184 protein-coding genes, 6 tRNA genes, 2 rRNA genes and 6 pseudogenes (2 of these 198 only partly in view) are annotated in these 197932 nt (G+C 70.1%); 95 read left to right on the top strand and 103 right to left on the bottom strand.

Annotation, left to right across the window (positions count from 1 at the left end):
• The 4 genes from ACQEXA_RS17720 to ACQEXA_RS17705 form a co-directional block, all read left to right on the top strand.
• A 23S ribosomal RNA gene (locus ACQEXA_RS17720) occupies positions 1-1315 on the top strand (it extends 1786 nt beyond the left edge of the window).
• Positions 1316-1400: 85 nt separating this feature from the next.
• Positions 1401-1517, top strand: a 5S ribosomal RNA gene (gene rrf, locus ACQEXA_RS17715).
• 112 nt (positions 1518-1629) lie between these two features.
• Entirely contained in the window at positions 1630-2292 is a 663-nt protein-coding gene (locus tag ACQEXA_RS17710) for a DegT/DnrJ/EryC1/StrS family aminotransferase (RefSeq protein WP_432939606.1), read from the top strand.
• A gap of 82 nt (positions 2293-2374) precedes the next feature.
• Positions 2375-2447 (top strand) — tRNA-Thr (locus tag ACQEXA_RS17705).
• An 85-nt stretch (positions 2448-2532) separates the two neighbouring features.
• Here ACQEXA_RS17705 and ACQEXA_RS17700 read toward each other — a convergent pair.
• Positions 2533-5280, bottom strand: a complete 2748-nt coding sequence (locus ACQEXA_RS17700) for a SpoIIE family protein phosphatase (protein ID WP_432933342.1) — start codon at positions 5278-5280, stop codon at positions 2533-2535.
• A 376-nt stretch (positions 5281-5656) separates the two neighbouring features.
• On the opposite strand from ACQEXA_RS17700, the gene ACQEXA_RS17695 reads away from it, so the two are divergent.
• The 10 genes from ACQEXA_RS17695 (at position 5657) to ACQEXA_RS17650 (ending at position 20771) form a co-directional block, all read left to right on the top strand.
• Positions 5657-11119 carry a HAMP domain-containing protein gene (locus ACQEXA_RS17695; protein WP_432933344.1) on the top strand — a complete coding sequence of 1821 codons (5463 nt, stop codon included), beginning with the start codon at positions 5657-5659 and terminating at the stop codon, positions 11117-11119.
• Between the two features lie 276 nt (positions 11120-11395).
• A complete protein-coding gene (locus tag ACQEXA_RS17690) occupies positions 11396-12079 on the top strand; it encodes a response regulator (protein ID WP_359397992.1) in 684 nt (227 codons plus the stop codon).
• Positions 12080-12259: 180 nt separating this feature from the next.
• Positions 12260-14971 carry a DNA translocase FtsK gene (locus ACQEXA_RS17685; RefSeq protein ID WP_433130540.1) on the top strand — a complete coding sequence of 904 codons (2712 nt, stop codon included), beginning with the start codon at positions 12260-12262 and terminating at the stop codon, positions 14969-14971.
• A gap of 289 nt (positions 14972-15260) precedes the next feature.
• The gene (locus ACQEXA_RS17680; RefSeq protein ID WP_432933348.1) at positions 15261-16130 is read left to right on the top strand and encodes a helix-turn-helix domain-containing protein; all 870 of its coding nucleotides are present in this window, start codon (positions 15261-15263) and stop codon (positions 16128-16130) included.
• Between the two features lie 128 nt (positions 16131-16258).
• A complete protein-coding gene (gene rimO, locus ACQEXA_RS17675) occupies positions 16259-17728 on the top strand; it encodes a 30S ribosomal protein S12 methylthiotransferase RimO (RefSeq protein WP_432933350.1) in 1470 nt (489 codons plus the stop codon).
• On the top strand, positions 17725-18522 hold the full coding sequence (gene pgsA, locus ACQEXA_RS17670; RefSeq protein WP_432933352.1) for a CDP-diacylglycerol--glycerol-3-phosphate 3-phosphatidyltransferase: 798 nt from the start codon (positions 17725-17727) through the stop codon (positions 18520-18522). Before rimO ends, pgsA begins: the two co-directional genes overlap by 4 nt.
• Complete coding sequence (locus ACQEXA_RS17665; RefSeq protein WP_432933354.1) at positions 18519-19064, top strand: CinA family protein; 546 nt, start codon at positions 18519-18521, stop codon at positions 19062-19064. Before pgsA ends, ACQEXA_RS17665 begins: the two co-directional genes overlap by 4 nt.
• A 109-nt stretch (positions 19065-19173) precedes the next feature.
• Complete coding sequence (locus tag ACQEXA_RS17660; protein WP_432933356.1) at positions 19174-19551, top strand: helix-turn-helix domain-containing protein; 378 nt, start codon at positions 19174-19176, stop codon at positions 19549-19551.
• A 294-nt stretch (positions 19552-19845) separates the two neighbouring features.
• Positions 19846-20316 carry a Dps family protein gene (locus ACQEXA_RS17655; RefSeq protein ID WP_359397978.1) on the top strand — a complete coding sequence of 157 codons (471 nt, stop codon included), beginning with the start codon at positions 19846-19848 and terminating at the stop codon, positions 20314-20316.
• A 191-nt stretch (positions 20317-20507) separates the two neighbouring features.
• Positions 20508-20771: a hypothetical protein gene (locus tag ACQEXA_RS17650; protein ID WP_432933358.1), complete on the top strand. Its 264-nt coding sequence runs from the start codon at positions 20508-20510 to the stop codon at positions 20769-20771.
• A gap of 113 nt (positions 20772-20884) precedes the next feature.
• Here ACQEXA_RS17650 and ACQEXA_RS17645 read toward each other — a convergent pair whose 3' ends face one another.
• The 3 genes from ACQEXA_RS17645 to ACQEXA_RS17635 are packed head-to-tail and all read right to left on the bottom strand — an operon-like array spanning position 20885 to position 27563.
• Positions 20885-21646: an SDR family NAD(P)-dependent oxidoreductase gene (locus tag ACQEXA_RS17645; RefSeq protein ID WP_432933360.1), complete on the bottom strand. Its 762-nt coding sequence runs from the start codon at positions 21644-21646 to the stop codon at positions 20885-20887.
• Positions 21647-21679: 33 nt separating this feature from the next.
• Positions 21680-22528, bottom strand: a complete 849-nt coding sequence (locus ACQEXA_RS17640) for an Fpg/Nei family DNA glycosylase (protein WP_432933362.1) — start codon at positions 22526-22528, stop codon at positions 21680-21682.
• A 55-nt stretch (positions 22529-22583) separates the two neighbouring features.
• Positions 22584-27563: an ATP-dependent helicase gene (locus ACQEXA_RS17635; protein ID WP_432933364.1), complete on the bottom strand. Its 4980-nt coding sequence runs from the start codon at positions 27561-27563 to the stop codon at positions 22584-22586.
• A 103-nt stretch (positions 27564-27666) separates the two neighbouring features.
• On the opposite strand from ACQEXA_RS17635, the gene ACQEXA_RS17630 reads away from it, so the two are divergent.
• From ACQEXA_RS17630 to ACQEXA_RS17620, 3 genes are read left to right on the top strand one after another with little or no spacing between them, the layout of a single operon-like run.
• Positions 27667-28659, top strand: a complete 993-nt coding sequence (locus ACQEXA_RS17630) for an AraC family ligand binding domain-containing protein (RefSeq protein WP_432933366.1) — start codon at positions 27667-27669, stop codon at positions 28657-28659.
• Positions 28560-29333, top strand: coding sequence for an AzlC family ABC transporter permease (locus ACQEXA_RS17625; RefSeq protein ID WP_432933368.1), 774 nt, complete (start codon positions 28560-28562; stop codon positions 29331-29333). Before ACQEXA_RS17630 ends, ACQEXA_RS17625 begins: the two co-directional genes overlap by 100 nt.
• Entirely contained in the window at positions 29330-29638 is a 309-nt protein-coding gene (locus ACQEXA_RS17620; RefSeq protein WP_359397966.1) for an AzlD domain-containing protein, read from the top strand. Before ACQEXA_RS17625 ends, ACQEXA_RS17620 begins: the two co-directional genes overlap by 4 nt.
• A gap of 148 nt (positions 29639-29786) precedes the next feature.
• On the opposite strand, the gene ACQEXA_RS17615 is transcribed toward ACQEXA_RS17620, so the two are convergent.
• A complete protein-coding gene (locus tag ACQEXA_RS17615; RefSeq protein WP_432933370.1) occupies positions 29787-30731 on the bottom strand; it encodes a hypothetical protein in 945 nt (314 codons plus the stop codon).
• Between the two features lie 80 nt (positions 30732-30811).
• On the opposite strand from ACQEXA_RS17615, the gene ACQEXA_RS17610 reads away from it, so the two are divergent.
• Complete coding sequence (locus ACQEXA_RS17610) at positions 30812-31006, top strand: DUF3046 domain-containing protein (protein ID WP_432933372.1); 195 nt, start codon at positions 30812-30814, stop codon at positions 31004-31006.
• A 60-nt stretch (positions 31007-31066) separates the two neighbouring features.
• On the top strand, positions 31067-32299 hold the full coding sequence (locus ACQEXA_RS17605) for an AI-2E family transporter (protein WP_432933374.1): 1233 nt from the start codon (positions 31067-31069) through the stop codon (positions 32297-32299).
• Positions 32300-32351: 52 nt separating this feature from the next.
• On the opposite strand, the gene ACQEXA_RS17600 is transcribed toward ACQEXA_RS17605, so the two are convergent.
• On the bottom strand, positions 32352-33185 hold the full coding sequence (locus ACQEXA_RS17600) for a hypothetical protein (protein WP_432933375.1): 834 nt from the start codon (positions 33183-33185) through the stop codon (positions 32352-32354).
• Between the two features lie 346 nt (positions 33186-33531).
• Here ACQEXA_RS17600 and recA point away from each other — a divergent pair, with 346 nt between their 5' ends.
• Together recA and recX are read left to right on the top strand one after the other, a co-directional pair.
• A complete protein-coding gene (gene recA / locus ACQEXA_RS17595; protein ID WP_432933377.1) occupies positions 33532-34674 on the top strand; it encodes a recombinase RecA in 1143 nt (380 codons plus the stop codon).
• Positions 34675-34677: 3 nt separating this feature from the next.
• Complete coding sequence (gene recX / locus ACQEXA_RS17590) at positions 34678-35457, top strand: recombination regulator RecX (protein ID WP_432933379.1); 780 nt, start codon at positions 34678-34680, stop codon at positions 35455-35457.
• 85 nt (positions 35458-35542) lie between these two features.
• Here recX and ACQEXA_RS17585 read toward each other — a convergent pair whose 3' ends face one another.
• The 5 genes from ACQEXA_RS17585 to ACQEXA_RS17565 all read right to left on the bottom strand — a co-directional run bounded on the left by ACQEXA_RS17585 (position 35543) and on the right by ACQEXA_RS17565 (position 38831).
• On the bottom strand, positions 35543-35944 hold the full coding sequence (locus ACQEXA_RS17585; RefSeq protein ID WP_432933381.1) for a rhodanese-like domain-containing protein: 402 nt from the start codon (positions 35942-35944) through the stop codon (positions 35543-35545).
• The gene (locus ACQEXA_RS17580; protein ID WP_432933383.1) at positions 35941-36474 is read right to left on the bottom strand and encodes a cysteine dioxygenase; all 534 of its coding nucleotides are present in this window, start codon (positions 36472-36474) and stop codon (positions 35941-35943) included. Before ACQEXA_RS17580 ends, ACQEXA_RS17585 begins: the two co-directional genes overlap by 4 nt.
• A 75-nt stretch (positions 36475-36549) precedes the next feature.
• Complete coding sequence (locus tag ACQEXA_RS17575; RefSeq protein ID WP_318658241.1) at positions 36550-36621, bottom strand: putative leader peptide; 72 nt, start codon at positions 36619-36621, stop codon at positions 36550-36552.
• 126 nt (positions 36622-36747) lie between these two features.
• On the bottom strand, positions 36748-38424 hold the full coding sequence (locus ACQEXA_RS17570) for an FAD-dependent monooxygenase (protein ID WP_432933384.1): 1677 nt from the start codon (positions 38422-38424) through the stop codon (positions 36748-36750).
• Positions 38425-38573: 149 nt separating this feature from the next.
• Positions 38574-38831, bottom strand: coding sequence for a LuxR C-terminal-related transcriptional regulator (locus ACQEXA_RS17565; protein ID WP_432933386.1), 258 nt, complete (start codon positions 38829-38831; stop codon positions 38574-38576).
• Between the two features lie 39 nt (positions 38832-38870).
• Between ACQEXA_RS17565 and ACQEXA_RS17560 the strand changes: the two are divergent.
• Positions 38871-39845: pseudogene (locus ACQEXA_RS17560) on the top strand (ISAzo13 family transposase); the annotation flags it as partial.
• A gap of 610 nt (positions 39846-40455) precedes the next feature.
• Positions 40456-41007, top strand: a complete 552-nt coding sequence (locus tag ACQEXA_RS17555) for a hypothetical protein (RefSeq protein WP_432933388.1) — start codon at positions 40456-40458, stop codon at positions 41005-41007.
• Here ACQEXA_RS17555 and ACQEXA_RS17550 read toward each other — a convergent pair.
• On the bottom strand, positions 40898-42247 hold the full coding sequence (locus tag ACQEXA_RS17550; protein ID WP_433130510.1) for an ISL3 family transposase: 1350 nt from the start codon (positions 42245-42247) through the stop codon (positions 40898-40900). The genes ACQEXA_RS17555 and ACQEXA_RS17550 overlap by 110 nt on opposite strands.
• Positions 42248-42351: 104 nt before the next feature.
• Here ACQEXA_RS17550 and ACQEXA_RS17545 point away from each other — a divergent pair, with 104 nt between their 5' ends.
• Complete coding sequence (locus ACQEXA_RS17545; RefSeq protein ID WP_433130538.1) at positions 42352-43401, top strand: reverse transcriptase domain-containing protein; 1050 nt, start codon at positions 42352-42354, stop codon at positions 43399-43401.
• Between the two features lie 708 nt (positions 43402-44109).
• Positions 44110-44688, top strand: a complete 579-nt coding sequence (locus ACQEXA_RS17540) for a reverse transcriptase domain-containing protein (RefSeq protein ID WP_432926038.1) — start codon at positions 44110-44112, stop codon at positions 44686-44688.
• Positions 44689-44697: 9 nt separating this feature from the next.
• Here the strand turns inward: ACQEXA_RS17540 and ACQEXA_RS17535 are convergent, their stop codons facing one another.
• The 4 genes and pseudogenes from ACQEXA_RS17535 to ACQEXA_RS17520 form a co-directional block, all read right to left on the bottom strand.
• Positions 44698-46917 carry a recombinase family protein gene (locus tag ACQEXA_RS17535; protein ID WP_432920226.1) on the bottom strand — a complete coding sequence of 740 codons (2220 nt, stop codon included), beginning with the start codon at positions 46915-46917 and terminating at the stop codon, positions 44698-44700.
• Positions 46910-47074 carry a hypothetical protein gene (locus ACQEXA_RS17530; protein ID WP_359412609.1) on the bottom strand — a complete coding sequence of 55 codons (165 nt, stop codon included), beginning with the start codon at positions 47072-47074 and terminating at the stop codon, positions 46910-46912. Before ACQEXA_RS17530 ends, ACQEXA_RS17535 begins: the two co-directional genes overlap by 8 nt.
• A 163-nt stretch (positions 47075-47237) precedes the next feature.
• Positions 47238-47378, bottom strand: a pseudogene (locus ACQEXA_RS17525) (DUF5372 family protein); the annotation flags it as partial.
• Between the two features lie 11 nt (positions 47379-47389).
• A complete protein-coding gene (locus tag ACQEXA_RS17520) occupies positions 47390-47767 on the bottom strand; it encodes a hypothetical protein (RefSeq protein WP_359412606.1) in 378 nt (125 codons plus the stop codon).
• Between the two features lie 71 nt (positions 47768-47838).
• Here ACQEXA_RS17520 and ACQEXA_RS17515 point away from each other — a divergent pair, with 71 nt between their 5' ends.
• Together ACQEXA_RS17515 and ACQEXA_RS17510 are read left to right on the top strand one after the other, a co-directional pair.
• Positions 47839-48693, top strand: coding sequence for a group II intron maturase-specific domain-containing protein (locus ACQEXA_RS17515; protein WP_433128467.1), 855 nt, complete (start codon positions 47839-47841; stop codon positions 48691-48693).
• Between the two features lie 121 nt (positions 48694-48814).
• Positions 48815-49485 (top strand): annotated as a pseudogene (locus tag ACQEXA_RS17510) (ISAzo13-like element transposase-related protein); the annotation flags it as partial.
• Positions 49486-49622: 137 nt separating this feature from the next.
• Here ACQEXA_RS17510 and ACQEXA_RS17505 read toward each other — a convergent pair.
• The 4 genes from ACQEXA_RS17505 to ACQEXA_RS17490 all read right to left on the bottom strand — a co-directional run bounded on the left by ACQEXA_RS17505 (position 49623) and on the right by ACQEXA_RS17490 (position 53159).
• Entirely contained in the window at positions 49623-50567 is a 945-nt protein-coding gene (locus tag ACQEXA_RS17505) for an amino acid ABC transporter permease (protein WP_432933400.1), read from the bottom strand.
• Positions 50564-51211 (bottom strand): amino acid ABC transporter permease, encoded by a 648-nt coding sequence (locus ACQEXA_RS17500; RefSeq protein ID WP_359397948.1) that lies wholly within the window; start codon positions 51209-51211, stop codon positions 50564-50566. Before ACQEXA_RS17500 ends, ACQEXA_RS17505 begins: the two co-directional genes overlap by 4 nt.
• 164 nt (positions 51212-51375) lie before the next feature.
• Positions 51376-52293, bottom strand: coding sequence for a glutamate ABC transporter substrate-binding protein (locus tag ACQEXA_RS17495; RefSeq protein WP_359397946.1), 918 nt, complete (start codon positions 52291-52293; stop codon positions 51376-51378).
• Between the two features lie 89 nt (positions 52294-52382).
• Entirely contained in the window at positions 52383-53159 is a 777-nt protein-coding gene (locus ACQEXA_RS17490; RefSeq protein ID WP_432933403.1) for an amino acid ABC transporter ATP-binding protein, read from the bottom strand.
• A 339-nt stretch (positions 53160-53498) separates the two neighbouring features.
• Here ACQEXA_RS17490 and ACQEXA_RS17485 point away from each other — a divergent pair, with 339 nt between their 5' ends.
• Both ACQEXA_RS17485 and ACQEXA_RS17480 read left to right on the top strand, forming a co-directional pair.
• Positions 53499-54185, top strand: a complete 687-nt coding sequence (locus ACQEXA_RS17485) for a response regulator transcription factor (protein ID WP_432933405.1) — start codon at positions 53499-53501, stop codon at positions 54183-54185.
• A gap of 10 nt (positions 54186-54195) precedes the next feature.
• Positions 54196-55641, top strand: coding sequence for an ATP-binding protein (locus ACQEXA_RS17480; protein WP_432933407.1), 1446 nt, complete (start codon positions 54196-54198; stop codon positions 55639-55641).
• Between the two features lie 344 nt (positions 55642-55985).
• Here the strand turns inward: ACQEXA_RS17480 and ACQEXA_RS17475 are convergent, their stop codons facing one another.
• The gene (locus ACQEXA_RS17475; protein WP_432933409.1) at positions 55986-56984 is read right to left on the bottom strand and encodes a TAXI family TRAP transporter solute-binding subunit; all 999 of its coding nucleotides are present in this window, start codon (positions 56982-56984) and stop codon (positions 55986-55988) included.
• A gap of 93 nt (positions 56985-57077) precedes the next feature.
• Here ACQEXA_RS17475 and ACQEXA_RS17470 point away from each other — a divergent pair, with 93 nt between their 5' ends.
• The 4 genes from ACQEXA_RS17470 to tatA all read left to right on the top strand — a co-directional run bounded on the left by ACQEXA_RS17470 (position 57078) and on the right by tatA (position 60942).
• Positions 57078-57485 (top strand): MazG nucleotide pyrophosphohydrolase domain-containing protein, encoded by a 408-nt coding sequence (locus ACQEXA_RS17470; protein WP_432933411.1) that lies wholly within the window; start codon positions 57078-57080, stop codon positions 57483-57485.
• Positions 57486-57615: 130 nt separating this feature from the next.
• Positions 57616-57972, top strand: coding sequence for an ArsR/SmtB family transcription factor (locus ACQEXA_RS17465; RefSeq protein ID WP_432933413.1), 357 nt, complete (start codon positions 57616-57618; stop codon positions 57970-57972).
• A complete protein-coding gene (gene mgtA, locus ACQEXA_RS17460; protein WP_432933415.1) occupies positions 57962-60556 on the top strand; it encodes a magnesium-translocating P-type ATPase in 2595 nt (864 codons plus the stop codon). Before ACQEXA_RS17465 ends, mgtA begins: the two co-directional genes overlap by 11 nt.
• A gap of 140 nt (positions 60557-60696) precedes the next feature.
• Positions 60697-60942, top strand: coding sequence for a Sec-independent protein translocase subunit TatA (gene tatA / locus ACQEXA_RS17455; RefSeq protein WP_432933417.1), 246 nt, complete (start codon positions 60697-60699; stop codon positions 60940-60942).
• 10 nt (positions 60943-60952) lie between these two features.
• On the opposite strand, the gene ACQEXA_RS17450 is transcribed toward tatA, so the two are convergent.
• Complete coding sequence (locus tag ACQEXA_RS17450) at positions 60953-61183, bottom strand: hypothetical protein (RefSeq protein ID WP_359397928.1); 231 nt, start codon at positions 61181-61183, stop codon at positions 60953-60955.
• A gap of 217 nt (positions 61184-61400) precedes the next feature.
• Between ACQEXA_RS17450 and ACQEXA_RS17445 the strand changes: the two genes are divergently transcribed.
• Positions 61401-62654: an MFS transporter gene (locus tag ACQEXA_RS17445; protein ID WP_432933419.1), complete on the top strand. Its 1254-nt coding sequence runs from the start codon at positions 61401-61403 to the stop codon at positions 62652-62654.
• Between the two features lie 184 nt (positions 62655-62838).
• Positions 62839-63615 (top strand): AfsR/SARP family transcriptional regulator, encoded by a 777-nt coding sequence (locus ACQEXA_RS17440; RefSeq protein WP_432933421.1) that lies wholly within the window; start codon positions 62839-62841, stop codon positions 63613-63615.
• Between the two features lie 78 nt (positions 63616-63693).
• Here the strand turns inward: ACQEXA_RS17440 and serS are convergent, their stop codons facing one another.
• The 12 genes from serS to ACQEXA_RS17380 form a co-directional block, all read right to left on the bottom strand.
• The gene (gene serS / locus ACQEXA_RS17435; protein ID WP_432933423.1) at positions 63694-65001 is read right to left on the bottom strand and encodes a serine--tRNA ligase; all 1308 of its coding nucleotides are present in this window, start codon (positions 64999-65001) and stop codon (positions 63694-63696) included.
• A gap of 36 nt (positions 65002-65037) precedes the next feature.
• The gene (locus ACQEXA_RS17430) at positions 65038-66534 is read right to left on the bottom strand and encodes an APC family permease (RefSeq protein WP_432933425.1); all 1497 of its coding nucleotides are present in this window, start codon (positions 66532-66534) and stop codon (positions 65038-65040) included.
• Between the two features lie 144 nt (positions 66535-66678).
• Positions 66679-67896 carry a beta-ketoacyl-[acyl-carrier-protein] synthase family protein gene (locus ACQEXA_RS17425; protein WP_432933427.1) on the bottom strand — a complete coding sequence of 406 codons (1218 nt, stop codon included), beginning with the start codon at positions 67894-67896 and terminating at the stop codon, positions 66679-66681.
• The gene (locus ACQEXA_RS17420; protein WP_433130536.1) at positions 67896-68126 is read right to left on the bottom strand and encodes an acyl carrier protein; all 231 of its coding nucleotides are present in this window, start codon (positions 68124-68126) and stop codon (positions 67896-67898) included. Before ACQEXA_RS17420 ends, ACQEXA_RS17425 begins: the two co-directional genes overlap by 1 nt.
• 84 nt (positions 68127-68210) lie before the next feature.
• Complete coding sequence (locus tag ACQEXA_RS17415) at positions 68211-69248, bottom strand: beta-ketoacyl-ACP synthase III (protein ID WP_432933431.1); 1038 nt, start codon at positions 69246-69248, stop codon at positions 68211-68213.
• Positions 69245-70225 carry a VlmB-like protein gene (locus ACQEXA_RS17410; RefSeq protein ID WP_432933433.1) on the bottom strand — a complete coding sequence of 327 codons (981 nt, stop codon included), beginning with the start codon at positions 70223-70225 and terminating at the stop codon, positions 69245-69247. Before ACQEXA_RS17410 ends, ACQEXA_RS17415 begins: the two co-directional genes overlap by 4 nt.
• Positions 70222-70851 carry a flavin reductase family protein gene (locus ACQEXA_RS17405; RefSeq protein ID WP_432933435.1) on the bottom strand — a complete coding sequence of 210 codons (630 nt, stop codon included), beginning with the start codon at positions 70849-70851 and terminating at the stop codon, positions 70222-70224. The genes ACQEXA_RS17410 and ACQEXA_RS17405 overlap by 4 nt, the downstream gene beginning before the upstream one ends.
• Complete coding sequence (locus tag ACQEXA_RS17400; RefSeq protein WP_359397908.1) at positions 70848-71405, bottom strand: hypothetical protein; 558 nt, start codon at positions 71403-71405, stop codon at positions 70848-70850. Before ACQEXA_RS17400 ends, ACQEXA_RS17405 begins: the two co-directional genes overlap by 4 nt.
• Before the next feature lie 74 nt (positions 71406-71479).
• A complete protein-coding gene (locus ACQEXA_RS17395; protein ID WP_432933440.1) occupies positions 71480-71968 on the bottom strand; it encodes a type II toxin-antitoxin system RatA family toxin in 489 nt (162 codons plus the stop codon).
• Between the two features lie 2 nt (positions 71969-71970).
• Positions 71971-73254, bottom strand: a complete 1284-nt coding sequence (locus tag ACQEXA_RS17390; protein WP_432933442.1) for an aspartate aminotransferase family protein — start codon at positions 73252-73254, stop codon at positions 71971-71973.
• Positions 73255-73321: 67 nt separating this feature from the next.
• Positions 73322-74461, bottom strand: a complete 1140-nt coding sequence (locus tag ACQEXA_RS17385) for an acyl-CoA dehydrogenase family protein (protein ID WP_432933444.1) — start codon at positions 74459-74461, stop codon at positions 73322-73324.
• A 72-nt stretch (positions 74462-74533) separates the two neighbouring features.
• Entirely contained in the window at positions 74534-76135 is a 1602-nt protein-coding gene (locus ACQEXA_RS17380) for an aldehyde dehydrogenase family protein (protein WP_433130533.1), read from the bottom strand.
• Between the two features lie 300 nt (positions 76136-76435).
• Here ACQEXA_RS17380 and ACQEXA_RS17375 point away from each other — a divergent pair, with 300 nt between their 5' ends.
• The 3 genes from ACQEXA_RS17375 to ACQEXA_RS17365 all read left to right on the top strand — a co-directional run bounded on the left by ACQEXA_RS17375 (position 76436) and on the right by ACQEXA_RS17365 (position 79650).
• Positions 76436-77899 carry an MFS transporter gene (locus ACQEXA_RS17375; protein WP_432933448.1) on the top strand — a complete coding sequence of 488 codons (1464 nt, stop codon included), beginning with the start codon at positions 76436-76438 and terminating at the stop codon, positions 77897-77899.
• Positions 77900-77971: 72 nt separating this feature from the next.
• Complete coding sequence (locus tag ACQEXA_RS17370; protein ID WP_432933450.1) at positions 77972-78673, top strand: hypothetical protein; 702 nt, start codon at positions 77972-77974, stop codon at positions 78671-78673.
• A gap of 131 nt (positions 78674-78804) precedes the next feature.
• Entirely contained in the window at positions 78805-79650 is an 846-nt protein-coding gene (locus tag ACQEXA_RS17365; protein WP_432933452.1) for a helix-turn-helix domain-containing protein, read from the top strand.
• 25 nt (positions 79651-79675) lie between these two features.
• Here ACQEXA_RS17365 and ACQEXA_RS17360 read toward each other — a convergent pair whose 3' ends face one another.
• Both ACQEXA_RS17360 and ACQEXA_RS17355 read right to left on the bottom strand, forming a co-directional pair.
• The gene (locus ACQEXA_RS17360; RefSeq protein WP_432933454.1) at positions 79676-80083 is read right to left on the bottom strand and encodes a nuclear transport factor 2 family protein; all 408 of its coding nucleotides are present in this window, start codon (positions 80081-80083) and stop codon (positions 79676-79678) included.
• Between the two features lie 82 nt (positions 80084-80165).
• The gene (locus ACQEXA_RS17355) at positions 80166-80948 is read right to left on the bottom strand and encodes a thioesterase II family protein (protein ID WP_432933456.1); all 783 of its coding nucleotides are present in this window, start codon (positions 80946-80948) and stop codon (positions 80166-80168) included.
• Positions 80949-81133: 185 nt separating this feature from the next.
• Between ACQEXA_RS17355 and ACQEXA_RS17350 the strand changes: the two genes are divergently transcribed.
• Together ACQEXA_RS17350 and ACQEXA_RS17345 are read left to right on the top strand one after the other, a co-directional pair.
• Positions 81134-81715, top strand: a complete 582-nt coding sequence (locus ACQEXA_RS17350; protein WP_433128951.1) for a helix-turn-helix domain-containing protein — start codon at positions 81134-81136, stop codon at positions 81713-81715.
• Positions 81610-82266 (top strand): IS630 family transposase, encoded by a 657-nt coding sequence (locus tag ACQEXA_RS17345; RefSeq protein ID WP_433134576.1) that lies wholly within the window; start codon positions 81610-81612, stop codon positions 82264-82266. The genes ACQEXA_RS17350 and ACQEXA_RS17345 overlap by 106 nt, the downstream gene beginning before the upstream one ends.
• 11 nt (positions 82267-82277) lie before the next feature.
• Here ACQEXA_RS17345 and ACQEXA_RS17340 read toward each other — a convergent pair whose 3' ends face one another.
• The 8 genes from ACQEXA_RS17340 to ACQEXA_RS17305 all read right to left on the bottom strand — a co-directional run bounded on the left by ACQEXA_RS17340 (position 82278) and on the right by ACQEXA_RS17305 (position 91469).
• Positions 82278-83837, bottom strand: coding sequence for a long-chain-fatty-acid--CoA ligase (locus tag ACQEXA_RS17340; protein WP_432933458.1), 1560 nt, complete (start codon positions 83835-83837; stop codon positions 82278-82280).
• Positions 83838-83980: 143 nt separating this feature from the next.
• Positions 83981-90355 carry a type I polyketide synthase gene (locus tag ACQEXA_RS17335; protein ID WP_433130530.1) on the bottom strand — a complete coding sequence of 2125 codons (6375 nt, stop codon included), beginning with the start codon at positions 90353-90355 and terminating at the stop codon, positions 83981-83983.
• A gap of 34 nt (positions 90356-90389) precedes the next feature.
• Entirely contained in the window at positions 90390-90698 is a 309-nt protein-coding gene (locus ACQEXA_RS17330) for an acyl carrier protein (RefSeq protein WP_432933462.1), read from the bottom strand.
• Positions 90699-90996: 298 nt separating this feature from the next.
• Positions 90997-91081: transfer RNA gene (locus tag ACQEXA_RS17325), tRNA-Val, on the bottom strand.
• 12 nt (positions 91082-91093) lie between these two features.
• A tRNA-Val gene (locus tag ACQEXA_RS17320) sits at positions 91094-91178 on the bottom strand.
• 12 nt (positions 91179-91190) lie between these two features.
• Positions 91191-91275 (bottom strand) — tRNA-Val (locus ACQEXA_RS17315).
• A gap of 12 nt (positions 91276-91287) precedes the next feature.
• A tRNA-Val gene (locus ACQEXA_RS17310) sits at positions 91288-91372 on the bottom strand.
• A 12-nt stretch (positions 91373-91384) separates the two neighbouring features.
• Positions 91385-91469, bottom strand: a tRNA-Val gene (locus tag ACQEXA_RS17305).
• Positions 91470-91644: 175 nt separating this feature from the next.
• Here ACQEXA_RS17305 and ACQEXA_RS17300 point away from each other — a divergent pair.
• Both ACQEXA_RS17300 and ACQEXA_RS17295 read left to right on the top strand, forming a co-directional pair.
• Positions 91645-92649 carry a DUF2156 domain-containing protein gene (locus ACQEXA_RS17300; protein WP_432933464.1) on the top strand — a complete coding sequence of 335 codons (1005 nt, stop codon included), beginning with the start codon at positions 91645-91647 and terminating at the stop codon, positions 92647-92649.
• 82 nt (positions 92650-92731) lie between these two features.
• Positions 92732-92905 carry a hypothetical protein gene (locus ACQEXA_RS17295; protein ID WP_359397880.1) on the top strand — a complete coding sequence of 58 codons (174 nt, stop codon included), beginning with the start codon at positions 92732-92734 and terminating at the stop codon, positions 92903-92905.
• Positions 92906-93225: 320 nt separating this feature from the next.
• Here the strand turns inward: ACQEXA_RS17295 and ACQEXA_RS17290 are convergent, their stop codons facing one another.
• Positions 93226-94095, bottom strand: a complete 870-nt coding sequence (locus ACQEXA_RS17290) for an AfsR/SARP family transcriptional regulator (protein ID WP_432933466.1) — start codon at positions 94093-94095, stop codon at positions 93226-93228.
• Positions 94096-94752: 657 nt separating this feature from the next.
• Here ACQEXA_RS17290 and ACQEXA_RS17285 point away from each other — a divergent pair.
• The gene (locus tag ACQEXA_RS17285) at positions 94753-96273 is read left to right on the top strand and encodes a sensor histidine kinase (RefSeq protein ID WP_432933468.1); all 1521 of its coding nucleotides are present in this window, start codon (positions 94753-94755) and stop codon (positions 96271-96273) included.
• 283 nt (positions 96274-96556) lie between these two features.
• Here the strand turns inward: ACQEXA_RS17285 and ACQEXA_RS17280 are convergent, their stop codons facing one another.
• The 3 genes from ACQEXA_RS17280 to ACQEXA_RS17270 form a co-directional block, all read right to left on the bottom strand.
• Positions 96557-97165, bottom strand: a complete 609-nt coding sequence (locus ACQEXA_RS17280) for a response regulator transcription factor (RefSeq protein WP_359394437.1) — start codon at positions 97163-97165, stop codon at positions 96557-96559.
• Positions 97166-97302: 137 nt separating this feature from the next.
• On the bottom strand, positions 97303-99036 hold the full coding sequence (locus ACQEXA_RS17275) for a fatty acyl-AMP ligase (RefSeq protein WP_432933471.1): 1734 nt from the start codon (positions 99034-99036) through the stop codon (positions 97303-97305).
• 214 nt (positions 99037-99250) lie between these two features.
• A complete protein-coding gene (locus tag ACQEXA_RS17270) occupies positions 99251-100111 on the bottom strand; it encodes a LysR family transcriptional regulator (protein ID WP_361820923.1) in 861 nt (286 codons plus the stop codon).
• A 179-nt stretch (positions 100112-100290) separates the two neighbouring features.
• On the opposite strand from ACQEXA_RS17270, the gene ACQEXA_RS17265 reads away from it, so the two are divergent.
• The 3 genes from ACQEXA_RS17265 (at position 100291) to ACQEXA_RS17255 (ending at position 104145) form a co-directional block, all read left to right on the top strand.
• On the top strand, positions 100291-101577 hold the full coding sequence (locus tag ACQEXA_RS17265; protein ID WP_433130528.1) for an MFS transporter: 1287 nt from the start codon (positions 100291-100293) through the stop codon (positions 101575-101577).
• A gap of 96 nt (positions 101578-101673) precedes the next feature.
• Complete coding sequence (gene miaB / locus ACQEXA_RS17260) at positions 101674-103203, top strand: tRNA (N6-isopentenyl adenosine(37)-C2)-methylthiotransferase MiaB (protein ID WP_432933475.1); 1530 nt, start codon at positions 101674-101676, stop codon at positions 103201-103203.
• A gap of 222 nt (positions 103204-103425) precedes the next feature.
• Positions 103426-104145 carry a class III extradiol dioxygenase subunit B-like domain-containing protein gene (locus ACQEXA_RS17255; protein WP_432933477.1) on the top strand — a complete coding sequence of 240 codons (720 nt, stop codon included), beginning with the start codon at positions 103426-103428 and terminating at the stop codon, positions 104143-104145.
• A gap of 97 nt (positions 104146-104242) precedes the next feature.
• On the opposite strand, the gene ACQEXA_RS17250 is transcribed toward ACQEXA_RS17255, so the two are convergent.
• On the bottom strand, positions 104243-104518 hold the full coding sequence (locus ACQEXA_RS17250) for an antitoxin (protein WP_359394451.1): 276 nt from the start codon (positions 104516-104518) through the stop codon (positions 104243-104245).
• A gap of 25 nt (positions 104519-104543) precedes the next feature.
• On the bottom strand, positions 104544-104813 hold the full coding sequence (locus tag ACQEXA_RS17245) for a hypothetical protein (protein ID WP_432933479.1): 270 nt from the start codon (positions 104811-104813) through the stop codon (positions 104544-104546).
• 181 nt (positions 104814-104994) lie between these two features.
• On the opposite strand from ACQEXA_RS17245, the gene miaA reads away from it, so the two are divergent.
• From miaA to hflX, 6 genes are all read left to right on the top strand, one after another.
• Positions 104995-105933: a tRNA (adenosine(37)-N6)-dimethylallyltransferase MiaA gene (miaA, locus tag ACQEXA_RS17240; protein WP_432933481.1), complete on the top strand. Its 939-nt coding sequence runs from the start codon at positions 104995-104997 to the stop codon at positions 105931-105933.
• Positions 105934-106040: 107 nt separating this feature from the next.
• Positions 106041-106529 (top strand): hypothetical protein, encoded by a 489-nt coding sequence (locus tag ACQEXA_RS17235; RefSeq protein WP_432939612.1) that lies wholly within the window; start codon positions 106041-106043, stop codon positions 106527-106529.
• An 80-nt stretch (positions 106530-106609) separates the two neighbouring features.
• Positions 106610-107503, top strand: coding sequence for a diaminopimelate epimerase (dapF, locus tag ACQEXA_RS17230; RefSeq protein ID WP_432933483.1), 894 nt, complete (start codon positions 106610-106612; stop codon positions 107501-107503).
• Positions 107504-108030: 527 nt separating this feature from the next.
• Entirely contained in the window at positions 108031-110226 is a 2196-nt protein-coding gene (locus ACQEXA_RS17225; protein WP_432933485.1) for a RelA/SpoT family protein, read from the top strand.
• A gap of 108 nt (positions 110227-110334) precedes the next feature.
• On the top strand, positions 110335-111828 hold the full coding sequence (locus tag ACQEXA_RS17220) for a M1 family metallopeptidase (protein WP_433130526.1): 1494 nt from the start codon (positions 110335-110337) through the stop codon (positions 111826-111828).
• Positions 111829-112007: 179 nt separating this feature from the next.
• Positions 112008-113498, top strand: coding sequence for a GTPase HflX (gene hflX, locus ACQEXA_RS17215; protein WP_432933489.1), 1491 nt, complete (start codon positions 112008-112010; stop codon positions 113496-113498).
• A 188-nt stretch (positions 113499-113686) separates the two neighbouring features.
• On the opposite strand, the gene ACQEXA_RS17210 is transcribed toward hflX, so the two are convergent.
• Positions 113687-114919, bottom strand: coding sequence for a trypsin-like serine peptidase (locus ACQEXA_RS17210; protein WP_433130524.1), 1233 nt, complete (start codon positions 114917-114919; stop codon positions 113687-113689).
• A 469-nt stretch (positions 114920-115388) separates the two neighbouring features.
• On the opposite strand from ACQEXA_RS17210, the gene ACQEXA_RS17205 reads away from it, so the two are divergent.
• From ACQEXA_RS17205 to ACQEXA_RS17190, 4 genes are all read left to right on the top strand, one after another.
• Positions 115389-116780 carry a diaminobutyrate--2-oxoglutarate transaminase family protein gene (locus ACQEXA_RS17205; protein ID WP_432939615.1) on the top strand — a complete coding sequence of 464 codons (1392 nt, stop codon included), beginning with the start codon at positions 115389-115391 and terminating at the stop codon, positions 116778-116780.
• Positions 116781-116984: 204 nt separating this feature from the next.
• Entirely contained in the window at positions 116985-118949 is a 1965-nt protein-coding gene (locus ACQEXA_RS17200; protein WP_432933493.1) for an IucA/IucC family protein, read from the top strand.
• 39 nt (positions 118950-118988) lie between these two features.
• The gene (locus ACQEXA_RS17195; RefSeq protein ID WP_432933494.1) at positions 118989-119888 is read left to right on the top strand and encodes a GNAT family N-acetyltransferase; all 900 of its coding nucleotides are present in this window, start codon (positions 118989-118991) and stop codon (positions 119886-119888) included.
• A gap of 381 nt (positions 119889-120269) precedes the next feature.
• Positions 120270-122243 (top strand): ATP-dependent DNA helicase, encoded by a 1974-nt coding sequence (locus ACQEXA_RS17190; protein ID WP_432933496.1) that lies wholly within the window; start codon positions 120270-120272, stop codon positions 122241-122243.
• A 175-nt stretch (positions 122244-122418) separates the two neighbouring features.
• Here the strand turns inward: ACQEXA_RS17190 and lexA are convergent, their stop codons facing one another.
• On the bottom strand, positions 122419-123198 hold the full coding sequence (lexA, locus tag ACQEXA_RS17185) for a transcriptional repressor LexA (RefSeq protein WP_359394473.1): 780 nt from the start codon (positions 123196-123198) through the stop codon (positions 122419-122421).
• Between the two features lie 518 nt (positions 123199-123716).
• Between lexA and nrdR the strand changes: the two genes are divergently transcribed.
• Both nrdR and ACQEXA_RS17175 read left to right on the top strand, forming a co-directional pair.
• Positions 123717-124277 carry a transcriptional regulator NrdR gene (gene nrdR, locus ACQEXA_RS17180; RefSeq protein ID WP_432933499.1) on the top strand — a complete coding sequence of 187 codons (561 nt, stop codon included), beginning with the start codon at positions 123717-123719 and terminating at the stop codon, positions 124275-124277.
• Between the two features lie 146 nt (positions 124278-124423).
• Positions 124424-127309: a vitamin B12-dependent ribonucleotide reductase gene (locus tag ACQEXA_RS17175; RefSeq protein WP_432933501.1), complete on the top strand. Its 2886-nt coding sequence runs from the start codon at positions 124424-124426 to the stop codon at positions 127307-127309.
• Between the two features lie 434 nt (positions 127310-127743).
• On the opposite strand, the gene ACQEXA_RS17170 is transcribed toward ACQEXA_RS17175, so the two are convergent.
• Positions 127744-128277, bottom strand: coding sequence for a TerD family protein (locus tag ACQEXA_RS17170; RefSeq protein WP_432933513.1), 534 nt, complete (start codon positions 128275-128277; stop codon positions 127744-127746).
• A gap of 150 nt (positions 128278-128427) precedes the next feature.
• On the opposite strand from ACQEXA_RS17170, the gene ACQEXA_RS17165 reads away from it, so the two are divergent.
• The 3 genes from ACQEXA_RS17165 (at position 128428) to ACQEXA_RS17155 (ending at position 130760) form a co-directional block, all read left to right on the top strand.
• Positions 128428-129033 carry a YdbC family protein gene (locus ACQEXA_RS17165; RefSeq protein ID WP_359394484.1) on the top strand — a complete coding sequence of 202 codons (606 nt, stop codon included), beginning with the start codon at positions 128428-128430 and terminating at the stop codon, positions 129031-129033.
• A 149-nt stretch (positions 129034-129182) separates the two neighbouring features.
• Entirely contained in the window at positions 129183-129842 is a 660-nt protein-coding gene (locus tag ACQEXA_RS17160; protein WP_432933515.1) for a histidine phosphatase family protein, read from the top strand.
• Positions 129843-129854: 12 nt separating this feature from the next.
• Positions 129855-130760, top strand: a complete 906-nt coding sequence (locus ACQEXA_RS17155; RefSeq protein WP_432933517.1) for an ADP-ribosylglycohydrolase family protein — start codon at positions 129855-129857, stop codon at positions 130758-130760.
• A gap of 401 nt (positions 130761-131161) precedes the next feature.
• On the opposite strand, the pseudogene ACQEXA_RS17150 reads toward ACQEXA_RS17155, so the two are convergent.
• The 3 genes and pseudogenes from ACQEXA_RS17150 to ACQEXA_RS17140 form a co-directional block, all read right to left on the bottom strand.
• Positions 131162-131344, bottom strand: a pseudogene (locus tag ACQEXA_RS17150) (MFS transporter); the annotation flags it as partial.
• A 150-nt stretch (positions 131345-131494) separates the two neighbouring features.
• Positions 131495-132901 carry an IS1380 family transposase gene (locus ACQEXA_RS17145; RefSeq protein ID WP_433130522.1) on the bottom strand — a complete coding sequence of 469 codons (1407 nt, stop codon included), beginning with the start codon at positions 132899-132901 and terminating at the stop codon, positions 131495-131497.
• 121 nt (positions 132902-133022) lie between these two features.
• Positions 133023-134288 (bottom strand): annotated as a pseudogene (locus tag ACQEXA_RS17140) (MFS transporter); the annotation flags it as partial.
• A 371-nt stretch (positions 134289-134659) separates the two neighbouring features.
• On the opposite strand from ACQEXA_RS17140, the gene ACQEXA_RS17135 reads away from it, so the two are divergent.
• The 4 genes from ACQEXA_RS17135 to ACQEXA_RS17120 all read left to right on the top strand — a co-directional run bounded on the left by ACQEXA_RS17135 (position 134660) and on the right by ACQEXA_RS17120 (position 137405).
• On the top strand, positions 134660-134977 hold the full coding sequence (locus tag ACQEXA_RS17135) for a hypothetical protein (RefSeq protein WP_432933519.1): 318 nt from the start codon (positions 134660-134662) through the stop codon (positions 134975-134977).
• A 114-nt stretch (positions 134978-135091) separates the two neighbouring features.
• Positions 135092-135274 carry a hypothetical protein gene (locus ACQEXA_RS17130; protein ID WP_432933521.1) on the top strand — a complete coding sequence of 61 codons (183 nt, stop codon included), beginning with the start codon at positions 135092-135094 and terminating at the stop codon, positions 135272-135274.
• Positions 135267-135659 carry a hypothetical protein gene (locus ACQEXA_RS17125; protein ID WP_432933522.1) on the top strand — a complete coding sequence of 131 codons (393 nt, stop codon included), beginning with the start codon at positions 135267-135269 and terminating at the stop codon, positions 135657-135659. The genes ACQEXA_RS17130 and ACQEXA_RS17125 overlap by 8 nt, the downstream gene beginning before the upstream one ends.
• A gap of 363 nt (positions 135660-136022) precedes the next feature.
• A complete protein-coding gene (locus tag ACQEXA_RS17120) occupies positions 136023-137405 on the top strand; it encodes an IS701 family transposase (RefSeq protein WP_433130520.1) in 1383 nt (460 codons plus the stop codon).
• Between the two features lie 20 nt (positions 137406-137425).
• Here the strand turns inward: ACQEXA_RS17120 and ACQEXA_RS17115 are convergent, their stop codons facing one another.
• On the bottom strand, positions 137426-137650 hold the full coding sequence (locus ACQEXA_RS17115; RefSeq protein WP_433130518.1) for a hypothetical protein: 225 nt from the start codon (positions 137648-137650) through the stop codon (positions 137426-137428).
• Here ACQEXA_RS17115 and ACQEXA_RS17110 point away from each other — a divergent pair.
• Positions 137643-138125 (top strand): DUF6884 domain-containing protein, encoded by a 483-nt coding sequence (locus ACQEXA_RS17110; protein ID WP_433130516.1) that lies wholly within the window; start codon positions 137643-137645, stop codon positions 138123-138125. The genes ACQEXA_RS17115 and ACQEXA_RS17110 overlap by 8 nt on opposite strands.
• Positions 138126-138400: 275 nt before the next feature.
• Here ACQEXA_RS17110 and ACQEXA_RS17105 read toward each other — a convergent pair whose 3' ends face one another.
• From ACQEXA_RS17105 to ACQEXA_RS17075, 7 genes are all read right to left on the bottom strand, one after another.
• Entirely contained in the window at positions 138401-139282 is an 882-nt protein-coding gene (locus tag ACQEXA_RS17105) for a hypothetical protein (protein ID WP_433130514.1), read from the bottom strand.
• Positions 139283-139354: 72 nt separating this feature from the next.
• Positions 139355-139909, bottom strand: coding sequence for a hypothetical protein (locus tag ACQEXA_RS17100; protein WP_433130512.1), 555 nt, complete (start codon positions 139907-139909; stop codon positions 139355-139357).
• A complete protein-coding gene (locus ACQEXA_RS17095) occupies positions 139906-140088 on the bottom strand; it encodes a hypothetical protein (protein ID WP_432933530.1) in 183 nt (60 codons plus the stop codon). The genes ACQEXA_RS17100 and ACQEXA_RS17095 overlap by 4 nt, the downstream gene beginning before the upstream one ends.
• Before the next feature lie 92 nt (positions 140089-140180).
• Positions 140181-141530 (bottom strand): ISL3 family transposase, encoded by a 1350-nt coding sequence (locus tag ACQEXA_RS17090; protein WP_433130510.1) that lies wholly within the window; start codon positions 141528-141530, stop codon positions 140181-140183.
• A 141-nt stretch (positions 141531-141671) separates the two neighbouring features.
• A complete protein-coding gene (locus tag ACQEXA_RS17085; RefSeq protein WP_433130508.1) occupies positions 141672-141830 on the bottom strand; it encodes a hypothetical protein in 159 nt (52 codons plus the stop codon).
• Positions 141827-142069, bottom strand: a complete 243-nt coding sequence (locus tag ACQEXA_RS17080) for a hypothetical protein (RefSeq protein ID WP_432933534.1) — start codon at positions 142067-142069, stop codon at positions 141827-141829. The genes ACQEXA_RS17085 and ACQEXA_RS17080 overlap by 4 nt, the downstream gene beginning before the upstream one ends.
• The gene (locus ACQEXA_RS17075) at positions 142066-142518 is read right to left on the bottom strand and encodes a hypothetical protein (RefSeq protein ID WP_432933536.1); all 453 of its coding nucleotides are present in this window, start codon (positions 142516-142518) and stop codon (positions 142066-142068) included. Before ACQEXA_RS17075 ends, ACQEXA_RS17080 begins: the two co-directional genes overlap by 4 nt.
• A gap of 188 nt (positions 142519-142706) precedes the next feature.
• Between ACQEXA_RS17075 and ACQEXA_RS17070 the strand changes: the two genes are divergently transcribed.
• The gene (locus ACQEXA_RS17070; RefSeq protein ID WP_433130506.1) at positions 142707-143465 is read left to right on the top strand and encodes a TIGR00730 family Rossman fold protein; all 759 of its coding nucleotides are present in this window, start codon (positions 142707-142709) and stop codon (positions 143463-143465) included.
• Between the two features lie 10 nt (positions 143466-143475).
• Here ACQEXA_RS17070 and ACQEXA_RS17065 read toward each other — a convergent pair whose 3' ends face one another.
• Positions 143476-143709, bottom strand: a complete 234-nt coding sequence (locus ACQEXA_RS17065) for a hypothetical protein (RefSeq protein ID WP_433130503.1) — start codon at positions 143707-143709, stop codon at positions 143476-143478.
• A gap of 142 nt (positions 143710-143851) precedes the next feature.
• Here ACQEXA_RS17065 and ACQEXA_RS17060 point away from each other — a divergent pair, with 142 nt between their 5' ends.
• On the top strand, positions 143852-145015 hold the full coding sequence (locus ACQEXA_RS17060; protein ID WP_432933394.1) for an IS4 family transposase: 1164 nt from the start codon (positions 143852-143854) through the stop codon (positions 145013-145015).
• Positions 145016-145329: 314 nt separating this feature from the next.
• Here ACQEXA_RS17060 and ACQEXA_RS17055 read toward each other — a convergent pair whose 3' ends face one another.
• The 5 genes and pseudogenes from ACQEXA_RS17055 to ACQEXA_RS17035 form a co-directional block, all read right to left on the bottom strand.
• Positions 145330-145830, bottom strand: a complete 501-nt coding sequence (locus ACQEXA_RS17055) for an HNH endonuclease signature motif containing protein (protein ID WP_432933542.1) — start codon at positions 145828-145830, stop codon at positions 145330-145332.
• Positions 145827-146342 (bottom strand): hypothetical protein, encoded by a 516-nt coding sequence (locus ACQEXA_RS17050; protein ID WP_432933544.1) that lies wholly within the window; start codon positions 146340-146342, stop codon positions 145827-145829. Before ACQEXA_RS17050 ends, ACQEXA_RS17055 begins: the two co-directional genes overlap by 4 nt.
• 9 nt (positions 146343-146351) lie before the next feature.
• Positions 146352-146573, bottom strand: a pseudogene (locus tag ACQEXA_RS17045) (lytic transglycosylase domain-containing protein); the annotation flags it as partial.
• Positions 146574-147192: 619 nt separating this feature from the next.
• Positions 147193-147345 carry a hypothetical protein gene (locus ACQEXA_RS17040; protein WP_432940065.1) on the bottom strand — a complete coding sequence of 51 codons (153 nt, stop codon included), beginning with the start codon at positions 147343-147345 and terminating at the stop codon, positions 147193-147195.
• Between the two features lie 175 nt (positions 147346-147520).
• A complete protein-coding gene (locus ACQEXA_RS17035) occupies positions 147521-147742 on the bottom strand; it encodes a hypothetical protein (RefSeq protein WP_432933545.1) in 222 nt (73 codons plus the stop codon).
• Between the two features lie 302 nt (positions 147743-148044).
• Here ACQEXA_RS17035 and ACQEXA_RS17030 point away from each other — a divergent pair, with 302 nt between their 5' ends.
• From ACQEXA_RS17030 to ACQEXA_RS17020, 3 genes are all read left to right on the top strand, one after another.
• Positions 148045-149346 (top strand): ISAs1 family transposase, encoded by a 1302-nt coding sequence (locus ACQEXA_RS17030; protein ID WP_432923114.1) that lies wholly within the window; start codon positions 148045-148047, stop codon positions 149344-149346.
• Positions 149347-149556: 210 nt separating this feature from the next.
• Complete coding sequence (locus ACQEXA_RS17025; protein ID WP_433130501.1) at positions 149557-149922, top strand: hypothetical protein; 366 nt, start codon at positions 149557-149559, stop codon at positions 149920-149922.
• Positions 149919-150479 (top strand): hypothetical protein, encoded by a 561-nt coding sequence (locus ACQEXA_RS17020; RefSeq protein WP_433130499.1) that lies wholly within the window; start codon positions 149919-149921, stop codon positions 150477-150479. Before ACQEXA_RS17025 ends, ACQEXA_RS17020 begins: the two co-directional genes overlap by 4 nt.
• Here the strand turns inward: ACQEXA_RS17020 and ACQEXA_RS17015 are convergent.
• The 19 genes from ACQEXA_RS17015 to ACQEXA_RS16925 form a co-directional block, all read right to left on the bottom strand.
• Positions 150460-150723, bottom strand: coding sequence for a hypothetical protein (locus tag ACQEXA_RS17015; protein WP_432933548.1), 264 nt, complete (start codon positions 150721-150723; stop codon positions 150460-150462). The genes ACQEXA_RS17020 and ACQEXA_RS17015 overlap by 20 nt on opposite strands.
• Before the next feature lie 2 nt (positions 150724-150725).
• A complete protein-coding gene (locus ACQEXA_RS17010) occupies positions 150726-151487 on the bottom strand; it encodes an N-acetylmuramoyl-L-alanine amidase (RefSeq protein WP_433130497.1) in 762 nt (253 codons plus the stop codon).
• A complete protein-coding gene (locus ACQEXA_RS17005) occupies positions 151487-151792 on the bottom strand; it encodes a hypothetical protein (RefSeq protein ID WP_432933552.1) in 306 nt (101 codons plus the stop codon). The genes ACQEXA_RS17010 and ACQEXA_RS17005 overlap by 1 nt, the downstream gene beginning before the upstream one ends.
• Positions 151793-151806: 14 nt before the next feature.
• A complete protein-coding gene (locus tag ACQEXA_RS17000; protein WP_433130495.1) occupies positions 151807-153030 on the bottom strand; it encodes a hypothetical protein in 1224 nt (407 codons plus the stop codon).
• Complete coding sequence (locus tag ACQEXA_RS16995) at positions 153023-153193, bottom strand: hypothetical protein (RefSeq protein WP_432933556.1); 171 nt, start codon at positions 153191-153193, stop codon at positions 153023-153025. Before ACQEXA_RS16995 ends, ACQEXA_RS17000 begins: the two co-directional genes overlap by 8 nt.
• Entirely contained in the window at positions 153190-153612 is a 423-nt protein-coding gene (locus ACQEXA_RS16990; protein WP_433130493.1) for a hypothetical protein, read from the bottom strand. Before ACQEXA_RS16990 ends, ACQEXA_RS16995 begins: the two co-directional genes overlap by 4 nt.
• Positions 153609-154904, bottom strand: a complete 1296-nt coding sequence (locus ACQEXA_RS16985; protein ID WP_433128038.1) for an ISAs1 family transposase — start codon at positions 154902-154904, stop codon at positions 153609-153611. Before ACQEXA_RS16985 ends, ACQEXA_RS16990 begins: the two co-directional genes overlap by 4 nt.
• 162 nt (positions 154905-155066) lie before the next feature.
• Positions 155067-155315, bottom strand: coding sequence for a hypothetical protein (locus tag ACQEXA_RS16980; RefSeq protein ID WP_432933560.1), 249 nt, complete (start codon positions 155313-155315; stop codon positions 155067-155069).
• 112 nt (positions 155316-155427) lie between these two features.
• Positions 155428-155679 carry a hypothetical protein gene (locus ACQEXA_RS16975; RefSeq protein WP_432933562.1) on the bottom strand — a complete coding sequence of 84 codons (252 nt, stop codon included), beginning with the start codon at positions 155677-155679 and terminating at the stop codon, positions 155428-155430.
• Positions 155680-155685: 6 nt separating this feature from the next.
• Positions 155686-155973: a hypothetical protein gene (locus tag ACQEXA_RS16970; protein WP_432933564.1), complete on the bottom strand. Its 288-nt coding sequence runs from the start codon at positions 155971-155973 to the stop codon at positions 155686-155688.
• 7 nt (positions 155974-155980) lie between these two features.
• On the bottom strand, positions 155981-156550 hold the full coding sequence (locus ACQEXA_RS16965) for a hypothetical protein (protein ID WP_432933566.1): 570 nt from the start codon (positions 156548-156550) through the stop codon (positions 155981-155983).
• The gene (locus ACQEXA_RS16960; RefSeq protein ID WP_433130492.1) at positions 156547-157293 is read right to left on the bottom strand and encodes a hypothetical protein; all 747 of its coding nucleotides are present in this window, start codon (positions 157291-157293) and stop codon (positions 156547-156549) included. Before ACQEXA_RS16960 ends, ACQEXA_RS16965 begins: the two co-directional genes overlap by 4 nt.
• Before the next feature lies 1 nt (position 157294).
• Positions 157295-157501 (bottom strand): hypothetical protein, encoded by a 207-nt coding sequence (locus ACQEXA_RS16955; protein WP_432933570.1) that lies wholly within the window; start codon positions 157499-157501, stop codon positions 157295-157297.
• Entirely contained in the window at positions 157498-157743 is a 246-nt protein-coding gene (locus ACQEXA_RS16950; RefSeq protein WP_432933572.1) for a hypothetical protein, read from the bottom strand. Before ACQEXA_RS16950 ends, ACQEXA_RS16955 begins: the two co-directional genes overlap by 4 nt.
• A 3-nt stretch (positions 157744-157746) precedes the next feature.
• The gene (locus ACQEXA_RS16945) at positions 157747-158040 is read right to left on the bottom strand and encodes a hypothetical protein (RefSeq protein ID WP_432933574.1); all 294 of its coding nucleotides are present in this window, start codon (positions 158038-158040) and stop codon (positions 157747-157749) included.
• Positions 158041-158233: 193 nt separating this feature from the next.
• On the bottom strand, positions 158234-158401 hold the full coding sequence (locus ACQEXA_RS16940; protein ID WP_433130490.1) for a hypothetical protein: 168 nt from the start codon (positions 158399-158401) through the stop codon (positions 158234-158236).
• A 139-nt stretch (positions 158402-158540) separates the two neighbouring features.
• The gene (locus tag ACQEXA_RS16935; RefSeq protein WP_433130488.1) at positions 158541-158918 is read right to left on the bottom strand and encodes a transposase; all 378 of its coding nucleotides are present in this window, start codon (positions 158916-158918) and stop codon (positions 158541-158543) included.
• Positions 158919-158995: 77 nt separating this feature from the next.
• On the bottom strand, positions 158996-160000 hold the full coding sequence (locus tag ACQEXA_RS16930; RefSeq protein WP_433130486.1) for a transposase: 1005 nt from the start codon (positions 159998-160000) through the stop codon (positions 158996-158998).
• Positions 160001-160086: 86 nt separating this feature from the next.
• A complete protein-coding gene (locus ACQEXA_RS16925) occupies positions 160087-160275 on the bottom strand; it encodes a stage V sporulation protein S (protein WP_432933579.1) in 189 nt (62 codons plus the stop codon).
• Between the two features lie 260 nt (positions 160276-160535).
• Here ACQEXA_RS16925 and ACQEXA_RS16920 point away from each other — a divergent pair, with 260 nt between their 5' ends.
• On the top strand, positions 160536-161939 hold the full coding sequence (locus ACQEXA_RS16920; protein ID WP_433134574.1) for an IS701 family transposase: 1404 nt from the start codon (positions 160536-160538) through the stop codon (positions 161937-161939).
• 109 nt (positions 161940-162048) lie between these two features.
• Positions 162049-162675 (top strand): hypothetical protein, encoded by a 627-nt coding sequence (locus ACQEXA_RS16915; RefSeq protein WP_432933581.1) that lies wholly within the window; start codon positions 162049-162051, stop codon positions 162673-162675.
• A 61-nt stretch (positions 162676-162736) separates the two neighbouring features.
• Here the strand turns inward: ACQEXA_RS16915 and ACQEXA_RS16910 are convergent, their stop codons facing one another.
• Complete coding sequence (locus tag ACQEXA_RS16910) at positions 162737-163300, bottom strand: hypothetical protein (RefSeq protein WP_432933583.1); 564 nt, start codon at positions 163298-163300, stop codon at positions 162737-162739.
• On the bottom strand, positions 163301-163693 hold the full coding sequence (locus ACQEXA_RS16905) for a hypothetical protein (protein WP_433130484.1): 393 nt from the start codon (positions 163691-163693) through the stop codon (positions 163301-163303). It abuts the gene before it with no gap.
• A 71-nt stretch (positions 163694-163764) separates the two neighbouring features.
• Between ACQEXA_RS16905 and ACQEXA_RS16900 the strand changes: the two genes are divergently transcribed.
• Entirely contained in the window at positions 163765-164172 is a 408-nt protein-coding gene (locus tag ACQEXA_RS16900) for an N-acetyltransferase family protein (RefSeq protein WP_432933587.1), read from the top strand.
• Positions 164173-164313: 141 nt separating this feature from the next.
• Here the strand turns inward: ACQEXA_RS16900 and ACQEXA_RS16895 are convergent, their stop codons facing one another.
• From ACQEXA_RS16895 to ACQEXA_RS16880, 4 genes are all read right to left on the bottom strand, one after another.
• The gene (locus ACQEXA_RS16895) at positions 164314-164658 is read right to left on the bottom strand and encodes a MazG-like family protein (protein ID WP_433130483.1); all 345 of its coding nucleotides are present in this window, start codon (positions 164656-164658) and stop codon (positions 164314-164316) included.
• 23 nt (positions 164659-164681) lie between these two features.
• A complete protein-coding gene (fxlM, locus tag ACQEXA_RS16890; RefSeq protein ID WP_433130481.1) occupies positions 164682-165905 on the bottom strand; it encodes a methyltransferase, FxLD system in 1224 nt (407 codons plus the stop codon).
• Between the two features lie 297 nt (positions 165906-166202).
• Positions 166203-166361 (bottom strand): hypothetical protein, encoded by a 159-nt coding sequence (locus tag ACQEXA_RS16885; protein WP_432933592.1) that lies wholly within the window; start codon positions 166359-166361, stop codon positions 166203-166205.
• On the bottom strand, positions 166351-166743 hold the full coding sequence (locus ACQEXA_RS16880; protein WP_432933594.1) for an ATP-binding protein: 393 nt from the start codon (positions 166741-166743) through the stop codon (positions 166351-166353). Before ACQEXA_RS16880 ends, ACQEXA_RS16885 begins: the two co-directional genes overlap by 11 nt.
• Before the next feature lie 206 nt (positions 166744-166949).
• On the opposite strand from ACQEXA_RS16880, the gene ACQEXA_RS16875 reads away from it, so the two are divergent.
• Positions 166950-167834, top strand: a complete 885-nt coding sequence (locus ACQEXA_RS16875) for a helix-turn-helix domain-containing protein (protein ID WP_432933596.1) — start codon at positions 166950-166952, stop codon at positions 167832-167834.
• On the top strand, positions 167827-168057 hold the full coding sequence (locus ACQEXA_RS16870) for a DUF397 domain-containing protein (protein ID WP_432933598.1): 231 nt from the start codon (positions 167827-167829) through the stop codon (positions 168055-168057). The genes ACQEXA_RS16875 and ACQEXA_RS16870 overlap by 8 nt, the downstream gene beginning before the upstream one ends.
• A 52-nt stretch (positions 168058-168109) precedes the next feature.
• On the opposite strand, the gene ACQEXA_RS16865 is transcribed toward ACQEXA_RS16870, so the two are convergent.
• The 3 genes from ACQEXA_RS16865 to ACQEXA_RS16855 all read right to left on the bottom strand — a co-directional run bounded on the left by ACQEXA_RS16865 (position 168110) and on the right by ACQEXA_RS16855 (position 168915).
• Positions 168110-168268, bottom strand: coding sequence for a hypothetical protein (locus ACQEXA_RS16865; RefSeq protein WP_432933600.1), 159 nt, complete (start codon positions 168266-168268; stop codon positions 168110-168112).
• Between the two features lie 83 nt (positions 168269-168351).
• Positions 168352-168645, bottom strand: a complete 294-nt coding sequence (locus tag ACQEXA_RS16860) for a hypothetical protein (RefSeq protein WP_433130479.1) — start codon at positions 168643-168645, stop codon at positions 168352-168354.
• 63 nt (positions 168646-168708) lie between these two features.
• Entirely contained in the window at positions 168709-168915 is a 207-nt protein-coding gene (locus ACQEXA_RS16855) for a hypothetical protein (protein WP_432933604.1), read from the bottom strand.
• Between the two features lie 90 nt (positions 168916-169005).
• On the opposite strand from ACQEXA_RS16855, the gene ACQEXA_RS16850 reads away from it, so the two are divergent.
• From ACQEXA_RS16850 to ACQEXA_RS16840, 3 genes are all read left to right on the top strand, one after another.
• Complete coding sequence (locus ACQEXA_RS16850) at positions 169006-169629, top strand: TetR/AcrR family transcriptional regulator (RefSeq protein WP_432933606.1); 624 nt, start codon at positions 169006-169008, stop codon at positions 169627-169629.
• A gap of 140 nt (positions 169630-169769) precedes the next feature.
• Positions 169770-170471 (top strand): ribonuclease HII, encoded by a 702-nt coding sequence (locus tag ACQEXA_RS16845; protein ID WP_432933608.1) that lies wholly within the window; start codon positions 169770-169772, stop codon positions 170469-170471.
• A 69-nt stretch (positions 170472-170540) separates the two neighbouring features.
• The gene (locus ACQEXA_RS16840) at positions 170541-171146 is read left to right on the top strand and encodes a hypothetical protein (protein ID WP_432933610.1); all 606 of its coding nucleotides are present in this window, start codon (positions 170541-170543) and stop codon (positions 171144-171146) included.
• Positions 171147-171619: 473 nt separating this feature from the next.
• On the opposite strand, the gene ACQEXA_RS16835 is transcribed toward ACQEXA_RS16840, so the two are convergent.
• A complete protein-coding gene (locus ACQEXA_RS16835; protein WP_433130477.1) occupies positions 171620-172255 on the bottom strand; it encodes a hypothetical protein in 636 nt (211 codons plus the stop codon).
• Positions 172256-172487: 232 nt separating this feature from the next.
• A complete protein-coding gene (locus tag ACQEXA_RS16830) occupies positions 172488-174761 on the bottom strand; it encodes a RecQ family ATP-dependent DNA helicase (protein WP_432933613.1) in 2274 nt (757 codons plus the stop codon).
• Between the two features lie 133 nt (positions 174762-174894).
• Between ACQEXA_RS16830 and ACQEXA_RS16825 the strand changes: the two genes are divergently transcribed.
• From ACQEXA_RS16825 to ACQEXA_RS16795, 7 genes are all read left to right on the top strand, one after another.
• Positions 174895-176808: a DUF4192 family protein gene (locus tag ACQEXA_RS16825; RefSeq protein ID WP_433130475.1), complete on the top strand. Its 1914-nt coding sequence runs from the start codon at positions 174895-174897 to the stop codon at positions 176806-176808.
• Between the two features lie 197 nt (positions 176809-177005).
• Positions 177006-179141 (top strand): glycogen debranching N-terminal domain-containing protein, encoded by a 2136-nt coding sequence (locus ACQEXA_RS16820; protein ID WP_432933707.1) that lies wholly within the window; start codon positions 177006-177008, stop codon positions 179139-179141.
• Positions 179142-179272: 131 nt separating this feature from the next.
• Entirely contained in the window at positions 179273-180031 is a 759-nt protein-coding gene (locus tag ACQEXA_RS16815) for an NUDIX hydrolase (protein WP_359394507.1), read from the top strand.
• 123 nt (positions 180032-180154) lie between these two features.
• Positions 180155-181906 carry an ABC transporter ATP-binding protein gene (locus ACQEXA_RS16810; RefSeq protein WP_433130473.1) on the top strand — a complete coding sequence of 584 codons (1752 nt, stop codon included), beginning with the start codon at positions 180155-180157 and terminating at the stop codon, positions 181904-181906.
• Between the two features lie 162 nt (positions 181907-182068).
• Positions 182069-182956: a FadR/GntR family transcriptional regulator gene (locus tag ACQEXA_RS16805; protein WP_432933711.1), complete on the top strand. Its 888-nt coding sequence runs from the start codon at positions 182069-182071 to the stop codon at positions 182954-182956.
• Between the two features lie 589 nt (positions 182957-183545).
• Positions 183546-185096, top strand: a complete 1551-nt coding sequence (locus ACQEXA_RS16800) for an RNA polymerase sigma factor (RefSeq protein ID WP_432933713.1) — start codon at positions 183546-183548, stop codon at positions 185094-185096.
• A gap of 118 nt (positions 185097-185214) precedes the next feature.
• Complete coding sequence (locus tag ACQEXA_RS16795) at positions 185215-186033, top strand: S1 family peptidase (RefSeq protein ID WP_433130471.1); 819 nt, start codon at positions 185215-185217, stop codon at positions 186031-186033.
• 225 nt (positions 186034-186258) lie between these two features.
• Here the strand turns inward: ACQEXA_RS16795 and ACQEXA_RS16790 are convergent, their stop codons facing one another.
• Positions 186259-186486 carry a DUF7455 domain-containing protein gene (locus ACQEXA_RS16790; RefSeq protein ID WP_359394518.1) on the bottom strand — a complete coding sequence of 76 codons (228 nt, stop codon included), beginning with the start codon at positions 186484-186486 and terminating at the stop codon, positions 186259-186261.
• A 441-nt stretch (positions 186487-186927) separates the two neighbouring features.
• On the opposite strand from ACQEXA_RS16790, the gene ACQEXA_RS16785 reads away from it, so the two are divergent.
• The 6 genes from ACQEXA_RS16785 (at position 186928) to ACQEXA_RS16760 (ending at position 193969) form a co-directional block, all read left to right on the top strand.
• A complete protein-coding gene (locus ACQEXA_RS16785) occupies positions 186928-189048 on the top strand; it encodes a DNA gyrase/topoisomerase IV subunit B (RefSeq protein ID WP_432933718.1) in 2121 nt (706 codons plus the stop codon).
• A 348-nt stretch (positions 189049-189396) separates the two neighbouring features.
• Complete coding sequence (locus tag ACQEXA_RS16780; protein WP_432933720.1) at positions 189397-189921, top strand: DUF1453 domain-containing protein; 525 nt, start codon at positions 189397-189399, stop codon at positions 189919-189921.
• Positions 189918-191069, top strand: coding sequence for a sensor histidine kinase (locus tag ACQEXA_RS16775; protein WP_432933722.1), 1152 nt, complete (start codon positions 189918-189920; stop codon positions 191067-191069). Before ACQEXA_RS16780 ends, ACQEXA_RS16775 begins: the two co-directional genes overlap by 4 nt.
• Positions 191066-191749: a response regulator transcription factor gene (locus ACQEXA_RS16770; RefSeq protein WP_433130469.1), complete on the top strand. Its 684-nt coding sequence runs from the start codon at positions 191066-191068 to the stop codon at positions 191747-191749. The genes ACQEXA_RS16775 and ACQEXA_RS16770 overlap by 4 nt, the downstream gene beginning before the upstream one ends.
• Positions 191750-191819: 70 nt before the next feature.
• Positions 191820-192380 (top strand): DUF485 domain-containing protein, encoded by a 561-nt coding sequence (locus ACQEXA_RS16765; protein ID WP_432933725.1) that lies wholly within the window; start codon positions 191820-191822, stop codon positions 192378-192380.
• Positions 192377-193969 (top strand): solute symporter family protein, encoded by a 1593-nt coding sequence (locus ACQEXA_RS16760; RefSeq protein ID WP_433130466.1) that lies wholly within the window; start codon positions 192377-192379, stop codon positions 193967-193969. The genes ACQEXA_RS16765 and ACQEXA_RS16760 overlap by 4 nt, the downstream gene beginning before the upstream one ends.
• Before the next feature lie 87 nt (positions 193970-194056).
• Here ACQEXA_RS16760 and ACQEXA_RS16755 read toward each other — a convergent pair whose 3' ends face one another.
• Positions 194057-194749, bottom strand: a complete 693-nt coding sequence (locus tag ACQEXA_RS16755; protein WP_432933729.1) for a response regulator — start codon at positions 194747-194749, stop codon at positions 194057-194059.
• A 161-nt stretch (positions 194750-194910) separates the two neighbouring features.
• On the opposite strand from ACQEXA_RS16755, the gene ACQEXA_RS16750 reads away from it, so the two are divergent.
• The 3 genes from ACQEXA_RS16750 (at position 194911) to ACQEXA_RS16740 (ending at position 197768) form a co-directional block, all read left to right on the top strand.
• Positions 194911-195726: an ABC transporter ATP-binding protein gene (locus tag ACQEXA_RS16750; protein ID WP_432933731.1), complete on the top strand. Its 816-nt coding sequence runs from the start codon at positions 194911-194913 to the stop codon at positions 195724-195726.
• Complete coding sequence (locus ACQEXA_RS16745) at positions 195716-196582, top strand: ABC transporter permease (RefSeq protein ID WP_432933733.1); 867 nt, start codon at positions 195716-195718, stop codon at positions 196580-196582. Before ACQEXA_RS16750 ends, ACQEXA_RS16745 begins: the two co-directional genes overlap by 11 nt.
• A 124-nt stretch (positions 196583-196706) precedes the next feature.
• Positions 196707-197768 carry an ABC transporter substrate-binding protein gene (locus ACQEXA_RS16740; protein ID WP_432933735.1) on the top strand — a complete coding sequence of 354 codons (1062 nt, stop codon included), beginning with the start codon at positions 196707-196709 and terminating at the stop codon, positions 197766-197768.
• A gap of 17 nt (positions 197769-197785) precedes the next feature.
• Here the strand turns inward: ACQEXA_RS16740 and ACQEXA_RS16735 are convergent, their stop codons facing one another.
• Positions 197786-197932, bottom strand: partial view of a response regulator gene (locus tag ACQEXA_RS16735; RefSeq protein WP_432933737.1) — the 3' end only. Its footprint extends 543 nt past the window's final position; only the last 147 of its 690 coding nucleotides appear in the window; its start codon lies off the right edge, out of view — the gene reads right to left on this strand; the stop codon is at positions 197786-197788.

Here is a 197932-nt window from a genome sequence, read left to right as displayed (position 1 = left end):
GGCGGCCCGTACCCTAAACCGACTCAGGTGGTCAGGTAGAGAATACCGAGGCGTTCGGGTGAACTATGGTTAAGGAATTCGGCAAAATGCCCCCGTAACTTCGGGAGAAGGGGGGCCATGCCTGGTGAGAGCACTTGCTGCTTGAGCTGGGGGTGGCCGCAGAGACCAGCGAGAAGCGACTGTTTACTAAAAACACAGGTCCGTGCGAAGCCGTAAGGCGATGTATACGGACTGACGCCTGCCCGGTGCTGGAACGTTAAGGGGACCGGTTAGCTCCATTTCGGTGGGGCGAAGCTGAGAACTTAAGCGCCAGTAAACGGCGGTGGTAACTATAACCATCCTAAGGTAGCGAAATTCCTTGTCGGGTAAGTTCCGACCTGCACGAATGGCGTAACGACTTCTCGACTGTCTCAACCATAGGCCCGGTGAAATTGCACTACGAGTAAAGATGCTCGTTTCGCGCAGCAGGACGGAAAGACCCCGGGACCTTTACTACAGTTTGATATTGGTGTTCGGTTCGGCTTGTGTAGGATAGCTGGGAGACTTTGAAGCAGCCACGCCAGTGGTTGTGGAGTCGTCGTTGAAATACCAGTCTGGTCGTGCTGGATGTCTAACCCGGGTCCGTGATCCGGATCGGGGACAGTGTCTGATGGGTAGTTTAACTGGGGCGGTTGCCTCCTAAAGAGTAACGGAGGCGCCCAAAGGTTCCCTCAGCCTGGTTGGCAATCAGGTGTTGAGTGTAAGTGCACAAGGGAGCTTGACTGTGAGACCGACGGGTCGAGCAGGGACGAAAGTCGGGACTAGTGATCCGGCGGTGGCTTGTGGAAGCGCCGTCGCTCAACGGATAAAAGGTACCCCGGGGATAACAGGCTGATCTTCCCCAAGAGTCCATATCGACGGGATGGTTTGGCACCTCGATGTCGGCTCGTCGCATCCTGGGGCTGGAGTCGGTCCCAAGGGTTGGGCTGTTCGCCCATTAAAGCGGTACGCGAGCTGGGTTTAGAACGTCGTGAGACAGTTCGGTCCCTATCCGCTGTGCGCGTAGGAGTCTTGAGAAGGGCTGTCCCTAGTACGAGAGGACCGGGACGGACGAACCTCTGGTGTGCCAGTTGTTCTGCCAAGGGCATGGCTGGTTGGCTACGTTCGGGAGGGATAACCGCTGAAAGCATCTAAGCGGGAAGCCTGCTTCGAGATGAGGACTCCCACCCACTTGATGGGGTAAGGCTCCCAGTAGACGACTGGGTTGATAGGCCGGATCTGGAAGCACGGTAACGTGTGGAGGTGACCGGTACTAATAGGCCGAGGGCTTGTCCTCAGTTGCTCGCGTCCACTGTGTTGGTTCTGAAACCACGAACAATCCCCGCACTGATGTGCTGGGCGGGTTGTCTGTTTCATAGTGTTTCGGTGGTCATAGCGTGAGGGAAACGCCCGGTTACATTTCGAACCCGGAAGCTAAGCCTTACAGCGCCGATGGTACTGCAGGGGGGACCCTGTGGGAGAGTAGGACGCCGCCGAACAAATCTTCAGAGCGGGTCTCCGAACTTCGGTTTGGAGACCCGCTCTTTTGCGTTGCGTGTCACATTGCGTTCACTTTGCCGCATCAGCATCCGAGCCATGGGTACTGCTGGAATGCTCAAGTCCGCGGGCGTCGGCCATGGTGACGAGGTCATCGTGCCGGCGTTCGGGAACATCGACGTTGCCGAGGCCGTGACCCTGGCCGGTGCGACTCCGGTCTTCGCTGACATAGATCCGGCGACGTACTGCCTGGACCCCGCGGCCGTCGAGGCCGTGGTCTCCTCGCAGACCGCCGCGGTGGTCGTCGTCCATCGCTTCGGGCGGCCGGCCGACATCGCGGGCCTGCACGAGCTCGGGCAGCGGCACGGGCTCCTGGTGCTGGAGCAGGGGGAGTCCGAGACGCCGTACGCCGAGGTCGCGCAGCGGCGTGAGCGGGCGGCGTACCTCGACCGGCGGCTGCGAGGCGTGTGGACGCCCGAGAGCAGCGGCGGCCACACCTATCAGCAGTACGTGGTGCGTGTGCCGGGCAACGGCCGGCCGGACCGGGACGCCTTCGCACGGGCGGTGCGGGCCATGGGAGTTGACTGCCGGGTTCCGGTGAAGACTCCGGTGCACCGGATGCCGGACTTCCGGCGCGATGTGTGCCTTCCGGAAACCGAGCGCGCCGCGGATGAGACGCTCTCGCTACCGGTGGACGCGTCGCTGACCAAGCGGGAGATGAACCGGATCGTCTCCGCGTGCAACGCCCTGGGCGGACTGCTGCAGCCCGCCTTCTGACCAGGGCTCGTGGTTGGGAGCACACGCCAGTTCGGGGTATGATCTGATCCGTTGCCGCGAGGGAAACCTCAAAAGGTGACCGGCCCCCATAGCTCAGTCGGCAGAGCGTCTCCATGGTAAGGAGAAGGTCAACGGTTCGATTCCGTTTGGGGGCTCAGAGAAAAGGCCTCGCCCTTATGGGCGAGGCCTTTTTGATGTCGTGAACTCCTAAAGGGAGCCCGGGAGTTCCCGGGCTCCAGGTCACTCCTTCGGAAGGCCCGGCACGCGCATGGCGAGGATCGCCATGTCGTCGGACGGGGCGTCGGACGCGAAGCGCTCCACCGCGCGCATGATGCGCGCCGCCACCGCTCCCGCCGTCAGGCCCGTGCAGGTCGTCAGGACGTCCGTGAGTCCGTCGTCGCCCAACATGCGCATGCCCTCGCGGCGTTCCGTGACGCCGTCCGTGACGCACAGCAGGACGTCGCCCGGATCGAGCGTCACCGTCTGCTCGTACAGCTCCAGGTCGTCCATGACACCGAGGAGCGGCTGCGGTTCTGCGGCCGGTTCCACCGTCCCGTCCTGACGCAGCCGGAGCGGGAGCGGGTGGCCGGCGCAGACCACCTTCAGGACCGCGCTGCCGTCCTCCTGCGGCCACAACTCGCCGTAGAGGAGCGTAAGGAAGCGACTGCGGGCGCCCTCGTCGAGGATCGCGGAATTGAGGCGCTGCAGGACCGCCGGTCCGCCGAAGCCCTCGCGTGCCAGCAGGCGCAGGGCATGGCGGGCCAGGCCGGTCACCGCCGCCGCCTCGGGGCCCGTACCGCAGACGTCGCCGATGGCGAAGCCGTAGGCGCCGTCGCGGATCGGGAAGAGGTCGTAGAAGTCGCCGCCGACCTCGTTGCCCTCACCGGCCGCGCGGTAGATGACCTCGACCTCGACGCCGTCGACGTGAGGCAGCTCCGGCGGGAGCAGGCTGCGCTGGAGGGACTGGCTGATGGCCGTGCGCTCCGAGTACAGCCGGGCGTTGTCCAGGGCCAGGGCGGCGCGGCGGCTCAGATCCTCGGCCAGTTCCAGGATCTCCTGGCGGAAGTGCTCGTCCGTCGGCTTGCCCAGCGTCAGCATGCCGATGACGCGGTTGCGCGCCACCAGGGGCAGTACGACCGTTTCGCCGCCGACCGCCGAGGCCGTCGCGAGCGTCGTCCCGATGCCGGAGCTGACCGTGGGCGGCTCGCCCAGGCCGAGGCTCCGCATGGAGGTGCGCAGCGCCGCCCGGTGGGCTGCGTCGCCGGGGGCCGGCCAGACCCTGGCGCCCGGCGTCGGGATCGGGTCCGGCGGCGGGATCTTCGACAGGAGCGCCTTGAGGCCGTCGATGCGTTCCTCGTCCTCGTGCAGGACGTAGGAGAGGTACGGCTCCGAGGCCTGGTCGGCGATCGTGTACACCGCGCACCAGGTGGCCAGCGTCGGGATCGTCATCTGGGCCATGAGGGCCAGCGTCTGGTCGCGGTCCAGGGTGCCCGCGAGGAGGTCGGAGGCTTCGACCAGGAAACTCAGTGAGCCGCGGCGCAGCCGTTCCAGTTCGCCGAGGCGGGCCGATTCGACGGCGAGGGCGATGCGGTCGGCCGCGAACTGCAGGCGCAGCGCCTCCTCGTTGGAGTAGCGGGAGGACGCCTCGGCCGCGACACCGAGGGAGCCGGTGAGCCGGCCCTCCACCTTCAGCGGGACCGTCACCACCGAGCGCATGCCCGTCCCGCCCAGCAGGGGCACTGCGCCCGGCACGGCTGTCAGGTCGTCGTGGACGGCCGGCATGCGGGCCGAGCCGTAGCGGCCGGGGCCGGCCTCCACGGGGACGCGGGCGAAGCGCTGGCGGGCGGAGGGCAGGCCGGTGGAGGCGCGGACCTCCAGCTCCGTCTCGTCGTCGGTGGCGAGGAGGAGGAAGGCCGCGTCGCCGTCCAGCATGTCACGGGCGCGCTCCACGGTGCGCTGGAGCAGACCGTCGAGGTCGTCGGGGGCCGGGGAGCCGATGAAGACTTCGAAGGGGTCGGTGGCCTTGCCGTCGGTGGCGGTCGTCGTGTCGGGGGCCGCTCCGCGCATCGGGGTCTGCAGGACGGCGCGCTCGTGGTCGCGTACCAGCAGACAGACTGTGGACGGTTCACCTGCCGTGTCACGTACGCGCAGGTGAGAGGCGTAGACGGGGGTCACTCGGCCGTCCGCCGCGCGGATGCCGTAGCTGCCCTCCCAGCGGGAGAGCTGCAGGGCCTCGGCGACGCCTGTTCCGGTGCCCGGGGTGTGCGGCCAGGCCGTCAGGTCGGTGAGCGGCTTGCCGGTGACTTGCTCGGCGGGATACCCGAAGAGTTCCTCCGCGTCCTCGTTCCAGGCGGTGATGGAGCCGGTGCGGTCGATCTGGACGACTGCGACGCGGACCCGGCCGTCGGCGAGCGGAAGGAGGGCCGCGGGCAGTGCGGGGCCCGCACTGCGGGTGCCCACCGGGCGCTCGGGCAGGTCCAGCTGGAACCAGACCTGTTTGTGCGTGGGTGTGTACTCGACTCCCCAGCGGCCGGCCAGGGCGGCGCACAGCTGGAGGCCCCGACCGCCCTCGCGGTCGGGGCCTCCCATGTTGATGGCGGTCGTCTGCAGCGGGATCTCGCGTTCCGGATAGCGGTCGGCGACCTCGATGCGCACGCCGTGGTCACTGCGCAGACACAGGACGTCCGCGGCCGTGCCCGCGTGGACGACGGCGTTGGTGACCAGTTCGCTGGTGAGGACGACGGCGTCGTCGACGATGTCGGCGAAGCCCCACCCCTGGAGGGTGTCCCGGACGAAGGACCGGGCGGTCGCGACGGATCGTCCGACGGGCTCGAAGCTGGCGGCCGCGCGCGCGGTGATCACAGAACTCCTCGTCCGGGTCTCGACGTGCGGGGCTGCCGGGCCGACCCGCTCCTGCCGAGGCAGTTGCTGGTTCCCCGCGTGCCGGGGATCCTGGGGTGGTCCCCCGGGATGCAGTCCGGTGGTCATGGTGCGGCGCCCCTCCGATGCCTGCCCGCTCGTGCTCATGTGACCGCCCAGGCCGGTCGGACCGGTACGGCTGGACAGCCGGATGCAAGGTTACTTACCTTCGCCGTCCATGCGGATGCCGGTCGCAGGTGTTTACGTCCTGAGGGTGTGCGGAGCGTGTGCGAAGCTGCCGAACTGTTATGGCCTGGTTCAGGCATGGTGAAACACTGGGCAAGCTTCCATGTGGAGGTCCGGACGGCCGAGTGTCTTGGGCCGTTCCGGGCAGGAGCACGCGCGTGCTTCCCGTGTATCGGGCGGCACCAAGCACCAGTGACCGGTAAGTCGAGTGGTCATCCTGAGCACAGCAGTGATGGTCGACCCCTGCGGGAGGGACACAGTGGAGTCTGGCGCAGCGACGCGGGGCACGAAGCCGCGCGCAAAAGGCGGACAGTCCCTGAGTAACCAGCGCAAAGCGCGCAATGGCACCACCCCGGTCGACACGGCGGAGCTGAATCGGCTGCTGGCGGCTCTGGTGTCGATGCGGGACGGCAATTTCCGGAAGCGCCTCACGGTCACCGGCGACGGCGTGATGGCCGAGATCGCCGCCGTGTTCAACGAGGTCGCCGACCGGAACCTGCACCTGACCGGGGAACTGGCGCGGGTACGGCGCATGGTCGGACGTGAGGGCAAGCTCACGGAGCGGCTGGAGACGGGGGCGTGCGAGGGCTCCTGGGCGTCCGCGATCGACGCCTCCAATGCGCTCGTGGACGATCTCGCCCGTCCTGTCTCCGAGGTCAGCCGGGTGCTCTCGGCGGTGGCGGAGGGCGACCTCTCGCCGCGCATGGAGCTGCGGGCTCCGGGGCCGGAGGGGACCGGGCATCCGCTGCGCGGGGAGTTCCTGAAGGTCGGGCGCACGGTCAACAACCTGGTCGATCAGCTGTCGACGTTCACCGACGAGGTCACGCGGGTCGCCAGCGAGGTGGGCACCGAGGGCAAGCTGGGTGGGCAGGCCCGGGTGCGCGGTATGTCCGGTTCGTGGAAGGACCTCACGGATTCGGTCAACACCATGGCGTACCGGCTGACGGCACAGGTGCGGGACATCGCGCTGGTGACCACGGCGGTTGCCAAGGGTGATCTGTCCCGTAAGGTCACGGTTCACGTGGCCGGCGAGATGCTGGAGCTGAAGGAAACCGTCAACACGATGGTGGACCAGCTCTCCTCCTTCTCCTCCGAGGTGACCCGCGTCGCCCGTGAGGTGGGCACCGAGGGCGAGCTGGGCGGCCAGGCGCAGGTGCCCGGTGTGGCCGGCGTGTGGAAGGACCTCACCGATTCGGTGAACCTCATGGCCGGCAACCTGACGGCTCAGGTGCGCGGGATCGCCCAGGTCACGACCGCGGTCGCCAATGGCGACCTGTCGCAGAAGGTGACCGTCTCGGCGCGCGGCGAGGTCGCGCAGCTGGCCGAGACGATCAACCAGATGACCGAGACGCTGCGCACGTTCGCGGACGAGGTCACCCGCGTCGCCAACGAGGTCGGTGGCGAGGGCCGGCTCGGCGGTCAGGCGAATGTGCCGGGTGCGGCGGGAACGTGGAAAGACCTCACCGATTCGGTGAACACGGTCTTCCGGAACCTGACCACTCAGGTGAGGGACATCGCCGCCGTGACGACGGCGGTGGCCAGCGGTGACCTGTCGCAGAAGGTCACCGTCGATGTCGCCGGCGAGATGCTGGAGCTGAAGAACACCGTCAACGGGATGGTGGACCAGCTGTCCGCCTTCGGTTCCGAGGTCACGCGCGTGGCGCGGGAGGTCGGGGTCGAGGGTGAGCTGGGCGGCCAGGCGCAGGTCCCGGGTGCCGCCGGCACCTGGAAGGACCTCACGGACTCCGTCAACACCGCGTTCCGGAATCTCACCGGACAGGTGAGGAACATCGCCCAGGTGACGACGGCGGTGGCCAACGGCGATCTGTCGCAGAAGGTCACCGTGGATGTGTCCGGCGAGATGCTCCAGCTGAAGAACACCGTGAACACGATGGTGGACCAGCTCTCGAACTTCGCCGAGCAGGTCACGCGCATGGCCCGGGACGTCGGCACCGAGGGCCGCCTCGGCGGCCAGGCCGTGGTGCCGGGCGTCAGCGGCACCTGGAAGGAACTCACCGACTCCGTCAATTTCATGGCGGGCAACCTCACCTCGCAGGTGCGGCAGATCGCCCAGGTGACGACGGCGGTGGCCCGCGGTGACCTGTCGCAGAAGATCGACGTGGACGCGCGCGGCGAGATCCTGGAGCTGAAGAACACCATCAACAACCTGGTGGACCAGCTCTCCGCCTTCGCGGAGCAGGTGACCCGGGTGGCCCGCGAGGTGGGTACGGAGGGGCGGCTGGGCGGTCAGGCGCAGGTGCCGGGTGTGGCCGGTGTGTGGCGTGACCTCACCGACTCCGTCAACGGCATGGCGGGCAACCTCACCACCCAGGTGCGCAACATCGCGCAGGTCGCGACGGCGGTGGCCCGCGGTGACTTGTCGCAGAAGATCGACGTGGACGCGCGCGGCGAGATCCTGGAGCTGAAGAACACCCTCAACACGATGGTGGACCAGCTCTCCAACTTCGCGGAGCAGGTGACCCGGGTCGCCCGCGAGGTGGGCACCGAGGGCATCCTCGGCGGCCAGGCCGAGGTCCAGGGTGTCTCCGGCACCTGGAAGGACCTCACGCAGTCCGTGAACTTCATGGCGAACAACCTGACCATCCAGGTGCGCAACATCGCCGAGGTCACGACGGCGGTCGCCAAGGGCGACCTGTCCAAGAAGATCACCGTCGACGCCAAGGGCGAGATCCTCGAACTCGTCACCACCGTCAACACGATGGTCGACCAGCTGTCGTCCTTCGCGGAGCAGGTGACGCGGGTGGCCCGCGAGGTGGGCACCGAGGGCATCCTGGGCGGCCAGGCGCACGTCCCCGGGGTCACGGGCATCTGGAAGGACCTCAACGACAACGTCAACCTCATGGCCAACAACCTGACCACGCAGGTGCGCAACATCTCGCAGGTCGCGGCGGCCGTCGCCAACGGCGATCTGACGCGGACGGTGACGATCGAGGCGCGCGGCGAGGTCGCGCAGCTGGCCGACACCTTCAACACGATGGTGAAGACGCTGAGCTCGTTCGCCGACCAGGTCACCAAGGTGGCCCGTGAGGTGGGCACGGACGGCATCCTGGGCGGCCAGGCGCACGTACCGGGTGTGGCCGGCACCTGGAAGGACCTCACCGAGTCCGTGAACCAGATGGCGTCCAACCTGACCGGCCAGGTGCGCAACATCGCCATGGTCACCACGGCCATCGCGAAGGGTGATCTGACCAAGAAGATCGACATCGACGCGCGCGGCGAGATCCTCGAGCTGAAGACCACCATCAACACGATGGTCGACCAGCTGTCCTCCTTCGCCGAGGAGGTCACCCGCGTGGCCCGCGAGGTGGGTACGGAGGGACAGCTCGGCGGCCAGGCGCGCGTCCGGGACGTCGACGGCACCTGGCGCGACCTGACCGAGTCGGTGAACGAGATGGCCGGGAACCTGACCCGGCAGGTGCGCGCCATCGCGCGCGTGGCGACCGCGGTGACCCGCGGCGACCTCAATCTGAAGATCGATGTGGACGCCTCCGGCGAGATCCAGGAGCTGCAGGACTACATCAACAAGATGATCGCCAACCTGCGCGACACCACGATCGCCAACAAGGAGCAGGACTGGCTCAAGGGCAACCTGGCCCGTATCTCCGCTCTCATGCAGGGCCGGCGCGATCTGGAGGACGTGGCCTCGCTCATCATGAGCGAGCTGACGCCGGTGGTCTCCGCCCAGCACGGCGCGTTCTTCCTCGCCATGCCGCTCGTCGACGGCAAGGACCTGGGCACCGACGCGGACGACGCCTACGAACTGCGCATGCTGGGCTCGTACGGCTACTCCATGGGCTCCATGCCGACGTCGTTCCGGCCGGGTGAGGCGCTCATCGGCACGGCCGCCATGGAGAGGCGCACGATCCTGGTGGAGAACGCGCCGAGCGGCTATCTGAAGATCTCCTCCGGGCTCGGCGAGGCGCCGCCCGCGCAGGTGATCGTCCTTCCCGTGCTCTTCGAGGCGAAGGTGCTCGGTGTCATCGAGCTCGCGTCCTTCACGCCGTTCACGCAGATCCAGAAGGACTTCCTCAACCAGATCGCCGAGATGATCGCGACGAGCGTCAACACCATCTCCGTCAACACCAAGACCGAGGTGCTGCTGAAGCAGTCGCAGGAGCTGACCGAGCAACTCCGCCTGCGGTCGGAAGAGTTGGAGCAGCGGCAGAAGGCGCTCCAGGCGTCCAACGCCGAACTGGAGGACAAGGCCGAGCTCCTGGCCCAGCAGAACCGCGACATCGAGGTCAAGAACACCGAGATCGAGGAGGCGCGGCAGGTCCTGGAGGAGCGCGCCGAGCAGCTCGCCGTCTCCATGCGCTACAAGAGCGAGTTCCTCGCCAACATGTCGCACGAGCTGCGTACGCCGCTCAACTCCCTGCTGATTCTGGCCAAGTTGCTCGCCGACAACGCCGAGGGCAACCTCTCGCCGAAGCAGGTCGAGTTCGCCGAGACCATCCACGGCGCCGGCTCCGACCTGCTCCAGCTGATCAACGACATCCTCGACCTGTCGAAGGTCGAGGCGGGCAAGATGGACGTCTCGCCGACGCGTATCGCGCTCGTCCAGCTCGTCGACTACGTGGAGGCCACCTTCCGGCCGCTGACCGCGGAGAAGGGGCTCGACTTCTCCGTACGGGTCTCCCCGGAGCTGCCCGCCACGCTGCACACCGACGAGCAGCGCCTCCTGCAGGTGCTGCGCAACCTCTTGTCCAACGCGGTGAAGTTCACCGACACAGGGGCCGTGGAGCTGGTCATCCGGCCCGCGGGCGCCGATGTCCCCGTGGCCATCCGGGAGCAGTTGCTGGAGTCCGGCTCGCTGCGCGACCCGGACGCGGAGGTGATCGCGTTCTCCGTGGCCGACACGGGCATCGGCATCGCGGCCAGCAAGATGCGGGTGATCTTCGAGGCGTTCAAGCAGGCGGACGGCACCACGAGCCGCAAGTACGGCGGTACGGGTCTGGGGCTGTCCATCTCGCGGGAGATCGCGCGGCTGCTCGGCGGCGAGATCCATGCGCAGAGCGAGCCCGGACGCGGCTCGACGTTCACGCTGTACCTGCCGCTGCACCCGAGCGAGCTGCCGCCGCACGGCTACTCGCAGCTCGCGCCCGTCATGGAGGCCGACGAGCTGCTGGCGTCCGAGGCCGAGCGCGCCGCGTCGGGCATCGAGACCCCGGCCGAGGTGAAGTCGTATCAGGAGACCCAGAACGGGCCTGCGGCGCTGTTCAGGCGCAGGCGCAGGGCGGTCTCCGCGGGCGCGCAGCGGTCGGGCGCGGAGGAGCAGTGGTCCGCGGACCAGCAGGAGCGGGTCGTGCCCCGGCAGGGCGTGCGGTTCGCCAGCGAGAAGGTGCTGATCGTCGACGACGACATCCGCAACGTGTTCGCGCTCACCAGTGTCCTCGAGCAGCACGGACTGTCGGTGCTGTACGCCGAGAACGGCCGCGAGGGCATCGAGGTCCTGGAACAGCACGACGATGTCGCGGTCGTCCTGATGGACATCATGATGCCCGAGATGGACGGGTACGCCACGACGACGGCGATCCGGCGGATGCCGCAGTTCGCGGGGCTGCCGATCATCGCACTGACCGCGAAGGCCATGAAGGGCGACCGGGAGAAGGCCATCGAATCGGGCGCCTCGGACTATGTGACCAAGCCGGTGGACCCCGATCATCTGCTGTCCGTGATGGAACAGTGGATGCGTGAGGAGTGACGTAATCCTGAATGTTCACTCGGAGTTGCTGAGTGAGTGCGACCGGGGCCGTGTAGAAGTGCGGTGTAGGGGGAACCTTCTGGTCTCCTGCTGCGTTTCTGCTATGTGCACAGTGACATCGCGGTGACAGGGTGTGGCGACAGGCGGGGTGCGGCTACGATGACCGGCACAAGGACGGGCGGCGCAAGGGAGTCGTCCCCTGGGGTGACGTCGGGCGGCGTCACCTCGAGTCCTGAGGACAGGGGAGGCCCCAAGCCGGGGCGAGGAGGGCGGGCCATGGTGCAGAAGGCCAAGATCCTCCTGGTCGATGACCGGCCGGAGAATCTGCTGGCGCTGGAGGCCATCCTCTCCGCGCTCGATCAGACGCTGGTCAGGGCATCGTCCGGGGAGGAAGCGCTCAAGGCGCTGCTGACGGACGACTTCGCGGTGATTCTGCTGGACGTGCAGATGCCGGGAATGGACGGTTTCGAGACCGCCGCGCACATCAAGCGGCGCGAGCGGACCAGGGACATTCCGATCATCTTCCTGACCGCCATCAACCACGGCCCGCACCACACCTTCCGGGGGTATGCGGCGGGTGCGGTGGACTACATCTCCAAGCCGTTCGACCCGTGGGTGCTGCGCGCCAAGGTCTCGGTGTTCGTCGAGCTCTACATGAAGAACTGCCAGCTGCGCGAGCAGGCGGCTCTGCTGCGGCTCCAGTTGGAAGGCGGCGGCAAGTCCGCGGCCGGGGAGAGCAAGGAGCCCGCCGGACTCCTCGCCGAGCTGTCGGCGCGGCTCGCGGCGGTCGAGGAGCAGGCCGAGGCGCTGTCCAAGCAGCTCGACGACGACTCTGCGGACGCGGCGGCGGTGGCGACCGCGGCCCATCTCGAACGCAAACTCACGGGCTTGCGCAGGGCGCTGGACGCCCTTGAGCCGGGCGCGGGCAGCGGCGCCGCATCCGTGCCGTCCCAGAACTGAGCCAGGTGGCCCACGGGTTGCCCCGCGCGCCGAGAGGCGCTTGCGCGGGGCGGCCCGGATCCACTGTGTTTGGCCCACCGTTGATTCCGCGTCAGTTCGGTGCCATGCCCCGGGCGACACGAACGGGTGAAGCAGTGGGCACGCGTGTCACCTGTCGCCTCCACCGGTAATCTCACACCCATGGCCTCACGTCCCGCAGCCAAGAAGTCGCCGGCGAAGAAGGCGGCCGCTCCGAGGAAGGCTTCGGCGAAGCAGGCCCCCGCGAAGAAAGCCGCCGCGAAGAAGGCGCCTGCGCGGAAGGCCGCGGCGAAGAAGCCCGCCCCCGCGCCGGCGCCCAGCCCGACCGGGGGCGTGTACCGACTCGTACGCACCCTGTGGCTCGGGCTCGCGCACGCCGTCGGGGCCCTGCTCCGCGGCATAGGGCGGGGCGCGAAGGGGCTCGACCCGGCGCATCGCAAGGACGGCCTCGCGCTGCTGCTGCTCGCTCTCTCGCTGATCGTCGCCGCGGGCACCTGGGCCAGTCTGCGGGGCCCTGTCGGCGACCTCGTCGAGATTCTGGTGACCGGCGCCTTCGGCCGCCTGGACCTGCTCGTGCCGCTGCTGCTGGGCGCGATCGCCGTGCGCCTGATCCTGCACCCGGAGCGGCCGGAGGCCAACGGCCGCATCGTCATCGGTCTGTCCGCCCTGGTGATGGGCGTGCTCGGCCAGGTGCACATCGCCTGCGGCGAGCCCGCGCGCAGCGACGGCATGCAGGCCATAAGGGACGCCGGCGGGCTCATCGGCTGGGCCGCGGCCACCCCGCTGACGCACACGATGGGCGACGCCCTCGCCGTACCGCTGCTCGTCCTGCTCACGTTCTTCGGTCTGCTCGTGGTCACCGCCACGCCCGTGACCGCCATCCCGCAGCGGCTGCGGCGGCTCGGCGTGAAGCTCGGGATCCTGCACGACCTCGAGGACGACGACTTCACCGACGACGTCGAACGCTACGACGACCAGTGGCGCGAGGCGCTGCCCCGCTCCCGGCGGCGCGAGCCCGCCCCCGAGGAGTACAACCCGGACGGCGCCGAGCAGGAGGCCCTGTCCCGCCGCCGCGGCCGCCCACGCCGTCCCTCCGTGCAGCCCGCCCTGGGCCGGGAGATGGACGCCGTGGACGTCGCCGCTGCCGCGGCTGCCGCCCTGGACGGGGCCGTCCTGCACGGCATGCCGCCGTCCCCGATCGTCGCCGACCTCACGCAGGGCGTGAGCGTGGGCGACCGCGCGGAGCCGACACCGACACCGACACCGACGCCGGTGCCGGCCGCGCGCCCGAAGCAGGAGAAGCTCCCGACCGGCTCCACGGTGCCCGACCTGACCAAGTCGGCGCCCCCGGAGCACCGGGACCTCCCGCCGCGCGCCGAGCAGCTCCAGCTCTCCGGCGACATCACCTACGCGCTGCCGTCCCTGGACCTCCTCGAGCGCGGCGGGCCCGGCAAGGCGCGCAGCGCCGCCAACGACGCGGTGGTCGCCTCGCTCACGAACGTCTTCACCGAGTTCAAGGTCGACGCGGCCGTCACCGGCTTCACTCGCGGCCCGACGGTCACCCGGTACGAGGTCGAGCTCGGCCCCGCCGTGAAGGTCGAGCGGATCACCGCCCTGACCAAGAACATCGCCTACGCGGTCGCCAGTCCCGACGTTCGGATCATCAGCCCGATCCCCGGCAAGTCCGCGGTCGGCATCGAGATCCCGAACACCGACAGGGAGATGGTCAACCTCGGTGATGTGCTCCGTCTGGCGGAGGCCGCGGAGGACGACCATCCGATGCTGGTCGCGCTCGGCAAGGACGTCGAGGGCGGCTATGTGATGGCGAACTTGGCGAAGATGCCGCACGTGCTTGTCGCCGGAGCCACCGGGTCCGGCAAGTCGTCGTGCATCAACTGCCTGATCACCTCGATCATGATGCGGGCGACCCCGGAGGACGTGCGCCTGGTCCTGGTCGACCCCAAGCGCGTCGAGTTGACCGCGTACGAGGGCATTCCGCATCTGATCACACCGATCATCACCAACCCGAAGCGAGCCGCCGAGGCGCTCCAGTGGGTGGTGCGGGAGATGGACCTCAGGTACGACGACCTGGCGGCGTACGGCTTCCGGCACATCGACGACTTCAACGCCGCGATCAGGGACGGCAAGGTCAAGGCGCCCGAGGGCAGCGAACGCGAGCTGCAGCCCTACCCGTATCTGCTGGTGATCGTCGACGAGCTGGCCGACCTGATGATGGTCGCGCCGCGCGACGTCGAGGACGCGATCGTGCGCATCACCCAGCTCGCGCGCGCCGCGGGCATCCACCTGGTGCTCGCCACCCAGCGGCCGTCCGTGGACGTCGTGACCGGTCTGATCAAGGCGAACGTGCCCTCCCGGCTCGCCTTCGCCACCTCGTCCCTGGCCGACTCGCGCGTCATCCTCGACCAGCCCGGCGCCGAGAAGCTCATCGGCAAGGGCGACGGGCTCTTCCTGCCGATGGGCGCGAACAAGCCGACCCGTATGCAGGGCGCCTTCGTGACCGAGGAGGAGGTCGCGGCGGTCGTTCGGCACTGCAAGGAGCAGATGGCGCCCGTCTTCCGGGACGACGTCACGGTCGGCAGCAAGCAGAAGAAGGAGATCGACGAGGACATCGGCGACGATCTCGACCTGCTGTGCCAGGCGGCCGAACTGGTGGTCTCCACGCAGTTCGGGTCCACCTCGATGCTCCAGCGCAAGCTGCGTGTCGGCTTCGCCAAGGCGGGACGGCTGATGGACCTCATGGAGTCACGCAACATCGTCGGTCCGAGCGAGGGCTCCAAGGCGCGCGACGTTCTGGTGAAACCTGACGAACTGGACGGAGTGCTCGCCCTGATCCGTGGGGAGTCTCAACCGTAGGGATCCGGGCGGGCCCGGTTCGCCGCACGAGTGGGCTGCCCGAGTGAGTCCGTCCGCGCCTGCGGCGCGCCCGACTCCTCGGCCGTGACCCACTCGTAAGCGAGCCGTGAGCAACCGTTTCCCTTGGACGCACGTCAAGTTGAGGGAGGGGCAGGTATATCTCCCACCATCAGGATGACCGGCCATTCTGATGGCGTACAAAGTCTCACCGCCCGGTTGCCCCACCCTTTCGTACCCCCCCTAGACTGAACTTCCAGCACAGGTGGCTGAACGCTCGAAAGGCGCCCCCGTGTCCATCGGCAACTCCTCTGACGGCAACTCCCCTGAAGACGCACGTCCGTTCGAAGACGACCGCGAAGACGCCACCGCGTCGGAGCGCCCTTCGATCGGCCGGGCCCTGCAAGAGGCGCGCATCGCGGCCGGGCTGACCGTCGACGACGTCAGCAACGCCACCCGCGTCCGTGCCGCCATCGTGCAAGCGATCGAACAGGACAATTTCGGCCCCTGCGGCGGCGACGTCTACGCGCGGGGTCACATTCGCACCCTCGCCCGCGAGGTGCACCTCGACCCGGCTCCCCTGCTGGAGCAGTTCGCCGCCGAGCACGGCGGAACGCCCGCCCCGACCCCCGCGAGCCCGCTCTTCGACGCGGAACGCATCCGGCCCGAGCGGCGCGGGCCGAACTGGACCGCGGCCATGGTCGCGGCGATCGTCGCGGTGATCGGCTTCGTCGCGTTCACGGTGGTCAACGGCACCGGCGGCGACGACAGTGGCAAGACGCAGGTCGCCGAGGGCTCCACGCCGACCACCGGCAAGCCCGCCTCGCCCACGCCCAAGAGCAGCAAGTCGGCCGAGCAGAAGCCCGCGCCGTCCGACAGCGCCATCGCCGCCGCGCCGCGGGACAAGGTGACGGTCCGGGTGAGCGCCACCGACGGACGCAGCTGGATCTCCGCCAAGGACCACAGCGGCCGGACCCTGTTCGACGGACTGCTCCAGAAGGGCGACTCGCAGACCTTCCAGGACCAGGAGAAGATCGACCTCGTCCTCGGTGATGCGGGCGCCGTTCAGCTGTACGTCAATGGCAAGCAGATCCAGGACAACTTCCAGCCCGGCCAGGTCGAGCGCCTGACCTACACGAAGGGCGACCCCGTCAGCGGCTGACGGACGGCCGCTGAGCGCCCCGATCAGGCGCACACGGGATGCCCAGGGGTACGCACACGACGGGGTTGGCCAAGATCGGCCAACCCCGTCGACGTGGGCTGTCAGCGGGACGAAGTAGTCTAGAGCCCATGCCTGAACGCCGTACCGTCGCACTCGTCACCCTTGGCTGCGCCCGTAACGAGGTGGACTCGGAGGAGCTCGCAGGCCGTTTGGAGGCGGACGGCTGGCAGCTCGTGGAAGACGCCGAGGACGCCGACGTCGCCGTCGTGAACACCTGTGGCTTCGTGGAAGCCGCGAAGAAGGACTCCGTCGACGCCCTGCTGGAGGCCAACGACCTCAAGGGTCACGGCAGAACCCAGGCCGTCGTGGCGGTGGGCTGCATGGCCGAGCGGTACGGCAAGGAGCTCGCCGAGGCCCTGCCGGAGGCCGACGGCGTGCTCGGCTTCGACGACTACGCGGACATCTCGGACCGCCTCCAGACCATTCTGAACGGCGGCATCCACGCCTCGCACACCCCCCGCGACCGGCGCAAGCTGCTGCCGATCAGCCCGGCGGAGCGACAGGAGTCGGCCTCCTCGGTCGCGCTCCCGGGGCACGGTCCGGCCGACCTTCCGGAGGGTGTCGCCCCCGCCTCGGGTCCCCGTGCGCCGCTGCGGCGCCGCCTGGACGGCTCTCCGGTCGCCTCGGTGAAGCTCGCCTCCGGCTGCGACCGGCGCTGCTCCTTCTGCGCCATCCCCTCGTTCCGCGGGTCCTTTATCTCGCGCCGTCCCAGCGACGTGCTGAACGAGACACGGTGGCTGGCCGAACAGGGCGTGAAGGAGATCATGCTGGTCTCCGAGAACAACACCTCCTACGGCAAGGACCTCGGTGACATCCGCCTCCTGGAGTCGCTGCTGCCCGAGCTCGCCGAGGTCGACGGCATCGAGCGTGTTCGCGTCAGCTACCTCCAGCCCGCCGAGATGCGGCCGGGCCTCATCGACGTGCTCACCTCCACCCCCAAGGTCGTGCCCTACTTCGACCTGTCCTTCCAGCACTCCGCGCCCGACGTCCTGCGGGCGATGCGGCGCTTCGGCGACACCGACGGCTTCCTGGAGCTGCTGGACACCATCAGGAGCAAGGCGCCGCAGGCCGGCGTGCGCTCCAACTTCATCGTGGGCTTCCCCGGCGAGAGCGAGTCCGATCTGGCCGAGCTGGAGCGCTTCCTGAACGGTGCGCGGCTGGACGCGATCGGTGTCTTCGGCTACTCCGACGAGGAGGGCACGGAGGCCGCGACCTACGACGGCAAGCTCGACCAGGACGTCGTCGCCGAGCGGCTCGCCCATGTCTCCCGCCTGGCCGAGGAGCTGGTGTCCCAGCGCGCCGAGGAGCGCCTCGGCGAGACCGTGCACGTGCTCGTGGAGTCGGTGGACGAGGAGGAGGGCGCCTGCGGCCGCGCCGCGCACCAGGCTCCGGAGACGGACGGCCAGGTGCTGTTCACGAGGAGCGAGGGCCTGCGGGCGGGCCGTATGGTCGAGGCGAAGGTGGTCGGTACGGAAGGTGTCGACTTGGTGGCCGAGCCGCTCGAGGGCTCGCTCGGCTGTCCTGAGGAGGGCAGATGACGGGAATCCCGGCATCCGCGGCGGGCGGCTCCTCCGGTGGGCGCCGGGCGGTCACCGCGCCGGGCGGCCCTGGTACCGCGGCCATGTCCGGCGACGAAGCGGCCAAAGGGCCGTCCGGGCTGCCGGCCCGCGGCACGGACGCGGACGCTGCCAAGGAGGGCGCACGGTCGGCGCGGGGCGTCAAGCTGACGGCCGTCGTGGTCAACCAGGCCAGCGTCTGGAACGTCGCCAACCTCCTGACGATGCTGCGTCTGTTCCTTGTCCCGGGCTTCGTCGCGCTGATGCTGGCGGGCGGCGGGTACGACCCGGCGTGGCGCTCCCTCGCCTGGGCGGCGTTCGCCATCGCCATGATCACCGACCTGTTCGACGGACATCTGGCGCGGACGTACAACCTCGTCACCGACTTCGGGAAGATCGCCGATCCGATCGCGGACAAGGCGATCATGGGCGCGGCGCTGATCTGCCTGTCCGGTCTGGGCGACCTGCCGTGGTGGGTGACGGGAGTCATTCTCGGCCGTGAGCTCGGCATCACCCTGCTGCGCTTCCTGGTGATCCGTTACGGCGTGATCCCGGCGAGCCGCGGCGGCAAGCTGAAGACACTCACCCAGGGCGTGGCCGTCGGAATGTACGTCCTGGCGCTCACCGGGTGGCTCGCGACCCTGCGGTTCTGGGTGATGGCCGCGGCGATCGTGCTGACCGTCGTCACCGGGCTCGACTATGTGAGACAGGCCATCGTGCTGCGCAGGCGCGGAATCGCCGAGCGCCGGGCCGCGGCCGGGGAGGCCGAGCGGTGAACCCCGTGGCCGCCGAAGTGCTCCGGCTACTCACGGTGAGGGGTGAGACCCTCGCTGTGGCCGAGTCGCTGACCGGTGGTCTGGTGGCCGCGGAGATCACGGCGGTGTCCGGCGCGTCCAAGGTCTTCCGCGGCTCTGTGACCGCGTACGCCACCGATCTCAAGCGTGATGTCCTCGGGGTCGACGGCACTCTCCTGGATGAGCGCGGGGCGGTGGATCCGCAGGTGGCGGCCCAGATGGCGGCCGGCGTGCGGAAAGTGCTCGGGGCCGAGTGGGGGCTCGCGACGACCGGTGTCGCCGGTCCGGACCCCCAGGACGGACAGCCGGTCGGCACCGTCTTCGTGGCCGTGCACGGGCCCTCGGCGGAGATGTCCGGCGAACTCGGCGGCGGGAAAGTCGCGTCTCTGCGGTTGAACGGTGACCGTGCGGAAATCCGTATGGAGAGTGTACGGAGCGTACTCGGATTGCTCCTGAAGGAGCTTACGGGCGAACAGACCGGGAATGAGCAGGCACAGGATACGGAACAGAACGGGGGGACTTGATGTTTGCAGCCCTGAGTGAACACAACAGCGCTCCCCGCACGGCCGCGGCGCAAGGCGGTACGGTGGGGCGTGAAGGATGCGGTTTCGCGGTCCGAGGAGGGAGCCACCGATGATTCTGCTCCGTCGCCTGCTGGGTGACGTGCTGCGTCGGCAGCGCCAGCGCCAGGGCCGTACTCTGCGCGAAGTCTCCTCGTCCGCCCGAGTTTCGCTCGGCTATCTCTCCGAGGTGGAGCGGGGGCAGAAGGAGGCGTCCTCCGAACTGCTCTCCGCGATTTGCGACGCGCTGGACGTACGGATGTCCGAGCTCATGCGGGAAGTGAGCGACGAGCTCGCACTCGCCGAGCTGGCACAGTCGGCAGCGGCCACCGAGCCGGTGCCCGCAGCGGTGCGTCGCCCGATGCTGAATTCCGTGTCTGTCGCCGGTGTCCCACCGGAACGGGTCACGATCAAGGTGCCCAGCGAGGCAGTGGACGTGGTCGCCGCCTGATCCTCACACGCGTGGGCGGGTGAGGCGGCGATATCTGCGAGAGCCCCGGTCGGGGCCACTCCGGGAGGACCGGAGGGGAGCGGCCGGGGCTCTGGTGCGTCCGGATCCGGAGCGGGCCCTGGCGTGCGGGTCCTCCGGGGGCGCGCGAGGGAGCTCCGTGCTTCCGTGGACGGGGCGGGGCCTGCGGTGATGGCGGCCCGGTGGGCGGCCGGCCCCGTTTGCCGGGGCCGGGTGGTGCGGTCATGGTGGAAGAGCGGGGCTCGGGACCGCACGAACGCTCACGGAGGATCACCGATGTACGTCGTGAAGAGCCCGCTGGCCGACCCTGACCTCAAGACGGTCTCCGAGGCGCTGCAGGGAGCCCTGGTCGATCTCCTGGACCTCTCCCTTGTGGCGAAGCAGGTGCACTGGAACGTGATCGGACCGCGCTTCCGCTCCATCCACCTGCAACTGGACGAGGTGGTCGACAGCGCACGGCGTCACTCCGACACGGTGGCGGAGCGGGCCTCGGCCCTCGGTGTCCCGCCGGACGGGCGTGCCGCGACGGTCGCCCAGGGCAGCGGCATCGGCTCGGTGCCGCAGGGCTGGGTCAAGGACACGGACGCCGTCGGCACGCTCGTGTCCGCGCTGGGCTCGGTGATCGGGCGCATGCGTGAGCGGGTGGGGTCGACCGCCGAGGCCGACCCCGTGAGCCAGGACCTCTTCATCGCCATCACCGCGGACCTCGAGAAGCACCACTGGATGTTCCAGGCGGAGAACGGGTGAGGGCCGGGCACTCAGAGGCCCCGTTGCCGGATGAGGCAGGCGGCGGGTGAAGGCTGCGCGCGGCGTGCGCCGTGTGCGACGGATGCCGGGGGAATGCGCTGGGTCCGGTGCGCCTGTGTGCCGCTGGTGCGCCCTCCCAGGCCTGGACGGGCCCCGTCTAGGGTCTGGTTCCTCGGGTTGGAGGTGAGGCCATGGCGGGGCGCACAGCTCGCTGGGGGGCGAGGCTGGCGCTGGGTGCGCTGTGGTGGTGGGGGGTGCTCCGACTCGTGCTGGCACCCGACGCGGGGGTGCTGGAGGGGGCGGTCGCGATCAGCGGATGGGGGCTGAGTCTGCTGCCGGTGCACTGTGTGCCGAAGTCCAGGGCCGAGGGGGCGGCCGGGTCGGACCAGTGGGCCAGGGCCTGGCGGCGGTGGCGTACCGCGTGGGCGCGCGGGAGGGGCGCGCAACCCAGGTGAGGGGGTGGGGCGCGGGGAGCGGACGGACCGGCAGGACCGCCCCCAGAGGTGTTCAGGGGACCTCTGGAAGCGGTCGGCGGTCGCCTCTTCCGCGCGTCATCCCCTCACAGGGGTCACCAGGGCATGGCCACTCCGCCGTTCGGGCGGAGGATCTGGCCCGTGGTGAAGGAGGCGGCGTCGCAGGCCAGGTGCAGGACCGCGTGGGCGACGTCCTCCGGTCGGCCGACCCGGCGGAGCGGCGACAGGTGGGCCATGAAGGCCTCCGTCTGCTCCTGTGTCCCGCCGTGCCGGTCGGTCATCGGCGTACGGGTCCATCCAGGGGCCACCGCGTTGACCCGGATCCCGTGCGGCCCGATCTCGGTCGCCAGAGTCTTCGTGAGCTGGACCACCGCCGCCTTCGCCGCGCCGTAGCAGAGCAGCCCGGGACCTCCGGTGTCGACGGCGCCCGACGCCATCGTGACGATGCTGCCGCGGGTGCCGTCGGCGATCATGCGCAGGGCCGCCTCCTGGCAGGCGTGCAGCACGCCCTTGAAGTTGACGGCCAGCACCCGGTCGAGGTCCTCGTCCCGGGTCTCCAGCACGGGGCCGCTGTGCATGATCCCGGCGATGGCCGCCATCACGTCGAGCCGCTCGCAGGCGGCGACCGCCTGCTTGAGCTGCGCCCGGTCGGCCACGTCGAGGAGGTGGGTGCGGGCCGTGCCGCCGAGGTCCTTGATCAGGGTCGCCGTCCCGTGCAGCCCCTGCGCGTCGCGGTCCGCGCAGTGCACGGTCGCGCCGGCCTGGGCGAACAGCACGGCCGAGGCCCGGCCGATGCCGCTGGCGGCGCCGGTGACGAATGCGGTGCGTCCGCTGAGGTCGTACGCCGTGACGGGCATGACAGCGACGGTACGAGTATTTCTGACGGCCCGTCAATTGCCGGTGCGGGGGCGGCTGCCACGGGGCTCGGCCCGCATCGGGGACGGATCAGGCACCGGGCCCGACTGGCAGGCCGGGCACCAGTAGGTGGGACGCTCCCGGGAGCCGTCGCCCTGGTCGGCGACGCGGACGGAGGTGCCGCAGCGCAGACAGGGGCGGGGCGCGCGGCCGTAGACGAAGAGGTTCTGCTCGCGCCGCCCCGTGGTGTTGCGGGCCGGGCGGTCGCGGTTGGCCTCCAGGAGCCTCTTGGCGAGGGCGGGGACGCGAGAGGCGTGCTCGGCCGGGAGGGCGCCGACGGGAAGCCAGGGAGTCACCCGGAGCAGGAAGCAGAGCTCGCTCTTGTAGATGTTGCCGATGCCGGCGAGGTTGCGCTGGTCGAGCAGCGCCTCGCCGAGCGGGCGGGCGGGGTCGCCCAGCAGGTTCTCCAGCGCCCGGTCGGCATTCCAGTCGGGGCCGAGCAGGTCGGGGCCGAGATGGCCCACGGCGCGCTGCTCGTCGGCGGTACGGAGCAGCTCCAGGACGGGCAGACGGTAGCCGACGGCGGTGCGGTCGGCGGTGCCGAGGATCGCCCGGATCTGGTGGGCGGGCCCGCCGCTCCAGCGCTGGCCCGGCGCGTAGATCTTCCACGCGCCGTCCATCTTCAGATGCGAGTGCAGCGTCAGCCCGCCCTCAATACGGGTGAGCAGGTGCTTGCCGCGCGGGGTGACGTCCAGGACCGTACGCCCGGTCAGATCAGCTGTGGCGTACTTGGGCACCCGGAGGTCGGAGCGGGTCAGCACCTTGCCCGCGAGCGCCGCGTGCAGACGCTTCGCGGCTTGGTGGACCGTGTCTCCTTCGGGCATGCGTCAAGGGTGACACGTCGCGGTCGCCGCCCGGCAGGGACGCGGTGAACCGGGCTCAGGCCCGGATCCGCAGCCCCCGCGGGGTGGCGATGAAGCCCGCACCTTCCAGGAGCACGCCGAACGGTGACGACAAGGCGGAGGCGCCGTTGACCCGTTCGACCGTCACTGTGCCCAGCGAACCGGCGCGTGCCGCTGCCCCGAGGGCCTCGGCGGCCGCCCGCAGCCGGGCGTCGTCCGTCGCCTTGGCCTCGGGATCGCCGGGCCATGCCAGCAGGGTCTTGCCGCCCCGCTCCATGTACAGCGCCAGCTCACCGTCGACCAGAACCACCAGTGAACCGGCCTTGCGCCCGGGCTTGTGCCCCGCGCCCTCCGGCGGCTCGGGCCAGGCGAGCGCGGCACCGTAGGCGTTCGCCGGGTCGGCGGCCGCCAGGACCACGCTCCGGGCCGGGCCGTGGGAACGGGTGCGGTGGGGCGGCAGACCCGATCCGTACTGTCCGTACGGGGAAGGGGAGCCGGACCCCATGGCGGGAGAGCCCGAGCGCGGGCCTCCGAACCCCGGCGCGGACAACGGATCCTGCCCAGCCGGGTCCGAGGCGAAGGGGTCGCCGAAGACGTCGTCGAACGGGTCCTGCGGGCCTTCGTGGTCGCCGGCGCCGAATGCCACGCCCGAGCCGCCGAAGGTGCCGTCGCCCGCGCCGGGAGATCCGGGGCCGAACGGGCGGGTGCGGTCTGCGGGGTGCCCGAAACCGTTCCCCGCAGCGGGCCCCGTGCCCGCGCCGGGCAGGGGCTCGCCCCGATCGCGTGCGTTCGACACCGCGCGCAGCCGGTCCACCGCGCCGTCCATCGCGAACTGCGCCGCGCCGAGTCCCTCGACCACATAGCCGCGCCGTGCCTGACCGCTCTCCTCGAACGCGGACAGCACGCGGTACACGGCGGAGAAGCCTCCCTCGACACCCTCCGCGGCGACCGCGCCGCGGGTCACCACGCCGTGCCGGTCCAGCAGCGTCCGGGCCAGGGCGTGGGCGCGGACAGTGGCGTCGGACTCGCGGGAGGACAGCAGGGACCAGCGGCCCGCCACGGTCGGCGGTCCCGTACGAGACTGGGGACGTGCGGCGGCCGTCAGCGAGCCGTACCGGCCGCGGGGCATCGCGCGCTTGGCGCGGTGGGCGGTGGACCCCGCGGTGCGGCCCGAGCCGAGCAGCGCGCGCATGGGCGCCAGGGTGTCGTTCGTCAGCCGCCCCGACCAGGCCAGGTCCCAGACGGCGTCGGCCAGTTGGGGATCCGTCACGTCCGGGTGCGTGGTGGCGCGGACCTGGTCGGCGATCTGGCGGAAGAACAGACCGTAGCCGCCCGAAAGGGCGTCCAGCACCGACTGATGGAGGGCGGTCAGCTCCAGGGGGTGCGGGGCGGGCAGCAGCAGCGGTGCCGCGTCCGCCAAGTAGAGGGAGATCCACCCGTCCTTGCCGGGCAGCGCGCCCGCGCCGGCCCACACCACCTCGCCGGCGGCCGTGAGTTCGTCCAGCATCCCGGGCGTGTAGTTGGAGACGCGGGACGGCAGAACGAGCTTCTCCAGCGCGGATGCGGGCACGGACGCGCCCTGCAACTGCTCGATCGCCCGCACCAGTCCGTCGACGCCCCGCAGTCCGTGCCCGCTGCCGACGTGCTGCCACTGCGGCAGGAACTGCGCCAGCGCCGCCGGAGGCACGGGCTCCAGCTCGTGCCGCAGCACCGCCAGGGAGCGGCGCCGCAGTCTGCGCAACACCGCCGCGTCGCACCACTCCTGGCCGATGCCCGCCGGATGGAACTCGCCCTGTACGATCCGGCCGGACGCCGCGAGCCGTTGCAGTGCGCCCTCGGTCACGGCCACCCCGAGACCGAACCGTGCGGCGGCGGTGGCCGATGTGAAGGGGCCGTGGGTGCGCGCGTACCGCGCCAGGAGGTCGCCGAGCGGGTCCTTCACCGGCTCGGTGAACGCCTCGGGCACGCCCACCGGCAGCGCCGTGCCCAGCGCGTCGCGCAGCCGGCCCGCGTCCTCGATGGCGGCCCAGTGGTACGTGCCCGAGATACGGACCCTGATCGCGCGGCGCGCGGCGGCCAGTTCCTCCACCCACTGCGGCTCGGCCCCCCGCTCGCTCAGTTCGGCGTCGGTGAGCGGGCCCAGCAGCCGCAGCACGTCCGCAACCGACTCGACGTCCTTGACGCGCCGGTCCTCGGTCAGCCATTGCAGCTCGCGCTCCAGCTCGGTCAGCACCTCGGCGTCGAGCAGCTCGCGCAGCTCCGCCTGGCCCAGCAGCTCGGCCAGCAGCCGGGAGTCCAGCGACAGCGCGGCCGCGCGCCGTTCGGCCAGCGGCGAGTCCCCCTCGTAGAGGAACTGCGCGACGTACCCGAACAGGAGCGAGCGGGCGAACGGGGACGGCTCCGGGGTGGTGACCTCCACGAGCCGCACTTTGCGGGACTCGATGTCGCCCATCAGCTCGACGAGGCCCGGGACGTCGAAGACGTCCTGGAGGCACTCGCGTACCGCCTCGAGGACGATCGGGAACGAACCGAACTCGCTCGCCACCTGCAGCAGTTGGGCCGCGCGCTGGCGCTGCTGCCACAGCGGCGTGCGCCGGCCCGGGTTGCGGCGCGGCAGCAGCAGCGCACGGGCGGCGCACTCGCGGAACCGGGACGCGAACAGTGCCGAGCCGCCGACCTGGTCGGTGACGATCTGGTCGACCTCGCCCTTGTCGAAGGCGACCTCCGCCGCACCGACGGGCGCCTGCTCGGCGTCGTACTCCGTGCCCGCCTTCACCGGCTCCTGGTCGAGCAGGTCGAGCCCCATCAGATCGGCGTCCGGCAGGCGCAGCACGATTCCGTCGTCGGCGTGCATGACCTGGGCGTCCATGCCGTACCGCTCGGACAGCCGGGCGCCCAGCGCGAGTGCCCAGGGAGCGTGGACCTGGGCGCCGAAGGGCGAGTGCACCACGACCCGCCAGTCGCCCAGCTCGTCCCGGAACCGTTCGACGACGATCGTGCGGTCGTCCGGGACGTGACCGCAGGCCTCGCGCTGCTCACTCAGGTACGACAGCACGTTGTCCGCGGCCCAGGCGTCCAGGCCCGCGGCCAGCAGCCTCAGCCGGGCGTCCTCCTCAGGCAGGGAGCCGACCTCGCGCAGGAACGCTCCCACCGCGCGGCCCAGCTCCAGCGGGCGGCCCAGCTGATCGCCCTTCCAGAAGGGCAGCCGGCCCGGGACACCGGGCGCGGGGGAGACCAGGACCCGGTCGCGCGTTATGTCCTCGATCCGCCAGGAGCTGGTCCCCAGCGTGAACACGTCGCCGACCCGGGACTCGTAGACCATCTCCTCGTCCAGCTCGCCGACGCGGCCGCCGCCCTTCTTCGGGTCGGCCCCGGCCAGGAAGACCCCGAAGAGCCCGCGGTCCGGGATCGTGCCCCCGGACGTGACGGCGAGGCGCTGGGCACCCGGACGGCCGGTGATCGTGCCCGCGACCCGGTCCCACACCACACGCGGCCGCAGCTCCGCGAAGGCGTCGGAGGGATAACGGCCCGCGAGCATGTCCAGCACCGCCATGAACGCCGACTCGGGGAGCGAGGCGAAGGGGGCCGCCCGCCGGACCACCGCGAGCAGGTCGTCGAACTGCCAGGTGTCCAGTGAGGTCATGGCGACGAGCTGCTGGGCGAGCACGTCCAGCGGGTTCCCCGGGACCTTCAGCGACTCGATGGAGCCGGATCGCATCCGCTCGGTGACCACGGCGGCCTGGACGAGGTCGCCGCGGTACTTGGGGAAGACCACGCCGGTGGAGACGGCGCCGACCTGGTGTCCGGCGCGGCCCACGCGCTGCAGCCCGGAGGCCACGGACGGCGGCGACTCGACCTGGACGACCAGGTCCACCGCGCCCATGTCGATGCCCAGCTCGAGGCTGGAGGTGGCGACCACGGCAGGCAGCCGTCCCGCCTTCAGGTCCTCCTCGACCAGGGCGCGCTGCTCCTTGGAGACCGAGCCGTGGTGGGCGCGGGCGAGCACCGGGGGCGCGCCCTGGGCCGCGCCCGAGCTGCCCATCAGCTGGGCGGGGGAGTGATGCTCCTCCAGCGGCTCGCCGGTCGCCCTCTCGTAGGCGATCTCGTTCAGCCGGTTGCACAGCCGCTCCGCTAGGCGGCGGGAGTTGGCGAACACGATCGTGGAGCGGTGGGCCTGGACCAGGTCGGCGATGCGTTCCTCGACATGCGGCCAGATGGACGGACGCTCCTTGCCCTCACCGCCGTCGCTGACCGGTGAGCCGCCCAGCTCGCCCAGGTCCTCGACGGGGACCACGACGGAGAGGTCGAACTCCTTGCCGGACTCGGGCTGGACGATCTCCACCTTGCGGCGCGGGGAGAGGAAGCGGGCCACCTCGTCCACCGGGCGCACGGTGGCGGACAGGCCGATGCGGCGCGCGGGCCTGGGCAGCAGCTCGTCGAGCCGCTCCAGGGAGAGCGCCAGATGCGCGCCCCGCTTGGTGCCCGCCACGGCGTGCACCTCGTCCAGGATCACCGTCTCCACGCCTGTGAGCACGTCGCGGGTGGCCGACGTCAGCATCAGGAACAGGGACTCGGGGGTGGTGATCAGGATGTCGGGCGGACGCGTGGCCAGGGCGCGGCGCTCGGCGGCGGGGGTGTCACCGGAGCGGATGCCCACCTTGACCTCGGGCTCGGGTTGCCCGAGCCGCACCGACTCGTGGCGGATACCGGTGAGCGGACTGCGCAGATTCCGCTCCACGTCCACCGCGAGAGCCTTCAGCGGGGACACGTACAGCACCCGGCAGCGCTTCTTGGGGTCGGCGGGCGGCGGCGTGGACGCCAGCTGGTCGAGGGCGGCGAGGAACGCGGCCAGCGTCTTGCCGGAACCGGTCGGGGCGACCACGAGCACGTCCGAGCCCTCGGCGATGGCACGCCACGCCCCGGACTGGGCGGCGGTGGGCGCGGAGAACGCCCCCGTGAACCAGCCGCGGGTCGCGGGGGAGAAGCCGTCGAGAGCTCGGTGTGCGGGACTGGGCATGCTGTCAATCCTGCACCCGTCCACTGACAATCCCGTCCGGCCTGTGCAACCTCGGGACGAGAGGGCGAGGGGTGTGGTCCGGGACGTGCCGCAGAATGGCTCCATGGCAGGTTCCGGGGAGCGGGCGCGGCACTGGCAGTACGAGGAGTTGCCCGGAGTCGACCTGCTGCGTGCCCGCTACATCCGTAAGACCTTCGTACGGCACACGCACGAGAACTTCGTGATCGCGGCCATCGCGGACGGAGTCGAGATCTTCCACCACGGAGGCGCGGACCAGTACGCGGGCCCCGGCGCCCTGGCCCTGGTCAACCCGGACACCCCGCACACGGGCCGGGCCGGCGCACCCGAGGGCTGGCGGTACGGGGCCGTCTACCCGTCGCCGGATCTGGTGGCCGAGATCGCCGCCGAGACCACGGCCATCCGCGGCACTCCCGGCTTCGCGAGCCCGGTGCTCGAGGACCCGTACACCGTCGGCCTGGTCCACGAGGTGCTCCGGGCCGCCGACGAGGGCAACGCACTCGCCGCCGACACCCTGCTGCGGGTCGCCGTGACCCGGCTGCTGCGGCTCAACGGTGGGCCGCTGCCGCAGCGCGCCGTGCGCACCGCGGGCGCCCGCGCCGCCGCACGCGCGCGTGCCGTGCTCGAGGAGCGGATGGCCGAGCCGCCGACCCTGGAACAGCTCGCGGCCGACCTCGGCACCAGCTCTTTCGCGCTGCTGCGCGCCTTCCGTGACACGTTCGGCATGCCGCCGCACACCTGGCTGACCGACGCCCGGGTCCGCCGGGCCCGGCGCCTCCTGGACGCCGGCGTGGCACCCGCCGAGGCCGCCGTCACCGTGGGCTTCACCGATCAGCCGCACCTCAACCGCCACTTCACCCGTATCGTCGGCGTCCCGCCCGGGGCCTATCAACGCGAGCGAACGGGCGAGGGCCCGCGTCCCCCGGGGCGCAAGAACGTACAAGACGTCCGGGACGGCCTGCCCGTAACGTCCCCGCCGTGGCAGAACAGACCGCACTCGCGGACATACACGGGGAGGACGGCGGAAAACCGGACGTCGCCGTCGTCAGGGACGCCCTCGGCGTCGGGGTCGCCGTAGGGCTGTCCGGCTTCGCCTTCGGAGTGACCTCGGCCGGCAGCGGGCTGACGCTGCTGCAGACGTGCGCGCTCAGTCTCCTGGTGTTCACCGGCGCCTCGCAGTTCGCCCTCGTGGGCGCCCTCGCCGCCGGGGGCAACCCGTTCACGGCGGCCGCGGGCGCCTTCTTCCTGGGTGTGCGCAACGCGTTCTACGGGCTGCGGCTGTCGCAGTTGCTCGCCCTCCCTCGCGCGGTGCGGCCGCTGGCCGCCCAGTGGGTGATCGACGAGACCACCGCGGTCGCGCTCGCCCAGCCGACGCGCCGGAGCATCCGCATCGGCTTCACCGTCACCGGGCTCACCCTCTACGTCCTGTGGAACCTGACCACGCTTCTCGGGGCCGTGGGCGCGCGGGCCATCGGGGACACGGACGCGTGGGGTCTGGACGCCGCCGGACCCGCGGTCTTCCTGGCGCTGCTCGCGCCGATGCTGAGCACCGCCACGGAGCGCGCCGTGGCGGGTGCCGCCGTGGTGCTGGGACTCGGACTGCTGCCGGTGCTGCCCGCAGGCGTACCCGTCCTGGTGGCGGCGCTGGCGGCCCCGGCCGTCCTCTGGGTGCAGGGGCGGCGCCGCGGCCCGGGCGGGCCCGAGGCGGCGACCGCCGACGACGTACCGCACCCACAGGGGGGAGACCGTTGAACGTCTGGATCGCGATCGGTGTGACCGCGGTGGGCTGCTATGCGGTCAAGCTCATCGGTCTTCTTGTGCCCGCGGGATTCCTGGAGCGGCCGCTGGTGCGGCGACTCGCGGCCCTGCTCCCCGTGGCCCTGCTGGCCGCCCTCACGGCGCAGCAGACCTTCGCCGACGGCCGTGACCTCGTCTTGGACGCACGGGCGGCGGGGCTGGCCGCGGCCGCCCTCGCGTTGCTCCTGCGCGCCCCCTTCCTGCTCGTCGTCGCGGCGGCCGTCATCGTGACGGCGGGGGTGCGGGCGATCGCGGGCTGAGCGGCCGGGCGGCCGGCACGCGCGCCATAGCGGCGCTCGCGCGCCCAGGCGGCAGGCGTACGGGGGACAGCGCTCGCGCACATGTCGGCGGCGCGCGTACCGGGACGCGTGGGTCCAGGGGGCGGCGCGCCGCCGGACCCGGAAGCCGTCAGCCGATGAAGCGTCCGTGGGCCCGCAGCGTCCGCAACGCCTCGATCGTCACGACAGGACGCCACTCCAGTGCGCTGCCCGGTGCCCACTGCCGCCAGCGGACCGGCCAGCCGCCGTCCTCCTGCTGGTCGGCCGAGAGGAAGTCCAGGGCGCGTGTCATCTCCTCGTCGGTGAACCACGCGCGCGCGAGGGAGTCAGGCGTGCGCGCGAAGTCGTAGGGAAAGTGGTACTCGCCCGGCGCGTATCTGGGCGCGACCGGGTAGGCCTCCGGACGCTCCGGATCGAGCACCGCGAGCAGCTGTTCGCGCACCAGTCGGCCCAGCCGGTCGGCGGCCGCCTCCGCGCGCGAGCGGTCGGGCGCCGAGTCCAGGAACGCCACCGCCGCCTGGACCTCGTACGGATGCGACTTCTCCAGGGACTCGATCGCGTCCCAGCAGAAGTCGGTCGCCCGGAACAGCCACGCGTGCCACACCTCGTTGCGGTGCAGCAGGCCCACCACGGGACCGGTGGCGAGCAGGTCGCTCGGCGGCGCGTCGACGATGGGCACGAAGGGGGCGGCCGGATAGCCGCGCTGGCCGGGATGGACCGCGGGCAGGGCGCCGTCCGTCGTGGAGACGGCGGTCAGGTACCGGCACACGCGCTCCACCCGCTGCCCGCCGCAGCGCCCGATGGAGTCCAGCACACGCAGCGCGTGCGCGGTGTGCAGGGGCTGGCTGACGGGGCCGCGCAGATCGGGTTCGAGGGCGTGACCGTACCCCTCGTCCTCATTGCGGTACGCGGTCAGGGCGGTCTCCACCGGGTCGGCGGCGCCGCCGAGGAAGTGGTAGGCGAAGCGGCGCTGCTCCAGTACGCGCGCGGTGAGCCAGACGAAGTGCTCGGCGCGGGACAGCTGGGTGCGCGCCGGGGGCGTCGGGGGGAGTGGGGATACTCCGGTTTCGGCCATGGCTCAGACCGTAGGGCGGAAAGCGGTCTCGGCAAGGGGTCACGACCCGGGCCCACTCTCAGGGGCGGGATACTCGAGTCATGCGGTTGACGGTCTTCTGGCGACGGATGGCGGATCACTTCGGTGAGGCGTACGCCGACACCTTCGCACGCGATCATGTGATGTCGGAGCTCGGCGGGCGCACCGTGCACGAGGCGCTGGACGCCGGCTGGGAGGCCAAGGACGTGTGGCGAGCCGTGTGCACGGCCATGAGCGTTCCGCACGAGAAGCGCTGAAGGGACACGAAGATCCGCCGCAAGTCCCCGTTTGCCGGCGCGGTGGGCGAGACTGGCTCCGTGGCCCCGACAGACGAGACCGCCCAGGTACCCCATCAGGAATCGCCGCTCGGCACGACATCGCCCGCCCGGCCCCCGGCCGGCGACGCCGCCGTGCCGGGCGCACGTATGCCCCGCTGGCTGCCGCGCGCCATGGTGCTGGCCCTCGCCCTGGTCGCCGTGTTCCAGCTCGGCAGCTGGGCGTTCCACCAGCTCACCGGCCTGTTGATCAACATACTCATCGCGTTCTTCCTGGCACTCGCCATAGAGCCCGCGGTGAGCTGGATGGCCTCCCGCCGAATGCGCCGGGGACTGGCCACCTTCCTGGTGTTCCTGGGCCTGGCGATCGCGGTGGCCGGATTCGTCACGCTGCTCGGCTCGATGCTCGCCGGCCAGATCGTCAAGATGGTCGAGGGCTTTCCGGGCTACCTCGACTCCGTCATCAACTGGATCAACTCGACGTTCCACTCCCACCTCAGACGCGTGGACGTGCAGGACAGCCTGGTCCACTCCGACTGGCTCAAGAAGTACGTCCAGAACAGCGCCACCGGCGTCCTGGATGTCTCGGCACAGGTCCTGGGTGGCCTCTTCCAGCTGCTGACGGTCACGCTGTTCTCGTTCTACTTCGCGGCCGACGGGCCCAGGCTGCGGCGCGCACTGTGCTCGGTGCTGCCGCCCGCCCGGCAGGCCGAGGTGCTGCGCGCCTGGGAGATCGCCGTCGACAAGACGGGCGGCTACCTCTACTCGCGCGGTCTGATGGCGCTGATCTCGGGCATCGCGCACTACATCCTGCTGGAGGCGCTGGGCATCCCGTACGCGCCCGTGCTCGCCGTCTGGGTCGGTCTGGTCTCGCAGTTCATCCCCACCATCGGCACCTACCTCGCGGGCGCCCTGCCGATGCTGATCGCCTTCACCGTGGACCCCTGGTACGCACTGTGGGTGTTGATCTTCGTCGTGGTCTACCAGCAGTTCGAGAACTACATGCTCCAGCCCAAGCTGACCGCGCGGTCCGTGGACATCCACCCGGCGGTCGCCTTCGGGTCCGTCATCGCCGGCACCGCGCTCCTCGGCGCCGTCGGAGCCCTGATCTCCATCCCGGCGGTCGCCACGCTCCAGGCCTTCCTCGGGGCGTATGTGAAGCGGTACGACGTCACGGACGATCCCCGTGTCCAGGGGCACCGGACGCGGGGATCGGGATCGGGCAGTCTCTCCGCGCGAGTGCGGCGGCTGCTGGGCGGACAGGCGCCCTCCTGAGGCTCCTGCGCGGCGTGGACTCACCGGGCGAGCGTCACCCGGCCCCGGGGGCTCACCAGGTGAGTGCCGCCCAGACCGCCGCGCCGAGCACGGCGGCCGCGTAGCCGCCGACCGCCGCGCGCACGATGCGCTGTTTCGTGGCATCGCGCCACGCCGTGCGGGACAGCGACCAGGCCAGGGCGGGGAGCACCAGCACGGCGTGCAGGCTCACCGCGTGCAGCGGCTTGAGCGGCGCGGTGGAGTGGTAGGCCGCCTGCTGGTGCCCGGTGCGGGAGAGCACGACCTCGCGGGTGATCATCACGGCTCCCGAGAGCAGCGCGACGATCATGATCGCGAACCCGGAGCGCACCGCGGGCGCCATGCCCACGGGGCCGTCCGGCCGGTGCCGGAAGGCGGTGGCCGCGAACGCCGACAGCACCACGACCAGGACGCCGCCGCCGACCGCGAGGGTCATCGCGACCACCGTGTCGAAGGGTGTCTCGGTGTTGAGGTGCGACGGCACGTGGCGCCATGCCTGGAGGGTGATCCCGGCTACCTCCACGACGCAGTCGGCGGCGAACACGACGAGCAGAACGGTGCGGAGCCGCGCTACGACGGTCAGATACGACGTCACCCAGGTGACCGCGGCGAGTGTCAGACCGAAGGAGAGCCCGAAGGTGATGGGCTTGCGCCAGGAGACGGGGCCGTCCCACGGGCCGCCGTCGACGGCGAACACCAGCAGGTGGGCCAGACCGGACAGGACGAGGACTGCGCCCGTCGTGTAGCAAATACGTTCGGGCGTGCGGCGGGGGCGCCCCGGGGTGCGGGACCGGCTTCCGGTGGCGGCGGTGCCGGTCTGCCGGGCCGCACCGACGGCGGCGGGGGCGGGGATTCCTTGGCGGTCCATGGGAATCAGCCTGGAGGCGGGGGGTGACGGGGTCGTCGTACGGCCGGAGTCACCTCTCGTACGCCCGCTGAAGTAGGGCTCGGGCGGGGCGTCCGAGCGGCCGTGAACCGGCGCCGCCGGTACGCGAACGCGGGCCCGCGGTGCGGGGTGGTGCGCTTGACACAAAAATCGAACATCCATTCTCATGGAGGCGCCGGTGAGCCTCTGGATGGGGATTTCGACTCGGTTTTCCGGGAGAAGTGCCCAAGTTGTCCACAGGCAGGACGGGCGTCGGGGCGCATTGTCAGTGGCAGGCGTTAGCGTCTTTGACGTGAAGCGATCGACTCAAGCAAACCGGGTGGAACCCATGGCAGCTACCGACCGCGAGAAGGCTCTCGACGCCGCGCTCGCACAGATTGAACGGCAATTCGGCAAGGGCGCCGTCATGCGCATGGGCGAGCGGTCGAGGGAGCCCATCGAGGTCATCCCGACCGGGTCGACCGCGCTCGACGTGGCTCTTGGCGTCGGCGGCCTGCCGCGCGGCCGAGTGGTGGAGATCTACGGACCGGAGTCCTCCGGTAAGACGACCCTGACCCTGCACGCGGTGGCCAACGCGCAGAAGGCCGGCGGCCAGGTCGCCTTCGTGGACGCCGAGCACGCCCTCGACCCCGAGTACGCGCGCAAGCTGGGCGTCGACATCGACAACCTGATCCTCTCCCAGCCGGACAACGGCGAACAGGCGCTGGAGATCGTGGACATGCTCGTCCGCTCCGGCGCGCTCGACCTCATCGTCATCGACTCCGTCGCCGCGCTCGTCCCGCGCGCGGAGATCGAGGGCGAGATGGGCGACAGCCACGTGGGTCTGCAGGCCCGCCTGATGAGCCAGGCCCTCCGGAAGATCACCAGCGCGCTCAACCAGTCGAAGACCACGGCGATCTTCATCAACCAGCTGCGCGAGAAGATCGGCGTGATGTTCGGCTCCCCGGAGACCACGACCGGTGGCCGCGCGCTGAAGTTCTACGCGTCGGTGCGTATCGACATCCGCCGTATCGAGACCCTGAAGGACGGCACGGAGGCGGTCGGCAACCGCACGCGCTGCAAGGTCGTGAAGAACAAGGTCGCCCCGCCCTTCAAGCAGGCCGAGTTCGACATCCTCTACGGACAGGGCATCAGCCGTGAGGGCGGCCTGATCGACATGGGTGTCGAGCACGGCTTCGTCCGCAAGGCCGGCGCCTGGTACACGTACGAGGGCGACCAGCTCGGCCAGGGCAAGGAGAACGCGCGCAACTTCCTGAAGGACAACCCCGACCTGGCCAACGAGATCGAGAAGAAGATCAAGGAGAAGCTGGGCGTCGGTGTGCGTCCCGAGGAGCCCGCAGCCGAGCCGGGCGCGGACGCCGCGAGTGCCGCACCCGCACCCGCACCCGCGGCCGGGGACGCCGCCAAGTCGGTGCCCGCCCCTGCGGCCAAGGCGGCCAAGACGGCCAAGGCCCCGGCGGCCAAGAGCTAGCCCGTGACACGACGAACCGACTGGGCCGAGGACGCCCCGCCCGTCGCCCCGCAGGGCAGGGGGAACCGGGACGGCGGAGGGTCGATCGGGAGCGGTGACACGGCCTACGGCGAGCTGCGCGATGACGCGGATGCGTTCGGCGAGGGCGCTGCGCGCGGTGACGGCCGTGCGCGCGAGGGACGCGGGCGAGGGCGGCGGCGCGGTTTCGGGGAACTGGCCGGCGACCCACAGGACGGAGGTCCCTCCTTCTCGTCGAGGGCCGAGGAGGGGGAGCCCCCGGGGGACCCGGCTGAGCGGGCGCGGGCTATCTGTCTGCGCCTGCTCACCGGGGCCCCGCGCACGAGGAAGCAGCTTGCGGACGCCTTGCGCAAGCGGGAGGTCCCCGAGGACGTGGCGGACGAGGTCCTGTCCCGGTTCGAGGACGTCGGCCTGATCGACGACAGTGCCTTCGCGGACGCCTGGGTGGAGTCCCGGCATCACGGCCGGGGTCTGGCCCGCCGGGCGCTCGCGCAGGAGCTGCGGACGAAGGGCGTGGACTCCGCGCTGATCGACGAAGCGGTGGGCCGGCTCGACAGCGAGCAGGAGGAGGCCACCGCCCGGGAACTCGTCGCCCGCAAGCTGCGCGGGACCCGTGGCCTCGACCGTGACAAGCGCCTGCGCCGCCTCGCGGGCATGCTCGCCCGCAAGGGTTACTCCGAAGGCATGGCGCTGCGTGTGGTCCGCCAGGCGCTGGAGGACGAGGGGGAGGACACGCAGGGGCTGGAGGACGACGCCGGGCTCTGAACCCGAGCGGCCGCGGCCGTGACTCCCCCTGGCCCCGGGGGAATTCGGCAGGTGCGGCCGGAAGCGCCGCGGGTGGGGGCGCGGTCTACGCCGTGACCGGCAGCCCCGCCGCCTTCCAGGCCTGGAAGCCGCCCACCAGATCCGTGGCGCGGTGCAGGCCCAGTTGGCGCAGGGACGCGGCGGCCAGGCTCGACGCGTAGCCCTCGTTGCAGACCACGACCACCCGCAGGTCATGGCTCGTGGCCTCGGAGGCGCGGTGACTGCCCTGCGGATCGAGACGCCACTCCAGTTCGTTGCGCTCGACGACGAGGGCGCCCGGGATCAGCCCGTCCCGGTCGCGCAGAGCGGCGTACCGGATGTCCACGAGCAGGACCTCACCGGTCCGCGCGGCCTCGTACGCATCGGCCGCCACCACGCGGTCGAGGCTCTCGCGGACCCGTTCCAGCAAGTCGTCGATGGCCACGGGAGCTTCGGGTACGGAAGTCACTGCCAGTCCTCCGGGCGTTCGACCTGCTCCAGACGCAAGATCTGACCCGTGCGACTGTAGCGGCGGATCTGCGGCAGGGGCGGGTAATAGGCGTGGACAGAGATCGCGTGGTGCCCCGTGGACTCGTTGAGTACCTCGTGCACATGGTGCTGCCCGAAGGCGCGCCCCGTTCCGGCAGGCAGCCGCCGCTCCCGGTCCACCCCCTCGGTGAGCTCCAGGGTCTTCCAGCCGTCGCAGGGCAGCCGGGCCGCGAGAGAGTTCTCCGTGAGTTCGCCCGAAGCGGTGACGAAGGCGCCGACCGAGTCGGCGTGGTCGTGCCATCCGGTGCCGGTTCCCGGGGGCCAGCCGATCAGCCAGGCCTCGCTGCCGCCGGGGCCCTGGAGGCGTACCCAGGTGCGCCCTTCGGGGTCCAGGGGGAGCGAGGCGATCAGCTGCGCGTCGGCGGCCGCACGACGGGCGAAGTCGAGCAGGTCGGCCTGGGTGGGGGCAAGAGAAGGGGCGGGAGCGGGGGCGGAGGGGGAGAGAGACAACGGGCACCGTCCTGATGGTTCGCGCGGGGGCGCGCTGCCGTAAGGACATGGCGCGCGCGGGGGAATTCGGCGAGGTCAGAAGGACGGACGACACACGCAGCCCGCATAGCGGACGAGGTCCATATGGACCCTCCGCCACAGGCGCACACAGGTGTCGGTCACGAATCGGAGTAGACCATGGCGTTTCCGACCGGTCAACTGATAGTCACTATGTGGACCCTCAGGTGACAGAGCGTCCGGGACGGCGGCCCGCGACCGGCCCGGTTCCCACCCTCAGCCCGTGCCTGCCGCCGCCTCCGTCTTCGCCGGGCCGCCCAGCGTCGCCTCCGCGGCCTGATACAGCTCCGCCGGGCGCACCCCGCTGAGCGCCGTGACCAAGTGGCCGTCGGGCCGGACCAGAAGGACCGTGTGCGGAGCCGCGCCCGGGTAGCTCTCGGCGACCAGCAGTTCCGCGGTGTGCGGCAGGGCCGTCACCGCCGCTGCCAGCCGGGGCATGATCCCGGCCGACACCCAGTGCTTGCGCTCCCACACGCCGGTGCCCGGCGCGACGAGCACCACCAGCAGAGCCCCGCGCCCCAGCCGGTCCCGCAGCCGAACGAAAGAGCCGTCCTCGGCGGTCACCCGCACATCCACCACCGGCGCCCCGGGCTCGGTACCCACCGGCGTCACCGACTCGGAGGGCGGGGGCGTGAGCGGCGAGTTGCCGTAGGTCCCCGGAGCGCCGAGCACGCCGCGCCCCAGATGGCCGTCCGCGAGCAGTGCGTCGTGGCCGCGGGCGGAGCCGGGCACGTACGTACGCAGCCCCCCGCCGCCGCGCAGCAGTGGCAGTGCCTGGTCGGCGGCGCGCAGGCGGGCCGCGACCGCGGCGCGGCGCTCCGCCTGGTAGCTGTCGAGCAGTGCCTCGTTGGGGCCGTTATGCCAGACGAGCCCGAGCTTCCAGGCGAGGTTGTCGACGTCCCTCAGGCCCTCGTCCAGACCCTGCGTGCCCAGCGCGCCGAGCAGATGCGCGGCATCCCCGGCGAGCAGGACCCGGCCGGCGCGCCAGCGGCGGGCGAGCCGGTGGTGGACGGTGTGAACGCCGGTGTCCAGCAGGTCGTAGGCGGGTGTGGTGCCGCCGTGCCAGCCCGCGAGGGTCTCCCGGACACGGGTCACCAGCAGTTCGGGGGTGACCAGGTCCTTGCCCGGCGGCAGCAGCCAGTCGAGGCGCCACACACTGTCGGGCAGGGGGCGCGCGATGATCTCCCCGCCCGACGGGCCCGATGCGCGCCATGGCGGCGTCCGGTGCAGCAACGCCTCGCCGGGCCAGGGAAGTTCGGTGCGCAGCGCTGCCACGGCATGACGCTCCACGGCGGTGCGGCCCGGGAAGCGGATGTCCATGAGCTTGCGCACCGTCGAGCGCGGCCCGTCGCAGCCGATCAGAAAACTGCCGCGCCACCAGGTGCCGCTCGGCCCGCGCGTGTGCACCGTGACACCGGACGGCTCCTGCTCGATCGAGTCGAGCCGGCTGTCGGCGGTGACCTTGACGAGCCGTTCGCCCGCGAGGGCCGCGCGCAGGGCGCCGGTGAGCACATGCTGGGCGATGTGCAGGGGGGCGGGACCCCCGGCGAAGACGGGCTCGCCGGCCGGGCCCGTCGGGCTCTCCGCGGGGCCGTACCCGCCTGCGCGCTCCCGCTGCACCTCGGCCGGTTCGAACACGATCTCGCGCATCACCTGCTTGCGCCGCATCGATCGCCATCCGGTCCAGCGCAGTCCGTATTCGCTGAGCGGCACCCCGGTCAGCCGTTCCATCAGCGCGGCGGTGTCCTCGCGCAGTACGACGGTGCGAGCGGCCCGCTGTTCGTCCTTGCCCGGGCCCTCGTCGAGGACGACGGACGGCACCTCCTGGCGTGCCAGCGCGAGCGCGAGCGAGAGCCCCACGGGCCCCGCGCCGACGATGATCACCGGGTCCACGGTGTGGCGCCCCCTGCCCGTGGCGGTGTCCCGTGGGACGCCTGTGAACAGGAGATTGGAGCAGGCTGCACGATCACAGAACGTATGCAACCTATTGCCACTGCTTGCGTCAAGCCACGGTGGTTGCGGCGTCGCTGACGGTGCTTCAGTCAGTGACGTCCTCGGGCGGGCGGGGTCGCGATGTCGGTCTGTCCAGCGATGCGGACGGCCTGGATCCGATGGGCGGCGCGCAGTTTGACGCACAGGGTGTGGACGTGGTCCTTGACTGTCTCCCGACCGAGGTGAAGGGCTCGAGCGATGGTCGATGACGCCGATCGCGGACCGGCGGCGCCCCAGTCTTGTCCGAGGGGCAGGCGGCGAAGACCCGATCCGGCAGGTCTCCGCGCGGCCGGGGGCTTGTATTTCAATTAGTGCTTGTTCAGGCGAAGTTGGTGGGACGGTGGACCATGACTGTGCGTCCGCCCGTCACCGCCTTACGGGCCAAGTTCGATCGGATCCTGCCGCATCTCGACGAGCGCCGCCGTCGGCTCTACCTGGCTAGCGAGGCCGCGGCCATCGGCCACGGCGGGATCGCTCTGGTTGCTGCCGCCTCCGGGACCAGTCCCGCCACCATTGCGCGTGGCGTCACCGAGCTGGCCGGGGACCCGGTGCCGACGCGGCGGGTCCGGGCTGCGGGAGCTGGCCGCAAGCCGTTGACCGTCGCCGACCCCGGCCTGCTGGCGGCGCTGGAGTCGTTGATCGAGCCGCACACCCGGGGTGATCCCGTCTCCCCGTTGCGATGGACCACCTTGTCGCTGCGGGCCCTGGCCTCGACTTTGACGTCACAGGGCCATCCGGTCAGTGCCGCAACCGTCGGGCGCCTGCTGCACGGCCTCGGCTATAGCCTGCAGGGCACCGTCAAGACCACCGAGGGTGCCAGCCATCCGGACCGCGACGCCCAGTTCGCCCACCTGAACGCCACGGCCACCGCCTTCCTCGACGACGGACAGCCGGTGATCAGCGTCGACACCAAGGCCAAGGAATGGCTCGGCAACCGAGACCGGCCCGGTCGCACCTGGCGGCCGGGCATGGACCCGATCAAAGTCGACTGCCACACCTTCACTACCAGCGACCAGCCCGTCGCCATCCCGTATGGGATCTACGACATCGCCACCAACACCGGCTGGGTCAACGTCGGGACCGACCACGACACCGCCGAGTTCGCGGTGCAGTCCATACGCCGCTGGTGGCAGCGCCGCGGACGGGGCGACCACCCGGACGCCACCCGGTTGTTGATCACCGCCGACGCCGGCGGCTCGAACGATCCCCGTCGCTGGACGTGGAAGAAACACCTGGCCGCCTTCGCCCTGGAGAGCGGCTTGGAGATCACGGTCTGCCACTTTCCGCCTGGCACGTCGAAATGGAACAAAATCGAAGTGCGCCACGAGGCGCCGGTGCGCCGTGAGGCGCGGTGAATCGAAGGAGGTGCGAGACCTCCTCGCCAGGTTGTCGCAGCAGCCTGGTGGGAGCTGAGCGCAGTCCGATCCGGGAGACGCCGGGGAGGGCGGGAAGCAGCGCTGACAAAGCCGGGACTGCTCGGAACTACCAGACGGGCCGGGTCCGGCGAGCGAGATCAGAGGGCGTACGAGAGGAACCAGTGGTAAAGCTCCGTAAGCGTGGCACCGGCTCAAATCTGGTGGATATGGGCCGGGTTGTAGCGCACAGTTCGCTCGTTGAGCGGGCTGACTCCGTAGCCGACTTGGCGTGTCGGTGGGGAGGCCACGGCGAAAGCCTGCGGCGTAACCGTGGCGATGCTGCCGGGGCAAAGCTGGGCGCCGGACTGACCGATCGATTCACCGTGAACACGGGAACCATCTCGCGTTGTTCCCCGGGCCCGGAATCCATCCGGGTTCTTGGGATAGATACGTCGTCTGTCGAAGGCGCGGGATGGGGCGGAGGCCCCGTAGTAGTCCGAGCGGACGAGAGGTCCGCGCATGGCGAAGGGGGCCAGCAAGTCGGCAATAAGGATGCTGGAATGCCGGGAGGCCGTTGGTGAATACCGACGAACTGGAATACGTCTTACTCAAGGCGGAACGCCGGGTACTGGAAATCCAGACCAAGCTGCACCGTTGGGCCAGTGATGACCCTCATCGCAGGTTCGATGATCTGTACAACCTCGCCGCGGACCCGGACTTCCTGCTGGTGGCCTGGGATCGGGTGCGGAATAACAAGGGCGCGCGCACGGCGGGAGTGGACGGCGAGACCGCCTACTACATCGAGTCCGTGCGGGGGCTGGAGGGGTTCCTTTCGGAACTGCGAGATGATCTCAAAGCCCGCACCTTCCGGCCCCTCCCGGCTCGGCGACGCGCGATTCCCAAGGCTGGCGGCAAGGTCCGCTACTTGGGGGTCGCGACCATCCGAGACCGGGTAGTCCAGGCGTCCGTGAAACTGGTGTTGGAGCCGATTTTCGAGGCGGATTTCCGGGTCTTCGAATTTAGTGGGGGTGCGCCTCCCGGCGGCTCCGGCGTGTGGTTGCACAGCGTGACCGGAGTCGTTGGTTGGCTCGGTTCCGGAAGCCGAAGGCGTTACGCGCTTCGAGTTTGATGAGGCGGTTGTTGCCTTCGGAGGCGGCGTTGGTGATTCCAGTGGTCAGGTAGGTCTCGATGCCGTCCCACCACTGCTCGATGGTCTCGGCGAGGGTGACGAGTTCGGGCAGGTGGGCGTGGTCGGCGACGTGGGCGAGGAAGCGGTGGCGGGCGGCGGAGATCGCGGAGTGGTCGGGGGTGGTGTGGGCGCGGCTGACGGCGAGGTGCAGGAGGTCGCGCAGGAGTTCTTTGGCCTGCCAGGCGGTGTAGATCTGTCGGCCGTAGGTGCCCATGTGGTCCAACTCGACCTTAAAGAGGGTGTGTTGGTCCTCGGTGAGGTCTTCTTTGTTTCGGCGCAGGAGTTTGCGGACGGTGTAGATGCTGTCGCCTTTGCGGGCTCGGCGGCCGTGCTGCTTCCAGGTGAGGCGGCGGCGCAGGTCGGCGAGGTGGCGCTGGGCGAGTTGGACGATGTGGAAGCAGTCGACGACCACGGCCGCATGCGGCAGGGCACGCTGGACGGCGGCACGGAAGGTGGAGCACAGGTCGATGGCGACGTAGCGGACCTGCTCGCGCCAGGAGGCGGGCTGGGCGGTGAGCCAGTCGGCGACCGAGGCCGCGTTACGGCCCTCGACCTGGCCGAACAGCCCTTGTCCGCCGATCGCGTCGACGAAACCGATGTGCCAGGCGTCCGCGACGAGTTCCCACTTCTCCGTGGCCGGGTTCTGCTTCCACACCGGCTTGCCCCGCCGGGTCTCGTCGATCCCTATCGCCGAGGTCGCGGGCGGGGTCTCGGGCAGGACCTGGGCGGCGTAGTCCTCGAAGCATTGCTGCACGATCGGCCAGCTCAGGTGCAGGTCGCGGCCGGCCTGCACGACGGTGCGGCCGCCGTCGCAGACCGCGGCCCCCGCCGCCTGGCGCAGGGCGGTGGTGGTGCGCATCCCCGCGGGCACCGCGCGTATCGCCTCGGTGAACGAGCCGCGTGGGCACGCGGGGTCGGTGCAGTGCCAGCGTGCCTTGCGCCATCGGATGCTCACCGGGCGCCCACCGCTGGGCAGGTGTCTGGGCCGGGTGGTGCGGTAGTCCTTCAGCCGGGTGGCGAAGACCCCGCAGGCGGGGCAGGCCCGGACGGAGTCCTCGTTCGTGACCACGTACACCGTCGAACCGCCCGCCCCATCGTCCTTGACCTGCGTCACACTCACCCCCTCCAGCCCCAGAAGTCGCGTTGCCGCCTCGTTGATCCCGGTATCGTCGATGTTCAAGCCCGTGGGGTTTCATGATCGGTTGCCTAGACAACAACCATGATCACGAAGGCCCGCGGGCTCCTTGCATCTGGGCCACCCGCACCCCAACCACCTCACACAGAGTGACCGGCCAGCCCGCCCGTCACCGCCGCACCCCCATCAAGTTCGAAGACCCGGATTTCCTCCCGTGTTCCTACGGATTCCGTCCGAATCGCCGGGCTCACGACGCAGTGGCCGAGGTGCACCATTTCGCATCCCGCTCGTATGAGTGGATTGTTGAAGGTGACATCAAAGCCTGCTTCGACGAAATCTCGCACACCGCTCTTATGGGCCGGGTGCGGGAACGGGTCGGAGACAAACGTGTCTTGGATCTGGTGAAGGCATTTCTGAAGGCTGGCATCCTCGATGAGGACGGCACGCTGGTGGATACCAACGCTGGGACTCCGCAAGGGTCGATTCTTTCGCCGTTGCTGAGCAATGTGGCTCTCTCGGTCCTGGACGAGCATATCGCCCAAGGGCCGGGCGGCCCCGGAGCCAGCCCGTATGGAAGGGCCAAGCGACGCCGTCAAGGTCTGCCCAACTACCGTCTCGTGCGGTATGCGGACGACTGGTGCCTGCTCGTGTCGGGCACCAAGGCACACGCTGAAGCCCTGCGGGAAGAAATCGCCGGGGTCCTGTCCACGATGGGCTTACGCCTGTCGCCGGAGAAGACCCTGATTACCCATATCGACGAGGGCCTCGTCTTCCTCGGCTGGCGCATCCAGCGCCACCAGAAGCGAGGCACCGGCAAACAGTACGTCTACGTCTATCCAGCCAAGAAGGCCCTGGTGGCCGTCATGGCCAAGGTGAAGACGATATGCCGGCGGAGCACGAACCTGTCGCTCGAAGACCTGCTGCGTCAGCTCAACCGGATGCTGCGGGGCTGGACCGCGTACTTCAAGTACGGGTGCTCGAACGCGACTTTCAGCTATCTGAGGGCCTATCTCTGGAAGGAGATCATCAGATGGCAGGAGCGCAAGCATCGGCGCGTTCCTTGGAAGGTACTACGCCGACGCTACGGCATCTGGCCCGCCGAGGGCGGGAAGGAATTGTTCGATCCGGCAAGAGTGAGCGCAAAGCGCTACTACTACCGGGGAACACGCATCCCGACACTGTGGCCGAGCACAGCATGAAGTGAACACCGACCCACGGGACTTGTGGAGAGCCCGGTGCGCTTAGCGGTGCACGCCGGGTTCGGGAGGCGACCCGGAGAAACGGGCTGGTCGTGAGGCCAGTACCGCGCTCCGGGTCGACCTCACCTGTTACCGGGCAGGGGTGAAAGGTCCCTGCCGCCGGACTGTCGCAGCAGTCCGGTGAAGCTGAGGGCAGCCGATCCGTGGAGACGCGCGGGGAGGTAGGAGCAGCCCTGACAACGACGGAGCGCGTCGGTACTTCCAGACGGCGCGTGTCCGGCAAGCAAGACGAGACGCCGTACGAGAGGAACCAGTGCCTGACGTCCCGTAAGTGTTCCACCGGCTCCAATCTGGAGGATATGGGCTGGGTGCAGCGCACGTCGCCCGTCGGGTGACGACTTCGAAGCCGGTCTTTCGATGCTGGTGAGAAGGCCACGCTGAATGCCTGCGGCGTAGGCGTGGCGATGCTGTCGGGGTAGAGCTGGGCGGCTCGCTCGTCGACCGGAGAGTGGTGAACGTGGGAAGCGTGCTGGAATCGCCCTTCCCGGCTGGCACCCAGTCAGCCGGTGGGCAGGCCCGTCGTCGGCTGACGGCTCCAGTGCGTGGCGGAGGTCCCGTAGTAGTCCGAGCGCACGAGAGGTGCGTGCATGGCGAAGGGGGCCAGCAAGTCTGTGGCCGAAGTGCTGGAAGACCAGGAGGTTTTCGCCGGTGAATACCGACGAACTTGAGGCCGTCACGTATGTGGCGGAGCGACGGGTACTGGAGATCCAGACCAAGCTGCACCGTTGGGCCCGTGATGATCCTCATCGCAGGTTTGATGATCTGTTCAACCTTGTCGCCGATCCCGCGTTCCTGCTGGTCGCGTGGGATCGGGTGCGGGGTAACAAGGGTGCGAAGACCGCCGGGGTGGATGGCCGCACTGCGGCGTCCATCGTGGCGCGGACGGGAGTCGAGGAGTTCCTCGGCGGGCTGCGGGACAGCATCAAGGACCGCAGATTCCGTCCGCTGCCGGTGCGGGAGCGGATGATCCCCAAGCCAGGTGGCAAGTTGCGCCGGCTGGGGATCGCCACGATCGCGGACCGGGTGGTGCAGGCATCCTTGAAGCTGGTGCTGGAGCCGATCTTCGAGACGGAGTTCCTCCCGTGTTCCTACGGGTTCCGTCCGAACCGCCGGGCTCATGACGCGGTGGCCGAGGTGCGTTTCTTCACGTCCAAGTCGTATGAGTGGATCGTGGAGGGCGACATCAAAGCCTGCTTTGACGCATCGTCACACTGCTCCTTGTGCTGATTGTGGGGGTCAGAACAGGCTGTTCTGAGGGGTCGGGGGCTCGATACGCAGGCCTTTTCTGCGTCCGGTGCGGACGTGGACGGCCTTCAGTTCGCCGTGCTTGACACGCTGCAACAGGGTCTGGCGGGAGACGCCGTAGGCGAGGGTGGCCTCGAGCATGGCGAGCCAGCCGTCGGGGGCGTCCTCGACGAATAGGGCACGGAGTTCGTCGGTGAGGCGGATGCGCCAGGGGGCGCCGGGGGTGTCCTGCTCGCCGGCGATGAAGCCGTCGCCCAGCCAGCGATGCAGGGTGGAGGGCGCGAGACCGAGTCGGTCGGCGGCCTGGGCCACGGTGACCAGCTCTCCTTCCTGCGGCTTGTCGCTCTTGGTGTGGCAGGGGATGCCCCAGTGGTGCCGTAGTGATTGGACTCTACTGGCCGTGTATGACAATCCCCGGGCGGTGCGCCGACCTTGGCGGTTGAGGATCCCGGCGATCTGGGCGTCCGGGTAGTGCACCGCCAGGCGGCGGATGAGGTCGACGGTGTCCTCGTCGGTGCGGATCTTCGGCTGCGGTCGGCGGATCGGCACCACCAGTTTGCTGATCGCGCCGCCTTTCCAGCGCATGACTGCCTCGGCGCGCGGGTCGGAGTCGTCGCGGTGGACGGTGAGGGTGACGTCCTCGAGCAGGGTGTGCAGCAGCTGCTTGCGGTCCTTGTCGGTGGTGGTCTCGGCGGTCCAGACCGGGTGGAGGTCGTCGGCGAGGGCGAGCACCGTGGCGCGCTCGGCCGCGGTGAGGGCGGTGGGCTGGCGGCGATCGCGGCGGGCGAGCTCGGCCTCGGCGGCGGCCAGGGCCGTGAGCGTCTTCTCCCAGTCGGCCTCCAGGCCGCGGGCGACCAGGCGGTTGTCCGGGTCGACGGCTCGGTAGCGGCGCTCGGCGCGCAAGGCGTCGTAGCGGGCGCGCTCGACCTCGCGCCGGTATTGGGCAAGCGCCGTGTCGTGGTCGGCTTCGAGTTGGTCGGCAGCCTTGAGGCAGGCTTCCAGGGCGGCGGGGGTGAGCGCGGCCAGGAACGCGGCGGCCACCGCGGCGTCGATGGCCTGCCCGCCGACCTGCAGGTGGCGCGTGCCGCGGCCGTCGACCAGCTGTCCGGATCCGGTGCAGTAGTAGCCGGGGGTGGCCTTGGCAGGGCCCTGGTAGAAGACGGCGAGTTTGCGCCCGCAGATGCCGCAGACGGCCAGGCCCTGCAGCAGCGCGCACCCCTCACGGACCGCGCCGGTGCCGGGCTCGTGACGCCGCGGGCGGGTGTTTGCACTGATTTTCTCCTGGTTGGCCAGGTAGTCCTCCCAGGTGATGAAGCCCTCGTGGTGGTCCTCGATCAGGACCTGCCACTGGTCGCGGGGCAGGACGCGGCGGTGGGTGCGCACGGTGCCGTCGGTGTCGAGGCGGCGTTCGAAGCGGGTGCGGCCGTAGACGTAGGCACCGGCGTAGGCGGGGTGGGTGAGCGTGTTGTGCACCGCGTGGTAGGTCGGCTCGACCCAGACGATCTCGGTGCCGTTGACGTACCCGGTCGGCTGCAGCGGCCACTTCAGGCCCTGCTCGCGCAACCACAGCCACACCCCGCGCGCTGAGCCGCAGGCGGCGAAGTGTTCGAAGACCGCGCGGATCACGCCGACCACGGCCTCGTCGGGATGGAAGAGGATCTCGCCATCGGCTTCGCCCCAGACCAGACCGACGGGAAGGCCGCGTCGCAGTTCCCCGCGGGCGGCCTTGTTGCGCACCCCGCCGTCGAGGCGGGCCCGCAGAATGTGCAGCTCAGCTTCGGCCATGGTCCCCTTCATGCCCAGCACGAGGCGGTCGTCGAACCGGCGCGGGTGGTAGACGCCGTCCGCGTCGGCGACCAGCGTGTCGGTCATCGCCGCGAGGTCGAGCAGCCGGTACCAGTCCGCATTATTGCGGGCCAGCCGGCTCACCTCGAGCGCGAGGATGATCCCGACCTGGCCCAGGCCGACCCGGGCGGCCAGCCCGGCGAACCCGGACCGCCCCAGGGCACTGGCGCCGGAGATGCCCTGGTCCTCATCGACGACGCTGACCTGCGCACGGGACCACCCGAGCGCCACCGCACGCTGGCCCAGATCGTACTGGCGGGCCGTGGACTCCCTGTTGCGTTCCAACTGAAGCAGAGTGGACTGGCGCACGTAGACGATCGCCGCTCTTTGTCGATGGGACGCGGTGACTTTACTGTGCTCACTCATCGTCAGCCTCCGTTCGGCGTGCGGCGGTCATCTTGGCGATGAGATGGGCCAGCTGGGTGACGGCCTCTTGCAGCTGGGGCTGCGGGAGTCGGCCGATCACTTGGTTCTGCGGCGGGGATACCTGCTCGGGGAGCAGACTGAGTTGGACAGGCTGCACGGTCGTCCTCCTTGCACGGTGACTGCCGTGCAGCCTGCTCCCGCCCAGCGATCGCCCGGGCGAGAAGCGAGGAAACCAGCCCGTGCGCCTCCAACAGCTTGACCGACGAGGCAAGTTGCCTGATGCGATCGTCTCCGGCGCCGGTGGCTTCTTCCCTGTCCTGAGGGAAGTCAGTCCAGGCGGCCGGGATGAGCGACTTGCTCCCGTCCGGCAGGACCAGCAGCAGCTCCAGCCGTCCCCGGCAGTGCATCTGGCCGAGTACCTGAAGGCTGCGGCCCTTGAGCGGGTGGTGGTCCCTGACCACCTGCACGGACCTCACCGCGCACCACCGTCTCGCAAGGGCAGAGCGACCTCCGCACAGCCGCCGGCGCGCAGCACGGCGCGGGCCACCAGTACCACGGTGGGTGCGTCCACGCTGGTCAACACGGTGCCCAGGTCAACGGGGACGCCCTCGACCAGGCTCGCGCACAGCCGCAGCACCTGGCCCTCGCCGGTGGAGCAGGCCAGCCGCCCGCGCTTCAGACAGGCTGCCACCCGCGACCAGTCGACGAACGCCATCGGCGTCCCGTCCGCAGCAGGGACGATCTCGACGAAGTCCGCGATGAAGTCGTCGCGGCGCAGCCACCGTTCCTGGCCAATCAGCAACTCGACGGCCGCCACCGCGCAGTACAACCCCGCGGCCCCAGCGCGCAACGCGGCCGCGAGGTCCTCGATGCGGGTAGTGAGTCCGGGCTTCGTTCGACGAGATCTCGCACTCCGCTCTGATGGATCGGGTGCGTAAGCGCGTCGGAGACAAACGCGTTCTGGCCTTGGTGAAGGCGTTCTTGAAGTCGGGCATCCTCGGCGAGGACCGTGTGCTTCGGGAGACCACCGCCGGGACCCCGCAGGGTTCGATTCTCTCGCCGTTGATGAGCAACGTGGCTCTGTCGGTCCTGGACGAGTACATCGCCCAGTCGCCGGGAGGCCCGGGGTCTACGCCCTGGGCGCGGGCCAAGCGGCGTCGTCAAGGTCACCCCAACTACCGGCTGTCCAGGTACGCGGATGACTGGTGCCTGATGGTCCACGGCACCAAGGACGACGCCGAAGCTCTGCGCGAAGAGATCGCGGAGGTGTTGTCCACGATGGGTTTGCGCCTGTCCGTGGAGAAGACCCTGATCACCCATATCGACGAGGGACTGGATTTCCTCGGGTGGCACATCCAGCGCCACCGCAAACGGGGGTCCAGCCGCTGCTACGTCTACACCTATCCCTCGCGCAAGGCCCTCAAGGCCGCGATGGACAAGGTCAAGGCGATCCGCCGCGGAACGGCCACCGGCCTGCCACTGGACGAACTGCTCATCCAGATCAACAAGATGCTGTTCGGCTGGTGCATGTACTTCCGCCCCGGAGTGTCCAGCGCGACCTTCCAGTACCTGAGCTCGTACACGTGGGGCCAGGTCATGAAGTGGCTGCGCCGCAAGCACCACCGGATCAACCGGAGGGACCTCCGCCGCCGCTACTGCGGCGGGGGGTGGTGGCCAGCAGGGGAGGAACGGACGCTGTTCGATCCCGGCAAGGTACGCACCACGCGTTACCGATACCGAGGATCAGCCATCCCTTCTCCCTGGCCATCCGGATGAGGGCAATCACCAACAACCTGACGGGACTTGTGGAGCGCCCGGTGCCGTGAGAGCGGCACGCCGGGTGCGGGAAGCGGCCCAGAGAAACGGCTCGATCGAAAGACGAGACCGCGCTCTGGGCCGACTTCACCACCGAATGTTCTGCCACATCACCGCGAACTGGCGCGGCCGACCACTGACCAGCTACCAGGTCGTCATCGAAACCATCGCCGCGACGACCACACGCACCGGGCTGACCATCGACGCCGAGCTGGACACCGGCAGCTACCGCCTGGGCACTACGGTGACCGCCGCCGAGTTCCAGGCCCTGCCAATCACGCCCGACGCGTTCCACGGCGACTGGAACTACACCCTGGCGCCAGTCCCGCCCCGAACGCCACAGACGCCGGCGACCGCCCGGCGGATCGACCCCGACCTGACCACGATGCTCAGCAATCCGGCCCTGACCGGCATGCCGCGGTCCGACTTCGAACGCCTGGTGGCAGTCTCCGAGCCGTACTGGGACGCCCTGGCCGAAGCGGCCTTCCAGCGACGCTTCCACCGTCCGCGCAGTTACCTCCACCCGCAGACCAGCAGCCTGGACCACTACCACCGCCTCCTGGCAGCGCTCTTACGCCGACGCAGGGCGATCACCAGCACCCTCCTGGCCCAGCTGCTGGGCGTTACCCGCACCAACCTCTCCAACCAGTTCCAAGACGGGCACCGGCTCCTGGACCTGCATCGCATCGCCGTTACACCGCTGCCTGGGTCGCCCGCCCGGACCCTCGAACAGCTTCGAGTTCGCTTGCCTGACGAGGACCATCCGGAAGATCAACCCTGACAGTTATTCAGAAACAAGCCTCGGCCCTGTCCGAGTACTGCCGGTGCACAGCGTCCCGGGACGTCTCAGCGTCCCGGGACGCACCGTCCTGCACATGCTGGCTCCGCGGCTACTTCACCGTGCGGTCCGCAACGCCGTCGGCCGGGCCGATGGGCCCTCCGGCGACGTCGAGCACTCCCGGCTGCTCGGCCGGCTCGGCCGCCGCCGCGACGGCGACACCGGTCTTGGTACGACGCCCCCGCCGTTCGATCCAGGTCGCGAGCGAGGAGAGTGCGAGGCACATCGCGATGTAGATCGCGCCGGAGACGATGACCACCGCTGTGAACGGGTTCTCCCCGTTGACGATGATGTTGGAGGCCATCGTCCGAGTGGCGAACAGAAGCTCCGTGTACGTGATGACGTAGCCCAGTGAGGTGTCCTTGAGGGTGACCACCAGCTGGCTGATCATCGTCGGGAGCATGGAGCGCACCGCCTGCGGCAGCAACAGGGCCGTCATCACCTGGTACTTGCGCAGACCGAGCGCGTAGGCGGCCTCGACCTGTCCCCGGGGCACGGCGTTGATGCCGGCGCGGAACACCTCGGCCTGGACGCTGCCGTTGTAGACGGACAGACCGATGACGAGACCCCAGAACGCGGTGTTGTCCCCGACCATGCCGAGATCGTTCTTGTAGGTGAGGAACACCACCCACAAGGCGTAGATGGTGATGAGCAGCGGGACGGCGCGGAACAGCTCGATGAAGCCGGTCGCGAACCAGCGGACCGGCCGGTGCTCCGACAGCCTCGCCACGGCGAGCAGTAGCCCGAGCACCAGGGACAGCGCGCCGGCCACGGCGAACACCTTCAAGGTGGTGAGGACGCCGTCGCGGATGTTGGTGCGCACGCCCGCGTTGTTGAAGATGTTCCAGATCTTCGGGTCCAGCTGGCCCTTGGCGTCGAGCCGGTACACGACGAAGGCGAGCAGGGCGACCAACGCCAGCGCACCGAGCACCGTGAAGATGCGGTTGCGCACGCGGGCCTTGGGGCCCGGCGCGTCGTACAGAACGCTCGCGGTCATCGTGCGACCTCCATGCGTCGCTCCAGCAGCCGGAACAGGCCGCTGATCGAGAAGGTGATGACGAGGTAGCCCAGGGCCACCCACACGAAGATCCAGGCGATGGCATAGCCCTGGTCGCTCAGCGTCTTCTGCCAGCCGAACAGCTCGGTGACGCTGAACGCGCCCGCGATCGCCGAGTTCTTTGTCAGCGCGATGAAGATCGAGCTCAGCGGCGCGATCACGGTGCGTGTCGCCTGCGGCAGGACGATCAGGCGCAGCGTCTGCGAGAAGGTCATGCCGAGGGAGCGGGCGGCCTCCGCCTGGCCGAGGGGCACCGTGTTGATGCCCGACCGCACCGCCTCGCAGACGAAGGCCGAGGTGTAGAAGCTCAGGGCCAGCAGCGCCTTCGTCCACGGGCTCATGCCCGGCACGAAGATGACCGGGACGACGAACCACGCCACGAGGAAGAGCAGCGTCAGAGGGGTGTTCCGGAAAAGGGTGACCCACGCGGTGCCGAACATCCGCAGCGGAGGGACGGGGGAGACACGGAACCCGGCGATGATGACACCCAGCACCATCGCGAGGAGTCCGCTGGCCAGGGTCAGCAGTACGGTGCCTATGAACCCTTCGCGGAAGTCCGCGAGATGGTCGAGCAATACGTTCACGGGGAGGTCCTCGTGGCGGTGTTCGGGCAGGGAAGGCCGCCTCCGGGGCGGTGCGCCGGACGGCGTCGCCGGCACGGGCCGACCGGCCGCAGCGGACCCGCTCGGTGGTGGGTCCGCAGCGGCCGGCTCGGTCGACGCCGGGCAGGCGACGTCTCAGCAGTGCGTCAGTACCGGTTGACGGCCGGCGGCTCCGAGTACGGGGAGCCGGACAGGCCGAGCGTCGCCTCGTACGCCTTCTTGTAGTCGTCGTTCTTCTCGTGCTTCTCCAGCGCGTCGTTCACGGCGTCGCGCAGAGCCTTGTCGTCCTTGTTCATGCCCACGCCGTACGGCTCCTCGGTGAACGGCTTGCCGATCACCTTGAGCTTCGTGGGGCGCTGCGCGGCATAGCCCTTGAGGATCGCGTCGTCGGTGGTGACGGCGTCGACCTCGCTGTTGAGCAGCTGCTGCACACACTCGGAGTACTTCGACAACTCGACGGTCTTCGCGCCGTACTTGGGCTTCTTGATCTCCTGAAGCGGCGTCGAGCCCTTGATGGAACAGACCGTCTTGCCCTTGAGCGAGTCGGGACCCGTGATGCCCGTCTCGTCCTTGCGTACGAGCAGGTCCGCGCCGGCGTGGAAGTACGGGCCCGCGAAGCCGACCTGCTTCTTGCGCTCGTCGTTGATCGTGTACGTGCCGACGTACAGGTCGACCTCGCCCTTGGAGATGGTGGTCTCACGGACGTTGGAGTCCACGGTCTTGAACTCGATCTGCTCGGGCTTGAAGCCGAGGTCGGCGGCGACCATCTTGGCGATCTCGATGTCGAAGCCGGAGCGCTTGCCCGTCGTGTCCTCGAAGCCCAGGAACGGCTGGTCGTTCTTGGCGCCGATGACGAGCTTGCCGGCCTGCTGGGCCTTCTTCAGCGTGGGGGAGTCGATCTTCACGTCGGTGGCGACGGCGTACGTCGGCAGCTTCGGCGCGTTCGCCCCGGTGCTCTCGCCGGCGGGCTGGTCACCGGCGTTTCCGGACTCGCCGCCACAGGCCGTCAGGGCCAGTGCGAGGGTGGCGAGGACCGCCGCGGGGACGGACTTGCGGAACTTCATGGGTGGACATCCTTCGGGTCGGCAGGTTGGGCGTTGCGTGCAACCGGGCACACGAGGGCACCGGAGCCCGCGGCGGTGATGGGTCGGTGTCAGTGGTGCAGGATCTTCGACAGGAACTCTTTGGCCCGGTCGCTGCGCGGGCTGCTGAAGAACTGGTCCGGCGCGGCCTCTTCGACGATGCGGCCGTCGGCCATGAAGACCACCCGGTTGGCGGCCGAGCGGGCGAAGCCCATCTCGTGCGTGACGACGACCATCGTCATGCCGTCCCGGGCGAGCTGCTGCATGACCTCGAGGACCTCGTTGATCATCTCGGGGTCGAGGGCCGAGGTCGGCTCGTCGAAGAGCATGACCTTGGGGCCCATCGCCAGCGCGCGGGCGATCGCGACGCGCTGCTGCTGGCCGCCGGAGAGCTGCGCGGGGTACTTGTCCGCCTGGGCGCCCACGCCCACCCGGTCGAGCAGGCCGCGTGCCTTCTCCTCGGCCTTCCGCTTCTCCGTTCTGCGGACTTTGACCTGGCCCAGCATCACGTTCTCGAGCACCGTCTTGTGCGCGAAGAGATTGAAGGACTGGAAGACCATGCCGACGTCGGCGCGCAGCCGGGCCAGTTCCCTGCCCTCCTGGGGCAGCGGCCTGCCGTCGATCAGGATCTCGCCCGAGTCGATGGTCTCCAGGCGGTTGACGGTGCGGCAGAGAGTGGACTTGCCGGACCCCGAAGGCCCGATGACCACGACGACCTCGCCGCGGGCGACGGTCAGGTCGATGTCCTGGAGCACGTGCAACGCGCCGAAGTGCTTGTTGACGCCCCTGAGAACGACGAGTTCGTCGGTCGCGGCCACCGAGTCCTTGGCCACCGATACTTCGGTCATGTGCTGACTCGCTCCGTCCTCGCTCGGTTTCGGAGGAAAGTAGTGATGCCGTGCGACCAGCGTCATTACATCTGAGGGAGATCTGAGCATCACAATCCGGTAGCGACCGGGCACGAACCGTAGTGGCCGCGCGCCGGGCGCGTACCGGCTGGGTAACGGAAGCCGCCCGCAACCCGAACCCTCTTGACGGCGTCCTTGTTCATCGGCGTGACTGCCTTGGTGCATGCACGCGGGTGCACGCGTTCGCGTGGATGACGCTTTCCAGTACAAGGCGAGAGCACGTTCTTGTACAGGCGGGAGCGAGGGGACCGCGAAGCCGAGAGACCGGAGGGGGCCGGGATGAGACTGCTTCTCGTCGAGGACGACAACCACGTCGCGGCCGCCTTGTCCGCGGTGCTGGCCAGGCACGGTTTCGAGGTCACGCATGCCCGCAGCGGCGAGGAGGCCCTCCAGGCGCTGGTACCCGAGGGCGCCGGATTCGGCGTCGTGCTGCTCGACCTCGGTCTGCCCGACCAGGACGGCTACGAGGTCTGCGGCAAGATCCGCAAGCGCACCAGCACCCCGGTGATCATGGTCACCGCGCGCTCCGACGTCCGCTCCCGGATCCACGGCCTGAACCTCGGCGCCGACGACTACGTGGTCAAGCCGTACGACACCGGGGAACTGCTCGCGCGGATCCACGCCGTCAGCCGGCGCACCCCGCACCTGGACGACACCGGCGCGACCGAGACCGCGCTGCGGCTCGGCCCGGTGCACATAGAACTCCCCAATCGCCGGGTCAGTGTGGACGGTTCCGCGATCCAGCTGACCCGCAAGGAGTTCGATCTACTCGCCCTGCTGGCCCAGCGGCCCGGCGTGGTGTTCCGTCGCGAGCAGATCATCAGCGAGGTGTGGCAGACCAGTTGGGAGGGGACCGGGCGCACCCTCGAGGTGCACGTCGCCTCGCTGCGCTCCAAGTTGCGCATGCCCGCGCTGATCGAGACCGTGCGCGGCGTCGGGTACCGGCTCGTCGCCTCAGCCGCATAGCGGGGACAGGTTGGGCGCACGACTGCTTCCGCTGCTCATCGTCCTGATGGCGGCCGTGCTGCTCGCGCTCGGCGTGCCGCTCGCGGTGAGCCTCGCCGCCGCGCAGCAGCAGCGGGTCGTCGTCGACCGCATCGACGACACCGCGCGCTTCGCGGCCCTCGCCCAGTTCGTCACCGACCGGCCGGGCAACGGCCTCCGGGTCGGCGGCGACAGCCCCGACAGCGGCGACGGCGACACAAGGGACGAGCGCGGCGAGACCCTGCGCAAGGAACTCGCCATGTACTACGGCGTGTACGGCATCCGGGCCGGTGTCTTCTACCGGGACGACGTGCCCATGGCCAACGCGCCGGAGGACTGGTACCTGCCCAAGACGGGCGACGGCCGCGACGCCTTCAACGAGGCCCTCCTCGGGCGCCGCAGCCATGACCCCCGGCAGGTCTGGCCCTGGCAGCGCGCCCGGCTGGTGGTCGCCTCGCCGGTCATCCGCGACGGCGACGTCATCGCCGTCGTCGTCACCGAGTCGCCCACCGGGCAGATGCGGTCGAGGATCCTGCACGGCTGGCTGTTCATCGGTGCCGGTGAGATCGCCGCGATGCTGCTCGCCGTCGGCGCGGCGCTCCGGCTGACCGGCTGGGTGCTCAGGCCGGTGCGGGTCCTGGACGCCACGACCCACGACATCGCGACCGGACGCCTCAAATCGCGTGTCGCGGCCGCAGGCGGACCGCCTGAACTCAGGCGGCTGGCCCGGTCGTTCAACGAGATGGCGGACAACGTCGAGGAAGTCCTCGAGCAGCAGCGGGCCTTCGTCGCCGACGCCTCGCACCAGCTGCGCAATCCGCTCTCCGCGCTCCTGCTGCGTATCGAGCTGCTCGCTCTCGAACTGTCCGAGGACAACGAGGAGATCGCCTCGGTCCGCACGGAGGGCCGGCGCCTCGCCCAGGTCCTGGACGATCTGCTCGACCTGGCGCTGGCCGAGCACGCCGAGGCGGACCTGAGGCTCACCGACATCGGCGCCCTGGCCGCCGAGCGCGTCGCGGCCTGGGACCCGGCCGCACAGGCCAAGGGCGTACGGCTGACCGGGAACTGCCCGCCCACCACCGCCTGGGCGGACCCCGTCACCCTGTCCAGCGCCCTGGACGCGGTCATCGACAACGCGGTGAAGTTCACGCCCGAGGGGGAGTGCGTCGAGGTGGAGGTCACGGCCGTCGGCGACACCGCCTCGGTGGTGGTCACCGACGGCGGGCCGGGACTCAACGACGAGGAACTCGTCCGGGTCGGCGATCGCTTCTGGCGCAGCGCGGCGCATCAGAACATCAAGGGGTCGGGGCTCGGTCTGTCGATATCGCGGGCGCTGCTGGAGGCGGGTGGGGGTTCGATCGCGTACGGGCGTCATGTGCCGCACGGACTAAGGGTGACGGTGAGTGTGCCGCGGACGGTGGACGGCGAGGCGTCGTAAGGGCCCCGGCTCGGTCAGCTTCGGGGACGCGGCCGATGAGGCCGCGGCGGGGGTCCGGAGTCGCCGGCCACCGTCCGGTTCGCCGTATGCGTGGGGTGCCCGGGGGCGAAGGCTCACCAGTTGGATTAGCGAAGCGTAGTGAACCTGTGGCAGAGTGCTACGCGCACGCCCGGCGCCCAGGCGGCGTCGGGCACCCTCCTCGGTCGGGTCTTACGGCCCGGTCGACCAGCGTCCGGAGGGACGTGCCACGCGGGCTGGCGGCTCCTGTCGTTCAGTACCAGGGCACGAAGGCGATTGGCTGCAAGGCTGAGCAACGCTCAGCCTCGCTAAGCCAACCAGAGACGCTACGGCTTCACCGACTCGTAGTACCGCCGCGCGCCCTCGTGCAGGGCCAACGGGTCCGTGTAGATCGCCGTGCGCAGGTCCACCAGCTGGGCCGCGTGGACCTGCGCGCCGATCCGGTCCCGGCTGTCGATCACGGCACGGGTGAGCTGCTCGGTCAGGCCCGGGTCCATGTCCTCCCGGGTCATGAGGAGGTTCGCGACGGCCACGGTCTGCACGGCGGAGCCCTGCTGGGCGTCCGGGTAGGCGTCGGCGGGCATCACCGAGGCCCGGTAGTAACGTGAGGCGCCGCCCTGTGCGTGCAGTTTGGCCACCAGATCGGTGCTGATCGGCACCAGACGGATCGCGAAGTGCTTCGACAGTTCCGTGATCGCGCCGGTGGGCAGCCCGCCGGACCAGAAGAACGCGTCGATCTGGTGCCGCCTGAGCAGGTCGGGCATGGTCCCGATGCCGTCGGACAGGGGTGTGATGTCCTTCTTCGGGTCGAGACCGGCCGCCTCGAGCACATGCTCCGCGATGAGTCGTACCCCGGACCCGCCCGGGCCGATGGCGACCCTGCGCCCCTCGAGATCCGCGACGGACCGCACGGTCGACGAGCGCGGCACCACCAGGTGCACATAGTCGTCGTACAGCCGTGCGCAACCGCGCAGCCGGCCGGCCCCGGCCTTGTGTTCCAGCTTGTACGTCTCCACCGCGTCGGCGGCCGCGATCGTGAAGTCCGCCGATCCCGTGGCCACCCGTCGCACGTTCTCCTGGGACCCGTCGCTGTTCAGCAGCCGGACGTCCACCCTCGGCAGGTCCTTGGCGATCGCCTGCTGCAGCAGGGTGCCGTACTTCTGGTAGACGCCGGTCGGGGTGCCCGTACTGAAGGTGACCGTTCCGCTCGGGGACTCCTCGCCGATCGGCAGCAGCCACCACAGCAGCAGCCCGAGGGCCGCGAGAGAGGCCGCCGAGCCCAGCAGCGCGCGGCGCCGGCCGATGCGGGGGAGTGGCGTGAACATGCGCGCGATCCTGCCAGTCCGAGGGCGCCCCTGACCAGGGCGGCAGACCACGGGCCCACGGGAGCGGGCCGTGGCAGCGGGTAGGGTCGCCGGATGCACCCTTCGCCCGCCTCCCTCGTCCGTGAGTTCCACCGCGCCTTCGGGCTCGACGCCCGTACCGTGCCGACGGAGGTCTCCCCGGAGCTGGCCACGCACCGTGGGGAGCTGCTCGCCGAGGAGGCCGCGGAGGTCGCCGAGGTGTCCGTCACCGGACCGCTCGACCGGCTGGCGCACGAACTGGCCGACCTCGTGTACGTGGCCTACGGAACCGCCCTCGTGCACGGCATCGACCTCGACGCCGTCATCGCCGAGATCCACCGCGCCAACATGACCAAGATCGGCCCGGACGGTACGGTCTCCCGCCGGGCCGACGGCAAGGTCCTCAAGGGCGACCACTACCGGGGCCCGGATGTCTCGGAGATCCTGCGCCGCCAGGGCTGGACGCCGCCCGCGCAGTCCTGACGACCGGTTTCCGGCGCGCTTACGACCGGACCGGGTGGCGAGCCCCTGTCGGACCCGTCGGCCCGCCGTCCACAGCCGCCTAGACTGAGGCGACCCGTACGGTACGGCGGGGTGGGACAGGAGGGCGACGGTGGCGGCAGGTGGCGGTGGTTTCCAGGACCCGTCCGCCGAGGTGCTGACGGAGGCGGCCGCCGCCTTCGGGCTTCTGGCCTCGCCCGCGCGGCTGCACATCGTGTGGGCGCTCGCGCAGGGCGAGAGCGATGTCACCGGGCTCGCCGAGCGGGTCGGCGGCGCGCTGCCCGCCGTGAGCCAGCATCTGACCAAACTCAAGCTCGCCGGGCTGGTCCGCTCCCGTCGGGAGGGCCGCCGCCAGGTCTACTTCGTCGACGACGCGGACGTGGTGACCGTGGTGCGGCTGATGGTGGGCCAGCTCACCGATCGCGCCGCGCAGAGCGGCGCCGCGGCACCCCGTCTCCGTGGCCTCTGACACGGCCGCCACCTCGCTGCAGGAGCTGCGGCGGCTGGAGAGCACGCCGCGCGGACTCACCGACGCGGAGGCCGCGGCACGGCTCGCGGACTTCGGGGAGAACGTGCTCCCCGAGACCCGTACGACCTCCTGGGCCCGTCTCTTCCTACGCGGTCTGCGCGACCCGTTCACCACGGTCCTGTTCTGCCTCGGCCTCGTCTCCGCCACCGTCGCCGCCTGGGGCACCGCCTGCGTGATTCTCTTCCTTGTCGTGGTCAGCTGCGTCCTGCGCGCCACCGGCGAACAGCGGGCCGACCGTTCGACGGCCGCGCTGCGCGATCTCGTCGCCGCCACCGCGACCGTGCTGCGCCGCCCGGACACGGCGCTCGAGCCGGCAGGCCGCGCCGGTGCCGAAGGGCAGGGCGCGCGCCGGCCCGGGCCGGCGCGGGAGACACCCACCGCCGAACTGGTGCCCGGTGACGTGATCCGGCTCGCGCCCGGCGACCTCGTCCCTGCCGACGTACGACTGCTGCGGTCCAGCTGCCTGACGGTGCATCAGGCAGCCCTCACCGGGGAGTCGGCGCCGGTGGCGAAGCACGCCCTCGACACCCCCGCGGCCTGCGACGGCGGGCCCTTCGACCAGCCCCACCTCTGCTTCCAGGGCAGCAGCGTCGCATCCGGCAGCGGCACCGCGCTCGTCCTCGAGACGGGGGCCCGAACCCGGTTCGCCAAGGCGTACGCCGTCGGCGCCCGGCGCGGGGCGAGCGCCTTCGACCGGTCCGTGCACGGCATCTCCTGGGTGCTGATCCGGTTCATGCTGCTCACCCCGCCGCTGGTCCTCATGGCCAACGCGGCGCTGCGCGGCCGGGGTCTTGAGACGCTCCCCTTCGCCGTCGCGGTCGCGGTCGGCCTCACCCCCGAGATGCTGCCGGTCATCGTCACCACCTGTCTGGGCCGCGGCGCCTCCGGGCTCGCCCGCGCCCACGGGGTGATCGTCAAACGGCTGCCCGCCCTGCACGACCTCGGTGCTGTGGACGTGCTCTGCCTCGACAAGACCGGCACCCTCACCCAGGACCGGCCGGTCGTCGAACGGGCCCTGGACGCCGAGGGCGAGGACGCCCCCCAGGTGCTGCGCTGGGCGGCCGCGGGCGCCTGGTGGACCCTCCACATCGCCGACCTGCCCCTCGCGGACGCCCTGGACGAGGCGCTTCTGGACGCGGCCGACGGGGCCTGGGAGGAGTACGAGGGAGTGGCCGCCCTGCCGTTCGACCCGGTCCGCCGGCTCGCCACCGCCGTGGTCCGGGGCCGCCTCGGCAGCCACACCCTCCTCGTCAGGGGCGCTCCCGAGGACGTACTGGAGCGCTGCGCACTGGAGCCCGCGGAGCGGGAACGGCTGCTCGCACGGGCCGCGCGCGAGGCGGCCGGCGGTCTGCGACTGCTCGGCGTTGCGACCGCCGACCGTCCCGCCCGCGTCCGCCCTTACACCCCCGCCGACGAACGCGGCCTGACCTTCCGGGGCTTCGTCACCTTCCGGGACGCCCTCGCACCGACCGCCGAGCGCGCCCTACGGGACCTCACCGCACGCGGCGTCACCGTCCGGGTCCTGACCGGCGACCACCCGGGCACCGCGGCCCGTGCCTGCCGCGACCTCGGTCTGGACCCCGGTGACCTGCGCACCGCCGGCGCGCCCGACGAACTGGCCGCGACCGTCGTCGCCCGCTGCACCCCCGAGGACAAGGCGCGGATCGTCGCCGGGCTGCGCGCGGCGGGGCACACCGTCGGCTTCCTCGGCGACGGCGTCAACGACGTGCCCGCGCTGCGCGCCGCGGACGTGGGCATCGCCCCGCGCGAGGCCGTCGCCGTCGCCCGCGAGAGCGCGGAGGTCGTCCTCGCGTACAAGGACCTGACCGCGATCGACCACGCGGTGGCCGCCGGACGCCGCAGCGGCGGCAACATCGCCACGTATCTGCGGGTCACGCTCTCCTCGAACTTCGGCAACGTCCTCGCGATGCTCGCCGCCGGCCTCCTGCTGCCCTTCCTTCCGATGCTCCCGGCCCAGGTACTCGCCCAGAACCTGTGCTTCGACGCGGCTCAACTCGCCTTCGCCCACGACCGTCTCCCGCCATGGGAGCTCTCGCGGCCCACCGTGCTGCGCCCGCACGACCTCCTGCGCTTCATCACCGGCTTCGGCGTGGTCAACGCGGTCGCCGACCTCGCCACCTTCGGCGTCCTCGCCCTCAGCCTGCGCGGTCCCGACGCGCTCGACGACGCAGCGGTCTTCCACTCCGCCTGGTTCACGGAGAACCTCCTCACCCAGGCCCTGGTCATGCTGCTGCTGCGGTCCGGCCGGAGCCTCGCCGAAGGCCGCCGCCCGGGCCCGGTCGGCGGGGCAGCCGGCGCGCTCGCCGCCGTCGGGCTCCTGTTGCCCGTCACCCCGCTCGGCGCACTCCTCGGCCTGCCGGCGCTTCCGGTCGCGTACTACCTGCTGGTCGGCACCGTCCTCGCGCTGTACGCCCTGGCCCTGTGGGCGATCAGGGCACGCTACGAGCGGCGTTGGGGCTACGACGGGCAGAGCCTGCGTTTGACCGGCCGTAGGGCCGGATGAGGAGCATGCCGACACTCGGCGCCGTCTCGGACCGGTAGGGTCCGCTGGACAGTTGTACAGTTGCGCAATGTAGCAATCATCATGGGACGGGCGAGCGGCGCACGCGTCCTCCGCCCAGGCGAGGAAGGGCGGGCGCGCTCATGCTCCGCAACGGACTGGAACCCTGGCACCTGCTGGTCGTGGCGATCGTCGTCATCGTGCTGTTCGGCTCGAAGAAGCTGCCCGACACCGCCCGCGCGCTGGGCAGGTCGATGCGCATCCTGAAGAGCGAGGCGAAGGCGATGAAGGAAGGGGACGCGCCCGCGGACGTCGATCCCGTGACGCCCACGGCCGTCCGCACCTCCGCGGAGGCGACCCCGGAGCAGCCGTCGTCCGCCGCCCGCTGAACCGGTTCCGTCAGGGGCTGGCGCAGTCGTAGCCGTATGTCAACGGTTCGCCCTGCACGCCGAGTCGGCGCCGGTAGACGTAGACCGCCTCCACCCGCACACCGTCCTGCGGGGAGTCGACCTGGCAGGGGTAGGTGACCTGCAACACCGAGGGCCGGCCCGCGACCTGCATGCGCAGGCCGTCGGCCGGCCCTCCCGCGAGCACCGCGGTCTCCCACTTCGTCGCGACGTGAAGATCCATGGCTGTACTTTAAAGTTGCGCATTCGCGGCAGTGTTGTGAGCTCTACCACGTGGTTCACCGGGCGTGCGGCAAGCCGGTCCACCGGCGAGGCCGGCGCATCCCGGCGCCTGCCTTCGCCGCGCGCTTCGCCGCCTTTGATGCTCGTATGGTGGGAACTCTGGGGTCATGAGAGTCCATCGGTGCCCGGCCGGCGCCGACCGAGCGGAGAGGCCCTCCATGCCGACCCAGCCCCGGACCGCCGAATCCGCCGTCCCCGCCTCGTCGGGCCGACGGCGCCCAGGTCTGCGCCCGGTCGGACAGGGCGCCGGATTCTGGTTCGTGGCGGTGGCGTTCGCCGTCCTGATGGCGTTCGGTACCGCACCCACCCCGCTGTGGCCGCTCTACGCGTCCCGCGACGGGTTCGGGGTGACCACGATCACCGTGGTGTTCGCCATGCTGGTCGGCGGTGCGGCCGTCGGCTTCCTTGCCCTCGGGCATCTCTCCGACCGCTTCGGGCGCCGCCGTGTCGTCGTCCCGGCCCTTGCCGTGGCGCTGGCCGCCGCCCTCCTCCTGACCTGGTGGAAGGACCTCCCCGGCCTGATGACCGGCCGGTTCCTGAACGGGGTGGGCATCGGCCTCATGGCCTCCACGGCCACCGCGTACCTGCACGACCTGTACGCCGGCGCGCACCCCCACCGGCCCGAGGCCGTGCTCCCGGAGGTGGTCGCGACCGCGGCCAACCTCGGCGGCCTCGCCCTCGGTCCGCTGGTGGCCGGAGCGGTGGCGCAGTGGGTGCCCGATCCACTGACGGTCACGCAGTTCGGTTTCGCGCTGGCCCTCGCGGTGTGTCTGGTGCTCAGCCTGGTCACGCCGGAGACCGTGGACCGGAGCCGTACGGTGCGGCAGAAGCCGGAGCGGTTCGCCCTGTGCGCCGGCGGGCGCCCGGTGTTCGCCTCCGCCGCGGGGCTCGGCTTCTGCTCCTTCGCCCTCTTCGGCCTGGTCACGGCGCTGGGCGCGGTCATTCTCCACACCGAACTGCGAGTCTCCTCGGAGTTCGTCGCGGGTCTCGCGCCGTTCCTGATGTTCAGCGCCGCCGCGCTGGCCCAGCTGGCCCTTGCCGCGCTGCCGCCGCGGCGCCTGCTCGCCGTGGGGATGGTGGCCTTCCCGTCCGGGCTGGCCCTGGTGGCCCTGTCCGTGTACGGCTCGACGCTGTGGCTCTTCCTCACGGCCGCCACGTTGGCGGGCGCGGGCTCGGGCATCCTGTTCAAGGCCGGTCTCGTCCAGTCCGTGACCGCGGCCGCCCCCGCGTCCAGGGCGGGCGTCCTCGCCGTCTACTTCGTCGTCGCGTACGCGGGCCTGGGTCTGCCCTCGATCCTCTTCAGCGAGCTCATCCGTCATCTGAGCATGCCGACGACGATGGTCTGCTTCTCGGTGGTGCTCTCGGCGGGCGCGGTCCTGGCGGCGGCGGTGGCGGTGCGGAGCGAACGCTGACCACGGTGCTGCCGCGTTCGCCGCACCCGGTGACGGTGTCCGACGGCTCGGGCCCGTGCGCGGTGTCGAGCCGGGCTCTAGGTCCCACCCTCACAATGCGCCTGTTCCGGAAAGCACCGGAACGGGCGGCGCAGAGCCGCAGGCTGAGAGCACACGGGGGTTGGTCTTCTTGCAGTTCCGGATCTTGGGCACGATAGCGGTCGGCATCGGTGGCACGTTCCACGCCGTTCCAGGACTGCGACAACGCTGTCTGCTGGCGAGCCTGCTCATCCAGGCCCCGGCGGTCGTGCCCGTCTCGACGCTGTACAGCGAGCTGTGGGGGGAGAACCCCCCGGCCACTGTGGAGAACGCGCTCCAGGCACATGTGTCGCGACTGAGACGAACACTGGTCAAGCTGGTGGACGGCCCGGCGGCGGACGTGCTGCGCACCCGGGCGTCCGGCTACAGCCTCGACGTGGAGCCGGAGGACATAGACCTCAACCGCTTCCGCGCGTACATACGCCGGTCCCGCCGGGCGATGGAGGGCGAGGACCTGCCCGCCGCCCAGGAACTCCTGGAGCAGGGGCTCGGGCTGTGGCAGGGCGCGCCGCTGGGCGACGCGGCCGTCGGACCGCTGTGCCAGAGCGCGGCCACGGAGTGGGAGGAGGAGTACCTGTCCGCGCGGGAGGACGCCTTCTGGCTGCGTATCCGCGCGGGTGAGCCGATGCGGGTGGTGGGGGAGCTGAAGCGGATGAGCATCGCCCACCCGTGGCGGGAGCGGATCACCGAGCTGCTCATGGTGGCGCTCTACCAGTGCGGGCGCCAGGCCGAGGCGGTCGGTGTCTACAACGCGGCCCGGCTGCGGCTGGTCGACGAGCTGGGCATGGAGCCGTCGCCGAAGCTGCGCCAGCTGTTCCGGCAGATGCTCAACCAGGACCCGGGGCTCCACCGCTCCACCGCCCTGCTGCGCCGGACCGCCTGACCGGCCCCTGACGGCACGGGCGCGGGTCTGCCGGGAGTACCCACTCCCGGCAGACCCGCGCCTTCGGTGCTGTCCGGGCTACTCGGTGCCGCCCCCTGGCAGCAGCCGGCGGAAGCCGGTGCAGGAGGCCAACGCCTCGGGCAGCAGCACCGAGCCGTCCGTCTGCTGGCCCTGCTCCAGCAGCGCGGCGACGGTCCGTCCGATCGGCAGGCCGGAGCCGTTGAGCGTGGCGGCGATCCTCCGGGAGCCGCCCGCCCGGTAGCGGATGCCGGCCCGGCGGCCCTGGAAGGTGCCGCAGTCCGACACCGAGGAGATCTCCCGGTAGGTGTCGCTGCCGGGCAGCCACACCTCGACGTCGTACGTCGTGCGCGCCGAGAAGCCGATGTCGCCGGCCGGCAGCAGCACCACCCGGTACGAGAGGTCCAGCCGCTTCAGGCACTCCTCGACATGGCCCAGCATCAGCTCGAGCTGCTCCCCGGCGTCCTCGTCCCGGCAGACCCGCACCAGCTCGACCTTCTCGAACTGGTGCAGCCGCAGGATGCCGCGGGTGTCACGGCCGTAGGAGCCCGCCTCGCCCCGGTAGCAGGGGGTATGGGCGGTCATCGCCAGCGGCAGCTCGCGCTCGTCGAGCACCTCTCGCGCCACCAGGTTGGTGAGCGGGACCTCGGCGGTCGGGATCAGGAACATCTCCCGGCCGCCCACGGTCGTGGCGAACAGGTCCTCCTCGAACTTCGGCAGCTGCCCGGTGCCGGTCATGGTCTCCCGGCTGACCAGGTGCGGCACCGAGTACTCGGTGTACCCGTGCTCCCGGGTGTGCAGGTCCAGCAGCAGGGACGCAAGGGCCCGCTCCAGCAGGGCCCCGGGGCCGCGACTGACGCTGAACCGCGCTCCGGACAGCTTCGCCGCCGCCCCGGAGTCGAGCACGCCCAGCTTCTCGCCGAGGTCGGCGTGGTGCCGGCCGAGGCCGGGGCCCGAGCCGCGCTGCGGGCCGACCCGTCGTACCTCCAGCGCGTCCTTCTCGCTGAAGCCGTCGGGCAGGTCGTCCGACGGCAGGTTCGGCACCGTCAGCAGCAGCCGCTCCAGCTCCTGGCCGGCCTCCCGGGCCTCGGCCTCGGCGGCCTGCACCTGCTCGCGCAGGCGACGGTTGCGCTCCCGCGGGTCGTCGCCCGCCGGGCCCGCCCCGCCGACGGCTGCCGGGCCCCCGGCCCCACGCGGGCCGCGGGACGCCTTCTTCAGCTCGGCCCGCAGCCCGTTCACCGCCTCCAGCGCGGCCAGCCGGCGCTGCTGCGCGGCCCGCAGCCCGTCGAGGTCGATCGGGTGACCGCGGCGGGCCAGCCGGCGTTCCGCTTCCGGGCCGCTCTCGATCAGCTCGCGTACGTCGTGCACGTCGTTTCCTCCTGATCGCCTGAACAGTGGCCGGGGTCAGGCCGGTTTGGAGACGGGGGCGGGGGCGGGGGCCTGGTTCGGCGCGGTGCGGTCCACCTGGTCCTCGGGGGCGACATGCGCGGTGGCCAGCGCCCGGTAGCGCGCGGGGGCGACGGCGCGCAGCCGCAGAGCCCACAGCACCCCGAGCGCGGCCACCAGCGGGATCACCCACGGCAGCTGGACGACGACGCCGCCGGTTGCACCGGTCAGCACGTCGAAGTTGCCGACCACCAGATAGACCGTGGCGGCGAGGCCCGCGAAGCCCAGCAGCGGCAGCATCGTGCCCTGCCACCAGCCCAGCCGGATGCCCTTGCGGCGCAGGGCCACCGCGGACAGCGCGGCCAGCGCCTGGAGCACGACGATCCCGAGGGTGCCCAGGCCGAGCATGCTCGTCGTCATGTTCGCGTATGGGTCAAGGCCGCCGGCCGCAAAGCCGACCACGGCGGCGGCGCACACCGCCACCTGCACGACGCTGGCCAGGTGCGGTGAGCCGTGCTTCGGGTGCAGCCGGCCGAGGAACGAGGGCAGCAGGCCGTCGTCGGCCAGCACCTGCGCGTACCGGTTCGAGGCGCTGTGCAGCGCCAGGGTCGCGGCGAAGAGGCTGGAGCAGAGCATGATCTGCAGGACGGTGCTGCCCGCGGACCCGAGGTAGTCGTCGCCCAGGGTGAAGAAGAGGTCGCCGAGCTGCTTCCCGGCGGTCTCCCGCACCTGGCCCGAGCCGATCGCGCCGACCGCCTCCCAGCTGGTCAGCGCGTAGAAGCCGGAGATCAGCACCGCGGCGACATAGGTCGCGCGCGGCACGCTGCGGCGGGGGTTCTTGGCCTCCTTGCCGTACAGCGCGGCCGACTCGAATCCGATGAACGACACGAAGGCGAACATCAGCGAGACACCGACACCGGGGCCAGCGGCCGCGTGCCAGGTGAACGAGGCGCCCGGCAGCGCGTGCACACCGTGCCGGACGAGCACGGCCACGTCCAGGGCGGCCAGGATGCCGATCTCGGCGAGCATCAGCACCGCCAGCACACGGGCGCTGATGGCGATGTCCCGGTAGCCGAGGACGGCGATCAGCGCCAGCCCGATCGCGGCGCACCACTCCCACGACAGGTGCACCCCGTGGTCGAACAGCACCAGGCTGGTGAAGTAGCCCAGCGCGCCGACCAGGCCGATGGTGGCGCAGTTGTAGGAGACCACCGCCACCCAGCCGCTGCCGACCGCGGTGGGCCGGCCCAGGCCGTCGGCGATGGAGGCGTAGAAGCCGCCGGAGCCGCCGGTGCGGCGGGCGCTGATCGCGTACCCGACGGAGAAGCACAGCAGGGTGACGCCGGCGAACGCGAACGCGGCCGGGACACCTTCGGCCGTGCCGATCGCGAACGCCAGCGGGACGGTGCCGACCATCGCGGACAGCGGGGCCGCCGCCGCAACGATCATGAAGACGATGTAACTGGTGGTCAGGGATCTGGTGGGCGCGTGGGAGGGAGGGGTTCCGGCGGTCACGGCGTGCTCCTGGGGTGTCGGTTCGTCGTCGGCGGCTCGGACGGGGCGGGGCCCCGGGCCGATGGGGAGCGGGACGAGCGGGCCGGGCCGCCGACCACCCCGCTGGGCGGCGACCGGTCAAGCGTCGGCTGGGCCTGGCCGGCTTCAGGCGGCCGCGATGGCCAGCACGGCGTTCTGGCCGCCGAAGCCCATGGAGCTGCTCAGGGCGAGGTCGAAGCGTGTCTCCGTGGCCGTGGCGGCCACCTTCACCTCGCAGACGGGATCGGGGACGTCGAGGTTGGCGGTGGGTGGCACCACCTGCTCCTCCAGACTGAGCACGGTGAACGCGGCCTCGACCGCGCCCGCCGCGCCCAGCAGATGACCGGTGACGCCCTTGGTGGACGTCACCAGCGGATCGCCGAGCACACGGTGCACCACCCGGGCCTCGGCGAGGTCGTTGAGCCGGGTGGCGGTGCCGTGCGCGTTGACGTGCCCGACGTCCGACGGCAGCGCGTCGGCGTCGGCGAGCGCCGCGCGCATCGCCACTTCCAGCCCGACCCCTTCGGGGTGCGGCGAGGTGATGTGGTGGCCGTCGGCGGAGGCGCCGTACCCGGCCACCCGGGCGCGGACCCGGGCGCCGCGGGCGCGCGCGTCGGCCGGCCGCTCCAGGACCAGCACCCCGGCGCCCTCGCCGGCCACGAAACCGTCGCGGTGCACATCGAACGGGCGGGAGGCGGCGGCCGGAGGATCGGTGCGCCGCGACAGCGTGCCCATACGAGCGAAGCCGGCCATCACCAAGGGTGTGATCATGGCCTCGCTGCCCCCAGCCAGCACCACGTCGCACCGGCCCAGCAGGAGCAGGTCGCGGGCGATCCCGATGGCCGTGGTCCCCGAAGCGCAGGCGGTGGCCACCACCAGGTTCGGGCCGGTGGCGCCGAACTCGATGGCCGTCTGCCCGGCCAGCATGTTCGGCAGCTGCATCGGCAGCAGCAGCGGGGAGACCCGGTCCGGCGAGTCCTCCACCAGCACCCGGTGCTGCTCCTCCACCGTGCCCGGGCCGCCGTCGGCGCAGCCGAGCACCACGCCGACCCGGGCGCCGTCCCATGTGGGCGGGTCCAGGCCGGCGTCGGTGATCGCCTCGCGCGCCGCCACCAACGCGAACTGACTGAAACGGTCGAGCCGGTGGGCGCGTCGTGCGCCGAGCAGGGCGTCCGGATCCCAGTCCGGCACCCGGCACGAGATCCGCACCGGATGGCTCTCGAGGACAGGGTCGAACGCCGCGGTCGGGCGCCCGCCGCGCACGCGCGCCCAGCTCGCGGCGGTGCCTGTCCCGGCCGGGGTGACCAGGCCGAGACCGGTGACGGCGATGTCGGTGCCGGCCATCACACCCGCGCACTCCGCTGCTCGATGAGCGCCACCATGTCGCCCACGGTCTCCGCCTCCAGCAGCTCGTCGTCGGAGACGGACACGTTCAGCTCGGTCTCCAGCACCAGCGACAGCTCGACGACGGCCAGCGAGTCCAGCTCGATGTCCTCCCGGGTGGCCTCGGGGGTTATCTGCTCGGGGTCGACCTTGAGCTTGTTGACCAGGATTTCCTTCACGCTCTCGAACATGGTGTGCTCGCCTCCGGTTGACGGTCGTGTGGTGTGCGGGGTGGTACGGGACTGCGGATGCGCGGCGGGCGGGTCGGGCGCCGGCTACAGCTCGGGCCAGGTGAGGGTCGCCGCGCCCCACGCCAGGCCGCCGCCGAAGGCGGTCAGCAGCAGCCGGTCGCCGGCGGTCAGGCTGCCGTCGGCCGCGCTCTGGGCCAGGAGCAGCGGGATCGAGGCGCCGCCGGTGTTGCCGACGTGCTCGATGTTGGAGAGCCGGCGCTCCGGCCCGATGCCGAGCCGTTCGGCCACCGCGCCGAGGATGCGCGCGTTGGCCTGGTGTGCGGCGAACCGGTCGACCTCTTCCGGCCGCCAGCCGGTGTAGCCGAGCGACTGCAGCGAGGCCGCCGTCATCCGCTCCACCGCGTGCCGGTACGTGGCGCGCCCGGCCATGTGGAAGAACTCGTCGCCCGGCTCTGGAGGAAGGCCCGAGGAGCGCTGCCGCGAGCCGCCGGCCGGCACGGTGATGAGGTCGCTCAGCTCGCCGTCGCTGCCGAGCACCACCGAGCCGAGCGCGCCCGGTTCGTCCGCCGCACCGGCCCGCAGCACCACGGCGCCGGCGCCGTCGGCGAAGATCACCGCGGTGCCGCGGTCGGCCGGGTCGATGATCGTGGTGAACGCGTCCGAGGCGATGACCAGCACCCGGCCGGCCAGTCCGCAGGCGATGAAGCCGGCGCCGGCGGCCAGGGCGTACAGGAAGCCGGTGCAGACCGCGGCCACGTCGAAGGCCGGCACCCCGCTCAGCCCCAGCCGGGTGGCCACCGCGGGGGCGGTCGCCGGGCAGGGGTGGTCGGGCGTGGTGGTGGCCAGCACCACGGCGTCGACCTGGGAGTCCTCGGCCGACTTGAGGGCCCGCCGGCTGGCCTCGACGGCGAGGTCGGAGGTGGCGGTGCCCGGGGTGACGACATGCCGGGACGCGATGCCGGTCCGGGTGCGGATCCACTCGTCGGAGGTGTCCAGACGGGCCACCAGGTCCTCGTTGGTGACCACCGTCGGCGGTACGTAGCCGCCGACCCCGGCGACCACGGCCGCCCGCCCGGCGGGGGCGCCGAAGGCCGGGAGGGTGGTGAACGGCGGCGGCGTCACGGACGCTCACTCCGCTCCATGGCGTCCAACGGCAGGCCCATGTAGACCATCCGGCTCGCGGCCATCTCGTCGGTCCACCGCTCGGCCATGTCGTAGCGCTGCTCAGGGGTGGTGTCGAGCAGCCGCACGCCCGGCCAGACCTCGTAGTCGCCGATCAACTCGGCCTGCTCCGTCATTCCCTGCTGGAACAGCTCCTCGCGGTGGATGACGTAGGGCCGGTCCGGCACCCGGTCCCACAGCTCGGTGCCGGCCGCGAGGATCTCCAGCAGCCGCGGCATGTACCCGGGGTTGTCGCGGATGTGGTCGCGCAGGATGGTGCTGGCCACCGTCAGATGCCGGATCTCGTCGATGGCGGTGCCCCGGGAGATCTCCTGGGTGGCCGCCGACAGCGGCGTCCACTTGCGCTCGCTCAGCTCGGCGGCCGGGGCGAGCACCCCTTCGATGACGATGGCGAACACGGCCACCCCGCCCGGGAAGTCGCCCTGGTCGCGGATGATCTCCAGGGTGAAGTCCTCCACCGGCTGGAGCACCTCCCGCCGGTAGTCCGCGGCCATCTCCTCGATGTCGGCCTGCAGCGTGCGCTCCGGCAGGCCCAGCTCCACCAGATGGTTGCGGAACACCCGGGAGTGGCGCGCCTCGTCCATCAGCTGGGTGGCGTAGAACTCCATCTCCGGGATGCCGGGGGCGCGGGAGACGTAGTGGCCCAGCAGGCGGGTGGCGATCTCCTCGGCCAGGCTGCGGAAGCCGAACTCCAGGACCAGCGCCTCGCGCAGCGGTCCGGGCCGGCGCAGGAACTCCGGGACCTCGGCCTTCTCGTGGTGCCCGGTCGCCCCGCGGTCCCGCAGGGTGCCCTGCGCGACCTCGGTGAACCAGTACGCCAGATTGCACCGGTCCGGGCCGAGGGCCAGCTCCTTGGCGCCGTCGAGCAGGCCGGGGGCGGAGTCCCAGTCGGCCTCTTGGGCGGTGGGCGCGTTCATGACGGCACGTTCTCCTTGAGGGGCGGCGGGAGCGGCAAGGCGGGCGGGGCGAGCGGCAGTCGGGCGTCGACCAGTGCCGAGTCCCTGACGAGAGGGGCGCCGCGGTCGCTCTCGGCGACCGGGATCAGGGTCCCGGCGAACATCTCACCGGTGTAGCTGATCAGCGGGTCGCCCTCGCCGGTGTCGGCGTTGACGACCGCGCCGAGCAGCACCTCGTGGTCGCCGACCTGGAAGCGGCCCACCACCCGGCAGTCGTAGTGCGCCAGGGCGCCGGGGAACAGCGGTGCCTCCGAGTAGGCGGCCGGGTGCCAGTCGATGCCCTGGAACTGGGCGGCGCCGTCGGGCCGGGAGCTTTCGGCGAAGTAGCGGGCCAGCCGGTCCTGTTCGCTGCTGAGCACGTTGACCGCGAACCGGCCCTCGGCGGTGGCGAGGCCGGCCAGCACCGAGCCGGGCTTCAGGCACGCGCCCAGCACCTGCGGGCGGCGGGAGATCCGGGTGACCGTGCTGACGGTGGTGCCGTGCCTGCGGCCCTCGTGGACGGCGGTGAGCACCGACACCGGCACGGCCAGCCGGCGCAGGGCGCGGTCGTGGGCGCTCCAGCGGCTGCGCAGTGTCACGTTGGTCATCGGGTCGCCCCCTGTCCGGTCGGAACGGTCGCGCCCAGCGTCCGGGCGGCTGCGGAGGCGGGTATGTGGCCCACCGGGGCCGGGTCGCTCGCGTGGCCGACCGGCTTGGGGTGCTTCAGCCCCAGGTCGTCCAGCAGCCGCAGATACCCCGGCTGGCGAACCGGCTCGAAGGGCAGCGCGAAGGACTTCATGAAGTTGCCGAACAGGCCGCGGTCGCCGAACAGATGGAAGGGCAGCACCAGCAGCGCCCACTCCGGCTCGACCAGCCAGCACCACAGAGCGGCGACGGCGCCCTGCGTGATCAGGCTGTGCATGACGTTGTAGGCGACGTAGTAGCCCTTGTGGATCGGGGCACCGCCGGAGCGCCGGAAGGCGATCGCGCCCGGGATGTAGCCGATGAGGTCGATGTAGAGGAAGAGCACGACGGCGGGCAGCCAGCGGATGTCGGTGGCGTGCGCGACGATCAGACCGGTCGTCACTGCCAGGCCGACCAGGTACTCGGCGCGGTGCAGGGAGAAGGTCTTCGGCGTCTCGAAGGGATTGGCCTGGTCCACGGTTGAACTCCTGTTTGACTCCGGAGAGATGTGCGGTGCCGGCGGCGGGCCGACCGCTCGCCGTCGGCCTGTGGTCAGCCCGCGCTCGGGGCGGTTGCCGCGTCGAGGTCGATGTCCGCGTCGAGGATCGTGGTGCCGGGGAAGAAGCCGGTGACGGCCCAGGCCACGGTCTCCCGGATGACGCGCTCGGCGATCGGGTCGAGGATGCTGGCGAGGCTCGGGATGCCGAAGTCGAAGTCGGCGTGGAAGACGACCGAGACGTCCGGGCCCTGCTGGCGGAGCGTCCACACGCCCTCGAAGCTGTCGAAGTCGCCGTCGGTCTGCTCGAAGCGGATCTCCAGCTCGTCGGGGAGGAAGGTGTCCTCCTCGGTCCAGCGCAACAGCCCGCTGCGGAAGTGCAGTTCCCAGCTGGAGCTGCCGACCCGCTCGGGCAGGGTCGCGTGCACCTTCGTGGACCGGACGTGCGGGGCCAGTTCCGGGTAGCGCTCCCAGCGCGGGACGGTTACGAAGACCTCCTCGGCGGAGGCGAGGCGCACCAGGGCGTGGAGTTCGACGTGTCGCATGGTCAGTTGCCGCCTTCGGGCATCGTGGCCGAGCGCCGCACGAGGTCGACGGTGGCCTTGTCGAAGGAGTCGAGGAGGAATTCGACGTCCCGGTCGGTGAGGATCGCGGGCGGGGTGAACCGCACCACGGAGGAGCCGTTCATCGAATGGTTGGCGACCACGCCGTGGTTGAACAGCTCGATCAACAGTTCGCCGGCCAGTCCCGGCTCGACCAGTTCGACGCCGATCAGCAGGCCCTGGCCGCGCACGTCCACGACCAGGTCGGGGATGTTGCGCCGGGCGATCTCGGTGATCCGCGGCAGCAGCCGGGCGCCGAGCTCGCGGGCGCGGGGCACCAGCTCCTCCTCGCGGATCGCCCGGACGGTGCCCTGCACGGCCGCCATCAGCAGCGGCTGGCCGGAGAAGGTCGCGGTGTGGACGTAGGGGTCCTTGTCGAAGGGCTGGAACGCCTTGCGGGTGGCGATGGCCGCCGAGACCGGCACCACGCCACCGCCGAGCGCCTTGCCGGCCAGCAGCACGTCCGGGCGGACGCCCTCGGCGTCCAGGCCCCACCACTCGCCGAGCCGGCCGAAGCCGGTCTGCACCTCGTCCAGCACCAGGAACCCGTCGAACTCCCGGACCGCTTCCTCGACTTGCTTGAGGTAGCCCTTGGGCGGGACGATCACGCCGCCCTCGCCCTGCACCGGCTCGAGGATCACGCAGACCTCGCCCGGGTGCTGCGACAGCTCCGTGCGCAACGCGTCGATGTCGCCGAACGGCAGGTGCACCACGTCGGGGATCAGCGGGCGGAAGGGTGCCTGGTAGACCTCTTTGGCGGTGGCCGACAGGGCGCCGAGCGTCTTGCCGTGGTAGCCGTCCTTCATCGAGACCGTCCGCTTGCGGCCGCCTGCCCGGGCGAGCTTCAGGGCGGTCTCCACCGCCTCCGCTCCGGACAGGGCGAAGTGCACGCGGTCCAGTCCCTCCGGGGCCACCGAGACCAGCGCCTCGGCGGCGCGGGCGACGGTGGGCTCCAGCAGGATGCGGGTGGCCACGGGATGCGTCTCCAGCTGCCGGCGCACCTCCTCCATGACGACGGGGTGGCGGGCGCCCATGATGAAGACGCCGTATCCGCCCGCGTTGAGGAAGCGTTCGCCGTCGGAGGTGGTCAGCCAGGCTCCCTGCGACGCGACCTCCATATGGGTGCCGAAGAGCTCGGCCAGGGTCGCCCGGCCCTTGCTCAGATGGGCCCGGTACAGCCGGAGGATCTCCTCCTCCTGGCCGACCGGGGTGTCGACGGTCGTGGTCATCGGTGACTCGCTTTCGGTCCGTGGGTGGGCCGGTAGGGGGCGGGGTGGTCCGGGCCTCGTCCCGGTCTCAGGACAGGTCGAGGGGGGCGCCGCCGGCGTACGCCAGCAGCGGCTCGACGGTGGAGCCCTGGGACGGCGGGTGGAAGGCGAGCGGGCGCACCGAAGCCGCCGCCCGGAGGTGCGCCGAGGACCGGATGAAGTCGATGCCGCCGAGCAGCTCCAGCGCCTGCTGGGTGGCGAGCGAGAGCGCCTCCTGAGCGGCGAACCGGGCGATCAGCACCTGGGAGACGGCGTCCTCGCCGCCGACCCCGTCGCGCAGCGCACGGGCGGCCCCGAGCAGCAGGTCGAAGGCGGACTCGGTGCGGATCAGCAGGGTGCCGCGCTCGGTCGCGCTGCCGCGCCCGCGGGCCAGCACCTCCTCGGTCAGCCCGGCGGCGGCTCCGGCGTACCCGGCCGACACCAGCATCTCGAACCAGACGAAACCGGCGTTCTGCAGGTCCTCGATCCGGTCCGGGTCGTCCGCGGTGGTGCGGACCACCATGTCCTCGGGCACGAAGACGTCCGCCAGACGCACCTCGTCGCTCTGGGCGGCGGCCAGTACCTCACTGGCCCAGAAGGGGTGGACGGTCAGGCCCGGCGAGGCGGAGTCCACCAGCGCGAGCGCCAGCTCCCGCGTGCCGTCCGGGCCGGGCACCGCGATGCTCGCGGTCAGCAGGCTCATCGAACGCGACAGGCTGCACGGCTTCTTGACGCCGTTGAGCAGGTAGCCGCCCTCGACCGGGTCGGCGGTGACCGCCGGGGTGAGGATGTTCTGCTGGGTGCGCCCCTCGGCCCAGCCGGAGGCCATCAGCCGCTGTTCCGGCACCACCGTGTGCAACACCTCGGTCTGGGCGGGCGTCAGCCGGCCCGGGCCGCCGGCGAGGGCGTAGAGCATCGCGGCGGTGAAGTGGTGCATGGTCGAGGCCGCCGCCAGCGACGGCGACAGCGCGCCGACGGCCCGCTGCACGAGCACGGCGTCCACCGGGTCGGCGCCCAGGCCCCCGTACTCGGTGGGGATCAGCAGCCCCACGCCGGCGGCCGAGCGGAACAGGTCGACCACCTGGCTGCCGGGGGCCTCGCGCTCCTCGAACGGCGGGGCCGACAGGGCCTTCACCAGTCCGGGGTGGAAGCGCTCGCAGGTGTCGCGGGCGGCGTCGAGAGTTCTCATGGGTGTCACCTCGTTCAAGGGTGTTCGCGGGTGGGGTCGGCCGGCCGCCCCGGGGGCGCGCCGGCGGGCGGGTCAGCTGCCGAAGACGGTCTGGTGGGGGCTGACGTCCCGCGCGAGGCTGACGCCCTGAATGTGGGAGGTCTTGAGCATCGGGTAGTTGGCCTCACCGAAGACCCCGCCGGTCAGACCGGTCCCGCCGTGGCTGGGGAGGTAGGGCAGGAAGCCGATGTGCGAGTCGTTGACCTTCAGCAGGCCGCCGTTGACCACCCGCTGCACGAAGGTGTCCACGACCTTCTCGTCCTTGGCCCACAGCGAGTTGCGCAGCCCGTACTCGTTGGTGTTGACGAAGTCCAGGAAGCGGTCGACCAGGACCTCGTCGGTGCCCGGCTCGGCCACCACGATCGGCAGCAGAGGGAAGAACGTCTCGTGCCGCACCACGTCGTGCTCCCGGGCCGCGCTCAGCCCGTCCACCCGCAGCACGGTCGGCTGCAGGAAGACGCCCGTCTCCGAGGGCGTGCCGTCCAGCTCGGTGCGCCTGCCGCCGGTCACCAGCTGCGCGCCCTGCTCCAGGGCCCGGTCCAGCAGGCCGAAGAACCGCTCGGTGCGGCGCACCGGCGACAGCAGCACGTCCTCCTCGTCGGGGTAGCCCGGCCGCACGCCGGCGACCTGCCGCTCGACCTCGGCGATGAGGTCGTCAGCGACCTCGGGGTGCACCAGCACGTAGTTGGGCACCATGCAGATCTGCCCGGAGCCGTAGAACGACTCGGTGATCGCCTCTGCGGCGTAGGCGAGGTCGGCGTCCTTCCAGACGATGATCCCGTCGTTGCCAGCCAGTTCCAGGATCGGCTTCTTGCCGTGCGCCACACACTGCTCCTGGAAGCGCAGGCCCTCCTGGCTGCCGCCGATGTAGAAGATGTCGTCGATCAGGGGGCTGGTGATCCAGCGGTCCAGGGTCTGCTTGGGGTTGGCGCAGACCACGTTGAGCGTTCCGGGGGGCGCCCCCACCTCGTCCAGCAGCGGCGCGGCCACGTCCCGCAGCACCCACAGGGTGCTCAGGGCGATACTGCGCGGGGCGCGCACCACGACCGCGTTCCCGGCCATCACGGCCAGCACCGCCAGGGCCGCGCTGGGCGCCGGGGCGTTCTGCGGCGGGTTGAAGGCAACCACGCCGTCCGGCTGGCGGCGGACGATCAGCCGGCGCCCGCCGTCCTCGAACTCGGTGTGCATCTGCTGCGCGTACCAGCGGATGCTCGCCTCGCTGTAGACCTGGAGCAGGCAGCTGAGCTCCCACCGGGCCAGCTTCACCGGATGGGACTCGGCGACCAGCATCTCCACGAACTCGTCCTTGCGGCACAGCAGTTCCTCGCGGAAGAGGGTGCCGAGCCGCATGCGTCGCTCCAGTGGGACCGCCGCCCAGCCGGGGGCGGCCGCGGCCGCGGCCTCGGCGGCGAGGTCGATGGCCGCGTCGTCGGCGACCGCGCACCGGCCGATCACGTAGGGGTGATTCGCGGCGGGTGAGTCCGCGTCCTTCTCGAGGGTGCGTTTGAGGCTGACACTGGTGAAGACATCCTCAAGAAGCGACTTGGCGCTCACGGTGTAAACCCAGCCGTCCCCCTCGATGTCTTTTCCCGCGATAAACAGCCCGTAACTGCGGAACTTTTTCCCCGGATTCATCCTGCGGACCCTTCGGAAATGCAATCGAAATCGGATTCCAGGCGAAATCGGATTGATGATTGCAGTCCGCTCTGACCGCGCACTGACGCGAGGCTGATCCGGGCTCGACAAAACCCGGTGAGCCGGGTGTGCGCGGTGATTTCCCGTCAGTCTTCGTACGGCCGGGCACCGGTGATTACCTGGTAGGTAATTGACCCCTCTGACAACCGGACGACACGCTTGACAAAGCACTCGGCCCACGCGTCCACCCGGCCGGGGGCGCCTGGTGAACATCCACGTGATCGATCTGGAGTACGAACGATGACCACCGAGACCAACCGCAGCGCCTCGGCGCCGTCACCGCCCACGCCGGCGGCCGGGAATCCGACCGTGCCCCATCGGCTGATCCTGCCGACCGTGCTGGCCGGCGTCTTCATCACCACCCTCGACTTCTTCATCGTCAACGTCGCCATCCCCTCGCTGCAGACGGACCTCAAGGCGAGTGCCTCCGCCATCGAGTGGGTGGTCGCCGGGTTCGGCCTGGCCTACGGCGTGGGGCTGATCACCGGCGGACGTTTAGGCGACCTGTACGGGCGCCGCAGGATGTTCCTGCTGGGCCTGGGCCTGTTCACCGTCGCGTCGCTGTTGTGCGGCGTCGCCCAGTCCAGCGAGTTCCTCATCTTCTCCCGGGTGCTCCAGGGCCTGGCCGCGGCGATGCTCGCTCCCCAGGTACTGGCACTTCTGGGCACGATCTTCACCGGTGCGGCGCGCCTGAAAGTGTTCGCGGGCTACGGCCTGGCCATGGGTCTTGCGGCCGTCTTCGGGCAGCTGATCGGCGGCCTGCTGATCCAGGCCGACATCGCAGGCTGGGGATGGCGTTCCTGCTTCCTGGTGAACCTGCCGTTCTGCCTGCTGATCATCGGCCTGACCCTGAAGCTGGTCCCCGAGTCACGGGCCGAGGGCCGGCCGAAGCTGGACTTCCTCGGCGTCAGCGTCATCACCCTCGCGCTGGTCGCCCTGGTGCTGCCGCTCATCGAGGGCCGTCAGCACGACTGGCCGGCCTGGACCTGGATCTCCTTCGGTGTGTTCGCCGTGCTGCTGGCCGTCTTCGTGGGTGTCGAGCGGGCGATCGCCGCGCGCGGCGGGTCGCCGCTGGTCAACATCGCGATGTTCGGCGACCGCGCCTTCGTCGTCGGCCTCGCCTGCCAGCTGGTCTTCTGGATGGGCCAGGCGTCGTTCTTCCTGGTGCTCGCCCTGTACATGCAGGCCGGCCGCGGTCTGAGCGCGCTTCAGGCAGGCCTGCTCTTCGCCGCCATCGGCGCGGGCTACATGTACACCTCGATGAACGCGACCAAGTTCGCCGCCAAGCTCGGCCGTCAAGTGCTGGCCGTCGGCGCCCTGCTCATGGCCGTGGGCCTGGTCGTCATCGGTGTCACCGCCGCACAGCTCGGCACGGGCGGCCACACCCCGTGGCTCATCCCCGGCCTGGTCATCGACGGCGCCGGCATGGGCCTGGCGGTCGCCCCGCTGGCGTCCACGGTGCTCGCCCGGGTGAACCCGCAGTACGCGGGCTCGGCTTCCGGCGTACTGACCACCGGTCTGCAGATCGGCAACTCGATCGGTGTGGCGGTGATCGGTGTGATCTTCTACAACGCGCTCGGCGACCACCCCGTGGCCTCGTCCTACCCGCACGCCTTCGACATGGGGATCATCTTCCTCGTGGCGGTCGCCGCCACCCTGGCCCTCCTGGTCCAGGCGCTGCCCCGCACGAACGCCGGCAAGTGACCCACCCCGAATGATCTCCCGGAGCGGTGACCCCCGCGCCGCTCCGGGTCCGACGGAGAGAGAGTGTTGCACGTGAGTGCCAGTGAACTGCTGCAGCGTTACGTCGCCATGTGGAACGAGCCCGACTCCGCCGTCCGGCGGGCCGAGGTGGCGGACCTGTGGGCCCCGGACGGGCTGCACTACACCCAGACCCGCCGCTTCCAGGGCACCGAGGAGTTGGTGGCCCGCGTCACCGAGGCGTACGACCAGTTCGTGGGCGGCCAGGGGCTGCGTTTCCGGTCGGGCGGAGACCCGGTCGGGCACCACGACGCGCTGGCGTTCAACTGGGTGATGTCGCCGGGCGACAGCGATGCGGTGCTCGCGGTCGGCTTCGACGTGGTGCTGCTGGACGTCGAGGGCCGGATCGTCGCCGACTACCAGTTCAACGAGCCCCCGGCCGCCTCCGCCGACCTCGACGGTCAGGCCGAGCGGCACCTGGCGGCGGTCGCCGCCGGAGCCGAGCGGCTGCGCAAGGAGATCGCGGACCTCTATCTGCCTGGTGCCCGACTCGTCGACGAGAGCGGTGTGTACGACGGTGTGGACGCCGTCGCGGTCGCGCTCACGGCCGGCGGTCCGCGCCGCCCGGCGGGCAGCGCCTCGGCGCAGCACGACGCCTTCCGCTACCCGTGGCGGGCGGAGTCGGGCGAGACCGGCGTGGACTTCCTGCTCCGCGACGAGCAGGGCCAGGTCCGCGAGCACTACCGCTTCGCCGGGGCAGGTCAGCACCCGGCGTGAGCCCCTGGCCCGCGGCACCGGACGGGCGCCGCGGGCCAAGAGGCGGCAGGTCGCGGGCGGTGTCCCCCGTCACCGCCCGCGGCCCGCTTTCGTGGTTGTGCCTGACGCCCAGGATGATGCAGGGTGATGAGATGACCGAGGTGCAGGAAAGTCGGCAAGTGTCCCGCCCGGTGGGCGAATTGATGCGCTGGTGGCGGGAGCAGCGGGGCTACAGCCAGCTCGCACTGGCCACCCGGGCCGAGATCTCGGCACGGCACCTCAGCTTCCTGGAGACAGGGCGGTCCAAGCCCAGCCGGGACATGGTGGTGCGTCTGGGCCGGCATTTGGACCTGGCGTTGCGTGAGCAGAACCAGCTGCTGCTGGCCGCCGGCTACGCGCCCGCCTACACAGACTCTCCTCTGGACGTTGCCGAGATGCTTCCCGTGCGTGGTGCGCTCCGCCAGATCCTTTCGGGGCACGAACCCTTCCCCGCCCTCGTCGTGGACCGCAACTGGAACATCGTGCTCAGCAACAGCGGCTTCGCGCTCTTCGCCGAGGACGCCGCGTCCGACCTGCTGCGGCCTCCCGTCAACGCGCTGCGGCTGGCCGTGCACCCCGAGGGCATGCAGCCGCGGATCCTGAACTTCGCCGACTGGCGGGCCCAGTTGCTGCTGCGTCTGCAGCGGCGGGTGGAGCTGACCGCCGAGCCCGGCCTGGCCGAGCTGTACCGGGAGCTGCGCACCTATCCGGGTGGCGGCGAGCCGACCCGGCCGCCCCGCACCGACAACGCCGACCTCACACTCCCGCTGCGGCTGCGGTACCGGGACATGGAGCTCTCCCTGATCTGCACCATCGCCACCTTCGGCATGCCGCTCGACGTCACCGTCGCCGAACTGGCCGTCGAGGCGTTCCTGCCCGCGGACGGGCCCACCGGCGAGCTGCTCAACCGTCTGCACGCGTCTGCCCCCGCCGGGCAGGACCCGGCGGGGGCAGCGTGAGCGCAGCGCGCCGCGGGGCTCGCGGTCAGCTCTCCTCCCCGGGCGGCGGCACCACGTAGCTCGGCGGGATGTCGAAGTACTGGTGGTCGGAGAGGATGCGGCCGTCGTCGTCCAGGGTGACGAAGTCGAACCCGACGGCCTCCAGCGCGCCGGTGGACTCCGACACCATCACCCAGTTGAAGCGCAGCGTGTTGTGCTGCCCGCGCGCGTTGCTGCACGAGCGGAAGGTGAAGCCGCCGGCGGCGTAGGCGTCGTGGGCGTAGCCCACCTGGGTGGCGATGGCCTCGTGGCCGCGGACGACGGCGATGGCGTTGGCGTAGGCGCCGTCGTCCGCCCACAGCTCCTCGACGCCCTTGCGGCGGGCCTCGGGGTCGGTCTCGGTCCAGACCGCGACATAGCGGTCGGCGAACTCGTTGGGATTGCCGGCAGTCATATGGGGCTCCTTCCTGGTTCTCCTCGGGCCGGCCCGGTGGTGTCCGGACCGGCGCGGGTGGCGATGGGGGTGCTGGTGCGGGTCAGAACGCCGGCTGTGCCCCGGCGACCCGGCCGCGCAGCAGGCGGACGAAGTCGGCGGTGATCGACGTCGTCTCCTCGTGGATGAAGAAGTGCCCGCCGCGGAAGAGGCGGTTGCCCAGATAGGACCTGGTGCGCGGGACCCACGACGCCATCGCCTCCGGGTCGACCAGCGGGTCCCTGTCGGCGCTGTAGGTGACCACCGGGCACGGCACCTCGGCGTCGTCGTCGCGGTAGCTGGCGCAGACCTCCAGGTCCGCCCGCATGGCCGGCATCATCAGGCTGAGCGCCTCGGTGTCGTCGAGGATGCTCTCCGGCAGCGAGCCGAGCCCGCGGGCCCAGTCCACCAGCTCGCTCTGCGGCACCTGGAGCTGCTCCGGGGGCGGGGTGCGGAAGCCCTTCGGCGCCCAGGCGGAGGCGCCCAGCAGCACCGGCGGCCGCTCGCCGCGCTCGTGCAGCTCGACGGCCAGCCGGTAGCCGACCAGCGCTCCCATGCAGTGGCCGAAGACGGCGTACGGGCGGCCGTCCAGCTCGGCGGCGAAGCAGTCGGCGAGTGTGTCCACCAGGGGGCGGACATCGGTGAACTTCTCCTCATCGAGCCGTTCCTGACGGCCCGGCATCTGGATGCACTGGGTGGAGACATCGGCGGGGATCAGCGGCGGCCAGTCGTGGTAGATCGACGCCCCGCTCCCCGCGTAGTGCAGCAGGAAGATCCGGGTACCGGCATCGGGCGCGCTCTCCGGCTGGAACCAGCGGTCCGCCACGGCGGCGACTGGCTCGGTCATCGTGCTCCTTCGGGTGGTTGCGGATGGGGTACAGGTCGCCGGTGGCCGCACGGGGACGGCGGCCACCGGCGACCGGCGCGGACGGCGGTGGCGCCCGGATCAGCCCGCCTAGTGCTGCGTTCCTCAAAGTGGGTGTGGACCGCTGGGCGTCAGGGGGCGCATGATGCGTGGTGGAGGACTGTGCCATGTATCTGCCTCTGTACGCGCGTCCGGCGCGTGATCCGGACGAGGAGCACAAGATCCGCAAGCTGGCCGGCGCTCGTCATGCCCCCGCTGATTGGATCCTGCGAGCCCGCATGATCAGCCTCAGCTGGGCCGGGAAGCAGGTCACCGCCATCGCCGCCGAACTGGGTTGCCATCCCAAGACCGTGCGGGAGCGGCTGCACCGGTTCAACGCCGAGGGCATCGACGGGCTCGGCGACCGGCCGATCAGCGGACGCCCGCGCCGGCTGACCGAGGCCGAGCGCTCGGTGGTCATCGCCCTGGCCCAAAGCGATCCTCCCGGGCGCCCGGTGCCCGGCCCCGGCGGCGCCCTTCAGGCCGCCGACGAGACCGGAGCGCCGGCCTGGACGCTGGATACGCTCACCGAGACAGCCCGGGCCGGCGGTATCGACGTGCACCGCAGCCAGGTGCGCAGGATCCTGCTGGCCGAGGGGGTGCGCTGGCGCCGTACCCACTCCTGGGCGACCAGCAAGGACCCCGACTTCGCCCCAAAAGAACGGCGGTCGTCGGGCTCTACACCGACCCGCCGCCGCGCTCCACGGTGATCTGCGGCGACGAGCTCGGCCCGGTCATCCCGCGCACCTTCGCCCCCGCGCCGGCCTGGTCCCCCGACGGGCACAGGATCAAGGCGCCGCTGGAGTACGCCCGCGGCAGTCAGAAGACCTGGGTGTACGGGGGCCTGCGCATCCGCGACGGCCAGGAGGTGACCCTCTGCGCGCCGTCCCGCAACACCGCCGGCTGGCTGAAGCTGCTGCAGGAGATCGCCCGGGCCAACCCGCGGGGCCAGGTCTACGTGGTCGCCGACAACCTCTCCAGCCACGCCAGCGGCCCCATCCGCAGGTGGCTGAGGAAGCATCCGAGGGTCCATCAGGTCTTCATCCCCGTCGGCGCGTGCTGGCTGAACCTGGCCGAGGGGTGGTGGCGGATCTTCCGCAAGACCGCGCTGGCCGGGCAGACCTTCGCCGACCCCGACGAGATCGACCAGGCCACCCGCCTGGCCACCGCCCAGCTCAACGCCCGTGCCAAACCGTGGGTTTGGGGGCGACCCCCGCCACCGCACCGCCGACTACGCCGGAAGTTCGCCTACCTACTTTGAGGAACGCAGCACTAGGCGGCCGCGGCGGCGATGCGTTCGCGCAGTTCCCTGCGCAGCACCTTGCCGGTGGGGTTGCGGGGGAGGGCGTCCAGGAACTCGTAGCTGGTGGGGATCTTGAAGTCGGCCAGCCTGCCGCGCAGGAAGACCATCAGGTCGCGGCCGGTGATCTCGCCGCCCGGCGCGGCGACCACGCACGCGCGGACCGTCTCGCCCCAGCGGGCGTCGGGCACACCGACCACCGCGACGTCGGCGACCGCGGGGTGCGCCCGCAGCGCGTTCTCCACCTCGACGGGGTAGATGTTCTGGCCGGCGACGATGATCGTGTCGTTGATCCGGTCGCACAGGAAGAGGTAGCCGTCCTCGTCGAGGTAGCCGGCGTCGCCGAGCCTGAGCCAGCCGTCCTCCAGGGTGCGGGCGGTGGCGTCCGGCTGCCGGAAGTACTCGATGAAGTGCGCCGGGGTCCATACGCTGAGCTGGCCGATGGTCCCGGTCGGCTGCTCCTTGCCGTCCTCGTCCACGATTCGCACGACGTTGCCGGGGCAGACCCGGCCGGCCGAGGTCAGCCGCGGGTTGCCCAGCACATGGTCGGCCGGGGTCAGACAGGTGACCACACTGCCCGTCTCGGCCGCGGCGTACATCTGGGCCAGCTCGCAGCCGAACATCTCGAGGCAGCGCTCCAGTTGCGACGGCGAGATGGGTGCGCCGCCGTAGACGACCTTGCGCAGCGAGGCGAACGCCTCAGGACCGGCGGTGTGCTCGGCCATCATCATGTCGAGCATCGCGGGAGCCGCCCACACGGTGGTGACCTGGTGCGCGGGGATCAGCCGCACCGCCTCCTCGGCCATGAACATCCCCATCACCACGGAGGTCGCGCCCACGTTGAAGGCGTGCATGAACCAGGCCATGCCGCCCGAGTGCAGGCCGGGGAAGCAGATCAGCGTCCGGTCCTCCGGCCGCCAGTCGATCCAGTCGCAGCCGGCCTGCCGCATGTGCTCGATGAAGGTGAAGAACGTGCGGTGGGCCAGCACCACACCCTTGGGCAGGCCGCTGGTGCCGCTGGTGTACATCTGCACCATCGGGTCCTCCGGCCCTATCTCCACCTCCACGTCGCTGTCCGGGACGTCGCCCTTCCAGGCGAGGAAGCCCTCGGCCCGGTGGCCGTCGCCGTCGAAGCGGCGGACCTCCCGCAGCTGCGGCAGACCGTCGCGGACCCGCTCGACCGCGGGCAGGAACTCGCCCTGCACAAAGGTCGTCCGGGCGCCGGAGTCGCGCAGGATGTGGTCCACCTCGGCGGCCGTCAGCCGCCAGTTGATGGGCACCAGCACGACGCCGGTCTTCGCGCAGCCCAGGGCCAGGTCGTAGTAGTGCTCGTTCTCCCGGCCCAGGAAGGCGACGCGGTCGCCGAAGGACAGGCCGGCCGCCTTGAGGGCGTGGGCGGTGCGGTTGCTCGCGCGGTGCAGCTCGGCGTAGGTGGTCTCGCGGCCCTCGCAGACGATCGCGGGGTGGTCCGGCCGTCGGGCTGCGTGCAGCGTGGATCGGGCGGCGATGGTGTCCGTGCTCGGTCCGGCCACGGAAGTCTCCTTTTCGGTGTGCCGCGTGGTGCGTCGGTGTCGGGGCGCGGTGGGGGCGGGCCGCTGTGGCGGCCTCGTCCCCGGCCGGCACATGCGGGGCGGACGCCGGGGCCGGGTCCGCGACGGGCCCGGCCCCGGCGCCGTCAGGCCGCCGCTGAGGCCGTGAGCTGCTGCTCCAGGAAGGCCGCGAGCTGGGCCGGCGACGGGTGGTCGAAGGCCAGCTGGGGCGGCAGCGGCAGCCGCAGCGCCGCCTCCAGCGTGTTCTTCAGCTCCACCGCCACCAGGGAGTCCAGACCGAGCTGCACGAACTCGGTGTACGGGTCGATGGAGTCCGGGTCGTCCAGGTGCAGCACGTCGGCGGTCCTGACCCGCACGAACTCCTCGAGCGCCGCCAGCCGTTCGGCCTGCGTCTGCTGCCGCAGGGCCTCCAGGTCGAGGGTGTGCGCCTGGTCGCCGCCGGGCTGCACGAGCTTCTCGTACAGCGCGTTGCGCACCGGCTTGGCCGCGGTGAACCGGTCCCAGTCCGCCTCACCGGCCACGATCTGGCTCAGCGGACGGCCCAGCACCGAGGCGAAGGCGCGCGCGCCGCGGCCGGGCGAGAAGAGCTTGATGCCCTCGTCCTCCCAGCGCCGGATCAGCGCCTCGCCCAGCCGGGCCGACATGCCGACCTCGGCCCACGGGCCCCAGTTCACCGACAGCGCCGGCAGGCCCTGCGCGTGACGCCACCCCATCAGCGCGTCCAGGAAGGCGTTGGCCGCCGCGTAGTTGGACTGGCCCGGCGCGCCGACCACCGGCGCGGCGGAGGAGAAACCGACGAAGAAGTCCAGCTCCGGGAAGGCCGCGGCCGCCTCGTGCAGCAGCCAGGAGCCGAACACCTTCGCCCGGAAGACCGCGTCCAGGGTCTGCCATGTCTGGTCGGCGACGGGCTGGTCGGCGGTCGTGCCGGCCGCATGGACGATGCCCCCGACCGGCACTCCGGAGCGCAGCAGTTCGGCGCTGATCCGGCCGAGGTCCGGCGGGCTCGAGACGTCGCCCCGCAGGACGGTCACCTCCGCCCGCTCCTTCAGCCGCTCCAGCAGATGCGCCACGTCCGGCACCGGGTCCGTGTGGCGGCCGACCAGGGCGACCCTGCGGGCGCCGAGGTCCACCAGCTTCTCCGCCGCCACCAGGCCGAGGCCGCCGAGACCGCCGGTGATCAGGTAGACGCGGTCCGGCCGGACCGCGACGGTGCGAGGTTCACGGGCCGTCGGGTCGTCGAACTCGAGGACCAGTTTGCCGATGTTGGCACCGCGGCTGAGCACGCCGAACGCCTCCTCGACCTCGTCGAGGGTGTAGCCGGTCACCGGCAGCGGCGGCAGCTCGCCCGCCTCCACCAGCTCGGTGACGAGCTGCATGATCTCCTGGTTGAGCGGGATCAGCCGGTCCTGCGGCAACTCGCTGAGGTCGAAGTTGAAGTACGACACGTCCGGCCGCTCCGCCGCGACCTGTTCCGGCGTCCACGCCCCGACCTTGCCCAGCTCGACGAAGCGGCCGCCCGGCCCCAGGGACCGCATCCCCGCCGGGATGAAGTCCTTGTTGAGGCTGTTGAGCACGATGTCGACACCGCGCCCGCCGGTGATCCGCTCGATCTCGTCGGCGAAGTCCAGCGTGCGGGAGTTCATCAGATGCTCGACCCCCTGCTCGCGCAGCAGCGGCCACTTGCGCGGGCTGGCGGTGGCGAAGACCTCCGCGCCGGCCAGCCGGGCCAGATGGGTCGCCGCCTGCCCGACGCCGCCGGCCGCCGCGTGGACCAGCACCCGGTCGCCGGCCTTCATACCGGCCAGCCGGTGCAGGGCGTAGTACGCGGTGACGTACACCGATATCAGGCCGGCCGCCTGGGTGAAGTCCAGCCCCGAGGGCTTGCGCACGGCCACCGCGGACGGCACGGTCACCCGGCGGTGCATCAGGCCGAGGTAGTTCACGATCACCTCGTCGCCGGGGGCGAAGGTGGCCTCGGGACCGGCCGCGACGACGGTGCCGGCGCACTCGAAGCCGAGCGGCTGCTCGCCGAACTCCTTCATCATGCCGAGGGCGTTGAGCACATCCTTGAAGTTGAGGCCGACCGCCGCCACCTGGACCTGGATCTCGTCGCCGGTGGGCGCCACCTCCTCCACGCGCTCCGGCCGGATGCCGGCGAAGGTGCCGTACTCCTTGACGGCCAGGCCGAAGCCGTTGTCCCGGCGGGCCCGGGCATCGTCGGCCAGCAGCCGCCGCACATGCCGGTGGCCGCCGCGGTAGGCCACCTGGAAGTCGCCGGTCTCCCGCGCGGTCAGCTCCGCGACGAGCGCGCCAGGACCCGAGCCGTCGGCCGGCAGGTCGATCAGCGTGGTCCGGTACGACGGGTACTCGTTGAGCATCACCGCGCCGAAACCCCACAGCGAGGTCCCGGCGAGCCGCACCCGATCCGGGTCGTCCCCGCGCAGCAGCTGAGCCTGTTCCGTCGCCAGCCACAGCCGCTGCTCGCGGCCGAAGCCGTGCCGGTCCAGCACCGCCAGCAGGGCCAGCAGGCGGCCGTAGTTGCGCTCGGACTCCGCGCGCAGGCCCTCCGCGCCCGCCCGGTCCCCGTCCGTCTGCCAGAACCAGCACACATCGGTGATCCGCTCCTGGGCCAGCACCGTGCCGGCCTCGTCGGCGTCGTCGGCGAAGACCACCCGGCCACCGCCCTCGACCAGCCGGGCCGCGGCCTCCTGGAAGCCGTCCGCCGAGCGGCCCACCAGCAGCACCCGGCGGTCGGTGACGCTGTCCGGGCCCGCCGCCGAGCGCTTGGTCCAGCGCAGTTGGTGGAAGAAGCTGCGGCGGGACGTCCCGGGTGTGTCGGCGAGCTGCTTCAAGCCGAGCCCCCGCAGCTCCATGACCGGCTCGTGGCCCTCAAGCACCAGCACATCGGCGCACACGTCGACGTCCGGCGAGTCGGCCGGGACCAGCCGCAGCAGGGTACGCAGCGACTCCGCCCGCGGCTTGCGGAAGAGAGTGAAGCGGCCGAAGCGGACCGGCAGATAGGAGTTGCCGTCGTCGGCGAGGGCGCCCATGTTGTGCATGGCCGCGTCGAGCAGCGCCGGCGGGACATGCTCCAGCGGACCGGCATCCACGCCCTGCAGGTCGCCGACGGTCAGCCCGCTCGGGAAGCGGGTGACCGAGCGCATCAGCCGGAACGCGGGACCGTAGTCGAGCCCCGCGCCCGCGTAGGCGGCGTACACGTCGTCGGAGCGCAGCAGGTCCTCGGGCCGCTCGTCCTGGCCGGCCAGGTCCACCAGCGCCCGGGCCGCCTCGCTCGGGCCGTCCTGCGCCTCGTCCGCGGCCGACAGCACCGCCGTCGCGTGCAGCCGCTCGACCTCCTCCTGGCCGCTTCCGGCCAGGCTGGCCATCTCGACCACCGAGGTCCCGTCCGCGCCGGGGCGCAGCCGGGTCCGCAGCCGGGCGGGAGTGTCCGCGTCGAGCATCAGGGCCTCGCGCAGGCTGACGTCGCGGACCGCCCGGCGGGTGTGGCCGAGCACCGCGTCCTGCAGGGCGAGCACGATCTCCAGGTAGCCGGTGCCGGGGAAGACCACCTTGCGCATCGCCACGTGCTCGGCAAGGTAGCCGGGCCGCTCGGCGCTGATCACGGTGGAGAACTCCCGTATGCCGGCGGCGCGCTGCTCCGGGGTGGTGGTCTCGGCGCCGAGCAGCGGGTGCTGCACTCCGCTGGTGTCGGTGATCCGGGCGCCCAGGCCGTGGCGGTTGGAGCCGGTCGGCAGCCAGTACCGCTTGTGGTCGAACGCGTAGCCGGGGAGCCCGACCGCCGTGCGCTCCCGGCCGGTGTGGAAGCCGGTCCACGACAGCGTGAAGTTGGCCGCGTAGAGCTGTGCCAGGGCGTTGCGCACGGTCCGGCCGTCGGTGTCCTTGGGATGCAGGCTGGCCACCCACAGGTGGTCCTGGGCGCTGACGCACTGCTTGGCCGGGGCGCTCAGCCCCAGCGACGGGCCGATCTCCACCATCGCGTGCCGGCCCCGGCGCTCCACCGTGCCCATGCCCCTGGCGAACTCGACCGGGGCGCCGATGTGACGCACCCAGTAGTCCGGGGTGGCGATGTCGCGGAACCGGGCCACCTCGCCGGTGACGTTGGAGATCAGCGTCAGCGCGGGGTCGTGGAACTCGATGCCGGCGATCTCCGCGCGGAAGGCGTCGTACACCTCCGCCATCAAGGGGGAGTGGAAGGCATGCGAGACGGTCAGCCGCTTGACCCGCAGGCCGCGCTCGGTGAAGGCCGCCATGGCCTCCTCCAGCGACTGCACGCCGCCGGAGATCACCGTCTGCTCGGGCGAGTTGACACCCGCCACCGCAAGGTCCTGGTACTTCTCCAGCAGCGGCGCCACGTCCTCGACCGGGGCGCCCACCGCGGCCATGCCGCCCGGTGCGGACACCGACTGCATCAGCCGGGCGCGCGCGGCCACCAGCGCGGTCGCGTCCGCGAGGCTGAACAGCCCCGCCACCGCGGCCGCCGTGACCTCGCCGATGCTGTGGCCGATCAGCACGTTGGGCCGTATCCCCCACGACATCCACAGCTTCGCCAGCGCGTACTCCAGGGTGAACAGCGCCGGCTGGGAGTACAGCGTCTGGTTCAGCTCCTCGGCCGCCTGCCCGTCGGTCGCGAACATCAGCTCCCGTACCGAACGGCCCAGCTTCGCCGCGAACAACTTGTCGCACTCGTCGACATGTGCGGCGAAGACCGGGAACTGCCGGTACAGGGCGGCTCCCATGCCCGGGTACTGCGAGCCCTGGCCGGCGAAGAGGAACGCGGTCTTGCGTACGTCGTTGCGGCGGCCCCCGGCCTCGGCCGTCTCGGCATGCCGGGCCAGCAGAGCGGTCAGCGACTCGTGGTCGGTGACCACGCCGCCGATCCGGTGGGCGAAGTGGCTGCGGCCGACGTTGGCGGTGTAGCACAGGTCGCCGATGTCCACGCCCGGGTGGCGCTCCAGGTGCTGCTGGTAGCGCTCGATCTGCATGCCCAGCGAGCGGCGGGACTTCGCGGAGAGGGTGAACACGTGCCCGCCCTCGTCGGCCGTGTCCGCCGCGTCGCCCCGAGCCGGCTCGGGTGCCGGAAGGGCCGGCGGTTCCTCCAGGACGGCCGCGGCGATGCTGCCGGCGAAGCCGAAGCTGTTGACGACGGCCCGGCGGACGCCCTCTGCCTTCCACGGGCGGATCTCGGTCGGCACCGTCACCGGGATGTTCGACCACGGGATACGGCCGGAGGGCTTGCTGAAGTTCACATGCGGGAAAATGGTGCCCGCCTGCATCTGCAGAACGGTCTTGATCACGCCCGCGATCCCCGCCACCGGTTCGGTGTGGCCGATGTTGGTCTTCACCGACGCCACGGTCACCGGGCGTTCGGCGGTGTGCGAGTCGGCGAAGACATCGCTGATGGCCCCCATCTCGATGGGGTCGCCGAGCGGGGTGCCCGTGCCGTGCGCCTCGACGTACTGGATGTCGGACGGCGCCAGGCCGCCGTTGCGCAGCGCGGCGCGGATCACCGACTCCTGGGCGGTGCCGTTGGGCACGGTCAGACCGGCGCTCTCGCCGTCCTCGCCGATGGCGGTGCCGCGGATCAGGGCGAGGACCCGGTCGCCGTCGCGCTGTGCGTCCGACAGCCGCTTGAGCACCAGCACGGCGCAGCCCTCGGCGCGCACGTAGCCGTCGGCGTCCTCGTCGAAGGTCTTGCAACGGCCGTCCGGGGCCAGCATGTTGGCGTGCGAGAACATCACGAAGATGCGCGGGTGGTGCAGGCAGTTCACCGCGGCGGCCAGCGCGACGTCGCACGAACCGCTGCGCAGGCCCTCGACGGCCAGGTGGGTCGCGGTCAGCGACGAGGCGCACGCGGTGTCCACGGTGAGGCTCGGTCCACGGAGCCCGAAGAAGTACGACAGCCGCCCCGACAGCGGGAAGAGCGTGATGCCGGCCGCGAGGTGGCCGTCCAGCTCCTCGTAGGGCAGGCCCTCCATCTCCAGTGCGTAGTCGATGGAGCTGGCACCCACGTACACGCCGCCGTTGCCGTGCCGCAGATCGACGGGGTTGATGTTGGCGTGCTCCAGGGCCTGCCACGCCGTCTCCAGCAGCAGCCGCTGCTGGGGGTCGACGAACGCGGCCTCCTTGGGCGAGATGTTGAAGAACTGGGCGTCGAACTGGTCGATCCGGTCCAGGAAGCCGGCACCCGTTGTCCTGACCTTGCCCCGCTCCGGTTCCGCGTCGGCGCCGCCCTCGGCCAGTTCCGCCGCCTCCTCCGGGCGCGGCGACAGTGCGGCCACGTCCCAGCGGTCCTCGGGGACGGGGCGTATGCCGGAGCCGCCCTCCTTGAGGAACTCGGTGAACCCCTCGGGGGACTCGTTGCCGCCCGGGAGCCGGAACCCCATGCCGACCAGTGCGATGGGCTCGTTGTGCTGCTCGGCGGTCGTCATCGCGCCCGGCCCGCTGTTCTCGGACGCCGTAGTGCTCGACGTTTTCGACATGACGGTCTTCCCTCTTCTCGATGGCCCGCAGCGGTCACGGGATGAGGTCGCCGAGGACCTCGTCCGCCAGGTATTCGACCAGCTTTTCGACGGTGGGGCTGTTGAACAGCACGTTCGTGCTCAGCGTGCATCCCAGCACCTTTTCCAGCCGGGCCTTCACCTCCATTATGCGGAGCGAGGTGAAGCCCAGAGAGAAATAGCTCTGATCGGTGGGGAACACCTCGTCGCCGCCCATGAGGAGGACGTCTTTGAATTCCGCGACGACGATGCTCTCGAGGTATTCCGACCGCTCGGACCGGGGGAGCGAGGAGAGTTGCTCCACCGCCAGGGCCTGTTCGGTCATCACATGCTCCGTATAGCGTCACCGGCCCGGGCACCGGCTCCCACGGGCGGGACCTCCGGCACTGCGACCGCCTCCGTCGCGGTTGGGCCTTGGGAATGGGCGGATGGGGGAAAGGCGGATTGGGAAAGGCATATGGGGTAGGGGCAGTTGGGCTGATGGAATCAGCCCGCGCTGACGCCTCCCTGACCGGACCCTGATGGCATCCGGGCCCGGGCATGCGACAGGGCCGGGGGGCAGGAACCCCAGCCGCATGGGAATTCCTGCCCCCCGGCCTGCCGGCGGGGGAGTGCTCGCTGCGCGGAGAGGGCAGGATTCGAACCTGCGTGGGTCCGTGGACCCGACCGTTGTGTTGGTCCCCGATAAGCCGCTCCGGGCACCTCTCCTGGTGTGTTGCGCGGAGAGGGCAGGATTCGAACCTGCGTGGGTCCGTGGACCCGACCGTTGTGTTGGTCCCCGATAAGCCGCTCCGGGCACCTCTCCTGGTGTGTTGCGCGGAGAGGGCAGGATTCGAACCTGCGTGGGTCCGTGGACCCGACCGTTGTGTTGGTCCCCGATAAGCCGCTCCGGGCACCTCTCCTGGTGTGTTGCGCGGAGAGGGCAGGATTCGAACCTGCGTGGGTCCGTGGACCCGACCGTTGTGTTGGTCCCCGATAAGCCGCTCCGGGCACCTCTCCTGGTGTGTTGCGCGGAGAGGGCAGGATTCGAACCTGCGTGGGTCCGTGGACCCGACCGTTGTGTTGGTCCCCGATAAGCCGCTCCGGGCACCTCTCCTTGAGTTCGTTCCGGTTTCCCGTCCCGCTCTCGAGAAATACTGTGCCAGCCCCCGCTGACACCGCGCTGACAGCCGCCTGACGTATTTCCCCGCATTCCCGCCGGCTCTACCGCCGCACTATTTTCCGGTGCTCTACTTTCCCGAGACGAACCGCGTCAACGAGGAAGGACCGCTGTGTCGACGACAAGCGCAACGACCCTGGACAGTCCCGTGCTGCGGGCGATAACGACGCACACTCAATCCGAGAACCCCAGCTCGTTCCTGGCCCTCAACACCGGGAACAGCGTCTTCACCCTCCCCGGCGTCGACGGCGTCGCCGTCTACCGCCGGACCGGCCGCTACCTCGTACAGTTCGGCGGCCCCTTCGCCGCTCCCGGCGACTACGGCAAGCTCCTCTCGGGCCTGCGTCAGTACGCCCGGGACGAGCAGCTGCACCTCCTGTCCGTCCAGCTCCAGCGGCCCGACGCCGAGCAGTACCGGGAGGCCGGCTTCACGGTCAATCAGATCGGGGCCTCGTGGGCGGTGCACCTGCCCGAGTTCACCCTGCGCGGCACCCGCTTCATGCAGCTGCGCAACAAGATCTCCCGTGCCCTGCGCAACGGCCTGACGATCGAGGAGCTGCCGGCGGACGACTGGGAGGAGGCGCTGCACACGATCGACAGCGCCTGGCTGGGCTCCAAGGGAGACCACGCCCGGCCCCTGGAGTTCCTCGTCGGCCAGGTCGGCGGTCCCGCGCAGGAGCACCGCAGGCTCTTCGTCGGCAGCATCGACGGCTCTCCGGTGAGCTACATCTCCTACTCGCCGGTCTACGGCAGCAGGAGCGGCTGGATGCACGACCTGAGCCGGCGCATCCCGGGCGGCTCCCCGGGCTTGATGGAGGCCATCAATGCCGCCGCCATCGAGAAGTTCGTCACCGAGGGCGTGGAGTGGCTGCACTTCGGCTTCACCCCGTTCACCGGCCTGTCCGAGGACGACGAACTGCCCGGCAGCAGCCCTTCCTTCCAGTGGCTGATGCACTTCCTGTGGGCCGAGGGCGCCGCGCTGTACCCGGCGCAGTCGCAGCTGGACTACAAGCAGAAGTGGGCCCCGCACGCGGTGCTGCCCGAGTACGTGGCCTTCGACGGGCCCGCATCCATCGCCGCCTTCGCCCACATCTTCCGCGCCTGCAACGCCTTCTGAGGCACGGCCTCCACCCCACCCGCAGACACTCGGCGGCACCCGGCAGGCCCCGGCAGAGCCGCCCCACCCGCAGGAGGAGCACATGACGACCGCTACCGCCCAGGACCCCCGTTCCACGGACGAGCTCAAACAGGCGCTCGTGGAATCGCTGATGGCCGTGATCGGCGCGCCCGACGACGAGCCGACGGCGGAGTCGGCTGCCACGATCATCCGCACCCTCGACCAGCGGCTGGCCGCGGAGGCCGCTGCACACTGACCGCCCGGCAGCCGCGCGCCCGGCCGTGGGCGGGGGAGGGCGACGGACGGCGGACACGGCTTCGTACACGGCACGAGGAGGCGGCGGCCCCGGGGTGACCCGGAGGCCGCCGCCCCTGGTTGAGAAGGTGCCGTTGTCCGTCGGCGCTCCAGCCGTCCTGGCGTTCAGCGGTCCGGCCGCCGAGGACTCGGGCAGTGCAGGAGTCGGACCGCGCATCAGCCAGGCCGCGCATCGGTCGAGCCGTTCGGCAACCGGACCGTTCGGCAACCAGCCCTTTCTGCCGTGTCGCTGTCCGGCTGCCGCCGCCGCATGACCGCCGCTCAGACGGCCGACCGCAGCGCCGCTCGTGGCACCGGCCCGGCCGGCAGCTCCACCTCCAGTGACCCGTCCGCCGCGACCATCGCGTCGTACAGCCTCCGCACCTGCGCACTGGGCTCTATGCCCAGCTCGGCACCGAGCGTGGTGCGCAGCCGCTGGTAGGTCTGCAGCGCCTGCCAGACCCGGCCCGAGGCGTACTGGGCCGCCATGAACTGCGCGTGCAGACCCTCGTGCAGCGGGTGTTGCGCCGAGAGCGCGGCCAGCTCGCTGAGCACCTGGCCGTACCGTCCCAGCCGCAGATCGGCGGCGATCCGGCTCTCCAGCGCCGTCATCCTCGCCTCGTCCAGCCGCAGCACGTCGATCTCCAGGACCAGGCCCGTCCTGACGTCCACGAGTGCCGGCCCCCGCCACAGGGCGAGCGCTCGCCCCAGCAAGGTGGAGGCGGCAGCGAAGTCACCGGCGACGAAGGCCGTCTGGCCGAGCTCCTGCAGCCGTTCGAACTCCTGCGTGTCGATCGCGCCCGGCTCGACATCGAGCTGGTAGCCGCCGTGCCGGGTGACAAGCACCTCCTTCGCGTGCGGATTGTCGGCTCCGGCCGTCCAGCCGTCGGCGGGTGCGCCCGGCACGCCGTCCCCCGGGGTCATCGCCCGCTCCAGCAGGCGCCGCAGCTTGTGGATGTAGGTCTGGAGCGTGGTCGGCGCGCTGTGCGGCGGCCGGTCACCCCAGATCTCCTCCATCAGGGTCGCTGCGGTGACGACACCGCCGGCGCGCAGGGCGAGCAGGGCGAGGATCTGTCTCGGCTTCGCCGCGCTGGGGACGATGGAGCCATGGTTCTCCCGTGCGATGAACGGACCAAGGAGCTTGATCTGCACCGCTGATCCGCCTCCTTCCAGGGTGACTGGTGACGCCTGGCGTGATGCCCGGCCCGCGGTACTCCGCGGCTCGGGTCGCCGCGGCATCGGCCTCATCTCCTCCAGCCTGGGTGACGGAACCGGTTTCCCACCAGGTACGGCCTCTTGACTCCGGCGGGAGTTTCACCCTCCGCTGTCATGAAGAATCCACCCCCGAAACATGGCGGACGCACTTTTCCGCAGGCCGGGACCGGACCAGACTCACGCCGTCACACCGCACCGTCCGCCTCGGGTGACGGACGGAGATCCCGCGCAATCGCAGGAGTGCGTCCGCACCCACCGCCGCCCGCCCCCGACGGCGGTCGTCGGGATGGGGAGTGGCGTGGACCCATCGAGTGCGCTGCCCCGCGCTGGTTCGAGGTGGTGTCGAGCGGAGTGGCCTCCGGGCCGTCGGCAGTTGGTGCCCGCACGGTTCGGCAACGTTCTGCTCCGGGTCGCGGCGGCTCGCCGAGCCGACTCGGTAAAGCGTTGTTAAGAGAATTAATCAGCTTTCAATCATCTCCCGATGCCGAAACTCTCGGGAATACGGCCAGAAATCCTCTTGGAACCGGGCTGTGCATCCTCTGGGGCGGTTTGGCGTTCGGCCAAAAAGTATGCTGCCTGAGGGGATGAAAACACATGGCAACGGGGGCTGTGATGGTCAGGGGGAGAGAACCCGCAATTCTGGCGGAGCGCCGCGAACCGGCCGACGGCGGCACACCGTCTTCGAAGTTCGCCGACCTCATCCTGTATGCAGTACTGGCGGGATTCCTGGTCCAGGTATCGGTGAACATCTACACGTCCGGGGCCCGCGCACTTCAAGTCGTCATGGGCGTCCTGTGTTTCGCGGCTGTGTGCGCCCTTCAGATCCTGCACTCGCAGCCGCGCTCACGGGACGACCGGCGCGGCTACCGCGTGGCCACGCTCACGGCGCATGTCCTGCTGACGTATGTGCCGCTGGAGTGGCTGGGCAAGACCTGGTGGGTGGCCGGCGGTTTCCTCGCGGCGTCCGTGCTGCTGCTTCTGCCCCCGCCGCTGAGCTGGCCGCTGTTCCTCGTGGTCGTGGCGGCCAACCCGGTGATGGCGGTGCTGCGCCACAACGGCATGCCGTTCGTCGTCTACACCATGTCGTCCACCCTGGTCACCGGTCTGCTGGTCTACGCCGTCAGCCGGATGGCCTGGCTGGTGTCCGAACTGAGCGGGTCCCGGATGAAGTTGGTCGGCGCGGTCTCCCAGGAGCGCCTGAGGTTCGCCCGCGATCTGCACGACCTGCTCGGTTACAGCCTGTCCGCGATCACGCTCAAGACCGAGGTGGCGATACGGCACGTTCCGCACCGGCACGAACAAGTCAAAGAGGAGCTGACGTCGATCCTGGCGATCTCCCGCCAGGCCCTCACCGACGTACGCCATGTGGCGCGCAGCTACCAGACGCTGTCGCTGGGCACGGAACTGGAGTCGTGCGTGACCATGCTGGAGTCGTCGGCGATCGAGGTGGAGGCGCAGATGTCCGCCCCGCTGCCGGACGGCCGGACCGGCACCGTCCTGGCCATCGTGCTGCGGGAGGCGGTCACCAACATGCTGCGGCACAGCAAGGTGCAGCACTGTGTCATAAGGCTCGACCGGGTGGACCACCGATTGCGGCTGGTCATCGTCAACGACGGCACCGGGCTGGAGGCACCCGACGACGGCCTCGCGCCCCCGCCCACGGCGTGGCCGGACAGCGGCGGGCTGGTGAACATGGAGACCCGGCTGGCGACGGTCGGCGGCACGCTGACGGCCGGACTGCGGCCCGGCGGCCGGTTCGAGGTGGTGGCCGAGATTCCGGACGCGCACGGGACGCCGACGGCCGGAGCGGGTGACGGCCCGTCGGGCGCGGACACCGGGGACGGCACGGCGAGTGGGAACGGCACGGTGAGCGGGCTCGCTAACGGCGCCGGGGCCTCGGCGGCGCGGGGACTGAACCGTGCCGAATTCCACGGCGGCACGGAAGCCAGGCATACGCGCCTCGGCAGGCGGGGGAACGCGGGTCCTATGCCTGGACCGAGGAAGTATCCGGACACGCTGCGCGAGCACGGTGTCCGCCAGGCGCCGACCTTCGGCCGTCCGGCCCCTCATGCGGACCGCGACCTCGGCCCCCACAGAGGGGCACCGCGGGAATAGCTCTGCCGGGCCCTGGCCGCCCCCCCGGCCTCCGGGGCGGCGCCTGGAGTGCGACCACCGCCGGGCGTACCGCGCGGACGCGACACCGCAAGGAAGCAGCCGAGTTGTGGCGAGCCGACGAGCCCCTCATAGCCGCCTCGGTGTTGTCGCGAACGGCCCGCCCCGCTCGTGGCCGAGGCGGTGTCCGGCACCCACGCGACGACCTCGGGACTCGACGCCGAGCGGAAGAGGTTCGGTCTGGAGGCAGCGTCCTGCGCAGGGCGGGCCGGCGGCCTGTCGCCGCTCAGGGCAGCCAGCCCGCCTCCTGCGCGATGCGGATGGCATCGACGCGGTTACGCGCGTTGAGTTTGGTGACGATCGTCGTGAGGTAGTTGCGCACGGTTCCCGCGGAGAGGAAGAGCGCCGCCGCGATCTCGCCCACCTGCGCCCCCTGCGCGGCTAGTTGCAGCACCTCCACCTCACGGGCGGTCAGCGGGCTCTGCGCGTGGTCCCAGGCGGAGAGCACCAGCTCCGGATCGACAACCCGTTCCCCGGCGGCCACCTTCCTTATGGCGCTGGCCAGTTGCTCCGGTGGTGCGTCCTTGAGGAGGAAACCGGACACCCGGGCGCTCAGCGCCCGCTTGAGCGTGCCGGGCTTGCCCAGGCTGGTCAGCATGAGGGTGCCGCACGACGGCAGCTGCTCATGGAGCGAACTGGCGGCGGACAACCCGTCGGTGCCGGGCAGGTCGACGTCGAGGACGGCGATGTCGGGCCGGTGCTTCAGTGCGGCCGGCACCACCTGGTCGCCGTCGTCCACCTCCGCCACGACGGCGATGTCCGGCTCCATCGACAGCAGAGCGACCAGCGCGCCGCGAACCATGTGCATGTCTTCGGCGAGCAGCACGCGGATCATGCGTCCCCTCCGGCCAGATACCGAGCCCCCGTTGTTCTCCCGGCGGGCACAACCGTACCTTCTGGGCCAACGGTGGCAAAGCATTGAACTGCGGGGCCCTCAGGCCCGCTTGTACCCGTCGGACCGCCGCCCGGCAGTCACCCGGGAATGGTCAGCGGCACCAGTCGGCCGCGCAGAAACAGCCTGCGCATCGCGGGCCGCTGGATCTTGCCGCTCGAGGTGCGGCGCACCGTCCCGGGTCTGACGAGCACCACCTGGGTGGCGCGCACCTCGAAGTCCCGTGCGACACAGGCCCGCACCTCCCGCTCCAGGGCGGCCAGATCCAGGTCGTAGCGGCGTCCTATACGCACTTCCTGGACGACCACCAGCCCGTTGCGGCCCGGTTCCGCGCTGAACACCGCCCCGGCGCCGAAGAGTTCACTGAGCTGCTGCACGCGGTGCTCGACGTCCTGCGGGTGCAGGTTGCGCCCGGCCACCACCACCATGTCCTTGATCCGGCCGGTGACGAACAGCTCGCCGCCGTGCAGCACCCCGAGGTCGCCGGTCCGCAGGAAGCCGGTCTCGCCGTCCGTGGTGGTTCCGCAGAACGTCTCGCGGGTCTCCAGCGGGCGCTTCCAGTAGCCGTCGGCCACACTCGGGCCGCGGGTCCAGATCTCGCCGACCCGGTCCTCGGGCAGTACCCGGCCGGTGTCCGGCTCCACGATCCGCAGGTCGTTGCCTGGCGCCACCGTGGTGCCGCAGCCCACGAGGGCGCGGGAGGACCGGCCCGGGACGGCCGGAGCGAGCCGCCCCGACTCCAGCTCCGCGATGTCCGCGTGGAAAGGGCGCGGCGGCCCGCTGGTCCCCGCGCGCCGGCCCGCGGTCAGCAGCGTGCTCTCGGCCAGCCCGTAGGCCGGTACGAACGCGCTCGACCGGAAGCCGACCTGCGCGAACCGGTCGGCGAAGGCGTCCATGGTCTGGGCGCGCACCGGCTCCGAGCCGTTGACGGCGACCTGCCAGCCCGTCAGATCGAGCTCGGCGAGCTGCTCCTCGCCGACCTTGCGGGTGCACAGCTCGTAGGCGATGTCCGGGCCGCCGCTGACGGTCACCCCGCACTCGCTCACCGCCTGGAGCCACCGGCCCGGACGGCGGGCGAAGTCGGACGTGGACAGCAGCACTCCTGCGGTGCCCAGCCACAGCGGGTGCAGCAGCAGTCCGGACAGGCCCATGTCGTGATGGAAGGGCAGCCAGCCCCCGACCCGCGAGTGTGGGCCGGTGCCCAGCAGTGCCCCCAGCTCGTGCTGGTTGGCCAGCAGATTACGGTGGGTGAGCCGGGCGCCGCGCGGCTCCCGCGTCGAGCCCGAGGTGTACTGCAGGACGGCTACCGCGTCCGGGTCCCACCCCGGAGGCCGCCAGTCCGCCGCGGCCGGCAGTGCGGTGGAGTCGTCCAGTGCCAGGCAGGGCAGGTCGGCCCGGCCCACGGCCGACACCAGGTAGGAGACGGCCGCCGCCGACTCCCGGTCGGTGAGCAGCAGCGACACCTGCGCGTCCTGGATGATGCGGAGCACCCGCTCGTCGGCGCTGCGCCGCCCGTTCGGCACCGGGCACGGCGTCGGGATCGCGCCGGCGTACAGACAGCCGAAGAGCGACGCGATGAACAGGTCGGGCCGCTGCTGGAGAACGAGCACCCGCTGTCCGCCCAGCCCCCGCTCCAGCAGCCATGCGGCCAGCCGCCGGGCGGCCTGGTCCAGCTCCCCGTAGCCAATCTGCCGGCGGCGCATCCGCTCCGGACCGCCCTTCGGGGCGTGCCAGTCGAGCAGCAGGTACGCCGCTGCGTCAGGCTCCCGCTCCGCCCGCCGGAGCAGCAGGTCGGGCAGGGTGCGTACGGTCACCTGTTCCCCCCATGGTCCGTCAGTGACACGACTGCGCGGCCAGTTTGCCCGGGGCACCTTGAGTCCCGCTTGAGCGCACCGGTGCCGTGCTCGTCGGACGGCACGCGCACGAATGGACCGAGTCCAGCCCTGGAGGCCAGTACGTCCCGCTCGTGCGAGCTGAGCCGGCGCTTCTCCCGATGCCTTCCGCCTGTACGGGCTGGTCCTGGTACGGCTATCTGATGTGCCGCAGGAACGCGGCGACCGCGGGGGACGGTTGCCCGTGCGGGTGGACGACTCTGATCGTCCATGCCGGTGCATGCGCGGTGAAGTGGCGCACGGGGAGATCGGGGAACCGGGCGGCCACCGACGGGGGCATGATGCACGCCCCGAGGCTGTGCCGGACCAGGTCACTGGCGGCCAGCAGGTCGTTCACCTCGAACGTGACGCTGCGTTCGAGGGACGCCGCACGGAAGGCCCTGTCGACCTCCTGCCGGATCGCCCAGCCGGGGGAGAAGTCCACCAGCGGCAGACGGGCCGCCTCCGGCAGGGTCACCGGCCCCTCGGGCGGCAGAGCGCTCGGCCTCGGGGCGGTCACCAGGACCATCTCCTCCCGCGACAGCAGCCGGGTCCCGAGACCGCGCGGCACGGTGTCCAGGGCGGCCACGGCCAGGTCGACGGTTCCGGTGCGCAGGGCCTTCGGGAGGTCTTCGGCCGGGGCCTGACGCAGCCGGACCACCACGCCCGGGTTCTCCTGGTGGAAGTGCGCCAGCGCCAGTGCCAGGCCGGCGTACAGACCCTGCATCACGCCGATGGTGATCTCTCCGCGGAGCTCTCCCTGGGCGATGTCCACCGCCGCCCTGGCCTCCTCGGCGGCGCGCAGGGTGGCGCGGGCGGCGGGCAGGAAGGCGTGCCCCGCGGGGGTCAGCGACACCCGGTGGGTGGTGCGCTGGAACAGTGACGCGCCCAGTTCGCGCTCCAGGGCGCGGACCGTGCTGGAGACCGCGGACTGCACGATGTGCAGCCGCCGGGCCGCGGCACTGAACCCGCCCTCCTCGGCGACGGCGACGACGACCTCCATCTGCCGCAGATCCATGACCATCCTCCTCGGCTATCTCACATTCAGATAACCATCATCTTGGATCATCTCTCCCGTGTGGGAAACAACGGCTGCGCGTACATGTTGGCAACGGCAGGCGGCGATGGAAGGCCGCCGGTTCCACGGTCGATGGAATCCACCGCCCATGGAATCCCCGTCAACGGATCGGAGTCCTCATGATGTCGATGACGTCGGTCAAGGGCCTGCGTACGGATGGTGTACCCGGCCGGAAGGCTCCGGCGCCGGAGCACGAGCGTGGCGACCGAGGGTACGGCGCCGCGTTCTGGACGGTGGCCGGGGTGTTCGTGACGGCCATGGCGTTCTCCACGGTTCCCACGCCGCTGTATCCCCTCTACCAGGCTCATGACGGGTTCTCCACGTTCACGGTCACCGTCGTGTTCGCCGTCTACGCCGTCGGTGTGCTGACCAGTCTGTTCCTTGCCGGACACGTCTCGGACTGGCTGGGCCGCAAGAAGGTCATGACGGCGGCGCTGGCGCTGGAACTGCTCGCCGCGGCGCTTTTCCTCGCCACCCCGTCACTGCCGGTGCTGATCGTCGCCCGGCTGGTCACCGGTCTCGGTGTCGGGATGCTGACGGCGACCGCCACCGCCTATCTGCACGAGCTGCACAGCGCTCACCGGCCCGGCGCCTCGACACGGCGGTTCGAGACCGTGTCGACCGTGGCCAACATCGGCGGCCTGGGCGGCGGCCCCATCGCCGCGGGCGTGCTCGCCCAGTACCTGGGCGCGCCGCTCCGACTGCCGTACGCGGTCTTCGTCGTGCTGCTGCTGACCGGCGTGGCCGCCATCGCGCTGACACCCGAGACCGCCCGGAAGCCTGCCGTCAGGCCGGCCTACCGTCCCCAGCGGGTCGGGGCCACCCGCGGCGGCCCCGGCCACCTCGCCGCCGCCGCGGCCGGATTCACCTCCATGGCCGTGTTCGGCCTGTTCACCTCCGTGGTTCCCGGCTTCGTCGGCGGGACCCTGCACCACCCCTCCCGCGCACTGGCCGGACTGGTCGTGTTCGCCGTGTTCGGCGCCGCCGCGGCCGCCCAGACGGGCACCGGCCGGCTCCGTGCCCTCACGCGCTGGTACATCGGGCTGCTCGCCCAGGCCGTGGGCATGGCCGTCCTCGCCGTCGGCATGCACCTCGCCGGCCTGCCCGTGTTCCTGCTCGCCGGGATCGTCGCCGGTGCCGGTGCCGGGGTGCTGTTCAAGTCCGCCGTCGGGCACGTGGCCGGTACGGCCGCCCCGGCCCGGCGCGGCGAAGCCCTCGCCGGGCTGTTCCTCGCCTCCTACCTCGGCCTGGCGATCCTGCCCGTGGGCCTGGGCGTCGCCAGCCGCTCCATGAGCGTGACCACCGCGACGACGTGGTTCACGGCCGTCGTCCTTGCGCTCCTCGCCTCTGTCGCCGCCGCGACCGTCTCCGGCGTCAGGCATGTGATCGGCACCAGGGCCTCCTGACCCGATCAGCCCGATCGCATCGATCAACCGGAAGCCGCCTGCGCCCGCTGGTCGGTCCCGGACGGGCACCCATGGGGGACCACCTACCCTTGAGGCATGACCAGCAGCAGCGACCGGAGCCTCGCCGTGGACGTTCCAGCACCCAAGAGCTACGAGATCCGCACCTACGGGTGCCAGATGAACGTCCACGACTCCGAGCGATTGTCCGGGCTGCTCGAAGAGGCCGGCTATGTGCGGGCGCCGGAGGGTTCGGACGGCGACGCGGACGTCGTCGTCTTCAACACCTGCGCCGTCCGCGAGAACGCCGACAACCGTCTCTACGGCAACCTCGGCCGCCTCGCGCCGAAGAAGGCCACGCGGCCCGGGATGCAGATCGCGGTCGGCGGCTGCCTCGCGCAGAAGGACCGCGACACCATCGTGAAGAAGGCGCCCTGGGTGGACGTCGTCTTCGGTACGCACAACATCGGCAAGCTGCCCGTCCTGCTCGAGCGCGCCCGGGTGCAGGAGGAGGCGCAGGTCGAGATCGCCGAGTCGCTGGAGGCGTTCCCCTCGACGCTGCCCACGCGCCGCGAGAGCGCGTACGCGGCGTGGGTGTCGATCTCCGTCGGCTGCAACAACACCTGCACCTTCTGCATCGTCCCGGCGCTGCGCGGCAAGGAGAAGGACCGCCGGCCCGGCGACATCCTGGCCGAGGTCGAGGCACTGGTCGCCGAGGGCGTCTCGGAGATCACCCTGCTCGGGCAGAACGTGAACGCGTACGGCTCCGACATCGGCGACCGTGAGGCCTTCAGCAAGCTGCTGAGGGCCTGCGGCAAGGTGGAGGGGCTGGAGCGGATCCGCTTCACCTCGCCGCACCCCCGCGACTTCACCGACGACGTCATCGCGGCCATGGCCGAGACGCCGAACGTGATGCCGCAGCTGCACATGCCGCTCCAGTCCGGCTCGGACACGGTGCTGAAGGCGATGCGCCGCTCGTACCGCCAGGAGCGCTACCTGGGGATCATCGAGAAGGTGCGGGCCGCCATCCCGCACGCGGCGATCACGACCGACATCATCGTGGGCTTCCCCGGAGAGACCGAGGAGGACTTCGAGCAGACCCTGCACGTCGTCCGCGAGGCGCAGTTCACGCAGGCCTTCACCTTCCAGTACTCCAAGCGGCCCGGCACGCCCGCCGCCACCATGGAGGACCAGATCCCCAAGGAGGTCGTCCAGGCGCGCTACGAGCGTCTCGTCGCCCTTCAGGAGGAGATCTCCTGGGAGGAGAACAAGAAGCAGGTCGGCCGCACCCTGGAGCTGATGGTCGCCGAGGGCGAGGGCCGCAAGGACGGTGCGACCCACCGCCTCTCCGGCCGTGCCCCCGACAACCGTCTGGTCCACTTCACCAAGCCGGACGAGGAGGTCCGCCCCGGCGACGTGGTGACGGTCGAGATCACGTACGCCGCCCCGCACCACCTCCTGGCCGAGGGACCCGTCCTCGGCGTACGCCGGACGCGCGCGGGCGACGCGTGGGAGAAGCGGAACGCCGCGGAGGCCGCCAAGCCGGCCGGGGTGATGCTCGGGCTGCCGAAGATCGGCGCCCCCGAGCCCCTGCCTGTGGCGTCCGCGGGCGCGTGCGGCTGCAACTGACGTCGCGGTCGGCGGGGCGGGCGCGGTCCTGGCGGACGCTGTCGGCCCGGCCACCCTCCCTTCACCGTTGTGCGCTGTGCGTCACCCGCCTGATCGTCGGCAACGCCCGGCGGTCACCGGCGTGTGTTCGGTTGCGCCCTTCTCGTCGTCGGCTCTCGCGGTCCACTCCCGCGCACGCAGGGCAATGACGTGCCGCCGTCCGGCGGGGTTACGCTGCGGATCATGCTTGTCGCCGCCGCAGTCTGTCCCTGTCCGCCGCTGCTCGTGCCCGAGGTCGCCGCGGGCGCCGCTCCCGAGCTGGACGGTGCCCGTGCCGCGTGTCTGGACGCGCTCGGCGTGCTCGCCGCCGCGCGGCCGGACCGGCTGGTGATCGTCGGACCCGCCGAGGAGAGCGGGTACGTCCCGTACCCAGAGGGCACCCGGGGATCCTTCCGCGGGTTCGGCGTGGACGTCGGTGTACGGCTGGGCACCGGCGGAGCGGACGCGGCGGGGTCCGGTCGCGAGCTTCCGCCCTCGCTCGCGGTCGCCGCGTGGCTGCTGGAGCGGACCGCCTGGGCGGACGCGCCCCTGGAGGGGCTGGGCGTGGCGGAGTCCCTCGCCCCCGAGCGGTGTGCCGCGCTCGGAGCTGAGCTGGCCGGTCCGGACGAGCGCGTGGCCCTCCTGGTCATGGGCGACGCGAGCGCGTGCCGCACGCTCAAGGCTCCCGGCTATCTGGACGAGCGCGCGGCCGGCTTCGACGCGGAGGTCGCGCGAGCGCTCGCGGCGGCGGACACGGCGGGCCTGAAGGCGCTGGACGCGGACCTGGCCCGGGAACTCAAGGCCTGCGGCCGGGCTCCCTGGCAGATCATGGCGGGCGCCGCCGAGGGCGCGCGCCTGTCGGGCGCGCTTCTGTACGACGACGCACCGTACGGGGTGGGGTACCTGGTGGCGGCCTGGTCGTAGCGGACGCGTGGCCGACGTCCCGGCCGGTGTCCCGATACGGCGGACGGCCGGGAGGCTGCGCGCCTCACGGCCGTCCGCCGATGTGCCGTCTGCCGGGTCAGGAGGCGGACGGTGGCCGATTTTCCGGCGGCGTCTCTCCCGTGCCGGACTCCGGTGGCATCCCCGCGGCGTCCGCCGGGCCCGTGTCGCGGTGGGCGATGCGCTCCATCGCGCCCTTCGCCTTGTCCGTGCCGGTGTGGATCTTGTCGCTGTACTTGCCCTTGGTCCTCTCGTCGATCACCTTCGCAGCCTTTTCCAGGCCGCGATCGACCTTCCCCTCGTGCTGCTGCGCGAACTCCGAGACCTTGACTTTCAGATTGTCCACGAGACGCATGATCCACCTTCCCTTGCGGAGGCAGTTACGTGCGGGCGCCCTCGTCGGCCTCGCGGTCGGCGGCCATGTCCACGGACTGCTGCCTGGGAATCCCGACACCCTTCTCGACGGCGGCCTGCGCCGGCTCCTCCACCGTGACCCCCGGCGCGGCCTCGGTCCCGGATGTGACCGGGTCCCTCGCCTCGTCCGGCGCCTGCGGCTGGGCCGGGGCCGTCGGCTGCGGAGCCTCCGCCTCCGAGGGCCGCACCTGCTCCGTCGTCCTCGACCTCGGGAAAAGCCGTGCAAAAACGCCCATATCAACTCCATACATTACTCGTGCGGGCGAAATACCGCGTTGCTCGGTGTGCCCGCTTGCATCTCCCGGCCCACCCGCTCTCGAAGCGGCGGCCGGGACCTCGCAACGGGCAACGAACCGGCATCGAGGGCGTCACCTAACTCGTTCGAGGCGAGGTCCGGAGGTTTGCGAAACTGTTGCGGTGAGTAGTGCAACGCCCGCGCCGCGGGTCATCGCCGTCGTCGGACCGACCGCGGCCGGAAAGTCCGATCTGGGCGTGTTCCTGGCCCAGCGCCTCGGTGGGGAGGTCGTCAACGCCGACTCCATGCAGCTGTACCGCGGGATGGACATCGGCACCGCCAAACTGACGCCCGAGGAGCGCGGCGGCGTCCCGCACCACCTGCTGGACATCTGGGACGTGACCGTGACGGCGTCCGTGGCCGAGTACCAGCGCCTCGCCCGTGCGCGGATCGACGCACTGCTCGCCGAGGGCCGCTGGCCCGTCCTGGTCGGCGGCTCCGGGCTGTACGTACGCGGCGCAGTCGACAACCTGGAGTTCCCCGGAACCGACCCCGAGGTGCGCGCCCGGCTCGAGGAGGAGCTCGCCCTGCGCGGCTCCGGAGCGCTGCACGCGCGCCTGGCCGCTGCCGATCCGGAGGCGGCACGGGTGATCCTGCCCAGCAACGGCCGCCGTATCGTCCGGGCCCTGGAGGTCATCGAGATCACCGGGCTGCCCTTCACCGCCAATCTCCCGGGTCACGACTCGGTCTACGACACCGTGCAGATCGGCGTCGACGTGGCCCGCCCCGAGCTCGACGAGCGCATCACACGCCGCGTCGACCGCATGTGGGAGGCCGGGCTCGTGGACGAGGTACGCGCACTGGAGGCGCAGGGCCTGCGGGAGGGGCGCACGGCGTCCCGCGCGCTCGGATACCAGCAGGTGCTCGCGGCGTTCGCGGGGGAGTGCAGCCTGGAAGAGGCGCGCGCCGAGACCGTGCGCGCCACCAAGCGCTTCGCGCGCCGTCAGGATTCCTGGTTCCGTCGCGACCCGCGCGTGCACTGGCTCAGCGGTGGTGCAGCGGACCGAATGGAACTCCCGCACCTCGCACTGGCGTTGGTCGAACGACCGGTTACAGCCTGATCACGTGATGGCATCGGGACGCTCCGGCCGTCATTTGGGCCTCCTGTGGCATGCCATCATCGAGCTTCGATCGACCAAGTGAGTCCGAGTTGGGAGGGCACGTGGCGATGGAGGCCGGCCCTCGCGACACCGCTCAAGGCGCGGAGTACGGCAGCGGCGAGGGCGTGGACGAGAGGCTCAGCTCCGACGGGCCCGACGAGCACCCGACCGGCGGCGTGACCGCCGACGGGCCGGAGGCGCACGAGCTGACCGCCGGGCACGAGGTCGAGGTCGAGCTGCGCCCGCAGCGTCGGCTGCGCACCTGGCAGCTCGCCCCGATCGTGGCGCTCGCGGCGGTCGGCTCGCTGATGTTCGCCTTCCCGCTGGCCTTCGAGTTCGGCGACGGCGGTGCCGTGGTCGCCATGCTCGGGCTGCTGATCTGCTCGTGCGCGGCGGGCTGGGGCATGATGGCCGCGCGGCGTGTCGGCTACACCTGGCCGGGCGTGCCCCAGCGCGGCTCCGGGCGCCGTCCGGACTGGCGGGTGGCCCTCGCCTACGCCGGGCTGGTCGCCGTGGTCGTGGTCCTGGCCGTGTGGCGGGTGGCCCGGCTGCGCTGAGGCCGCGCGGTCCGTCTGCCGGGCAGCCGTGCCACTGCCGTGCGGTCCGTGGTGTCGTACCGACCCCGTACGATCGAGGAATGAGCACGCGGATCGCCTTCCTCAAGGGGCATGGCACGGAGAACGACTTCGTGATCGTCCCCGACCCGGAGAACGCCCTCGACCTGCCCCCGGCCGCCGTCGCCGTCCTGTGCGACCGCCGCGCGGGCATCGGCGGCGACGGTCTGCTGCACGTGGTGCGTTCCGCGGCACATCCCGAGGCCCGGGAGATGGCCGCCGACGCGGAGTGGTTCATGGACTACCGCAACGCGGACGGCTCGATCGCGGAGATGTGCGGCAACGGCGTGCGGGTCTTCGCCCGCTACCTCCAGCGCGCTGGGTACGTGACCGAGGGGGATCTCGCGGTCGCCACGCGCGGGGGTGTGAAGACCGTGCACATCGCCAAGCCCGGGCCCGGCAGCGACTCCGCCGAGGGAGACATCACCGTCGGCATGGGCAGAGCGGTCCTGCCCGAGGGAGACGTCACGGTGAGCGTCGGCGAGCGGAGCTGGCCCGCGCGCAACGTGAACATGGGCAATCCCCACGCGGTCGCCTTCGTCGACGACCTCGCCCATGCGGGCAATCTGTACAGTCCTCCGCCCTTCAGTCCGGCCTCGGCCTACCCGGACGGAGTCAACGTCGAGTTCGTGGCCGACCGGGCACCCGCACACGTCGCGATGCGCGTCCACGAGCGCGGTTCGGGCGAGACCCGCTCCTGCGGCACGGGCGCCTGCGCGGTCGCCGTCGCCACGGCCCGCCGCGACGGCGCCGATCCGGCTGTGACGGGTGTACCGGCCACGTACACCGTGGACGTCCCCGGCGGCACCCTGGTGATCACCGAGCGCCCGGACGGCGAGATCGAGATGACCGGACCGGCGGTGATCGTCGCCGAGGGCGAGATCGACGCCCAGTGGCTGGCGGCCGCGACCCGCTGAACCGGAAGCGCCGCGCGACGCGCTGAACCAGAGGCGCCGCGCCATCCGCTGACCGGAACGGCGTGCCGTCCACCGCCGCCCGACGGCCGGCCGGGAGATCGTCGCGGATGGCGAACGCGAGCCGTCCAGCGACTTCTCTGGGGCGAACCGGCGGCGCGCCGAAGCACGGTGTGGCACGTGGACGGTGACGCCGCGTTCCGCCGATTGGCCGGAAGGCGCGGTCGGCGGCACGGCCGCGCCGTTCCGTAGGGCAGCCCGGAGGGCTTCTGAACGCTCCTATCCGCGGCCCGGCGCCACCGGGAACGATCGAATCGACGGTCGGCGCTCGTGCCCGTGGCGCAAAACCGTAAACCCTCCGGCCTTCGCTCGAATGGGTGATCCGTTTCACGCTCGGCGAGAGCCGGTCGGCCGGGCGTGATGGGCTCGGTAGCATCAAGCACCGGCCCGGGCGGGGGACCGTTGCCATCCCCCGCGCCGCGTACGCCATGCGGCACCCGTCCGCCGGTCCACGCAGCCGGAGGTGCCCAATGAGTGCGGAGGCCACGAACCCTGCCAGCCCCGTCCCCGCGACGCCAGGGGAGCACCGCAGGAAGAGCCGCCCCCGGATCGACCTGCGCCGACTGGGGCGGGCCGCACTGCTCGGCACCGCGGCCCGCGACCGGCTGCCTGACGCCATCGGCCATGTCGCGGAGGCGCACCGCGCCCACCACTCGGACGCCGACCTGGAACCCCTGCGGCGCGCCTACTTGTTGGCGGAGTCCTCGCACCGGGGCCAGATGCGCAAGAGTGGCGAGCCGTATATCACGCACCCCCTCGCCGTCACTCTGATCCTTGCCGAACTCGGTGCCGAGACCACCACCTTGACCGCCTCCCTGCTGCACGACACGGTCGAGGACACGGACGTGACTCTCGATCAGGTGGGCGAAGGGTTCGGCGAAGAGGTGCGCTATCTGGTGGACGGCGTGACCAAGCTGGAGAAGGTCGACTACGGGGCCGCCGCCGAACCCGAGACCTTCCGCAAGATGCTCGTCGCCACCGGCAACGACGTCCGGGTGATGTCGATCAAACTGGCCGACCGGCTGCACAACATGCGCACCCTCGGGGTCATGCGCCCCGAGAAGCAGGAACGCATCGCCAAGGTCACCCGCGACGTCCTCATCCCGCTGGCTGAACGCCTCGGCGTCCAGGCGCTCAAGACCGAACTGGAAGACCTCGTCTTCGGGATCCTGCATCCCGAGGAGTACGAGCACACGAGGGAACTGATCGCCGAGAACGCGGCGCACGGCGACGACCCCCTCGCCGCGATGACCGAGCAGGTGCGGACCGTCCTGCGTGAGGCCGGAATCCAGTCGGAAGTCCTGATCAGACCCAGACACTTCGTCTCCGTCCACCGCATCTCCCGCAAGCGGGGCAGACTGCGCGGCGCCGACTTCGGCCGCCTGCTGGTGCTGGTGAACGAGGACGCCGACTGCTACGGCGTCCTCGGTGAACTGCACACCTGCATGACCCCGGTGGTCTCGGAGTTCAAGGACTTCATCGCCGTCCCGAAGTTCAACCTGTACCAGTCGCTGCACACCGCGGTCGCCCGCGAGGACGGCGAGGTCGCCGAAGTCCTCATCCGCACGCACCAGATGCACAAGGTCGCCGAGTCCGGCGTCATCGCGCTCGGCAACCCCTACGCTCCGTCCTCCGACGACCCGGCCGACGGCGAGCGCGCCGACCCGACCCGCCCCGGCTGGCTCTCCAGGCTCCTGGACTGGCAGGAGGCGGCCCCCGACACCGACACCTTCTGGTCGACGCTGCGCGAGGACCTCGCACAGGACCGGGAGATCACCGTGTTCCGCGCCGACGGCGGCGCACTGGGGCTCCCGGAGGGCGCGAGTTGCGTGGACGCCGCGTACGCTCAGTACGGCGAGGACGCGCACGCCTGTATCGGGGCCCGGGTCAACGGCCGGCTGGCGACCCTGAGCACGGTCCTCAAGGACGGCGACACCGTTCAGCTCCTGATGGGCCAGGACCCGGCATCGGAACCCTCCGAGGAGTGGCTGGAGCACGCGTACACGCCCGTCGCGAGGATCGCCATCCAGCGTCGGCTCGCGGCCCGTCCGGCCTTGGGCGACACGACCGACGGCGCGTCGGAACCGGGCGACGCGCGGCACGGCGCCGAGGCCTCGACGGTCGGCGCCACGGTGCGCGGCACCGCGCACCTGACCGCCACCCGCCCGCCTGCGCCGCCCGCGGGCCCCACCCCGGACGCGCCGGGCGCACGCACTGCCAACGCCGTTGTCGACCTGCCCGGCGCCTCCGTCCGCATGGCGGGCTGCTGTACACCGGTGCCGCCCGACGAGGTCACCGGATTCGCCGTCCGCGGGGGTGTGGTGACGGTCCATCGCATCGAATGCGCCGGAGTGGCGCGCATGAAGAGCGCCGGGCGCGCGGAGGTCGGTGTGCGCTGGGGCGACACCACACACTGCCGGGTCACGCTCGTCGCCGAGTCCTTTGTGCGCCCGCACCTCCTCGCGGACCTCACCGAAGCAATCGCCCTGGAGGGCGCGGGGATTGTCTCCGCCACCGTCGAACCGCCCAGCCAGCAGCGCGTGCGCCACACATACACACTCCAACTCCCGGACGCAGCACACCTGCCGGCCCTGATGCGAGCGATGCGCAACGTGCCCGGCGTCTTCGACGTGAGCCGCGCGCAGCACCCCGCGGCCGCCCACTAGCCTTCCGACCTGCGGGTCCAACGCGCGGGACGGCCCGGGCTGAACCGTTCGGGTGGGCCCGGCGCGCGCCGTCACCTCGCGAGCGGTGCGCGCTGGTAGCCGTGGTCCATGCCGCTCAGCCTCCGCTCCGTGATCCCCCGTGCCCGCCGCGCCAGAACTGCCCTGCTGGTCTCCGCCGTTTCCGGCTGTCTCGTCGCCGCCGGCGCTTCCCCGCCCGCCGCACCGCTCGGCCTCGGCGACCGACTGTTCCCGACGCTCGGCAACCCTGGCTACGATGTGCTCTCGTACGACCTCGCCTTCACCTACCCCGGCAGCAACAGCAAGCCCCTCAGCGCCGTCACCACGATCCGGGCGCGCGCCACCGAGCGCCTGGATCGCGTCAACCTCGACTTCGCACGCGGCACGGTGCAGTCCGTCGAGGTCAATGGCGCTCCCGCGGTCTTCACCGGCGCCGGGGACGACCTGATGATCACACCGGAGATCCCGCTCCCCAGAGGCAGCGTGCTGCGGATCACCGTGCGTCACACGAGCAACCCGGTGTCCCCGGACGGCCAGGACGGCGGATGGGTGCGGACCGACGACGGGCTCGCCATGGCTAACCAGGCCGACGCCGCCCACCTGGTCTTCCCGTGCAACGACCACCCCTCCGACAAGGCGGTCTTCACCTTCCACGTGACCGCACCCGACGGCTACACGGCCGTGGCCAACGGTGTGCCGCTGGGCAGGCAGCGCAGGGGCGGAGCCACCACCTGGACCTACCGCACCCTCCACCCCATGGCGACCGAACTGGCCCAGGTGTCCGTCGGCCACACCGCCGTGCTGCACCGCAGGGGACCGAACGGACTGCCCGTCCGCGACGTCGTACCCGCCGCCGACGCGAAGGTCCTCGAACCGTGGCTGGCGAAGACCCCCGACCAGATCGCCTGGCTGGAGGAGAAGCTCGGCCCCTATCCCTTCGAGACGTACGGCCTGCTGATCGCCCAGGCCCAGACCGGCTTCGAACTGGAGACACAGACGCTCTCCCTCTTCGAGAAGAACATCTTCACCGAGCCCGCGTACCCCAAGTGGTACGTCGAGTCGATCATGGTGCACGAACTGTCCCACCAGTGGTTCGGGGACAGCGTCAGCCCGCGCACCTGGTCCGACCTGTGGCTGAACGAAGGGCACGCCACCTGGTACGAGGCCCTGTACGCGGAGGAGACCGCGGGCAAGGCCCTGGAGACCCGTATGAAGGCGGCGTACACCCTCTCCGACACCTGGCGCGCCGTCGGAGGACCGCCGGCCGCCCCCAGACCCCCGAATCCGGGCAAGAAGATCAGCATCTTCCGCCCGAACGTCTACGACGGCGCCGCGCTCGTCCTGTACGCGCTGGGTCAGGAGATCGGACGCTCCGCGTTCGAGCGTCTGGAGCGGCTCTGGGTGGCCGTGCACCGGGACCGTACGGCCACCACGGCCGACTTCGAACGCCTGGCGTCCGACGTCGCCGGACGCGACCTCGGTGCGTTCTTCCAGGGCTGGCTCCACGACGAGAAGACCCCGCCGATGCCGGGGCACCCGGACTGGAAGAGCGACCCGGTGCAGCCCTCCGCGAGCACGCGGTAAGTCGGATGACGGGGCGGGCCGCGCCGTGCGACCATCGTCGGGTCGGCGGCGCGGCCCCCAGGGCGCGGGCGGCCGGGAATGTCCCGGTCCGCTCGAGCGTTGTGCAGGGTGGCGAGGTGCGCGGCCCAAGCGGCCGGCTCCGCCGCCGCAAGCGGTATCCCCAACGACGTAAGGACCCAATGACCTCCTCTTCTTCCCCTTCCCAGGACACCCAGCGCTTCGCGCACGCCTACCCCGAAGGTCTTCGGGCCGATGCCCTGATGGAAGAGGACGTCGCCTGGAGCCACGAGTTCGACGGAGAGCGGGACGGCGACCAGTTCGACCGCTCCGAGCGCGCGGCGCTGCGCCGCGTGGCGGGCCTGTCCACCGAGCTCGAGGACGTCACCGAGGTCGAGTACCGGCAGCTGCGCCTCGAGCGCGTCGTGCTCGTCGGCGTGTGGACCTCGGGGACCGTGCAGGACACGGAGAACTCGCTCGCCGAGCTGGCGGCCCTCGCGGAGACCGCGGGCGCGCTGGTGCTGGACGGTGTGATCCAGCGCCGCGACAAGCCCGACGCCGCCACGTACATCGGCTCCGGCAAGGCCCAGGAGCTGCGGGACATCGTGATCGACACGGGCGCCGACACCGTCATCTGCGACGGTGAGCTCAGCCCGGGCCAGCTGATCCACCTCGAGGACGTCGTCAAGGTCAAGGTCATCGACCGCACGGCCCTGATCCTGGACATCTTCGCCCAGCACGCGAAGTCCCGAGAGGGCAAGGCGCAGGTCGCGCTCGCACAGATGCAGTACATGCTGCCGAGGCTCCGAGGCTGGGGTCAGTCGCTGTCCCGGCAGATGGGCGGCGGCAGCGGCGGCCTGGCGACCCGTGGTCCCGGTGAGACCAAGATCGAGACGGACCGGCGGCGGATCCGCGAGAAGATGGCGAAGATGCGCCGGGAGATCGCGGAGATGAAGACCGGCCGCGAGATCAAGCGCCAGGAGCGCCGGCGCCACAAGGTGCCGTCGGTCGCCATCGCGGGTTACACCAACGCCGGCAAGTCCTCCCTGCTCAACCGCCTCACGGGCGCGGGCGTCCTGGTCGAGAACGCACTGTTCGCGACCCTGGACCCGACCGTGCGCCGGGCCGAGACCCCGAGCGGGCGGCTGTACACGCTGGCCGACACCGTCGGTTTCGTGCGGCATCTGCCCCACCACCTGGTCGAGGCGTTCCGCTCCACCATGGAGGAGGTCGGTGACTCCGACCTGATCCTGCACGTGGTGGACGGCTCCCACCCGGTCCCCGAGGAGCAGCTGGCCGCCGTGCGTGAGGTGATCCGGGACGTCGGCGCGACCGACGTTCCCGAGATCGTCGTCATCAACAAGGCGGACGCGGCCGATCCGCTGGTGCTCCAGCGGCTGCTGCGGACGGAGAAGCGCGCCATCGCGGTCTCGGCGCGCACGGGCAGGGGCATCGCGGACCTGCTCGCGCTCATCGACAACGAGTTGCCCAGGCCGTCGGTCGAGATCGAGGCGCTCGTGCCCTACACGCACGGCCGTCTGGTCGCACGCGCCCACTCCGAGGGCGAGGTGATCTCCGAGGAGCACACCCCGGAGGGCACCCTGCTCAAGGTACGGGTGCACGAGGAACTGGCCGCGGAGCTCGCCCCGTACGCTCCGGCTTCGGCGCTCTGAGCCACGACGGACCGTTGCCGGTCCCCGTTAGGACGTGACCGGCGGCGGTCCCGCCGGTCCTAGGCACGACGTGGTCGGCGACGGCGACTGCCCGAGTCCCGCCGGACCGGTGCGTCAGGGTGATCCATCTGCACGAAAGGCCCGCTCCCTGTCCAAGGGAGCGGGCCTTGTGCGTTGCGATCAGGCTGTCACTGGTTCGCGAACTTCTTGCTGACCGACGTGTAGATGCCCTTGGCCACGTCCCCCAGGCGCGGGCCCGCCAGCCAGCCGGAGGTCACCGGGCCGATCGAGGTGTTGGACACCAGCGCCGGCTTGCCGTCGCTGCCCCTTTCCACCCAGCCGCCGCCGGACGAACCGCCCGTCATGGTGCAGCCGATGCGGTACATCGTCGGATCCGTCCGCACGATCGACAGCCGGCCCGGCTTGTCCTGGCACTGGTACAGCTTCTGGCCGTCGAACGGCGCCGCGGCCGGGTAGCCGGTCGCCGTGATGCTGTCGACCTTCGGTACGGCCGGCGCGTTGAAGTTCACCGGGAGGGCCGAACCGACCGTCTCCTCCAGGGACTTGCCGCCGTTGCCCTGCTCCGGGGTCACATGGATCACGGCGAAGTCGTACGGCGCGCCCTGGCCACCGGTCTCGTCGCCCCGCTCGATCCACTGGTCCGAGGTCTGCGCCCAGTCACCCCACCAGACGCCGTACGGGGCGATCTGCTCCCGCGTCGCGCTCTGCAGTTCGGCTTCCGTCCTGCCCGCGTTGTTGTACGCCGGCACGAACGCGATGTTGCGGTACCAGCCGCCCTTGCGGCCCGCGTGCACACAGTGGCCCGCGGTCCACACGAGGTTGGACTTGCCGGGATGGGCCGGGTCCTCGACCACCGTCGCCGAGCAGACCATCGTGCCCTCGGGCGAGTCGAAGAACACCTTGCCCGCCGTGGGCGCGCTGTCGTGATAGGCGGGCCGCACCGCCTGTGCCTGCACCGGCGCCGGGGTCGGGTCGGTTACGCCCTGGTCGCCCGAGAGGTCGTTGGCGTCGACACCCTTGTCCGGGTCGTTGGCCTTGCGCATCCGGTCCGGGTTCCACAGCCCCTGGATGATCGGGTTGACGAACTCGTCGGCCTCGCGCAGCCAGTCGTCCTTGTCCCAGTTCTTCCAGGCGCCGTTCTTCCACTTGTCGATGTCGATCCCGTGTTCCCTGAGCTTCCGCTTGATGTCGTCCGGGATCTTGATCTTGCCGTCGCCCGGCGCGGAGGCGGAGACGGACGCGCTCGCCTCACCGCCCGCCTTGGCGTCTCCACTCGAGTCGCACGCGGTCGCGGTCAGCGCCAGTGCCGTGGCCAGGCCGACTGCGGCCAGAACGGGGAAGGTGGTGCGACGAACGCTCCTTTCCCGGCGGGCGGCGAAGAGTGGGCGTATGGATCGCATGGTCTGAACTCCCCCTGGAATGAACCCGTCTGACAGGATCGGCGCACCGCCGTGGGACGGCGGGACATCTTGGATGATCATCCGATGTCACTGAACGACACACGACACTATGCGCTCGCTGTGCGGGACTTCCCGCGGAACGGCAACGGTTCCGTCACGGCCGCGATCATCGGCGCACCTCCGTCGCACAGGACGGGTCCGGCATCGGGACCCGGGTGACGGCTGGTGCGAAGCGCCCGCCTCGCACGGCCGTTCAGGGGATCAGCGGTATGAATTTCGCCCCCGACCGCTTCCACAGGCCGTTCACGTCGTTGGTATGTACGGGGGGAACTGCCGACCGCGCTCAAACGCTCACCCCCATTCCCTCTGGACAGCGGGAGGAACTGTCGTCGTGACCGTGACGGAGACTGCGTTGGTGCCGGTGGAGGGCGAACCGGAGGAGTGCGGGGTAGCCGAGGCGGAGTGTTCCGTGCGCGAGACGACGCGCGGGACCGGAGCGGTGCGCGCCGCGCACGAGGGCATTCTGCGACGCCAGTCGGCGCGCGAATCGGCTGCTCGCACCTATGCGCGCGCCCTCCCGATCGTGCCCGTGCGGGCGCGCGGACTCACGATCGAGGGCGCGGACGGCCGCCGCTACCTCGACTGCCTCTCCGGCGCGGGCACGCTGGCCCTCGGGCACAACCACCCGGTGGTTCTGGAGGCGATCCGCAACGTCCTCGACTCCGGTGCGCCGCTGCACGTCCTGGACCTGGCCACGCCCGTCAAGGACGCTTTCACCACCGAGCTGTTCGGCACCCTGCCCCCCGGCTTCGCCGACCGCGCGCGTGTGCAGTTCTGCGGTCCGGCCGGGACCGACGCCGTGGAGGCCGCGCTCAAGCTGGTACGCGCGGCCACCGGCCGGAGCGGGCTCCTCGCCTTCACCGGCGCCTATCACGGGATGACCGCCGGGGCACTGCAGGCGTCCGGCGGCGCGACCGACGTCCGGGTGACCCGCCTGCCGTTCCCGCAGGACTACCGCTGCCCCTTCGGTATCGGCGGCGATCGCGGTGCCGAACTCGCCGCCCGCTGGACCGAGTCCCTCCTCGACGACGACAAGTCAGGCGTGACACTGCCGGCCGGGATGATCCTCGAACCGGTTCAGGGGGAGGGCGGCGTCAACCCCGCGCCCGACGCCTGGATGCGCCGCATGCGCCAGATCACCGAGACCCGGTCGATCCCGCTGATCGCGGACGAGGTGCAGACCGGTGTGGGCCGCACGGGACGCTTCTGGGCGGTCGAGCACAGCGGGGTGATCCCCGATGTGATGGTCCTCTCCAAGGCGATCGGCGGCAGTCTGCCACTCGCCGTCGTCGTCTACCGCGACGATCTGGACGTCTGGCGTCCCGGCGCCCACGCCGGCACGTTCCGCGGCAACCAGCTCGCCATGGCCGCCGGCACCGCGACCCTCCGATACGTCCGTGAGAACGGCCTCGCCGAACGCGCCGCCGCGCTCGGCACCCGCATGCTGGCCGAACTGCGCTCCCTGGCCACGGAGTTCCCGTGCATCGGTGATGTGCGTGGCCGCGGTCTGATGATCGGCCTCGAGCTGGTGGACCGCGAGAGCGCACCCGCACCGGCACTCCCGCTGTCCCCGACCGACGATCCCGGGGGCTCAGGACCGCGTCCTGCCGCGCCCGCTCTGGCCGCCGCCGTCCAGCAGGAGTGCCTGCGGCGCGGCCTGATCGTGGAACTGGGCGGCCGCCATGCGAGCGTCGTCCGGCTGCTGCCACCGCTCACCATCAGCGACGAGCAGACGAGCGCGGTCCTGGACCGGCTGGCGGACGCCGTGGCAGCCGTGGCCCGGGGGCCTGTCATCCCCTGAGCCGCGCATCTCCTGCTGCGCGAACCGACACCACTGCGACACCACAGCCGAGGAGTCACTCGCCCTTCACTCTCATCTCGCCCTCGCCCGTGCCTTCCGACTCCAGCCCGAGGCCCTCAGATAGGTCCAAGGCACCGCACCCGCCCGCACGCCCGTACCGCTCGGCCCTCGCCGCACGAGCTGGACATCTCACGAGGAACGACCTTGAACGCCACCCCGATCCCCCACGGCGGTTTCCGGAGCCCCGAGAGAGAGGCCGGTCCCACGCGGAGGGCCGGCTCCGGGGGAGAGTCCGGCCTCGAGCGGGAGTTCGGCAGCATGCAGGCCACCGCCCCCGGGTTTCACACGGTGCCCGCGCAGGGAACCGCGTCACCGGAGGCCGACGAGAGGCGCGGCGCCAGCACCGACCTGCTGGAACACCCCGATCCGCACACGGCGGCCCACGCCGCGACCGTGGAGAACCTGCTGCGCTGCTGGGTCCGCGAGCACGACCTCTCCGCTCCCGTCGACGGCACTCTGCGTATCCCGCTCCCCACCAGCGGTACTGCCCTCCTCGTCCCGGTCTCCTACTGGTCCCCGACCGGCTGGCACCGGTTCGGCCCGCCGTACCTGGCCGGCGCACCCGAGACGGCCCCGCCCGCGGACGCGCTGACGGTGGCCACCCTGCTGGCACGTGAGACCGGACCGGCTCCCTTGTCCGGCTCCGCTCCCGGGCATGTCGCCGATCTGGTGGCGCGCGTCGCCGACTCCGTACGCCACACGACGGCCTTCGTCGCGGCGCGCCCCGAGCGCCCCGTTGACGGAGCGGACCTCTTTCTCTCCGCAGAGCAGGCGCTGGTGCTCGGGCACCCGTGGCATCCGACGGCCAAGAGCCGCGAGGGACTCTCCGACGCGGAGGCACGGCTCTACTCGCCGGAACTGCGCGGCTCCTTCCGTCTGCACTGGCTGGCCGTCGCGCCGCCGGTACTCGCGGCCGACTCGGCATGGACCAAACGCGGCCGCCCCGTGCCCGCCGGCCGACTGGCCCAGTGGCTCGCCGGCGCCGGGCTCCCACTACCCGACGGATTCACCCCGCTGCCACTGCACCCCTGGCAGGCGCATGAGATCCGGCTCCGCCCCGAGGCAGCGGCGCTGCTGGACGCCGGACTGCTCCGAGACCTCGGTCCGCACGGCGGCCCCTGGCATCCCACCTCATCCATCCGCACGGTCCACCGCTCGGGCGCCCCGGCGATGCTCAAGCTCTCGCTGGGCTTGCGCATCACCAACTCCCGCCGTGAGAACCTCCGCAAGGAACTCCACCGCGGCGTTGAAGTGCACCGTCTGCTACGCGGCGGCCTGGGCAAGCAGTGGCGGTCCGTGCACCCCGGTTTCGACATCGTGCGCGACCCGGCCTGGATCGCCGTCGACGACACGGACGGCACCCCGGTGCCCGGGCTGGACGTGGTCATCCGCCACAACCCGTTCGGTCCCACGGACGACGTCTCCTGTGTCGCCGGTCTCGTCTCGCCGAAGCCCCGCGCCCAGGCGGCGGGGCAGCGGCACCCCGTCCTGCGCTCGCGGCTCGCCGAGACCGTCACCCGCCTCGGCGGGCGCACCGGCCGCTCGCGCGGCGCCGTCGCCACCGAGTGGTTCCTGCGCTACCTCGAACGAGTGGTGCGCCCCGTGCTGTGGCTGGACGGCGAGGCCGGTGTCGCCCTGGAGGCACACCAGCAGAACACCGTGGTCCTGCTGGACCCGGAGGGCTGGCCCGCGGGCGGCCGCTACCGTGACAACCAGGGCTACTACTTCCGGGAGTCCCGCCGCGCCGAACTCGACGCACGGCTGCCCGGCATCGGCGAGCACAGCGACACGTTCGTCTCCGACGAGGTGACCGACGAACGCTTCGCCTACTACCTCGGCATCAACAACGTGCTCGGCCTCATCGGCGCGTTCGGCTCGCAGCGGCTCGCCGACGAACGGGTGCTGCTCGCCGCCTTCCGCCGCTTCCTCGCCGAGGCCGCCACCGGGCCCGACCGGCTGCGCACCCCCTTGCCCGCCCGCCTGCTCGAATCACCCGTCCTGCGCTGCAAGGCCAATCTGCTTACCCGGCTGCACGGCCTGGACGAACTCGTCGGCCCGGTGGACAGCCAGTCCGTCTACGTCACCATCACCAACCCCCTGCATTCCTGAGGAACGTGACCCATCCCGTCTCCTGAGAGGAGCCTCGCCGTGTCTCCCATCGATATGAGCAGCGGCGCCGGCACCGCCTCCGCCCCGGAGCCCGACACCGAGCGGGGCTCCGGACCGGCTGCCGAAACCCGTCCGGCTCCGGATTCCGGCCCGGCGGGCCCGGACTGCGAGGACACCCTCGACCTCCGGCTTCCCGACCAGTTCACGGCGCTCTGCGCGGACGAGGAGGCGGGACCGAGCAGGGCGGCCGGTCCCACCACTGCCACCGAGTCGACCGAAGCGCCCCCTGTGCCGGCCGCCCCTGCCGTATCTGACTTATCCGTCACGCGTCTTAGCACCCCGCAGGACGACGACCTCCTTGACCACGTCTCGGACTGGGGCGAGGTCGCCACCTCCGTGGGCGTCTTCCACCTCGTCCCCGTCCGCCCCGAGCGCGACCTCGCCCTGATCGCCCGTTGGATGAACGACCCCGCCGTGGCGGTCTTCTGGGACCTGGCAGGAGACGCGACGGTGACCGAGCGGCACCTGCGCGCCCAACTCGTGGGTGACGGACGCAGCGTCCCCTGTCTGGGCGTGCTGGACGGGACACCCATGAGCTACTGGGAGATCTACCGCGCGGATCTGGATCCCCTGGCCCGCTACTACCCGGCCCGGCCCCATGACACCGGTCTGCACCTCCTTATCGGCGGTGTCGCCGACCGTGGGCGCGGCCTCGGCTCCACTCTGCTGCGCGCCGTCGCCGACCTCGTACTCGAACGGCGTGCCGCCTGTGCACGTGTCATCGCCGAACCCGACATCCGCAACACCCCTTCCGTCGCCGCTTTCCTGAACGCCGGTTTCCGGTTCTCGGCCGAGGTCGACCTGCCCGACAAGCGGGCCGCCCTGATGGTCCGGGACCGGGCGCTGCGGCCTCTGCTACAGCCTCATCACTCTCCGTAACGAACCGCGTCCGGCCCGGGTTCCCGGTCGACTGCGGATCCTCAGCCGAGGGGTGACGGCTGGTTTCCGGCGTCCCCAGCCGCGAGGGCGTCCACCCGTCCTCGGCATCCCCGGCCGAGGGATGGCCGCTGGCCCTCAGCGCTATGAGCCGAGGGGTGACCGCCTGCCCTCGGTCCCCCAGCCGAAGGGTGACCGCCTGTCCCTCATCCGAGGGGGACCGCCGTCCTCAATCCAGGAGTTCCCTGCCGTGTCCACCGGCCGCATCGCACCCGCCCACCGCACCGGAATGCGTTCCGAACCCCGCGCGCCCCGCGTGAGCCTCCCGTGCGCTGTGGGCTTGAGAGCCCGATTGTCGGTGGCGGGTCGTAGGGTGGTCGCGCTATGACGAAGCCCTCACTCCCCGAACTCCTGCATGCAGCCGTCACAGCTGTCGGCGGCACGGAGCGCCCCGGCCAGGTGACCATGGCCCAAGCCGTCGCGGAGGCCATCGACGACGGATCCCACCTGCTGGTCCAGGCCGGCACCGGTACCGGAAAGTCCCTGGGCTATCTGGTGCCCGCGCTCGCCCACGGGGAGCCCGTCGTCGTGGCGACCGCCACCTTGGCGCTGCAGCGTCAGCTGGTCGAGCGGGACCTGCCGCGCACGGTCGAGGCGCTGCACCCGCTGCTGCGCCGCCGCCCCGAGTTCGCGATGCTCAAGGGCCGGTCGAACTACGTGTGCCTGCACCGCCTGCACGAGGGCATGCCGCAGGACGAGGAGGACGGCCTCTTCGACCAGTTCGAGGCCGCCGCGCCCTCGAGCAAGCTGGGCCAGGACCTGTTGCGGCTGCGCGACTGGTCCCAGGAGACGGAGAGCGGCGACCGCGACGACCTCACCCCGGGCGTCTCGGACCGCGCCTGGGCCCAGGTGTCGGTGTCGTCCCGGGAGTGCCTGGGCGCCTCGAAGTGCGCGTACGGCGCCGAGTGCTTCGCCGAGCTGGCCCGCGAGCGCGCCAAACTCGCCGAGGTCGTCGTCACGAACCACGCGCTGCTCGCGATCGATGCCATCGAGGGCGCCCCGGTCCTCCCGCAGCACGAGGTCCTGATCGTCGACGAGGCCCACGAGCTGGTCTCCCGGGTGACGGGCGTGGCCACCGGCGAACTCACCCCCGGCCAGGTCAACCGCGCCGTGCGGCGCGCCGCCAAGCTGGTCAACGAAAGGGCCGCCGACCAGCTCCAGACCGCCGCCGAGGGCTTCGAGCGGCTGATGGAGCTTGCCCTGCCCGGCCGCCTCGAGGAGATCCCGGAGGACCTCGGCTACGCCCTCATGGCGCTGCGGGACGCCGCCCGTACGGTGATCTCCGCGCTCGGGACGACTCGCGACAAGTCGGTTCAGGACGAGGACGCGGTCCGCAAGCAGGCGCTTGCCTCCGTGGAAGGCGTGCACGATGTGGCGGAGCGGATCACCAACGGCTCCGAGTGGGACGTCGTCTGGTACGAGCGCCACGACCGCTTCGGCGCGACGTTGCGCGTCGCCCCGATGTCCGTGTCGGGGCTCCTGCGGGAGAAGCTCTTCGCGGACCGTTCGGTGACCCTGACCTCGGCGACGCTGAAGCTGGGTGGCGACTTCAACGGCGTCGGGGCATCCCTCGGTCTCGCCCCCGAGGGCACAGAGGGAGACGATCTGCCCCAGTGGAAGGGCGTGGACGTCGGCTCGCCCTTCGACTATCCGAAGCAGGGCATCCTGTACGTCGCGAAGCATCTGTCGCGCCCCGCACGCGACGGCGATCGCGCGGACATGCTGGAGGAGCTGACGGAGCTGATCCAGGCGGCCGGCGGCCGCACTCTGGGCCTGTTCTCGTCGATGCGGGGCGCCCAGCTCGCCGCCGAGGAGCTGCGCACCCGCATCCCCGAGTTCCCGATCCTCCTGCAGGGCGAGGAGACGCTCGGGGAGTTGATCAAGAACTTCGCCGCCGACCCGAAGACCTGTCTGTTCGGCACGCTCTCGCTCTGGCAGGGTGTCGACGTCCCGGGTCCCAGCTGCCAGCTTGTCGTCATGGACAAGATCCCCTTCCCACGCCCCGACGACCCGCTGATGAGCGCCCGGCAGAAGGCCGTCGAGGACGCCGGGGGCAATGGCTTCATGGCCGTGGCCGCGACACACGCCGCGCTGCTGATGGCACAGGGCGCGGGGCGGCTGGTGCGGGCGTCAGAGGACCGCGGTGTGGTCGCCGTGCTGGACCAGCGGCTGGCTACGGCCCGCTACGGAAACTATCTGAAGGCGTCGCTGCCCGGCTTCTGGTACACCACGGACCGTAATCAGGTGCGGAGGTCCCTGGCGGCGATCGACGCGGCGGCGAGGGCGCAGGACGGGTAGCCGGGTGGGCCCGCGTTTGTGCAGGTCACTACGCTGTCCCCCGGCCGCGGCCGGGGGACAGCGTAGTGACCTGGTGTGCCACGGCTGAGGACAGCATGGGCCCCGGAACCGGCGCAGGGGTCCCGGGACCCGGATCGAGGGCGGGCGCGGTGCACATCCGCCCGCCGCGGCGGAGTCACACGCGCCGCAGCACCGCCACCACCTTGCCGAGGATCGTCGCCTCGTCACCGGGGATCGGCTGGTACGCGGAGTTGTGCGGCAGCAGCCACACATGGCCGTCCTCGCGCTTGAAGCGCTTGACGGTGGCCTCGCCGTCGAGCATGGCGGCCACGATGTCGCCGTTCTCGGCGACGGGCTGACGGCGGACCGTGACCCAGTCGCCGTCGCAGATGGCCGCTTCGATCATGGAGTCGCCGACGACCTTCAGGACGAACAGCTCACCGTCGCCGACGAGCTGCCGAGGCAGCGGGAAGACGTCCTCCACCGACTCCTCGGCGAGGATGGGGCCACCGGCGGCGATGCGGCCGACGAGCGGGACGTACGACGCGGCGGGCTTGCCCGCGGTGTCCGTGGGCTGGACGGAGGCCGGCTGGTCCGATCCGCGCACCTCATACGCGCGCGGGCGGTGCGGGTCGCGGCGCAGGAAGCCCTTGCGCTCCAGAGCCATCAGCTGGTGTGCCACCGAGGAGGTGCTGGAGAGGCCCACGGCCTGGCCGATCTCACGCATGGACGGCGGGTAGCCGCGCCGCTGCACCGAGTCCCGGATGACTTCGATCACCCTGCGCTGCCGGTCGGTCAGCCCTGAGCTGTCCGCCCGGATGCCTGGAGGCCGACCGGGCAGGGACCTCTTGGCCCCCTCGGGGTTCGTGGCTTCGTTCATGGCATGCACCGGCTCGAGTCGGCCCTGGGAGCGGTCCTGGGCAGTGATGGTGGCGCTGTCTGCGGTGGTGGTCACGTCGGCCCCTCTCGATGGTCTCCCGTGCAGCACAACGGTAGTTGCTTTCGAAAGGTTGCGCCAAACACACGTTCGAGTGAAAAACCACGAATTACCTGACGCGATCAGGTGTCCGGGTGTACGGCCGACGTCGCCCCCGGGTGGGGGAATCTGCTCCTGGCCGTACTGTGCAGCGCCGGGAAGATCGCCTTGTGAGCCGCCGTAGCCGGCGCCCAGTCTGCCATCCGGTGTCCCGGAGATGGGGAACCGACTCCCATCTCCATGCCGTGTCCACCGTATCCGCGCATGGCTCGTTTCGGTATGGCCGTGCGGCATGTGCCAATCACGCTCGATCTGCGTGTCGTCGCCGAATGTACGAGCCAATCGCTAGATGTAGTGGTTGGATTGCAGTCGTAGCCCACAAGTTGTGGTCCCCCCGGTCTCCATGGCTCGGGTGATCGCCTATGCTTGGGGCTGCTTCGAGAGGCCCATGGGGCCCGAGAGGCCAATGAGTCATGCTGAAAAGGAGGGATGGAGCCATGCACTGCCCCTTCTGCAGGCACCCCGACAGCCGCGTCGTCGACAGTCGTACGACCGATGACGGCACGTCCATTCGCAGGCGCCGCCAGTGCCCGGACTGCTCCCGTCGTTTCACCACCGTGGAGACGTGCTCTCTCATGGTGGTCAAGCGGTCCGGAGTCACCGAGCCCTTCAGCCGCACCAAGATCATCAACGGTGTGCGCAAGGCATGCCAGGGGCGGCCGGTCACCGAGGACGCACTCGCCCAGCTCGGCCAGCGGGTCGAGGAGGCGGTGCGGGCCACCGGAAGTGCCGAGCTGACCACCCACGACGTGGGCCTGGCCATACTCGGCCCCTTGCAGGAACTCGACCTTGTGGCCTTCTTGCGGTTCGCGTCCGTCTACCGGGCGTTCGACTCGCTGGAGGACTTCGAGGCCGCGATCGCGGAACTCAGGGAGCAGCAGCGCGGGCGCGCCACCGGGGTCGACGGCGACCACGGGAACGCTGTCGCGGAGCGCCAGGGAACCGACCGCGGGTCCGGAGCGACGGCCGACGTCCCCGTGCCCGCCGCCGCCGACTGATCGGGGGGCCGGGGGGACCGGCTCCGCCGGCGGCACACACAGACCCGTCACGTGCCCCCTCATGACGCGCGTGACACGTAGACATAAACCGTGCCTGGGAAGAAAAGGGCACGTCAGGGCGTTTTTGCCTGATATAGGGAGGCGGCATGACAGAGACGGCGAGCGGTCCGGCGCGAGGTTCCCGAGCGAAGGGCGCCAAGGCCACCAAGGGGCTGCGTATCGAGCGCATTCACACGACCCCCGGGGTGCACCCGTACGACGAGGTCGAGTGGGCGCGCCGTGACGTCGTCATGACCAACTGGCGCGACGGCTCGGTCAACTTCGAGCAGCGTGGCGTCGAGTTCCCCGAGTTCTGGTCGGTGAACGCGGTCAACATCGTCACCAGCAAGTACTTCCGCGGTGCCGTCGGCACCCCGCAGCGCGAGACCAGCCTGAAGCAGCTGATCGACCGCATCGTGAAGACGTACCGGAAGGCCGGTGAGGACTACAAGTACTTCTCCTCGCCCGCCGACGCGGAGATCTTCGAGCACGAGTTGGCCTACGCCCTCCTGCACCAGATCTTCAGCTTCAACAGCCCTGTCTGGTTCAACGTGGGCACCCCGCAGCCCCAGCAGGTCTCCGCCTGCTTCATCCTGTCCGTCGACGACTCCATGGAGTCGATCCTCGACTGGTACAAGGAAGAGGGCATGATCTTCAAGGGCGGCTCCGGCGCCGGCCTGAACCTGTCCCGCATCCGCTCCTCCAAGGAACTGCTCTCCTCGGGCGGCAACGCCTCCGGTCCGGTCTCCTTCATGCGCGGTGCCGACGCCTCCGCAGGAACGATCAAGTCGGGCGGTGCCACCCGCCGCGCCGCCAAGATGGTCATCCTGGACGTCGACCACCCGGACGTCGAGGACTTCATCGAGACCAAGGTGAAGGAAGAGGAGAAGATCCGCGCCCTGCGCGACGCGGGCTTCGACATGGACCTCGGCGGTGACGACATCACCTCCGTGCAGTACCAGAACGCCAACAACTCGGTCCGCGTCAACGACACCTTCATGAAGGCCGTCGAGACCAGCGGGAAGTTCGGCCTGCGTGCCCGTATGACCGGCGAGGTCATCGAGGAGGTCGACGCCAAGGCCCTCTTCCGCAAGATGGCCGAGGCCGCCTGGGCCTGCGCCGACCCCGGCATCCAGTACGACGACACGATCAACCACTGGCACACGTGTCCGGAGTCCGGCCGTATCAACGGCTCGAACCCCTGCAGCGAGTACATGCACCTGGACAACACGTCCTGCAACCTCGCCTCGCTGAACCTGATGAAGTTCCTGAAGGACAACGGCAAAGGCCACCAGTCCTTCGAGGTCGAGCGCTTCGCCAAGGTCGTCGAGCTGGTCATCACCGCGATGGACATCTCGATCTGCTTCGCGGACTTCCCGACCCAGAAGATCGGCGAGAACACCCGCGCCTTCCGCCAGCTCGGTATCGGCTACGCCAACCTCGGCGCCCTTCTGATGGCGACCGGCCACGCCTACGACTCCGACGGCGGCCGCGCCCTGGCCGGTGCCATCACCTCCCTGATGACCGGCACGGCGTACAAGCGTTCCGCCGAGCTGGCCGCGGTCGTCGGCCCGTACGACGGCTACGCCCGCAACGAGCAGCCGCACCTGCGCGTCATGAAGCAGCACTCGGACGCCAACGCCGAAGCCGTCCGCATGGACGACCTCGACACCCCGGTGTGGGCCGCCGCCACGGAGGCCTGGCAGGACGTGCTCCGCCTCGGTGAGAAGAACGGCTTCCGCAACTCCCAGGCGTCCGTCCTCGCGCCGACCGGCACCATCGGTCTCGCGATGTCCTGCGACACCACCGGTGTCGAGCCCGACCTGGCGCTGGTCAAGTTCAAGAAGCTGGTCGGCGGCGGCTCGATGCAGATCGTCAACGGCACCGTGCCGCAGGCGCTGCGCCGCCTCGGCTACCAGGAGGAGCAGATCGAGGCGATCGTCGCCCACATCGCCGAGCACGGCAATGTAATCGACGCGCCGGGCCTCAAGCACGAGCACTACGAGGTCTTCGACTGCGCCATGGGCGAGCGCGCCATCTCCCCGATGGGCCACGTCCGCATGATGGCCGCGATCCAGCCGTGGATCTCCGGCGCCATCTCCAAGACGGTCAACATGCCAGAGACGGCGACCGTCGAGGAGGTCGAGGAGATCTACTTCGAGGCCTGGAAGCTGGGCATCAAGGCGCTCGCGATCTACCGCGACAACTGCAAGGTCGGCCAGCCGCTCTCCGCCAAGAAGAAGGAGCCGGCCCCGGAGAAGGCCGAGGCGCCCGCCGCCGAGGCCAAGGTCGAGAAGGTCGTCGAGTACCGCCCGGTCCGCAAGCGCCTCCCGAAGGGCCGTCCCGGCATCACCACGTCCTTCACCGTCGGCGGTGCCGAGGGCTACATGACCGCCAATTCCTACCCGGACGACGGTCTCGGCGAGGTCTTCCTGAAGATGTCCAAGCAGGGCTCGACCCTCGCGGGCATGATGGACGCCTTCTCCATCGCCGTCTCGGTGGGTCTGCAGTACGGCGTGCCTCTGGAGACCTACGTCTCGAAGTTCACCAACATGCGCTTCGAGCCGGCCGGTATGACGGACGACCCGGACGTGCGGATGGCGCAGTCGATCGTCGACTACATCTTCCGCCGCCTCGCGCTGGACTTCCTGCCCTTCGAGACGCGCTCCGCGCTCGGCATCCACTCCGCCGAGGAGCGTCAGCGCCACCTGGAGACCGGCTCCTACGAGCCCGCCGACGACGAGGTCGACGTCGAGGGCCTGGCCCAGTCGGCCCCGCGCACCCAGGAGTTGAAGGCGGTCGCCACACCGAAGGCGGAGGCCGCCACGGCCAAGCCGGCCCCGCAGCAGGCGCACACCAGCGCCGAACTGGTGGAGATGCAGCTGGGCATCCAGGCGGACGCCCCGCTGTGCTTCTCCTGCGGCACGAAGATGCAGCGGGCGGGCTCCTGCTACATCTGCGAGGGCTGCGGTTCTACGAGCGGCTGCAGCTGAATGAACGACCGGCCTTGTCGTGCCCCCCGGTCATCCGTCGGCGTGAACCTCAGGTGATGCACCGGCTGATGGCAAGGTGACCGGACAGTTGTCCCCTCGAAGCCCTGGTGCTTCGAGGGGACAACTGCGTGGGCCATGCGTCATGGGGATGCGACCCGTTGCCGTCCGGCACCGGGGGAGGTCCTCCGCGCTGCCGTAGGCGTGGAGAAGGAGGACCAGGGGTGGGAGTCCACGCCGTCGAGCGGGTGTACGAGTGCTATGCGAAGCATCGTGTCAGCCACGTCTGACAGCAGAACCGGTCGGCCACTGGCAGCGGAAGCGGTCGGCCACTTGAAGCGCTCGCGCCCCGTCACTTGCTTGCGGGATTTCGAAGGGCGGCACGACCGGTGGTTCGTGCCGCCCTTCGCGGTCTGTGCTCTCTCGTGGGACGGTGCTCAGGAATCGCGCGGGCTGCCCATCACGCGGGCGAAGCCTGCCGGGTCCGTGTCGTAGCCGTGGATGCCCGGGTGGAAGGTCCACTCACCGGAGGCGTCGCGGACGAACTCGGCCACTGTGGCCGCCGTCGCGCCCAGTACGCCGCCGAAGTCGTCCTCGGTCAGGACGGTGTAGCCCTCACGCAGGCGCAGCGCCGGGTTCAGTACGCCGACGAACGTCCTGCGGCCCAACTGCTGCTGTATGACCACGCCGGCCACCACGCGCGCGTACCGGCCGTCGAGCCGGTAGAGCTCCAGGGTCATGACCTCGTCCCAGCCGAAGCCCTTGCCGTCGAGGCTGTCCCGGTTGAGGTAGATCGTGCCGTCGGGGGCGCGGCTGCCGAAGTGCACGACGTACGCGGGATCCCCGTACGGGTCGGACGCAGAATAGGTCGTGGCCACGATGTCCAGGTCGGTGGGCGGCTGTCCCGGCGGACTCGGGTCCCACTTCACCGCCAACTCGGCCTTACGGATGCCCTTGTTGAGGCCGCTCATCACCCGTCCCTCCCGTTGTCGGCGCCCTCGGCGTGAATTGCCGTGCACTGAGGGTCAGTTGTCCATTGTGCCTCGTACATCGGGCGCTCGCCCGGGTGCACTCCGCCGGAGAGCGACCGACGCCACGCACCGTGGCCTTACGATGGCGCGGTGCTGGTCAAGTGGATTCGCTGCACCGTGGTCGACCGCCGCGGTTTCGAGCGGGGGCAGCGAAAGTGGGCGGGGCTTCCGGGGGAGCCGGGCTTCCGGGGACAGGGCGGAGGCTGGAGTCGGGGCAGGCCCGGCGTGGCGCACATCTTCGCGTTCTGGGAGAGCCGTGCCTTCTACGACTCCTTCATGGCGCGCTCGCACGACCGGCTGGCCGCCGCGCAGTCCGGCACGTTCAAGGACCAGCAGGTCAGACTGTTCGACTACCGCTTCGACGTGAAGACCGGGTTCGAGCCCCGCTTCAGCGACGCCGACCTGGTGCGGGTCGCGCACTGCAGGGTGCACGAGGAGCGGGCCGAGCACTTCGCACTGATGCAGGAGAAGGTCTGGAATCCGGCGATGGCCGGCTCACCGGGCATGATCCGCGGGCTGTTCGGCGAGGCACCGGGCCGTGAGTTCCTGATCCTGTCCATGTGGCAGTCGGCCGCCGAGCACGGCAAGTACCGCGAGGAGCGGGTGGAACGTCTGGCGCTCAGGGCGCAGACCGAGGCCGATGTGGCAGCCCTCACGGGTGACATCGTGGACCTCGAGCCGACGTGGACCGTGTGAACCCGTGGTGCCGGCACGTGCGGGCGCCGGGGCGAATCCTGCGAGTTTGAGAACTGGACCGTGCAGATGAGCGCCGGCCGAATGTGACCTATGCCGTAGAGGGGCCCCTCGGGTGCCACTTCGGCCGTCACTCGATCTAGGGTTTTGGCATGGCACGACCACGGCGCATCGTCCTTGTCCGACACGGCGAGTCGGTGGGCAATGCCGATGACTCCGTGTACGAACGCGAGCCCGACCACTCACTGCCGCTCACCGAGAAGGGATGGCAGCAGGCGGAGGAGACGGGAAAGCGACTGCGGGAGCTGTTCGGCACGGAGCGCGTCAGCGTGTACGTCTCCCCGTACCGCCGCACCCACGAGACCCTCCGCGCCTTCCATCTGGACCCGGAACACGTCCGGGTTCGCGAGGAGCCCCGGCTGCGGGAGCAGGACTGGGGAAACTGGCAGGACCGCGACGACGTGCGGCTTCAGAAGGCGTACCGGGACGCCTACGGTCACTTCTTCTACCGCTTCGCCCAGGGTGAGTCCGGCGCCGACGTGTACGACCGGGTCGGCGGCTTCCTGGAGAGCCTGTTCCGGAGCTTCGAGGCGCCGGATCACCCGCCCAATGTTCTGCTGGTGACCCATGGCCTCGCCATGCGTCTGTTCTGCATGCGCTGGTTCCACTGGACGGTCGCCGAATTCGAATCACTGTCCAATCCGGAGAACGGCGAGACGCGCATGCTCCTCCTCGGAGAGGACGGCAAATACTGGCTTGATCGCCCGTTCGAGCGCTGGCGGGAGCCGCTGCCGTACTGGATCACCGGATAGAGTAGTAATGCCATGATCGCTGACTCCTCATTCCACGGGCGCCGGGAACGCGCTCTGGCCGCCCTGCGCGGGCTGGCGGTGGGGGACGCGCTGGGCGCACAGTTCTACATCCCCGGGCACTACGCGCTGCTCAAGCGCCGCGAGCTGCCGCCGGGCCCCTGGCAGTGGACGGACGACACGGAGATGGCCTGCTCCGTGGTGTCCGTGGTGGCCACGCATCGCCGCGTCGACCAGGACGCCCTGGCGCAATCCTTGGCGGAGCACCACGACGCGGCCAGAAGGCACGAACCACCGATCGACCGGATCCTTGAGCAGGTCGGTGCCGGCGGTGACTGGCGCGAGCTGGCCGCCGCGCTGTTCAGGGGGCATGGCTCGTGGGGCAGCGGTGCCGCGGTGCGGACGGCACCCCTGGGGGCCTGGTACGCGGACGACCCCGAGCAGGCCACCCATCAGGCGGAGATCTCGGCCTACCCCACGCATCAGCACCGCGAAGCCGTGGTCGGCGCCATGGCCGTCGCGGCGGCAGCCGCCCTGGCCGCGGACCCTGCGGGGCCGCCGAGCCCGGAGGCCTTCCTCGACGGGGTGATCGCGCTCGTACCGAAGAGCGCCGTCGGTATGGGTCTGCGGCGCGCCCGCGACATGTTCGACTACGACGACGCGGCCACCGTGGCGGCCGTGCTCGGCTGTGGGCGGCGTACGACGGCGCATGACACGGTGCCGTTCGCGCTGTGGTCAGCCGCGCGCGCCCTCGGCGACTACGAGCAGGCGTTCTGGACGACCGCGCAGGTGGGCGGGGATGTGGACACGACCTGCGCCATCGTCGGGGGAGTGCTCGCCGCCGGGAAGGCGGGAGCGCCGCCCGCGGAGTGGCTGCGGCGCACGGAGCGGCTGCCGGCCTGGATGCCCCCGTCGGCGTAGACGATCGGGGTTGAGTCCGGACGCCGTATCCCGCACGGGCTCGGGGTGAAACCGCCTGCTGTTCTGTCCTGGAGACGCCCCCGCAGTGGGAAACCCGTACCGGGTGCCGAGCCCTCGTCCTGGGAAGGTGCGACCGGGCCCGGGTGGCCGTTGTGGGGGAAGGCACGACTTGGCCCGGGTGGGCGGCGCGGCAAGGTCCGAACCGGAGCCGGGCAGTCGTCCTGGATAGGCCCGGTCAGTCCCGGGCGATTGCCCTGGGAAGGCGTCCACGAACCGGCCCCAGGCCGCGGGCGTGGACGGCCGAAGCGGCGCCCCGGCCGTCCTCGCCCGGGCGCCGCTTCCGGCGTCGTGGGCTCCTGTCCTCGGTCCGCGCGGAGCGGGGGCAGGAGCGAAGGGATCGCTCAGCCCCCGGCGGGTCCCGCCGCGCCGGCCAGGGCCTCCAGGTCGCTTTTGCGTACCCGGATGACCACGGTGGCCGTGATCAGAGCCAGTACCGCCATCGCGGCGGCCGGGATGAACGCCGTCGAGATGCCGTGGGCGAGTACCTCGTGTCCCCAGGGGGCCGGCAGCAGGTGCGTCTTAGCCTCGATCCACCGGTCGGCTTTGAAGGGGTCTTTTGAGGTTTCGAGGGTCGGGCGTTGGGGCTGTGACTGGACGTGGGCAGGGGGTATTTGCTGGTCTGCCCAGCGTTTCCACGGTTCTGCTCCGGTCGGGCCCCTGGCGGGGCGGGATGGTCAGTGACGTCGGGCCGCCTCGGGTGGCGGGTGGACGGTGTCGAACAGTCGTGTCCAGGCGTGCTGCCAGGGCCATCGCTGCGGTAGGTGCAGTGTGAGGCGGCGGGCGGAGCGGGCGATCCTGGCGGGGACGTGGACGAGGTGGGCGCGCAGGGTGGCGGTGGTGGCTTTGGCGTGGAAGGCGGAGGTCAGGGCGCCGGTGGCCCGCAGCAGGTTGTAGGCCATGGCCCACAGGGTGAGCCAGGCGGCGTTGGCGTGGAAGTGCCCGGACGGCAGGTGGGCCAGTGCGGAGTTCTTGCTGTCGGCGATGACCTGCTCGACGACGGCGTGGTGGCGGTGTTCCCGCTCGGCCTGGAGGGTGGGGGCGGGGTTGTCGGTGAAGAACGGGTGGTAGCGCCAGGCGGGGAAGAGTTCGCCCTGCTCGGCGTTGGTGGCGGGTTTGGCCAGGTCGCGGACCCGGCGCACGATGAGGCGGGCGGTGACCCGATCTGCTTTCTTCCGGCCGGCGAACGCGGTGTAGGCGGGTATCTCGGCGACTTCGGCGTCCGAGATGAGCTCGCCGCTCTCCGGGTCGGGCACGGCGGTGGGGTAGGTGATCTGCTGCCAGGCGGTGTCGTCGATGGCGGCGATGGCCCGTTTGATGGAGGGGTTCATGCCGCAGGTGAGGGAGAAGCGGGCGCCGGCCCGGCGGCAGGCGGCGATGACACCGGCGTTGTAGAACTGCGAGTCGGCGCGCAGGATGCGCAGGCCGGTGCAGCCGGCCTCACGGGCGGTGGCCAGTGCCTCGCTGACGAGTTTCGGGGCGCCGCGGGAGTCGGCCGCTTTGCCGCGGCGCATCCGCACGGTGGCGATCACCGGCCGGGAGGTGGGGGTGCAGATCGTGGCGAGCAGGGGGTGCAGGGTGCGGATGCCCTTGAACCGGCCGTACTCGCCACCCTGCTTGGTGCGACCGTAGACGCGTTTGTGAGTGGAGTCGACATCGATGAACGCCTTCTCGCCCGCGCCGGGCAGCAGCGGGGTGTTCGCGGCCAGCGCGGCCAGGAACTGGCGGTGCACCGCGTGGAGTTGGAGGGCATGACCGTGGGTGAACGAGCGCAGGAACGTGCCCAGAGTGGACGGGGCACGGATACCTGCGAACAGCAGGGGCATCGCACCGTGCCGCAGCACGTCCAGGTCGTCGATGCTGTCCGCGCCCGCGGCCATGCCGGCCACGATGCTGGTGACCTTGGCGTCCGCCGCGGCACCCGCCCCGTTCTTCGCCCCCCTCAGCTTCACCTTGTCCGCCGTCAGACGGGCAAGCCCGCACCGCTCAGCCAACCGCATCACCGGGACCAGCCCGGCATACGCGACCAGATTCGCCTCATCGAACGCGGCGGACACCGCCGAAGTGGCATGGGAAGATTGCATCTCGCGGATGCACTCCGATTCTGTGGACATGGAACCCTAGGAAGTCCCATCGTTCCAGCTCAGAGGGCATCCGCGTCTTCATGTCCAAGCCCTGGACCGGCTATTGCCCGGTGGATCGAGGCTTAGCGAACTCCGCCTTCTGCTCGGGCGCCCCGTTCGCCATGAACTTCGGTATCTGCTTCTCCGCCTCGTTCTGGCTGGCGGTGCCGAACACCGTGGTCAGGATGGACAGTCCGAGCGAACCACCCACCTGCTGCATGGCGTTGAGCAGTCCGGAGGCCGCGCCTGCCTCGTGCTGGGCGACGCCCGACACCGCGGTCACTGTCAGCGTCACGAAGTTCAGGCCCATGCCGAAGCCGAACAGCAGCATCGGGCCGAGCACGCCGGAGACGTACGAGCTGTCGGGGCTGATGAACGTCAGCCAGCCGAGACCGAGCGCGACGAGCGTCGCGCCGACCAGCATGAACGGCTTCGGGCCGAGCACCGGCAGGAACCGCTGGGACAGGCCCGCGCCGATCACGATCGCCACCGTCACCGGCAGGAAGGCACTACCGGCAGAGATGGGCGAGTAACCCAGTACGTTCTGCACGAACAGCACGATGTAGAAGAACATGCCGAACATCGCCGCTGCGAGGCTGAGCATGATCACGTACGTGCCCGAGCGGTTGCGTTCGGCGAACATCCTCAGCGGGGTGATCGGCTCCTTGGCCCGTATCTCGATCAGGGCGAACGCCAGCAGCAGCACCGCGGCCGCACCGAAGGACCCGATCGTGAGGTTGTCCCGCCAGCCCTCCTCGGATGCGCGGATGAAGCCGTACACCAGCGACGCCATACCGGCCGTCGAGGTGAGCGCGCCGGCGATGTCGAAGCGTCCCGGATGGCGTTGCGACTCGTTGATGTACATCGGGGTGAGCGCGGCGATCAGCAGACCGATGGGCACGTTGACGAAGAGGACCCAGCGCCAGTCGAGCCACTCCGTGAGCATGCCGCCGGCCAGCAGGCCGATCGCGCCGCCGCCGGCCGAGACCGCGGCGAAGACGGCGAAGGCCCGGTTCCGCGCCGGGCCTTCTGGGAAAGTGGTGGTGATGAGAGCCAGCGAGGTGGGCGACGCGATGGCGCCGCCGACGCCCTGCAGAGCGCGCGCGGCGAGCAACTGCCACAGTTCCTGGGCGAGTCCGCCGAGCAGCGAGGCGAACGTGAACAGCAGGATGCCCGTCATGAACACCCTGCGCCGGCCGAGGATGTCACCGGCCCGGCCTCCGAGCAGCAGCAGTCCGCCGAAGGTCAGCGTGTACGCGCTGACCACCCATGTCAGGTCGGTCGTGCTGAACTGCAATGCGTCTTGAATGTGCGGGAGCGCGATGTTCACAATCGTCGCGTCAGGGACTCCAAGGTCACGAATCATCAAGTTCCGAATTCAGTTCGGCGGCCCTGACCAGGCCGAACGAGTCTCCAGCGAGGAGACCCCACCCTTCGCAACCGGCCGAGCAGCTGCCTGACCCATCGGGCACACGCCCGCCCAGCCAGCTCCAGGCCGCCGGGCGTACTCCGGCGGGGGGCGGCCGGCGCCGCGTGTGACGGTGCGGTGCAGTGAGCGTCGAACTGCGTGCGCCGAGTGCCTGTTCGAGGAATTTTGAGGGCGGGCGTGGTATGCCCGTGAAGCATTCGCGCATTTACGCGCTGCGGGCGTTTCAGGGGTTTTTTGGTGTCTATTACCGGCCAAACGAGTGGGGGGAGGACCCCTAGGAGGTGGACGACTTGACTCGTCTAGAGAAGCGACTAGCAGGCATTCTGCTGGCTCTGATCGCCGTGGCGGTGGTCGTCTCCATTGTCTTACACAGTTCCAATGGCGACCGATCGGGTCTGGACGGACGGAGCTACAAAGCGGGATACCACTCCTTCGGGGATGCATACCTGCCGAAGAGCGACGAGGACCGGAAGACCACCGAGGCCCAGTGCAACGACACCTGGTGGCGGGAAGCGACCAAAGGCGACGACCAGGCCGGCACGTACGACAAGCACAGTTGGGTCGTCGGCTGCGCCGACTACCTCGAACAGAGGAAGTCCCGCTTCTAGCCCGGTGGTGGAGCGGTCGAAAAGGTTGGGCCCCTGCTTCCCTCCGGAAGTGGGGGCTCCTGTCTGTGACTGCCCTTACTCTGTGGGCAGTCGTCGCAATTAATGGAGAATGAGATGGCGGACGTCAACAAGTTCCTTGAGGACTCAGTGCGTGCCAAGATCGCCTGGCTGCGAGATCGGGCTACCGAGATCCTCCGCGAGCCGGGGGAGAGCATTTACGATCCCGAAACGCGTGCAGGGGTGTTGCGCGAAGAGGCGGACCGCCGGGAGCGTCAGTTGGAGGGGTCGGGTGAGTGAGGAGGCGTCCGAAACACCGCAGTGGAACTTGCCGAGTTTCACGCTGCTGGTTTCTGACGCGCTAGCGGAGGCTGTGGCGTCGTATCTGACGGCGCTCGAAGACCGTGCCCCCGACATCGAGCGCACGAAAGTGCGCATGGAGGCGGCGCATGCTGCCTACGCCGAGTTGAAACAGGCTCGGATTACGGCGGCCGGCCGGCCGTCTGCTTGTCATGAGCCGCATGTGTGGGCACGGTCCTCGCTGGTGCTGGGCGTGTTCATGGACGAGGGAAAGCAGGTGGAAGTCTGGTTCCGGCCGTGCCGTGAGTGCGGTTCGGTGGAGGTGTGGACGACAAATGTCGTCACCATGCCGGATCGGAAGAAGGTCCAGGGCATCCTCAGATGACCCGGCTTACCGTTCGTGAGCGGCCCGTGGGTCGGTGGCAATGCACCGGCTGTCGGGCCGCTTTCGTTTCCGAGACCAGTCGACAGGGCTGAGTTCGCAGCCCCCTCATAGGCCCCGCTCCTATCTGAAGCTGGGGCCCTTTTTCATGCCCGAAAGGAGCCCCCGTGGGAGAGACATTCAGACAGCTACCTGAGCAGCAGCACCAGGCCGTGCTCGTCGCGGCGCAGCGGCCCGACCATCTGATCCCTGGTATCGAGGATGGGCACGTGCCCAGTACTCCAGTCGCACTTCGTGATCTGACGGGGCGACGGGCGGGGTGGGGGCGCCGGGGCATGGGCGAGGCCACCTGTTGATCATGGTGTTGTGACGCAACATGAAGATCAGGCGGCCTCTGCCGTCAGCATAGATCCCTCGCTGTTCCAGGAGAAGTTCGACGAGCTCTCCGCCGAGCTGGCCCCGCTGTTCGCCCGCCGCGAGCCTCGGGCACACGCCTGCGCGTACATGCGCGGCCTTCTGGCCGACCTGCCGCGCAAGAACTGCTGGACCGTGGCCGAGCACGCCGGGCAGACGCGGGCGTTCGGGATGCAGCGCCTGCTCTACCAGGCCACCTGGGACGAGGACGGCGCCCGCGACGCGGTGCGGGACTTCGCCATACGCCACCTGGCCGCGCCCGGGGCAGTGCTGGTCTTCGATGAGACCGGACAGGAGAAGAAGGGCACCGCCACCGCCGGGGTCGGACGCCAGTACACCGGCACCACCGGGCAGGTCAGCAACGCCGTGGTCGCCGTGTACTGCACCTACGCTAGCGCCCTGGGGCACTGCCTGATCGACGGCGACCTGTACGTCCAAGACCACTGGGCCAAGGACCCCGACCGGTGCGAACAGGCCGGACTGGGAAGGAACTTCACCTTCCGCACCAAGACCGCCATCGCCCTGGAGCAGGCCCGGCGCACGCTCGCCGTCGGCGTCGAGGTCGACTGGGCGGCGGGCGACGAGGTCTACGGCCGCAGCTCCAAGCTGCGCGGCTTCTTCGAGGAACAGGCCATCGGCTACGTCTTCGCCGTCGGCGTCAACTTCCAGGTGCCCACCGGAGCCGGGCCGATCCGGGCCGACCTGCTCGCGGCATGGAAGGTCCCCAAACGAGCGTGGAACCGACTCTCGTGCGGACAGGGCGCCAAGGGGCCACGCGCCTACGACTGGGCGCTGGTCGCCACGGCCGGCCCCCGGCACCATCTGCTGGTCCGCCGCTCCCTCACCGACCCCACCGACCTGGCCTTCTTCTACACCTACGTGCCACCGGGCCGGTCCATGGCACTGGCAGACCTCGTCAAGATCGCCGGGATCAGGTGGGCGGTGGAGGAGGACTTCGCCAACGGGAAGGACGCCGTCGGCCTGGACCACACCCAGGCCCGCCGCTACCGCTCCTGGCGCCGACACGTGGTGCTCGCGATGGCCGCGCTCGCCCTGCTCGCCGTGATCGCCAGCCTGGACCGACGCACCCATCCCGACCCGGTCCTGCCCACCGACGGAGCTGCCGAACCGCCCGAGGACTTCGGTCAGATTGCCCTGACCGTCACCGAGGCCCGCCGCCTGTTCCAACTGTTCACCGCTCTACTGCGGGACCTGCCCACCGCCCTGGCGACCCGCCGCATGGCCTTCCACCTGCAATGGTCCACCTGGCGACGTCGCCACCAAGCCCGCTCCCGCTGGCACCACTACAAGCGACGCCTCGCCGCCCTCGCCTGAACCCACGCCCCGACCACCCGTCAGATCACGAAGTGCGACTGGAGTACCAGGTCGGTGATCTTCAACAAGCGGACGCTGGTTGCGTTGTACCGGGCGGGGTTTGGGGTGGAGCGGCCGAGTGCGTTCTTCGACAGGACGTGGGCGTACGACGAGGATTCGTGTGCTTCGTTGTGGCTGACGCCGGCGGGCCGGGCGTACGCGCGGCAGTTCGGCGTGCCGGGTCGACGGCGCAAGGTCGTGGTCATCCAGTGTGGGGACAAGAAGGCTGAGCCGAGCTGGGAGAGGTATGGCTACCGGGGCGTGATACCGGCGGGCCAGTTGTACATCGGGCCGTATCACCGGTCGCTGAGGCTGGCCGCGAGCGCTCTGACCAATCCATATCTGACGTGGATCATGTCGGCGCGGTACGGCCTGGTGTCGTTGAAGCGTCCGCTGGGGCCGTATGACGTCAGGCTGGGCGATGCGAAGGCCGTCACGTCGGAGCAGATGGCCCGCCATACGGCGTCGCTCGATCTGGAGGACGCGGATGTGATCTTCCTGGGCAGCCGGGAGTACGCGGCGCTGTTCACCGAGTCGGTTCCCCACGCCTTCACTCCGCTGAGGGGTGACCTTCTCGCCCAGCGCTCGCAGTGTCGGGGGGTGCGGGAGAAGCCGGGCCTGGTGGATGCGTGGTGGGAGGCGGCGGCGACGCGTCGCCTGCGGATGGCTTTGGCTGCCTGACGGTTTGTTGTTCGGCCCCGCCTGGTCGCGGGGTTTTTTCATGCCCTCGTTCCGGCTGGAGCGGGGGCTTCGTCGCGTCTGAGAGGAGCGTCATGGAGATCCTGATGTCGTTTTTCGGTTCGCCATGGCGCGCGGTTGTGACCGACGTCGTGGTGACATCGTTTGGTATGTGGATGGTGAGCCGGTTGGGGAGGCCGCCGAAGGGGCGTCATCGGCGTCCGCGCCGGCCGGGTGATGTGTTGAGGTGGATCGGGTTGTCGAGGGCCGGGAAGGGGTTACTCCCTCGGCGCAGGGTCCTCGACGATCTCGGCGTCCATGATGCCCATCTGACCGAGGGCGTCTTGGGCTGACACTGTCCCGGCCGGCGAGAGGGCGGGGGGCCCATCGGAGCGTTGGCCGAAGAGGCGGGAGATGAGCCCGACCTCGCCGGCGCCCCCTTGCCCGCGGCTGTCCATCTTCATCGAGAAAGTGAAGCCCGCCTCCTCGATGTCCGCCTTGAGCTTCACGTACTTGGCGAGCCGGTCCATCTCGCTGGAGAGGTTGGGGTCGGCGTAGCCGCCTTCGACCTCTTCTGACATGCGCATCGAGAAGACGCGCATGGACTGCATGGTGATGAGTGAGTCGAGCAGTGCAATGTACTGCTCCTTGGTTTTGACCTTGATTGGCATCTCGTAGACACACGAGTCTCCGGGGGAGTACTCGGGGCATTTTTGGGCGAGGAAGCAGCCGTCGCAGACCCGGGTGTTGGGGTCGACGGCGTTGATGCGGTGCTCGGTGCGGGTTTTTCGTTCCCCGGTGTCGGGGTCGGTGTAGCGGTGGGTGAAGGCTTCGGTGGCGATGCCGGGCAGGAGCTTTTTCACCCGTTCGGCGGGGGGCCGGGTTGCCTGTTCGTTCTGCGGTTGTGAATGGATCGCCGTAACTGTGGCGAGGTGGTTTTCCCCGTTTGGGCCGGTGGTCTGTTCGGGGGTGGGAGTTACTGCGTTTCCATGGCGCTGTGAGATGTGTTCGATCTGGTGCTGCCAGGACCACAGGCTCAGGCGGAGGTTCTCGGTGGCGTCGTCGGCTTCGATGCGGTCGATGTCGAAGCCGGCCGAGGTGATGAGGGTGCGGTGGCGCTTGCGGGCCTGGGTCTTGTAGCGGGTGGGGTAGCGCTTCATCTCGGAGCCGGTCCAGATGAACGTCTCGCCGTGCTGGGCTGCGGAGAGCCAGGTGGTGGAGGAGACGGAGTATCAGTTGGCGGAGAGCATGAGCGGGGGGCTGGAGAAGCCCATGCCGTGCAGGCGGATGCTGCGGCTGATGGAGCGCAGCAGAGGGATGATGTCGCGGTCGCCGCAGGTGGCCTGTCCGACGGCGATGTAGGGGAACTGGTCGGCCATCTGCTTGAGGACGTCGATGCCCCAGTCTTCGTGCCAGACGACGATGGCCTTGTCGGGGTCGAGGTGCTGGCGGCGGTCTTCGATCCAGTCGCGGCCCATGGGCAGGGCGTCGAATTCGGTGTACGCCTGGACGCGGTCGAGGTTTTGTTCCACGAAGGCGTCGTAGTGGTCGGCGATGTCCTGGATTTCCTCGTGGGTGACCTCGACGCCGGTGCGGTTGAGGGTGTGGCAGCCACTGTCCAGCATCACCGACTGGTCGGGGGTGTAGTGGTCGTTGATCAGCCAGGGCTTGGAGAATTTCACCCGCCGGCGCAGTTCCATGTAGCTCATGCCGACGTGGGGCACGTTCTCGTCCGTGAGGAGGCGGCGGTGGGAGGGGATTTCCGCGCCGGCGAAATAGAAAATCACGGCGACTCCTCCTGGAAGACGGCGTCGAAGAAGCGGGTCCGGTCGAATCGGCGGTTGTCCATGACGAAGATGAGAGCCATTTCGTCCGCGAGTTCCTTGATGGCGTCCTGGGCCTCGGGATGCTCGCGCAGGGCGCGGCGCAATGCGGCGGCGAAACCCCGGTAGTGGATGCGGGACATGGCCACGGTCAGCGCTGCCCTTCTGCCTCGCGTTCGGCGCGGGTGCCTTGGAAGGCGGACGAGTGGACGGCGACATTCGCGGGTCTTCGAATTTAGTGGGGGTGCGCCTCCCGGCGGCTCCGGCGTGTGGTTGCACAGCGTGACCGGAGTCGTTGGTTGGCTCGGTTCCGGAAGCCGAAGGCGTTACGCGCTTCGAGTTTGATGAGGCGGTTGTTGCCTTCGGAGGCGGCGTTGGTGATTCCAGTGGTCAGGTAGGTCTCGATGCCGTCCCACCACTGCTCGATGGTCTCGGCGAGGGTGACGAGTTCGGGCAGGTGGGCGTGGTCGGCGACGTGGGCGAGGAAGCGGTGGCGGGCGGCGGAGATCGCGGAGTGGTCGGGGGTGGTGTGGGCGCGGCTGACGGCGAGGTGCAGGAGGTCGCGCAGGAGTTCTTTGGCCTGCCAGGCGGTGTAGATCTGTCGGCCGTAGGTGCCCATGTGGTCCAACTCGACCTTAAAGAGGGTGTGTTGGTCCTCGGTGAGGTCTTCTTTGTTTCGGCGCAGGAGTTTGCGGACGGTGTAGATGCTGTCGCCTTTGCGGGCTCGGCGGCCGTGCTGCTTCCAGGTGAGGCGGCGGCGCAGGTCGGCGAGGTGGCGCTGGGCGAGTTGGACGATGTGGAAGCAGTCGACGACCACGGCCGCATGCGGCAGGGCACGCTGGACGGCGGCACGGAAGGTGGAGCACAGGTCGATGGCGACGTAGCGGACCTGCTCGCGCCAGGAGGCGGGCTGGGCGGTGAGCCAGTCGGCGACCGAGGCCGCGTTACGGCCCTCGACCTGGCCGAACAGCCCTTGTCCGCCGATCGCGTCGACGAAACCGATGTGCCAGGCGTCCGCGACGAGTTCCCACTTCTCCGTGGCCGGGTTCTGCTTCCACACCGGCTTGCCCCGCCGGGTCTCGTCGATCCCTATCGCCGAGGTCGCGGGCGGGGTCTCGGGCAGGACCTGGGCGGCGTAGTCCTCGAAGCATTGCTGCACGATCGGCCAGCTCAGGTGCAGGTCGCGGCCGGCCTGCACGACGGTGCGGCCGCCGTCGCAGACCGCGGCCCCCGCCGCCTGGCGCAGGGCGGTGGTGGTGCGCATCCCCGCGGGCACCGCGCGTATCGCCTCGGTGAACGAGCCGCGTGGGCACGCGGGGTCGGTGCAGTGCCAGCGTGCCTTGCGCCATCGGATGCTCACCGGGCGCCCACCGCTGGGCAGGTGTCTGGGCCGGGTGGTGCGGTAGTCCTTCAGCCGGGTGGCGAAGACCCCGCAGGCGGGGCAGGCCCGGACGGAGTCCTCGTTCGTGACCACGTACACCGTCGAACCGCCCGCCCCATCGTCCTTGACCTGCGTCACACTCACCCCCTCCAGCCCCAGAAGTCGCGTTGCCGCCTCGTTGATCCCGGTATCGTCGATGTTCAAGCCCGTGGGGTTTCATGATCGGTTGCCTAGACAACAACCATGATCACGAAGGCCCGCGGGCTCCTTGCATCTGGGCCACCCGCACCCCAACCACCTCACACAGAGTGACCGGCCAGCCCGCCCGTCACCGCCGCACCCCCATCAAGTTCGAAGACCCACATTCGCGTACAGGCTCATGAAGGCCACCCAGAGGATGCTGTTGCGCCACCAGATGAGGGTGGGGATGGCCAGCAGTGCCCAGCCGACGGTGAGGGTCAGGTGCAGGCGGGACAGGATGCGGGCCTGGCGGTGGCGGTTCATTCGTCGATGAGGTCGACGACGGTGGCGCCGTCGTGTCCGTGGATGGCTAGGACGTCGTCGAGGCAGCTGTAGAAGGCGGTGGAGCGGATGCCGGTGTTCCAGCGCATGGCCACGGTTCCGTCGCTGAAGATGTCGCCGCCTGCGACGCGGCCGGTACCGGAGACACCCGTGACGTCCTTGCTGCGCAGCAGATAGAAGCGGGTGAGGGCGTCACTGCGGGCGTATCGGGGGGTGCTCATGACGACTCCGTGCTGTGGGGGGTGAGGCGGAGTGCGCTTTGGCGCTCGACGGCCTGGGTGAGGTCGTCCCAGGGGCGGGGGGAGCGGTCGTAGTCGGGGCGCCACTGGGGCTGGGTGTAGGCGGTGTGGGTGATCAGGGCGGTGCGCCAGCCGGCGTCCAGCTCGGCCGCGGCGCAGCTGGGGTCGGGTTCCAGGACGAGGCCGATGCGCCAGGAGCGGAGGCGTTCGAGGGCTTCGAGGCGGCCGGCGGGTCCGGGGTCGGTCTGGTGGAGGTAGTTGATGTGGCCGCGTAGGTCGCGTTTGGCAAGCCAGAGCCGGCACTGCTCTTCGGTCCAGGTGTGGGAGAGCAGGTACAGGCGGGCGTTCTTCGCGAGTGCCTGGTAGAGGCTCCAGCCGGTGTCGTAGTGGCCTTCGCCTTCGGGGGTTCGCAGGATGCCCTCGATGATCATGACTGCGGCTAGCGCAACGATCAGCTCCTACGCCTGAGAAGTCTCGAAAGCGTAGGAAAGTAGGATTTTTACTGGTTAATGGCGGGGTTCGGGCGGAGTGCTTCATTCAGGACATGCGCACGTCCCCCGCAAGTAACCCGCGCGGATCTACGCTGGGGTCGAACGACGCCCGAGCGGAGGGAGCACATATGCCTACTGGCAACCCCGAGGGCAAGAAGATCCCGCCGGATGAGAAGCGGCTCGGACCGGTGCTGCGCAGGCGCGGAGCGGTTCAGGCAAGCACCACGGACCAGCGACTGCTGGACGAGCGGGCCCCGACCGACTGGGTGCACACCGACCCGTGGCGGGCGCTGCGTATCCAGTCGGAATTCATCGAGGGCTTCGGCACCCTGGCCGAACTCCCGCCCGCGATCAGCGTGTTCGGCTCGGCCCGGACGCCCGTGGACTCGCCCGAGTACGACATGGGCGTGCGGCTCGGGCGCGGCCTGGCGGAGGCCGGCTGGGCGGTGATCACCGGCGGTGGGCCGGGAGCGATGGAGGCGGCGAACAAGGGCGCCTGCGAGGCTGGCGGCATCTCGGTGGGCCTCAACATCGAGCTGCCCTTCGAGCAGGGACTGAACCCCTACGTCGATATCGGCCTGAACTTTCGCTACTTTTTTGTGCGAAAAATGATGTTTGTTAAATATGCGCAAGGGTTCGTGGCGCTGCCGGGCGGCCTCGGCACCCTGGACGAACTCTTCGAGGCGCTGACCCTGGTCCAGACCCAGAAGGTGACCCGCTTCCCGATCGTCCTGTTCGGCAGCGCGTACTGGGGTGGCCTCGTGGACTGGCTGACGAACACTGTGATCGCCCAGGGCAAGGCCAAGAGTGCGGACCTGGCCCTGTTCTACGTCACCGACGACGTGGAGGAAGCCGTGGCGCTGGTGTCCAAGGAGGCACAGCGCTAACCGGAGGCCGTCACAGCTGGAGCTTGTCGCGGATCGACTGATGCTGGGCGGCCTGCTGCATCTGCGCGGTCATCGCCATGAGCTGGTGGGCGGTGATCGCGGCCTGCTTGCTGGCCTCGATATCGGAGACGACCTCGCTCGCGCCGAACTTCATCTCGATGACTGTCGCGGCGTGCTCGGTGGTGACGGGCTTGGTGAAGTCGCTGAGGGCTTCCCACTCGCCGTTTTGGTGCTGGACGACCATGAAGGCGGTGCGGGCCTGGAGGGTGCCGTCGGGGCCGTCGGGCGTGGGGGCAACGTCGCTTGGATAGTCTAAGATCGCCTATCATCTCGCTCTTGTGTCGAGGGGTCACATAGCTGGTGAGACGTACCCGGAGCGGATCCGGATGGGGCTGCTGTCGCGGACCTTTACGCCCGAGTTGGTTGACTTTGTGGTTGACGAGGCTGGGGCGCGGGAGGAGCGGACTCGGTCCTTGCCGTCGCGGCTGGTGGTGTACTTCGTGCTCACGATGTGGCTGTTCACGGGAAACGGATACGGGCTGGTGCTGCGGGAGTTGGTGGAGCATTGGCCGCGTCGACGGGGTGAGGAGTGGCGGCCGGCCGGCACGGGCTCACTGACGTTGGCCCGCCAGCGAGTGGGGCCCGGTCCGCTCCGGTTGTTGTTCGACCGGGTCGCAGGGGCGAGCGGGAGTCCGGCCACCCCCGGTGCCTTCTGGCGTGGCCTGCGCCTGGCTTCCCTGGATGGCTCCCTGCTCGACGTGCCGGACAGCGAGGCGAACGCCGCCGCCTACACCCGCGCCTCCAACGGAGGCCGGCCCGGTCCGTATCCGCAGGTACGGCTGCTGGCACTGGTGGAGTGCGGCACCAAGGCGATGATCGGCGCGGTCTTCGACTCCTTCGCGGTGGGTGAGCGGACCCTGGCACGGCGCCTGCTGGTGCACCTGCACACGGGGATGCTCGTGATGGCCGACCGAGGCTTTCCCGCCTTCGGCCTGTGGCAGGCCGCCGCGGACAGGGGCGCCCAACTCCTTTGGCGCGTCTCGGACTCCTTCACCTTGCCGGTGGATCACGTCCTGTCGGACGGCACCTACCTCTCCCACCTCAACGGCCCGCGCGGGGCGCGGATCACGGTGCGGGTGATCGAGTACACGGTGCTGACCACCACCCTCGATAAGGACGGGGCGAGCGGGGAGACCTCCGAGCTGTTCTGTCTGATCACCACGCTGCTCGACCCGGCCTCGGCGCCCGCCCGCGAGCTGGCGGAGCTGTACACGGCGCGCTGGACCAGCGAAACGATCTTCAAACACATCAAAATCGAGCAGCGCGGCGGGCGAACCGCCACCCTCCGCTCGAACAGCCCCGCCATGGTCGAGCAGGAACTGTGGGCCATGCTGTGCGTCTACCAGGCCCTCCACCAGCTGGCCGCCGATTCCGCCCACCGCGCCCACCTCCCCGTCTCGCACATCAGCTTCAAGCAGACCCTCGCCGCCGCCCGACGCTCCGTCGGCGCGGACTTTTCCCCCTCGCCAGCTGACCGCCAAGGTCCGTGACGTCCAGGACGACCTGATCCGCGAGGCCGTCAAGCCCCGCCCCGGACGCGCCGCACCCCGCGCCACCAAGCGCAGCGGCACCGGCTACCGCAGCCTGCGACCCGACGAACCGGCCACCACCCACGTCACCCACACCATCGAGCTCCAGCTCTTCCCCCAAGACCAACGCCCCGCACCACCGAACAGCCCAGCCATCCCGCAGATCACCACATATGACGAGACGTCGCCTCCGCCTCGACAGATGGCATCAGCTGCCTAAATCAAGCGACGTTGGGCGTGGGGGTGTCGAAGGGCACGGGGGCTCCTGGTCTGTGTCAGTAGAAGTACTTGCCGTAGACGTCGAGTTCTTCTTTTTCTTGGGCTTTTTCGGCGCGCTGGGCTGCTCTGCGTTCGCGGTCGCGGGCTCGGATGCAGGTGATGCATTCGCGGCGGCCGGTGTGCCAGCGGGTGTTTTCTTCGGTGTATTCGTGTCCTTTGGGGCAGTGTGTCTTGCGTGCGTTGCGGGCGGAGAAGGATTCGCCGCGTTCGACGTTCTCGGTGGCCGGTACGGGTTCGAGGTGGTCGGGATTGCAGCAGGCGCGAATGCGGCAGAGGTGGTCGACGCGCCAGCCGGGGGGAACGATTTTCTCGTTGGCGAGTTCCCAGGCGATGATGTGGGTGCCCTTTGTGCGGCCGTTGGGGAGGCGGAATTTTCCGTATCCGTAGTCGTCTTTGGCGCCCGTCCAGATGTGGCAGTCGTCGTATTCGGTGCCCTGGTCGACCTTGTCGAAGAAGCGTTTCGTCCAGTCGGTTTCGGGCGGCCGGCGACGGTTCACTTGTCGAGCCCCAGTTGGGAGCGCACCTTCTGCTCGTTGACGGAGCGGATGGGGCAGTAGTCGCACAGGTAGCGCTGGTTGGTGGGGTTGGACTTGTCCCACTTGGGCAGGCCCTCGCTCTTTCGGTCGCCGGCGGTGGGCGGCGTGAGGAGTTTCTTGTCCGAGTGGAAGTCGGAGCAGGTCTCGGGCCGGTGGCCGGAGCGCCAGCACTGCATGGCGTCCGCTTTGAGGGTGTTGACGGCCTCGTAGACCCACGGTTCCATTCCGGTGGCGCCGTTTTCCTGCCAGACCCGCTTGAGGATTTCCTCGCGGACTTCGGAGGAGGAGTGCCAGCGGTCCTCGGATACGCCTTCGATCGGGTAGAGCCGACCGAAATGCCGTTCCCCGTTGGGGTACTGGTGCTTGGCTGCGGCGTATTCGAGGACCGTGTCTGCGCGAGGGTCTCCCTCGTATGCGGGGAGGACTTCAGTGGTGTGGCAGTCCTTGCACAGGAGAAGGCGGATCTGCGTCATGCGGCGACGCTAATACCACCCATTTTTTGTCCAGAAATACCAGGCGTCGCACGGGGTTCCGTACCGCTGCTCGATATAAGAAAGCCCCCACCGCATTTGCGTGAGGGGGTTGGTGCGCCAGTCGCTGCCGGCCGATTCCATCTTCGATCCCGGCAGTGCCTGGAACAGGCCGTAGGCGCCCGAGGAGGGGTTGCTGGCGGTGTAGACCCAGCCGCTTTCCCGATCGAGGATCTTGTCCAGGCACGTGTACTCGCTGTCCGAGAGCTGGGAGCGGGCGTAGCTCTTGGCCCCGGCCAGCGATGGGGCGAGGGTCGGCCGCTCGGAGGCGCGGGTGGCGCGCTCGGGGCTGGCGGCGGGCCGAGGGATGGGCCGCTCGGTGGGCCGCTGGCTGCTCGGCGGAGGGGCAACCGCGCGGGGCGGTGAACTGTGTGGCGCCGCCTGGTGCTTGGGGGCCCGGGGCAGTCTGTGCGGGTCGCTGACCGCGAAGGTGCTGGGGGCCGGGGGCTGCACGGTGGGCTGGGCTGGCGGGGGCGGGGGGGGCCGGGATCGGCGGTCGCGGCGCTGAGGGTGAAAACGCTGAGCAGGAGGAGCGCTAGGGCGGCTGCCGCCGTGGTGCGGCAGGTGCGCCAGGAGAGGTCCGGGAGCGTGGGCCGGGACACGAGGTGTCCTTTCAACGGGGACATGACCCCGGCCATCCCGCGGGCGTTCCGGCAAGCCTTCACCGTAAACCGGCACAAAATCGCGGCGGTAGCGCCACACAAGCGAAGGCCCCGGCCGTATCGACCGGGGCCCCGCCCATGTGGTGTTCTGTTGGAGGATACAGAGGGGTGCCCGCCCACCGGGCTCTGCCTCAGCCGATCGTCACGGTGACACCGTGGCCGATCCCGATCAGTACCGCCGCGATGACGCCCACCGTCACCAGGATGCTGATCAGACGGACCGTCCGGCGCTCCTCCTTGATGGCGAACCGGACGGTCCGCCACCACTCCTTGCCCAACTTCAAGCCGCTCACCTCCCCTGATTCGAAGCTGAGTTGAGCGTCGCAGGGCTCGGAATGGGCGTGACGGGACGATACGCTGAGCACCACCGCTTTCCACCGTGTTACAGGACGTTCCAAGGAGCAGGGTGCCGGCACAGATCCCCAACCTGGATGACGCAACGGCAGACGTTGTTCAGATCTACCTGGTGTGGGTGCGCCGGTTGCACACGGAGGCGGGAGGGCCGACCTCGCGGGAGATGGCCGAGGCGCTCGAATGCAGCCACCCGACGGCGAACAAGCTGTTGAAGGCGCCCACGAAGAACAGGGCGATGACGTTCAGGCTGATCAAGTGGCTGGCGGAGGCAGCGCCCGACGCCAAAGAGCACTCCGCCGAGTGGTGGCGCACGTACCTGGAGGGCATTCACCAACTGTTGGAGGTGGTATCCCCCGATGCCACCCCACCAGCGAAGAAGGCGGCTACCAAGGTCGTCGAGCATGAGCCGCCGCAGGCGGAGGAGACTAAGGCAGATGCGCCAATCTCGACGGGTGATGCGCCAATTAAGGCAATCGCCGCTCCCGCTCGATCGACGGGCACAGGGCCCCGGCGTTCAGGCGGGTTGTCCCGGTTCACGGTGATCGGTGGGGCGGGAGAGCGGGAAGCAAGCGGACACGGCCCCTTGTGGATCATGGAGGTGTCGAAGCTTCACGATCTGCAAGGATGCCGTGTCCGTTGCTCCATCATCTCCCACGCCCGCTGCCGTACCATCAGCCGCCCCGTGTCAGGTACCGGCCGGTGTCCAGGGCGAGGAAGTAACCGTTCTGCTGGCCGAGTTCGCCCGCATCCCCGATCCCCGTGCCGAGCGCGGGCGCCGCTTCCCGTTACCGTCTGTCCTGGCGTTGTCCGTGTGCGCGCTGACTCCGGCGGGCAACGACTCGCTCACCGCGGCCGCCGAGTGGTGCAGGCGCGCCACCGACGACGAACTCGCAGCCTTCCAGCTCCCGTATGACCTGATCGCGGGCGGCTACCGCGTGCCCAGCGAAAAGACCCTCCGCCGGGTGTTGGGCCTGCTCGATCCGGCCCGCCTGAGCACTGCGGCCTTCGCCTACCTGCGTCCCCTACTGCCTGGGCCCGGGCAGACGACAGCCGGCGCCCGTGTCACGCCGGACGGGCTCGACGAGCGTGAGCAGCGCCGCCGCCACGGTGAGGCCGCCGACGAGGACCGCCCCGCCCCACGCCGCCACGCTATAGCGGTCGACGGCAAGTGCCTTCGTGGCGCCCGCCGCCCCGACGGCAGCCACGTCTTCGTCCTCTCGGCCGTCACCCACGGCGACGGCATCACACTCGCCTCCCGCGAGATCGGCGCCAAGACCAACGAAATCCCGGAGTTCGCCCCGCTCCTCGACCAGATCGACGACACCGACCTGACCGGCGCGATCGTCACCGTGGACGCCCTGCACGCCCAACGCGACCATGCCACCTACCTGGTCGAACAGCGCGGCGCTCACTACCTGTTCACGATCAAGGGGAACCAGAAGAAGCTGGCCCGCCAGCTGCACGCCCTGCCCTGGAAGGACATCCCTGTCGTCCACCGCGACGACACCACCGGCCACGGCCGCAATGAACGCCGGCTCGTACAGGTCGCCACCGTCAACAACCTGCTGTTCCCCCACGCCCGCCAAGTCCTGCGTATCCAGCGCAAGCGACGTGCGGCCGGGCAGAGACGCTGGCGCACCGAGACCGTCTACGCGATCACCGACCTGCCCGCCGAGCAGGCCACCGCGGCTGAGATCGCCTCTTGGGCCCGCGGCCACTGGACCGTGGAGAACACCGTGCACTGGTGCCGCGATGTCACCTTCGGCGAGGACGCCAGCCAGGTCCGCCGCCACCACACCCCCGCCGTCCTGGCCGTCCTGCGCGACCTGATCCGTTCCGCTCTCAAGCTCGCCGGCTGGGCCAACATCGCCGCCGCCCGACGCGCCCACACCGACCGGCACCGCGTCCTCGCGCTCTATGGACTCACGTGATCACGAACCCGGACATCCAACCTGAACGCCGGGGCCCTGTCGACGGGCAGGTCGGGGTTCGGGCGTATATACAAGCCCATTCCGACCGACGCGCCGCAAGAACTGCGAGACTACCTAGAGAGGCTCCGGACTCTCCGAGCATTGGCTGGTCACCCGGGGTACAGGGAGATAGCTGCGGAGCTTGGGTGTCACGCGTCCACGGTCGCGCGAATGTTTCAGGAATACCCCTGGAACGAGGCTCTAGCGTTTAAGCTGTTTCGTTTTCTTGCAGACTCCGATAGCAGCATTTCCGAAGACGAGCGGAAAATCCTCTACAACCAAACATGTCACAGCCTAGCGGCGGCAAAAGCTGCGCTCGCTTCCCCTGACACGCTGTCCATGGCGCCGGGGACGGAGGGCCGCTCGGTTCCGGAGTCCGTGACAAAACGTGCTCTATGGGCGTACGGCGACGTGTCAGGTAGTGACATACCGATGCCGAGCCTTGTGGTGCAAGGGGGCAAGGACACCCTGCGGTCCGAATTCTGGCATATTTTCGGACCCCATGCCCCGCCTCATACCGACGTGATCTTGGATTGAGTGCCTTCGGTATTCTTCAATCGTTGGCGCCGGACTTTAAACCTCTACAAGGTCGCCGACGTGATATTCGTTACGGCGCAGGGCCATACCGGGCCGCTGCACGCGCCGCGTTCCGTGGCTCGGTTCCGGACCCGACGACGCTGTTCGCTGTGGTTGACGGATTCGAGTCGGCGCAAGCCACCTCCAACGGTGTCGTCCTTCAGCGAAGGACCATCAACGGATATGAGAGCGAGACTCTTGTCAGCTTTCGAGAGGACCTTTTGATGCGCTTTGAGCGTGTAGTGGTGCTCTTGGTCGGCGAAGTGTACGAACCTCGTCCGCACTTGCAGGTCAGTATAAACAATCTGATGAGAGGTCTTCGTGGTAGTGAAGTGCTGATCGTAGAGGTCGCGCCCTCGGAGGGTGTAGAGCGAGTGATCGAGGCGATGTGGAACGCCGTGAAGACGGGCAAGATCGATTCGCCTCTTGGTGCTCTCGATCAACTGGCGCTTGCCGTCGAAGAAGTGCCCGAGGTGGCACGAGCTCTCACGCTACGCGCTAATTTTCCAGGTGTGTAGATGATTTGGTGTCGTACATCGGCGGGCGAGCGAGGCCGAGAAACCAGCCGAAGGTGGGGTTCACCTTCGCTTCGAGGACGCGGAAGAGGCTGTAGTAGGCAAGGCTGAAGAAGGCGACGAGGGCCTGAGAGAGGGCGGCCTCATCGACGTGGACATACACGTGGGCGAGCAGGGCCACGACCCAGCCGACGATCAGCGGGACGGCGGTACGCCACAGGCCGCACAGGACGTCGTACACGCTCATATTCATGCCGCCTTCGCTTCCAGAGCGGCCAGGCGCTGCTCCTGCGCCGCGACGAGCTTTTCCAGAGCGGCCACCCTCGACTCGATGGTGGGCACGGGCATCGGGGTCGGGGTGGGGGCTGGGGTGGTGGGGCTCCAGTTGGCGGGGTGCTTGAGCCGTTCACCGATGCGGTCGCGGATGGAGGGCATCGTGAACCCCTTGGGGTCGCTCTTCTGGTCGGACCATTCCAGGTGGCCGATCACGGACCGAGGGCCCCAGGCGTGGGCCCGGCACACCGCGGCGCCGGCCCGGACGATCGTTTCGACCTGCTTGGCGGGCCAGGGGTCCTTTCCGTCGCCCGCGTTTTCGTACTCGAACCCGTAAAACCGGGCGTTGCCATCGACGGCTCCGGCGTCGCCTTCGCCTTTGTGGGTGGCCGGCGGGATGGTCATGTAGGACTCGGCGATGACCGCGTTGAGGACGTCGTTGTCGCCACCGCCGGCGTGGTTGGCGCGACCGTAGCCGACCAGGTAGACCACGCCGTCCTTACCGATGACGCCGTGGCACAGCGGGCCGGGCAGAGAGCTGTATCCGTCGCGGCAGATCTGGACGTTCTTGGAGGTGCCGCCCAGGGTGGCGGTGTGGTGGACGACGACGCCGTTGACGGGCCCCCAGGCGCCGTGTCCGGCCCTGTTGTGGGTCGTCCAGGAGCCGACCTCGACCACGGAGATGCCCTCGGCCCGAAGAGCGTTCAGGAACGCGGTGGCGGTCAGGGGATTGGCCATTACTGGACCACCTCCGGCCAGGCCCAGCAGTTGCCCTCGTCGCCCTCCTTGCGGGAGGTGGCCCAGTAGACGTCGTTGCCATCGAGCTGGCACTGAAGGTTGACCACGCCGCCTTGCCAGACGCGGACGATGACGGCCGGGACCTGCTGCCCCTCTTCGGCCTGGTTGCCGACGTGGGTGATGACTCCGGTGTTGTTGGCGTAGGAGGCGGAGTTGTAGGCGTCCTTGCGCCGCTTGTTGATGGCCTGCGCGTCGTACTCGCTCAGGCGGTAGAGCACAGTACGGCCGAGGGTGGGTTCGGGCATCAGGAAGCGGCCTTTCAGGCGGGAACAGTGTCGGCCAGGGCGTCGGAGGCAGGGCTGGTGCCCGCGGTGTTTCCGGCGACGACCGTGAAGGAGTAGTTCTGGCCGGTCGCGTAGTGGAGAGTTGCCTGCGGGGCGGCGCCGAGCGGTGCGGGGACGTTTGCGACCTTGCTGCCGGCGTCGTAGACCGCGTACCACTCCGGGCCACCGTGGGTGGCGTCGATGGGGGGCGCGGTGAGGGCGAGCTTGACCTGTCCGCCGACGATGGGGTTCTCGCTCAGGGCGGGGACGCCCGGCTTGCCGGGGGCGTGGAAGGCCGCGGGGATATGGCCGCGCAGAGTCGGGGAGAAGGCGCCATACGCCGTGCCGTTGATGTCGGTGCGCACCGCTCGGACCTTCAGCGCAAACGCCTGCCGGGGGACGGTGTAGTTGGTCGTGATGAAGGTGACGGTCGAGGTGCCTGCGGCGGGCTGGGGAGCGTCGCCGAGCTTGACGTCGTGCTGGCTCAGTCCGATGCGGGCGGGGTCCATGCCCTCGTTGGTGGCGGTGGTGGGGTTGTCGAAGACCTCATACGAGGTGGCGCCGGGCACCTTGGTCCAGCGCAGCTGGATAGGTCCGCCGACCGTGGAGGAAACCAGCGGCAGGGGCGCTGCGAAATCCAGGTCGTTGGGCGGCTTGGGCGCGTAAGTGAGGTGCTGCTGGTCGTAGCCCAGGGCCGGGGTATGCATGGTGACCGGGTCGGAGGCCGGCCCGTACTCGTAACTCTGGTTGTGGGCCGCGACGGTGAACGTGTAGTCCGTGTCCGGCTCGATGAGCCGCCACACCGGGTGGGCGGGGTCGGTGCGATCCGTGTAGCCGGTGATGGTGACGGAGGTTTCCCCGCCAGGATGGTGGACATCTCCGATGCCGTTTACCGTGATCCGGTGGCCGGTCACACCGACGCTCTGGAGGCCGGCCACACCCATGTAGTAGTTGGAGTTCAGGTCGGCGTCGCGTTCGCCGACGTTCGAACGCCAAAACAGCAGCACCTTGTAGGGTTCTGCGGTGCCGTGGGAATGCGGGTTGCCCTGCGTGTCCGTGAACCAGATCGGCTTGGGCGGCACGACCTGGTCGCCGTAGCCGGCCGGGCGGTCAGTCGCATGCTGGTCGGCGCTGCGCGGGGGGTTGACCAGGCCGACCGGGCTTCCGGATTCGGCCGTCAGGTCGCCGGTCGTATTGAGGTTCCACTTCTCGTCAGCCATCTGCACTTTCGCCTTCCGGGTGGGCCTTCTTGGTCAGGGAGTCGTCACGGGGAACGGGCGGCGGGTCTTCGGGAACGAAGCGGGCGACGAAGCGGAAGAGAACCAGTCCCAGGACGCTGATGAGCATCGAAACGAGCTGCGCCGCAACGTTGTTAAAGCTCATGGCAGCTCCCTCAGGTGCCGAACCCAGGCGGAGAAAGCCACCACGGAAATGCCCAGGACCGCCGCCGCATTCGCGAGCTGCATCCACACGCCAATCGGTGTGTTGATGAAAGAGATCGCGATGAACGCCAGCAGATAGGCGGCGATGAAGCCCATGAAGCCGAGGCTGGACGACTTGAGCGAGTAGACGAGCGAGACGAGCCCGAGAAGGACGCCGATGGCGACGTAGACGAAAGCGATCCAGTACGTTGCGGTGTACGTCTCGGCCTTGACGACGGAGAACGGGGTGTTGCCCAGTCCCTGCCGGAAGGCGGTGGCCACCGTGTACAGGCTCACCCCGGACCCGAGGATCTTCTTGGTGACCGCAGGCGGGTAGTGGAGCAGGGCCCCGGCGTTTGCCTCGGATGTCTGGTTGATCATGTGATGCCGTAGAGGGCGAGGACGCGGTGGCGTTCGGTGTGGGCTCGGCGTCCGGCGGCGGTGTTGACGTACCCGGCGAGTTTGAGTGCACTGCGGATCAGGTCGCGGACGGCGGCGAGCACGGCTGGCGTATTGCGGGTCCTGACCTGGGACTTGTCCTCACTGAAGACGACATCACGCACCCAGTGGACGGTGTTCTCCACGGTCCAGTGCCCGCGAGCCCAGGCGGCGATCTCGGCGGCAGATGCCTGCTCAGCGGGCAGATCGGTGATGGCGTAGACGGTCTCGCTGGACCACTTCTTCGCTCCGTAGAGGCGGCGCCTGCGCTGAATGCGCAGGACTTGACGGGCGTTGGGGAAGAGCAGGCCGTCGACGGTGACGACCTGTACGTGGCGCTGCTCGTGGCGGCCGTGGCCGCGGGTGTCGTCACGGTGGATCACGGGGACCTCTTTCCAGGGCAGCCGGTGGAGTTGGCGGGCCTGACCGCGCTGGTTGTTCTTGATCGTGAGGAGGTAGTGGGCGCCGCGTTCGTGCAGGTAGGCGGCGTGGGCGTGCTGGGCGTGGAGAGCATCGGCGGTGATGACCGCGCCGGCGAGTTCCACGTCGTCGATCTGGTCGAGCAGGGGTGCGAACTCGGGGATTTCGTTCGTCTTCGCGCCGATCTCGCGGGAGGCCAGGGTGATGCCGTCGCCGTGGCGGACCGCGGAGAGCACGAAGACCCGGCTGCCGTCAGGGCGTCGTGCACCGCGCAGGCATTTGCCGTCCACCGCGATCGCCCGGCGCCTTTGACGCACCGGATCGGTCTGGGCGGCAGCCTGGTGGGCCCGGCGCTGTTCGCGTTCCGGGCCGCCGTCCGGCATCAGCAGCGCGGGATGCGCGCGCTCGTCGGAGAGCAGGGACGTCAGGTAGGCGAACCCGGCCGCGCTGAGTTCGGCCGGATCAAGGCGCCCCAGCACGCTGCGCAGGGTCTTCTCGCTCGGCACCCGGTAACGGCCCAGGAGCGGGTGGTAGGGCAGGCCGAAGGCGGCCAGTTCCTCGGGGGCCGCACGCCGGCACCACTCCGCTGCCGCAGTGATCGAGTCGTGGCCCGCGGGCGTCATCGCGCAGACCACCAGGGCCAGCAGGGAGGAGAGCCGGTAACGCACACCGCTGGCTCCGCGCGGATCGGTGAGTGACTCGAACTCCGCGACCAGGCTGCCGACTTGATCCCGGGCGGCACCCTCACGCAGATCTTGCAGGCGGGGTGCGGGGCAGACAGGAGCAGGGATGGGGGATGATGGTGGGACGAACACGGCACCTTCGTGGATCTTGAAGCGTAGAGAACTCCATGATCCACAGGGGCCGTGTTCGCCTGCTTCCGGGGCCCGCCGCCGACGTCAACCGACCCAAGGTCGGACGAGCCGGGCAAACGCCGGGGCCCTGGGTAGTGGAGTTCGACGCACTCTCGGTTCACGTCACATCCCGAAGTACAGGTGTGCCGGCGGGTTGGCCACGTAACCGGCGGTGCGTGCGGCGACCCCGTCCGGACGCCGCTTGACGGGGGTCTCGTGCACGCCGAAGTACGCGTCGTTCAGGTCCTGGCGCACGCCGTAGGTGGTCGCCTCCACTACCCCGCCGCGGTCCCGGTTGATCTTCTTGTAGGTGCAGTCGGTGAGGCCCTCATTGAGTTCTGCCGTGAGGGAACGGCCTTGTGCGTAGCTCATACCGGCGGGCTCTCCTTCATCCGTTCCGTGCGGCGCTTGGCCCGGCGCTGATCCCACTTCGCCTTCAGGCGGGAGAAGGCGTCGACGAGCCAACTGGACAGGGCGCGCATGCTCACTTCTTCTCTCCGAGCTTCCTGACGGCCGGCGCAGCCCTGTTCTTCGAACCGCCGGTCGGAACACCCCGGCCCATGGGCCGGCCCGCCGAGATGCCGGCTTCGAATTCCGACTTGGCGGACGGGGCCTTGGGCGCGTACGCGCCGGCCCGGCGCTGGTCCTGGAGGTTGGCCTTCTTGCTGACGACGCGGCTGGAGTTGTCTCCGCGGCCGTGCCGGCGCCGGTCGGAAAGGCTGGTCGCCTTGGGCATGCCAGATCACTCCCAGTGCGGGAAAAGCGGTCGCGGAATACCCGGACTGGGACTGGCTGTAGTCGACGCGACTCCGGGATAGACGTCGTCGAGGCGGGCGATATCGCCGATGCCGGGCACGTGCTGGGCGTAGCCGAACCGGGGCGGAATCCGCCCGATGTTCGGGATCGGGGGCTTCATGCGTCGGGCGGCGTCCGCGGGGATGTCCGTCCACTCGCGCAGGGCATCGGTGACCTGCTGCTCCCGGGCACTGGACCAGGGGCGGCGGGCATAGATCGAGTCCTGTTGCAGCACGCGCGCATCACCTCCAGGCCGGCATGAACCGGCGCAGCTGCGCGCGGCGCTGCTCGTTGACGGCCGTGTAGAAGGGGGTGACCTCCTGGGTGTAGACGCGGGCGGCGGTCGCGAACCGTGTCTGAGTTGCCACCAGGGTCTGGGATTTGCCGTCGTTGACCAGCGGGGAGCCGATCATCGAGCCGCGCTGTGTCCATTTCTCGCCGCGGGCCTGCGCTTCTAGGGCGGCGGTGGGGTTGACCTCGTCGGTCCAGTAGTAGTCGGCGGGATCGATGCGCTCGCCTTTGTGCACGCCACGCTGGTAGCTGCGCTGGGTGGCGCGGTTGCCGATGTTGTTCAGGAGCCGGTCCTGGCGCCGGGTGCCGGCTCCGATCGTGCCGAGGTAGCCGTCCGGGTACTGGGCGCTGGGGATGTGGCCGGTGTCCATCAGGCGGCGGGCGTCGAGGATGTCGCGGGCCCCGGAGAGCAGGAATCCGCCCGAGCCGCCCGCGTACGTCATCGAGCCCGGTTGCGCCTGGGCGTCGGGCGGGTTGTACATGACGTTGGCGTTGGCGCCTGCACGGTTGGGGTAGCTCATGAGCGCATCCACCCCTGACTGGACTTGTGGAGCGGGGTACCGGACCGCTTGGGGTCGGTGGCCGGTCGGTTGAGGGACTGAAGGGCCTTGGCGGCGACGAAGACACCGGCGCCGGTACGGCGGGCCGCGGTCCCCGCCCCGGGGGAGATCCGGCTCGGCGCCGTGGAGGCCGCTGAGGGCGGCATGGGCGGGTGCGCGGGCGTGGTCGGGCGGGGTGGTACGGCTGAGGGTGCGGGCTCTTCCGGTTCGGGGGCCGGGCCGAAGCGCAGGCCCTGGGTGCGGTAGGCCAGGTCGTTGATCTTCACCTGCCGGCCGGGGCCTGCGGGGGTGGCCGGCGGGGTGGGCGGGGTCAGGTCGGGGACGGCGGAGGGGTCGGGGTGGTCGGGCAGTTCCGGCTGCACCCACCCGCTGGGCGCCTCGGGGGCGGGGGCGGGGGCGGGGGCCTGGGGCGGGGTGGGCGGGGTGACGCGCTGGCTGCGCATGGCGGCGTTGCTCATGGCGGGCAAGGCGTGCTGCGCGGTGCGGAACTGGGAGGCGTTGAAGGTGGGGTCGGGGGTGGGACCGTTGACCTCGGACGCCTGGAAAAGGGAGCCCTGGTGTCCGCCCGGGGCGGTGCGCGGGGGCGGAGAGTCCTGGGGGGTGGGCGGCGTCACCCGGTAGTGGCGCATGGCCTGGTCGCCGAAGCCGCGGAACGTGCGCTGTCCGGGGCCGGGCTGGCGGAACTGGTCCGGGTTGAAGTCCATGTCACCTCCCAGAGGTCATGCCGTGCTGGAATTCGGAGATGGCTGCGGCACGCGACGTGCCGGTGTCGGTGCTGAAGCCGGGATCGGGTGCGGTGGGCGGCGGGGCCGGTGCCAGCGACCCCTTATCGGCGCTGCCGGTCATGCGCAGGGAGCTGGGCGCGGGCAGACTGGATGCCGGCGGGCTGGGGGAGGCGACTGCGGTGCTCACGAGCGCATCCACCCCAGTCCGTCACCCGCGGGCGCCTCGGTCGGCCGCGGCTGGGCGGTCTGGTTGGCGCCCACCAGGCGGCTGCCGGCGTTCGCGAACTGCGCGGCCGAGAGCATGCGGGAGCCGGAGGTGGCACCCGCCCCGGCGGAGATGGCTCCGGACTCGGCCGCGGAGGTGACCGCCGTGCGCGCCACGGCTCCACCCCCGATCCGTGCGGCGAGGCCGGCCAGAAGAGGCCACATGGCTCAGCCCTTCCGTCCGGTCGCCTCACCGGCCGAGAACTGTTCCTGGCTGCCGAACGCGGACGGCATCCGGTAGCGGCCGGTGGTGGCGCAGCAGGCGCAGCCCTGGCCGTGCAGGGACCGCTTGATCTGGACGACGCCGGCCGGGCCGAATGTCTCGGCGGCGGAGGTCTGCCGGTGCGGGCGGTGGGTGTTGCGGCCGTACTCGTTGCCACCGCTCTTGGAGATGCCCTGGCGGCTGGCTGTCTGTCCGCCCTCGGGGTGTACCCAGGTCACCTTGTGCAGCTCGTCGCCCATGGTCGGGAACTGGCCCGTCGAGAGCGGGCCGCCGGTGCTCGTCTTGCCCGGTTGGGGGGAGTCCAGTAGGTCATGCTCTTCCTCCGAGTGGCGTGCGTGGCCCTAAGGGAGTCAGAACATGAGCAGTGTGCGAGTCAGCGGTGAATCGGGCCTTGTGGGGCGAGTTTAAGTCTGGGGATTTAGGGCTGGTATTTCACGTGCCGATGACGCGGATCGCGATGCCGAGGATCTCGCCTTCCGGCGTCTTGCTGCGGAAAAAGGTGATCTCCTCCATCAGCTTCGTCCCGAATGAGGACACGAACGACTGGGCGATGGGGATGGCTTTGACCTCGATTGTTCTGCGGCGTGACGGCCTCGCCATGGGCGGCTGTCTGCCCGTTATGTCCCGTGCCGTGTCGGGGTGGGCCGTCGCATGACGCTGCGGGGGCGTCGGGTTCCACGGACCCGAGGGTGGTGCGGGTCTTCTCCTTCCTGGTCCTCGTCGGGGTGGTGACCAGCCGTCAGGGGGCGGCCGGGAGTTCGGTGGTGCGCTGCCAGGCGGTGGCGAACGCGGCCGCCCATGGCCAGGTGCGGTCGAGGTGGAGGGTGCGTCGGCGGGCATGGGCGGTGAGGCGGGCGGGCAGGTGGTACAGCTTCATCCGGATCGTCTCCGGCTCGGCACCGGCCAGCTCCGGCTCGTCATGCAGGAGGAGGAGTCGCATCCAGGCGTCGAGGTCTGCCGCGAGGGCGGCGGCCAGGATCCAGGCGGCGTTGAGCTGCCAGGACTTCGAGGGCAGCAGGGCGAGCCCGACCCGCTTGATTGCTTTCACGCGGTCCTCCACCTCAGCGTGATCGCGATACAAGGCATCGACGAACCACATCTGCCCGGAGGCTGGCACCCCGGAAAGCCCGTGGTGGGCGGGGATGTTGGTGGCGATGATCTGGTAGCGCCAGCCGGTGCGCTTCTCGAAGGCGGTCAGCTTCTTCGCATCCCGGCGCGAGGGTTTACCCGGCGCACGATCAGCCGCATCCCCTCGGGCCAGCCGGTCAGGTCGCGCACCCCGGTCAGCTCGGCGACCTGGTAAGACAGCCACTCGCCGTCGGGGCCCTTGATCTCGTGCACCTGGCCGTCCTGCCGCAGCGCGCAAGTCCACACCTGCTCGGGCAGCAGCGCGATCGCCCGCTCGTCCGCGGTGTTGATCGCCCAGCCGGTCACCCAGCGCACGCGGCGCCGGCTGGTGGTCAGCGCCTGCAGGTGCTCGAGGAGGGCGTGGCTGAAGGCCGCACCGTCGATCCGGATCAGCAGCTTCGACCATATGGGCAGCGGTAGCTGGCGCAGAGCTGCGGCCAGGACGCTCTTGTGGTCGGCGACGTCGTTGGCGGCGGCGTTGCCACACCGCAGTAGCATCGCCGCGCACTCGCGGGTATTGGCCACCCACGCCCCCAGCGGATGATGCCCATAGCTGCCTTTGAACGTGCCGGCCGCCCCCTCCTTTCGGCTGCTGCAGGTCACGATGGTCGCGTCGAGATCCAGGACGTACCAGCCGGCCAGCTCCCGCCCGCACACCGAGATCCAGGGAAAGCCCCCGGGGCGCAGGGCGAGCATCGTCCACACCACGCGTCGTATCGCAGCGCGGACGCGCTCAACCCGCGCCGCCGCCGGGCCGTCGATCGCCTCCAGGGCGCGGCGCAGGGTGCTGTCTGAGATCGGGCGCGGGAACAATCGCCGCCAGTGGTGCTGGAGTTGTTCGGCCTCCAGGACGTTGGTGGCGCCGAGCATGATCGCGCAGGCGAGCATGACCAGGGCCTCGCCGCGGTCACGCCAGCCCGGCCCGGTTCCCTGGGGCAGGGCTCGGGCCAGGGCCGTGGTCAGTCCGGTCTTGTCAGCGATCCTGCGCAGGAGCACGACGCCGGCGTGCCCCACGAGGTTGCGGTCGTCGGCCCGCACGCCGAGCCGGTGGTCCCAGCGGGTACTCTTCACCTTCCGGGTGCCTCTTCCTCGCGACGTTCTTGATCTAGGCAATCCAGATCATCGCAGGTGAGAGGCACCCTTCTGCTGTCAAGGCGTCAGTTCCACTTCATAGCTGAATACATGAGGTTGACGGCCTGGTTGATGGCGCCGGCGCCGACGGCCTTGAGAACGACCTGATTGCCGGACTTGATCGCATGGGCGATAGCGGTGCCGAGTTCCGGAGGGGGAGTCACACTCTTGACGCGAAACTCCTTCTCCTTCGCGGCGACGGGCTGAGTCTGCACGACCGATACGCTCCCTGCTCAATTTGATCTGATGCAGGGAGCGTAGGCACGGCGATTTCCGCCGTGTTATCGGTGTCGGGCACCGTGTGGGTGGGCAGCCCGGCGGACGTCAGACACTGCTGGGACAAGGCGGCATCGCAACTTGCGCCGGGGCATGGTCAACTTCCGCTCTGTGACGCTAGCGGTGATTTGTTGACCTGGGGCGGAACGTGCGGTAGGCCGGTAGGCGGGGGCGATGTTGTTCGGAGGTGGTCGCGATGGTGACCGCGAGGCGTCCGTGCCCGCCGGCGCCGGGGCCGCTGGAGGGCTACGCGGCCCGGTTCGACGACCTGTTCTCGTCGCTGGCGCAGCGGCGCGGGTTTAGGGAGTACCTGACCGGGCTGCTGGCCCCGCGGGACCGGAACAAGACGCTGACCTGCCTGGCCGGGGCGGAGCCGGTCGTGGGGGCCCAGCACCCGGCGGTGCAGCGGCTGCAGTTCTTCCTGTCCGAGTCGACCTGGGACCCTGAGCGGGTCAACGCCCGGCGGCTGGAGCTGCTGCTGCAGGGCGAGGCGACCGCCCCGCACGCCGGCGGGGTGCTGGTCATCGACGACTCCGGGGACCGCAAGGACGGCACTGCCACCGCGCACGTGGGCCGGCAGTGGCTGGGCCGGTACGGCAAGACCGACAACGCCGTGGTCACGGTGACCACGCTGTGGGCCGACGAGCGCCTCTACTACCCGCTGCACGCCGTGCCCTACACCCCGGCCCACCACTTCCCGCGGGGGAAGAGCGACCCGGCCTTCCGTACCAAGTGGAAGATTGCCGCCCAACTTGCCTGTCAGGCCAGGTTCTTGGGGATCGCGTTCCGGGCGGCGGTGGCCGACGGCGCCTACGGGGACCTGGACGACTTCCGGTGCGAGCTGCACGCCGCCAAGGTGCCGTTCGTGATGGCCGTCAAGCGCCGCCGCGGGGTGTGGGCCTACGGCGACCAGGCCCGCACCCCGGTGGACGCCGCCCGCGAACTGGCCTGGCACGGCCCCGAGGAGCCCGGCGCCTGGACGCCGGTGGTGCGCACCTTCCGCGACGGGCACACCGCCACCTGGTGGGCCGCCGACGCCACCTTGGGCTTTTGGGGTCCGGACGGCCTGACGCGGCTGGTGGTGGCCACCGCCGATCCGTCCACCCTGCCCGCGAAGGCCACCTGGTACCTGGCCACCGACCTGCCCCGCCCCGGCTCCCCACGCGCCGCCCAATCGCCCTACCCGCCCGCCACCCTCGCCGAGATCGTGCGGATCTACGGACTGCGGCACTGGGTCGAACAGAGCTACAAACAAGTCAAGGACGAACTCGGCTGGGCCGACTTTCAGGTCCGCTCCGACACCGCCATCCGCCGCCACCAGACCCTCATCAACTGCGCGTTCAGCTTCTGCTGGAACACCTGGTTCGCCCCACCCCCACCCGCCACGAACGGGGAGGAGCCGGTACCCAGCCGGCCAGAGAGGGGGCACTCCACGGTCCCACCAGCCCCAACCGGCCTGCTGGCCCCGAGCATTACGGGCCGTCCGTGGCTGGCTGACGCCCTGGGCCATGCTGCAACGCTACTGGTGGGCATGGTCGACGGAGCCCCCACCCGCAGCACTCCAGGAACTGATCGACACCGTCGCCAACGGCAGACCTCTTAACCTCTACTGCCCGGTCTAACAAACCACTGCTAGGTTGCGGCCCATGCGTTTGTGGACACATACGTCATGTGTGCGGGGATGCCGCCCCAGTCGTGCGCATCTGGATGCTGTGCTCGATGAGGCAAGGCGTGGCATCACGTCCCCGGCGGTGCTGTGGACGGCAGAGGGCACGAACATGGAAGCGCGGGCAGACACCCTGGACGAGCTGAGCCAGCTCGTCGGTGAGAACCGCGTCAAGAAGCTCACTCTGAAGGTGACGGACCCCGTCGAAGACCCTGAGCGCCTGATCATGATCGAGTTCGGAAGTCTCAACGACGATCTACAGGGGCTCTTCATGGGGTTCTTGGCCACGTACGAGGACCGCTGGGATACGACCACGACTCTGCGTGCCTTGGACAGGCACGAGGTGGAAGAAAAGGCGGCGAGGCTGAAGCGTGCGCTCGACCGGACACGCATCCTGCGCCAGGCCACCTGGGTGATCAGCCTGGTCGCGGCGCTTCTTCAGACCTGGCTCCTGTGGTACGCGATCCTGGGACTACCGAAATTTATTGCGATGCAGAGCTCGGGCACCGCGCCTGAGAACGCTGCGACCTTCATCCTCGGGGTGACCTTCGGTTTTTTCCTTATCCACTGGGCAACGGGCGAGGGACTGCTGAGTTTCCGAACCAAGCTGGAAAACCCGGGCCCCGGATGGTGGGCCCACCTGGTCAACAGCCCGAATCGCACCGCCGCGTGAGGCACCGCATTTGGCGCGCTGAGTCTGGTCGTCGCCATCGCGGCCTTCGTGTTTGACGTCGTCAGGAGGTAGGGGACCGAACCGTGGCGAGCACCTCCCGCTGGAACTTCAGCTCCGGCGGCTCGGGGCGATCGAGGGCTTCGGCGATGTGGGCCAGGGTGTAGGCGTCGGCGACGTCGTGGCTGGGGGGCTGGTACTGCCAGCGCATGTACACCGCGAGCATCACCTTGTCCTTGTCGGCGCGGCCGGAGCCGGTGGCGAACTTCTTGACGGTCGAGGGGGCTACCGCGTGCACGCGGTCCTCGAAGTGGCTGGGGAAGGCGAGGGCGAGCGCGGTCTTCATCATGGCGCCCAGCTCCCCCAGCTCCTCGCGGCGGTATTTTGCGCCATACGCGTAGCCCTCGTAGCAGAGGTGGGCGACGTACCCGAGGCGGGCGATGTCCTGGAAGTGGGCGAGCAGCTCGTGGTGGACGTGCAGCAGCCGCTCGATGCCGAGGCCGGCGGCTTTGGGGGAGAAGTCGCAGACCTTCTCGTCCGTGTAGGTGTCGTTCTCGTCGTAGCGGACGTGGTGGACGATCGCGCAGCCGCTGTAGGACTGGTCGATGCCGATCCAGATGCGGGGCATTCAGACCCCCCACTTGCTGTAGCGGCTGTCGGCCTGGCTGTTTTGCCGGCGGGAGAGGTCGCGGGAGCAGAACTGGGCGCGGGCCTCTGCGTTGCGGTGGACCATCTCCAGGCCCTCGGCCAGGGCCTGGGCGTCGAGGAAGCGCTTTTCGTCCTCCTGGACCTGGGTGTCGGCCGCGGCGGCGGCCTTGCGGCCGGCAACCGTCTTCTCGGTGGAGGCGGCCAGGGCTGCGCGGGCGGTGGAGTAGTCCAGCGACTGCTTGGCGGCGCGGACGTTGACGCGGGCCTCGACCAGGCGCATGGCCGTATACGCAGTCCAGGACACGTACTCGCCATAGCAGCTCATGAGCTGGCGGTCGTCCAGGTTGGTGATGTCCGGGGGAAGATGCGGCATGAACCCCTCGGGTTGACTGCTGGACCGAGGTGAGCAATGCGGGTGGGGCGGCCGGGTTCCCCTTTCCGCCGGTGGATGCCGCCGAGGTCACCGCTGTCCTTGACCGCATCATCGAGAAGCTTGCCCCAACGACCAGCCGCCTTCTGATCGCCCTGGCCGATGGCACCGTCGCGGGCTGGCTGAACATCCGCTGCGATCCCCACCCGCCCGTCGCGCACTGGGGCACGATTCACCACGTGCAAACCCGTCTCGGCGTCCGGGGCCAGGGGATCGGCGCGGCATTGATGAGCCGGGTCCGTGAGGTCGCCCGCGACGAGATGGGCCTGGAGCAGCTGCACCTTGCCGCCCGCGGTGGTGTCGGTCTCGAAGAGTTCTATGGCCGACTCGGCTGGAAGGAGATTGGCAGGTGGCCCGGCGCTCTGCGGCTGGCCTCCGACGACGATCGCGATGAGGTCCTCATGATGTTGTCGCCTTTGTGACACCCAGCATCCTGATCTTGGCCCAGGTAGGGCACGACGACAGGGGCAGCAAGGTTGTCATGCCGAGAGGGGCTGCGTGCGCTCGATGAGCTGTCCGCGTTCGAAGCATGGCGCCCGGGAAAGGGACGCTATTGGGTGGCATCAGTCATGCCGTACGATGCCCAGGGACCGCTCGTGCACCGCGGGCAGGCGCTGCGAGAAAACGGCTGAGGGGTTGTCTACGAGGGTGGCAAGGGCGACCTGGCCAGCGAGGATCGCATCGCACAACGCCTGAGCCAGCTGTCCCTCCGTCTGGGACCTGCCCGTGCGCGGGTCAGAGCCCATGACGCAGCTGTACGCCAGAGCAACCTCCCCCAGCTCCTCAGTCATCTTGTGCAGGCGCAGGCCCAGCGCCTGCAACGTGTCGGGGGCGGGGCTCTGCTTATCGATCCACAGCCTGATGTCGCCGATCTGGCCCCAGGTTGTGGCGTCTTGGAATCTGGTCATGAGCGTGTTCGTCCTTCCGGCGGTTACGCCGACGGCCAGGAGATGGAGATCTGGCTGTGCACCTTGTGGATGACGCGGTCTCCGGGGACCTGGTCGTCGGGGGTGCCGGCCGGATAGACCCGGAATTCCGGGGAGGGGCCGCCGCGCCGGTCGCACGCCCAGCCGCGCAGAAGTTCGGCGATCTTCTCGGCGAAGGCTTGTGCCTCCGGCCCGAGGGCGTGCACCTCAAACTCGACGTGCTTGTTGTCCTCGGTACGGCGGGTGGTGAGGTACGCGAAATTGCCCTCTTCGACAGCGGCGAGGCACCCACGCTTATCGACGGGCGCGACGATGCCGGTGTCCAGGTCGGGGTCCACCGTCATGATGCAGAAGCCGGGCAGCGTGATCGCGAGGTGCATCTGGAGCGTGTCCGGAGATTCGCGTCTTCCGATCGTGACTCCGGTCCGCAGCTCGACGCGTGGCGTACGGGCCGCGTCTTCGAGCGTGCTCACGTCGGCAGGCAGGCCGTCGTCGAATTGGAGGCCGATCTCGGGAGTGCCGGTGACCAGGTGCAGCTCCTCCTGATGCGCGGAAGAGCCCTGCATGGGCACGAATCCGCAGATCTGCGCCGACTCGCTCTCCAAGCGATCACCGACGCGGGTGAAGGCGATGGATCGAGTCAGGCCGCACAGACGCAGCGGTACGACAAGCCGGCCGCCCGGCTTGAGTTGGCTACGCCAGGCCGACGCGATGTCCCAGGCCCCCGCGGTGACCATGATGACGTCGACCTGGCCGAGGCCGGCGATGGGCTCGGCCGCATCCGCGGTGACCACGCGAACCCGGGAGTAGCCGTTCTCGACGAGGAGCCGGGCGGCCCGTTCGGTGACCTCGGGGTCGATGTCGACGGTCGTCACCGCGCCCTCGGGACCGACGAGTTCGGCGACGTAGGCGGCGTTGAGACCGCCCGAGCCGATCTCCAGAACCTTCATGCCGGGGCGGATCTGGGCCTGCTCCAGCATCATTGCTTGGATCTGCGGGGCGGACACCGAACTGAGGGCGTTTCCACGCTCGTCCTGCTTCGTGACCACCGCAATGTACGGGTCGTACGCCGTCTCCAGCGAAACGCGGGGCAAGAACTGGTGACGGGCAACCTTACGCATCACGGCTTCGACGTCGGGCAAAACGATCGTGCCGTCCGCGAGAAGCTGATCGACGACCGTGTCACGCAGTTTCGTGGCCTCGTCGGGGCCAACAGTCAGATCATTCATAGAGGGGTCCTCTGTGTCGGCCGCACATGCGCGGCGTGACGCCTGCTGGGCTCACTCACGCCCGTTGAATACGGAGGACCCGGCCGGTTTCGGGTGGGTCAGGTGTGGCCGGGTCCTCGGGAAGCCGGCAGGGGGGTACCTGCCGGCCCGTAAGCGCCTGGGCTGGCTGGGCGATTTGGGGAATCGGAAAGCACCAGCCCAGGCCTCAGATCGGCGACGACGTTCTGTCCCTAGACCACCCCCCTTCTGTAGCCGGAATTCGAGATCGCCGAGAAGGCGCGCTAAGGCAGCGCACTGCTATTTCCCGACGAAGCGTGGGTCGTCGTACTCGAAGCCGGAGGGGGACCATTCGGCCCACAGGCGCAGAGCGAAGAGCGTGGCGGCCATCCCGGTCGAGACGGATATGTAGAACGCTGCGAAGAGCGCGCACGCCGTCACACTTCGGTCAGTTCTCATCAAGGCGGAACCTGAGGATCTTTCCGTCTTCAAACGGAATTACGTCGAAGTGTGAGGAAAGTGCCGATACGAGGAGCAGGCCGCGCCCGCTCTCGGAATCGTCGTCCGGCACCTGTATCAAGGGCTTCTCTGGTGAGGCGTCCATGACGTCAACCGCAAGTGAGTCCCATACGGTGACCACGACTCGGGCGCCTGCGGCGTACCTCACCGCGTTCGTGAAGAGCTCGCTGACCAACAGCGCGCAGGTCTCGCCCTGCTTGCCGCCGGCCTGCTCGTAGGCCCTGCGGACCCAGTCACGTGCTGGTCCGACCGCCTCCGCTAAGCGCGGGAATGCAGCTCTCTCCAGGAACGGGCCTCGCGGTGGGTGCTGATCTGTGCGCATGGCAGCCTCCAGCACGCGGCTGTCGGCCAGCCGCGCAAGACGATCACACACCGCTACGAGCCTGAAGCGGTCTGTGACGACGAGTGTGTAGCGTACGAAGGTGCGTACGCAACCCCATCGCCTGAACTCGCCCTGGAAGTGCACCGATCGGGTGCTTGCGCGCTACGCTGCGCCAGAAGGCCGGCTGTCCGATGCGAGGGGTGATCATGGCCGTCAACACCGCAGCCGTAGCAGCTCGGCAAAGGTTTGGCCGGGAGCTGAAGCGCGTCCGCGAAGGCACGCTCCGCAGTGGCAAGAGGATTCAGCAGATCGACGTAGCAAAGGCGTTGGGCCGCGAGACCTACCACCGCTACTCCCAGATCGAGCGCGGAACCTCGTGGCCCAAGGACGACGAGTGGACCACCATCTGCAAGTTCCTCGGCATGGACGCGGTCACCCGAGCCACGCTGTCAACGATGCGATCCGAGGGCATGTCCATCGCCAGCGCATGGTGGACCGAGTATCAGGATGAGTTTCCCGAGAGCCTGATCGAGTTCGTGGCGTTCGAAGACGCTGCCACCCGGATCACCACATCAGGCGGCGGCACGATCCCCGGACTTCTGCAAACCGCTGACTACGCGCGAGCGCTCACGGGGGCAGTCGCCAGCTCAGTAATGACGCGCGATCAGGTTGAGCGCTCGGTTAGCATCCGGCGAAGCCGACGCGGAGTCCTCGACGGGCCGCAGCCGGCCACTCTGGAAGTCATCTTCAGCGAAGCCGCCCTACGCCAGGAGGTGGGTGGTAGGGACGTACTGCTCAACCAGCTCGATTCCCTAATTGAGGACTACACGACCCGCAAGGTCATCTGCCGAGTGATCCCACTCACGGCTTCCGCTACAGCGGTATACACCATGCACCTGTTGGAGTTCGCTGGAGAGGGTGAGTCCCCCGTCGCCGCGCTTGACTCGATGACGGGGATGCTCCTGCGGAAGACCAACCGGGAAGTGCGTGAAACGCGCTACTACCTCGACTCCATGCGGTCCCTCTCCCTCAGTCCGGCAGAGTCGCAGGAAATGATTCAAACCATCAGGAAAGAGTTAGCTCGTGCTTGATAAATCCGCCCTCACGCAGCAGCAGGTTCCCAGCGAAGCCTTCTACAAGTCGTCGTACTCCGGCAACGGGAGCGGCTCAGAGTGCCTGGAGGTGGCTCCGCTCGTCGGCGGTGTCCGTGTCCGGGACTCCAAGAACCCGAACGGCCCCGTGCTGAACTTCTTTGTCGCGGACTTCGAGGCGCTCGTCGCCGCGGTGAAGGACGGCGGCCCGCTGGCCGGCTGACCTACAAACTGAAGGCCCGCGCCCCGATGACTTCGGGGGCGGGCCTTCGTCATCAGCCCTTGCGCTTCCGGCCCTTGGTCTTGCCGGCCTTCTTCTTCGAGCCCTTGCGTTCGGGGAGCTTGCTGTGGTCGGTCTTATGAGTCCACTCCTTCGCCCACGGCTTGCCCTTGGCGAAGGCCATCTCTTCTTGGGCCCGGGACTTGAACGGCACGGCTAGAGGCCGAGGAGAGTGGTGATCTGGACGGTGATGTTGACGAGCAGGTCGATGGTGCTGGACATGGGAAGTCCTCCGGGTCAGTAGGTGGGGGCCATGAAAATGCTGGAGCGGCCGTGGCCCATGGACGGGGCTCCGGTGGGTGCGGTGCCGGGGGGGCCGAGGCCGAGCTGCTCTCGGTTGGGTCGTCCTCGGACGGGGCTGGTGCCCGGCTGTGCGCTCAGCCGCGGCAGGGATGCCGCGGTGAGTGCGGGCGTGCCGCGGGGGTCGGGAAGCTCGGACGGCCAGCCAGCTGCCAGGGCGCTCCTGGGGCCGCCGGTGGGAGTGCCGGGGAGCACCCCCCAACTCGGGTTGGGGCGTCGTACGAGGGGCATTGGATCACCTCGGTTCGGCAGGACCCCTCAAAAGTGCCCGGGAGCAAATTCGGGCCGGTAATTTCAGGGGTTGCCGTACTCGGGCTTCGCGTACGTCATTTTCGGGATGAGCAGGTTGAGCCGGCCGATGCGCCGGAACTTCTCCTGGGTGCTGTGTCCGTCCCACGGGTAGTCGACGACGACGGGGACATTCAAGCCCTCGAAGACCGCCACGTCGTTGGGGTGGATGTGGTGGGACACCTGCCCCTCGGGAGTCTCGATGTACAGCACGGGCCAGCCGGGCGTTGCCGGGTCGGTGTAGCTGAAAACTCCGCCGACTTCAAAGCCCCCCGCTTCCTCATGCTCAACGGAGACATACAGATGGGTACTTCGTCCTGGATGGCCGCCTCCGCTCAGTCGGCCTCGCTCCGCCGGCGTGGTGCCGTGCTCGAACGCGCGATCCTCGACGCCGCCCTGGAGCAGCTCAGTACGGTCGGCTGGAACGGCCTCACGATGGAGGGTGTCGCCGCCGGTGCCCAGACCGGCAAGGCCGCTGTCTATCGCCGCTGGGCGTCCAAGGAGGACCTCGTCGCGGACGCGCTCCAGGCCGGACTGCCGCGCCTCGACGAGGTGCCCGACCTCGGAAATGTCCGCGAGGATCTGCTCGCGTTGTGCCGGCAGGCACGCGAGGCCATGTACTCGCGCCCAGGCTTCGCGCTCCGCGCAGTCATTCACGAATGCGACAGTCGGCAGGCTGAGCGCTTCCACGGCGTGATCTACGAGGGTGTGGTGGAACCCGCCATCAAGCTGCTCCGTGAGTTGATCAACCGCGGTATCGAGCGGGGCGAAGTCCGGCCCGACGCTGCGAACGGATATGTCTTCGACGTCATTCCGGCGATGATGATGTACCGCTCAAAGGTGTGCGGAAGCGAATGGGGTGAGCAGGACATCGAGGAGATGATCGACCAGTTGATGATGCCGCTGCTGCGGCCCGGGCAGGGCTGAACCGGGTCTTGCGGACTGCGCGGGCGTGGCTGTGTCGGGGCCGTGGCCGTGCGCCCCGAACGGGCTGTCGGCCGGTGTGCCGTTGCCCGGGGAAACCGGGGTGTCGCTCGGCGATCCTGGCGGCGTAGGCTAAGGGCGCCATGCCGTACGAACCACCTACTCACACCGTCGAGCGCTCCCTTCGCGCAACGACCGGAGCGAAGATCATCGCCGGTGTCGACGAGGTGGGGCGCGGTGCGTGGGCCGGCCCTGTCACCGTCTGCGCGGCGGTCACGGGTCTGCGCCGACCGCCCGAGGGCCTCACCGACTCCAAGCTGCTGACCGCCAAGCGGCGCACCGAACTCGCGGTGCTGCTGGAGAAGTGGGTGACGGCGTACGCCCTTGGTCATGCCTCCCCCGAGGAGATCGACGAATTCGGGATGACGGCCGCGCTCCGGCTCGCGGCGGTACGCGCCCTGGAGGCGCTGCCCGTCCGCCCCGATGCGATCATCCTCGACGGGAAGCACGACTACCTTGGGGCGCCCTGGAAGGTCCGTACGGTGATCAAGGGCGACCAGTCGTGTGTGGTGGTCGCGGCGGCCTCGGTGATCGCCAAGGTTCACCGCGACAAAGTGATGGCCGAACTGGGTATCGACCATGCAGACTTTGGTTTTGCGGCCAACGCCGGGTATCCGTCGCCGGTGCACAAGGCCGCACTGGAGGAGCGGGGCCCCACCCCGTACCACCGCTTGTCGTGGGCGTATCTTGATGCGCTGCCCCAGTGGCGGCATCTCAAGAAGGTCCGCAACTGGGCGGTCGGAAGCGCGTCGGAGATCGAGGGCCAGCTCGGCTTCGACTTCTGACCGGTTCCGATCGCACTCATGTGCCACCCGCCGAGGCAAGCCGCACCGGCGTTTGATAGATATCAGCTCATGCCTCTCATTCCCGAGGAGTCTCAGATTCACGAGAGTGCCCAGGGTCCCCGCGCCACGCCGGCTGCCGGCCGCACCGCGCCGACCCCTCGTCCTGTACCCGGCCCCCGCCCCGCGGCCCCCGCACGTCCCGGCCGTCCGGGGTCCGTACGGCCGATGCCGGCCCAGCGCGCCTCGCGTGAGCCGGCCAAGTCCGGACCGTCCGCTCCCTCCGCCACCCCGCAGATCCAGCTGATCCCGGCCTCGGCCGAGGGCGCGCTCGACGCCGCTGAGGAAGCAGTCGACCTGCTTCTGGAGTCCGGTCGTGCCCCCGGCGACGTGCTGGTGATCACCACTGGCGAACCACACCCATGGGCCACGCACGAGCTGTCCTTCGGTGATGGCGCGTACTGGGCGCAGCACGACGCCAGTGACGACGTCTTCTACGCCGACGCCTCCGCCGCCGGCCGTGCCGCCGCCCGTCCGGTGGTCGTGGTCGCCGTCAACGGCGGCGACGGCGACACCGTGGCGACCGTGCTTCCGCTGGCCCTCGGCCGGGCCGGTGCCCTGCTGATCGTCTGCGGTGATCCGAAGCAGATCAACTCGGTGCTGGGCGCGGGCGTCTGAGCGGTCCGGACCCGGTCCGGTCCACTCGCGTCCCGCCCGTCCGCGCCGGAGGTCCGGAGCCGGTCCGCCGGTTCGGACGTCGGTGGGCCGTCGGGAAGGGCGCCACATCGGTGGACCCGAACGGCGGTCGCTTCGGCATGCGTGCGCGCGGAAAGCCCACCGTGGCATGAGTACCTGGCGCACAGTCGCCGGTCACCGCGGTCCTCCGGCCACCCAGTTGCCGGGTCGCCGCGCCTACGGGCCGCCGCGCCCACAGGTCGCCGCAGTCGCCGGGCTTGCGGACCGCCTGTGCCGTCGGACTGAGGCGAGGCGACGATCCCGTGTATCGCTCTTCCGCACCCTCGCCAGGCGGCGCTCACCGGGCGTGTTGCCGCGGGACTGCTCCGGCACCTGCCGTGCCCTCAGCGGTCGGTACGTCCCCGGATCGTACGAGGCTCGCGGAGCGTACGAGGCTCGCGACGGTGCCGTGTCCTTCAGCGGGCGGCGGCCCGGCGCAGAATCTCCGAGGCGACGCCCCCCGTTCGCGGCGATGGAGAGGGTGCTGTGCCCAGGTCGAACGCCTCCGGTGGTGAGTCCGCATTGGGGCGGCGTCCGCTGCGGCCCTCGCCCAGGACCTGCCAGCCGTCACGAGTCAGCGTGATGTACGCACCGCACCGCAGCCCGTGGAGCGTGCATGCATCGCGCAGACCCCACATCCAGGCCCCGTCCTCCTCCGTCCAACGCCCGTTCCCCTCACGGCAATAGACCAATACGGCCGTCCGCACAGGGGTGCGGCGCCGCAGGTCGTGCGGGATGACCCGGCGCAAGTGGTCCAGCAGCGAATTGCGGAACGTCCACCCGTCCGCCGGAGCGGGGCGCCGGATGAACGAAGCACTCGCCAGCAGTCGTTCCTCTGGATCCAGCACAGCCACCATGGCCATGGAGGGACGCGGCCGGTGCAGGCCGTGCAGCTCGCTGACGACTTCACGGGGGTTGCGCAGCAGCGGAATCCCCGCCGCAGCCCACTCGGCGGGCTCGAGCATCCGGTGCAGAGGGTTGGCGGATGCGGCGAACGGTCCGGCGGAAGCCGACATCGACGCCGCCGAGGACGGAGCGAATCCGAAGGTCACGATTCTCCCTTCGGCTACGCGCCCAGACTTCGGGCGGGGGTCGGACGGGGGGCGCACACCGCAGCAGAGCCCTACCGAACCATGGACGAGCCGTGCGGGGAACAGAGCACAATTCTTCCCGGCGAAGGGGAATGCAGCAACGCGCAGTCGGGTCCTCCGACCGATTTCTAGTGCTGGGTGGCCTATATCCCCTGCGTACCTCTGCTCCAGGCGATCCCGGAGACGACACGGGTCACGCCTGCACGGCCAGCACCAGCGGCAACACTCCCTTCGCTCCGCCCTTCCGAAGCATGCGCGCGGCCACCGCCAAGGTCCAGCCTGTCTCGGTCATGTCGTCCACGAGGAGTACCGGACCATCCGCCTCCCGGAGTGCCGCGGCCAGCGTGGGCGGCACGGTCAGTGCCCCGTCGAGGGCCTTGAGCCGCTGCGCGCTGTTGCTCCGGGGCACCCGCGGGACATCGCTGGCGTACTCCACGGAACCCAGCAGGGGCAGCTGCCCGATCTCCGCTATCCGCGCCGCCAGGGTCTGGATCAGCTTCGGGCGCGTACGCGAGGCCATGCTGACGACGCCGACCGGGCGCGGCTGTGCGTCGGGACTGCCCGCTGCCCAGCCGCCCGGTCCCTTGGCCCAGTCGGCCAGCACGCCGACCACAGCCCGCGCGATGTCGTCCGGCACGGGACCGTCCGGGGCTTGAGGTGCCAGCATCGGGCGCAGCCGGTTGCCCCAGCCGATGTCGGAGAGCCGCCCGAGGGCCCGTCCCGGCGTCGCCTGCTCCCCGGCCGGGATACGCCCCTTCAGATCCACACCGACCGCCGGCAGACCGGTCGGCCACATCTTCCGCGGCTCGACCTCGACGCCCGCGCGGCCGAGCTCACCGCGCGCCGCGTCCAGCGCGGACGGGGAGACGGAGTCCGAGAACCGCGGTCCGGCGCAGTTGTCGCAGCGTCCGCAGGGCGCGGCTCCCTCGTCGTCCAATTGCTGTCGCAGGAACTCCATGCGGCAGCCCGACGTGGACACATAGTCGCGCATCGCCTGCTGCTCAGCCTCGCGCTGCTTCGCCACCCAGGCGTATCTCTCGGTGTCGTACGTCCAGGGGACACCCGTCGCGATCCAGCCGCCTTGCACCCGGCGCACCGCACCGTCGACGTCGAGGACCTTCAGCATCGTTTCCAGGCGGGACCGGCGCAGTTCGACCACTGGCTCGAGAGCGGGCAGCGACAGCGGCCGGTCCGCCCGCGCGAGGACGTCCAGCGTGCGCCGTACCTGTTCCTCGGGAGGGAAGGCGATCGAGGCGAAGTACTCCCAGATCGCCTGGTCCTCCCTCCCAGGGAGCAGCAGTACCTCGGCGTGCTCCACACCGCGGCCGGCACGTCCCACCTGCTGGTAGTACGCGATCGGGGACGAGGGCGAGCCGAGGTGGACCACGAAGCCGAGGTCCGGCTTGTCGAAGCCCATTCCGAGGGCGGAGGTGGCGACCAGTGCCTTGACCCGGTTGGCCAGCAGATCCTCCTCCGCCTGCTGCCGGTCGGCGTTCTCCGTCTTCCCCGTGTACGAGGCCACGGTGTGCCCGCACTGGCGGAGGAACGCGGTGACCTCCTCGGCCGCGGCCACCGTGAGCGTGTAGATGATCCCGGACCCCGGAAGCTCACCCAGGTGGTCGGCGAGCCATGCCATGCGGTGCGCGGCGTCCGAGAGTCGCACCACGCCGAGGCTCAGGCTCTCCCGGTCCAGAGGACCGCGCAGGACCAGCGCGTCCGTGCCGGCCCCGGTGCCGAGCTGCTCCGCCACGTCGGCGGTCACGCGAGCGTTGGCCGTCGCTGTGGTCGCCAGCACCGGCACGCCCGGCGGGAGGTCCGCGAGCATGGTGCGCAGCCGGCGGTAGTCGGGCCGGAAGTCATGGCCCCAGTCGGAGATGCAGTGGGCCTCGTCGACCACCAGCAGGCCGGTCGCGGCCGCCAGCTCGGGAAGCACCCGGTCGCGGAAGTCGGGGTTGTTGAGCCGCTCCGGACTCACCAGCAGGACGTCCACCTCGCCCGCGGCGACTTCGGCCTGGACGGTCTCCCATTCCTCGGTGTTGGACGAGTTGATCGTCCGCGCGTGGATGCCGGCCCGCGCCGCGGCCTCGACCTGGTTGCGCATGAGGGCGAGGAGGGGCGACACGATGACCGTGGGGCCCGCACCGCGTTCGCGCAGCAGCGCGGTCGCCACGAAGTAGACCGCGGATTTGCCCCAGCCGGTGCGCTGTACGACGAGGGCTCTGCGTCCGCCGGCCACCAGGGCCTCGATGGCACGCCACTGGTCCTCGCGCAGCCGGGCTTCGCCGGCCGGTGCGCCGACGAGTCGGGCGAGCACGGCGTCGGCCGCGGCACGCAGGCCGGTCCCGGCCAGGGCCGAGGGGGCGCTCGGGTCCCCGGGGTCCTGCGGGGACCGAGTCGCGGGACGCAGGTCGTCTGCAGCGGTCGGTGTGGCTTCGTGAGTCGTGCGGCGCGGGTGTTCGTCGGTCATGCCGTCCATGCAACCCGATAGGTCCGACATCGTGCGAGCGAGGCCACGACCTGTGGACAACTCCTGGCGTGCTCATGGCCGTGGTTATCCACAGACTCAAACGGAACTCCAAGATCCGCGAGATGGTCGCGGCATGACGAACCACGACGAAGCGGCCGGCTCCTCCGGCATCGGTGACATGGGCGGATCCGCGCACGCCGGCGGGGAGCCCACCGTGCACGGCGCCCGGCCCACGGAGTACAAGGGACATGGCCACGCTGCCGGTTCCTGTGGCGAGACGCAGGTCACTCTGCGCACCCCGGCCGAGCTGGCCGACGCTCTGCCGTACCTGCTCGGGTACCGGCCCGAGGACAGCATCGTGCTGGCCGCCCTGCACGACCGGGACAAGCGCGGGAGGTTCAGGGGGCGCGCACGGCTCGGCATTCCCGCCCGTTCCGACGACTGGCCGTCAGTGGCCCAGCAGCTGGCGCACGGCCTCGTGACCGGCAGCGAGCGCAGAGGGACCAGGCCGGAAAGCATGGTCGCCTACCTCGTCCAGGAACCGCAGAGCGGCGAGACGGGACGCGACGTGATGGAACGCTTGCGGCCGCTCGCGCAGTCGCTGCGCACGGCGTGCGGCGATCTCGACGTTCCCGTGGTGGAGGCGTTGTGCATCTCCGGTGGCCGCTTCTGGTCCTACTGCTGTCCGAGCCCGGGCTGCTGTCCGGCCGAGGGACAGCCGACGGGCCTGCCCGGCACGTCCGTTCTGGCGGCCGCCGCCACCTACGCGGGACTTCAAGTGCGGGGCACACTCAAGGAGTTCAGGGCCAGGCTGAGCCCGACGGAGACGGCAGCGGCCCTCGACCAGGAAGTCGCGCTGGACGCCGCGAGCCTGGCCCTCGTCCCGAGGATCCTGCACGGCGACTCACGTGAGGGCGTGGCCGAGGAAACGCTCGGACTGGCCGAGCGGGTCATGGCGAGGTTCGCCGACGCTGCACGGGCACCCAGCACTCAGGCGGCGGACTTTCGCGACGACAAACTGCTCGGACACGACGAGGCCGCAGTCATGATCCTCGGTCTGCAGGACCGCACCACCCGTGATCGCGCAGCCGAGTGGATGGAAGGTCCGGAGGCCGCCGTGGCACTGAGGCTGTGGCGCGCCCTGGCCCGCCGATGCGTGGGCTCGTACGGCGAGCACGCGGCCGCGCCCCTGACGCTGGCCGGATGGGTCGCCTGGTCGACCGGCGACGAGGTCGAGGCTCGCGAAGCCCTGGCCATGGCCCTGGGCGCGGACCCGGACTACCTCTTCGCCCGCCTCCTGCACCAGGCCTGCAACGAGGGGCTGCACCCGGAGACCGTCCGCCGCTGCCTGAGGGCCGAGCGAGCGGAACGGGACGGAGAACAGCCAGCGGAAGGGGACGGAGATCGGAGCCCCGCCGCTACGACATCGGACCGGGGCGCTGCGCCGCCGCGCCGTTGCGAGGGGGTCGTTGCCGGTGGGCGCATCGAAGGCGAAGCCGGCGCCGCTTCGCCCGACAGCGCCGAGGACGTGCTCGGTGATCGCCCGGGGGTTGTCACGGGGGACGAGTGTCAGCCAGGCGAACGGGTGACGGCGGTAGAGGAGGGTGACGAGCCGTCGCCGGACGACTGCGACCCGGCACAGGCCGCACCCGGACCGCGGACACCGCAGACCACAGCCACTTCCCATTCCACGGACACTCCGCATTGCACGGACACTCCGCATTGCACGGACACTCCGCATTGCACGGGCACTTCACATCCCATAGCTACTTCGCAGTCCACAGCCACTCCGCATCCAACGATCGCTTGGCGTCGCCGCCGCAAGACCCGTGCGGCAAGCGGTGGCAGCCGCGCGATCCGGCCCCGTGCCGCAAGCGCCGGCAGTCGCACGAACCGGCGTTCGCTCAGGACAGTCGATGCACGTCATCGGCGCCCCACCGACACCCCGACCGGTGGCGACGGGTCGCGGCCGGGAGCCAGGGACACGACCGGCCGCCCCGCCGCTCACGGAGGGCCGGGCCATCGCGTGGAGGACGGAGACACATGAGCGGATCCCTCCATTTGGCCTACCGCCGTTCGGTCGGCTTCCGCCCCACAGGCGTGACCACGGGCAAGGCCCTTCCGTTCACTTGTGGTGCGGAACCCCTGCTCGGGTCGCCCCGCCGCACCACTCAGCACCTTCCCGAGCCCTCACCCGGCGCCGGGCGCCCGCCAAGGCGTACCCAGCGCAGAGGAGGCCGCCTCATGCCCCTGTCCACACCGTTTCCCGCCCGCGGCAGCGACCGCCCGCCCCACCCAGGCATCCCCGCACCCCAGCCTCCCAGCGGCACGCCGCTGACTGCGCCACGGAGACCGGGCGGGACGTCGGCCCGCACCGCGCACACCGACCGGTTTCAGACGACCGGCCCGCCGCAGCCCCTGCCCCGAGGTGTCGCGGAGCTGCCACCCGCCCACACCGCCCTGATCTGCGTCGCCCTGCCCGCACTGGTGATCTCCACAGATCAGGGACAGCTGACGGGACAGGGACTGGAGGGGTTCTACCGTGCGGGCCGACGTGTGCTGTCCCGTTGCCAGGTGCGGGTGGCCGGCCGGGAGCCGCTCGCCGTCCAGGGCCGCATGTTCGGGGCCGACCGTGCCCGATTCGTGGGGACGGTTCATGTGGCACCGGACTCCGGCCCGGACCCCGACGTCGTCGTGGAGCGCATCCGATCGGCGGAGGGCACGGAGCGCATCGTCCTGCACAGCGCGGCTCCCCGCCCGCTGCGCCTGCCACTTGAGGTGTCACTCGGTACGGACCTCGCCGAGTTCGGAGCGGTCGCCTCCGGCAGCTCGGGGCCTGAGCTTGCCGCCACGGTCCACGACTCGGGTCTGCGCTGGTCCTCGGGCAACGGCGACTGCCTGGTCACGGCTGTCCCGTCGCCTGCCGATGCGCTCGCCTCGGCCGGACTCCTGCGCTGGGAAATCGAGCTGCCGCCCGGCGGCTCACAGACCGTGGAACTGCGGATTCACCCGGATGGCCCAGGATCAGCCCGGGCGGTGCGGCGAGGGGCGACCAGCCCCTTCGTGCAGGCCCAGGCCACTGGCGACGACCCAAGAATTCAGCCCCTGCTGCGCACCTGCGTCGAGGACCTCGAGGCCTTGCTGCTGCGGGATCCCGCGCACCCCACCGACGTCCATCTGGCGGCCGGGGCCCCGTGGCGCTGCGGGCCGGCCCCCGCAGACTGCCTGGCCGCGGCCCGGATGACACTGCCGCTCGGCACGAGGCTCGCGGCGGGAACCCTTCGCATGCTGGCGCGCACTCAGCTCGGCGGACCCGGCCTGCGCTCGGGCATGATCCCCGGTCCTCGCCGAGACGCGGGGGCCCATCTCCCGCCGGGCTGCACGGGGACCGACGCCACCCTGCTCTTCCCCGTCCTCCTCGCGGAGGCCTGGCGCTGGGGGCTTCCGGAGCGGGAGACGGAGGAACTGCTCCCCGCGGCCGAGAGCTGTCTGCGGTGGCTGCGCACCACAGTCGGTGACGCGGTTTATCTCCCCGACCCCCAGCCGGATGGGCCGCTGCGCTGCGAGACCCAGGCGCACGCCCACCGGGCCGCGGTGCTCGGCGCCGATCTGCTGGAGGTGTGGGGGCGCCCGGGCGGACGGGAGCTGCGTGAGTGGGCCGAGGAGCTCCGTGACGCGTTCATCGAGGACTTCTGGATCGAGGACGGTTCGGGCGGCAGACCGGCTGCCGCCCGCACCCGGGACGGACGCCTGGTGCCGTACCTCGGTGCGGGTGCCGCCCATCTCCTGGACACCGGCCTGCTCGGCTCAGGCGCTCTCGCACCCGGGCTGCTCGACAAGGGGCACACCGAGCAGCTGGCACGGTTGTTCGGCGGACCCGTCATGGACTCGGGCTGGGGACTACGCGGCCTGGGCGCAAGAGAGGCGGCGTACAACCCGTTCGGACACCGCGGCGGAGCTGTGCGGGTTCAGGAGTCGGCGGTCGCCGTCGCGGGGCTGGCCGCCGCCGGATACGAGGAGCAGGCAGGCGCCCTGCTCGGCGGGATGCTGTCGGCGGCGGAGGCCTTCGGATACCGGTTGCCGGAGATGTTCGCGGGTGAGTCGCGGGCCGAAGGGAGCGCCCCCCTGCCGCATCCGGCGGCCTGCCGCCCCGCCGCCACGGCAGCCGCCGCCGGGGTGCTCCTCCTGACCGCCCTCGCCGGCATCCGCCCGGATGTACCCGCCCGGACCGTGACCCTGAGACCGATCCGCAGCGCCCCACTGGGCGAGATTGCGCTGACGGGACTGCGACTCGCCGGTGCTCCCTTCTCCGTGCGCGTCGGCCGCCTCGGCCTCGCCATGGTGGAGGAGGCGGCCGACGGACTTCAGCTGGGGGTGTGACCTCGGATGACGCGGCGCAGCGGCGCGGACGGTGGTCGTCGATGAGACCTGTGGCGATCGGGAGTGGATCAACCATCGAAGCGGTTGCCGAAGGGAGTGTTTATCGTCAGGCAGACGACTATGATCGCGACATGCCCTACGACCCGTCAGCCTTTCCGCCTTTCGCCGTCACCGTGGACCTGGTCGTGCTGACCGTGCGCCGCCATGCCCTCTGTGCGCTGGCGGTCCGAAGGGGCGAGCCGCCGTTTCAGGGCCGGTGGGCGCTTCCGGGCGGCTTCGTACGGGTGGACGAGGATCTGGCGCAGGCCGCTGCACGCGAGCTGGCCGAGGAGACGGGGCTGTGCGCCCACGACCCGTCCGTTCCGGTGCAGGACAACGGCGCCCACCTTGAGCAGCTGGCCACGTACGGCGACCCGAAACGGGATCCGCGGATGAGAGTCGTGAGCGTCGCCCATCTCGCGCTCGCTCCCGATCTGCCGGCGCCACGTGCGGGCGGCGACGCCAACAGCGCCCGTTGGGCGCCCGTGGAGGAGCTGTTGCAGCAGGGCGGCTACGGCAGGGAGGGGGAGCAGGCGGCGCCGCTCGCCTTCGATCATGCGCAGATTTTGGCGGACGGTGTCGAGCGCGCCCGTTCCAAGATCGAGTACTCGTCGCTGGCCACCGCCTTCTGCCCGCCCGAGTTCACTGTCGGCGAGCTGCGCCGCGTTTATGAGGCGGTATGGGGTGTGGCGCTCGATCCGCGCAACTTTCACCGCAAGGTGACTGGCACACCCGGCTTCCTGGTTCCCACGGGCGGCACGACGACCCGCCAAGGCGGTCGCCCGGCACAGCTGTTCCGTGCCGGAGGAGCCACACTGCTCAACCCGCCGATGCTGCGTCCCGAGGTCTGAACGTCGTCCGACGCAGTCCGTGCCACGGGCTGCTGTGGGCACGTGTCCGGAGCGGACGAAGTAGGCGTCGGTGCGGCGCCAAGATGACCGAAAAAGCGGATATATCGCGCTATCTTGCTTTGAGTGATCCAGGCGATCGGACTGACCAGCATCTCCCGCAGGAACCTTCCGCCCGCTGTCGACGACGTCTCCTTCGAGGCGCACGCAGGCCACGTCACCGCTCTCCTCGGAGGTCCCGGCGCAGGCAAGTCGACGGCGCTCAGGCTCATGCTGGAACTCCAACCGGGCCGAGGCATCACCTACTTCCGGGGTCGTCCGCTGCACCGCATCGCCCACCCCTCTCGCGAAGTGGGAGTCCTCCTCGGCGACGTTCCCGGCCATCCCGCGCGCACGGTCCGCGGGCAACTGCGCATGTTGTGCTGCGCCGCGGGGGTGCCGGTGCGCCGCGCCGACGAAGTCCTCGAGGTGGTCGGACTGACCGGCTTGCGCAACGAGAGGCTCGGCACGCTCTCGCGCGGCATGGACCGTCGCCTCGGGCTGGCCTGCGCCCTCCTCGCAGACCCGCACACGCTGGTGTTGGACGACCCCGTGGGCGGACTCTCCGCTCGCGAGAGCCGCTGGCTGCACGGCACGCTGCGTGCGCACGCAGCCCAGGGCGGCACCGTCCTGTTCACCACCGGCGACCCGAAGGAGGCCGCACGCACCGCCGATCACGTCGTCACGCTCGACGAGGGCCGACTCGTCGCCGACCAGGCGGCCGCCGACTTCGCCCGCACCCGGCTGCGACCCCGCGTCGCCGTCCGCAGTCCGCACGCAGCCCGGCTCGGCACACTGCTCACCAAGGAGGCGAGAACGGCGCAGCGTTCTCTGGAAGTCGTTCACGAGGACGGCAACCGGCTGTCGGTGTACGGAAGTACGTGCGCCGAGGTCGGTGAGACCGCTTTCCGGCACGGGGTGCTCGTTCATCAACTGGCTGATGAAGTCGGCGATATGGGGCCGGGCGCCGGCGCTGAAGCCGCCCCCCTCCCGTCCACGTCGCGGCCGGCCGAGCCGCTGGAGGCGGACGACCCGGCCCCGCTGCCGCCGCCCGTCGGCGTCCGGGCTGTGCCCGGCCCCCTGCGCCCCGTGCATTACGAACTGCGCCGCGCCGCCGGAATCGGCACGACGTACCTCACCGCGGCCCTCGCGCTGGTCTCCTCCGTTCTCGTCGCCGTGGTCCTCGCTCGCGCCGGGCACACCACGGTGGGCCGCCTGCTGGCCGCCTGGCCGCAGGTACTTCCGCTGCCGCCCGCAGCGCTCGGCGCGGGACTGCTCGGCGCCGTCGCCTTCGGCGACGAGTTCCGCCACCCCGCCCTGGCCGCGGACCGTGGAACCGTTCCCCGCCGCCTGGGACTGCTCGCCGCCAAACTCCTGGTCGCCGGGGCGATGGCGCTGCTCCTTGCCGTCCTCACCGTCGGCTGCGCCTTCGGGCTTCTCCATGTCGTCTATGGACAGGAGGTTGCCCGGGTTCCCGCTGAGTGGCTCCCTCTCGGCGTCAGTTGGTGCGGGCTCGTCGTCGGCTGCGCCTGGACCGGTGTGCTCGCCGCCGGCATCTTCCGGTCCACCACAGCCGGGCTGGCCGCAGTGCTCGCGGTGCCCGTGGTCGTCGCACCCCTCCTGGAGAAGGTGCTGGAGGGACCGCCCGCACAGACCTCGGAGGGCTCTGCCGCACAGATGCCCGAGCTCACACTTGTGCGGTTGCCGTTCGGTGCGGATCGGTATCTGGCTGCCGCGGCGCATGTGATCGCCCAACCCGTGGGTGCTGCGCTCGCTTTGTCCGTAATTGCCCTACTCTGTGCCTATCTGCTCACCACCCTGCGCGGCAGGGTCCGGTGACGGCGCTCCGTCACCATCGGTTCCCCTGTGTCCGCAACTTCCCCAAGACACGCCCATTTCTTTCCGATAAGGCGTCAATTGCGACGGGGTGAGCGATCACCCTTTCGTGTGCTTTTCACCAAAGACCTCAAGGGAGTTGGAGAGGGCGCCGACAAAGGATCCGTGAGTACCCTTGCGCACACCATGATGACCGCCGCCCGCTCAACAGACTCCGGCCTGGCCGGACCGGGCGAACTCGACCGCTACCCCTACGCCGAGGCACCCGCCCCCGACCGCGTGGGCACACCTTCCTGGGAGGCCGCGGACCCCGAACTGGGCCGCGTCGGCCGGCGCGCCGCGGGCAGCCGCGGACGCGGACTGCACGGCCAACTCGTCCAGCAGCTCGGCCAGATGATCGTCTCCGGTGATCTGGGCGCCGACCGCCCTCTGGTCCCCGAGGAGATCGGCCAGCGCTTCGAGGTGTCCCGTACCGTCGTCCGTGAGTCGCTGCGCGTTCTCGAGGCAAAGGGCCTGGTCAGCGCCCGCCCGAACGTCGGTACGCGTGTGCGCCCCGTGAGCGACTGGAACCTGCTCGACCCGGACATCATCGAGTGGCGGGCCTTCGGGCCGCAGCGCGACGACCAGCGTCGCGAGCTCAGCGAGCTCCAGTGGACCATCGAGCCCCTCGCCGCACGTCTCGCCGCCGGTCACGGGCGCGAGGAGGTGCAGCAGCGGCTCGGTGACATGGTCGAGATCATGAGCCACGCCATGGCGCAGGGAGACTCCCTGACGTTCTCGCGCGCCGACGCGGAGTTCCACTCGCTGCTCATCCAGGTCGCGGGCAACCGGATGCTGGAGCACCTCTCCGGCATCGTCTCGGCAGCCCTCCAGGTCTCCGGCGGCCCGGTCACCGGCTGTGACCGCCCGAACGACGCCTCGCTGAGCCAGCACGCCCGCATCGTCGACGCGCTCGCCTCGGGCGACGGGGCGGCCGCCGAAGGGGCCATGCGTCAACTGCTCACCGTCCAACCCGAGGTAGAGCGCGTGGTGCCCGCGCCGCGCGAGCACTGACCGCACTCCCGGGGGGTGCGATCTTGGGCAGGCGCCCTCGCCGGCCGGCACCCGGTCCGCGCGGCCGGGAGACCGCGTAGTGCCGTTCATCCGCCGTCGGACTCCGTCGGATCCTCCCGGGACCCGGCGGAGTCCGACGGAGATCATGGTGCCGCCGGCCTCCGCTCGCGCCGTCGTCATGGACGATCCGGCGGATGTCGATGTTCCGATGCGGTCGTGCGTTCACGAGCTCGTCATGGATTCTCTGTGCGGGGCTGTGTGGGGCACCGATTCCGGGGCATGACAGAGCGTGTGCCCTTTACGAGAAGGGCAGCAGGGATGAGATCGACGACCTCCTCTGCCCGTATCTGGACGTTTTTGAGCGGTTACGGGGTGTGACCCGGGCCACGCAGATTGGGCGTAACGCTCTACGGAACTGTGCGATGACCTAAGAGGTGACAGCCGAGGAGGGAATACGGACGCCGGTCACGGCGCTGTCCAACTTCCCGGCCCCCGCCCGCGCCGTCGGCCCATCCCCAAGCCGGCGGTCGGCTCCTGTCCGTCATGGAAGGGGCCGGAAGCCGTTTTCCAACGTTCCGAGAGGTTGTTCGTGTCGGCCAGCACATCCCGTACGCTCCCGCCGGAGATCGCCGAGTCCGTCTCTGTCATGGCTCTTATTGAGCGGGGAAAGGCTGAGGGGCAGATCGCCGGCGACGATGTGCGTCGGGCCTTCGAAGCTGACCAGATTCCGGCCACTCAGTGGAAGAACGTACTGCGCAGCCTCAACCAGATCCTCGAGGAAGAGGGTGTGACGCTGATGGTCAGTGCCGCAGAGCCCAAGCGCACCCGCAAGAGCGTCGCAGCGAAGAGTCCGGCCAAGCGCACCGCCACCAAGACCGTCGCGGCGAAGACGGTGGCCGCCAAGAAGGCGCCCGCCCCCGCCCCGGCAGCCGAGGCTGTGCCCCCGCTCGTGGCCGACGACCCGGCTGAGGACGCGCCCGCCAAGAAGACCGCTGCCAAGAAGACGACCGCCAAGAAGACGGTCGCCAAGAAGGCCGTCGCCAAGAAGGCGGCTCCGGCCAAGAAGACGACCGGTGGCAAGAAGGACGACGCCGAACTGGTCGAAGAGGAAGTCCTTGAAGAGGCCCCCGTCAAGGGCGGCGACGAGCCCGAGGGCACCGAGAACGCCGGTTTCGTGCTCTCTGACGAGGACGAGGACGACGCGCCCGCCCAGCAGGTCGCCGCGGCCGGTGCCACCGCCGACCCGGTCAAGGACTACCTGAAGCAGATCGGCAAGGTCCCGCTGCTCAACGCCGAGCAGGAGGTCGAGCTCGCCAAGCGCATCGAGGCCGGCCTCTTCGCCGAGGACAAGCTGGCCAACGCCGACAAGCTCGCCCCCAAGCTCAAGCGTGAGCTGGAGATCATCGCCGAGGACGGCCGCCGCGCCAAGAACCACCTTCTGGAGGCCAACCTCCGTCTGGTGGTCTCGCTGGCCAAGCGCTACACCGGCCGCGGCATGCTCTTCCTGGACCTCATCCAGGAGGGCAACCTCGGTCTGATCCGTGCGGTCGAGAAGTTCGACTACACCAAGGGCTACAAGTTCTCCACGTACGCCACCTGGTGGATCCGTCAGGCGATCACCCGCGCCATGGCCGACCAGGCCCGCACCATCCGTATCCCGGTGCACATGGTCGAGGTCATCAACAAGCTCGCACGTGTTCAGCGCCAGATGCTGCAGGACCTGGGCCGCGAGCCCACCCCGGAGGAGCTGGCCAAGGAACTCGACATGACCCCCGAGAAGGTCATCGAGGTCCAGAAGTACGGCCGTGAGCCCATCTCCCTGCACACCCCGCTGGGTGAGGACGGCGACAGCGAGTTCGGCGACCTCATCGAGGACTCCGAGGCTGTCGTCCCTGCGGACGCAGTCAGCTTCACGCTTCTCCAGGAGCAGCTGCACTCCGTGCTCGACACCCTTTCCGAGCGCGAGGCGGGCGTCGTCTCCATGCGCTTCGGTCTCACCGACGGTCAGCCGAAGACCCTCGACGAGATCGGCAAGGTGTACGGGGTCACCCGCGAGCGCATCCGCCAGATCGAGTCCAAGACGATGTCGAAGCTGCGTCACCCGTCGCGCTCCCAGGTGCTGCGCGACTACCTCGACTAGTCCTTGGCCGTAGCCGTTGAGGGGCCGGTTCCGTGGGAACCGGCCCCTTGCGTGTGCGTGATGCGGGGAACTGGATCACTGTGGGTGTTCTACGATCACCTGACAGTGAGGAGAGCCCATGCGTCGCCACCTCGCCCGATCGCTGGCCGTCGGAGCGGCAGCGGCCTTGATACCGCTGGCTTCTCCCGCTCCCGCGACGGCGGACAACGTCGTCATCGGAGGCTTCCCGGTCGACATCTCACATAGTCCTTGGACCGTCGCCCTCTCCAGCCGTGACCGGTTCGGAGGTACGCGTGCGGGACAGTTCTGCGGAGGAGTCGCGGTGAGCCGTTCCACGGTCGTGACCGCGGCTCACTGCATGAGTACGGCCGTCCTGGGGGCACCACCAGGGCAGGTACGGGACCTCAAGGTCATCGCGGGGCGCACGGACCTGCTGTCCAGCCAGGGCTCGGAAATCCCGGTGACCGCGACTCGGGTCAATCCGGCATACAACAGCTACACGAATGCCGGTGACTTCGCCGTACTCACGCTCGCCTCCCCGCTACCCGCGACTTCGGTCATCCCCATGGCGGCAGCCGGAGACCCGGCCTATGCACCGGGTACGGCGGCGACCGTGTACGGCTGGGGCGACGCCACCGGGGACGCCGACTATGCGCGCAGTCTGCGAGGGGCGAACCTGCAGGTTCTCCCGGACACGACGTGCGAGCAGGCGTATCCCGGCGGTCTGGACGGGAAGTACCTGCGTGCTTCCATGCTCTGTGCCGGCCAGCCCCAGGGCGGGCGCGACGCCTGCCAGGGGGACAGCGGGGGACCGCTGGTCGCCCAGGGTCGCCTGATCGGTCTGGTGTCCTGGGGAAGCGGCTGCGGGCAGCCGGGGAGCCCCGGGGTCTACACCCGGGTCTCGGAGGTCGTCAGCACGCTGACCGCCGACCACTGAGGACGGCGGTCCGCGCGCCGGGAGGCCGGCGCTCGTGTGCTCACTGCCCCTGGGGGCAGTCGGCAGCGATGGCCGGGCGAGGAGCGGCTGAGCACGATGACCGGGCGGGCGTCCTGAGGGCGCCGCCCGGGGAGTGCAGTACGAGTACGGGCGACCACTCCCTGTGAGGGGAGTGGCCGCCCGTTCACCGGCCTCGGCGCCGGTGTCGGCTCGTCGCGCGAGGTGTCAGCGTTCCTCGTCGGGTCCGCTCGTCGGAACGGTCAGCCGTTCCGTCTCGTCCTGTATCTCAGCGGCGATCTTCTTGAGTTCCGGCTCGAACTTGCGGCCGTGGTGGGCGCAGAAGAGCAGTTCTCCGCCGCTCAGGAGGACGACGCGCAGGTACGCCTGGGCGCCGCAACGGTCGCAGCGGTCCGCGGCCGTCAGCGGGCTCGTGGGGGTCAGAACAGTAGTCACGTCGCCTCTTCTCTAGCTCGACGAGCTGTCGTACCAGGGTCAACATCCAACCAGGCCGAAAACGTTCCCGCTCGCGGCTTCACCTCGAAAGATTCTTTCCAAGACGGTTGTCTGCTGCCGGTTGGCGGCGAATGTGCCGTATTACGTCTCTTGAGTCGTACGGGTTCGCGCTTTTTATCGGTTGTCCGCCCTCCCGGCCGGGTTGCCGGTTGTGGATGAGGACGTGCCCCGAGGCTAAATGGTTCATGCCTCGAAGGGAACGTGATATGTACTTCACCTCCTCGAGGGGATCGAACGCTCGTGCGACTCTGGACTAGTCTGAGTTCATGACGAGGGTGGCGTTACAACGGCCCTACCAGGCCTCGGTACCCTCGGACCGGCAACCGAAGCCGGCCCGCACCCCAAAGGGCCCCACCAGAAATTCAGCGAGGAGCGAACCGCGTGACCGCCGACACGTCCGTGCCGTCCACAGCGCTGCTGACAGGAGCAGGGGACGGCTCCAACTACACCGCGCGGCACCTCCTCGTCCTCGAAGGCCTGGAAGCCGTCCGCAAACGCCCTGGCATGTACATCGGCTCGACCGACAGCCGGGGCCTGATGCACTGCCTCTGGGAGATCATCGACAACTCCGTCGACGAGGCCCTGGGCGGCTACTGCGATCACATCGAGGTGATCCTGCACGACGACGGCTCGGTGGAGGTCCGGGACAACGGCCGCGGTATCCCGGTCGACGTGGAGCCCAAGACCCGACTGTCCGGTGTCGAGGTCGTGATGACCAAGCTGCACGCCGGCGGCAAGTTCGGCGGTGGCTCGTACGCGGCGTCCGGTGGCCTGCACGGCGTCGGCGCCTCCGTGGTGAACGCGCTCTCCGCGCGCCTGGACGTCGAGGTCGACCGCAACGGGCACACGCACGCGATCAGCTTCCGCCGCGGCGTCCCCGGCGCCTTCGCGAGTGACGGCCCCGACGCGAAGTTCGAGGCGACGAGCGGTCTGCGCAAGACCAAGAAGCTCCCCAAGACCCGTACCGGCACGCGTGTGCGCTACTGGGCCGACCGCCAGATCTTCCTCAAGGACGCCAAGCTCTCCCTGGAGACGCTGCACCAGCGCGCCCGCCAGACCGCGTTCCTGGTGCCGGGCCTGACCATCGTCGTCCGCGACGAGTACGGGCTCGGCGAGGGCGGGAGCAAGGGCGAGGAGTCGTTCCGCTTCGACGGCGGCATCAGCGAGTTCTGCGAGTACCTGGCGAGCGACAAGCCGGTGTGCGACGTCCTCCGCTTCTCCGGACAGGGCACGTTCAAGGAGACGGTCCCCGTCCTGGACGACCACGGGCAGATGACGCCCACCGAGGTCACCCGGGAACTGGGCGTCGACGTCGCGATGCGCTGGGGGACCGGCTACGACACGACGCTCAGGTCGTTCGTCAACATCATCGCCACCCCCAAGGGCGGCACCCATGTCGCGGGCTTCGAGCAGGCCGTCACCAGGACGATGAACGAGGTGCTGCGCGCCAAGAAGATGCTGCGCGTCGCCGAGGACGACGTCGTCAAGGACGACGCCCTCGAGGGGCTCACCGTGGTCGTCACCGTGCGCCTGGCCGAGCCGCAGTTCGAGGGTCAGACCAAGGAGGTCCTCGGCACCTCGGCGGCCCGCCGCATCGTGGGGACCGTGATCGCCAAGGAGCTCAAGGCCTTCCTGACCTCCACGAAGCGTGACGCCGCCCAGCAGGCCCGCGTCGTCCTGGAGAAGGTCGTCGCCGCGGCCCGGACGCGCATCGCGGCCCGCCAGCACAAGGACGCGCAGCGCCGGAAGACGGCTCTTGAGTCCTCCTCGCTGCCCGCCAAGCTCGCCGACTGCCGCAGCGACGACGTCGACCGCAGCGAGTTGTTCATCGTGGAGGGCGACTCCGCGCTCGGCACGGCGAAGCTTGCCCGGAACTCCGAGTTCCAGGCGCTGCTCCCGATCCGCGGCAAGATCCTCAACGTCCAGAAGTCGTCCGTCACGGACATGCTGAAGAACGCCGAGTGCGGCGCGATCATCCAGGTCATAGGGGCCGGATCGGGCCGGACCTTCGACATCGACGCGGCCCGTTACGGCAAGATCATCATGATGACCGACGCCGATGTGGACGGTTCCCACATCCGCACCCTGCTGCTGACTCTCTTCCACCGCTACATGCGGCCCATGGTCGAGGCGGGCCGAGTGTTCGCCGCGGTGCCGCCGCTGCACCGGGTCGAGATCATCCAGCCGAAGAAGGGCCAGGACAAGTACGTCTACACGTACTCGGATCGCGAGCTGCGCGACAAGCTCCTGGAATTCCAGAGCAAGGGCATCCGGTACAAGGACTCCATCCAGCGCTACAAGGGCCTCGGTGAGATGGACGCCGACCAGCTGGCCGAGACCACGATGGACCCGCGCCACCGCACCCTGCGCCGGATCAACCTCTCCGACCTCGAGGGTGCCGAGCAGGTGTTCGACCTGCTGATGGGCAACGACGTGGCACCGCGCAAGGAGTTCATCTCCAGCTCGGCGGCGACGCTGGACCGGTCGCGCATCGACGCGTAGGCGGTGTGCCGGGCGGCGCTCCGCCGCCCGGCGCACTGGCGCGGTGTCGGCCGTGTTCGTGCGCGGCGTCCGTCGGCTGAGCGCGCGCTGGCGCGCCGGTTGCCGGGCGCTGTCCGTCGTCGGTTTGTGGGCCTGCCCCGGCCACGTGTCACAGCGGAGCCCAGTGTGAGGGCCGGTGTCACCGCCTGCCCGCAGGGATTCTCCACCCCCGGGTGGAGACGGAGAGCGTCGCGGTTTCCACCCGTGATCCACCCAGGCTCCGATCAGCCGACCTGCGCTTTTCCGTAGCGTCGAAGGCGTCGACAGCACTCGCCGTCGGCATCTCCCCTTCCGCGCACGGAGGCTGCGATGTCCGGGCTCGTCAACGCGTTGGTGATCGTGGCCGTGGCCGCCCTGGTGGTCGTCCGCCAGTTCCGCGCGCGCCGGATCGACACCGAGCGGCGCTGGTGGCTCGTGCCCGTGATTCTGACCGTCCTGGCACTGCGCGAGCCCGGCATACTCGATGCTCATCACCGTGCGGAGTCGGCCCTGCTGCTCGGCACCGAGGTGCTCGTGGGCCTCGCCATCGGGGCAGGCTGGGCCTGGACCAGCCGTATATGGGTGGGGGCGGACGGTGCCGTGTGGAGCACGAGCACCAAGGCGAGCGCGGCCGTCTGGATCGCGGGCATCGCCCTGCGGGTCGGCCTCTTCGCGTTCGGGGCGTACCTGGGCGTCCACCAGGAGAGCTCCACGCTGCTGCTCGGCCTCGCCGGCACCCTGCTGGTTCGCTCCGGGATCCTGGTCTGGCGTGCGCAGTCCCTCACTCCCGCGGCCGGCCCGGCCACGGCGTACGGTGACGGCGCATTCAGGCGCGCAGGGAAGGAGCGTGTGTGACGGAGAACCTGTGGACGAGCTGGCCCTCCCGGGAAGCACTGTCCCGTGCGGGAGTCTCCGCCGCCCGGCGCATGCTCGGCCGGGCCGGCCGGCTCTTCGCCCTCGGAATGCTCCTCTGGACGACCTTCGCGGGCAGCAGCCTGCCCGCGTGGGGCAACGTCGCGGCGGCGGCCGGGGTGGTGCTGTGCGGGTTGCTGGTCTGGGCCTTCTTCCGGACCACCTTCCGCAATCGGCTGCCCTCCTCGGTCGCCCTGATCTCCCTGCTCCTCGGACTGGGGCTGGTCGCCTACACCACCGGTCTGCGTGTCCCGGCCCTTGTGCTCTGGTGCGGGTGCGCCGTCTGCTCCATGGAGCGGCTGCCCCTGGCCGCCGCGCTCCCCGTCGCCGCCACGGGACTGGGGGCCTATGCCGCGGTCACCAATGACGGCCGGCTGACCACCGTGGTCACCGCGGTCGGTATCGCCCTGGCCGGGTATGTGCTGCGCCTGGACGCCGAAGCACGTGGCAGCGCCTTGCGGCTGCTCGCTCAGGAACGGGCGGCGCGTGCGGCCGAGGCTGAGTCGGCGGCCCTGGCGGAGCGGACCAGGATCGCACGGGAGATCCACGACGTGCTGGCGCACAGCCTCTCGGCACAGCTCGTGCATCTGGAGGCGGCCAGGCTGCTGATAGAGAGGGAAGGCGACCGGGACAAGATCCTCGAACGGGTCGTGGCGGCCCGGGGCATGGCCAGGGAGGGACTCGCCGAGACCCGGCAGGCGCTCTCCGCACTGCGCGGCGAGATGTCCCCTGTGGAGGAGTTCCTCAGTGAGCTCGTCGCCGCGGAGGACGGAGCGGACGTCACCATCTCGGGTGAGCGCAGGCCGCTGACCGCCGAGGCCTCGCAGGCCGTCCGCAGGGTCGCGCAGGAGGCCATGACGAACGTCCGCAAGCATGCACCGGGCGCCAGAGTGCACATACGGCTGGAGTTCGACGAGCACCAAGTGATGTTGAACGTCCGCGACTCGGGCGGATCGCCGGGCGAATTGACCGGGTCGGGGGCCGGGTACGGTCTGCTGGGCATGCGCGAGCGTGCCGAGTTGCTCGGCGGCTCGCTGGAGGCGGGGCCGGGCGAGGAAGGATTCGTGGTGACGTTGAAGGTACCCGTATGACGGAGGAGGAGGGCGGCAAGCCGGCCCGGGTCGTGGTGGCGGACGACCAGACGGTGGTGCGCGAGGGCATCGTGATGCTGCTCGGGCTGCTCCCCGGTATCGAGGTCGTCGGCGCCGCTGGGGACGGGGAGGAGGCGGTCCGGCTCGTCGCCGAGCTGGCCCCGGACGTGGTGCTGATGGACCTGCGCATGCCGCGCTGCGACGGCGTGGAGGCGATACGGCGCATCCGTGCCGAGCACCCCGGCACCCAGGTCGTCGTGCTCACCACCTTCGCGGACGACGAGTCGCTGTTCCCTGCGCTCAGGGCGGGTGCGCGCGGCTATCTCACCAAGGACGCGGGTGGCGACGAGATCGTCCGGGCCGTGCGGAGTGTGCTGTCCGGGGGCGCAGGCCTCTCGCCGAGCATCCAGCGACGGCTGCTGGAGCGGTTGTCGGAGCCGGAGCGGGAGCCGGCCCCGGTCGCTGAGGCGCCGGACGGGCTCACCGTGCGGGAGACGGAGGTGCTCGTACTGATCGCCGAGGGGCTGACCAACCAGGAGATCGCGCGCCGGCTGCATGTCTCCACGGCCACCGTGAAGACCCACATCAACAATCTCTTCGCCAAGGCAGGGCTCAAAGACCGTGCCCGGGCGGTCCGTTACGCGTACGCAAAAGGCCTGGTGCGACCGCCCTCGCAGTGAGGTCACCTGATGGGGTGAAGAGCCCCGAGAAGAAGAGTCGGGGGTCTTCCCGGTCTGTCCATCCTTGGGCATGAAGTCAAGCAATGGTCGTCCCCTCGGGGACAAGGGCGGTCCCGACAGTCCGGTCGAGCAGCAGGGAGGCAGAGACCCGGCCCCAGCAGCGGCGGAGGCGGCTGGACGTCTGAGGCACGACGACCCCTGGTACGACGCGCTCGCCTCCGGCTGGGGCGAACTGGACGGCACCGGTGCTCCCGCTCCTGCGGTACCGCCCGCGCTCGCCGGTGAAGCCACCGCCCGAGTGGGCGACGTCTATCTGGAGGTACAGCGCAGCGCGGCGTTCCAGGAGGTGCGCAGCAGGTATCGGAGATTCGTGGTTCCAGGGTTCGTGGTCTTCTTCGCCTGGTACGTGGGCCATGTGGTGACCGCGCAGACCGCCCCCACTCTGATGGCACGGCCGGTCGCGGGAGCCGTGAACGTGGCGATGCTGGCGGGGCTGGGGCAGTTTCTGACGACGTTTCTGCTCACCTGGGCGTACGCGCGGCACGCCCGGTTGCGCAGGGATCGTGCAGCGCTCGACCTGCGCTGGAACACCCAGGAGTTGACCCGGGGAGCCAAGGGCGGCGAGTGGTGAGCGGACACCATCAGGCGCTGGCTCTGGTGCTGTTCAGCGTGTTCGTCGCGATCACGCTGGCGATCACCACATGGGTGAGCCGCAACCGGCGCGGGTCGGCGGAGGAGTTCTATGCGGGTGGTCGGTTGTTCTCTCCGATGGAGAATGGTTTTGCCATCGCGGGCGATTACATGTCGGCGGCTTCCTTCCTGGGAGTCACCGGGCTGATCGCGCTGTTCGGCTACGACGGACTGCTGTATGTCGTGGGATTTCTGGTCGCCTGGCTCGTGGTGCTGTTCTTCGTCGCCGAACTGGTCCGCAATTGCGGGCGGTTCACGCTGGCGGACGCCGTCGCGGCGCGGATGCGCGAGCGGCCGGTGCGGATCGCGGCGGGGACGTCCGCGGTGACCGTGTCCGTGCCGTACCTGGTGGCACAGATGGTGGGAGCCGGCAGCCTCGTCGCGTTGCTGTTCGGAGGCACGAGTGCGGCGGCGCGAGCGTGGACGGTGATCGTCGTCGGCACCCTCATGGTGATCTATGTGTCGCTGGGCGGGATGCGGGCCACCACCTGGATCCAGATCGTCAAGGCCGTGCTGCTGCTCGGCGGTACGGTCGCGCTGACCGTCCTCGTCCTGATGCGTTTCCACGGGAACGTCGACGCGTTGCTGCGGACGGCGGCGGAGCGCAGCGGGCACGGTGAGGCGTTCCTCGCGCCTGGCCTGAAGTACGGCGGCAGCGGGAACGCGCGGATCGACTTCATCAGTCTGGGTCTGGCGCTGGTCCTGGGTACGGCCGGACTGCCGCACATCCTGTCCCGCTTCTACACCGTGCCGACCGCTCGCGCCGCGCGTCGCTCGGTCGTCTGGTCGGTCGGGCTCATCGGAGGCTTCTACCTGATGACGATCGTGCTGGGCTTCGGCGCAGCCGCCGTCGTCGGACCGGACGCCGTCAGAGCGTCGAACTCGGCCGGGAACACGGCGGTCCAGCTACTGGCGCTGAAGCTGGGCGGCGGAGCCGAATCGGCGGGCGGAACGGTCTTGTTCGCCGTGGTCGCCGCGATCGCCTTCGCCACGATCCTGGCGGTCGTCGCCGGTATCACCCTCGCCTCCTCGGCCGCCGTCGCGCACGATCTGTACGCGTCGCTGCGGAGCCGTCGCGCCAAGCCGCGCAGCGAGGTGCGCGTGGCCCGGGCCGCCGCGGTCGGCATCGGTGCGGTCGCGATCGGGCTCGGGCTGCTGGCCCGCGACCTGAACGTGGCCTTCCTGGTCGGGCTCGCCTTCGCGGTCTCCGCGTCCGCGAACCTGCCGGTGCTGATGTACTCGCTGTTCTGGCGCAGCTTCACCACACGTGGCGCGGTCTGGTCGGTCTACGGAGGCCTGGTGCCCGCACTGGGCCTGGTGCTGCTGTCCCCCGTCGTCTCGGGCAGCCCCGAATCGCTGTTCCCGGCCGTCGACTTCCAGTACTTCCCGCTGCAGAACCCGGGCATCGTCTCCATCCCGCTCGGTTTCCTCGCGGGCTGGCTCGGCACGGTCACGTCGCCGGAACCGGCGGACGCGGCCAAACACGCGGAGACGGGGGTGCGGTCGCTGACGGGGGCAGGAGCAGTCTGACACCCGGCGAAGCCGGATCCCGGACGGGCCCCGCGACGGGCGGTAACTGATGCCGCGACGGGGCCCGGACCCGGCCGACCACGATTCCTACGGCGCCACCCACGCGTACCGGTGCTCGGGCCGTCCGGTGTCCCCGTACTTCAACGAGAGCCGCAGCCGGCCGGCCTGCTCCAGGTGGCGCAGATAGCGCTGGGCGGTGGAGCGGCTGAGCCCCGTTCTGGCAGCCACCTCGTGGGCCGAGAGCGGCTGGTCGGCCCGGTGCAGCACATCGCAGATGAGGTCCGTGGTCGGCTCCGAGTGACCGCTGGGCAGGCCGGGGGACGAGGACGCGGGAGTGGTCCGCAGGGCGCCGAAGATGCGGTCGACCTGCTCCTGGCCCGCCACGCCTCGGCCGCCGACACGGTCGACGGTGCGACGCAGGGCGGCGTAGGAGTCGAGGCGGGTTCGCAGCGCCGTGAAGGTGAACGGTTTGACCAGGTAGTGCAGGGCGCCCAGCCGCATGGCGGCCTGCACGGTGGCCACATCACCGGCTGCGGTGATCATGATGACATCCGTCCCGTGGCCGTGTTCGCGCATCCGGTGGACCAGTTCGAGGCCGGTCTGGTCGGGCAGATAGTGGTCGAGCAGGACCAGGTCGATCGGGGCGCGTTCGACCGCCGCGAGCGCCTGGGCAGCGCTGTGCGCGCGGGCGGCGACCCGGAATCCGGGAACCTTTCCCACGTACTTGGCGTTGATCTCGGCGACACGGAAGTCGTCGTCCACGACCAGGACGTCAATCATCGGGCCTCTCTCCCTCAAGGCCAGGCGAGCGTTAAGCCCGTGTTTCGGCTCCGCTTTTGTAGCGCGAGCAAAATGAGCACAACAGACCCTTGCAAGCAGAAGTCGGGGTTGCGCCCACAAGACTCCTGCCGTGGCCCGCACCACATCTACGGTCCCGGGTCATGAGCACAGACAGCAGCCCCGCCATCGAGCTACGGGGCGCGAGCAAAACCTTCCGGACCCCGTCGGGGGGTCTGCACGCGGCCGTAAAGGGTCTGGACCTGACCGTCGGACGCGGCGAGTTCGTCGCCGTGGTCGGACCGACCGGCTGTGGCAAGTCCACGACCCTGACCCTGGTCAGCGGCCTGGAGGAGCCCACCGAGGGTGAGGTTCTGGTGGCCGGCGAGCCGGTCGCGGGAGTCGGGGACAAGGTCGGCTTCGTCTTCCAGCAGGACGCCACGTTCCCCTGGCGCACGGTTCTGTCCAACGTCATGGCAGGACCGCGTTTCCGCGGTGTGCCCAAGGCCGAGGCGAAGCAGAAGGCGCGTGAGTGGCTGGCCCGGGTCGGCCTCGCGGCGTTCGAGGACCGCTACCCGCACCAGCTCTCGGGCGGCCAGCGCAAGCGTGTCGCCCTCGCCGCCACCTTCGTCAACGACCCCGAGATCCTGCTGATGGACGAGCCCTTCTCGGCGCTCGACGTGCAGACCAGGGCGCTGATGTCGGACGAGCTGCTGGAGCTGTGGGAGGGCACGGGCGCCTCGGTCGTCTTCGTCACCCACGACCTGGAGGAGTCGATCGCGCTGGCCGACAAGGTCGTGGTGATGACCGCCGGGCCCGCGACCGTGAAGCAGGTCTTCGACATCGATCTGCCGCGGCCGCGCAAGGTCGAATCGGTGCGCCTGGAGCCGCAGTTCATCGAGATCTACCGCGAGATCTGGGAGTCCCTCGGCGAAGAGGTCCGCATCACGCGTGAGAGGGGTGCCGCCCATGTCGCCTGAGGTGATCTCCGCGTCGGCCTCCGCCGACACCTCCAAGCGGCCCGACCGCGCCGTCTCCCGTGCGCGTGCCGCGCGCAGACGCAAGGTCCTCGTCCTGCTCGCCCGCGTGGCGCTCCTGGTCGCCGTGCTCGGCCTGTGGGAGGCGCTGTCACGGGCCGAGGTCATCGACCCGTTCAACTTCTCGATGCCGTCGAAGATCTGGGACCAGATCTACACCTGGGTCACCCACGGCACGGCGCTCGGCTCGCTCGGCGAGCAGATCTGGGTGACCCTCCAGGAGGCGCTGCTCGGCTGGGTCATCGGTGTGGTGGCCGGTGTGGTCTTCGGTATCGCGCTGGGGCGGGTCGCCTTCCTGGCCGATGTCCTTGGCCCGTACATCAAGGTGCTCAACTCCATACCGAGGATCGTCCTTGCCCCGATCTTCGTGATCTGGTTCGGGCTCGGCCCGTCCTCCAAGGTGGCCTCGGCCGTCGTCCTGGTCTTCTTCCCGGTCTTCTTCAACGCCTTCCAGGGCGCCCGCGAAGTCGACCGCAATCTGGTCTCCAACGCGCGGATCCTGGGCGCCAGCGACCGGCGGGTGACTCTTCAGGTCGTCATTCCGTCGGCCACCTCGTGGATCTTCACCAGCCTGCACGTCAGCTTCGGCTTCGCCCTCATCGGTGCCATCGTCGGTGAGTACATCGGGGCCACCAAGGGCGTCGGCCTGCTCGTCGCCCAGTCACAGGGCACATTCAACGCGGCCGGTGTGTATGCCGCGATGGCCATCCTCGCCGTCGTCGCGCTCGTGGCCGAAGGGCTGCTCACCTTCGCGGAGCGCCGCATCTTCCGCTGGAAGCCGTCGGACTCCGATCACTGACTCTTCCCCAAGGCCCGCGCGGTCCACGAGGGCTTCCCCGTAGCCGGACGGCTTCCGCGCAACGCCATTGCCAGCACCTGCTTTTTTCCTTCCACACCGCCATCTCACAAGGACGTGAACCGACATGCGCAACCGCAGCAGAATCGCCGCTCTCGCCACGGCCGGCCTGCTCGCCGTCACCTCGCTCACCGCCTGCGCCAACGAAGCCTCCTCCACCGCGTCTTCCGGTTCCGGCAGCAAGGGCGACGGGAAGGGCGAGAAGGTCAAGATCATGGTCGGCGGCCTGGACAAGGTCATCTACATGCCCGCGATGCTCACCCAGCGGCTCGGCTACTTCGACGCCGAGGGTCTCGACGTGGAACTCCTGAGCGAGCCGGCGGGTGTGCAGGCCGAGACCGCGCTGGTCTCCGGCCAGGTCCAGGGAGCCGTGGGCTTCTACGACCACACACTCGACCTGCAGACCAAGGGCAAGCACGTCGAGTCCGTGGTGCAGTTCTCGCATGCGCCCGGTGAGGTCGAGATCGTCTCCGCCAAGGCCGAGAAGGACATCACGTCGCCCAAGGACTTCAAGGGCAGGAAACTCGGCATCACCGGCCTCGGATCCTCGACCGACTTCCTCACCAAGTACCTCGCGGTCAAGAACGGCGTGAACGTCAGCGACTTCAGCCCGGTCGCCGTCGGTGCCGGCCCGACGTTCGTGTCCGCCCTCCAGAAGGGCTCCATCGACGCCGGTATGACCACGGACCCGACGGTCGCCACGGTCCTGCAGAAGAAGCTCGGCAAGGTGCTCGTCGACATGCGGACGCCGCAGGGCTCCGAGGAGGCGCTCGGCGGTCCGTACCCGTCGTCCAGCCTCTACATGCAGACGGACTGGGTCAACAGCCACAAGGACACGGTCCAGAAGCTGGTCAACGCCTTTGTGAAGACCCTGAAGTGGATGTCCTCGCACAGCGCCGACGAGATCGCCGACAAGATGCCGGCCGACTACTCCCAGGGCGACAAGACGCTCTACGCGGACGCCATCAAGAGCACTCTTCCCATGTTCACGAAGGACGGCGTGATGCCGCAGAACGGTCCCGAGACCGTCGAGAAGGTCCTCAAGGCGTTCAACCCCAACATCAAGAACGCGACGATAGACCTCGGCAAGACGTACACCACCGAGTTCGTGGAGAAGGCCGCGGGCTGACCCGCACCGGCCGCACCTCAGACGCGGGTCGCCCAGACGTAGCGATGCTCCGGGCGGCCCGCGTCGCCGTATCTGAGGGTCAGTGTGGCCCGGCCGCTGTGCTCGAGGAGCTTCAGATAGCGCTGCGCGGTCTGGCGACTCAGTCCGGTGCGTTCGGCGATCTC

The organism is Streptomyces sp. CA-106110 (assembly GCF_050936285.1).
Lineage (GTDB): Bacteria > Actinomycetota > Actinomycetes > Streptomycetales > Streptomycetaceae > Streptomyces.
Note: the sequence above shows the minus strand (reverse complement) of the source record. Positions and strands in the feature narration are given on the sequence as shown.

Excerpts from the sequence above, each read along its gene's own strand:
- ACQEXA_RS17710 (WP_432939606.1), top strand. The coding sequence starts at position 1,630 with ATGCTCAAGTCCGCGGGCGTCGGCCATGGTGACGAGGTCATCGTGCCG.
- ACQEXA_RS17700 (WP_432933342.1), bottom strand. The coding sequence starts at position 5,280 with ATGACCACCGGACTGCATCCCGGGGGACCACCCCAGGATCCCCGGCAC.
- ACQEXA_RS17690 (WP_359397992.1), top strand. The coding sequence starts at position 11,396 with ATGGTGCAGAAGGCCAAGATCCTCCTGGTCGATGACCGGCCGGAGAAT.
- ACQEXA_RS17685 (WP_433130540.1), top strand. The coding sequence starts at position 12,260 with ATGGCCTCACGTCCCGCAGCCAAGAAGTCGCCGGCGAAGAAGGCGGCC.
- rimO (WP_432933350.1), top strand. The coding sequence starts at position 16,259 with ATGCCTGAACGCCGTACCGTCGCACTCGTCACCCTTGGCTGCGCCCGT.
- pgsA (WP_432933352.1), top strand. The coding sequence starts at position 17,725 with ATGACGGGAATCCCGGCATCCGCGGCGGGCGGCTCCTCCGGTGGGCGC.
- ACQEXA_RS17660 (WP_432933356.1), top strand. The coding sequence starts at position 19,174 with ATGATTCTGCTCCGTCGCCTGCTGGGTGACGTGCTGCGTCGGCAGCGC.
- ACQEXA_RS17655 (WP_359397978.1), top strand. The coding sequence starts at position 19,846 with ATGTACGTCGTGAAGAGCCCGCTGGCCGACCCTGACCTCAAGACGGTC.
- ACQEXA_RS17650 (WP_432933358.1), top strand. The coding sequence starts at position 20,508 with ATGGCGGGGCGCACAGCTCGCTGGGGGGCGAGGCTGGCGCTGGGTGCG.
- ACQEXA_RS17645 (WP_432933360.1), bottom strand. The coding sequence starts at position 21,646 with ATGCCCGTCACGGCGTACGACCTCAGCGGACGCACCGCATTCGTCACC.
- ACQEXA_RS17640 (WP_432933362.1), bottom strand. The coding sequence starts at position 22,528 with ATGCCCGAAGGAGACACGGTCCACCAAGCCGCGAAGCGTCTGCACGCG.
- ACQEXA_RS17635 (WP_432933364.1), bottom strand. The coding sequence starts at position 27,563 with ATGCCCAGTCCCGCACACCGAGCTCTCGACGGCTTCTCCCCCGCGACC.
- ACQEXA_RS17630 (WP_432933366.1), top strand. The coding sequence starts at position 27,667 with ATGGCAGGTTCCGGGGAGCGGGCGCGGCACTGGCAGTACGAGGAGTTG.
- ACQEXA_RS17615 (WP_432933370.1), bottom strand. The coding sequence starts at position 30,731 with ATGGCCGAAACCGGAGTATCCCCACTCCCCCCGACGCCCCCGGCGCGC.
- ACQEXA_RS17610 (WP_432933372.1), top strand. The coding sequence starts at position 30,812 with ATGCGGTTGACGGTCTTCTGGCGACGGATGGCGGATCACTTCGGTGAG.
- ACQEXA_RS17600 (WP_432933375.1), bottom strand. The coding sequence starts at position 33,185 with ATGGACCGCCAAGGAATCCCCGCCCCCGCCGCCGTCGGTGCGGCCCGG.
- recA (WP_432933377.1), top strand. The coding sequence starts at position 33,532 with ATGGCAGCTACCGACCGCGAGAAGGCTCTCGACGCCGCGCTCGCACAG.
- ACQEXA_RS17535 (WP_432920226.1), bottom strand. The coding sequence starts at position 46,917 with ATGAGTGAGCACAGTAAAGTCACCGCGTCCCATCGACAAAGAGCGGCG.
- ACQEXA_RS17515 (WP_433128467.1), top strand. The coding sequence starts at position 47,839 with ATGGATCGGGTGCGTAAGCGCGTCGGAGACAAACGCGTTCTGGCCTTG.
- ACQEXA_RS17505 (WP_432933400.1), bottom strand. The coding sequence starts at position 50,567 with ATGACCGCGAGCGTTCTGTACGACGCGCCGGGCCCCAAGGCCCGCGTG.
- ACQEXA_RS17495 (WP_359397946.1), bottom strand. The coding sequence starts at position 52,293 with ATGAAGTTCCGCAAGTCCGTCCCCGCGGCGGTCCTCGCCACCCTCGCA.
- ACQEXA_RS17490 (WP_432933403.1), bottom strand. The coding sequence starts at position 53,159 with ATGACCGAAGTATCGGTGGCCAAGGACTCGGTGGCCGCGACCGACGAA.
- ACQEXA_RS17485 (WP_432933405.1), top strand. The coding sequence starts at position 53,499 with ATGAGACTGCTTCTCGTCGAGGACGACAACCACGTCGCGGCCGCCTTG.
- ACQEXA_RS17475 (WP_432933409.1), bottom strand. The coding sequence starts at position 56,984 with ATGTTCACGCCACTCCCCCGCATCGGCCGGCGCCGCGCGCTGCTGGGC.
- ACQEXA_RS17470 (WP_432933411.1), top strand. The coding sequence starts at position 57,078 with ATGCACCCTTCGCCCGCCTCCCTCGTCCGTGAGTTCCACCGCGCCTTC.
- tatA (WP_432933417.1), top strand. The coding sequence starts at position 60,697 with ATGCTCCGCAACGGACTGGAACCCTGGCACCTGCTGGTCGTGGCGATC.
- ACQEXA_RS17450 (WP_359397928.1), bottom strand. The coding sequence starts at position 61,183 with ATGGATCTTCACGTCGCGACGAAGTGGGAGACCGCGGTGCTCGCGGGA.
- ACQEXA_RS17445 (WP_432933419.1), top strand. The coding sequence starts at position 61,401 with ATGCCGACCCAGCCCCGGACCGCCGAATCCGCCGTCCCCGCCTCGTCG.
- ACQEXA_RS17425 (WP_432933427.1), bottom strand. The coding sequence starts at position 67,896 with ATGGCCGGCACCGACATCGCCGTCACCGGTCTCGGCCTGGTCACCCCG.
- ACQEXA_RS17420 (WP_433130536.1), bottom strand. The coding sequence starts at position 68,126 with ATGTTCGAGAGCGTGAAGGAAATCCTGGTCAACAAGCTCAAGGTCGAC.
- ACQEXA_RS17410 (WP_432933433.1), bottom strand. The coding sequence starts at position 70,225 with ATGAACGCGCCCACCGCCCAAGAGGCCGACTGGGACTCCGCCCCCGGC.
- ACQEXA_RS17405 (WP_432933435.1), bottom strand. The coding sequence starts at position 70,851 with ATGACCAACGTGACACTGCGCAGCCGCTGGAGCGCCCACGACCGCGCC.
- ACQEXA_RS17395 (WP_432933440.1), bottom strand. The coding sequence starts at position 71,968 with ATGCGACACGTCGAACTCCACGCCCTGGTGCGCCTCGCCTCCGCCGAG.
- ACQEXA_RS17390 (WP_432933442.1), bottom strand. The coding sequence starts at position 73,254 with ATGACCACGACCGTCGACACCCCGGTCGGCCAGGAGGAGGAGATCCTC.
- ACQEXA_RS17385 (WP_432933444.1), bottom strand. The coding sequence starts at position 74,461 with ATGAGAACTCTCGACGCCGCCCGCGACACCTGCGAGCGCTTCCACCCC.
- ACQEXA_RS17380 (WP_433130533.1), bottom strand. The coding sequence starts at position 76,135 with ATGAATCCGGGGAAAAAGTTCCGCAGTTACGGGCTGTTTATCGCGGGA.
- ACQEXA_RS17375 (WP_432933448.1), top strand. The coding sequence starts at position 76,436 with ATGACCACCGAGACCAACCGCAGCGCCTCGGCGCCGTCACCGCCCACG.
- ACQEXA_RS17365 (WP_432933452.1), top strand. The coding sequence starts at position 78,805 with ATGACCGAGGTGCAGGAAAGTCGGCAAGTGTCCCGCCCGGTGGGCGAA.
- ACQEXA_RS17360 (WP_432933454.1), bottom strand. The coding sequence starts at position 80,083 with ATGACTGCCGGCAATCCCAACGAGTTCGCCGACCGCTATGTCGCGGTC.
- ACQEXA_RS17355 (WP_432933456.1), bottom strand. The coding sequence starts at position 80,948 with ATGACCGAGCCAGTCGCCGCCGTGGCGGACCGCTGGTTCCAGCCGGAG.
- ACQEXA_RS17350 (WP_433128951.1), top strand. The coding sequence starts at position 81,134 with ATGTATCTGCCTCTGTACGCGCGTCCGGCGCGTGATCCGGACGAGGAG.
- ACQEXA_RS17335 (WP_433130530.1), bottom strand. The coding sequence starts at position 90,355 with ATGTCGAAAACGTCGAGCACTACGGCGTCCGAGAACAGCGGGCCGGGC.
- ACQEXA_RS17330 (WP_432933462.1), bottom strand. The coding sequence starts at position 90,698 with ATGACCGAACAGGCCCTGGCGGTGGAGCAACTCTCCTCGCTCCCCCGG.
- ACQEXA_RS17295 (WP_359397880.1), top strand. The coding sequence starts at position 92,732 with ATGACGACCGCTACCGCCCAGGACCCCCGTTCCACGGACGAGCTCAAA.
- ACQEXA_RS17285 (WP_432933468.1), top strand. The coding sequence starts at position 94,753 with ATGGCAACGGGGGCTGTGATGGTCAGGGGGAGAGAACCCGCAATTCTG.
- ACQEXA_RS17280 (WP_359394437.1), bottom strand. The coding sequence starts at position 97,165 with ATGATCCGCGTGCTGCTCGCCGAAGACATGCACATGGTTCGCGGCGCG.
- ACQEXA_RS17270 (WP_361820923.1), bottom strand. The coding sequence starts at position 100,111 with ATGGATCTGCGGCAGATGGAGGTCGTCGTCGCCGTCGCCGAGGAGGGC.
- ACQEXA_RS17265 (WP_433130528.1), top strand. The coding sequence starts at position 100,291 with ATGATGTCGATGACGTCGGTCAAGGGCCTGCGTACGGATGGTGTACCC.
- miaB (WP_432933475.1), top strand. The coding sequence starts at position 101,674 with ATGACCAGCAGCAGCGACCGGAGCCTCGCCGTGGACGTTCCAGCACCC.
- ACQEXA_RS17255 (WP_432933477.1), top strand. The coding sequence starts at position 103,426 with ATGCTTGTCGCCGCCGCAGTCTGTCCCTGTCCGCCGCTGCTCGTGCCC.
- ACQEXA_RS17250 (WP_359394451.1), bottom strand. The coding sequence starts at position 104,518 with ATGCGTCTCGTGGACAATCTGAAAGTCAAGGTCTCGGAGTTCGCGCAG.
- ACQEXA_RS17245 (WP_432933479.1), bottom strand. The coding sequence starts at position 104,813 with ATGGGCGTTTTTGCACGGCTTTTCCCGAGGTCGAGGACGACGGAGCAG.
- ACQEXA_RS17235 (WP_432939612.1), top strand. The coding sequence starts at position 106,041 with ATGGAGGCCGGCCCTCGCGACACCGCTCAAGGCGCGGAGTACGGCAGC.
- dapF (WP_432933483.1), top strand. The coding sequence starts at position 106,610 with ATGAGCACGCGGATCGCCTTCCTCAAGGGGCATGGCACGGAGAACGAC.
- ACQEXA_RS17225 (WP_432933485.1), top strand. The coding sequence starts at position 108,031 with ATGAGTGCGGAGGCCACGAACCCTGCCAGCCCCGTCCCCGCGACGCCA.
- ACQEXA_RS17220 (WP_433130526.1), top strand. The coding sequence starts at position 110,335 with ATGCCGCTCAGCCTCCGCTCCGTGATCCCCCGTGCCCGCCGCGCCAGA.
- hflX (WP_432933489.1), top strand. The coding sequence starts at position 112,008 with ATGACCTCCTCTTCTTCCCCTTCCCAGGACACCCAGCGCTTCGCGCAC.
- ACQEXA_RS17210 (WP_433130524.1), bottom strand. The coding sequence starts at position 114,919 with ATGCGATCCATACGCCCACTCTTCGCCGCCCGCCGGGAAAGGAGCGTT.
- ACQEXA_RS17190 (WP_432933496.1), top strand. The coding sequence starts at position 120,270 with ATGACGAAGCCCTCACTCCCCGAACTCCTGCATGCAGCCGTCACAGCT.
- nrdR (WP_432933499.1), top strand. The coding sequence starts at position 123,717 with ATGCACTGCCCCTTCTGCAGGCACCCCGACAGCCGCGTCGTCGACAGT.
- ACQEXA_RS17175 (WP_432933501.1), top strand. The coding sequence starts at position 124,424 with ATGACAGAGACGGCGAGCGGTCCGGCGCGAGGTTCCCGAGCGAAGGGC.
- ACQEXA_RS17170 (WP_432933513.1), bottom strand. The coding sequence starts at position 128,277 with ATGAGCGGCCTCAACAAGGGCATCCGTAAGGCCGAGTTGGCGGTGAAG.
- ACQEXA_RS17160 (WP_432933515.1), top strand. The coding sequence starts at position 129,183 with ATGGCACGACCACGGCGCATCGTCCTTGTCCGACACGGCGAGTCGGTG.
- ACQEXA_RS17155 (WP_432933517.1), top strand. The coding sequence starts at position 129,855 with ATGATCGCTGACTCCTCATTCCACGGGCGCCGGGAACGCGCTCTGGCC.
- ACQEXA_RS17145 (WP_433130522.1), bottom strand. The coding sequence starts at position 132,901 with ATGCAATCTTCCCATGCCACTTCGGCGGTGTCCGCCGCGTTCGATGAG.
- ACQEXA_RS17130 (WP_432933521.1), top strand. The coding sequence starts at position 135,092 with ATGGCGGACGTCAACAAGTTCCTTGAGGACTCAGTGCGTGCCAAGATC.
- ACQEXA_RS17115 (WP_433130518.1), bottom strand. The coding sequence starts at position 137,650 with ATGACCACGACCTTGCGCCGTCGACCCGGCACGCCGAACTGCCGCGCG.
- ACQEXA_RS17105 (WP_433130514.1), bottom strand. The coding sequence starts at position 139,282 with ATGAAGCGCTACCCCACCCGCTACAAGACCCAGGCCCGCAAGCGCCAC.
- ACQEXA_RS17095 (WP_432933530.1), bottom strand. The coding sequence starts at position 140,088 with ATGTCCCGCATCCACTACCGGGGTTTCGCCGCCGCATTGCGCCGCGCC.
- ACQEXA_RS17085 (WP_433130508.1), bottom strand. The coding sequence starts at position 141,830 with ATGAACCGCCACCGCCAGGCCCGCATCCTGTCCCGCCTGCACCTGACC.
- ACQEXA_RS17080 (WP_432933534.1), bottom strand. The coding sequence starts at position 142,069 with ATGAGCACCCCCCGATACGCCCGCAGTGACGCCCTCACCCGCTTCTAT.
- ACQEXA_RS17075 (WP_432933536.1), bottom strand. The coding sequence starts at position 142,518 with ATGATCATCGAGGGCATCCTGCGAACCCCCGAAGGCGAAGGCCACTAC.
- ACQEXA_RS17070 (WP_433130506.1), top strand. The coding sequence starts at position 142,707 with ATGCCTACTGGCAACCCCGAGGGCAAGAAGATCCCGCCGGATGAGAAG.
- ACQEXA_RS17065 (WP_433130503.1), bottom strand. The coding sequence starts at position 143,709 with ATGGTCGTCCAGCACCAAAACGGCGAGTGGGAAGCCCTCAGCGACTTC.
- ACQEXA_RS17060 (WP_432933394.1), top strand. The coding sequence starts at position 143,852 with ATGGGGCTGCTGTCGCGGACCTTTACGCCCGAGTTGGTTGACTTTGTG.
- ACQEXA_RS17050 (WP_432933544.1), bottom strand. The coding sequence starts at position 146,342 with ATGACGCAGATCCGCCTTCTCCTGTGCAAGGACTGCCACACCACTGAA.
- ACQEXA_RS17035 (WP_432933545.1), bottom strand. The coding sequence starts at position 147,742 with ATGCCCTCCAGGTACGTGCGCCACCACTCGGCGGAGTGCTCTTTGGCG.
- ACQEXA_RS17025 (WP_433130501.1), top strand. The coding sequence starts at position 149,557 with ATGTTTCAGGAATACCCCTGGAACGAGGCTCTAGCGTTTAAGCTGTTT.
- ACQEXA_RS17015 (WP_432933548.1), bottom strand. The coding sequence starts at position 150,723 with ATGAGCGTGTACGACGTCCTGTGCGGCCTGTGGCGTACCGCCGTCCCG.
- ACQEXA_RS17010 (WP_433130497.1), bottom strand. The coding sequence starts at position 151,487 with ATGGCCAATCCCCTGACCGCCACCGCGTTCCTGAACGCTCTTCGGGCC.
- ACQEXA_RS17005 (WP_432933552.1), bottom strand. The coding sequence starts at position 151,792 with ATGCCCGAACCCACCCTCGGCCGTACTGTGCTCTACCGCCTGAGCGAG.
- ACQEXA_RS17000 (WP_433130495.1), bottom strand. The coding sequence starts at position 153,030 with ATGGCTGACGAGAAGTGGAACCTCAATACGACCGGCGACCTGACGGCC.
- ACQEXA_RS16995 (WP_432933556.1), bottom strand. The coding sequence starts at position 153,193 with ATGAGCTTTAACAACGTTGCGGCGCAGCTCGTTTCGATGCTCATCAGC.
- ACQEXA_RS16990 (WP_433130493.1), bottom strand. The coding sequence starts at position 153,612 with ATGATCAACCAGACATCCGAGGCAAACGCCGGGGCCCTGCTCCACTAC.
- ACQEXA_RS16980 (WP_432933560.1), bottom strand. The coding sequence starts at position 155,315 with ATGAGCTACGCACAAGGCCGTTCCCTCACGGCAGAACTCAATGAGGGC.
- ACQEXA_RS16975 (WP_432933562.1), bottom strand. The coding sequence starts at position 155,679 with ATGCCCAAGGCGACCAGCCTTTCCGACCGGCGCCGGCACGGCCGCGGA.
- ACQEXA_RS16965 (WP_432933566.1), bottom strand. The coding sequence starts at position 156,550 with ATGAGCTACCCCAACCGTGCAGGCGCCAACGCCAACGTCATGTACAAC.
- ACQEXA_RS16960 (WP_433130492.1), bottom strand. The coding sequence starts at position 157,293 with ATGGACTTCAACCCGGACCAGTTCCGCCAGCCCGGCCCCGGACAGCGC.
- ACQEXA_RS16950 (WP_432933572.1), bottom strand. The coding sequence starts at position 157,743 with ATGTGGCCTCTTCTGGCCGGCCTCGCCGCACGGATCGGGGGTGGAGCC.
- ACQEXA_RS16945 (WP_432933574.1), bottom strand. The coding sequence starts at position 158,040 with ATGGGCGACGAGCTGCACAAGGTGACCTGGGTACACCCCGAGGGCGGA.
- ACQEXA_RS16940 (WP_433130490.1), bottom strand. The coding sequence starts at position 158,401 with ATGGCGAGGCCGTCACGCCGCAGAACAATCGAGGTCAAAGCCATCCCC.
- ACQEXA_RS16910 (WP_432933583.1), bottom strand. The coding sequence starts at position 163,300 with ATGCCCCGCATCTGGATCGGCATCGACCAGTCCTACAGCGGCTGCGCG.
- ACQEXA_RS16905 (WP_433130484.1), bottom strand. The coding sequence starts at position 163,693 with ATGCCGCATCTTCCCCCGGACATCACCAACCTGGACGACCGCCAGCTC.
- ACQEXA_RS16895 (WP_433130483.1), bottom strand. The coding sequence starts at position 164,658 with ATGACCAGATTCCAAGACGCCACAACCTGGGGCCAGATCGGCGACATC.
- fxlM (WP_433130481.1), bottom strand. The coding sequence starts at position 165,905 with ATGAATGATCTGACTGTTGGCCCCGACGAGGCCACGAAACTGCGTGAC.
- ACQEXA_RS16885 (WP_432933592.1), bottom strand. The coding sequence starts at position 166,361 with ATGAGAACTGACCGAAGTGTGACGGCGTGCGCGCTCTTCGCAGCGTTC.
- ACQEXA_RS16880 (WP_432933594.1), bottom strand. The coding sequence starts at position 166,743 with ATGCGCACAGATCAGCACCCACCGCGAGGCCCGTTCCTGGAGAGAGCT.
- ACQEXA_RS16875 (WP_432933596.1), top strand. The coding sequence starts at position 166,950 with ATGGCCGTCAACACCGCAGCCGTAGCAGCTCGGCAAAGGTTTGGCCGG.
- ACQEXA_RS16860 (WP_433130479.1), bottom strand. The coding sequence starts at position 168,645 with ATGCCCCTCGTACGACGCCCCAACCCGAGTTGGGGGGTGCTCCCCGGC.
- ACQEXA_RS16850 (WP_432933606.1), top strand. The coding sequence starts at position 169,006 with ATGGGTACTTCGTCCTGGATGGCCGCCTCCGCTCAGTCGGCCTCGCTC.
- ACQEXA_RS16845 (WP_432933608.1), top strand. The coding sequence starts at position 169,770 with ATGCCGTACGAACCACCTACTCACACCGTCGAGCGCTCCCTTCGCGCA.
- ACQEXA_RS16840 (WP_432933610.1), top strand. The coding sequence starts at position 170,541 with ATGCCTCTCATTCCCGAGGAGTCTCAGATTCACGAGAGTGCCCAGGGT.
- ACQEXA_RS16830 (WP_432933613.1), bottom strand. The coding sequence starts at position 174,761 with ATGACCGACGAACACCCGCGCCGCACGACTCACGAAGCCACACCGACC.
- ACQEXA_RS16825 (WP_433130475.1), top strand. The coding sequence starts at position 174,895 with ATGACGAACCACGACGAAGCGGCCGGCTCCTCCGGCATCGGTGACATG.
- ACQEXA_RS16820 (WP_432933707.1), top strand. The coding sequence starts at position 177,006 with ATGCCCCTGTCCACACCGTTTCCCGCCCGCGGCAGCGACCGCCCGCCC.
- ACQEXA_RS16815 (WP_359394507.1), top strand. The coding sequence starts at position 179,273 with ATGCCCTACGACCCGTCAGCCTTTCCGCCTTTCGCCGTCACCGTGGAC.
- ACQEXA_RS16795 (WP_433130471.1), top strand. The coding sequence starts at position 185,215 with ATGCGTCGCCACCTCGCCCGATCGCTGGCCGTCGGAGCGGCAGCGGCC.
- ACQEXA_RS16780 (WP_432933720.1), top strand. The coding sequence starts at position 189,397 with ATGTCCGGGCTCGTCAACGCGTTGGTGATCGTGGCCGTGGCCGCCCTG.
- ACQEXA_RS16770 (WP_433130469.1), top strand. The coding sequence starts at position 191,066 with ATGACGGAGGAGGAGGGCGGCAAGCCGGCCCGGGTCGTGGTGGCGGAC.
- ACQEXA_RS16765 (WP_432933725.1), top strand. The coding sequence starts at position 191,820 with ATGAAGTCAAGCAATGGTCGTCCCCTCGGGGACAAGGGCGGTCCCGAC.
- ACQEXA_RS16755 (WP_432933729.1), bottom strand. The coding sequence starts at position 194,749 with ATGATTGACGTCCTGGTCGTGGACGACGACTTCCGTGTCGCCGAGATC.
- ACQEXA_RS16750 (WP_432933731.1), top strand. The coding sequence starts at position 194,911 with ATGAGCACAGACAGCAGCCCCGCCATCGAGCTACGGGGCGCGAGCAAA.
- ACQEXA_RS16745 (WP_432933733.1), top strand. The coding sequence starts at position 195,716 with ATGTCGCCTGAGGTGATCTCCGCGTCGGCCTCCGCCGACACCTCCAAG.
- ACQEXA_RS16740 (WP_432933735.1), top strand. The coding sequence starts at position 196,707 with ATGCGCAACCGCAGCAGAATCGCCGCTCTCGCCACGGCCGGCCTGCTC.